The organism is Knoellia sp. AC549 (genome assembly GCF_979258975.1).
In genome coordinates this window covers 2,950,295-3,175,069 of sequence record NZ_OZ409890.1, presented here as the reverse complement: position 1 = coordinate 3,175,069, position 224,775 = coordinate 2,950,295, and the positions used below count along the sequence as shown (strand labels likewise).

The following is a 224,775-nucleotide window of genomic DNA, read 5'->3' as shown; positions in this document are numbered from 1 at the left end:
GACGACGGCGCCGACCTGGCGCTCGGACTCGGCCGAGACGATGACGAAGATGTCGGTGATCGCGAGCTGTTCGCTCACGTCGATGCCGACGATGGTGGTGGCGAGCTTCTCGGCGGCCGCGTGGGCGGCGGCGCGAGCCAGCTCGAGGGATCGGTCAGTGGCGGGCACGAGACTCCTTGGGTGCTGCGGACGGTGCGTCGGACGACGCATCCTGCGCCGCGGCATACAGATGGTGTTTGTTGATGTACTGGACGACGCCGTCCGGCACGAGGTACCAGACCGGCTCGCCGTCGGCGACCCGGTCGCGGCAGTCGGTGGAGCTGATGGCCATGGCCGGCACCTCCTGAAGGGTGACACGGTCCTGCGGAAGTCCGGACTCGGACAGCTCGTAGCCGGGACGAGTGACCCCGATGAAGTGCGCCAGCTCCCAGAGCTCGTCGATGTCCTTCCACGACAGGATCTGGGCGAGGGCGTCGGCGCCGGTGATGAAGAACAGCTCGTCGTCGGGGTGCTGTGCCCTGAGGTCACGCAGGGTGTCGATGGTGTAGGTCGGGCCCTCACGGTCGACGTCGACGCGGCTCACCTGGAAGCCCGGGTTCGACGCAGTCGCGACGACGGTCATGAGGTATCGGTGCTCGGGCTCGCTGACGGTGCGCTCGGCCTTCTGCCACGGCTGACCCGTCGGCACGAAGATGACCTCGTCGAGATCGAAGAGGGACTGCACCTCGGAGGCAGCCACGAGGTGGCCGTGGTGGATGGGATCGAAGGTCCCACCCATCACGCCCAGGCGGCGCCTCGATGATGCAGTCAGCGCTCACCCTGTTGGTCGTGCATCGTGCCGCCGTGCGCGTGCGCCTGCACCCGAGGGGTCGAGTGGTCGTTGTGCTCATCCTGCGCCGCGTGCTTCTGCGCATTGCCGCGAAAGGCCCACGTGAGCGCGAGCAGAAGCGCAAAGACGGCCAGCGCGACCACGGCGAAGGCCCACGCGGGCATCGGGAGATCGTGCGAGGCGGCTTCCTCGGCAAAGACACGGGCGGCGTGCGACGTCATGGATGCCAGCCTACCGCCACAGTTGTCCACCGATGCCGTCCACAGGGCTGTGCATGGGAGCGTGGGCAGCGGCCTCATCCTGTGGACGACACGCGCGGGCGACACCGCTGGGCGAGAAACTCGCCGATCATCTTGCGCCACAAGGGCTTTGACCGATAAACAAGGCCTCACGAACAACCGCCCTGGCCCTCGGGCACGGGTGGAAGTCGGGTCGAAGGAGAACGGATGTGCCACCGGCCTCGGGAAACCGGGGGCGGGTGGGGGGCAACCCACACCGCGAGCGACATCGCGGGGCGCACCGCGGCCGACGGCCAGAGTCGAAGTTCGCCCCGGTCCAGCCGGGACGACGCCACTGTCGTGTGGCCCCCTCGACGGGTCTGCCCGTCGGGAACGACCGGCTCACAGGAATGAGGGCTAGCCCCGTCGCTGAAGGCCCCCGACCTCATACGTCGGGGGCCTTCGGTGATTCCGGAGGGTCTGTCGGGGACCGGTGCGGCCGCGCCCCCTACGCTGATCCCCATGCCTGCGCCTGTCCCGGACCTCACGCTGAGCATCGTCATCCCGATGTTCAACGAGGAAGCGGTCCTTCCCCTCCTCGTCGACCGGCTGCGCCCGCTCGCGGACGGGATGGGCACGGCATACGAGGTCGTCGCGGTCGACGACGGGAGCACCGACGGCACCCCCGTGCTCCTCGAACGCCTGCGTCGGGAGTGGCCCCAGCTGCGCATCGTGCGCCTGCGCGCGAACGCGGGACACCAGGCCGCCATCTCGGCCGGACTGCAACGTGCCCGCGGGAGCTACGTCGTCACCCTCGACGCCGACCTGCAGGACCCGCCCGAGGTCATCCCGCAGATGCTTCGTCTCGCCCGCGCGGAGGCTGTCGACGTCGTCTATGGCGTGCGGGAGGACCGATCGACCGACACGGCCTTCAAGCGCGGCAGCGCCCGACTCTTCTACAAGGCCATGCGCCGGCTGGGCAACATCGACACCCCCGAGGACGCCGGCGACTACCGCCTCATGTCCCGGGCCACCGTCGACGCCGTCAACTCCCTCCCCGACCACAACCGGGTGCTGCGCTTCGTCGTGCCGGCGCTGGGCTTCCCGTCCGGCACGGTGGGCTACGCCCGCGAGTCCCGGGCCGCCGGAACGACGAAGTACCCACTCGCGAAGATGGTCCGCCTCTCCGTCGACTCGGTGACCGGCTTCTCGCTCACCCCTCTGCGGTTCGCGACGTGGCTGGGCCTGCTCGGTGGGCTCGCCGCGCTCGGCGTCCTCCTGTATGCCGTGTTCGCCCGCGTCCTCGGTCACGTCCTGCCCGGGTGGACCTCGACCGTGGTCATCGTGGCTGCGATGGGGGCCGTGCAGCTGCTTGCCCTCGGCATCCTGGGTGAGTACGTCGGGCGCATGTATGCCGCGATGCAGGGCCGGCCGACCTACTTCGTCGCCCACGACTCGCTCGAGTCACCGGGCCATCGAGTGGAGCAGGTCGAGCCGGGCCCGCAGCAGGGCTCGTGACTTCTCGGGGGTGAGCTGCGCCGGGACCGTGGCCCCGAGGAAGCTCAGCCCGTCGACGAAGACCTGCAGCTCGTCCACCGCCGCCAGCAGGGGCCGCGGGACGACACCGATCTCGGTCGGGGGCGCCAGCCCAGTGACGTCGGCGACCGCGAGAGCGCAGACGTGCCGCTCGCCGTGCCACGTCTGCTCGGCCAACCCGGGCCGACCGTCGTCGGTGCGGTCCCTCGCCATGAACGCGAGGTAGACCCGCACCTCGGCCAGTCGGTCGGCGTCCAGCGGCAGCATCTCCTCGATGACCGCCTGGGCCCGATCGGTCCCGGGCTCCTGGGTGGCAAGCACGTTCTGGATGCGCACGGGGACGTCGTCGAGCATCGCGTTCACGGCGAAGTCGAGCAGCTCGGTCTGGGTGGCGAAGTAGTAGCGCAACGCCCCCATGGACCAACCGGACTCCGCCGCCACGGCGCGGACCGTCGCTCCCCCGACACCGGCCCGGGCGACGACGCGACGCACGGCGGAGCCGAGCTCGGCACGACGCTGCGCATGGTCGACGATCTTCGGCACGCGCTCATTTTCGCACAAGTGTGCCAGATCGTGGTTGACTGGAACCTGTTCTGATGCAGATGTGCGAAAAGAAGGGGACGTCGATGGAGCTCACCGTGCTCGGTGGACTGGCCGTGCTGGCTCTCGTCGACAGCACGAGCTTCGGGACGCTCGGCGTGCCCGTGTGGATGCTCGTCCAGCCCACGGTCCGCCGGGCCGCGGTGCTGACCTACCTCGCGGTCATCTCCACCTTCTACTGGGTCCTCGGCCTGGTGCTGCTCCTCGGCGCAGAGGCGGTGCGCGATGTGACCGGCTCCCTCACCGACCTGACGACGTCCCGCGCCTTCCTCATCGGTCAGCTGGTCGTCGGAGTCACCCTGTTCCTGGCGAGCTTCGGCTTCACTCGCAAGCGCGGTGAGGCCCGCCGGGCACGACGCGGGGGACGCCCCACGCGGATGGAACGGCTGACCTCACGCGCGGTGGGCGATGGAGCCTCCCTGCGGACCGTCACCACGGTCGCGGTCGTCGCCGGTGTCATCGAGGCCGCGTCGATGCTGCCCTACCTCGGAGCCATCGGGCTGCTCACCACTGCAGGACTGGGGTTCGTCGGCAACGCGGGTCTGCTCGCGGCATACGTCGTCGTCATGGTCGTGCCGGCCCTGATCCTGCTCGGCCTGCGCCTGGCGGTTCACGACAGGGTCACGCCGATGCTCCAGCGCGTGAATGCCTGGCTGCAGCGGAGCAAGGACGAGATGGTCGGGTGGGTCCTCGGCATCCTCGGCTTCCTGCTCGCCACGGACGCCTACCAGCGGCTGCAGTCGCTGGGCTGAGGTTGCCGACCTCGCCCGTCAGCGGATCTGGCCGTCACCCTCGACGATCCACTTCGTCGTCGTCAGCTCGGGCAGGGCCATCGGACCGCGGGCGTGGAGCTTCTGGGTCGAGATGCCGATCTCGGCTCCGAACCCGAACTCGCCTCCGTCGGTGAACCGCGTGGACGCGTTGACCATGACCGCCGCCGCGTCGATCTCGGTGGTGAACCGCCGGGCCGCCGCCCGGTCCTCGGTGACGATCGCCTCGGTGTGCCCGCTCGAGTGGGCCTGGATGTGGTCGAGCGCACCGTCGAGGTCGGGGACGACGGCGACAGCGATCTCGAGCGCGAGGTACTCGGTGTCCCAGTCCTCCTCCGTGGCCGGGACGTGGGGTATGCCGGCCGCCTCCGCCGCGCTTCCGGCCGCCGGGTCCGTGTGGAGCACGACTCCGGCACCGGACAGCTCGGCGAAGACCTTGGGGAGGAACTCCTGCGTCAGCGAGGCGTGGACGAGCAGCGACTCCGCCGCGTTGCACACGCTCGGCCGGTGCGTCTTGGCGTTGACCGTGATCGCGAGCGCCTTGTCGAGGTCGGCCGCCGCGTCGACGTAGACGTGGCAGTTGCCGACGCCGGTCTCGATGACCGGGACGGTCGACTCGGTGACGACGGTCTGGATGAGACCCGCTCCCCCGCGCGGGATGATGAGGTCGACCTGGCCCCGGGCGGTGAGAAGGGCGCGCACCGCGTCGCGACCCCCGTCGAGGAGCCCGATGGCGTCTGCGGGCAGGTCCTGCGCCACGAGCGCCTCGCGCATCACGGCCACGAGGGTCCGGTTGGTCGACTCGGCGGCGGACCCTCCCCGGAGGATGACGGCGTTGCCTGACTTGAGCCCGAGCGCTGCGGCGTCGACGGTGACGTTGGGTCGGGCCTCATAGATCATGCCGACGACGCCCATCGGCACCCGGACCTGGCGGATCTGCAGCCCGTTGGCCAGCGTCGAGCCACGCACGACCTCGCCGACCGGGTCGGGCAGCGCGGCGATGTCGCGCACGGCGTCGGCGACACCGGCCACCCGCTCCGGCGTCAGGGTGAGCCGGTCGACGAGCCCCTCGACCATGCCACCGGTTCGACCACGCTCGATGTCCTGCGCATTGGCCGCGACGATGTCGGCGCTCGCCGCGTCGAGGGCATCGGCGATGGCGCGCAGCGCGGCGTCCTTGTCGGCCCGGCTGAGCAGGGCCAGTCGCCGCGAGGCGGTGCGAGCCTTGGCGGCAAGGTCGGCGACGGTGGGGGCGGCGGACATACGACCAGCGTATGCCGGGTGCTTCCCAGCCACGATGCCCTCTCGCTTCGTGGATCCTCGCTCGCTTCGGGGAAACTCCCCCGAAGCGGGGCGGAAACGGCGACGCTGAGGTGAGCGGGCGGCATACCGGCATCTCGAGGACGTGCTCGTGAGGTGGGAGGATGGCGGGCGTGACGACGATCCTCTCCATCCAGTCCTCGGTCGCCTACGGACACGTCGGCAACAGCGCCGCCGTCTTCCCGCTGCAGCGCCTCGGCGTCGAGGTGTGGCCGGTCAACACCGTGCACTTCAGCAACCACACCGGCTACGGCGCGTGGCGCGGCCCGCTGCTCGCCGCCGATGACGTCCGCGAGGTGATCACCGGCATCGAGGAGCGCGAGGCGATGCCCGAGATCGACGCCGTGCTGTCGGGCTACCAGGGCGGCGAGGAGATCGGCGACGTCATCCTCGACGCCGTGACCCGGGTCAAGGCGGCCAACCCCGCCGCGATCTATGCCTGCGACCCGGTCATGGGCAACGCGAAGTCTGGCTGCTTCGTCCACCCCGCGATCCCGGTGCTGCTGCGGGAGCGGGTGGTGCCCCGGGCCGACCTCATCACGCCCAACCAGTTCGAGCTCGGCTACCTCACCGAGACCGAGCCCGAGTCGCTGGACGACACGCTCGCCTCGGTCGAGAAGGCACGTGAGATGGGTCCGTCGACCGTGCTCGTGACGTCGGTGCTCCGTCCGGACCGACCCGAGGGCACGATCGAGATGCTCGCCGTCGCCGGGGACCACGCGTGGATCGTGCAGACGCCGCAGCTGCCGATGAAGGCCAACGGGTCCGGCGACGTCACCGCCGCCCTGTTCACCGCCCACCTGCTCGAGAGCGGCGACGCGGGTGCGGCCCTGGGCCGCACGGTGTCGAGCGTCTTCGACCTGCTGCAGCTCACGCTCGACTCGGGCCGGCGCGAGCTGCAGCTGGTCCAGGCTCAGGCGGCTCTCGCCGAGCCACGGATGCAGTTCGAGGTCGAGCAGCTGCACTGACCCGCCACAACCTCGCCTTGTGTGCCTGAGAACGGGCTGTAGCCCGTTCTCAGGCACACAAGGCGAGGTTTCAGAGAGTGACGTATGCAGTCGACGGGCCGCTGGGCGGGAAGGCCAGCCGAGCCACCAGGTCGGGCGGGTCGGTCCACCCCGGTCCGCCTTCGTGCACCCAGGTGAGCAGCGCGTCCACGGTCCCCTCGTCGAGCACGCCGCGCACCCAGACCGGTCGACCGCCCGCTCGACGCCCCGACGGTGACGGCGACACGACGACGACGTTGGACTGGTCGCACGCCAGCAGGCAGGTGCTCACCGACACCCGCGCGCCACCTCGGGCGCCGTCCTCGAGTCGGGCGAGGAGCCCGTCGTGGTCGACGCCCGGGTGCTGGCGCTCCGTGCCGCAACAGCAGTCACGGCAGACCCGGATCGTGCAGGTGGTGTCGATGCGCCGACTCACGCGTCGGCACGTGCGGGTGCGGCCGTGGAGGCCCGCCCGGCAGCTGGGAGCTCCTGCTCATGCGCCGAACCGGAGTCGCCCGAGGCCGAAGGCTGCTTCGCAGCGACAGCGCGCTCCATGAGCAGCCCGAAGACCGTCCCGAGCGTCACCCACATGGCCGCCAGCTGAGCGAGCGAGGCCACCCGGAACTCCCAGAGGAGAGCTGCCGGGACGTCCTCGGGCACGGCGTCGGGCGTGCCCGGCAGCAGCACGACCACCGCGACGACCGCAAGGACCACCGCAAGCACGCCGAGCGAGCACCGGGTGGCGTGCGAGAGGTCGCGGCGGGCCAGTGCCCGGTCGAGCAGCGGCACTGCCAGGGCGATCGCCACACCGAGGAGCAACGACAGGACATAGAGCCACGTGCGCTGGGTGACCGTTGCCGGGTCTCCGACCCCCGGGGGGTTGGCCGGGACGACGATCGCGGGCAGGAGCGTGATCGCGCCGAAGCCGATGGCCGCGAGACCGAGCGAGCGCCAGTAGTCGGTGGCGCCGGCCAGGTGGTGGCGGGCCTTCGCGTAGACGATCGCGAAGATCACTCCGAAGGCGATGCCGACGAGGACCGAGGTGACGGCACCTCCGACGACCTGCTGCCCGCGGGTGACGAGGTCGCCGCCGTGTGTGGGGAGGAGGGCCGGGATGGTGAACAGGGCCGACTCGCCGGCGTGTCCGCCCGCGTGTCCACCGGATGCACCGCGTCGGCCCTCGATGACGAGGGCCTTGCGGATGACGGGCTCGACGAGGAGCCAGATGACAAGTGCTGAGGCCAGACCGGCGGCAGCACCTGCGGCCACGCCTGCGCGCAGCACGGATCCAAAGCTGATCACGTGTCGTTCGTGTGGGAGATCAGGTCGGGATCAGTGGCACGGCACGCCGAGGGCGTGGCGCGCGTCGTGAGTGAGCTCGTGCAGCACCTCGGCGTTCGACGCGCTGAGCAGCGCGCCGTTCTCCTGGGAGACGAAGTAGAGCGCGAACACCGCGACGGCGAGCAGCGCCCACGCCCACAGGGGGACGCGGATGCTCGCGAGCGATGCGGAGGGTGCGGGGACAGCGACAGCTGAGGAGCTGGTCATGATGGGACCCTTTCGTTCCATGCCTCGTGGACTGATCTGCGCCGCAGCCGGTCTCCTGGCTTCCAGATCACCACGACTCCTCGGCCTTCCCGACAGCCCGGCGTGAACCTGCGGCTGTCAGTGGCGAACGACGAGGAGCCACTCCCTGGTCACAGTGGCGAGGACCACGTCGGAATCACACCGACTTCCCGTGCACTGCGGCACTCGGCATCCTGCCACAAGGCTCATGGTTCGCGCCGACCGTGTCCCCTGCGCGTGTCCGTCGAGTCGAGGAAAAGCGTTCTGGGAGAACGCAGCTCAGAGCATCACGAGGTCGTCGCGGTGGATGACCTCGCGCTCGTAGGCCGCGCCGAGGTCACGCGCCAGGTCGTGTGTGCTGCGCCCGAGCATGGGCGGCAGCTCGCCTGAGGAGTAGTTCACGAGGCCGCGCGCGATCGCCTGGCCGTCCGGCCCGCACACGTCGACGGGGTCGCCGCCGGTGAAGGTCCCCTGCACCTCGACGATGCCAGCCGGCAGCAACGAGGTGCGCCTCCTGGTCAGGGCGGACACGGCCCCGTCGTCGACGATGAGCCGTCCGCGCGGCGTGGTGGCGTGGGCGATCCACAGCTGCCGCGAGGCCCGTGAACGCGCCTGCGGCGCAAAGACGGTGCCGACGTCCTCACCCGCGAGGGCGTGTGCGGCATCGGCGAGGCGGGACAGGACGGTGGGTATGCCGGCCGCCCCCGCGATGCCGGCCGACTCCACCTTGGTGGCCATGCCCCCACTGCCGACCGAGCTGCCGGTCCCGCCGATCTCGATGCCGGCGAGGTCCTCCGCCGACAGCACCGCCGAGATCCGCTGCGAGCCCGGTCGCGACGGGGGGCCGTCATAGAGGGCGTCCACGTCGGTGAGAAGGACGAGGGCGTCCGCGCCGACGAGGTGTGAGACGAGGGCGGCGAGACGGTCGTTGTCACCGAAGCGGATCTCGTGGGTGGCGACCGTGTCGTTCTCGTTGACGATCGGCACGATGCCGAGGTCGAGCAGTCGCGTGAGGGTCCGTCGTGCGTTGGTGTAGTGCGTGCGACGGGTGACGTCGTCGGCGGTGAGCAGGACCTGGCCGACGGTGAAGTGGTGGTGGGCGAACGCGCGAGCATATGCCGCGACGAGGGCACCCTGACCGACGCTGGCCGCGGCCTGCTGGGTGGCGAGGTCGCGGGGACGCGCGGTCAGGCCCAGGGGGCCGAGCCCGGCCGCGATGGCACCGGACGAGACGAGGACGACCTCTCCCCCGCGCTCACGCACCGCAGCCAGGTGGCTGACGAGAGCGACCAGTCGCGCCTCGTCGATGGCTCCGCCGCCGGGCCCGGTGAGCGAGGACGAGCCCACCTTGACGACGACGCGGTGTGCCTGGCCGATCGCGGCGCGCAGGACCGCCTCAGAGCCCACGAGCGCTCACTCGTCGGCGTCGTCGCGGGCGGTGGCCCAGTGTCCGGCCTTGCGCTCGGCGGCGAGCGTCTCGCGCGCGGCCGTCTGGGCGTCCTTGCGGCCGTGGAACTCCTGGCGCTTCTCGCCACGGCTCTTGCGGTCGTTCTCGCCGAGGCGCAGGTCGGTGCCTCGAGGACCGGTGAGCAGCTCGGCGCCCGCAGCCATCGTGGGCTCCCAGTCGAAGACGACCGAGTTGTCCTCGGGTCCGATGACGACGGTCGAGCCGGCCACGGCGCCGGCCTTGTAGAGCTGCTCCTCGACCCCGAGACGACTGAGCCGGTCGGCGAGGTAGCCGACGGCCTCGTCGTTGGAGAAGTCGGTCTGGTGGATCCAGCGGGTCGGGCGGTCACCCTGCACGCGGAAGACCTCGCCGTCGGGCGAGTTCTCCTTGCGGACCGTGAAGCCGGTTTCGTCGACGGCCTTGGGGCGGACGATGGCGCGCGGTCGCTCGACGACCAGGGCCTCCATCTCGGCACGGGCGGCGGCGACGTGCTTGGCGAGCGAGAAGGTCAGCTCCTTGAGCCCGGTGTGCGCGACGGCGCTGACGATGTGGACCTCGAGCCCACGGGCCTCGAGGTCCGGCTTGACCATCTCGGCCAGGTCGCGAGCGTCGGGGACGTCGGCCTTGTTGAGGACGACGATGCGGGTGCGCTCGGAGAGCGGGCGTCCACCGAGGCTGTCGTCGGGGACGTAGGCCGCGAGCTCGGCCTCGATGACGTCGAGGTCGCTCATCGGGTCGCGGTTGGACTCCAGGGTGGCGCAGTCGACGACGTGGACGAGCACGGAGCAGCGCTCCACGTGGCGGAGGAACTCCAGGCCCAGGCCCTTGCCCTCGCTCGCGCCCGGGATGAGGCCGGGGACGTCGGCGATCGTGTAGCGGGCGCTGCCGGCCGTGACGACGCCGAGGTTGGGGATGAGCGTCGTGAACGGGTAGTCCGCGATCTTGGGCTTGGCTGCGCTCACGACCGACACGAGCGAGGACTTGCCCGCGCTGGGGAAGCCGATGAGGGCCACGTCGGCGAGCGACTTGAGCTCGAGGACGATCTCGAGTGCCTCACCGGGCTCACCGAGCAGGGCGAAGCCCGGGGCCACGCGTCGCGCGGACGCCAGCTGCTTGTTGCCCAGACCTCCACGACCTCCTGCTGCGACGACGAACTCGGCGTCGTGCCCCACGAGGTCGGCCAGGATGTCGCCGGCTGCGTTCTTGACGACCGTGCCCTCGGGCACGGGCAGGACGAGGTCGGCGCCGTCGCCACCGTTGCGCTCGTCGCCGCCACCGGGCTTGCCGTTGGGCGCCCGACGGTGCGGGGTGTGGTGGTAGTCGAGGAGAGTCGTCGACTGGGGGTCGACCCGCAGGACGACCGAGCCGCCCTTGCCGCCGTTGCCCCCGTCGGGCCCGCCCAGGGGCTTGAACTTCTCGCGTTTGACCGAGGCCACGCCGTGCCCGCCGTCACCGGCCGCGACGTTGAGGACGACGCGGTCCACGAAGTTGACGGCCATGAAGGATTCCTGCTTCCGAAGGGGGCGATGCGAGCTGCGGGGTGCGAGAGGGTGGTGCTACGTCTGGGGGCCAGTCTACGGACGCTCCCCCGGCCCTCACGTCTGCGGATGTGGCTGCAGTGGCAACCATCGGCGCAGACGCCAGGGAAGGTGAGCGGGCGGCATACCCGCGGTGTCTGTGGATGTGGTCGCTCTCACCGCCGTCGGCGCAGACGCAAGCGTGAGGTGCGGGGAGACGAGAAGGCGGGCCGGATCAAGATCCAGCCCGCCCTTCGCGGTGGTGAGGAGGATGCCGGAGCTGAGCTCACGGCATGCCGGACCTCACCGAGAGCCTCACTCAGCGGCGACGGTTTCCGGGGTGGGGACGATGTTGATGACCTTGCGGCGGCGCTTGGTGCCGAACTCGACGTTGCCCGCGACGAGCGCGAACAGGGTGTCGTCGCCGCCACGGCCGACGCCGTCACCGGGGTGGAAGTGCGTGCCACGCTGGCGGACGATGATCTCGCCCGCGTTGACGAGCTGGCCGCCGAAGCGCTTGACGCCGAGCCGCTGGGAGTTGGAGTCGCGACCGTTACGGGTCGAGGCTGCACCCTTCTTGTGTGCCATGTTTCTCTACCTTCGTGAGTCTGTGGACGGAACGCTCAGGCGTCGATCGAGGTGATCTTGATCTGGGTCAGGTGCTGACGGTGACCCTGACGCTTGCGGTAACCGGTCTTGTTCTTGTACTTCATGATCACGATCTTGGGACCCTTGGCCGCCTTGACGACCTCGGCCTTGACGGAGACCTTGGCCAGCTTCGTGGCGTCGGAGGTGACGGTCGAGCCGTCCACGACGAGAAGCGGGGTCAGGTCGATGCTGTCGCCGGCCTGGCCGACCTTGTCGATCAGCAGGAGGTCTCCGACGGAGACCTTTTCCTGCCGACCACCTGCGCGAACAATCGCGTACACAGTGGAGCTCACTTTCGGATCAGGATGCACTCGCTCTGGATGACCGGCTGACAGCTACCCATTGCCTCGTGTGTTCGGAAGAACATCCAAGACTCAGGACATCGGCTCGGTGGGCGCACCGACGGACAAGACTATCGGTCGCCCTCGCCCTGCTCCAAATCCGCGGCCTTCGGCGGACCGGCGGGGGCGACGACCCGACCACGCTTGCGGCGAGGCCGCACGACGGGCTCGTCGATCGGTGCCGGCTCGGCGACGACCGGGCGGGCCGGCTCGGAGTCCTGGGCGCCGTCGAGCAGCCCCACCTCGGCGATGACGGTGGGGGTGCCCGAGGTGCTTGGTGTGCTCGGGGTGCTCTCGGGACCCGCGGCGGTCGTGGGCTCGGCGGTCGTGGGCTCGGCGGACGTGGGCTCGGCGGTCGCGGACTCGGCGCTCGACGCGTCGGTCGGGGGGGCGGCGAGCTCGGCGACGTCGTCGTCGGTGGGCTCGCCGGACATCGACTTGATGGCCGCCGCGTGCGCCGCCGCCGCGATCTGGGCAGCCGTGGGTCCGTTGGGCGCCGGGGGCGCCTCGGCTGCCGGGGATCCCTTGGCCGCGCTCACCTGACCCGAGTCGCCACCCTTGCCGCGACGACCCCGGCCACGGCCGGAGGCCCCGTTGCCCTTGTCGCCGCCCTGTCCGCCCACGGAGCCGTTGGAGTGACCGTGCTCGTTCGAGGTGCCGGTGCGGTCGACGGGCTCGCTCTGGACGATGATGCCGCGCCCGGCGCAGTGCTCGCACTGCTCGGAGAAGACCTCGATGAGGCCCGAGCCGACCCGCTTGCGCGTCATCTGGACGAGCCCGAGCGAGGTGACCTCGGCGACCTGGTGCTTGGTGCGGTCGCGACCGAGGCACTCGAGGAGGCGCCGGACCACGAGGTCACGGTTGGACTCGAGGACCATGTCGATGAAGTCGATGACGATGATCCCGCCGATGTCGCGCAGCCGGAGCTGGCGGACGATCTCCTCGGCGGCCTCGATGTTGTTCTTGGTGACCGTCTCCTCGAGGTTGCCACCGGAGCCGATGAACTTGCCGGTGTTGACGTCGACGACCGTCATGGCCTCGGTGCGGTCGATGACGAGCGAGCCTCCGGAGGGCAGCCAGACCTTGCGGTCCATCGCCTTGGCGATCTGCTCATCGACGCGGTGGTGCGTGAACAAATCCTCCTCGGAGGTCCAGTGGGTGAGTCGCTTGGCGAGGTCGGGGGCGACGTCCTCGACGTAGCCACTCACCTCTGCCCACGCCTGGTCACCCGAGACGATGAGCTCGCTGAAGTCCTCGGTAAAGACGTCACGGATGACGCGGACCGTGAGGTCCGCCTCGCCGTGGAGCAGGACGGGGGCGCCGCCGCTGCCGGCCTTCTTGGAGGACGCAGCGGCGACCTTCTGCTGGATCTTGTCCCAGGCCTTGGTGAGGCGCTCGACGTCGGCGCGCAGCTCCTCCTCCGAGGCGCCCTCGGCCGCCGTGCGGACGATGACGCCTGCGTGGTCGGGGACGACCTCCTTGAGGATCGCCTTGAGGCGTGCCCGCTCGGTGTCGGGGAGCTTGCGTGAGATGCCCGTCATCGACCCTTCGGGGACATAGACGAGGTAGCGGCCCGGGAGCGAGATCTGGCTCGTGAGGCGGGCTCCCTTGTGCCCGATCGGGTCCTTGGTCACCTGGACGAGGACGGTGTCGCCGGAGCCCATGGCATTCTCGATGCGCTTGGCGCGGTTCTGCTCGAGACCGGCGGCGTCCCAGTTGACCTCACCGGCGTAGAGCACGGCGTTGCGGCCCTTGCCGATGTCGACGAAGGCGGCCTCCATCGAGGGCAGGACGTTCTGCACGCGCCCGAGGTAGACGTTGCCGGCCATCGAGGCGTTGGTCTCGCGGGAGACGTAGTGCTCGACGAGCACGCCATCCTCGAGGACCCCGATCTGGGTCTTGTCACCCTTGCCGCGCACGGTCATGACGCGCTCGACCGACTCACGGCGGGCCAGGAACTCGGCCTCGGTGATGATCGTGCGACGGCGCCCGGCCTCGCGGCCCTCGCGACGCCGCTGCTTCTTGGCCTCGAGACGCGTCGATCCCTTGACGGCCGTCGGCTCGTCGTTGCGCTCGCGCTCCTTGCGGGGCTCGCGCACCTTGGTCACCGTTCCGGGCGGGTCGTCGCCCTCGGCCGAGGAACCGGAGCGACGACGACGGCGGCGACGGCGGCTCGTGCCACCGTCCTCGTTGTCGTTCTCCGCGTCGTCCCCACGGCCGTCGGCGTCCGTGTCGCCCTCGTCGGAGCCGGCGTCGTCGGACGCGTCGGCGCCGTTGTCGTCGGAGTCGCCCTGGTCGGGACGGTCGTTGCCCCCGCGACCACGACGGCCGCGCCCGCCACGACGGCGGCGGCGGCCACCCTCCTGGGGCTCGTCGGCGGAGTCGTCCCGGCTGTCATCGTCGCTCTGCTCGTCGACCGCCTCGTCGTCCTCGGTCGAGTCGACGGGCTCGGCGGCCTGGGGCGTTCTTGCTGCCTTGCCCCGCCGGGACCTCTTGGGCTTGTCGCCCTCGCCCTCGACCTCGTCGGCGGTGGCCCTCTGGGCAGCCTTGGTGGCCCGGCCCCTCACGGGCTTGGACGGAGCGGTTTCGTCGAGGGTCGCAGCCTCCTCAGGCACGGGGTCGATCGTGCCCTCGCTCGGCGCCTGGGCGGGAGCGGTCGCACGGCGGCGGCGCGGGGCGGCGCTGACGTCGGGGGCCTGGAACACCAGGCCGAACGACGGAACCTTTGCGGGTGCGTCCGCCTTCAGGGCCTCGGCGAGTGCGTCGGCCTCCGCGTCGGTCTCGGTCTCGGCCTCGAGGTCGACCTCAGACCCGGTGAGGGCCGGCACCTCGCTAGCGGCAGGCTCGGCCACCGGAGCCTCCGGCTCAGCGGCGACGGTCTTCTTGGTGCTGGCGGACTTCTTCGCAACCTTCTTGGCGGTCTTCTTGACCGCCTTCTTCTTGGGCGCGGCCTCCGGCGCGACCTCAGGCGCCTCGGCCGCAGCGGGCGGAGCCGAGGCATCGCCCTCCGGGAGGTCGAAGCCGAGATCGGCCGCCTCCGGGGCGGCGGCCTTCTTGGTCGCTCGTCGGCGCCGCGGCGCCTTCGCGGGCGCCGCCTCGACGATGTCACCCGCGCCGCCGTCGGTCGTGGTGTCGATGTTGGTGGGTTCGTCCTGGGTAGCCATGGGCTGTGACCCTCTCGGCGCCACGTGGCCGTCAGCCACACCATCTGGACTTTCGCCCGGACCTGCCGACCCCGTGGGGCTCGTATCGCGATCGTGTCGGGTGGAATTTCCCGACACGGAAGTCATGTGCTGTCCCCGAGGGTTTCGCGCGGCTGGATCTCCGCTGCGGCAACCGATCAGGAACCGACGGCCTCCTTGTCGGCGGCCAGTGGATCAGCCACCCCAGCAGCTGCGGTGAGCAGCGGGCCCTGGGCCAACCGGGTCACGAGTGGTGGAACCGGAGGCCTGAGCTCGGTCACTGCGTGCAGTGCGGTCAGGATGTCATCGGGGCGAACGGACGGTGTGGTGTGCCGAACGACCATCTGCAGTATCGCACACGACGGGTCATCGCTCTCGGCGGCGACCATCGACACGACGGCGGAGCGGACGTCGAAGGTCTTGGCTCCGGTCTTGAACATGCGGGTCACCTCGGCGGTCTCCACTGCGAGGAAGCGCTCGACGGCATACGCCAGGGTTGCGTGGTCGACCCCACGCATCTCGAGACGCCAGACGCTGGCCTCGAGCCGCTCGGCGAGGCTTCCCGGGCCCGCCTGGACGACCTCGATGACGTCGAGGTCGGGTGGCAACGCTCCGTCGAGTGCCACCCTCAGGGCCTCGGGGTCGACGCGCTCGGTCACCGAGATCTCGAAGTACTCGGCCTCGCTCGCCGTCCCCGTCGGCGCCGCGTTGGCATAGCTGATCTTGGGGTGCGGGTGGAAGCCGGCCGAGAACGCCATCGGCACCCCGGAGCGCCGCAGGGCGCGTTCGAGCGCTCTCGCGAAGTCGCGCGTCGAGGAGAAGCGCAGCCGTCCGCGCTTAGCGTAGCGGATGCGGAAGCTTCTGGACCGCGAGGGGCGGTGGGGGGCCTTCAGGGGTGCGACGAGCCATGGTCCGCCCAGCCTATTTCACTGCTGGGCCCGGACTTCCACGCCCGTATGCCGTCCGGCCGGCGATGTCCTCCCGGCTCAGCTGCCCGGGATGACCAGGCGGGGTCGGCCGACGCCGGCTCCGGGGTCGCCCGCGGGCCCGGTCACGACCAGCCCGGCCCCCAGGTCGTCCGCTAGCGTCCGCGTGACGAGTCCGCGCCGGACGAACCGGAACTCCGGGACGACCTCGGCCTCCTGCACCATCGCCAGCCGGTCGGCGTCCGAGGGTGGGCGGGCCGTCGACGGGCTCACCGAGCCGGTGCCTTCGCGCGGCTCCGGTGGCGGGCCGCTCGGCGGGAGCGGGGGCAGGTCCACGACCCAGAGCGTCGAGCCCGGGGTGCACAGGCCGGCGAGCAGCGCCAGGACCCTGACGTCGGGCGCGTCCTGTGCCTGGAGCACCACGTCCGAACCCAGCGCCAGCCGGCGCACCGTCTGGGCCGCGCCGGCCGGCGCGTCGTCGAGGCCGAGCAGCGTCGTAGCGTCCGCGAGCGCCAGCGGCCCGCCTTCGGGACGGTGCACCGGCCACCGCGGGAAGGTCGGGTCGGGCCACACGTAGGGCAGGTCGTCGGGGACGTCCCCGAAGTACCGGCGGTAGTGCTCGGGGTCCTTGCGCACCAGCGCCGACCGGTGGCTGAGGTGCAGCGGCTCGTCGCCCACCCACGGCGGCAACCGTCCCTCGTCGTGGAGCACGTCCCAGTCGGGTTCGACCCCGGCGGAGAAGTCGAGCAGTGAGCTTCCGGGTCGAGTCGGCCCGTCCCCTGGCCCGCCATTCGTCGACGCACGCCAGACCGTAGGCGACCAGCCCGGGGACGAACCCCCGCCACATCCGGACCGCGGGGTGGTTCTTCCACCCGTACGTCGGCCAGGTGAGGGCCCGCAGCACCTGGAAGGTCTCGACCCGCTGCTTGCCGAGCCTCCGGTCATCGAGGACAGCGGCGCTGGCGCGCGGGTCGGCATACGGGAGGAACGTCTGCATCGCTCCCTTCTACCCTGTGCAGCCCCATCGGATGCCCGCAGGTGGACCGATGTTTCGCAGCGGCCGGACCGCAACGCTCACCACCGCGGGGAGCACTCCCCCGGCCCTGGGCGCACGCAGGTATGCCGTGGCACCTGCTGGCGCCACGGCATACCGAACGCTGTGTCTGACGGGAGGGTCAGCGCAGGGCGACGTCCGCCCAGACGAGACGGTGGTCGCTCGTCGGGAACGGGAACACACCCGTGAGGCGGGACAGGGGGTCGGCCAGGACCGGCCAGAAGACGCCGGCGTCCTTCACGGTGAAGTGCTTCGACAGCAGCGTGTAGTCGACCCGGAGGTTGCCCGGTGCGCCGTCGGCGAAGTCGGCCGTGTCGTATCTGGGATCGCCCTCGTGGGTGAGGTTGGCGCCGCCCTGGAGCCGAGCGGCCTCCACGGCGCCCTCGGACGTGGCCCTGGGGTCGACGATGCGCTTGTTCCCGAGCAGCTGGTGGATCGCGCCGTCGTAGGAGTCACCGTCGGCCGGGTCGGCGTTGTAGTCACCGAGGATGACGAAGCTCTCGCTGGGGTTGAGGCCACCGCGCGTGCCGGCGTCGTCGTAGATGTAGCGCCCCTGACCCGGGGTGACGTAGTCGGCCCAGAAGCGGATCTCGTCGTGGTTGCGGCGACCGTTGCGGTCCTCGGGGCCGTCGAAGGTCGGCGGTGTCGGGTGCGCCGCGAGGACGTGGACCGTGCGCTTGCCGACCGTGACCGGGACGTCCCAGTGCGACTTGCTCGAGAGCCGCAGGACGTCCTGCTCCGCCGGTGAGTACCAGTCGGTCGGGAGGACGTTGCCCGGCATGTCCTGCCACAGGAAGTTCTGGAACGTGCGCACCCCGTCGGTCTGGATCGGGTACTTGGAGAGGACGACCATGCCGTACTGGCCGGGGAAGAGGCCGAACCCGAAGGCGTCGTCGCCGCCGCCTACCGCGCCGTCGTTGTTGAGGTCGAAGCCGCTCGGGATGCCCGTGTTGGAGGGCGCGACGAAGGCGTAGGGGTACTCGACCGCGGCTGCCCCGTTGTGCGGCACCTCGAGGTAGTTGTCGCGGAAGAGGTCGACCGCCGCGCCGCCCTCCACGTAGTCGAACTCGTTGAGGAGGACGACGTCGGGGTTGGCGCGCTGGATGACCTCGGCGACCGCCTTGGCCTGGGCGTTGTCGGGCGTCGACAGGTCGCTCACCAGCTGGCCCGCGACGTTGCGGTTGAGCGAGAGGTTGTAGGTCGCGACGCGCAGCGACGTCCCACGGTCCGGCTGGGCCGAGGCGCTGGACGCGACGGTCATTGGCGCGATGGCGAGCAGGGCCGTGGCGCCGATCAGGGCGGCTCGGGTGAGGTTCATGGGTGGTTCCTCCGTCGGGTTTCAGGGGTCCGCCCAACCTAGTCATGCTCGCGGTCGAGGAGCACCTTCGAAGGTGAATGGCTCATGAACCTGTATGCCGTCCGGCTGGGCTCTCGAGACGGCGTGCCGCGGTGGACGGGCAGCTCACGACGACGGATGACCATGTCGACGACGACGAGGTTGGTGGCAAGGGCGAGCCACCGCGCGTAGGGGCCGGCTGCGGCAACGGCCGCCTCGGTGCCGGCCTGTGCGGAGACGAGGTGCAGGCCGACCATCACGGCACCCACGGCGAGGGCGGTGACCGGGACGAGCGTCACGGCATACAGGCGGGTCGTCCAACGGCGCGCGACCCCGAACGGTCCCTGAGCGATCCCTCGGACCGGCGTTCAGTCCAGGCAGAACTCGTTGCCCTCGGGGTCCTGCATGACGATGAACCCGGTCTCCATCGGCGGCTCCGGCTCGACCCGGCGGACGCGCTGCCCCCCCAGGTCCTGGAGTCGCTCGCACTCGGCCTCGAGCGCCGCCATCCGCTCGTCGCCCTCGAGGCCGGGGGCGATGCGGACGTCGAGGTGCACGCGGTTCTTGACGACCTTGGCCTCGGGAACCTGCTGGAAGAACACCCGGGGCCCCTTGCCGTCGGGATCCTCGGCTGCCGAGCGGGAGTTGTGCTGGTCCTCGGGCACACCGATCCTGGTGAGGAACTCGGTCCACGCGGCGAGCGGGTCGACGCCGTCTGGCAGTGCCGTGCCCGGCGGGCCCGGGATGACGTAGCCCAGGGCGGCAGCCCAGAAGGTGGACTGGGCGCGCGGGTCGTGGGCGTCGAAGGTGACCTGGATCGTGCGGCTCATGTCTCCACAGTGGCACCGGGGTCCGACAGGCTCAAGACAGGTCGAGGCGCATGAGGTCGTCGGCCGGGCGGAAGCCGAGCGCAGCGTAGAACGGGACCGACATCTTGCTCGGCGCCAGCACGATTCGCACCATCCCCTCGGCGCGGGCCCACTCGACGACAGCGTTCATGAGATCCGCGGCGATGCCCTGCCGGCGGTGCCCGGGCAGCACGAAGACGTTGGCGACGTAGATCCAGCGCGCGGATCCCCTTCCCGGGACCGGCATGCGTTCGAAGACGGCCGCGTTCGCCATCCCGACGGGTATGCCGTCCGCTCCCCTGGCGATCCACGCTCGCCTTCCAGCGCCGTTCGACTCCCACCAGGCACGCATCTCGTCAGCGAGCGCGAGCGCCTCGGCCTCGTCGGCTGCCGGCTTCCAAGCGAGGCGAAGCGTGATGACGTCGTCGAGGTCGGAGCTCGAGCGAGCCATCAGTTGGTGAACCGACCACCTATAGATGGTCGGTTCACCAATTGGTGGCTCGCTCGGCGGGGGAGGCAACGGTCAGGCGTGGGTGTGCTCGGCCATGCCGGCCTTGCCGGCGCCGAGGACAGTGAGCGGCAGGAGCGTCTTGCCGGTCGGGCCGATCTCGATCTCGGTCCCCAGCTGAGGGCACACGCCGCAGTCGAAGCACGGTGTCCAGCGGCAGTCGTCGACCTCGGTCTCGTCGAGCGAGTCGAGCCAGTCCTGCCAGAGCCACTCCTTGTCGAGGCCGGAGTCGACGACGTCCCAGGGCAGGAACTCGGACTCCTCACGCTCACGCGTGGTGTACCAGTCGACGTCGATCGGCCACTGGCTGGCGGCGAACGCCTTCTCGGCGGAGGCCATCCACAGCTCGTAGGAGAAGTGCTCGCTCCAGCCGTCGAAGCGACCGCCGTCGCGCCACACCTGCTCGATGACGGCGCCGACTCGTCGGTCACCACGCGAGAGCAGCCCTTCGACGATGCCGGGCTTGCCGTCGTGGTAGCGGAAGCCGATGGAGCTGCCGAAGCGACGGTCGGCGCGGATGGCGTCGCGGAGCTTGCCCAGCCTGGCGTCGGTCTCGTCGGCCGAGAGCTGCCCGACCCACTGGAAGGGAGTGTGCGGCTTGGGCACGAACCCACCGATCGACACGGTGCAGCGGATGTCCTTGCGGCCGCTGACCTGACGTCCGGTCTCGATGACCTTCTTGGCGAGCTCGGCGATCTGCAGGACGTCCTCGTCGGTCTCCGTCGGCAGGCCGCACATGAAGTAGAGCTTGACGTTGCGCCAGCCCGCGCCATAGGCCGCCGACACGGTCTTGATGAGGTCCTCCTCGGTGACCATCTTGTTGATGACCTTGCGGATCCGCTCGCTGCCACCCTCGGGCGCGAAGGTCAGGCCGGAGCGTCGACCGTTGCGGGTGAGCTCGTTGGCAAGGTCGATGTTGAAGGCGTCGACCCGGGTCGAGGGCAGCGACAGCCCGGTCTGGGTGCCTTCGTAGCGGTCGGCGAGGCCCTTGGTGAGGTCGGCGATCTCGGAGTGGTCGGCACTGGACAGCGACAGCAGCCCGACCTCCTCGAATCCTGTTGCGGCCAGGCCCTTCTCGACCATCTCGCCGATACCGGTGATGGAGCGCTCCCGCACCGGGCGGGTGATCATGCCCGCCTGGCAGAAGCGGCAACCACGGGTGCAGCCTCGGAAGATCTCGACCGACATGCGCTCGTGCACCGACTCCGCGAGCGGCACGAGCGGCTGCTTCGGGTAGGGCCACGCATCGAGGTCCATGACCGTGTGCTTGGACACGCGCCACGGCACGCCGGGCTCGGTCGGGGCGATGCGCTGGATCCGACCGTCCGGCAGGTAGGAGACGTCGTAGAACCCGGGGACGTAGACGCCGCCCGTGCTGGCAAGGCGCAGGAGCAGCTCACGGCGACCACCCGGCATACCCTCGCGCTTCCAGGCGGAGACGAGGGCGGTCACCATGAGGACCGCCTCCTCTCCGTCGCCGATGATCGCGGCGTCGATGAAGTCGGCGATCGTCTCGGGGTTGAAGGCGGCGTGGCCTCCGGCGATGACGAGAGGGTGACCGTCGGTGCGGTCACCCGCGTGCAGCGGGATGCCGCCGAGGTCGAGAGCGGTGAGAAGGTTGGTGTAGCCGAGCTCGGTGGAGAACGAGACCCCGAGCACGTCGAAGTCCCCGACCGCGCGGTGGGCGTCGACCGTGAACTGCGGCACGCCCTCCGCACGCATGAGAGCCTCCATGTCGGGCCACACGGCATACGTGCGCTCGCACAGCACGCCCTCGCGCTCGTTGAGGACCTCGTAGAGGATCATCGAGCCCTGGTTGGGGACGCCGACCTCGTAGGCGTCGGGGTACATGAGTGCCCACCTCACCGTGTGCTCACCACCGCAGTCCCAGTCCTTGACGGTGGAGTTGAGCTCGCCGCCGACGTACTGGATCGGCTTGCTCACCTGCTCGAGCAGGGGCTCGAGCAGGGGGAACAGGGAGTCGCCAGCAGTACGGGTGTGCATCCGCCAAGGGTACGTTCGCCGCGGGGCAGCCCAAAGTCGCGCGACACACTCTCGGCGTCCGGAGGCATGTAGGGGTATGACCACGAACGACATCGGACCGCCGGACCTGTTGCGGGTCCGCTTCGAGACGACCTACGACGCGACGTATGCCGCCGTGTTGCGTTTCGCGCAGCGGCGCGTCCACCCCTCCCACGCCGAGGACGTGGTCGCCGACGTCTTCGTCGTCGCCTGGCGGCGGATCGAGGACCTTCCGGTCGAGGCGGACGAGGCGCGGGCGTGGCTCTTCGGGGTCGCCCGTCGCATCCTGCTCTCGAGCCAGCGGGCGGAGCAGCGTCGGAGCGCCCTGACCGTCCGGATCGCCGACGACCAGGTCACGGGGCGGCTCACTGGCGACCTCGACGCCGACCTCGTCCTCCACCACGTCGACCTCGCCCGTGCGTGGCGGCGGCTCAGCCCGGTGCACCAGGAGTCGCTGGCGCTCGTCGTGTGGGACGACCTGACCTCCGTGCAGGCGGCCGAGGTGCTCGGCATCTCCCCGGTGGCCTTCCGCCTGCGGTTGAGCCGGGCGAGGCGGGTGCTGCGCCGCCACCTCGAGCCGAGCGCCCAGTCCCGCGTGACCGAACCTGCTGGACTCCCACGAAGGAGCACCTCATGAAGATTTTCGCACCCCTCACCGACGACCGCCTCGAGGCCGCGATCCGGGGGCTTGACCCGGTCTCGACCTTTTCGCTGGACGCCACGGAACAGCACCGGGCCGACGATCTCAAGGCCCGCATCCTCCTGTCGCGACCGGACGCCAACATCCTGGGTCGCCCCCCGGCCCCGGGTGAGGAAGTGCCGGTGCCGTCGCCGCGCCGTCGTCGGCGCCTCGCAGTGGTTGGAGGGGCGGTGGTGGCGATGACTTCTGGTCTGTTGGCTGCTCCCCTGCTTGGTGACGAGGAGCGCCGTCCGACAGCGTGGTCCGCGGTCCCCACCGCGCTGTCCGGCGACGACGCCCGCGAGCTCGGCGAGGACTGCCTGTCAACGGCCGAGAAACTCCACACGAGCAACAAGGAGAACAGGGGACCCGAAGGGCTCGAGTTCCCCCGGACGGATCCTTCGAACCGGAGCAGCGGCGTGCCATGCGGCTTGTCATCGGAGAGCGCCGCGGACCGTTCGACCTCGTCGTCCTGGGCAATGCCGCGGGCTACGAGCTCGCGTGCATGTCCTACGAGTCGGACGACCCGAACGTAGGTGGGGGCACCTACCCGCTGGCCGTCCCGCAACCGGCGTCGGTGTCCGTGACCGGGTCTGCGATGAGCTCGCCGAACACAGCAGACGGTCGCCCTGGGAGCGACTGCATGTCGGTGGTCGTGGGCCGAGTCGGTGAACAAGTCCGCGGCGTGCAGGTCTCCACGCCTGCCAGACAGGTCACGGCGAGTGTGTCGAACGGATGGTTCGTGGCGTCGTGGCCCGAGTGGGTCGGCTACCCGGACGACCCGTTCGCCCGCATCACGCTCACCCTCACCCTGGCCGATGGCACGACGACTCCCCCTGCGGACTACGACACCTTCGCGGGTCATGACGTGCCACCCGGCGAGGTCGGGTCCACCCCAGCACCGAGCTGAGCCGTGGACGGTGTCGGCGCGCGTGCCTACCGTGGGGTGATGGGACAGACACATCACGCCATCTCCTACATCGAGCTGGCCGCGAGTGACGTCGCGGCCGCCAAGGCCTTCTACGGCAGCGCCTTCGGGTGGGAGTTCACCGACTACGGCCCGGAGTACGCCGGGATCAAGGGTCCCGACGGCGAAGAGGTGGGCGGCCTCAACGGCACCGCCGACGCCCGGCCCGGCGGCCCGCTGGTGCTGCTCTACTCCGACGACCTCGCGGCCTCCGAGAAGGCCGTCGCCGACGCAGGAGGTTCGATCACCCAGGGGCCGTATGAGTACCCCGGTGGCCACCGCTTCCACTTCACCGACCCTGCCGGCAACGAGCTCGGCGTCTTCTCCACCAGCTGAACCACGCGCACACTGAGGTGGTGGACGCTGCGGACCGGGTGGCCGAGGCGATGGCCGCGTGGCCGCGCAGGGACTTCCTGCCCAGACGCGAGCGCCGGCACGCCGACCGTGACGGGCCCCTGCCGATCGGCCATGGTCAGACCAACTCGCAGCCGCGGACGGTCGCCGCGATGCTCGAGCTCCTCGACGTGCGCCGCGGCGACCGGATCCTCGACGTCGGGGCGGGTTCGGGCTGGAGCACCGCGCTCCTCGCCCACCTGACCGGTCCGTCGGGATCCGTGACCGGCGTCGAGCGGGTGCCCGAGCTGTGCGAGGTCGGCGCCGCCAACCTCGAACGCACGGGTATGCCGTGGGCCCACCTGACGCTCGCCACTCCCGGAGTGCTCGGGTCGCCGAACGAGGGCCCCTTCCACCGCATCCTCGTGTCGGCCGATGCACAGACCCTGCCCCGTGCCCTCGTCGAGCAGCTCGAACCCGGCGGCGTCATGGTGATCCCGGTGCTGGGCTGGATGCACCGGGTCACCCGGGACCTCGACGTGGTCGACGAACGGGGGCGGACGGCATACCCGGACGGACGACCCGGCGACGCCCGCGTCGAGATCCACGGCTCATACCGCTTCGTCCCCCTCGTCGAGGACTGACGAGGGGGACGACGACGGTGGTTCCTGAGGCGGCTGGTGGCTGTCAGCTGCCGGCGTAGAGGGCGTCGAGGTTGTCGCGGTAGCGCTCGGTGACGACCTTGCGCTTGAGCTTGAGGCTCGGGGTGAGCTCACCGCTGTCCACGGTGAGGTCGGACTCGAGGATCGAAAACTTCTTGATCTGCTCCCAGCGGTTGAGGCCGGCGTTGAGCTCGTCGATGTAGCCCTGGACCATGGCGCGCGCCTCGTCGGAGGTGACGATCTCGGCGTAGGTCTTGTCACCCATGCCGTTGGCGGCGGCCCAGCCTTGGATCGCGTCGGGATCGAGGGTGACCAGGGCGGTGACGAAGTTGCGATCCGCGCCGTGGACGATGAACTGGCTGAGGTAGGGGCACATGCCCTTGAACCTCGACTCGATGATCGAGGGCGCGACGTACTTGCCGTTGGACGTCTTGAAGAGGTCCTTCTTGCGGTCGGTGATCTTGAGGAACCCGCGCTCGTCGAGCTCACCGATGTCGCCGGTGTGGAACCACCCGTCGTCGCCCAGCACCTCAGCCGTGGCCTCGGGGTTGTTGTGGTAGCCGTTCATGACCCCGGGGCCCTTGAGCATGACCTCGCCGTCCTCGGCGATGCGGCACTCCAGGCCGGGGATGGCCCAGCCGACGGTGCCGTAGCGGTAGGCGTTGGGCCGGGCCACGAAGGCGGCGGCACTGGACTCGGTGAGGCCGTAGCCCTCGGCGACCTGCATGCCCATCGCGTCGAACCAGCGTGCGACGTCGACGTTGAAGCTTGCCGACCCCGAGATGAAGAAGCGGACCCGCCCGCCGAAGCGCTCCCGGATCTTGCTCATGATGATCTTGTCCGCGATGGCGTACTTGCGAGCCAGCATCCCGCTCGGGTTCTTGCCCTGCTCCCGCAGCTCGCTCACCTCGCGGCCGACGCCGGTGGCCCAGTTGAAGAGCTTGAGCTTGATGCCGCCCTCCTCCTCCATCATCATCGTGATCCGGCCGTAGGCCTTCTCGAAGATGCGGGGAGCCGCGCCCATGAAGGTGGGACGAACGACAGCGAGGTTGTCGACGATCTTGTCGATGCGACCGTCGATGGCCGTGGCGAAGCCGAGCTGCAGCGGGAAGGTCAGGAGCACCTTGCCGAAGACGTGGGCCAGCGGGAGCCAGAGGTACTGGAGGTCGCTCTCGTCGAGGATGTTCATCGCCTGGATCGCGGCGCCCTGGTAGGTCCAGGTGTCGTGCAGCAGCCGGACACCCTTGGGGCGGCCGGTCGTGCCGGAGGTGTAGATGATCGTGGCGAGCCGGTCCGGCGTGATGCTGTCGATGCGGGAGTCGATCAGCCCCGGGTCACGCGTGAGCCCGGACTGGCCCAGCCGCTCGAGGGCGTCGAGCGAGATGACCCAGTCGTCCTCACCGTCGGCGGCCTCGGCGTCGAACGTGACGACCTTGGCCAAACCCGGCACACCGTGGCGGATCCGCCGCAGCTTGGCCACCTGCTCGGCGTCCTGGGCGAAGACCACCTTGCTCTGCGAGTCGCTGAGGATGAACTGCACGTCGTCGTCGATCGTCGTCGGGTAGATCGTCGTCGTGACGCCACCACTCACCATGACCGAGAGGTCGGCGAGCGCCCACTCGTAGCAGGTGCCGGACGCCACGGCGACACGATCCTCCGGGCCCACCCCGAGGGCGACGAGCCCCGCGCCCAGCGCGTAGACGCGCTCCTTGACCTGCGCCCAGCTGACGTCCGCCCACTCGTCCGCACCGTCCGCGCCGGCCCCGACCTTGGCGTACATGAACGCCGTCTTGTCGGGAGTGGCGTTGACCCGTTCCCGGAAGAGGTGTCCGACGCTCTGGGAGCGGTTCTCGAGAAGGCTCTGGTCGATCGGCTCGTCGGCCGGCGAGTGGATCTGGGGCTGCGCTGTGAGCATCAGGGTGTCCTCGTCATTGGGGAAACTCGTTGCCGGATGTTCCCACAGTGCAGGCCCGTTGCGGGGCCGGTCACGACAAACGTGACCGACGGGTAACGGACGTCTCGGCCACCGCGACGGGACGAGCGGTGACGGTCACACGCGGTCGCGGTGCCCCGCGGCATACGCCGCATTGACGACACCGACGGCGAGCCAGGACGCGAACATCGACGACCCGCCGTAGGACACGAACGGCAGCGGCAGGCCGGTGACCGGCGTGACCCCGAGGTTCATCCCGACGTTCTGGAAGACCTGGAAGGCGAGCCAGGTGCCCACCCCGACACCGACGAACCGGCCGAACGCGTCACCGGAGCGCCCGGCGACGACGAAGATGCGGATGACGATGAACGACAGCAGGACGAGAAGCCCGGCGGCACCGACGAAGCCGAGCTCCTCCCCCGCGACCGAGAAGATGAAGTCGTTGAGCTGGTAGGGGATGAAGCCGCCCTGGGTCTGACGGCCCTCCATGAAGCCCTGCCCGGACCAGCCCCCGGACCCGATGGCGAGCCGCACCTGCCGGGTCTGGTACCCGATGCCCTGCGGGTCGGCGCTCGGGTTCGCGAAGGCCAGGATCCGGTCGCGCTGGTAGCCGCTGAGCAGCGGTGTCGTGAGCGCGGCCACCACGAGGCCGACGGCAGCGAACCCGACACCGACGACCCAGCGCCGCGGCGCACCGGCGATGGCGATGACGACGAAGGCCAGCGCCCCGAGGACGACTGCCGAGCCGAGGTCGGGCTGCAGCATGATGAGCCCCACCGGCACCGCGGCGAGCACCCACCCGAGCGCGACGTCACGGTTGCTCGGCGCGACCCGGCGCTCCCACCGGTCGGCGAAGACGAAGGCGAGCACCAGTGCCAGACCCACCTTGGCGAACTCGGAGGGCTGCACGGTGAACCCCGCCACGACCGGGATCCACGACCGGGACCCGTTGATGGTCAGCCCGAGCGGCGTGAGGACCGCGACGAGTCCCAGCAGCGAGACTCCATAGAGCCACGGCGCGACGAGCCGCAGTCCGTGGTGACCGAGCCGGGTCACGCCTACGGCCAGCCCCACGCCGATGACCGTGTTGAGGAGGTGCCGGACGAGGTATGCCGTGCCGGCCGCCTCGTGTGTCGCTGACCAGACGAGCAGGGCGCCGACGAGGGACGTCCCCGCGGCTCCCACGAGGAGGCCGACGTCCTGTCGGAGCCACCGGCCCCGAAGCGTCAGGAGTGGACGATCTGGGTGAGCACCGCGCGGCACTGCTCGACGTCCTTGGCCATGGCGACGAGGAGGTCGTCGATGCTGTCGAAGCGCAGCGTGGGTCTGATGTGCTCGACGAACTCGACGACGACGCGCTCGTCATAGAGGTCGAGGTCGTCGCGGTCGAGCACATAGGCCTCCACGGTGCGGCGGTCCAGGGTGTCGAAGGTGGGGTTGGTGCCGATCGAGATGGCAGCCGGCATGGTGCGGTCCAGCTCGCCCTCCGCCAGGTCGAGGCGGGTGAGCCACCCGGCGTAGACACCTTCCGCGGGGACGAGCCCGGCGGAGTCCGGTGAGAGGTTCGCGGTCGGGTAGCCGAGCTCGCGTCCGCGGTGGTGGCCGTGGACGACGGTGCCGACGACCCGGTGGGGTCGGCCGAGGACCCGCGCCGCGGCGGTGACGTCACCCGCGGCGAGGGCGCGGCGCACCGAGGTGGACGACCAGCGCTCGCCGTCACCGACGTCCTCCAACGCCACGACGTCGAACCCGTGGATCTCCCCGAGCGCCCGCAGGGTCGTGACGTCGCCGGAGTTCTTGTGGCCGAACCGCGTGTCGACCCCCACGACGACGACCTCTGCCCGGAGCCCGTCGACGAACGTGTCGCGGACGAAGTCCTCGGGCGACTGCTGGGCGAACTCCTTGGTGAACTCCATGACGAGGAGGCCGTCGATACCCGTCGCCTCGAGCAGGTCGTCCCGGATCGGGCTCGACGTGATGCTCTCGGGTGCACGGTCGGGGTGTAGCACCGCGAGGGGGTGCGGGTCGAACGTCACGGCGACCGCGGGCAGGCCCCGCTCGCTGCCGATCTCGACGAGACGGGACAGGACCGCCTTGTGCCCACGGTGGACCCCGTCGAAGTTGCCGAGCGTGACGACGCAGGGCCGCAGCTCGTCGGGCGTCTCGGCGGGGTCGGTGAAGCGGTGCACGGTGGACACTCTACGAAGTCGCCGGGGCGAACACGACGTGGCTCCGCGCTGTGGCCCGGGACTCGTCGAGCATCGCGACGAGAGTGCCGTCGGGAGCGAAGGCCGCCACGGGCTCGAGACGCCCGGGCTCCGCGGACGGAAGCTCTGCCCGTAGCCGATGGTGCGGGCCTCGTCGGCGGTGAGCTCGCGAGCCACGAACCCCGCGCGGGCCGCGTCGGCGAGCGGGATGACCGGCATCGGCTCACCCTGCCGTGCCTCCAGGTCGACCAGCGGGTATGCCGTATCGAGACCGAACCCTCCGACGCGCGTTCGCCTCAGGGCGGTGAGATGACCGGCCGACCCGAGGGCCGCGCCGAGGTCGCGTGCGAGTGCCCGGACGTAGGTGCCCGACGACACGGTGACCTCGACGTCCACGTCGACGATCTCGAGGTCCTGCGCGTCATCGCCGCGGAGGGTCGACCGGCGCATCGCGCCGATGTCGAAGCGGGACACCGTCACCGGCCGCGCAGGCAGGTCGACGCTCTCCCCCGCCCGGGCCCGGTGGTAGGAGCGCTGACCCTTGACCTTGATCGCACTCACCGAGCTGGGGACCTGCTCGATGTCACCGGTGAGCGTGGCGACCGCAGCGGCGACGGCATCGTCGGTGAGGTCCCCTGCACCGGGGGCGCTGGTCACGTCGCCCTCCGCGTCGTCGGTGAGCGTGGCCTGCCCGAGGCGGATCGTCGCGGTGTAGCCCTTGTCGCAGCCGACGAGGAAGGTCAGCAGCTTCGTCGCCCGGCCCACGCCGAGGACGAGCACGCCGGTGGCCATCGGGTCGAGGGTTCCGGCGTGCCCCACCTTGCGGGTGTTGCACAGCCGACGGGCGCGGGCCACGACGTCGTGACTCGTCCAGTCACGGGGCTTGTCGACGACGAGGAGCCCGTCGACCGTGTCACTCACGCGCGGTCGGTGCCGCTGGTCCCGGCGGTGCCGGTGGCCGGCTCGACCTCTGTCTCATCCTGTGCCTCGTCGGCGTCGTCGGCGTCGTCGGCATCCGGCGCGTCGTCGTGGCGGTAGGGGTCGGGGTCGCCGGCGTGCTTGGCACCGGCAGCAGCGGCGGCGACGGCGGCGTCACGCTCGCGGGCCTCCTGGAGGAGGACCTCGAGGTGGGCGGCCGTCTCGGGGATGGCGTCCGCGATGAACTCGAGGGAGGGCGTGAGGCGGATGCCGAGGTTCTTGCCGACGTGGCTGCGCAGCTTGCCCCGGTTCTCCTCGAGGAGGTAGGTCGTCTTGGCCCGCTGGGCGTCGTCGCCGAACACGGTGTAGAACACCGACGCGTGCTGGAGGTCGTTGGTCACGCGGACGTCGGTGATCGTCACGAACCCGAGGTCCGGGTCCTTGATGATCGAGCCCAGTCCTGCAGCGATGAGGGTCTTGATGCGGTCGGCGACCTTGCGGGCGCGTGCGGCGTCAGCCACGACAACTCCTTTGTGGATGAAAAGTGGTGCCCGCACACACTATGCGCGCGGCGCGGTTCCGAAGCGCACGGCCGGGCCGGACGAGATCGGGTGACACGCTCGGCAGCTCGTGCATCCCGCGCGTGTCACCCCATCTCGTGGGGCGGGCAGGACGGGGCAGGGTGGGACACGGGCGAACGGGGGCGGCCGGCATACCGAATGTCGGTATGCCGGCCGGTCACCTCACACGCGTCAGGCGCGCGGCTTCTCGCGCATCTCGTAGGTGGCGATGAGGTCGCCGAGCTGGAGGTCGTTGTAGGACCCCAGGTTGATGCCGCACTCGAAGCCCTCACGGACCTCGGTGACGTCATCCTTGAACCGGCGCAGGCCGGCGATCTCGACGTTCTCGGACACGACGACACCGTCACGCGTGATGCGTGCCTTGGTGCCGCGCTTGATCTCGCCGCTGCGGACGATCGATCCGGCGATGTTGCCGAACTTGCTCGAGCGGAAGATCTCGCGGATCTCGGCGGTGCCGAGCTCCACCTCTTCGAACTCGGGCTTGAGCATGCCCACGAGGGACTGCTCGATCTCCTCGATGGCCTGGTAGATCACCGAGTAGTAGCGGATCTCGACGCCCTCACGCTCGGCGTAGTCAGCGTTCTGGCCCTCGGCCCGGACGTTGAAGCCGATGATGATGGCGTTGGAGGCCACGGCGAGGTTGATGTTGTTCATCGTGATGGCACCGACACCGCGGTCGATGATCCGCAGGTCCACGTCCGCGCCCACGTCGATCTGGAGCAGTGCGTCCTCGAGCGCTTCGACGGAACCGGACACGTCACCCTTGAGGATGAGGTTGAGGGTGTCGACCTTGCCCTGTGCGATCGCCTCGTTGAGGTCCTCGAGCGAGATGCGCTTGCGGGCCTTGGCCAGGCTGGCCTGACGGTCGGCCGACTCACGACGCTCCGCGATCTGGCGGGCGGTGCGGTCGTCGGGCGCGACGACGAACGTGTCGCCGGCGCGTGGGACCGAGGAGAGTCCGAGCACCTGGACCGGACGGGACGGGCCCGCCTCCTGGACGTTGTTGCCGTGCTCGTCGAGCATGGCGCGAACGCGGCCGTAGGAGCTGCCGGTGACGATGGCGTCACCGACCTGGAGCGTTCCGGACTGGATGAGCACCGTCGCGGTCGCACCACGACCCTTGTCGAGGTTGGCCTCGATCGCGACACCACGGGCGTCACGGTCGGGGTTGGCCCGCAGGTCGAGGGCCGCGTCCGCGGTGAGCAGGACGGCCTCGAGCAGCGCGTCGATGTTCTCGCCCTGCTTGGCCGAGACGTCGACGAACATCGTCTCGCCGCCGTACTCCTCGGCGACGAGGTTGTACTCGGTGAGCTGCTGCCGGATCTTGGACGGGTTGGCGCCCTCGACGTCGATCTTGTTGACCGCGACGACGATCGGGACGTCCGCCGCCTGGGCGTGGTTGAGCGCCTCGATGGTCTGCGGCATGACGCCGTCGTCGGCGGCGACGACGAGGATCGCGATGTCCGTGACCTTCGCACCACGAGCACGCATGGCGGTGAACGCCTCGTGACCCGGGGTGTCGATGAAGGTGATCGGACGGTCGACGCCCTCGTGCTCCTTATGGATCTGGTAGGCACCGATGTGCTGGGTGATGCCTCCGGACTCGCCACCGGCGACGTCCTCGTTGCGGATCGCGTCGAGAAGACGCGTCTTGCCGTGGTCGACGTGACCCATGACCGTGACGACCGGCGGGCGGGCCGCGAGGTCGTCCTCGTCCTCGGCGTCGACCCCGATCTCGAGGTTGATGTCGAAGGCGTCGAACAGCTCCTTCTCCTCCTCCTCCGGCGAGACCATGCGGATGTCGAAGCCGAGCTCGGCGCCGAGCAGCTTGAAGGTGTCCTCGTCGAGGCTCTGGGTCGCGGTCGCCATCTCACCGAGGTGGAACATGACCGTGACGAGCGACCCCGGGTTGGCGTTGATCTTGTCGGCGAAGTCGGTCAGCGATGCACCCTGGCGCACCTGGATGATCGTCTTGCCGTCACCACGAGGAACGCTCACGCCACCGATCGACGGCGCCTGCATCTCCTCGAACTCCATGCGCTTGGCGCGCTTGGACTTGCGGGCGCGACCGGGACGGCCACCTCCACGTCCGAAGGCACCGGCCGTCGAGCCGCGGCCAGCTCCACCGCGGAAGCCACCACCGCCGGGGCGACCGGCGAAGCCGCCGCCACCTGCACCTGGGCCACCGCCGCCGGGACGACCCGGGCCACCGGCGCCGGGACGACCACCGCGACCACCGGCGCCACCGGGGCGCTCGCCCGGACGGGCGACCGCACTGGAGGACGGCATCATGCCGGGGCTGGGACGGGCACCGCCGGGGCGGGGACCGGCTGCACCGGCTCCTGCACCTGCGGGACCACCGGGACGGGGCGCGCTGCGCGGACGCGGCATGCCCTGGCTCGGCGCGAACGGGTTGTTGCCGGGACGTGCGGAGCCGCCGCCTTCGCGGCCACCCTCACGACCACCTTCGCGCGGGGCCTCGCGGCCGGCGTCACGACCGCCCTCACGGCCCTGGCGCATGCCCTGGCTCGGTGCGAACGGGTTGTTGCCCGGGCGGGGAGAGCCCGCTCCGGGACGAGGTGCGGGACGGGCGCCGGAGTCGCCGGACTCGCGGGGGGCCCGTGCGGCCGGAGCCGAGGGGGCGGGAGCTGCCGGGGCAGGTGCGGCCGGGGCCGGGGCTGCGGGAGCAGGGGCGGCCGGCGCGGGCGCGGCCTTGGCCGGGCTCGCTGCAGCGGCAGGAGCAGGAGCAGCCGGGGCGGGAGCCGCCGGACCTGGTGCGGGCCTGCCGGCCTGCGTCGGGGCCGGTGCTGCCGACTTGGGGCCGGGGGTCGCGGGCGCCGTGCCGGACTCGGCGGGTGCGGACTGGCTGGGCGCAGCGGGCGCCTCAGTGGGCTGAGCGGGGGCCTTCTTGGCGGCCGGCTTGGCCGCCTCGGGGGCTGCCGCGGGCTTGTCGACCGGGAACTTCTCCTGGTAGCGACGCACCACGGGGGCCTCGACCGTCGAGGACGCCGACTTGACGTACTCACCCATGTCGTTGAGGCGCTCGAGGAGGACCTTGCTGGTCACTCCGACATCTTTGGCGAGTGCACTGACTCGAACCTTTGCCACGTTTTCTCCTTCTTCTGGTCCCTGCGACCTGACGAAGCAGAAATCGCGGACCGCTAGCTTGGGGGGCTGCATTACTGAGTTCTCATCGGGTGCTCATCAGCGTCAAACCACTCTCTGTTCTCAGAGCTACGGTTGGTTCCCTGGGGATGGTTGGTTGGTCGTCTGCTCGTGGGTGGCGATCTCCTCCGCCACGGCTGCGGTGTCCAGAGGCGCGCTGACTCTCAGCGCACGCCCGAACGCCCGACGCCGGACGGCGAGGTCGAAACAGTCTCCGGTGGGATGCAGCCAGGCGCCGCGCCCCGGAAGACATCGCCGGAGGTCGGGGACGAGGTCCCCTTGGTCTCCGACAACCACTCGCAGGAGTGCCGACCGGCTATCCGTGGCTCGACATCCCACACAGGTGCGCACGGGCTCGATCAGTGACGATGTATGCCGTGTGCCCGCCTCAGCGTGCGACGCCCGAGTCCGGAGTCCAGTCCGGTCGGTCCCCTCCACTCTAGCGCCTAGCGGGCGTCGGGTGCGTCACCGGACGACTCAGCAGGGCTCTGGGCGGCCCCCTGACCGGTGGCGGCGCCGGGGTTGTCGGAACGGATGTCGATGCGCCAGCCCGTGAGCTTGGCCGCGAGCCGGGCGTTCTGCCCCTCGCGGCCGATGGCGAGCGAGAGCTGGTAGTCGGGCACGATCACCCGGGCCGCGCGCAGCTGCCAGTCGACGATCTCGACCGACTGCACCCGAGAGGGGCTGAGGGCCGACGCGATGAAGGTGGCCGGGTCCTCGCTGAAGTCGACGATGTCGATCTTCTCGCCGTGCAGCTCAGCCATGACGGCACGCACGCGGGCACCCATCGGGCCGATGCAGGCGCCCTTGGCGTTGAGCCCGGCGACCTTGGTGTGCACCGCGATCTTGCTGCGGTGTCCGGACTCACGGGCCAGCGCCGCGATCTCGACGCTGCCGTCGGCGATCTCGGGGACCTCCAGGGCGAAGAGCTTGCGGACGAGGTTGGGGTGGGTGCGCGACAGCCCGATCTGTGGCCCGCGCAGGCCGCGCTTCACGCTGACGACGTAGACGCGCAGGCGCTGGCCGTGGACGTACTTCTCGCCCGGGACCTGCTCGGCCAGGGGCAGGATGCCCTCGACCGTGCCGAAGTCGACGGTGACGTGACGCGGGTCCGGGCTCTGCTGGATGACGCCGGCGACGATGTCACCCTCCCGCCCCTTGAAGTCGCCCATGATCGCGTCGTCCTCGATGTCGCGCAGGCGCTGGACGATGACCTGGCGGGCGGTCGCCGCCGCGACGCGACCGAAGTCGGTGGGGGTGTCGTCGAACTCGGGACCGTACTCGCGACGCATGCGTGGGGCCGGGCGCTCGGCCGGAGCCGCCTCGGGCGGAGCCTCGGCGTCGTCACCTGCTCCGGTCGAGTCTGCCGCTGCGGTCGCCGGAGCCGCCACGTCCGCAGACGCCGCGTCAGCCGTGGGCTCGGCGGGCTCCTCCTCGACGGGGACCTCGAACTCCTCCCGGGCCCAGATCGTCACGTGCCCGGTCTTGCGGTCGAGCTCGGCCCGGGCGTTGCGCGAGGAGCCGTCCGAGCGCTGGTAGGCGAGAAGGAGGGCCTGCTCGATCGCGGGGATGAGCACGTCGAGCGAGATGTCGCGCTCGCGCTCGACCCCTCGCAGGACGGCGAGATCGATGTCCATGGGTCAGTTCTCCTTGTCGAGCGGGGCGTCGAGCGGGGCGTCGTCGGGGTCGTCGCCCGCGGGTGTGTCCGTGGCGTCGGTGTCGTCTGGCCGCGAGAACTCGACCTGCACGTCGGCGCGCGAGATCGCGGCATACGGATAGACGTCGTCGCGCGCAGGGGTCTTCTTGACGGACGCGACGTGGAGCGTGAGGTCGTCGGATCCGGCGCGGGTGATGCGGCCCGTCACGGGCTCGCCGTCGACGGGAGAGAGCACCACGAGCCGGCCCACGTTGCGCCGGAAGTGCTGGGCGTCGGTCAGCGGACGCGAGACCCCGGGCGAGGTGACCTCGAGCGTGTAGGGCTGGGCGCCCAGCAGGTCGGACTCGTCGAGGGCGTCGCTCACGGTGCGGGTGGCGCCGGCGATCTCGTCGAGGGTGAGCGGGCTGTGGGTCTCGGTGACGTCGCCCGTGGCCTCGAGGACCCGGTCGACGACGACCCGCACGACCCGGCGGCGTCCGGCGGGAGTCACGACGACCTCTTCGAGGACCAGTCCTGAACCGTGCAGCGCGCCGTCGATCAGCTCCTGCACTCCAGCGTCTGAAGTCATCGGTCTCCCTCTCTGTAGTTCTCGAGCTGCCACTGCGAGCACCGTCGTCGAGCCGCAGTCGGCATCGAGGCGTCGTATGCCGTGGGCAGGCTTGCGCAGCGTCGTCCACTGTAGCCGTGAGGAGGCATGCCCTTCCACGCGTGCGAGGATGCCGACATGCGTGACGTCTCCTCGACGGGCCAGGGCCCGTCCCGGCGCCTCGTGACGGCGGGGGCCGTCGGCGTCGCCGTCACCGCGCTGGCTGGGTGCGGAATCCGCCTCGAGGACGACGCGCCGCGCGTGCCGCTCGTCCCGACCCGCTCACCGATCGAGGGCGAGGACGCGCTGCTCCGGCTCCTGTCCGCCGTGCAGGCCGCAGCGGTCGCCCCGGTGGACCCGAAGCAACGCCTCTCGCCCCTGCTCGCGCCACTTCACCAGCGACAGGCGAGGGTGCTCCATGACGCCCTGCGACAGCGTGGGGTGCCCGAGGACCAGCTGTCGTCGGCAACGACCTCGCCCTCGGCGTCGACCTCGGCAGGACCATCCACGTCGCCGTCGCCGTCCCCCTCCCCGTCCTCGGCGCCGGCGACGCTCGTCGCGGTCGAGCGCTCCGTCGTCACAGCCGGCGCCGGCTGCTCACGCGCGGAGTCAGACCTGCGACCCTCGCTGCTCGCGCTCCTCGGGCAGGCCCACGCGGCGCTCGAGATCGCGACCCTCGAGTCGGATCCGGCACCGGACGCGCCAGCGGCGTGGTCGACACCAACTGCGCTCGTCCCCGTCATCGGAGCCCTGCGCCGGGCGACGTATCTCCTCGAGGTCGCGGCCGCGCGTTCACCCCAGCCGGCGCGCAGGGCCGGGCTCGAGGGCATCGGGAGACTCGAACGGCTCACCGCCGAGCTCGTCACGGCTGCCGGCGATGCCGCGCCCGCCCCGGACCTCGGGCATGCACTGCCCCGCCGCGTCTCCACGCCGGCGGAAGCCGCCTCCCTCGCGACGGAGGCGATGGCCACGCTGCTGACCGCCTTCGGCTCGGCCCTCGAACCCCTCTCCGAGAAGGATGCGGAGACTGCATTCACCACTGTCCCCCGATGGCTCGGAACCGTTGCGGCACAGGCGAGTCGGCATGGCATCCCTCTCGCGCCCTTCCCCGGGCTCACGTGAGCCCACCGCCCGGTCCCGACCCACACGCACCAGCGGAGTGGCTGACGTGGATGAGTCGGCTCCCGTCCGAGGGTGGGCCGACGGGGGCCGACTGGGCGCGGGACGTGGACCGGATCACCCGTGAGTGCCTCGATGCGTGGGACCTCCAGATCGCCGGAGAGCCGATGACGGGGTGGACCGCCGTCGTGCACCCCGTCGTGCGGCGAGGGACCGAGAGCGACCCACTCGTGCTCAAGGTGGGGTGGCCCCACGTCGAGTCCGCTCAGGAGCACCTGGCCCTGCGGGCCTGGGACGGACGAGGAGCCGTGCGCCTCGTGGCCGCCGACCCGTCGCGAGGGGCACTGCTGCTCGAACGCCTCGACGCGAGCCGTGACCTCGAGACCATGGACATCGACGAGGCGTGCGCCGCCATCGGCGGTCTCTACCGCGAGCTGCACGTGCCGGCACCACCCAGGATCCGCACGCTCACGGCATACCTCGATCCCTATCTCACCAAGCTGCGCCAGCGCACCGACGTGCCGCGACGGGTCACGTCACGGGTGACCGGCCTGGCCCGGGACCTGCTCGCGGAGCCGGCGCCCAGGGTGCTCCTGCACACCGACCTGCACTTCCAGAACGTCCTGGCCGCGGAGCGCGCCACGTGGCTCGCCATCGACCCCAAGCCGTTGGCCGGCCACCCCGGCTACGAGCTGCATCCGCTGCTGCGCAACAGGTTCGACGAGCTGGGCACCGGCGCCGCCATGCGCTGGTCGGTGCGCCACCGTCTCGAGGTGACCTGCGACGCGGCCGGCCTCGACGAGGAGGTCGGCCGGCTCTGGTGCATCGTGCGCTGCGGTGTCGAGATCCTCTGGGCGGCCGTCGACGGGGACGAGGTCGAGCTCTCGAAGAACCTCACCCTGCTCAAGGCGCTCGAGGACTGACCAGCCCGCGCACCCGGCGGATCACATGCGCGAGGCGCCGTCCCTGATCGCCTCGCGGATGCGTGAGTAGGTCCCGCAACGACAGATGTTGCGTATGCCGTCGAGGTCGGCGTCGTTGATCGAACGACCCTCTGCCGCAACCTTTTTCACCAGGGCGACCGCAGCCATGATCTGGCCCGGCTGGCAGTAGCCGCACTGTGAGACGTCTCGGTCGAGCCAGGCCTCCTGCATGGGGTGCAGCTCGTCGCCGGGCACCGTGCCGGCCAGCCCCTCGATCGTCGTCACCTCGTCGGTGTCGCCGATGTCGGACACCCGCACCGAGCACGGGTTGAAGGCCTTGCCGTTGATGTGGCTCGTGCACGCCTTGCACACGTTGATGCCACACCCGTACTTGGGACCGGTGACGCCCAGGACGTCGCGCAGGACCCAGAGGAGTCGGACGTCGTCATCGATGTCGACGGTGACGCGTTCTCCGTTGAGGATGAAGGTCTGCTCAGGCATGGTCGATCCTCAGAAGGTGTGGGAGAGGCCGTCGGTCGGCGACTCGGGGACGGAGGGGATGAAGGTCTTGATCTCGAAGGCGATCGGGTCGGCGTGGTTGATCGGGAAGGTCGTGGGCATCGTCCCCGTGGCGCGCGCATAGGCGCAGGCGACCGCCGCGAAGGACGCGGCGACACCGGCCTCCCCGACCCCACCGGGCTCCTCTGACGTGGAGTCCATGACGACGACGCGCAGGTCCTGGGGGACGTTCCACTGCCGGGTGTAGAAGTAGTTGTCCCAGCTCGCCTCGAGGAAGTGACCGTCCTTGAGGTGGCAGCTCGCCGTGAGGGCCATGGCGAGACCGTCGTTGAAGCCGCCGATCATCTGCGCCTCGACACCGGTCGGGTTGACGACGAGACCGGCGTCGATGCCGACGATCGCCTTGGTGACGCGGGGGCCACCCACACCGTCACGGATGCGGCGGTTCACCGTCTCGGGGCGGCAGTCGATCTCGACGAGCACTGCTGTGGCGCCGTGGTACTCCTTGTGGATGGCGATGCCCTGGGCGGTGCCCGCCGGCATCCTGCGACCCCACTGCCCCTCGGCTGCGACCTTGCGCAGCACGGCCTTGACCTGCTCGTCCTTGAGGTGGGCGAGCCGGAAGGCGAGAGGGTCCTTGCCCGACATCGCGGCGAGTCGGTCGATGACCAGCTCGGCGGCGGTGCGCACGTCGGGTGAGTAGATGTTGCGCATCGCGCCGGTCGAGAACCGCTGGTCGGTCTCGTTCAGCAGCTGGGTGACCACGCCGAAGTTGTAGGGGATCTCCTGGGTGAGCTGGAAGACCGTCTCGGCCACGGAGAGGTTGCCCAGACCCGTGGGAAGCTTGGTGGCGATGGAGCTGAACAGGTCACCGAAGCCATGCCCGAAGTCGGTCTTGACGCTCGTGTGGCGCTGCTCGAAGGACAGCACCTGACCGGCGAGCACGGTCGCCCTCACGCGCGAGGTGCACATGGGATGCAGCCGGCCCTGTCGTGGCTCGTCGGCGCGGTGCCACAGCAGCTTGACCGGCTTGCCCATGGCCTTGGAGATCCGCGCGGCCTCGACCGCCGCATCGGCGAAGAGCTTGTGCCCGAACGACCCTCCCCCGGTGATGACGTTGACCTTGACGGCCGAGATCGGGAGCCCCACCGCCTGGGCGATCTCGGCCTGCGCCACGATCGGGGCCTTGACGCCGGCCCACACCGTGGCCGTCGTGGCGCGCACGTCGGCGATGGCGGCGTTGGGCTCGAGGGCTGCACTGCTGCGGAACATGAAGGTGAAGCCGGCGTCGACCGTCCTGGTGAGCAGCGGCACCTTGGGCACGACCATCGGGAAGCTGGGCCTTGCGTATGCCGGCCAGCACACTTGCGTCGCTGGCTCCTGCGACGGCACCTCCGGCCCACTGCGCGTCCACCGCACGAACGGCGTCGATGCACTGTCCGAACGTCTTCGCGCGGATCGCCACGCCGGTGGAGACCATGACGACGTCGGTGACTCCCGGCATGGCCCGCAGCGCGGCGAGGTTGGCCACCGAGACCGGCACTCCCTTGTGGACAGGTGGCCGGGCGACCATCGTCGGCAGCGCATCGGGGACCTGGAGGTCAAGGGCGAAGTCCTTGGCCCCGGTGACGATGTCACGGGCGTCGGTGCGGCCGCGGGCCTTGCCGATGACGCCGAAGGAGCTCCGAGCCTTGAGCCTGACCGGGATCGTGATGGTGACGGCGCTGGCGGCCGCCCTGGCGATGGCCCCATAGGTCACCGAGCGGCCGTCGGCGGCGGTGATGACTCCGTCCTTGGTCGTCAGGGTGGACGGGCTCACCCGCCACTGGGCCGCAGCGGTGTTGACCAGGCGCGTGCGGGCGGTCGCCGCCGCGACCCTGATCGGGGTGAACGTCGTGAAGGTGGTGCTCGAGCCACCGGTGAGCTGGTTGAAGACGAGCTCCTGGCGAGCCGGGGCGAGCGTGACGTTGACGCGCTCGACGGGCAGGTCGAGCTCCTCGGCGATGATCATGGCCGTCGAGGTCGTGATGCCCTGTCCGACCTCGGTACGCGGCATGGCGAAGGCCGCTGTCCCGTCCTCCTTCACGACGATGGCGATGAGACCGGACGTGGGGGCGGCCGCGAGGTTCTGGGCGTCGAGCAGGTCGAACAGCGACGCGATCTGTGGCGGCGACGGGATCGCGGCCTCGCTCGTCTCGGCCCGGGCCAGCTCGACGGCGACCATCAGGGTCGAGCCCGCCACCACATGGCCGAAGTGCCGTCGGCTCACCCCTCGTCCCGGGGAGTCCTTGCTCGGTGCTGGGGCAGGGATCTCGACGGACTCGGCGGAATCGGCCATGAACAACTCCTGACGGATGACCCGCGGCCTCGTTGCCGCGGAGGAGACCGGACGTCGTAGAACGCACCACTAGTCTCCCGGTAACCCTAGGTGGCTTCGGCCCTCCCGGCATCCTGACAAGGGATCCGTCACATCGTCGTGCAACCGCGAGGTTGCTTCTCAAGAGCCTACGTGCAACTATGCGATTGCACATTGTCGACGACCGGAGGAACCATGGGCACCGAACAGATCCAGGACACCATCACCCGCGAGATCGAGATCGACGCGCCCCTTGCCGTCGTGTGGGAGCTCGTCTCCCGGCCCGGCTGGTGGATCAACGACGGCACGATCGTCGACAACACGATCGAGCAGCAGGACGGCGCGTGGCTCGTCACCAACGCCACCCACGGGGCCTTCCCCCTCCTCGTCGAGGGCTCCCGCGAGCCGACCTACGTCGCCTTCCGCTGGGCGCCCTGGGACGAGCGCGTGGTCCAGACGGGCAACACCCTCGTGGAGTTCTTCCTCGACGGACCTGACGACGGACCCGTCACCGTCCGGGTCGTCGAGAGCGGCTTCGCCTCGATCGAGCTGGCCCCCGACCGTGTGGCCGAGAACCACCGCGAGAACGCATCGGGCTGGGCGACCGAGCTGGGTGCCCTCAGGACACACCTCGAGGCGCGATGAGCAGAGCGCCTCAGCTGGAGGAGTCCGCGACCAAGGTGTTCACCGCCCTGGCGGACGGCACCCGCCGCGCCGTCCTCGAGTCGTTGGCCCACCGCGAGGTGGCGACCGCAACGGCTCTGGCAGAGGGGCTGACCATCACCCGGCAGGCCGTGCTCAAGCACCTGACCGTGCTCGCGGAAGCGGGTCTGGTCGACTCCACCCGCACCGGGCGGGAGGTGAGGTTCCGGGTGCGACCCGATCCCCTTCGCCAGACCGCGGCCTGGCTCGCGGCACGGGCGGACTCGTGGGACGGCCGACTGGCCGCACTCAAGGACGAGGCCGAGAAGCGCTCTGGGCGAGCGTGAGCTCCGCAACGAGACGTCGCCCGGCGTCGACGGCGACGTCTCGCAGCCGCCCGGCCAGTGGCGAGAGGGTGCCGCGCCAGATGAGGTGCACGACACGGTCGGGCACCGCGGGCTCCAAGGGGTGGAAGGACAGCGCCTCGTCGTCACGCTGACCCCACACGGCGAGCAACGGCATGACGGCGACGCCGAGGCCGGCCCGGACCATCGAGGTGACCCCCTGGTTGTCGGCCGTGCGGAAGGCCATGTCAGGGACCACGCCGGCCTGAGCGAACGCGGCCTCGACGGCGACCTGGTGACAGACGGGTGGCAGGGCGACCATGGCCCGACCATGCAGGTCGTCGAGGCGCACGGGCCCTGCCGCGAGCACGCCACGCGGAGCCACCACCACGTGCTGGTCCCGGAACACCTCGACCCGGTCGGCGTCGTGCGGGCCGGGCCGGTCGAGGAACACGAGGTCGAGGACGTCCAGCGGCGGCTCGACCCTCTCGTCCTCGAACAGGCGGATGTCCGCGTCGGGGTGCTCGGTCAGCACCCTCTCGACCACGTCGGGCAGGAGCACGTTGGTGACGGTCTGGAAGGTGCCGACGTCGACCCGGCCCCCTCCGGCATGGAACCGGTCGATGGCCTCACGCGCGGAGCGCTCGCCCAGGAGCAAGGGCTGCGCCTGGGTCAGCACCAGCTCGCCGAGTGCGGTGATGCGGGGACGCCGGGCACCACCGGGTCGGTCGAAGACCGCCCCACCCACCCGCCGCTCGAGCGTGGCGATCTGCTGGCTCAGTGATGACTGCGTGTAGCCCAGCTCGGCTGCGGCGGCGCCGAAGGTCCCCGTGCGGGCGACGGCATCGAGGGCGGCGAGGAGGCGAAGGTCCAGCATGCAGCCAGTATCGACGCAGCCGATCACGACCATCAAGAACTATCGCTTTTCCTGCATCGGAGGTCGCCCTAGCGTCCCTTCCATGAACCCCGAGACCATGCTCCCCATCCACGACGTCGAGCTGTGCGTCCAGACCACGGGCAACCCTGCCGACCCTGCGATCCTCCTCATCCACGGGGCAGCGACGTCGATGATCTGGTGGGAGGACGAGCTCTGCGAGCGACTCAGCGCTGCGGGCCGGTTCGTCATCCGCTACGACCAGCGCGACACGGGACGTTCGACGAACGACCCGGCCGGGCACCCGGCATACGACATGGCCGACCTGGCACAGGACGCGATCGGGATCCTCGACGCCCTCGGCGTCGACCGGGCACACGTGGTGGGGCGGTCCATGTCCGGAGGGACGGCCCTCATCCTCGCCGTCGACCACCCTGACCGGGTCGAGACCGTGACCTTCATGGCCACGTCGCCCGGTGACCCCGGCCTGCCGCCGCCGACGCCCGAGCTGATGAAGGCCTTCGAGGGGGACGCGCCGGATCCGGCCGACCGCAGGGCGTGGGTCGACCACATGGTCCGGGTGATCCGGGCGTTCTGGGGCGGCTCGCCGTTCTTTGACGAAGGCCGGGTGCGCGCCCTCGCCGAGCTCGACGCGAGCCGGACTCGCGACCTGGGGAGCGCCGACAACCACGTCGCGATGGAGACACCCGGTCCGGTGGGCGGAGGCTTCGGCGACGTGAGCGTGCCGGCCCTGGTCGTGCATGGCGACCTCGACCCGGTCTTCCCTCTTGCCCATGCGTTTGCGCTGTGCGACGCGCTCCCCGCCGCCGAGCTCGTCGTGCTCGGACAGACCGGTCACGAGCTGCCGCCGGAGCGATGGGCCGAGTTCGTCGATGCGCTCGTCGCGCACACGGATCGGCGGTCGGCGTGAAGGCCGCCGTCTGGTTGCCGCTCTTCGACGAGCTCGCCGAGCCACGCGTCGTGGCCGACCTCGCTGTGGATGCCGAGGCAGCGGGGTGGGACGGGCTGTTCGTCTGGGACCAGATCACCTGGCGCGCACCGGTGCTGGCGGTCGCCGACCCGTGGGTGTGCCTCGCGGCCGCAGCCACCGTGACGTCGAGGATCGCCCTCGGGCCGATGGTCAGCCCGCTCCCGCGGCGTCGCCCGACCAAGGTCGTCCGCGAGAGCGTGTCCCTCGACCGCCTGAGCGGCGGTCGGCTGGTCCTCGGCGTGGGGCTGGGCAGTGACCGGTTCGCGCAGGAGTACTCGCGCACGGGCGAGCCCGCCGAGGACCGGACCAGGGCCGAGATGCTCGACGAGAGCCTGCGGATCCTGCGCGCCGCGTGGACCGGGGAGCCCGTCCACCATCACGGCACCCACCACCTCGTGGACGACCTCACGTTCGCCCCGAGACCGGTCCACGACACCATCCCGATCTGGGTGGCCGGCTTCCCGGGGAACCTGCGGCCGCTGCGCAGGGCGGCCGCACATGACGGATTCTTCCCGGTCAACCTCACCTCTTCTGACCAGCTGGCGGAGGCCGTGGGGCGCGTCCAGGACCTGCGCGAGGACACGTCGCGACCCTTCGACGTCGCCGTCGACCTGGCACCCGGCACTGATCCCGCGCCGTGGCTGGCCGCGGGGGCCACGTGGGTGCTCACGGACCTCGATCCGCAGACGCTCCGGCTGGAGATCGTGCGGGCCATGGTGCGCGAGGGGCCGCAACGGCCCGCCTAGGCTGAAGGCATGGCCAACCGGCTCGCGCAGTCCACGTCTCCGTACCTGCTCCAGCACGCCGACAACCCGGTGGACTGGTGGGAATGGGGTCCGGAGGCCTTCGCGGAGGCCCGCCGCCGGGACGTCCCCGTCCTGTTGTCCATCGGGTATGCCGCCTGCCACTGGTGCCACGTCATGGCTCACGAGTCGTTCGAGAACGACCGAGTCGCCGAGGCCGTCAACGCGAGCTTCGTTGCGGTCAAGGTGGATCGGGAGGAGCGGCCCGACGTCGATGCGGTCTACATGAACGCCACGACCGCCCTGACCGGGCACGGGGGCTGGCCGATGACGTGCGTCCTCACGCCTGACGGCGACCCGTTCTTCGCCGGCACCTACTTCCCGCGCCAGCAGTTCCTCGCGCTTCTCGCGAACGTCACGAAGGTGTGGACCGAGCAGCGCGCCGACGTCGAGGCGTCGGGCGCCCACATCGCGGGGCAGCTGCGCGAGCTGACGGCTCCAGCGGCCCCGGCAGTCATCACGGTTGAGGCGCTCGGCAGCGCGGTGACGGCCTTGCGGCAGCACTACGACCTGGTGCGGGGCGGCTTCGGTGGTGCGCCGAAGTTCCCACCGTCGATGGTGCTCGAGTTCCTCCTTCGCCATCACGCGCGGACCGGCGACCCCGACGCGCTGTCCATGGCCCGACGCACCTGCGAGGCCATGGCCCGCGGTGGCATCTACGACCAGCTCGCAGGTGGCTTCGCAAGGTATGCCGTGGACGCGGACTGGGTGGTGCCTCACTTCGAGAAGATGCTCTACGACAACGCCCAGCTGCTGCGCGTGCACGCCCACCTGTGGCGGGCGACCGGCGATCCCCTGGCGCGGCGGATCACCGCTGAGACAGCCGACTTCGTCCTTCGTGACCTCGGCACGGCAGAGGGCGGGTTCGCCTCCGCCCTCGATGCCGACACCCTCGTCGACGGCGTCGGTGTCGAGGGCGCCACCTATGCCTGGACGCCCGCGGAGCTCGTCGCGGTGCTGGGGTCGGAGGACGGCGCGCGCGCGGCATACCTCCTGTCCGTCACGGAGAGCGGCACCTTCGAGCACGGATCGTCGACCCTCCAGCTGCTCGTCGACCCCGAGGACCCGTCGTGGTGGGCCAGGGTTCGTTCCACGCTGCTCGAGGCACGTCTGCAGCGGCCGCAGCCGGACCGTGACGACAAGGTCGTCACCTCCTGGAACGGCCTGGCGATCGCCGGTCTGGCCGACGCCGGTGTCCTCCTCGACCGCCCCGACCTCGTCGAGGCGGCGGTGACGTGCGCGGAGTTCGTCGTCGCGACCCACGTCGTCGACGGCCGGCTGCGGCGCGCGTCGCGCGACGGCGTCGTCGGGACCGCGGCCGGGGTCGCCGACGACCACGGGAACCTCGCCGAGGGGTTGCTCGCCCTGCACCAGGCGACGGGTGACCCTCGATGGCTGGCCGAGGCCGGGGCGATCCTCGATGTCGCCCTGGACCACTTCGTCGACGACGAGGGCGTCCTCCATGACACGGCGGACGACGCTGAGCAGCTGTTCACCCGCCCCCGCAGCCAGGCCGACAACGCCGAACCCTCGGGGGTCTCCTCCCTCGGCGGCGCGTGGCTCACGTACGCCGCGCTCACCGGCTCGACCCACCACCGCGAGGCGGCTGACGCCGCGCTGGCCAGCGTGGGTGCACTGGCGGCGCGCGACCCGCGCTTCGCGGGCTGGGCCCTGGCCGTTGCCGAGGCTGCTCTGGCCGGCCCGCTCCAGGTGGCCATCGTCGGCGACGGACCCGTGGCCGACCAGATGCTGCTCGCGGCACGCGCCAGTACGTCTCCCGGCCTCGTCATCGCCCGTGGGGCGCCGGACTCCCCCGGGCAACCACTGCTCGAGGCGAGGCCGCTCGTCGGAGGTGAGCCGGCGGCATACGTGTGCCGTGGTTTCGTCTGTGACGCCCCTGTGACGGGCGTCGAGACGCTCGCTGCAGCGCTGTCCCGGGTCTAGAGGTCGACCGTGCCCTCGATGCGCGTCACGGCCTCGCCGGAGACCCAGACCTCACCGTCGGCGGCCTCGATGTGGACGCGGCCGTCACGGCCGATGACCGATCCCTGCCGCGCGACGTAGCTGTCGGGCAGGGCGCCGGTGCTGGTGAGCCACTGCGCAAGGGCGGCATTGGCACTGCCGGTCACGGGGTCCTCGCCGAAGTCTCGGCCGTCGGCATAGAAGGCGCGCACCTCGACGTCGGCGCCGAGCTCCGTCGCGCGGCGGGCGTCCCAGCGGCCGAGGACGGCCACCTTGAGGTCGGCAAAGGCCGCGATGTCGGGAACCACGTCGATGACGGCCTGCGCGGAGCCCAGGTCCACGGCCACCCAGCCGGGTCCGTTGTCGGCCCAGGCCAGGTCGACGACGGCGGAGTCTTCGACGGCCAGGGCGGTGACGATCCGAGCGCGCAGGTCGGCGTCGACCTCACCCGAGCGGGTCAGCGGAGGTGCGGCGAAGCCGAGTCGCGGGGTCCGGCGGACGGTCACGAGACCAGCACCGCAGTCCTGGACGACGGCCTCTCCCTGGGGTGTCCCACCGGCCTCGAGCCAGGCATGGGCGCTGCCGATGGTCGGGTGGCCGGCGAACGGCAGCTCACCGCCGGTGGTCCAGATGCGGACCCGGTAGTCGGCTCCAGGATCGGTCGGCTCACAGAGGAACGTCGTCTCCGAGAGGTTGGTCCACCGGGCGAAGTCCGCCATCTGCGTGTCGGTGAGGCCGTCGGCGTCATGCACCACCGCGAGAGCGTTGCCGAGCCATGGCTCGGAGCTGAAGACGTCGACCTGGCGGAAGGGCAGCATGCGCACCATCCCAGCACACGGTGACGGCGACAGGTCAGGTGCGAGGGACGGTCACCGTCACGACCCCGCCGTTGGGTATCGGGACCCACTCGACCTCGCGGTGGGTGCGCCCCTCGAGCCGGGCGAGCGCCACGCGCATCGTGTCACCGTGCGTGACCCAGACGACGTGGTCGTGGGGTGCGCCGTGTGCCTGGGCGATGGGTGAGGCCAGCCGTCGATGGACGTCGGCGAGACTCTCGCCACCACCCCATCTCACCTCACTGACGTGCAGTCCGTCCGGCACCGCCTCGGCCGTGAGCTCGCTCGTGCAGCTGCCCCTCGAGCTCACCCAGCGACTGTTCGCGCAGATCGGGGTCGTTCGCGACGGTCACACCGAGGGCGGCACCGATGACGTCAGCGGTCTGACGAGCGCGCGCGAGGTCGCTCGACACCACGGCGACGGTGCCCGAGCCGGCGATGCTCTCGACGAGGAGGTCCGCGGCGGCCTGGGCCTGGGCGCGACCGAGGTCCGTGAGCTCGGGGTGGGCGGCCTGGCCCTGGAGCCGACCCTCGACGTTCCAGCTGGACTGTCCGTGGCGGACGAGGTGGAGCTGGAACGGGCGCACCGGGCAACTGTAGGGCTGCGTAGAATTCGCCAGGTGTCGGGACTGCTGGTGACGGGGACGAGCTCCGATGCGGGGAAGTCCCTCGTCGTCACGGCCCTGTGCCGCCTGTGGTCGCGCCAGGGCATCCGGGTGGCGCCGTTCAAGGCCCAGAACATGTCGAACAACTCCATGGTGTGCCGCGACGGGTCCGAGATCGGGCGGGCGCAGTACCTGCAGGCGCAGGCCGCCGGGGTCGAGCCCACGTCGGTGCACAACCCGGTGCTGCTCAAGCCGGGCAGTGACCGACGCGCGTTCGTCGTGGTGCGGGGGAAGCCTGCTGGGCAGCTCGTGGCGGGTGAGTACGCGACCGGTCGCCGGCACCTGGCGCAGGCTGCGTTCGAAGCCTTCGAGGAGCTGTCGGGCTCGGTCGACCTCGTCGTGGCCGAGGGCGCCGGCTCTCCTGCCGAGGTCAACCTGCGTTCGGGCGACTATGTGAACCTCGGTCTGGCACAGCGCTTCTCGTTGCCCGCCCTCATCGTCGCCGACATCGACCGAGGCGGGGCACTGGCGGCCCTGTTCGGCACCTGGGGGTTGGTGGACGACGCCGACCGGGAGTTGCTGCGTGCCTATGTCATCAACAAGTTCCGCGGCGACGAGTCCGTGCTGACTCCGGGCCTCGACGTCGTGACCGAACGGACGGGTATGCCGTGTGCCGGCGTTCTCCCGTGGCTCGAGGACGTGTGGCTCGACTCCGAGGACGCCCTGTCGATCGGCCGCTGGCGACCCACGTCTGACACTTCGGCCGACCGGCTGTCGGTGGCGGTCGTGCGCTTCCCGCGGACGTCCAACGCCACCGACGTGGACGCCCTGGCCGCCGAGCCGGGCGTGGACGTTCGGGTCACGACAGACCCCAATGTGTGCCGTGAGGCCGACCTGCTCGTCCTGCCCGGTTCGCGGGCCACAGTCAGTGACCTCGACTGGTTGCGGTCGACCGGGTTGGCCGACGTCGTCTCGTGGCGGGAGGCGCACGGACGCCCCGTGCTCGGGATCTGCGGTGGCTACGAGATGTTGGCGCAGTGGATCGATGACTCCGTCGAGAGTGAGCACGTCGGACGGGTTGCCGGGCTGGGCCTGCTGCCCACAACCGTGACCTTCCATCCCGAGAAGGTGTTGGCGCGTCCGACCGGCCAGTGGCGAGGACATCGGGTCGAGGGCTACGAGATCCACCACGGCGTGGTGTCGGATGACCGAGCCTTCCCCGGCGGGACTGCCTCCGACGCGGTGTGGGGCACCATCTGGCACGGCACCCTCGAGTGCGACGACTTCCGTCGTGCCTGGCTCACCGAGGTTGCAACAGCGGCTGGCTCGTCGTGGCAGCCGGACGCGGCCTCCCTGGGGTTCGCGCAGCGGCGTGAAGCCATGATCGATGCCCTCGCCGACGCCGTCGACGAGCACCTCGACCACGAACTACTCCTGGAGATGGCCCGTTGAACACCGTTGCAGCACAGCGCGACCCACGCGAGGTCCGGATCATCGGCATCGGCACCGGCTCCCCCGCCCACGTCACCGGCCAGGCCGTCGCGGCGCTGCGCGAGTGCGACGTCTTCCTCGTCGCTGACAAGGGCGAGGTCAAGGACGAGCTCGTCGCCGTCCGTCGGCTCATCTGCGAGGAGCTCCTCGACGAGGGGACCTATCGCATCGTCACGGTGACCGACCCGGAACGTGGGCCGGACGCGGAACGGGACCGGGCGGCATACCGGGCAGGTGTGGATGCGTGGCACGCAGAGCGCGCGGACCGCTACGCCGAGATCATCGAGACCCTGCCGGCGGGCGAGACCGTGGGGTTCCTCGTATGGGGCGATCCGGCGTTCTATGACAGCACCATCCGCATCGTCGACGCGGTGGGGCGACGGACGCCGTTGCGGGCCCGGGTCATCGCCGGACTGTCCGCGATCCAGGTCCTCGCCGCCGAGCACGGCATCGTCCTCAACGGCATCGGCCAGCCCGTGCACATCACCACCGGACGGCGGCTGGTCGACGAGTGGTCATCCGCGCTCGGCACGGTCGTCGTCATGCTCGACGGGTCGTTGCGGTGCCGTGAGCTGGTGGATCGCGCCCCGGATCTCAGGATCCACTGGGGCGCGTATCTCGGTCTGCCACAGCAGGTCCTGCGCGCCGGGAGGCTGGCTGACGTCATCGACGAGATCGTCGAGCTGCGCGCCCAGTTGCGTCAGGAGCACGGCTGGGTGATGGACACCTACGCGCTGAGTGCCTCGTCAGCCGGCGACGCAGAGGACGCCCCTGTTGCCGTCCTGGTCGGCGATCACGGTGAGTGAGGGCGCGTCGCTGTCATCGACGACGGTCCCGCCCGCGGCCACGACGGCGGCGATCCGCTGCTCGGCCACCTCGGCCGCCACGTAGACCTCGAGGTGGAACCGCTGTCCGGGAGTCTCGTCCTCGCCGACCTCGCCGAACCACAGGTTCGGCACGCGCCCCGTGGCGTCCCGGATCTCGTCGCCGGGTGAGCCGTGGCCCTGGGCCTCGGCGTTGCCGGTCAGCAGGGCGGCCCACACCGGAGCGATGGTGGCGGAGTGCGCTGTGTCGAGGCCCAGCTCGATGACGCTGACCGAGGTCGGGTCGGCCCTGAGCGTGTGGTCGGCGGCGATGCTGGTGATCCGTCGGGCCAGGTCGACGTCCTGCTGCGTCGGCCACTCGATGACGTACTCGGTGCCGTCGTCGTCACGGTAGATGGCGTCGTCGGTGACCAGCTTGAGGTCGACGCACCCCTTGCCCATCGAGACGCGCGGGTGGTGTCCGAGTGCGTCGCCTGCCTCACCCACAGCGGTGACGAACCGGGCGCCGGTGGCGAAGTCGTCGACCAGGTAGCGGGCGTGCAGCCCTTGGGCCAGCTTGCGCCAGTCGGTCAGCCCGGCCGCCGTGATCTCGTCGCCCTTCAGCATGTCCATGCTTCCGGACCCTATCCGTGAACCCGCCCGATCAGGGCTCCGTCCGAGCCATCTCGCGCCGGGTCCGCAGGCCCTGCAGCACGAGTGATGCCGCGAGGGCAGCGCCGACACCTTCGCCGGAGCGCAGGCGCAGGGTGAGGAGGGGCTCGAGGCCGAGCAGGCCGAGGACCTTGCCGTGGGCGCGTTCGCGGCTCCGCTGCCCGGCGATGAGGTGAGCCTGGACGCTGGGCTCGATGGCGGCTGCGAGGACGCCCGGCAGGGAGCCGGCGAGTCCGTCGAGGACCACGGGGGCGCCCGCATCGGCGGCGCCGAGCACGACGCCGGTGAGCAGGGCGATCTCGGGTCCGCCCAGTCCGGCCAGAAGGTCGGCCGGGTCGTCACGCCACGACTCCGCGCGGGCCCCGAACCGCTCGCGAGCGGCGGCCACCGCGGCCTGCTTGCGCTCGACGATGTCGGTGTCGGCCCCTGCGCCGACACCGACGGCCTCGCGCGGGGACAACCCCGTCACGACACACGTGAGGGCTGCGGCAACCGTGGTGTTGCCGATGCCCACCTCGCCCAGCACGACGATGCCGGAGCGTGCGGCGTGCTGTCCGAGCCGCCGTCCCGCGTCGAGCAGCCGGTCCACGTCGGCGCGCTGCAACGCGTCGGCGTTCGCCAGGTCGCCACGCGGCTCGGTGGGGCGCGCGTCGATGGCGCCCGGGACGGGCTGCCCGCCCGCAGTGCCCGCGTCCACGACGACGAGCTCCAGGCCGGCGGACCTCGCGCTCACCGCGCCCATCGCGACGCCGGCCACGGCAGCCTCGAGCACGTCCCGGGTGACCCGGTCCGGATAGGCGCTCACGCCCAGTGCCGCGACCGGGTGGCTGGCGCCGGCGAGGACCAAGGTGCCGCCGAGCGGCATACGCCCTCGTCCCAAGGCCTCGACGCGGCTGACGACGCGGTCGAGCACTCCCAGCGACTCAGGCGGTGCGAGGAGTCCGTCTGCCTCGTCGGACGCCGACACGAGGGTCTCTCGCGGCAACCGGTCGAGGTGAGAGACCGGCGGGGCCGCATCGTCACCGGTCCACCGGTCGCGCATGACGACCTCGTGCAGCGGCATCCGCTTCGACCAGGCGGCCCGCTCGAGCCCGGGCGACGGCGGGCGCTCGTCCGGCCAACCGAGGCATATCCAGCCCATGGGGACGACGTCCTCGGGCAGCTCGAGGAGTGCGGCCAGCTCGGCGGGATCGAAGAGGGTCACCCAGCCCATGCCCAGGCCGCGTGCCCGGGCGGCGAGCCACATGTTCTCGATCGCGCAGGCACACGACCAGAGGTCGGCGTCGGGGAAGGTCGCCCGGCCGAGGACCCCGCTCGACGGAGTGCGCCGGTCGCAGACGACGACCACTCCGACCGGCGCCTCGCGCAGGCCCTCGAGCTTGAGGTCGAGCATCCGGGCGGCCCGGTCGTCGGTCAGCAGCGCAGCCTGGTCCAGGCGTGCGCGGTCGGCGAGGTGGGCGGCCCGGTCACGGATGGCCGGGTCCCTCACGACGATGAACCGCCACGGCTGCGAATGGCCGACGGACGGCGCCCGGTGACCAGCGGTGAGCACCTCGGTGAGGAGGTGCTGAGGGACCGCGTCGGAGCGGAACCGTCGGATGTCACGGCGGCCGGCGATGACCTCGTCGAGGGCCGCGACGACGCCCGGCTCGAACGCCCAGCCGGACGGGTCGGTACTGCGCTCCTGGGCGCTCGTCGTGTCCCCGACGAGAGGTGTGGGGCGGGGCCAGGACGTCGTGGCCGGACCCGGTGGTGTCGTGCGGTCGGCGCTCACTCCTCGAGGTCGCCCTCGACGTCGAGGTAGACCTGACGCATCTGGTCCATGACCTCGGGGTCCGGCTCCTCCCACAGCCCGCGGTCGGCGGCCTCGGAGAGCTTCTCGACGATGCCGCGCAGGGCCCAGGGGTTGGCGTGGCGCATGAAGTCCTGGTTGGTCTTGTCGAGGACGTAGTCGTGCGCGATCCGGTCATACATCCAGTCGGGCACGACGCCCGCGGTCACGTCGAACCCGAAGAGGTAGTCGACGGTTGCCGCCAGCTCGAACGCCCCCTTGTAGCCGTGGCGCTGCATCGCCGCCATCCAGCGCGGGTTGACCACGCGGGCCCGGAAGATGCGGTTGGTCTCCTCCTGCAGGGTGCGGGTGCGCACGCTCGAGGGAGTGGTGGAGTCGCCGACGTAGGCCTTGGGGTCGGTGCCGGTCAGCGCACGCACGGTCGCGACCATGCCGCCGTGGTACTGGAAGTAGTCGTCCGAGTCGAGGATGTCGGACTCGGTGTTGTCGATGTTCTTGGCGGCGACCTGGATGCGGGTGTAGTTGCGCTCCATGTCGTCACGCGCCGGCGCCCCGTCGAGGTCCCGGCCGTAGGCGAACCCTCCCCACGCGGTGTAGACCTCGGCGAGGTCCTTGTCGTCACGCCAGGTGCCGGACTCGACCACCTGGAGTATGCCGGCACCGTAGGACCCGGGCTTGGATCCGAAAACCCTTGTGCGGGCGCGGCGCTCGTCTCCGTGCTGCTGGGCGTCGGCCGTGGCGTGCGCCCTGGGGTAGTTCTGGTCCAGCGGCTCGTCAAGGCCCACCACGAGTGCGACCGCGTCGTCGATGAGGTTGATGACGTGCGGGAACGCGTCGCGGAAGAAGCCCGAGATGCGCACCGTGACGTCGATGCGCGGGCGCCCCAGCTCGGCCAGCGGGATCGCCTCGAGACCGATGACGCGTCGGGACTGCTCGTCCCAGAGGGGGGTCACGCCGAGGAAGGCGAGGATCTCGCCGATGTCGTCACCGGAGGTGCGCATCGCGGACGTGCCCCAGGCCGAGAGGCCGACGGAGCGGGGAAGCTCACCCTCGTCGTCGACGTAGCGCTGCAGCAGCGACTCGGCCATCGCGACGCCGGTCTCGTAGGCGAGGCGGGACGGGATCGCCTTCGGATCGACCGAGTAGAAGTTGCGACCCGTCGGAAGCACGTTGACGAGACCGCGCAGAGGCGAGCCCGAAGGACCCGCCGGGACGTAGCCGCCGTCGAGAGCGTGGAGCACCATGGGGATCTCACCGGTCGTGCCGGCCAGACGGGGGACGACCTCCTCGCACGCGAACCGCAGGGAGGCCTCGACGCCGGGATGCTGGAGGCCCAGCTCGGTGGCGACGATCCCGGGCACAGCGCTCACGTCCCAGTCGCGGGCCGACAGCGCCTTGACGAGCCGCCCCGCCGTCTCCTCGGCGGCGTCCGTCTCGCTCGTCGAGGCACCGGTGTCGCTGAGCCCCAGCGCTGTTCGCAGACCTGGCACCCCGTCCTGCTGACCGCCGAAGACCTGACCGGCACGCAGGATCGCCAGAACGAGGTTGTCGAGCCCCTCGCCCGAGGGCGCCTCCCCCAGGACATGGAGCCCGTCGCGGATCTGGACGTCCTTGACGGCACACAGCCAGTAGTCGATCTGGCCGACGAGCTCGTCGAACCCCGTCTCGTCGGGGCGCTCGGTGAGGCCGAGGTCCTGGTCGAGCTTCGCGGCCTGGAGAAGGGTCCAGATCTCACCTTGCAGCGCCGGTGCCTTGGCCGGGTCCATCGCCGCGACGTTGCCGTACTCGTCGAGCAGCTGCTCGAGACGGGCGATGTCGCCGTAGGACTCGGCTCGTGCCATCGGCGGCACGAGGTGGTCGACGATCGTCGCATGGGCGCGGCGCTTCGCCTGCGTCCCCTCGCCCGGGTCGTTGACGAGGAACGGGTAGATGAGGGGCACCGAGCCCAGCGCCGCGTCGCTGCCGCAGCCAGCTGAGAGGGCGAGGTTCTTGCCCGGCAGCCACTCGAGGTTGCCGTGCTTGCCCATGTGCACGACGGCATGGGCGCCGAACTCCTCCTCGATCCACCGGTAGGTCGCGATGTAGTGGTGCGTCGGCGCGAGGTCGGGGTCGTGGTAGATCGCGATGGGGTTCTCGCCGAACCCGCGCGGCGGCTGCACGAGCAGCACGATGTTGCCGGACCGCAGCGCGGCAGAGACGATCTCGGCCTCGCCGCCCTCGGCCACGGCCGACGAGTCGACGAACAGCTCGCCCGGCGCCTCGCCCCACGCCTCCGTCATCTCCTCGCGAAGGTCAGCCGGAAGGGAAGCGAACCACCCGGCATACCGGCTGCTCGGAATGCGCACGTGGTGCTCGGTGAGCTGACCGTCGGTCAGCCACTCGGGGTCCTGACCGCCGGCGGCGATGAGCGCATGGACGAGGGCGTTGCCCGCCGTGGTGTCGAGGGCTTCGCCGTCGCGCGGCTCCACGTCGTCGAGGCCGGGTATGCCGCCCCGCTCGCCCAGGTCGTATCCCGCCTCTCGCATCGCGCGCAGCAGCCGGATGGTCGAGACCGGGGTGTCGAGGCCGACGGCGTTGCCGATGCGGGAGTGCTTGGTCGGGTAGGCCGACAGGAGGATGGCGACCTTGCGCTCGGCTGGCGGCGTGTGGCGCAGGCGGGCATGACCGACGGCGATGCCGGCCACGCGGGCGCACCGCTCGGGGTCGGCGACGTAGTGCGGCAGACCGTCGGAGTCGGTCTCCTTGAAGGAGAACGCCACTGTGATGATGCGCCCGTCGAACTCAGGCACGGCCACCTGCGTCGCGACGTCGAGAGGTGACATCCCCTCGTCGGACTGGCTCCACTCCTCGCGGCTCCACGTGAGGCAGAGGCCCTGGAGGATCGGGACGTCGAGAGCGGCGAGGGCCGCGACGTTCCACGAGTCGTCGTCCTCACCGGCGGAGGCCGTCGCCGGCCGGGTGCCACCGGCGGCAAGGACGGTCGTGACGATCGCGTCGTAGGTGCCGAGGTGCTCGAGCAGGTCCTCGGGCGCGTCCCGCAGAGAGGTGGCGTAGACGGGGACGCCCACTCCCCCGGCGTCGTCGATGGCGTCGGCGAGGGCGTGGGCGAAGTCGGTGTTGCCGGCAGCCTGCTGGGCGCGGTAGAAGAGCACGGCGACGCGGGGGCGGTCGGGAGTGGAGACGGGCTCGCGCTCCAGGGTCCCCCACGGAGCCAGCTCGATCGGCGGCTCGAACGTGTCCCCCGTCAGCAGCAACGTGTCGCAGAGGAACGCGTGGAGCTCGCGGAGGTTGTCGGCGCCACCCTGGGCGAGGTAGCGGTGGGCCTCGTGGACGACCCCGGCGGGCGCCGTGGACTCAGCCATGAGCGCGGCGTTGGGGGCCTGCTCGCCGCCGAGGACGACGAGCGGGACGCCGGTGTCACGGATGCGGGCGAACCCGGAGCAGAGGTCCTGCGGCGAGCCGAGGATGCGCGCCACGACGATGTCGGCGCCCTCGATGGCCTGGGCCATGTCGGTGTGGCCCGGGCGGCTGGGGTTGGCCCAGACGTAGTCGGCTCCGCTGGCGCGGGCACAGAGGAGGTCGGTGTCGGACGTCGACAGCAGGGCGATGCGGGGCATGGGCCGTGAGGCTCCTTCCGGGGTTTCCTCGCCCCGTGACGGCTGGACCCGACGGCTTTCGTCGGGCCGGCTGCGACGACGTTCCTGACTGACCCACACCCTGTCGTCGAGACAGGGGCGGGGCTCACAGTGGCGGGACCGTCCCGGACTTGCACCGGGTTCCGTCCTTCGCAGCCGTGGGCAGCCTAACGGTCGGTCGGGCTACTGTGACCGCCGTGTCCGAACGCTCGCCCCTCGACCGCTGCCCGGGCCTGCTGCGCCCGTTCGTCGCGGACGACGGCGTCCTGGTGCGACTGCGTGTGCCGGGTGGTCGGGTTGCCGCGTCCGTGCTGCGCGAGGTGGTCGAGCTCGCTGCCGCCCACGGCGCCCCGGTGGTGCAGCTGACGTCACGCGGCAACCTGCAGCTGCGCGCACTGCCGAACCCGCTGCCCCTCGCCCTCATCGAGGCGGTGGAGGCCACGGGGGTGCTGCCGTCGGCGTCGCACGAGCGGGTGCGCAACATCCTCGCGGCCCCCTTGGCGCGCCATCTCGACCCGCTCGTCACCTCGTTCGACGCAGCCCTGGTGGCAGAGCCGCGGTTGGCGCAGCTGCCCGGGCGGTTCCTCTTCGCGATCTCCGACGCCTCCGCGTCGGTGCTCTCGGAGAGGTGGGACGTGGCCTACCAGCAGACCTCGGAACGATCGGGAACCCTGTATGCCGGTCGGCTCGGTCGCGAGGTCGCTCCGGCTCACGCTGTGCGAGCGATGGTCGACGTCGCGCTGCGCTTTGTCGAGACGGCGCCGGACGGCGCGTGGAACGTGCGTGACCTGCCGTCCGACTCGCCTGTGTTCGAGGGTCTGGAACCGACCACGGCGGTGGCCGCTGCGCCTGAGCCGGTGGGCGTCGTGGGGGCCGACGTGGTGGCCGGGGTCCCACTAGGGATGCTCACGCTCGAGCACGTGGTGGCGCTGACCGAGGTGGCCGACGACGTGGTCGTCACGCCATGGCGCTCGGTCGTGGTGCGCGGCGGAGCGGCTCGCGTCGAGTCATTGCGTTCGGCTGGGCTGGTGACGGAGCCCGAAGGGCCGTGGGCCAGAATCTCTGCCTGTGTCGGCGCCCCGTCGTGCCGACGCACGACGGTCCCCACCCTCGACCTCGCGCGATCCGCGGCCGAGACGGTGGCGTCCCGACGACTGACGACCACACGGGACGTGCACGTCGTCGGGTGCGAACGGCGGTGTGGCACAGGGACATCCGACAGAGTCCTCGTCGCACCGCCAACCGTCGACGACGTGGTCTCGGCTCTGACCACCACGGTCCCCCCAGCCACCGCAGCCACTCGAGGAGAACAGTGAGCGAGCACGCAGCGCCCACCCGTCGCTACGACTACGTCACCGACGGTCTGGAGATCTATCGCCGTTCGTTCGCGATGATCCGCGACGAGAGCAACCTGACCTTCCTGCCGAGCGACCTTCACACAGTGGCGACGAGGATCATCCACGCGTCCGGCGACGTCGAGATCACTGACCAGATCGCCGCTCATGCAGGTGTCGTCCGCTCCGCCCGCACGGCGCTCACGGGCGGCGCCCCGATCATCACCGACTCGCAGATGCTCGCGTCCGGAGTGACCCGTCGCCGCCTCCCGGCCGACAACGAGGTCATCTGCACCCTGCGCGACGACCGCGTGCCTGCCCTGGCCGCCACCTGGGACACGACGCGGGCTGCCGCCGCCGTCTCCCTCTGGGGTGAGCGGCTTGAGGGAGCCGTCGTCGCCATCGGCAACGCCCCCACCGCGCTGTTCCACCTGCTCGAGGTCGTCCTCGACGGCGGCCCACGACCCGCAGCCATCGTCGGCCTGCCCGTGGGATTCGTGGGTTCGGCGGAGTCCAAGGTGGCCCTGGCGGAGCACATGCTGCCCGACGGCTCGCAGATCCCGTGGCTGGTCGTGCACGGGCGACGTGGTGGCTCGGCCATGGCCGCCGCCGCCCTCAACGCCCTTGCGACCGAGGACGAGCTCGCGTGAGTGGGACCGCCCAGGCCGGCCACCTCTACGGCGTCGGCGTCGGTCCCGGCGACCCGGGCCTCATCACCCTGCGCGCCGCGTCGCTCATCGGCTCGGCCGACGTCGTCGCCTACCACCGCGCTGCCCACCGGGAGTCGACAGCGCGCAGCATCGCCGCCGACCACATCAGGGCCGGGGTCATCGAGGAGCCACTCGCCTACCCCGTGACGACGGGCACCACCGACCACCCCGGGGGCTACTACGGCGCCCTGGCCGACTTCTACGACGAGTGCGCCCGACGCTTCCGGACCCACCTGGCCGCGGGTCGCAGCATCGTCTGCCTGGCCGAGGGCGACCCGCTCTTCTACGGGTCGTTCATGTACGTCCACGACCTCCTGCGCGACGAGTTCCCGACCGAGGTCGTCCCGGGCATCACCGCGATGGCCGCGGCCACCGCCGCCGCCGGCTCAGGTCTCTCCCGCCATGAGGACACGGTCACCGTCCTTCCCGGCACCCTGCCCGTCCCCGAGCTCGCCCGCCGGCTCGCCGACACCGACGCCGCGGTGATCATGAAGCTCGGCCGCACCTTCGAGGGGGTGCGCGAAGCGCTTCACCAGGCAGGGCTGCTCGACCGCGCTGTGTACGTCGAGCACGCGAGCCGCTCGGGTCAGCGGGTCATCCCGGTCCGCGACGTCGACCCGTCGACCGTGCCATACATGTCCATCGTCATCGTGCCCGGTGAGGACCTGCGAGCCGACGCGGCTGGTCGAGCGTCGTCGGCCGGCATACGCGAATTGGCTTTCGCCACGGGCGCACCCAGCATCGGAACCGTCCACGTCGTGGGCCTCGGACCTGGCCCGGACAAGTGGCTGAGCCCCGAGGCGAGCGAGGTCCTCAGCCGGGTCCAGCACGTCATCGGCTACGCGCCCTACGTGGCCCGCGTGCCCCAGCGTCCCGGTCTCACTCGGCACGCGACGGGCAACACCGTCGAGGTGGACCGTGGCCGCCACGCCCTCGACCTCGCCCTCAAGGGAGATGACGTCGCCGTGGTCTCCGGTGGTGACGCCGGTGTCTTCGGCATGGCTGCCGCAGTGTTCGAGGCGGCCGAGGCAGCGCTGATCGACGACCAGCGCTACGGCCAGGTGCCGATCAGCGTCGTGCCGGGCATCACGGCCGCCCACGCGGCCAGTGCCCTCGCCGGTGCGCTGCTCGGCGCCGACCACGCCCTGATCTCGCTCTCGGACCGCCTCAAGCCGTGGGACGTGCTCGTCGACCGGCTCACCTCGGCCGTGCGGTCGGACCTCGCCGTGGCGCTCTACAACCCGCGATCCCGCAGTCGCCCGCACCAGCTCGGGAAGGCGCTTGATGCCGTCCGCGAGGTGGCGCCTCCCGAGCGCGTCGTCGTAGTTGCCCGGAACGTCGGTCGTGACGGGGAGGCGCTCACGGTGACGACGCTGGGCGAGCTCGACCCGGAGTCGGTCGACATGAGCTGTCTCGTCGTCATCAGTGCCTCGAGCACCCGCACCACGCCGACGGGCAGGGTCTGGACTCCCCGCTGGGTCGAGTGAGCAGCTGGTCCGGGGATCAAGGGCTCAGAAGGGAATGACCTCGGGTTCGCCGGGCGGGGGCGGCGCGAGGTCGATCCGGTAGCGGCGCCATCCCGGGCCGTGGTCGAGGTCGATCGTGGGTGGTGGCCCGCCGTAGGTGTTGCCGTCGATGTCGAACGAGACCGGGTAGGCGCGGGGTGCTGCGTTGTCGGGTCCGCCGAGGAGCTCGGTGAGTTCTTCTTCGAAGGTGGTGGGGACCTCGGTGGGGTGGGTTGCGGCTCGGCTGTGGGCGATGGGGTCGCGGCGCGTCGCGCGGGCGGTAACGAGGTGGAGGTGGTCGACCGGCCAGGTGGTGGTGGACAGGCCGGTGGGGTCGGTCCAGGTGACGGTTCCGTCGTGATGGAGCTTGACGGTCCAGCCGTCGCGCTGCTTGACCCGGTGGTGGCGTCGACACAACGCCATGAGGTTGGTCGGGGTGGTGGGGCCGACCGGCCAGGAACGGACGTGGTCCAGGTCGCACTGGCGCGCGGGGACGGCGCAGCCGGGGAAGCGGCAGGACCCGTCACGAAGCCGGACCAGCCGGGCCATGGGATCAGGCACCCGGTAGGAGTCGCTGAAGTCGATGCTTTCGTCGACGACCTGTTCGAGGATCCGCGGATCTGATGGTCGAGACCGCCTTCGATGGGCGGAGTCCTTGGCGGCGCGGGCTCTGGCTCGTTCTCTGGCCTGGTGCGCGCGTCGGGCGCTGGCTTGGCCGCGGGCGAACGCCTTCGGGACGTCACCGGCCATCAGCGCGCCGGTGCCACGGTCGCAGGTGAGGTCGCGGTCGGGGTCTGGGTCTGACGTGCCAGCCCCGTCGAGCCAGTCACGACGCACGAACGCCGTGCCGGGTGCGCCGAGCCCACCGACCTCGACGAGATCCCCTGCCTCCCCAACCGCTGAAGAAGCCGCGCCCGCAGCTGCCCGGGGGCTCGCGTTCGCTGGGGGTGACGCCGCGGTGGCTCCGGTCTTGACCTGCCCGCCCTGCGCGTCGCCACCATCGCTGCTTGTCAGGTCGGGGGCGTCCTCCGCGGCGCGAGTGGTGTGGACGACGACCTTGACGTCACTGTGCTCGAGGATGAGCTCCATCATCGCGTCCGCCCGGGCCAGTTCCAAGGAGTCGGCCTGCTTGTCCCGCACGAGCTGACGGGCGCGCTCGGTCACCGCAGCCCACGCAGTCCGGGCCTGCTCCACCTTGAAGTCACCGCGCCAGTGGTCCGTGCCGTGCACTCCGGTGCGGCGGGTCAGTCCGCGGCGGGCCCGTTCGTCCTCAGCGTGCGCGGTCACCGCGTCCGGGTCGACCTGCGCCGCAGTCCTGGCCAACAACCGCCGCAACGGCCCAGTTGTCAGTTGCCCCCACACGTCCCTGACCCGGTCCACGACCTCCGCCGCCGACTCCGGCGACAGGAACTCCGTCTCCTCCGTCACGACCCGAGCCCGGTGCTCATCCAGATCACCAGTGGCCATCGCATCCACGACCGCAGGGGTGCGGGTCAGCTGCCGGACCGCGTCCAGGACCCGGTTCGCCGCGACATGCACCGAACACCCCAACCGCGGCGCAGCCAGCTCCGGAGCATCCAGACGCTGATGACCCAGCCCGTGATGCACCTCCACCGAGGTTCCGTCCTCCTGCACGTGCGAGTCCCGCGCGGACAGGTGCGCCAACGCCACCGCCTGCCGGGCCGACGCCGCGTCCTTCTCCCGCTGCGCCAGCTCGATCACCTCCAGCAGCTCCTCGGAACTCATGTCCGAAACGGAAGCAGACAACGCGGCATACCGGCCCTCCAGGGCGGCGGTCGCAGCGGGGCTTTCCATGCCCTGATTCTACTCGAACAGGCGTTCGATCTGCAAACTATCCACAGGCCAATTCGGCTCTGTTGCAAGCGAATACGCGGGATAGCCAGAGATCAGGACTGACCGCGCAGGCGAGTTCCGTAGAGGTGGCTCTCGACGAAGTCCTCCGCCTCCAACGCCCACCCGACGATGATCACGGCCGCCTGCCTCAACCCGGCCGACTCCACCTGGTCGGCGATGTCGGCGAGAGTGCCGCGCAGGATGAGCTCGTCGGGCTGCGTGACCTGAGAGCCGACGACCACCGGGCAGTTCGGACCGTAGTGCTCAGCCAGCTCCCGCGCGAGGCGGCGCGTGTGCCGGATGGCCAGGTGCAGGACCAGGGTCGCCCTCGTCGCGGCGTAGGTCGCGAGCTGCTCACCCGGCGGCAAGGACGTGGAGTCACGCTGGGTCCGGGTCAGGACGACGGTCTGCGCCACCTCGGGCACGGTGAGCTCACGTCCGATGGCGGCGGCCGTGGCGGCATACGCGGGCACGCCGGGAGTGACGTCCCACGGGACGCCGGCGCGGTCGAGACGGCGGGTCTGCTCAGCGATCGCCGAATAGATCGACGGGTCTCCGGAACACAGTCGCGCGACATCCTTGCCCGCCCGGTGCGCCGTCACCAGGTGGGCGGTGATGGTGTCGAGGTCGAGCCGCTGGGTGTCGATGAGCTCGGCACCGGCGGGGCAGTGGGACAGCACCTCTGCGTCGAGATAGGTGCCCGCATAGAGGCACACCGGCGCCATGCTGAGCAGCCGGACCGCGCGCAGCGTGAGCAGGTCAGCCGCCCCCGGGCCGGCACCGATGAAGTGAACGGTCATGAGACTTCCTTGGTCACGGACCACTGGACGATGGGGCGAGCAGGCTTCCAGGACAGGTGGCGCCCCAGCGGCTCGGCGCGTTCGATGGTGACGCGACGCAGGTCTCCTCCGTGGCGACCCTGGGCCGCGACGACGAGAGCTTCGGTGTCGAGGGTGACGCAGTGGACGACGAGTCGCCCGCCGGGCGCGAGAGCAGCCCAGGCAGCGTCGATGAGCCCTCCGTCCGCACCGCCGCCGATGAACACGGCCTGGGGAGAAGGCAGTTCGCCGAGAGCCTCCTTCGAGTCACCCTCAGTGACTGCGATGGGAACGCCGAACGTCGCAGCGTTCTCGCGGACGAACCCAGCCCGCCCTGCATCGCGCTCGACGGCAAAGGCACTCGTGCGCGGCGCCGCGAGACACCACTCCACCGACACCGACCCGGACCCGGCGCCGAGGTCCCAGAGGCGCTGCCCGGCCATGGGTCGCAGCGCCGCGATGGCCAGCGCTCGGACCTCGCGCTTGGTGATCTGCCCGTCGTGGGCGAAGGCATCATCGGGCAGACCCGGGCTCGAGCCCCACAGGGCAACGCCGACAGGGACCTCGAGTGCGACGATGTTGAGAGCGGGTATGCCGTCCGCCCCCGGAATTCTCCCACCGGCGAGTTCCGCTGCAGCACAGTCGAACCGGCTCTCCTGCGCGGTGCCCAGATCGCCGAGCACCGTCATCGAGGTCTCCCCGAGTCCCAGGTCGACGAGCATCCGGGCGGCCTCACGAGGAGTCGCAGCACCAGCCGACAGGGCCACGACCCGAGCTTCCCGGCGCAAGGTGACGGCGGACGGCATACACACTGCGTGAGACGAGCGAGACGACGTCGGTGGACTCACTCGACCAACCCATGCGGGCCCGAGCCAGCGCGACCGACGACACAGCGGGATGCACGTGCACCGCATCGGCGCCAAGCACACGCAGCAGCGTCGACCCCACGCCCGACACGAGCGGATCACCCGTGGCCAGCACCACCACCCCGTCCGTGCCGAGATCGCCGAAGAGGTCCTCCAAACCGGGCAGCATCGGCGAGGGCCACACCCGCCGCTCCTGCCCCTCCCGCTGAGGCACGAGGTCCAGCAGGCGAGGCGACCCGACGAGCGTGCGAGCAGCGGCGATGCGCTGCTGATGGGCGGGTGGCAGGGCCCCAAGCCCCTCGGCAGGCACCCCGACGACGTCGATCACGGCGCTCACTGTAGACACACCGGCCCCCGCCAGCGGCGTCGTGCCATGATGGCGCCGGTCCCCCGCGAGGAATACCGGTGCAAGTCCGGAGCGGTCCCGCCACTGTGATCCCGACCCGTCGGGAGAGCCAGGACGTCGTCGGGGACTCTCGTGTCGGTTCCCCGATGCGTGCCGGCACTCAGGCGAGCGTGGTCACTCGCCTCAAGGAGATTCCTCGCGTGACGCACTACCCCTTCACCGCGGTCGTCGGGGCCGACGACCTCTCCCTGGCCCTCATCCTCACGACGGTCTCCCCCGGCATCGGTGGCGTGCTCGTGCGGGGCGAGAAGGGCACCGCGAAGTCGACGATCGTCCGTGGGCTGGTCGACCTCCTCCCGCCCCATGCCGTCCTCGAGGGCTGCCGCTTCGCCTGCGACCCCGCGAGCCCGGACCCCACCTGCCCCGACGGCCCTCATGCCGCGACGACCGCCACGACCGAACGCCCCGCCCGCCTCGTCGAGCTCCCCGTGGGCGCCACCGAGGACCGCGTCATCGGCTCGCTCGACCTCGGCAAGGCCCTCGGCTCCGGTGAGGCCGCGTTCCAGCCCGGCCTGCTCGCCGACGCCCACCGCGGGATCCTCTATGTCGACGAGGTCAACCTCCTCCACGACCACCTCGTCGACCTGCTCCTCGACGCTGCCGCCATGGGTCGCAACACCGTCGAGCGTGACGGCGTCTCGATCAGTCACGCCGCGCGGTTGGTGCTCGTCGGCACGATGAACCCCGAGGAGGGCGAAGCCTCGCCCGCAGCTCCTCGACCGCTTCGGGCTGACGGTGGAGGTCGCGGCCAGCCGCGACCCGCTGTTGCGTGCCGAGGTCGTCCGTCGCCGTCTCACGTTCGATGCCGATCCAGTGTCCTTCGCCGACGGGTATGCCGCCGCGCAGCGCGACCTCGCGGACCGGGTCACCGAAGCGCGGCTCACTGTCGGACGCGTCGAGCTGAGCGACCGGTCGCTGGCGACGATCGCCCGCGTCTGCGCCGGCTTCGAGGTCGACGGGATGCGCGCCGACATCGTCACTGCCCGTGCCGCGATGGCCCATGCCGCCTGGCACGGGCGTCTGTCGGTGACCCGCGAAGACATCAGGGCTGCGGCGATCTTCGCGCTGCCGCACCGCCGTCGCCGCAACCCGTTCGACGCGCCGGGCCTCGACGAGGACCTCCTCGACCGCCTTCTCGGTGAGGAGCCGTCCGACCCCGGCCCGGAGGACCCCGGCCCGGACGGCGACCCCGAGGGGCGCCCCGACGAGGTGGATGACGACACCGACGCCGTGCCCGACCCGGGACCTGCCCCCGCAAGCCCGCAGGACCAGCCACAGGATGACGGTTCCCGCGAGCCGGAGCCGTCGCGCGCGGCCGACGACACCCCACAGACACCCGAGTCCCGTGACGACTCAGCGAACCCCGTCCCCGACAGTGATGCACCGGCCGTGGTTCCGGCTGGTGTCGCGTCGGCCGGGACGCCGTTCCGGGCTCGGGCCTTCACCCTCGCCGGCGTGGGGACCGGCGAGTCAGGTCGCCGGAGCCGCGCCCTCACCGCCACCGGCCACACGATCGGGTCGACGACCACCGGACGCGGCCGGCTGCACCTTCCCGCGACCATCACCGAAGCCGCGCGTCACCGCGGGACGCGCGGGACGGCATACGGACGGCTTGTCCTCCTGCCGGGAGACCTCCGCACGGCGGTCACCCAGGGTCAGGAGTCCAATCTCGTTCTCCTCGCGGTCGATGCGTCCGGATCCATGGGTGCACGGCGCCGGATGGAGGAGGTCAAGACGGCGGTGCTGTCGCTGCTGCTCGACGCCTACCAGCGGCGTGACCGGGTGGGCCTCGTGACGTTCCGGGGGCAGGGGGCCGACATCGCGCTGCACCCCACCTCGTCCGTCGACGCCGCGGCTCGGTCGCTCACGACGCTCGCCCACGGAGGGCGGACGCCTCTCGCCGAGGGGCTGCTCATGGCCACCAAGGTGCTGGCCCGAGAGAAGCTGCGGGACCCGAAGCGCCGCCCACTGCTCGTCGTCGTCACCGACGGCCGAGCCACGGCAGGACCCGACGCCCTCGAGCGGTCGCGCACCATCGCCGACGCGTGGGGGCGCACGGGGCACCAGTCGGTCGTCATCGACTGCGAGACGGGGCGCTTCCGGCTCGGGCTCGCCGCCGACCTCGCCGCGCGCATGGGCGCAACGCACGTCCCCCTCGGCGAGGTCGCAGCGGGAGCGATCGTCGAGTCGGTCACCACGGCGCGCGACGAGTGGCGCGCCGGTCGCCCCGGTCGCGGCGGGAGGGCTGCCTGATGGCTCAGGGGCAGGTCCCCGTGGAGGCGGCCGACGGGCTCACGACGCGACAGCGGCGCAACCGCCCGCTCCTCCTCATCCACGGCGGCAAGGGCAAGGGCAAGTCGACGGCGGCCTTCGGGCTGGCGCTTCGTGGGTGGAGCCAGGGGTGGTCGATCGGCGTCTTCCAGTTCGTGAAGTCGGCGAAGTGGCGCATCGGCGAGCAGACCGCCCTCGAGGCACTGAACCGCATCCACGAGGAGACGGGCGAGGGTGGCCCCATCGAGTGGCACAAGATGGGCTCGGGCTGGTCCTGGTCCCGCAAGGCCGGCTCCGAGGAGGACCACGCCGCCGCCGCGCAGGAGGGATGGGCCGAGATCCGTCGGCGCATCGAGGCGCAGACGCACGGGCTCTACGTCCTCGACGAGTTCACCTATGTCCTCAAGTGGGGCTGGGTGGACGTCGACGAGGTCGTGTCGGTGCTCTCGTCGAGGACGGGGTTCCAGCACGTCGTCCTCACCGGACGCGACCCCCACCCGCGCCTGGTCGAGATCGCCGACGTCGTCACCGAGATGACGAAGGTCAAGCACCCCTTCGACCAGGGCCAGAAGGGACAGAGGGGCATCGAGTGGTGACGCTCCCGCGGCTCGTCATCGCGGCCGCAGCATCGGGTCAGGGCAAGACGACGGTCGCCGTCGGTGTCATGGCTGCGCTGACGCGTGCCGGTCGGGTCGTGGCGGGTGCCAAGGTCGGGCCGGACTTCATCGACCCTGGCTACCACGCGTTGGCGACGGGGCGACCGGGCCGCAACCTCGACCCCTGGCTGCAGGGTGAGGAGCGGGTGGTGCCTCTGCTCGTCCATGGCGCGCACACCCCCGCGCCCGCCGATCTCACCGTCATCGAGGGCGTCATGGGACTGTTCGACGGCCGCCTCGGCAGTGACGGTCGGGCGTCGACGGCGCACGTCGCAACCCTGACGAGCAGCCCGGTCGTCGTCGTCATCGACATCTCGTCGGCGGCGCGCACGGTGGCGGCCATCGTGCACGGACTCCGGAGCTTCGACCCCCTGGTGCACGTCGCCGGCGTCATCCTCAACAAGGCCGGGTCGTCGCGTCATGCCGACGAGGTCCGGCGCAGCGTGGAGCAGCTCGGCACGCCGGTCCTCGGAGTGCTCCCCCGGGACGCCGGAGTGAGTGCGCCGTCGCGCCACCTGGGACTGGTCCCTGCTGCCGAGCGTCCGGACGCCGCAGCGGCGCTCGACCGACTGGCGGAGCAGACGGCGCAGTTCGTCGACCTCGACGCCCTCCTCCAGATCGCCTCTGCCGCAACCGATCTCGACACTCCGGCATGGGCTCCGGTCACCTCGGACGCGCTCTCGACGGCCAGGCCCCGGCGTGTCGCCGTGGCCGGGGGGCGGGCCTTCACGTTCCGCTACGCCGAGACCGAGGAGCAGCTCCGGGCGCTCGGCTGCGATCCGGTCACCTTCGACCCGGCGCTCGACACCGCCCTCCCGCCCGGCACCCAGGGCATCTATCTCGGTGGCGGCTTCCCCGAGGTCCACGCCGCCGCGTTGTCGACCAACCGACGCCTGCTCGCCGACGTGCGCGACGCCGTCCTGTCCGGCGTGCCGACCGTGGCCGAGTGCGCGGGCCTGCTCTACCTCTCGCAGGCGGTGGACGGGCACGAGCTCGTCGGCGCCGTCCCCGCCACCGCTGCCATGCACCCACGCCTGACCCTGCGCTACGTCACCGCCATCGCCCCGGAGGACACCCTGCTCGGCCCTGCCGGCACCCGAGTGCGCGGCCACGAGTTCCACCGGACCCGGACCTCACCGGACCGCGGCGACAAGGCGGCATGGCTGCTCGACGGCGCAGCAGAGGGGTGGTCGCTCGACCCGGCCGGGACGGGCACGCCCACCGTGCACGCCTCCTACCTCCACACCCACTGGGCCGGCCACCCCGAGCTGGCCCTGGGCTTCGCCGACGCCGTCCATAACGGCGAGATCCGCTCTCGCGCAGGGCTCCTCCGCATCACGCCCCGCACCTCTCACGGGTCCGAGCCCGAGCTGACCGACCCGCTCGAGCACCACGGCGACGCGGAGACCGACCCCTCGCTGGTCGACCTCGCCGTCAACGTGCGCCTCTCGACGCCGCCCCCTTGGCTGGCCCGACGCCTGCGCGACGGCATCGGTGACCTCGCGGCATACCCCGATGTCCGCGGTGCGCGCAGCGCGATCGCCCGCAGGCACGGGGTCGAGCCCGACATGGTGCTCCCGACGAGTGGCGCCGCCGAGGCGTTCGTCCTCCTCGCGCGGACCCGCGCCACGCGACCGGTCATCGTGCATCCGCAGTTCACCGAGCCGGAGGCCGCCCTGCGACGCGCCGGCATCACCCCCGAGCGCGTCGTCCTCGATGCCGCCAACGGCTTCACCCTCACGCCGGACGTCGTGCCGGCCGACGCCGACCTCGTGGTCATCGGCAACCCGACCAACCCGACCGGCGTCCTCCACCCACGCGCCACGCTTGACGCGTTGCGCCGCCCCGGGCGCCTCCTGGTCGTCGACGAGGCCTTCATGGACACCATTGCTGGAGAGCCCGACTCGCTCATCTCGGGTGACATGGAGGGCGTCGTCGTCCTTCGGTCGCTCACCAAGACGTGGGGCCTGGCGGGTCTGCGAGCCGGGTATGCCGTCGGCTCACCATCCGTGATCGCCGACCTGGCCGTGCACCAGCCGCACTGGTCGGTGAGCACCCTGGCCGCGATCGTCATGGAGGCGACGGCCACGACCTCGGCCCTCGCTGAGGCCGCGTTGGCTGTCGCCGACACGACCCGCTGGCGCGAGCACCTCCTGGATGGGCTCCGCGACCTCGGCCTGAGCCCGGTGCAGTCGCAGACATCGTTCGTCCTCGTCGAGGTCGGCACCGGGGTGCGCGAGGTGATGCGGACACGTGGGTACGCGCTCCGTCGGGGCGACACCTTCCCCGGACTCGGGCCGCAATGGGTGCGCATCGCCGTGCGCGACCCGCAGACGACCGACGGCATGCTTCGTGAGCTCGCCACTGTGCTGACGTCCGAGGAGCGCACCGCATGAACCTCACCATCACGACTAGCGCGGCCCCCACGGTGCTCATCACGACACCGAGCCCTCGGATCGCCGAGGCCGTCCACGCCCTCACCGACCAGGGCGCCGTCGTCACCGTGGCGGCCGCCGCCGACCTCGTCGACCGCGCCACCAGGGCTGCACTCGACGACCTCACCGGCCGTCGGCTCCTCACCGTCGTTGCCCAGGCTTCACCCCAGGACTTCGACCTCGTCCTGCGCGACCCACTGACCTCCCCCGTGGGTCTGCCACCCCATTCCCCCGACACCCACGGTTCGCCGCGATCAGCGGTCACGGGGCGGGTCACCCTCGTCGGCGGCGGTCCCGGTGCGGTGGACCTGCTCACCGTCGGCGGGCTGCGCGCCGTCCGTGAGGCCGACGTCCTCGTCTGTGACCGCCTCGCCCCCCTCTCCGTGCTCTCGGAGGCACGCTCCGACGTTGAGGTCATCCACGTGGGCAAGATCCCGCGCGGTGCCTTCACTCCCCAGGAGTCGATCAACGCCCTGCTCGTCGAGCACGCCCTTGCCGGCAAGCACGTCGTCCGCCTCAAGGGCGGCGACAGCTACGTCTTCGGGCGCGGAGGCGAGGAATGGAACGCCTGCGTCGCCAACGGCATACCCGTCGATGTCGTCCCGGGTGTGACCTCGGCTGTCGCGGTCCCGGCACTCGCCGGAATCCCGCTCACCCATCGCGGTCTGACCCAGGGTTTCGTCGTCGTGTCCGGCCACGTGGGGCCCAAGGACGAGCGCAACGAGGCCGACTGGAGCGCCCTGGCCCGAAGCGGCCTCACGATCGTCATCCTCATGGGCGTGTCCGCGCTGGCCGAGATCTCGCAGACGCTCATCGAGCACGGCATGGACCCGTCGATGCCAGCGGCCTGCATCGCCGACGGCGCCATGCCGAGCCAGCGATCCGCGCGAGGGACACTCGAGGACATCGCCTTCGTCGCTGACGCGCAGGACCTCACTCCCCCGGCCATCACCGTCATCGGGCGCGTCGTGTCCGCCCTGGAGCTCTCAGCTCCCTTGCAGGACAGCGTCGCTGGACTCAGACTCGCCCTCGGAACGCTCACCGTCATCCCCGTCGGAGCCATCGCTGAACCCACCAGAGGCCACGCACGCTGGGCGATGTCACTTGCGCCCGTGGCGGCGGTCCCCGTCGCACTGGCAGCTGGTGCCGTCGTCGCCCTCGGACGCCTGGCCGCGCTCCCGGTGATGCTGACGGCCGCCCTGGCCGTGGCCGTCATCGCGGCAGGCACCCGGGCGATGCACCTCGACGGCCTGGCCGACACGGTCGACGGGCTCGGCGCCGGCTGGACCCGTGAGCGCGCCCTCGAGGTGATGCGCAGCGGCGACGTAGGGCCCATGGGGGTGGCCGCCCTCGTCCTCGTGCTCCTCACCCAGGTGGCCGCGCTCAGCGCCATCGTCCACCGTCCCCAAGGGTGGCTGGTCGCCGGTGCGGCCGTCATCGCCTCGCGTGCCTCGACCCTGCTCACCTGCCGAGTCGGTATGCCGTCCGCTCGCCCCAGCGGACTCGGCGCCGTCGTCGCTGGTTCCGTTGCGCCGGCGGCGACGGTCGTCGGCGGGATCGTCATCGCCGTGGTCATGGCTCTGGCTGCCGCTGCGGCCGGGCTGGCTCCGTTGGCCGGCGTGGCGTCGGTCGTCGCGGCAGCGGTGGCCGTGGGGCTGCTCCTGCGGACCTGTCGCCGCGTGTTCGGCGGGGTGACGGGGGACGTCATGGGTGCCGCCATCGAGGTCGCCCTCGCCGTGGTCCTCGTCGTGCTCAGCTCGGGGAGGTGGTGAGGGTGCGCACGCTCGTCACGGGTGGTGTGCGCTCGGGCAAGTCCGTCATCGCCGAGAAGCTCGCGTCCGATGCGGCGACGTTGCACTCCCTGGGCGTGCCGGTCACGTACGTCGCCACCGGCCCGTCATCCGACGACGCCGACTGGGCGGATCGGATTGCCACACACCGGAGCCGGCGCCCGGACTCGTGGCGGACCATCGAGACGCGGGACCTCGCCGCGGTGCTCGACGCACTGACCGGCCCCGCCCTCGTCGACTGCCTCGGCACCTGGCTCACCGCCGTCCTGGACGAGCTCGACGTCTGGGAGGCGCCGCGGGAGCGGTGGCAGGGGGTGCTCCACGAGCGCACTGCCGCCGTCGTGACGGCGTGGTCGAGGTGCCCGCATGATGTCGTCGCCGTGACGAACGAGGTCGGCTGGGGCGTGGTCTCGGAGCACCGGTCCGGTCGGATCTTCGCCGACGAGCTCGGGCGGCTCAACCAGGACCTGGCGCGGGCCAGCGACCGGGTCTTCCTCGTGGCCGCCGGGCACCTCCTCCCCCTCCGCAGACCGTGAGGTCCCGGAGCGCGACGCGCACTGCTGAGCCGGCCGTGTCGAGATCGGGTGACGCGCGGGAGCGGGTCCGGGATCCCGAGCGTGTCCCCCGATCTCGACGCACCGTCTCTCGTGGAGTTCCCATCGACCCGGTCGCTCTCGGGCTCGTCCTCGGGTTCGTGGCCGACCGAGCGCTCGGTGATCCACGCCGGTTCCACCCCGTGGCCGGCTTCGGGCAGGTGGCTTCTCGGGTCGAGCAGCGCCTGCACGCGCCCAGCCGCTCGCGGGGCGCCCTCGCGGTGGGTGCCCTCGTCACGACGTCTGCCGGCACCGGCCTGCTCGAGCGACGGCTACCCACCGTCGCCCGGGTCGTCGTCGCGACGGCCGCGACCTGGGCGGTCCTGGGTGGCAGGTCCCTGGAACGCGAAGGCGAGGCCATGGCCACCCTCCTCGCCGCGGACGACCTCGCCGGCGCGAGAGTGCGGATCCGCAACCTCGTGGGCCGCGACCCGAGCACCCTCGACGGTGTCGGCATCGCGCGCGCCTGCGTCGAGAGCGTCGCCGAGAACTCCGCCGACGCCGTCGTCGCTCCGCTCCTCTGGGGAGCCGTCGCCGGGGTTCCCGGACTGCTCGGCTACCGCGCCATCAACACGCTCGACGCCATGTGGGGCCACCGCAACGAGCGATATCGCGAGTTCGGCTGGGCGGCCGCTCGGCTCGACGACGCGGCCAACTGGCTTCCTGCAAGGCTCACCGTCGCTCTCAACGCAGCGCTCGTGGGTCCTCGTCGCGCTGGTGCGACCTTCCGGATCGTGCGTCGAGACTCCCCTGCCCACCCGAGCCCCAATGCCGGCCCGGTCGAGGCCTCCTGGGCGGCAAGCTGGGCGTCGGGCTGGGTGGCACGAACCACTACGACGGGGTCGACGAGGACCGGGGCCATCTGGGCGACGGCCCCGCTGTCACGGTCGCCGACATCCCGCGAGCCACGCGCCACCTACGCCATCTCTCCACGGCATCGCTCCTGGCAGTCGTCACCGCGCGAGTGGTCCTGCGCCGGCGACTGACGCGGTCGAGATAGTCCGACACGCCGTCCATGCGGAACAGCGCCGGCGTGTCGGTCTATCTCGACGACGCTCGCAGCCAGGCGCGCACCTCATCCACGGTGGCAACCTCGGCCATGCCACTGGGCACCCGAGGCCGGCGCACCACGACGACAGGCACCCCCAGTTCCGCGGCCGCCGTGAGCTTGCCGGCCGTGTACGCACCGCCGGAGTCCTTGGTCAGCAACACGTCCACCCGGTGCTCGACCATCAGCTCCCGCTCGGCTGCCAGAGCAAAGGGGCCGCGGTCCAGCACGACGGTCCACGTGGCGGGCGGCGCAGTGTCCAAGGGCTCGACCACACGCAGCAGGACGTCCCGATCGACCCACGGCAGATAGTGATCCAGCGTCTGGCGCCCCGTCGTGATGAACGGCCGCGCAGACCCCAGCCGCTCCGCAAGCACGCGAGCCTCGTCATACCCGTCGACCCAGTGCCACGCGCCCGCATCCGGGTGCCAGCCCCACCCGGGTCGGGCCAGACGCAGGCACGGCACACCAGCAGCCGCCGACGCGGCACCAGCATTCGCCGTCATGCGCACCGCAAACGGGTGGGTCGCGTCCACCAGGTGCGTGAACCCTCCCTCGACCAGTGCAGCAGCCAGTCCGTCCACACCACCGAAACCGCCGACGCGCACCTCGCCCACCGGCATACGAGGGCGCGTCACCCGACCTGCCAACGACGACACGACCTCGACACCGGCGTCGCCCAGTGCCTCAGCGAGAGCACGCGCCTCGGCCGTCCCACCCAGGAGCAGCACGCGGGTCACGCACGCCCCTCTCGCACGACAACTCCGTCGAGCAGCACGACGTCGGCCTGCCCCGCTCCACCGTCGACCCGCAGCGCGTTCGCCTCGTCCGACCGCAGCACCCATGCGGTCGCGTCGGCCACGTCGCGCCCGGTCTCGACATGCCGGGCCACGAGCCGCTGCACCCGGGTGTCGGGCGCCAACGCGCACCACCAGACCTCGTCGAGCAACGTGGGCACTCCCGCCCAGTCGCCCTCTCCCAGCAGCAGGTAGTTCCCCTCTGTCACCACAAGATCTGCCTCGATCGGCACCACGACCGAGTCAGCCACCGGCTCCCCCACCACGTGGTCGAAGCTCGGCGCCGTGACCACCGCGCGCGGCAACGCACGCGCGGCAGCCAGCACACCGGCATACGCCACAGCATCGAACGTGTCCGGTGCACCCTTGCGGTCACGACGGCCGAGGGAGTCGAGCTCAGCGTTCGTGAGGTGGAAGCCGTCCATCGGCACGTGAGCGACCCGACCGGACAGTGCCGGGTATGCCGCGGCGCCAGCGAGCAGTCGCGTCACCAAGGTCGTCTTGCCGGCCCCCGGGGGTCCCGCGATCCCGAGGACAGCTCGCCTCGGCGCTGCACCGTCCACCACGCCGGCGAGTCGCGTGAGAAGGTCCTCGACAGAACGCTGTTCACCAGACACCGAGCACCTGCCCACCGATCCGGATCGTGAAGGCCGACACGACGACGACGAAGATGACGCGGACGAACCCACTGCCCTTCGCGACAGCCGTGCGAGCGCCGACATATCCGCCGACGAGGTTGGCCGCCGCCATGACGGCGCCGACCTTCCACATGACGTGGCCACCGGGCGCGAAGACCGTCAGCGCTCCGAGGTTCGTCGCGAAGTTCACGATCTTGGCCTTGGCGGTGGCCTCGAGGAACGCGTATCCCATGAGTCCGACGAGCGCGAAAACCATGAAAGAGCCGGTGCCAGGTCCGAGGGTCCCGTCGTAGACACCGACGGCGAAGCCCACGAGCATCGCCACCACCGTGTGCCGCGTGCCGTCCCACCGCAACGCCGTGCTCGTGCCGAGTGACGGCTTGAACAGCGTGTACGCCCCGACGCAGACGAGCATGACGAGGATGATCGGGTTGAACGCAGACTTCGGGATCTGCAACCCGATGAACGCCCCGCCGATGGCCCCGAAGTACGCAACAGCTGCCATGGGCAGAGCCGTCCGCAGGTCGGGCTTCACCCGCCGCCAGAAGGTGGTGGCACTGGCGACCGTGCCGGCGATCGACGCGATCTTGTTGGTCGCGAGCACCTGCGCGGGCGTGGCCCCCGGGAAGCCCAGGAGCAGTGCGGGGATCTGGACGAGACCACCGCCGCCCACGACCGCGTCGATCCATCCAGCGACGAACCCCGCGAGGCCCATGAGGGCCAGGGTCGTCAGCTCGGGATCGTTCACCTAGCGCCAGCCGTCGACGATGTCGAGGATGTCGAGCAGCTCGTGGGCCACCGCGTCGGGCGTGACGTCGACGCTCACCTGCTGGTCGACCGGGATGTCGGAGTGCGGCACCCAGATGGCCCGCATCCCGATCTGCTGCGGGCCCCAGACATCCTCGAACGGACGGTCGCCGACATAGACCGCGCACTCCGGCTCCGTGCCCACCGCTGCGCAGGCGGCACGGAAGGCGTCAGCGTGCGGCTTCACGACGTGGATCTCCGACGAGTACACGTCACCGTCGAGGAGGTCGAGGACGCCGTCGCGCTCGAAGACCTCACGGTGGTAGTCGCGCGACCAGATGGTGTTGGACAGCACTCCCACCCGAAGACCCCTCTCCCGCAACCCTTCCCACAGCGGACGGACGTCGTCGTCGGTGTGCGTGTGCGGCTCCCAGAACCCTCTGTATGCCGCGAGCGCCAGATGGTGCCGGTCGTGCGCCGCGTCGATCCCGGCACCCTTGAGGATGGCTTCCAGCGACGCACTGCTGTGGTCGGTGCGCCCGCGCGCCCACGCCCGCGCCTCGGCCTCGTGCAGGCGGATCGCGAGCGAGTCGGCCTCCGCGAGCTCCTCGGGGGGCATGTCGACGGCGTCCACCGGCACGCCGTGGACCTCTCGCGCATAGATCCGCCACTGCTGCGGCAGGTCGACGGTGTGCCACGGCGTGAGCGTCCCGCCCCAGTCGAAGATCACGGCCTCGAGCGGGCGGGCGCCACTTCCTCCCGCGCTCACGCGCGACCAACCTCGGCCAGCACCTCGTCGAGGGCGGAGTCGACCGCGACCTCGCGGCGCTCACCGGAGCGGCGGTCCTTGATCTCGATGACGCCGTTCTCGAGGGACTTGCCGACGATGACGATCGTGGGGATGCCGATGAGCTCGGAGTCCTTGAACTTCACGCCGGGGCTGACCTTCTCGCGGTCGTCGTAGAGCACGTCGAGCCCGGCCGACTCCAGCGCTGCCGTGATCTCGTCGGCCTTGGCGAAGACGTCACCGTCGCGGTCCCGGTTCTTGCCGGTGGCGACGACATGGACGTCGGCGGGCGTGACGGCGCGCGGCCAGCACAGGCCGATGTCGTCGAGGTTGCCCTCGGCGATGGCGGCGACCGCGCGCGAGACACCGACGCCGTAGGACCCCATCGTCACGGTGACGAGCTTGCCGTTCTCGTCGAGCACCCTGAGGTCGAGAGCCTCGGCGAACTTGCGGCCAAGCTGGAAGATGTGGCCCATCTCGATGCCACGGGCCGTGTGCAGGACGCCCTGCCCGTCGGGGCTCGGGTCGCCCTCGCGCACCTCGGCGGCCTGGATGGTGCCGTCGGCGGTGAAGTCACGGCCATGGACGAGGTCGAGGACGTGCTTGCCGTGCTCGTCGGCTCCGGTCACCCAGGCAGAGCCCTCGGCGATCGACGGGTCGAGCAGGTATCGGATCTTGGACTCACGCTCCTCGCCCAGCACGCCCGGCCCGATGTAGCCCTTGGTGAGCATCGGGTGCGCCGCGAAGTCCTTCTCCTCGAACGCCGCCACCTCGGCCGGGCCGACCTGGGCCTCGAGTCGCTTGGCGTCGACCTCGCGGTCGCCCGGCACTCCGATGGCGAGGGGCTCGCGCGTGCCGTCCGGGTGGACGAGCACGACGATGACGTTCTTGAGGGTGTCGGAGGCCGTCCACTCGCGGCCGTCCTGGCGCGGGTGGTTCGCGTTGAGCGAGGCCACGAGCGTCTCAATCGTCGGGGTGTCGGGGGTGTCCTCGACGTGCGCGGCCGGCACGCCCGAGGCGTCGACGGGCTCGGCCTGGGGTACTACGACGGCCTCGACGTTCGCGGCATACGTGCCTGCGTCGTTGCGGACGAACGTGTCCTCCCCGATCGCGCTGACGGCGAGGAACTCCTCGCTCGCCGAGCCACCCATCGCCCCGGACTGCGCCTTGACGATGACGTACTCGAAGCCGAGGCGGTCGAAGATCTTGACGTAGGCCGCGCGGTGCGCGGCGTAGGACGCCTGCAGCCCCTCGTCGCTCACGTCGAAGGAGTACGAGTCCTTCATCACGAACTCGCGCCCGCGCAGGAGCCCGGCCCGCGGACGCGCCTCGTCGCGGTACTTGTTCTGGATCTGGTAGAGGCTGAGCGGCAGGTCCTTGTAGGAGCTGAACAGGTCCTTGACGGCGAGGGTGAACATCTCCTCGTGCGTCGGCCCAAGCAGGTAGTCACCGCCCTTGCGGTCCTGGAGCCGGAAGATGTTGTCGCCGTACTCCGTCCAGCGGTTCGTCGCCTCGTAGGGCTCGCGCGGCAGCAGGGCCGGGAAGGTCAGCTCCTGGGCGCCGATGGCGTCCATCTCCTCGCGCACGATCGCCTCGACCTTGCGCAGCACCTTGAGCCCGAGCGGCAGCCACGTGTAGATGCCGGGCGCGGCCCGGCGGACGTAGCCCGCACGGACGAGGAGGCGGTGGCCCGGCAGCTCGGCGTCAGCCGGGTCCTCGCGCAGGGTTCGCAGGAACAGCGACGACATGCGCATGGCCACGGGGAGACTCCAGAGTTCAGGTGGTGGGAACTCGCCAAGGATAACGACGACCAGGTATGCCGTTCACCCGGATTCCGCGTAGCTCGCCGTGGGTGCCGCCCGCCGCAGAGCCGGCACCCACCGGCCTACGCTGGCGCCCATGGCGAGCGAGCTGACGATCGAGCGGGTGCTGACGCTGGTCGAGCTGGTGCCGCGGGGCAGGGTCGTGAGCTACGGGGACCTGGGCCGGATCGTGGGGATCGGACCCCGACAGGTGGGCTCGTTCATGCGCCACCACAGTGAGGGCCTGCCGTGGTGGCGGATCACCAATGCTGCAGGGGACCTACCGGCGCCCCTGCTCGAGCAGGCTCGACCGCACTGGAGCGACGAGGGGATCCTCGTCAAGCGCAACGGACTGGGCTGTCGGATCGCGGACCATCGCGCAGACCTGGAAGCCCTGGCAGCGGCATACCGGGTTCGCATCGCCGATACGCTCGCGACCATGGGAACGCCGTTGCCGAAGACCAGCAACCCCGCGCACGACGCCATGACGCATGCCGGCATCACCACGCTCGAGGAGCTGAGCGAGTGGCGGCGGGCCGACGTGGCCGACCTGCACGGCATGGGCCCGAAGGCACTCGGCATCCTCGACCGCGCCCTGACCGACGTCGACCTGGAGTGGAAGCCGTGACCGACGTCGACACCGACCGCAGCGCCGCCATCATCACCTCGGACGAGGAGCTGACCGCCCTGCTCGGCGAGCCCACCCCGGCCGTGCGCGACAAGGTGCGGCCGGCACTGCTCGACATCGACCGGCAGTGGCTCGCCGCCTCGCCCTTGTGCATCGTCGCAACCTCCGCGCCCGACGGCTCGTGCGACGCCTCACCCAAGGGCGACCCGGCCGGGTTCGTCCACGTCCTCGACGACCGCACGATCGCCATCCCTGAGCGCAGGGGCAACCGGCGGGCTGACGGCTACCGCAACGTGCTGCTGAACCCGCACGTCGGGCTGCTCTTCGTCATCCCGGGTCGAGGCGACACCCTGCGGATCAACGGACGCGCGCACCTCGTCTCGGACGCGCCGTGGTTCGACGACATGGTCGTCCAGGGGCATCGTCCCGTGCTCGCCCTCGTCGTCGAGATCGACGAGATCTTCGGGCACTGCGCCAAGGCGTTCATGCGCAGCAAGCTTGTGGCACCCCGAGACGTGGCAGCCCGGTGCGGTGCCGCCGCGGGCCCACATCGCCAAGCTCACCGAGCGGCCGCTCGACAGCGTCGAGGAGCTCGAGCGCTACTACGGCGAGACCTACGCGACGGGTCTCTACTGACGCTCGCGCCTCAGCGCAGCCGGCCGGAGGCGCGCAGAGCCGTGCGGATGAGGGGCCACTGCAGGGGCAGCCGAGCGACCGTGCCGGCAAAGAACGCCTTGGAGCCGGTGTCCCCCTTGCGCTGGGCCCGCTTCGCGTGGTCGGCGCTCATCTGGACGTTGGCCGGCAGCACTGCGACGAGGAGCACGGCGCTGGCGAGACCGGCGACCTTGCGGGTGCGCGGATGGAGCAGTCCGAGCCCACACACGATCTCAGCCACACCGCTGGCATAGACGAGCTCGCGCTTGCGCGGCAGGGCGTGGGGGACGATCGCCTCATAGACCTGCGGCCGCGCCAGGTGAAGGGCCGCCGACCCGAGGAACATGGTGGCGAGTCCGATGGTGGCCCTGTCGAGCGGCGGGTTCGTCTGGCGCATGCCGCCCATCGTGTCAGAGAGCCGGCGTGGCCGCCGTCGACCGCTCGTGGAACTTGACCAACTCCTGAACCGGGCTTCACCGGGCGTTGACCCGCGCCGACCTAGCGTCGAGAACGGGCCTCACAGCCGTGGGGACCAACTCGTCACGAGGAGAACTCTCATGACCATGCTCGCCACTCGCAGCGCCCGCACCGTCGCGGTCGCCGCCGTATCCGTCGCGGCGGTCCTCAGCGCCGCTCCCTCTGCCTCGGCAGTCACCAAGCTCACTCACTCCCAGGCCACGGCCAAGCTCTCTGCCGCCGGGATCAGCTGGACGTCGAGCGGCGGGTGCAGCAACCGCAACGTCTCGACCTGCACGTCGTTCGACCAGGTGAACTCCTCCACGATCGACGGGATCATCACCTTCAAGCGGGCCAGCGGGTGCGCCATCACGATCACCGGCGGCACCGAGACCGGTCACGCGTCGGGGACCTACAGCCACTGGAACGGCTACAAGGTGGACATCGGACTCACGACCTGTGCGGGCAACTACATCACGGGGACCTTCCCCTACAACGGCACGCGCGGCGACGGGGCGCCGACCTACAAGTCAGGCGCCGGCAACATCTATGCCAAGGAGAGCAACCACTGGGACATCCTCTACTACAACTGCGGCGGCTGCTGACCCCCACCCGGGGGCTCGGCGCAGAACAAGGTCCCACACTCCGCGGCATGGACGTCGCGAGGTGTGGGACCTTTTGTCGTCCACATCCGAGCCGCGGGGGCCTCGTTGTCCACAGTCGGGAAGAGCGGTATGGCCGGGAACGGCGACTGTGGCCAACCTGTATTGATGCCCCTTGCCCAGCCCGACCGAAAGACTCTCGCCATCATGGCAGCCACTGAACACGACGGTGTCGTGAGCCGTGCCGCGCTCCACGAGGTCGGCATCGACCGTCACGCCATCCGGGCTGAGGTCAGGGCTGGACGCTGGGCTCTCGTGGGAGCCAACACCGTGCGGGTCCTCTCAGTGCCCGCAGGGCCGCGGCTCGATCTCTGGCGGTCCATATGGGAGGCGGGTCGGGGAGCGTTGCTCGACGGCGCCGCAGCCCTCGTCGCCCAGGGCATGACGGGTTTCGAGCTCCGGAGCATCGATCTCTCCCTCCCCCGCAATGCCCGACGTCGTGCGATCACCGGGGTGACGACCCATGTGCGCCGGACGCTTCCTCCCGCCATGGGAGCGGGGTTGCCCCGGGTGCGCCCGGCCCGGGCCACCATCCACGCCGCCCAATGGGCGGCGTCCGACCGCCAGGCCGCTCTCTTGCTCTGTATGCCACTGCAGCAGCGACTTGTCCGACCTCACGAGGTGCTGGCCGCATGGACGTCGACGACGCGGTCGCCGAGGCGCGACTTCATCGACACCGCGGTCCTGGACGTCTGCGATGGGGCTCAGGCTCTGGGCGAGCTGGACTTCGCCTCGTGGTGCCGGCGCTATCGCATCCCAGAGCCCGAGCGTCAGCACGTCGTGGCGCTCAAGAGCGGGCGGATCTATCTCGATGCCCGCTGGCGGGGCCTGGCGGTCGAGGTGGACGGTGGTCACCACTTCGCCGGGCTGAACCCGGTCGACGACGCTCTTCGCGCCAACGAGGTCGTCATCGAGGGTGACCGCGTGCTCAGGCTCCCCGTGCTGGGTCTTCGCCTGGTCCCCCACGACTTCATGGGGCAGGTGGCTTGCGCAGTCGACCTCTATGTCCCACAGAACGCGGCCTAGACGTCGCGAGGTGTGGGACCTCCCCCTTGGTCTGGCCCACTCAGAGGAGGACGGTGGTGAAGTCACCGACGGGTGCGAGACCGAGCCGCTCATAGGTCGCCAGCGCAGGCGCGTTGAAGTCGTTGACATAGAGCGACACCGTCGGGGCCGGGCCAGTCATGACCTGCTCCATCACCGACGCCAGCATCGGCCCGGCGAGACCCTGCCCGCGCAGCCGGGGCGCCAGCCACACTCCCTGCAGCTGCGCGCACCCCAGGGCCAGTGAGCCGATGTCGGTCTTGAAGATCACCTCGCCGCCCTCGACGACGACATAGGTGTGTCCCTGGGCGACGAGGGCTGCCAGCGAGCCCCGATAGCTGCGTGAGCTGCCGGTGTAGGGCGGGTAGCCGATCTCGGCCGTGAACATGTGCACGGCTGCCGGCAGGATGAGGTCGACCTCGTCAGCTCGCGCCACCCGCACCCGCGGGTCCAGCTCGACTCCCAGCGCCGACGGTGGCGTCGACGTCGCGAGCAGCGGCTGGTGGGCACGCACGGCTCGTGACGGACCCCAGTGCGGCTCCAAGGCACCCCACAGGTCGACGACCTCGTCCCGCGGACCCAGCAACGACGCAACCCGACCGCGCCAGCGACGGATGCGCTCGGCATACAGGATGCGCGCCTCGGCGGAGGTCTCGACGGGCACGACGTTGGCGCTGGCCCAGCAGAGCGACGTGAGCCGGCCCTCCTCGCGCACGCCCATCGCCGCGGACAGCGTCCCGCTCGGCACCGACTCGAGGATGCGCGCGGCCACGAAGACGTGCGCCGCGACGTTGCGCGAGCAGAGCTCGAGGGCGTCGTCGACGTCAGATCTGGTGAGCGACCTCACCGGGGTGCGGGTGCGAAGCACGCGCTCAGCCTAAGCGGCGAGCGCGTGTCACACCGGCCGTCGTGGATCAATTCGGCAAACGAGCGGGTATGCCGCCCGCTCCCGACAGCAGGTCAGCTGACGGTCACGCTCGGCGCGCCCGCCGACTCCTCGTCCATCGGCTCGCCCATCTCCTCGGCGATCCGCATGGCCTCCTCGATGAGGGTCTCGACGATCATCGACTCGGGCACCGTCTTGATGACCTCGCCCTTGACGAAGATCTGGCCCTTGCCGTTGCCGGAGGCGACACCGAGGTCGGCCTCACGGGCCTCACCCGGACCGTTGACGACGCAGCCCATGACGGCGACGCGCAGTGGGACGGTCATGCCCTCGAGCCCGGCCGTGACCTGCTCGGCCAGGGTGTAGACGTCGACCTGCGCGCGGCCGCACGACGGGCACGAGACGATCTCGAGCTTGCGGGGCTTGAGGTTGAGCGACTGCAGGATCTGGTTGCCGACCTTGACCTCCTCGACGGGAGGGGCCGACAGGGAGACGCGGATCGTGTCGCCGATGCCCTTGGACAGCAGCGCGCCGAAGGCCGTGGCCGACTTGATCGTGCCCTGGAACGCCGGGCCTGCCTCGGTGACTCCGAGGTGCAGCGGCCAGTCGCCCCGCTCGGACAGCATCTCGTAGGCGCGCACCATGACGACCGGGTCGTTGTGCTTGACCGAGATCTTGAAGTCGTGGAAGTCGTGCTCCTCGAAGAGCCCGGCCTCCCACACGGCCGACTCGACGAGTGCCTCGGCGGTGGCCTTGCCGTACTTCTGCAGCAGGCGCGGGTCCAGTGAGCCTGCGTTGACGCCGATCCGGATGGAGACGCCCGCGTCCTTGGCGGCCGCGGCGATCTGCTTGACCTGGTCGTCGAACTTGCGGATGTTGCCCGGGTTGACCCGCACCGCCGCGCACCCGGCGTCGATCGCGGCGAAGACGTACTTGGGCTGGAAGTGGATGTCGGCGATGACCGGGATCTGCGACTTGCGGGCGATCGCGGGCAGGGCCTCGGCGTCGTCCTGGCTCGGGCAGGCGACCCGCACGATGTCGCAGCCGGTCGCGGTGAGCTCGGCGATCTGCTGCAGCGTCGCGTTGATGTCGGTCGTCGGGGTGGTCGTCATCGACTGCACCGAGATGGGTGCGTCGCCCCCGACCTCGACCTTGCCGACCTTGATCTTGCGGGTCTTGCGACGCGGCGCCAGCACGGGAGCGGGCAGGGACGGCATACCGAGACCAACAGTCATGTCACCCATTATCCGGTATGCCGGCCGCTCGCCTGTCCGCGCACCCGCGGCAGACCGGTTCGTCGCCCAGCTCGACCCGACTTTGTGCCGCTCCACCCGGAATGGCAACTCGGGTGAAGCGGCCCATTATCGGGTCACCCGATAATGCGGCAGGGAGTGGGGTGCTAGCCGCCGAGGTTGATCGGGTTGACCAGGTCGGCATAGATCAGCAGGACCGACATCACCAGCAGCCCGAGCGAGACGGCATACGCCACCGGAAGGGCCTTGGCGACGTCGACGTGCCCGGGGTCGGGGTTGCCGCGCATCCGCGCCCAGCCCTTCTTGGTGCCCTCCCACAGGGCGCCCGCGACGTGGCCACCGTCGAGCGGGAGGAGCGGGATGAGGTTGAAGACGAAGAGCATGAAGTTCAGCGAGGCGATGAGCATGACGAGGAACCAGGCCTTGTCGCCCCACGACTCCCCCACGATGCCGTCCAGCTTGCCGGCGGACACGTCGCCCGCGACCCGGCCGACACCCACGACCGACATGGGGCTCTCGACGTCGCGCTCCTGGCCCGAGAAGGCGGCGTTCCAGACGCCGACCATCTTCTGCGGGATCTTGACGATGGCTCCGGCGGTGCGCCACAGGTTCTCGCCGATGATGCCGGGCACGGCGGTGATCGGCTGGGCCTCGTAGTCGAGGATCCCTGCCGACGAGATGCCGAGATAGCCGGTCTCGACGACCTTCTGGGTGCCGTCGGCGTCCAGGATCGGCTGACCCGCGTCGTCGTAGGCCGGCAAGGTGTTGAGGATCGGGGTGACCGTGAGGGTCTGCTCGGTGCCGTCACGCACGATGCCGATCTCGGTCGGCTGGTCGACCCGGGGACGCACCAGGCGACCCACGTCCGACGACGTCCGGACCGGCTCGCCGTTGATGCTGCGGATCTCGTCCTCGGGGAGGATCCCGGCGGCGTTGGCGGGGGTGGCGGGCGCACCGGCGCAGCTCGGGTCGGTCCTGGCCTGCTCGACCGTCTTGACGCACTGCGCGACACTCGCGACCCGCGCGCCGTCCTGGAGGGCCAGGACGCCGTGCGCGGTGACGAGGACGGTGAGGAGCACCGTGCCGATGACGAAGTTCATGAACGGTCCGCCGAGCATGATGATGACCTTGCGGTGCACCGGCAGGCGGTAGAAGACGCGGCGCTCGTCGCCGGGGCGCATCTCCTCGAGCGAGGCCTTGCGGGCCTCGTCGGCGAGCTGGCTGAAGCGGCCGGTCGACGAGACGCGGATCATGTTGGGGTCCTCGCCGGCGCGCGGGGGGAACATCCCGATCATCCGGATGTAGCCACCGAGCGGGATGGCCTTGATGCCGTACTCGGTCTCCCCTCGCTTGCGCGACCACACCGTCGGCCCGAAACCCACCATGTACTGGGTGACGCGCACCCCGAAGCGCTTCGCCGGTGCGAGGTGGCCCACCTCGTGCAGGGCGATGGAGGCCGCCACGCCGAAGGCGAGGACGAGCACGCCCACGATGTATGCGAGAACGGTCATGATGTGTTGCTCAGCGCCTTCCAGTGTTGTTCAGAGGCCAAGTTCGGTGCGAGCCCTCCCCCGGGCCCACGCGTCTGCCCCGAGCACTCCCTCAACGGACGAGGCGTCGAAATCACTCCCAGTATGCGCGCTCGCGTGCGCGTCCACGACTCGCTCGACCGAGTCGACGATGTCGACGAAGCCGATGCGCCGCTCGTGGAAGGCGTCGACGGCCACCTCGTTGGCCGCGTTGTAGACCGCGGGGAAGGTGCCACCCGCCTCCCCGACGCGGCGCGCGAGCCGCACGGCGGGGAAGGCCTCGTCGTCCAGCGGCGCGAAGTCCCAGGACTGCGGCAGCGACCAGTCGCAGGGCTGGTCGACGTCGTCGAGCCGCTCGGGCCAGGAGAGCCCGAGCGCGATGGGCACGAGCATCCGCGGCGGGCCCAGCTGGGCGATCGTCGACCCGTCGCGGAACTCGACCATCGAGTGGATCTGCTGCTGCGGGTGGACGACGACGTCGATGCGGTCGAAGGGGATGTCGAAGAGCAGGTGTGCCTCGATGACCTCGAGGCCCTTGTTGACGAGGGTCGCGGAGTTCGTCGTGATGACGCGGCCCATCGAGAAGTTCGGGTGCGCGAGAGCCTGCTCGGGCGTCACGTCCGAGAGCTCAGCCCGGGTGCGGCCCCGGAAGGGCCCACCGCTCGCGGTGACGACGAGCCGCCGAACCTCCTCGGCGCGGCCTCCCCGCAGCGACTGGGCGATGGCGCTGTGCTCACTGTCGACGGGGACGATCTGCTCAGGCTTCGCGGCACGCCTCACGAGGTCGCCGCCGATGATGAGTGACTCCTTGTTGGCGAGCGCGAGCGTCGAGCCGGCCGCGAGCGCCGCCAGCGTGGGGCGCAGCCCGATCGAGCCGGTGATGCCGTTGAGGACGACGTCGGCGCCGATCCCAGCGGCCGTGACCGCCGCGTCGTCCCCGACCACGATTTCGGGCGAGTATGCCGTCCGACCCAGCCCCGCGGCATACGCATCGATCGCGGAGCGAAGGTCCTCGGGCGAGCCGGACGCTAGGGCGACGAGGGGGACGTCGAAGTCGACTGCCTGGCGGGCGACGAGCTCGAGGTTGCTGCCGGCGGAGATCGCGGTGACGGTGAAGCGGTCCCGGTTGCGGGCGATGACATCGAGGGCCTGGGTGCCGATCGACCCGGTCGAGCCGAGGAGGGAGACGGAACGAGTGCTCACGCGTCCCCCTCCGCCCGCTCGGCCTCGCGCGAGGCCTCGATGGCGGCGCGCATGGCCAGGCGGTGCTCACGGCGGATCTCGGCCTCGCGGAACCGGCGCCTCTCCTCGGCTGTCTCGAGGTCCAGGGGCGGGATGGGCTTGGGCTTGCCCTCGGCGTCGACGGCGACGAACACGAGGTAGGCGCTCGCGACGTGGACCCGGTCGGTGATGGAGTCCCAGCGGTCGACCTCGACGCGCACCCCGACCTCCATGGAGGAGCGGCCCGCCCAGTTGAGCTGTGCGCTCGAGTGCAGGATGTCCCCGACCCGCACGGGGGTGAGGAAGCTCATCTCGTCGAGCGCAGCCGTGACCGCGGGCCCACCTGCATAGCGGTTGGCGACGACGCCGGCGATGCTGTCGACCGCCTTCATGAGGTGGCCACCGTGCACGGTGCCGAGCAGGTTGGCCTCGGTGGCCCGCATGATCTCGTTCAGCTGGACGTTGGTCTCGCTCGGTGTCGTCACGCCCCACATCCTGCCAGCGGCGCTCGGCTGGTCAGCGGTCGATGAGGGTGACGTGGATGCGTGGGTGCTCCTCGCTCAGCTCGCGCAGGATGTCCTCGACGCCGGCAGCGGCTCGCGGGTCGTCGCGCCTCAGCCCGGCGACGCCGTCCCAGACGATCTCCCACTCCCCGTCGCTCTCACGGGCCAGGGTGTCGAGGCAGTCGGCGAGCGCGTCGAGGTTCATGCCGAACCACTCCGGGAAGTTCAGCTCCTGCGAGAACGCCTCGAGCGTCGCCGCCTTGGTCGCCGCCCCATGGACGACCTGCACCTGCCGCCCCTCCTCGACCGCATCGGCGATGAGCCCGTCGAGGTCCACCTTGCCACCGAGAACCCGCATCACTGCCCCTCCTGGATCTGCCGGAAGCTGTCGTAGTGGTCGGTCGTCCAGTACCTGTCACCGCTCGCACCGGCGATGATCCGTCGGGCGCCGCGGTCGTTCGAACCCGGTGTCTCCACGGTGTACTCACGGTAGTAGCCGCGCTTCTGCGCCGGCAGGATGCCTTCGCGGTTCTGGAAGGTCTGGTCGTCCTGGTCGTACTCGTAGGGCCCGCCCGCACGGATCAGCCCGAGCACGGCCCGAGCCTCCCCGGGCAGCCTCGACTCCGCGATCGTGTCGAGGCCCGAGTCGGGCGTCCTCCCGGTGGACGGGTATGCCGTCCCGCCGGGTCCCGCGGTCGAGGTCGTCCGAGCGCCGGGCGACTCCGTCGAACTGCTCGAGCTGTCGCGGCTCACGAGCCACCACAGACCCAGGAGCAGGACGACGACGAGCAGCGGCGCCAACCAGGCGAGGGAGGAACGCGCTGGTCTCGACACGTGCGCCATTGTGCCCTCACCACCCGCAGAGCTTTCGCAGCGGAATCGCAGCGCCCACTCGCACACTCCTGGACATCAGCAGCGCAGCCCACCAAACAAGGATGAGGTCCTCATGATCGACATGACGAGCGCTGGCAGCGAGCGAGCCGCACTCGGCCGACGAGTGTTCCTCGCCGGCTCAGGTGCCGCCGTGCTCGCGGCCGTGAGCGCCCGCCCCGCCAGCGCGGCCCTCCCCGCGGTCGACATGGAGAAGGTGCTGCTGGCGGCGCAGTGGGACCCGGTGAAGACCGGCACCGGCATCACCGCGGGCGCCGGACCGAGCGTGACCCTGGTCGAGCAGGCGCTCGTCGCGCGCGGCTTCCTGGCCAGCCAGTACGTGGACGGTCACTTCGGGAGCGTGACCCGCACGGCATACGCCTCCTGGCAGCGTTCGCTGGGCTACAGCGGGCTGGGTGCCACCGGGCTCCCCGGCAAGGCGTCGCTGACCTCCCTCGGCGCGCAACGGTTCTCGGTCACTCGGCCGGTCACGCCGGGTGCCCGGACGACGTTCCAGGGCTTCCCCTTCAACACGCGCACCGTCGCGATGCTCACCGAGGCACGGCTCCTGGCCGGCAAGGCGTTCGTCGTCGAGCAGGGCTCCTACTCGCCCGACGTCGACCCGACCTCCGCGGGGACTCACGACGGCGGCGGGACGGTCGACCTCGACGCCGAGGCCCTCACCTCCACCCAGCGCACCGCAGCCGTCACCGCCCTGCGCCGTGTCGGCTTCGCCGCCTGGTTGCGCAACCCGAGCCAGGACGACTGGCCATGGCACATCCACGCCGTCGCCACCAACGACACCGACCTCTCGCTGTCCGCGCAGAAGCAGATCGGCGCCTACTACGAGGGCCGCAACGGACTGTCGGGCAACGGCCCCGACGACGGGCCGCAGGTCACCAGGATCACCTGGGAGCAGTACCTGCGCAACCAGCCCTGACCCCACCCATGACCGGTCCGGCGGCCTGCCGCGACGGTCGAGCTCCACCCGCCACCCCAGCCAGGAGAATCATGACCAAGCTCAAGAAGCGCGCCGCTGTCGGCGCGTCAGCGGTGGCGCTGCTCGCCACGGGACTGTCCGCCCTCGGCTCCCCGTCGGCCCAGGCCGCGGGTCGCGACGGCGTATGCAACACCGGGGAGGTCTGCTTCTACTACAACAGCGACTTCGCCGGTTCGCTCTCGGACTTCACCACGTCGATCGCGGACTACGGCACGTCGCAGCCGGAGTGCTACGACTTCAAGGGCCCGGGGGCCGGCCAGGGGCTGTGCATCAAGAACCAGGTCGCGTCGGTGCGCAACAAGACCACGAAGTCCGTCACGGTCTACTTCAACAGCTCCTACGGTGGCTCCAAGCAGACCATCGCTGCGGGGGCCTCGGTCAACCTCAACGCGACGCTGAAGAACAACAACGCCTCGCACTACATCGGCACGCCGCCGGCCTCCAGCTGGGCCTCGCCCGTCCCCTCCACGGCCGTGATCACCGCACGCGAGTACTACCCGAGCGGTGGCTTCCACGGAGCAGTCGACTACGCCGGCTTCACCGGCAGGTTCAAGTCGGCGTGCACGGGCACGATCGACAACATCGACATCGACGCGACCTACCCCAACTCGAACGCCTACGGCGTCAGCGGCTCGACCAACTACCTCTGGGTGAACTGCGGCGGCGGCATCCGGATGGGGTACGCGCACTGGTACGCCCGCGACAAGCCGGCGTCCTTCGTCGTCGGGGCGCAGGTGAGCGCTGGCCAGCTGCTGATCAACGTCGGCAACCAGGGCAACTCCAGCGGCACCCACCTGCACTTCGAGGTGCGCAACAACGGCACCAGGATCGACGGCCACACCTTCCTCAAGAACAAGGGCGTCACGGGTCTGCCCCCCGGCTGATCCCCGATCGACCTCACGACGGTCGCGGCGCCGGGGACCCTCGTCCTCGGCGCCGCGTCCCGCCTCCAGCGCCCCACCCGTCAGCAGCCCCAGCCCGCATGAGCATCCAGGAGACCCAGATGACCACGAACCGTTCCACGCGGCGGACCTCGTTGCTCCTCGCGCCCCTCGCCACGTTCGTCATGATCCTGGCTGGTGTCGCCCTCCCGTCGACCGCACAGGCCGCCGGCCGCGACGGCGTCTGCAACGACGGAGAGTTCTGCTACTACTACAACAGCGACCAGGCCGGCTCCGTCTCGGACTTCACCGGGTCGATCGGCGACTACGGCGCAACCCAGCCGGGCTGCTACGAGTTCCGCGGTCCCGGCAACGGCCAGGGCATCTGCGTCAAGAACAACGCCGCGTCCGTCCACAACCGCAGCACCAAGCCGGTCACCGTCTACTACAACAGCGACTACCAGGGCACCTCACAGACCATCCCGGCGGGCGCGAGGGCCAACCTGGTCACGGCCCTGAAGAACAACAACGCCTCGCACGGCTTCTCGCTCAACAACCAGCAGGCCGCGTTCAACTACTTCGTCGGCGCCGGCTACACCAAGGTGCAGTCCGCCGGCATCGTCGGCAACCTCATGCAGGAGTCCGGCAGCAGCATCGACCCTCGGGCCTCGCAGCCCGGCGGCGCCGGGCGAGGCATCGCCCAGTGGAGTGTCGGTGGCCGTTGGGACCGCTACGCCAACGACAACGCTGTCTGGTACGCCAACCAGCAGGGCCAGTCGGTGTGGTCGCTCAACCTCCAGCTGAAGTTCATCACCTACGAGCTCAACACCTTCTCGGCCTACGGCAAGTCGACCCTGAGGGCGGCGACCACCATCGACGCCGCCGTGCGGGCGTTCGAGTCCAAGTTCGAGATCTGTGGCGACTGCCAGCACGCCACGCGCGTCCGCTACGCCCAGCAGGTCTACAACGCCTACGCGTAGGACCCCCGCGTCTCGCGCGGGACCACGACGAACCGGCATACATCCGCGGGGGTATGCCGGTCCGTCGAGCGAGGGACGACGCGCATCCTGCGCGCGACCTAACCTTGCGGGATGACCGACGTGTGGGGCGACCAGCGGCCGACCCGACGCCAGCTGGTCATCGACGTCTGCGGCGCTGCCGTCTTCGGCCTCGCCATGTTCGCGATCCACGTCAGCCTCGGCGCCGGGGCGGCCGTCGCGACCCTGCTGCTCGCAGTGGGGTTGGGGCTGCGGCACGTCTCGTGGCAGGCCATGTCGGGCTTCGCAGTGGCGGGTGGGGTCACCCAGATGCTCGGCTCGGACATCGCCTACCTGGCCAACGCGGCATACGCCGTCTTCTTCTTCACCCTGGGGTCCCATCGGGACACGCGGGTGCGCCGGTTCGGGATGGCCGCGGCAGGAGTCGCGGTGATCGGTGCGGCGGCCTACGGCGCGACGCGCGGCGGCGTCGAGATGAGCGGCTTCGGACGTGGTGCCACGGCTGTCGGACTGGGATCCACCGCTGCCCTTTTCGTGTTCGGCGGATGGGTTGCGGGATACCTGCGCTGGCAGAGCCGTCAGACCGTGCAGGCCCGCATCGACGCCCAGCTCGAGGCCGTCGAGCGCCGGCGGGTGACCGAGCTCTACGACATCGAGCAGGAGCGCCGCCGCATCGCCGCCGACATGCACGACGTCGTCGCCCACTCGTGGGCCGTCGTCGCCGCGCAGAGCGATGGTGCGCGATATGCGTTCCGGGACAACCCTGCTGGTGCGGAGCGGGCCCTCGAGGTCATCGGCGAGACCGCCCGCACCGCCATCACCGACCTGCGCACCATCGTCGCCCAGCTGCGCGATCCCGCCCTCCAGCCGAGCACGCCCGGCTATGCCCAGCAGGCCGAGCTCGAGGAGCGCATGCGCTCGTCCGGGATGGCGCTGGACATCGCCGAGACGGGCCAGCGTGACGAGTCACCGCTCATTGCCCTCACGGCCCATCGCCTCCTCGGCGAGTCGCTCACCAACGCCCTCAAGCACGGCGACCTCTCGGCGCCCGTTCGCGTCGTCGTCGACTGGACCGACGGCTACCGTCTGAGCGTGACCAACCACATCAGCAGCCGCGAGACGGGCGAACGCTCCGGCCACGGCCTCATCGGCATGGCCGAGCGGACGACGGTGGCGGGCGGCACCTTCTCGGCCGGACGCGAAGGCGACCTCTGGGTCGTCAGGGTGCACATTCCGGTCAGCTCGTCATGACGATCCGCGTCGCCCTCGTCGACGACCAGGCCCTCTTCCGTGCCGGCATCGCCATGGTCGTGGGCAGCCAGGACGACCTCACCGTCGTCGGCGAGGCGGGTGACGGCGACGAGGCTGTCGGCCTCGTCGAGACCTCCCGTCCCGACGTCGTCCTCATGGACGTGCGTATGCCGCGTGTCGACGGTGTCGAGGCGACCCGGCGGATCGTCGGGCGCTTCGGGGACGACGCACCACGCGTGCTCGTCCTCACGACCTTCGACCTCGACGAGCTGGCCGCCGACGCCATCGAGGCGGGGGCCTCGGGGTTCGTGCTCAAGGAGTCACGGCCGGAGTTCCTCCTCGCGGCCAACCGGGCCGTCGCCGACGGGACGCAGGTCGTTGCCGCCGGGGCGACTCGCGCCGTCTTCGAGCGCTTCCGCGAACGCGCCACTGCGACACCGGGTCCGGACTACGAGCGGCTCACCCCGCGGGAGCGCGAGATCCTGCTGCGCGCCGCCCAGGGCCTGTCCAACGCCGAGATCGCCGCCGCCGAGTTCCTCTCCGAGGCGACGGTGAAGACCCATGTCTCCCGCATCCTCGGCAAGCTCGCGCTGCGCGACCGGGTGCAGCTCGTGGTCTATGCCTACGAGCACGGCCTGCTCTAGTCGCGCGGCACCCGACGCGGTCGGTGGATGAACTCGTGGATGGGTCGCAGCTGCGGCAGGGGCGCGACGAACCCCAGCACGCCCTGGTCGACGACGAGTCGCTCCACCCCCTGGGTGGTGAGCTGCTCACAGAGGTCGAGGACGGAGCCGGTCGGGACGCCGAGGACCTGGCTGGCCTCCTCCTCGCTGAAGCCGTTCCCGAGCGCGAACTCGCGCGCCCGCGCGCCGGTGGTGAACGCGAGGAGCGACGGGACGCCGTCGACGACTCCCACGAGGGGTGCCACGTCGGGCAGGGTGCCGCGAGCGACGAAGTACCACTGGTCCAGCTCGAACATCGCCTGCCAGAGGGCGGTCTGGGCATCTAGGTCACTACCGGCCGCCCGCGCGGCGTCGGACAGGGCATCGACGGTGCTGGTGTCCGGTGTCTGGCTCATGCCATGAGCCTACGTGCCGCGCGGCGGCATACACCGGACGATGTATGCCGGTTGGTCCCGTCGCCGGATGTGCTGCGGTCCCAGCGTCCCTAGCGTTGCAACCATGACATCAGAACCGTTGCAGCACAGCCCAGCTCATCCCGTCGTGTCACTGCGAAGGGTGTCGAAGATCTATGGCGAGGGCACTGGCAGGGTGGCCGCCCTCGACGAGGTCACCGTCGACATCCACCGCGGTGGGTTCACCGCCATCATGGGACCGTCCGGCTCCGGGAAGTCGACGTTCATGAACGTGGCAGCCGGTCTCGACGATGCGACCAGTGGTGAGGTCATGCTCGCCGGGGCCGCGCTCACCCATCTCGGTGACGACGCTCGGACGACGTTGCGCCGCAGTGAGGTCGGCTTCATCTTCCAGGCCTTCAACCTCGTGCCAACCCTGTCGGCACACGAGAACGTCCTGCTTCCGTTCGAGCTCGCAGGCCGACGCATCGACACCGAGCAGCAGTCCTGGATCGACCACCTCATCGGCACCCTCGGCCTCGCCGACCGCATCACCCACCGACCGAGCGAGCTCTCCGGTGGGCAGCAGCAGCGGGTCGCCATCGCGCGAGCGCTGGCCTCGCGCCCCGCGGTGATCTTTGCCGACGAGCCGACAGGCAACCTCGACTCACGCAGCTCCCGCGAGGTGCTGACGCTGCTGCGCACCGCGGCTCGCGAGTACGGCCAGACCATCGCCATGGTGAGCCACGACCCCGTCGCTGCGTCCTATGCCGACCGCATCCTCGTCATTGCCGACGGACGCCTCGTCGGTGACCACGGCGCCCTGTCGCCACAACAGATCTCGGACCTCCTCATCGGCTTCGAGGTCGGTGCTGCATGAGGCGCAACCTCACTCTCGGCAGCCTGCGTGAGCTCGGGACGGTCGGTCTGGTGGCCGGGTTGTGCGGGTCGTATGCCGCCACGCTCATCATGACGTCGTCGATCCTCATGACGATGAGCGAGGAGTCCGGCGGCTCGGTGGGGCTGCTGCTCGGCATCGTCGCCGGGGTCTTCATCCTCATCGCGCTCTATGTCGGCGCGGTCGTCATCGTGGGCGCGGTCGACACCGTCGTCTCGGGCCGCCTGCGGCACATCGCGCTTCTGCGCCTGCTCGGGGCGCGCGGTCGCCAGCTCCGCACCTCTGTGATGCGTGGCACCGCCACCGTCGGCGCGATCGGCGCCCTGGCCGGCATCGTCGTCGGGACGCTCCTGACCCACGTGGTGCGAGCAGTGCTCGTGGCCCGCGACACGCTCCCCTCTGCCGACTACGCCTGGGTGGATCCGCAGCTGGCCGCGGCGTTCGCGGCCATCACGGTCGCCGCGACCATCGCCGGCTGGATGGGGTCGCGAGGCGTGCTCCGCGTGACGCCTGCCGCCGCGCTCGCCGGGACAGCGGCCCACACGCCGGCGCCTCGCACCTCGTCGCTCTGGCGGGCTGTCCTGGCCGGGACCGGGGTCGTCGGCGGGCTGCTCGTCCTTGTTCTGGGCGCCCTCCTCGGTGAGTCCAACCCCGGCGTCGCGTTCGTCCTCGCCTTCCTCGGTGCGGCAGGGTCGGGCACCGGCCTGCTCATCGGTGCCCGGTTCGTCATCCCTCGCGTGGTCGCCGCCTTCAGCCGGGTCCTCGGCAAGGACCCGGCCAGTGTCGTGGCGCGGCGCAACGCCCTGCTCGACCCGCTGCGCACCACCCGCTCGACGATGGGGCTCGTCATCGGCGTCACCCTCGTCACGACCTTCGCCTCCGGGATGTCGGCGCTACGCGCCTCCGTGAACTCGTGGGAGATGGACCCGGCCCAGGCGGCCCAGGCAGACCAGGCCCTGGCTGTGACGTCGGCGATCCTCATCTGCATCATCGTCATCTCGGCGATCGTCGCGGCCGTCGGCTTCGTCAGCACGATGTCGCTCACCGTCATCCAGCGTCACCGCGAGATCGGGCTCCTGCGCTCGCTCGGCTTCACCCGCCAGCAGGTCCGCATGATGATCACCAAGGAGTCCATCGCACTGTCGGCCTCCGCCGTGCTCCTCGGGATCGGGCTCGGCATCCTCTACGGCACGGCCGGCGCGCAGTCGCTCGTCGGCGTCGAGACCGAGGGCATCGTCTCCGGCGTGCCCGTCGGGACCCTGCTCGTCATCGCCGCTGCTGGAGCGCTGCTCGTCCTCGTCGCGTCACAGCGTCCGGCCCGGCGCGCCATCGCCATCGCCCCCGTCGAGGCGCTCCGCATCGAGAAGCTGACGTGGGCACGGCTTGACCATTCCGTTGACGGTGATGGCCGGACCCCTGCCCCGGGTCAGGTCGGGCTCTTTGCCTCGCCAGAAGTGCTGTCCGGACCAGGAGCCCCGTCCGAACCGTCACCGGTGGGGTGGTTCCTTCGCCAGCGCTCCTCGGCGGCGGCGATGCCCGCGTCGGCTCCCTTGTCGATGACCTTGTCCTTGAGCGTGCCACTGGCGTCCTCGAAGACCGCCGTCACCGTGGTTCCCGTCCCGGCGATGACGGCTCCGAGGCCGCCCGAGGCAGCCGTCGCGAGCTCGTCCGACGTGATGTTGCCCTTCTCACCCATGGTCACCCTCCAGTGTCCGTCCGGATCTCATGATTAGGCCCGCCCGGGGGGCATGGCGCAATGGCCTTCCGGGGTGGCGCAGGGGGGACTGTTCGGGCCATGGTCCGGCACCTGCCACGGCCCTAGCGTCGACCGCACGCGGTGGCACCTCCGCCGTGCGCGTGAGGAGGCGGTGATGTCCTTCAGGTTCGGTGTGGAGCACGAGTACCGGCTGTGGGCGGGCACACGACCGGTCGACTTCCGCCAGCTCCTGCCACACGTGGCCGTCGGCCTGGCGACTCTCGATCCAGGTGACCCACGAGCCCGGCGGCTGCCCTCGGCGGTCGCCCTGACGGCTGACGGGTGGGAGGCCGAGCTGGCCACCCCACCGCTGCCGATGGCCCCCGACCTGCCGCAGCGGATTGACTCCCTCCTCCGTCGGGAGCGCACCGAGCTGGCTCGCGCCTGCGGGAACCACGGCGTGACGTCCGTAACCGGTTTCTCGACGCACCTCAACATCTCGACACCGGACCACCTCGTCGTGCGCACCGGTCGCCGTCTCGTCGACACCTGTGTCGGGGCCCTGGCGGACGCCGTCGAGCCGACAGGCTCCTCGGGCATCTTCGTCCGCCCCCGCCGCGGTCGGCTCGAGGTGGGGACCGAGTACCTCGAGGGCAGATGGCTCGAGGTTGGCACGGTCCTGCTCACCGCCTGCGTCTCGGGCCTGCTCGCAGGGCCCGCACCCGTGGTCCACCGGCCCACCGTCGTGCGTTCGCGGGAGAAGTTCGGCTGGTACGTCGCCGAGCCACCGCGGCTCCAGCTCGGGCAGGTCTGGTCGTGGGCTCGGCCCTTCGCCCTCGCCCATGGACTTCCTGTGCGAGACCTCGACGCCCTGGCGGTCGGAGACCTGCCACTTCGACGCGCAGGTGACGACGACCCCTCGTCGGTCAGCCTCGGCTCCGAGCCCGGTGACGTGGGGCAGACCGACATCGCAGCGAGGCGGCGACCCGGCGGGGTCCAGGCCCAGACGGAGTGGTTGACGTGGGACTGGGTCGTGTGGAGGTTCCAGACCCCCTCGGGACTGACCTGTCGAGCCTGCGTACCTGCTGCAGAGGAGGTCGCCTTCCTCCGACGACTCGACGCCGGCGTGCATGACGGCACCGTGGACCGCTTGTTCCGCTCACGCCGACGACGACGTCTGGTGGTCCACGCCCAGCTGGACCCGACCGGGCTCGAGTCGTGGTGGCACGAGCTGCGCCCGGGAGCACTGGTCCCGGCCGAGCGGCGGGTCACTGATGGAGCGGTGCCCCGTGTCTCCCGGCGGCAAGGTCGCCGGGACCTGAGGATGAGCCGAGCGAGCGCAGCATGACCTGGCAGGAGAGCCGCGTTCCGACCACAGCCCTGGCCAGTGCGCGCAGGATCGCCCACAGCGACGACGCGAAGTCGCGCTCCGACGACGTGTCCAGCCTTCGTCACAGGCCCCGACCTCGCCCCCGCCCCCGATGGCTCGTTCCCGCCGGGATAGCCACCGCCGCAGTCCTCCTGGGCGGTGGCGCGGCAGCGGCGGTGATGATGCAGGACGGCTCGACCCAGGCCGATCAGCCCAGGCCTGCGGTCCCGACAGGCGCCACCAGCGGTGCGACCCCGGCCATCGCTCCGGCGACCACTGCGGCCGCCTCCCCCGGGACCGTCACTCCGTCCGCTTCACCGTCAGCGCCCGCCACGACCTCGTTGCTCTTCACCTCGACCGGCGTGGCGGTGTCCACCGTGGGGAACCGCGCTCCCACCCGCCAACAACGCTCGTACCAGATCGACTGCCGCACCGGGTCCTGCTCGGTCTACAGCCCCATCGGGAAGTCCACCGTCGTGCTCACGCCCGCCGGCCCCGGCCGGTGGAGCATCCCGGCGGTGCCCCCTCCCACCGACCCGTGCGACAAGACCCTGTTCGGTGTGCGCCGGGCTGCCGTGACCATGACGCTGACCGACACCACGGTGCAGATCGTGTCCAACTTCGCCGGCTACAGGCTGCAGGGGAACGGCTGCTTCGTGAACAACCCGAAGTCCACGTACACCTACACCGGCGACCGGAAGCCCGCCTGACGATCACGGGCTGAGGGAGACGTCAACCTCTCGAGGTACTGTGCCGCGGCGTCGGAGACGATGCCCTGACGCTTCGACGTCGTCGGCAGAGGTCTTCACCGGAGCCACCGGCCCGAAGATCTCCTCCCCTCGCCACCAGTCAGGACCGGCCCTGGGCCGTGTCGGCACCGGGCCTCGCCGGCCGTCACGAGGAACACGTCCAGGCCGCTGATGGTCGCTACCATCGGGGACGACCGAGCCGAACCCTAGGAGACACGTGTCGATCTGGAGTGACCTGACCGCCCGTTCACTGGCCGAGCTGCGCTCAGCGCCTGAGACGTACCGGCCCACAAACTTCTGGGGGCCCGGTCTCGACCAGCTTCTCGGCGACATGTCGGGAAGTGGGCTCGAGACCTTCAAGACGTGGCCGACGTCGCGGGTCTGGTTCTATCCCGTCTATGGCAACGGCTACAGCAACGCCACCATCGCAGACGTCTTCGACACCGCTCGTAGCGTCAACCCCCATGCGACGCAACCGTTCCTCGCCGGCGGGCTCAACGGCTCGCTCGACGCGCGCCGTGACCACGACGTCGCCAGCGCTGCCTGGGACCAGGCGCGGTGGCCGTTCGACCTCGGCAACCATGGCGAGAGCAAGGTCGGCAAGCCACCCCAGGCCTATCGCCTCAACCCGGTCAACCAGGACGTCGCCTTCGGGCGGGCGTACCTGAACTACCTCCTGTGTCTCAGTGCCCTGTCGCGGCACGTGGATGCGCCACCGCGCAGCTTCCTCGAGATCGGTGGAGGGTTCGGCGTCCTCGGAGAGATCCTGCTCTCGAGGGATCCCGCCACCCGCTACGTCGACATCGACATCCCCCCGCTGCTGACCGTCGCGTCCTACTACCTCACCGAGCTCTTCGGAGCGGACCGCATCGCCACCTACGACGAGTCCATCCCCACCCACGGGTCGATCACGTCGACCGGGTCGGCCGTTCTGCCCAACTATCGGCTCGGCGACCTCCAGGACACCTTCGAGGTCTTCGTCAACTCGTACTCGTTCCAGGAGATGGAGCCCGACGTCGTCGACAGCTACATCGGGCAGGTGTGCGACCGGGGCATCACCTGGGCGGTCTCGCTCAACTCGCGTGACGGCAAGCCGCGCGCCGCGCAGTCCGGGGAGTGGGGCGCGCTCGAACCCGTGCGCTCGGCCGACATCGCCGAGATGTTCGGGCGACGGGGTCTGCGCGTCGTCGGCACCTATGACGCTCCCCTGGTCCGCTCGGCCGGCCAGCTGCTCATCATGCGCCGGGACTGAGGCGCGGGCCTGCGGCCACCGCCAACGCCGGATCCGTCAGGGGTTGAGAGAGACGTAGGTCGTCTCGAGGTACTCGTGGATGCCCTCGAAACCTCCCTCGCGCCCGAAGCCCGAGTGCTTGACCCCACCGAAGGGGGCAGCCGCGTTGGAGACGATCCCGGTGTTGATGCCGACCATCCCGAACTCCAGGGCCTCGCTGATGCGCAGGACCCGGCCGAGGTCGCGGGTGTAGGCATAGGCCACGAGGCCGTACTCCGTGGAGTTCGCGAGCCGGACGGCCTCGGCGTCATCGGCGAAGGTCGTGACCGGCGCGACCGGACCGAAGATCTCCTCGCCCAGGACGCGGGCGTCGGCGGGCACGTCGACCAGCACGGTGGGCGCATAGAAGTGACCCCGGCCAGCAAGCTTCTCCCCACCGGTGAGCACGCGGGCTCCTCGGTCGACGGCGTCGCGCACGAGCTCGTCGACGCCCTCACGCGCCTTGTCGGTGATGAGCGGACCGACCTCGACACCTGTCTTGGTGCCCTTGCCGACGGTGAGTGCGGCCATCCGGCGGGCCAGGGCAGCCGAGAAGTCGTCAGCCACGGACTCGTGCACCAGGAACCGGTTGGCCGACGTGCAGGCCTCGCCGATGTTGCGCATCTTCGCCAGCATCGCCCCCTCGACTGCGGCGTCGAGATCGGCGTCCTCGAAGACGACGAACGGTGCGTTGCCGCCCAGCTCCATCGACACCCGCAGGAGCTGCTCCGCCGACTGCTCGACGAGCATCCGGCCGACAGCGGTCGAGCCGGTGAAGGTCAGCTTGCGCAGGCGCGGATCACGGATGATCGGCTCCGACACCACCGCCGTGTCGGCCGTCGTCACGACGTTGAGCACGCCGGCCGGCAGACCTGCCTCCTCGAGCACCGCCGCGAGCGCGAGCATGGACAGCGGCGTCTCGTGGGCCGGCTTGACCACCATCGTGCAGCCGGCCGCGATGGCGGGCCCGATCTTGCGCGTCCCCATGGCGAGCGGGAAGTTCCACGGGGTGATCATGAACGTGGGCCCGACCGGCTTCTGGAGCGTGAGGAGACGGGACCCGCCAGCCGGGTTGACGGCATACCGGCCGTGGATCCGCACGGCCTCCTCGCTGAACCACCGGAAGAACTCCGCGCCGTAGGCCACCTCACCACGTGACTCGGCGAGCGGCTTGCCCATCTCGAGGGTCATCAACATCGCGAACTCGTCAGCGCGGGCCGTGAGCAGCTCGAACGCGCGCCGCAGGATCTCGCCGCGGACCCTGGGCGCTGTCGCCGCCCAGTCCGCCTGCGCCGCAACCGCTGCGTCGAGTGCTGCGGTCCCGTCGGCCATCGTGCCGTTGGCCACCTCGGTGAGCACCGACCCGGTCGCCGGGTCCGTCACGGGGAAGGTCGTGCCGCTGAGCGAGTCGCGCCACTGCCCGCCGATGAACAGCTGGGTGGGCACGGAGGAGAGGACGGACTTCTGGGTCACGGCGGCCATGTCTCGACCTTAGTCATGCCTTCTGTCCGGAGAACACCTTCCGCATCAGCGCCTGCCAGGACGCAGCGCGATAGTAGGGCCGCGTCCAGCCGTCGTCCTCGGCCAGGTGTCCGGGCTCCTGCCTCGCACCGGTCACCATCTCGCGCCGCTCGACCCAGGACCGGAAGACGAAGTGCATGAAGAGGCGGTGGTACTCGGTGAGGTAGATGTCGGCGACTCGGCGGATGGCTGCCCGGGACGACGCCGGCCCCCTGCCACCGCCACGCAGGACGAGGGTGTTCTCCTCGTTGGACACGGTGGAGGCCCTGCTGTAGTTCGCCGAGCCCGTGACGACGACGGGGTCGGTCCCGAACGGGTCGATGAGGATGATCTTGGTGTGCACGTACTTCACGTGCGTGTTGAAGCCGGTCAGCGCCTCCCCGGCCCACTGCGCGAGGCCACCACCGGTGAGGTGGGCACCGGTCGAGATGCGCACGTTGGGGTCGGTGCGAGGCACGGCCTGCTCCCTGGGCGGCCACTTGTCAAGCAGCACCGTGCGCACCGTGCCGGGCTTCGCCGTGCGCAGCGTGTCGCGGAAGAGCTCGTTCAGCCCGAAGGCACCCGTGATGTGCGCACTCACCTCGCCGTGGTCGAAGACGTTCGCGAACCACTGCAGGACGGACGAGCTCGTATGCCGTGGCGCGAGCACGACGCTCGCTCCCCGTTTCGGTGGAGTCACCTCCACGGCCGGGTTGTCCCGCTCGTGGGCGTCGCGCAGCTCGGCCGTCGTCTCGCCCGCCTCGAGCCGCTCCCACTCGTCGAGGAACTGCTGCGCCACCACGGGGTCGTGGATGACGTGACCGACGTTGGAGTGACCGAAGATCGCGCCCTGCGTGAGGTTCGTCGACCCGGTCCACACGGCAACCGGTCGGCCACCGTCGAGCAGGACGAGGAACTTGTGGTGGTGCAGGGCAGACACGTTGTCGGCGTCGCGCCACCGGATGGTGCCGCCGTTGCTCACACCATGGCGTCGAGCTGCTGCACGGGCCTGGGTCGAGGTCGTGTCGGCGCCGCCGTCACCGTCCCGGTCGCGCCCGTGCACGACGAGGGCGACGTCGGCGCCCCGGTCGCGGGCGGCGGCCAACGCTGTGAGACCCGTCCCCCAGGTGAACTCGTAGAACGCGCCACGCAGGCCGAAACCCGCCCCGGTCGCCCGCTCGCAGAAGGCCACGAACGCCTCCCCGAGCCCTCGGGACAGCCAGACCATCGCTGGCGACTGCTCGGCCTCGTCCCTGCTCGGGACGTAGCCGGCGAATCGCTTGGCGAAGGCCTGCGACCCCGCCACCCCGCGGTTGAAGAACACCCCGTGCACGCCGTCGTCCTCGACCTCGGTCCGCACCCTCACCGACGCGGTCGCGAGCTGCGTCGGTGCGGAGGTCGGTGCGCCCAGCGCCATCACGGCATACCGGTAGGACCGTCCCGGCTTGGCCGTGTAGTCACCCCACTGGAAGCCCTGGATGGGATGCTCCCGCGTCGACCAGTCACTGCCGGGAGGTGGGTCGGGCACGACGGAGGCGAAGGTCTTCATCCCCCGCAGCCACACCGTCTCGCCACCGCTCTCCCGGCGCTGGATGGCGAACCCGAGGCAACCGGTCGGATCAGCGAGGTCCCATCCGAGAAGCACGGTGTGCGTGCCGGCCACGGCGTGCAGGGTCAGGGTCGAGGTCTCCACGTGGGAGCGCATGAGACCACGCTAGGGGCACGGGGACCCGTCCGCCAGAGCCATGACGTCCGGCATGGCGAGATCTGCCGACAGGATCAGGCCCCAGCCGCCGGCCGCCGGCTCCGCGCACGCTTCGCAGCCTTGGGCAGCGTCCCGGCCCTGGGTGGCGCCGTGGAGTCGCGCACGACGAGCTCGGTGGTCAGCGTCACGGCTCGGGGCTCGGTGGTGCGGCCGGCCCGACGGTCCGCCATCGCCTCGACGAGCATCGACGCCGCGAGGCGCCCCTTCTCGGTGACGTCCTGACGGACGGTCGTGAGCTGGGGGCGCAGCCGGGTCGCGAGGGGGTTGTCGTCGAAGCCGACGACGGACAGCTGGTCCGGGACCGAGATGCCGGCGTCGTGCGCGTCGAGCAGCACCCCGGCGGCCATGGCGTCCGAGAACGCAAGGACGGCGGTCGTGTCGGGCTGGGCCTCGAGGATGGCCTTCAGGGCGCCCCGACCACCGGCGGTGGAGTCGATGGGCTCCTGCAGGATGACCGGTTCGATCCCGGCCTCGGTCAGCACCTCGGTCCACCCGGCCAGCCTCTCGGTCGAGGCGTAGCCCTGGCCCTTGGCCGACGACGACTCCACGATGCCGAAGGGCGGCACACCGGTCTTGCCGATGAGCGCGACCCTGGTGTGCCCCAGGTCGACGACGTGCTGCGCGGCCGCCCGCGCCCCCGAGCGGTCCTCGACGTTGACGCTCGAGAAGCCCCGGGTGTTGGGCTGGTCGACGAGCACGAGCGGCAGCTTGCGACGCTCGACCTGCTCGCGGGCCCCGGACTCGGGGTCGCAGTTGTAGACGATGACACCGTCCATCGCCACGTCCCGAGCGGGCATGACGTCGCCCGACGGCTCGCTCGAGAGGAGCGTCAGAGCGATGCCCCGGGGCGAGAGCGTGGCGGCGATCGAGCTGAAGAAGGCCGCAGCGACCTCGTCGGTGAACGCCTCGGCCGGACTGTTGGACAGCAGCACCCCCACCGACCCGGTCGAGCCTCGCGCCAGGGCGCGCGCCGAGGGGTCGGGGCCGGTGTAGCCGAGCTCCTCGGCCGCCTTGAGGACCTTGTCGCGCAGCGCAGCGGACAGCTGGTCGGGGCGCGAGAACGCGTTGGAGACCGTCATCCGACTCACGCCGACCCGGTCGGCGACGGTCTGGAGGGTCACCCTGCCCACGCCCACCTCGCTCTCGTCGAGCCGGTCGGCCCGCACGGGTGACGCTAGCGCGTCCCTCCGGAGGTCGGACAGGCGCAGGGTCAGCGTGTCGCTGCCTGCCGGTAGCCGCAGGGCTCCACGGCGCGAGCACCGCGGTAGAGCAGCCCGGCCACGCGTGCGCGCAGCGCAGCGGAGCCACGGAAGGTGGGGCTCGTGGTCGCCCGCTTCCCGCGGAGCGGCGCTGCCGGGGTGGAGTCGACGACGCGGCCGCCCTCGAAGTGGCGACGGGTGGCCCTGTCGGCCGTGATCGAGGCGAGTGGCAGGTGGTCCATGGTGCGCTCCTTCGTCGTTTCTGTACCGCTACAGTAACGCCGCGTTCTGTACCGGTCAAGGAGCCATGCGAGGATTCCCCCATGAACGAGATCGAGACCCTGCGCGACCTCGATGCCGCGCTCGAGGGCGGCGCACCCCTGACCGGTCGGCGCCTGCAGGACCTCGACCTCCGCGACCACGAGACCCGCCTGCTCTCCCGCACCGACCTCGACGGGGTCGTCGTCCTCGGCGGGCGGCTCTCCCCCGAGCTCGACCATCACCTGCGCCTGCACGGCGCGCTCGTCTTCCCGACGGATCCCGGCGCCCCGGTCAACCCCTACCGCGCCAGCCTCTACCAACCGCACGAGCTCTACGCCGGCCTGGCCGAGCACGGCTACGAGCAGACTCCGGACGCCCGCGCCTACCACTGGTCGCGTGACGCCGACCTCCACCACGACGTCTTCGTCACGCTCCTGCGAGCCATCCACGACGACTCCGTCAGCGACGCCCTCACCGAGTTCGTCGGCGACGTCCCTGTCGTCGGGGTCATGGGCGGACACGCGCTGACGCGCGACAGCGAGGCGTATGCCGGTGCGGCCCGTCTCGGACACAGCCTCGCGTCCTCGGGTCTCGTCGTCGCCACCGGAGGCGGCCCCGGCGCGATGGAGGCCGCCAACCTCGGCGCCCTCTGCCCGTCGAACGAGGTCGTGAGCGAGGCACTCGAGCGGCTGGCCGGCATACCCTCGTTCCGTCCGTCGATCGAGGCCTGGGCGGAGCTGGCCCTCGAGGTGTATGACGACGTCCTGGCCGTTCCCTTGCGGGACAGCGCGGTTCGCTCCATCGGCATCCCTACGTGGTTCTACGGCCACGAGCCGCCCAACGTGTTCTGCAACGGCATCGCGAAGTACTTCAGCAACGCCGTCCGCGAGGACGGACTGCTCGCGCGCTCCACTGCCGGCCTCATCGTCCTCCACGGCGCGGCGGGGACGGTGCAGGAGATCTTCCAGTCGATCACTCCCCTCTACTACGCCGAGGCCGAGCGGACGCTCGCGCCGCTCGTGCTCGTCGGCGTGGACCACTGGTCGCGCGAGGTGCCGGTGTGGGACGTCATCCGGGCGCTGAGCCGCGAGCGGGGCATGGGTCAGGTGGTGCACCTCGTCGACAGCACCGACGAGGCCGCGGAGCTCGTGCTCAGCTCGCGCGCGTGAAGAGGACGATCCCGAGACACATCTCGTCGGTGGTGCCCTCACCCCACGCGACGTAGCGCTCCTTGGTCCCCTCGTAGGCCGGGAGGACGTCACGCATCGCCTGGTCGTGCGTGCACGTCACCGTGACCGTGTCACCCTGCTTCACCGGCTGTGGCTTCGGGAGCGGGATCGCGCCCTGGTCGTCGAAGTTCCACACCGGGATGTCGAGCACTCGCCTCGCCTGCGGGGTGCCCTTGTTGACGTCGACGGTGATGGACTTGCCGAGCAGGTGCATGTGGCCGGAGACGGCCCGGATCTGACCCGGTTGCGTGATGGGGCGGGTGCACGACTGCGTGGGGCCGGGCTTCAGCTCACCGCAGAGGAGGTGCAGCAGGTCGGCAGTCGCGACCTGCTCGCCGAAGCGCGAGCGGATGTCGGCGACGGCAGGGGTGCGCGAGCAGAGCTCGCCGGGTGTCCCCTTGCGGCACGGCAGCTCGACGGGTGCGGGCAGGAGCATCGTCTCGAGCGGCGTCTTGTGACCGGCACTGGCCGGCGTCAGCCGTAGCCGGGCCCTGCTCTGGTCGGCGCCACCACCGGCGAGGAGGTTGTAGTGCATCTGGATGACGACGCGCGAGCCCTTGGCGAGAGGGATGCCGATGTCGTCGGCCATGACCCGCTCGCCGCCACCGGGCGCCCACGCGCCGACCCACTCGGCGTTGTCGAGCTGGGCGGCGGGCCCGCCGCCGATGCCGGAGCCGCCGAAGCAGGTCCAGCCCTGCTCCGCGTCCTCGGCGTCCTTGGCCTCCGCGGCGGCGACGTTGTCCGGGTCGACCTTGAAGAGGATGACGTGGTGCACCGCCGCCGGGTTGTCCGGCATGACCTTGACGCCGCTGACGATCATGTCCTGGGCGAACTTCGGGTCGGCGAGGAAGCAGCGGTAGTCGTCGGTGCCCGTGCCGAACGGCGCCTTGGGGGTGTACTTCGCCGCCATCGAAAGCTCCTGGAAGCTCTCACCGGTGCGCAGGGCGACGTCCGGCGGCTCCGGCTTGGCCTTGGCCGCCGCCGCCGCCGACGGCGAGGCCGCGTGGCTTGAGCTGGCGTGCGAGTCCTCACCGCGGAGGTTCTCGGGCAGGACACCGCCGCAGGCAGAGAGTGTGAGGGCGGCGACGATGCCGACCGCGACGGTACGCAGGCGCATTACCCCAGAGTAGTCGCGCAGCGCCCGTCCGCCCAGCGAACCGCGAACGAGATGGTGGGCGGACGGCATACCCTTGCCTGTTCGTCCAGCGAGCTGCGTCAGGGAGTCGCGGCAGCGAGCTGGCCGCAGGCGCCGTCGATGTCGGAGCCACGGGTGTCACGGACCGTCGTCGGGATGCCGTGCGCGCGCAGCCGCTCGACGAACTGCTGCTCGACGCCACGACGCGACGCCGTCCACTTGGAGCCCGGCGTCGGGTTGAGCGGGATGGGGTTGACGTGGACCCAGCCCTTGCCACGCGCGGTGAGCTTCTTGCCGAGGAGGTCGGCGCGCCAGGCCTGGTCGTTCATGTCCTTGATGAGGGCGTACTCGATGCTCACCCGGCGGCCGGTCGCCTCGAAGTAGCGGTAGGCCGCGTCGATCGCCTCGTCGACCTTCCACCGGGTGTTGATGGGCACGAGCTCGTCGCGCAGCTCGTCGTCGGGGGCGTGCAGCGACAAGGCGAGCGTGACGGGGATGCCCTCCGCGGCGAGCTTGTCGATGGCCGGCACGAGCCCGACCGTCGACATCGTGATGCCGCGAGCCGACATGCCCAGGCCGTCAGGGGTCGGGTCGGTGAGGCGGCGGATCGCGCCGATGGCGGCCTTGTAGTTGGCCAGCGCCTCGCCCATGCCCATGAACACGACGTTGCTGACCCGCTCGGGTCCGCCGGGCGCTGTCGACGCGTCGGCGTCCTCGTCGGTCTCGTCGCCCAGGCCCGCCTCGGCCGGGTGGGTCGCGCCCAGGGCCGGGAGCGCGCCGTGGCGCAGCTTGCGGTTGGCGTCGACGACCTGCTCGACGATCTCGGCGGCCGACATGTTGCGGGTGAGCCCGGCCTGGCCGGTGGCGCAGAAGGGGCAGTTCATGCCACAGCCCGCCTGGCTCGAGATGCAGATCGTCACCCGCCTGGGGTAGCGCATGAGCACCGACTCGACGAGGGCGCCGTCGTGCAGGCGCCACACCGACTTGAGGGTCGCGCCGCGGTCGGCCTCGAGGGTGCGCACCGGCGTGAGCAGGGTCGGCAGGAGGTCCGCGACGAGCTGGTCGCGCACGGCCTTGGGCAGGTCGGTCATGTCCTCGGGGGACTCCACGAGCCGCTCGAAGTAGTGCGTCGACAGCTGCTTGGCCCGGAACCCCTTGTGCCCCAGCTCCTCGACGGCCGCCTTGCGCTCGGTCGGCGAGAGGTCGGCCAGGTGACGCGGCGGCTTGCCGCGACGGGGCGCGGTGAAGGTCAGCTGACCGGGCACCGGAGGGCCGACGGTGGGTTCAGGAAGAGAAGTCATCGGCTCCATTGTCCCACTCCCCCGCGGACCTCGACGCAGCCGCGATCAGGGGTTGGCCCAGAGGAGCAGCGCCCAGACGACGGGGATGCAGAGGACGAGCGAGTCCAGCCGGTCCATGATGCCGCCGTGACCCGGCAGCAGGGCACCCATGTCCTTGATGCCGAGGTCGCGCTTGATGCTCGACTCGATGAGGTCGCCGACCGTGGCGGCAGCAGCGACGACGACGCCGATCACCGCGCCCTTCCACCACGGGCCGTCGAGCAGGAGCGCCAGGCTGACGGCCCCGACGGTCGCGCACGAGAAGACCGATCCGGCGAAGCCCTCCCAGGACTTCTTGGGCGAGAGCGAGGGCGCCATGGGGTGCTTGCCGAGGAAGACGCCGAACGCGTAGCCGCCGATGTCGGAGAACGCCACGACGAGGATGAAGTAGACGATGCGCAGGTGGCCGTCGTCGGCCGCGAGGAGCAGTGCCGCGAACCCGCCGAGGAAGCACGGGTAGAGCGCGATGAAGAGCGAGCCGGCGATGTCGCGGATGGCACCCTCGAGCCCGTCGGCGACGCGCCAGACGAGCACCCCGACACAGGTGAGGCCGAAGGTCAAGATGAGGGCCTCCGCCCCCCGGAAGTAGGCAGCGAGCACCATCGAGACGGCACCGATGACGACGGGGACGAGCGGCGCGTCGATGCCGACCTGGCGCACCGCGCGTCGCATCTCCCAGGCGCCGATCACCATGGCCGCGACGAGGATGACGAGGAACGCCTCGCGCCGGATGGCCAGCGAGGCGATGATCAGGACCGCCAGCCCGACGCCCACGCCGATGGCCGCGGGCAGGTTGCGCCCCGCCTTGGTCCGTGAGCGGGTGCCGGCCGGGGCGCTCGGAGGGCTCGGAGGGCTCGGAGGGCTCGGAGGGCTCGCGGGGAAGTCGCTCATCAGGAGCCCGTGCGTTCGAGGTCAGACCTCGAGCAGCTCGGCCTCCTTGCCCTTGAGCACCTCGTCGATGCTGTCGACGTACTTCTTCGTCGTGGACTCGAGTTCCTTCTCGGCGCGGGAGCCCTCGTCCTCGCCGACGTCGCCGTCCTTGACGAGCTTCTCGATGCTCTCCTTGGCGGTGCGCCGGATGTTGCGAATCGCCACCTTGGCGTCCTCGCCCAGGCCGCGGGCCATCTTGATGTACTCGCGACGACGCTCCTCGGTGAGCTGCGGCAGGATGCACCGGATGATGTTGCCGTCGTTGGACGGGTTCACCCCGAGGTCGGCGTCACGCAGGGCCTTCTCGATGTTGGCCATGGAGCCCTTGTCGAACGGGGAGATGAGGATCGTGCGCGCCTCGGGCGTCTGGAAGGACGCGAGCTGCTGGAGCGGGGTCGGCGCACCGTAGTAGTCGACGATCACCTTGTTGAACATGCTGGGGTGGGCCCGACCGGTGCGGATGCCGGCGAAGTTGTCCTTGGCCACCTCGACGGCCTTCTCCATCTTTTCCTCGGCCTCGAGCAGGGTGTCGTCGATCATGCGGTCGGGTCTCCTTCGGTATGCCGCGCCGCTGCGGTCGTGCGGCAGGGTCCAGTCTGTCAAACAATCGCCGTGAGGCCAGTCAGCTCCGGCTCAAGGCGTGACGAGCGTGCCGATGCGCTCGCCCTGGATGGCCCGGGTGATGTTGCCCTCGCCCTCCATGCCGAAGACCACCATCGGCAGGCCGTTCTCCATGCAGAGGCTGAACGCGGCCGCGTCGACGACCCTGAGGCCGTTGCGCAGCGCCTCGCCGTAGGTCACGGTGTCGAGCTTGCGGGCGGCCGGGTTGGTGCGCGGGTCCGAGTCGTAGACGCCGTCGACGCCGCTCTTGGACATGAGGACCATGTCGCAGTGGCACTCCAGGGCACGCTGGGCGCTGACCGTGTCGGTGGAGAAGTACGGCATACCGGCTCCCGCACCGAAGATCACCGCACGCCCCTTCTCGAGGTGGCGGATCGCGCGACGCGGGATGTAGGGCTCGGCGACCTGACCCATCGTGATGGCGGTCTGCACCCGCGTGTCGATGCCCTCCTTCTCGAGGAAGTCCTGCAGCGCGAGGCAGTTCATGACCGTGCCCAGCATGCCGATGTAGTCGGCGCGGGAGCGGTCCATGCCCTTCTGCTGGAGCTCTGCCCCGCGGAAGAAGTTGCCACCACCGACGACGATGGCGACCTGCGTCCCCTCGTTGATGGCGACGGCGATCTGCTTGGCGATGCCGCGCACCACCTCGGGGTCGACCCCGATGCTGCCGCCCCCGAACACCTCTCCGCTGAGCTTGAGCAGGACCCGTCGAGCGCGGCCCCCGGTGCTGGTGGGAGCGGGCTGGGTCTGGACGTCAGTGGTCACCGTGCCTCCTCGGCAGTGTCTTCTGGCGGTGCCCCGAATCCTCGCACACGGCGGCGCGGGTGCGGCAACTCGACGGCGGAGGCAGCGTAGCGTCAGTCCCATGGGGCAGCTTCGAGCCACTGGTGGGGGTGGGCCGTCGGTGGCCACGCTCGCCTCGACGTTCGTCGCTCGTGGCCTTCCGTGGGTGCTCTGCGCCGCGGTCCTGGGGTCCTACCTCGAGGGGAACGGCACCGCGCTCGGCGACCTGGGCCGGTATGCCGTCTACCTCGCGGCAGCGGTGGCGCTGCCCGGCGTGCTCATCCTGCGCCTGCTCGTCCCGTCGCGGGGTCCCTGGGTGGAGGACCTCGCCCTGGGCGCGGCCGTGGGCATGGTGGCCCAGCTCGCCCTGCTTGCGCTCGTGGTCGGCCTCGGGCTCGGTGGAGGGCGGCTCACCTGGCTGCGCTGGTGGCCGGCCCTGGTGGTGCTGCCCGTGCTCCTCGTTCCTCGACTGAGGCGCCAGTGCCTGTCCACCGGGTCGGCGGCGGCTCGTGCCGACCAGGCACCGGGATGGTGGCACTGGGGCGTCGCCGGGGCCTGTCTGGTGGCGGGTGCCGGCGCGATCCGTGCCTTCCTCGAGTTCCCGTTGCCTCCCGGTGAGGGTGTGTACTACGTGGACCTCCCCTGGCACCTGGCCCTGGTCCACGCCGCGACGCGGAGCGTGCCGCTCGAGGTGCCACAGGTCGCGGGAACGACCGTCGAGTACCACTGGTTCGCCGACGCTGACATGGCGGCGGCGAGTGTCGTCTCCGGTGTCCCGGAAGCCGTGGTCCTGCTCCGCCTCTGGCCGGCGGCCGTCGTCGTCACGGGTCTGCTGCTCGTGGCCGTCCTGGCGCGGGCGCTGTCAGGAACGTGGGCGGCCGGAGTCGTCGCGGCGTGGATCTTCGCGGTCCTTCGCGGGGTCCAGGTCCTGCCTGCCCACTTCGCCCAGAGCCCCATCGTCCTGGCCAGCCCGAGCCACGGCTACGTCGCGGTGATGACCGTGGGCGCCATGGTCATGATCGTGTGGGCCCTGCGGGGGCGGCGCATCGGCTGGGGCGGCTGGCTGCTCCTGGTGGCGCTGCTCGCCGCGGCCGGCGGGAGCAAGCCCGCCGCCCTTCCCACACTGCTGTGTGGCGCGGCCCTGACCACTGCCGTGAGCCTCCTCGTGCACCGCCGCTGGGACCGGGTGAAGGCACCAGCCTTGGTCCTCCTGGCCTGCGCTGCCCTCCTTTCCCTCACCGCGGTCTTCCTGTCCGGCAGCGACAGCGAGACCTCGGTGCGGCTGTTCGACTTCATCAGGTGGCACCCGACCCTGAGCGACGTCCTGTCCGCTGGGAACGGGAGCAGCCTGCTGCCCGCGGGCGTGGCCGATCTCGGGGTGCGCTCGCTCCAAGTCCTCGGGCTGGGGCTCCTCGCACTGGCGTTCCCCCACGTGGGCCTGCTCTTCGGCGCGGCCGGGTTCGCCCTGCGGTCCGTGAGGGCCGACCCGGTGGCATGGTTCCTCGCCGGCACCATCGCCTCGTCCTTCGCCGCCTTCCTCGTGGTGTCGCACCCGGCCTTCAGCCAGGTGTACTTCGTCCGCCTCGCCGTGGTCCACGGCGCTGCCGTCCTCGCCTGGGTCCTCGTCGGCGCAGCGCGCCGGGCCGCCGCACCGCAGGCGGGTCGGGTCGCCCTCGTCGCCGCCGGCGCCCTCGTCGGGGCGACTCTCGCCTGGCTCACGGCGCGGCTCGTGCCGGTGCTGGACCAGGCCCAGCGGTCGAGCGTCGTGGCCTGGCGCTCGGCCTTCCTCTGGTCGTTGGTGGTCTTCGTCGGCGGCCTCGGCCTCCTCGTGGCGGCGCTGCTGCTCGCCGGCCGGCGACAGCGGCTGCTCCAGCGGTCGGCGGCCGCGGTGGTGGCCGGAGCGCTCGTCCTCGGAGCGCCGGCCTACGCGGTCCGGGACGGAGCCCTGGACGCGGCCGGAGCCGCCCTGCGAGGGACGCGCGTGGCCACCGTGGAGAAGCCGCGGGTCAGCAACGAGATCCCGCTGCCCGCCGGCGGGGGCGCCGCCATGCACTGGCTGGACCTCAACACTCCGCGCGACGCTGTCGTCGCGACCAACCGGCACTGCTCACGAGGCACCCCGGCGAAGGGGTGCGTCTCGAACCTCTACCTGGTCAGTGGGCTCGGGGGGCGGCAGGCCGTCCTCGAGTCCTGGGCGTACGTCAGCGTGTCGGGAGGACCCGCGGGACCCAATCCCTACCCCGAGCGGCTGGCTGCGAACGACGCGCTGTTCACCGACCCCACCACGGAGGGCTTCGAGCGGATGAAGCAGGAGCACGGGCTGGGCTGGCTCGTCGCCGACGCCACCGCCACCCCGGTCTCCCCCCGGATCACACAGTTCGCGACGCCACGGTTCAGCGCCGGCACCATCACCGTCTACGAGGTCAGGTAGCGGGCGTGCCACCAGACGCACGTATGCCGCCCGCTCAGGGAAGCGGACGGCATACGAATGCGTGTGGTTCAGACCCTCGGGTCAGCCACCGACGCGGAAACGCGCGAAGGACGTCGCCGTGGCGCCGGCCTCCTCGAGGACCTTGGCGACGGTCTTCTTGGGCTCCTTGGCGAACGGCTGCTCGAGCAGGACGTTCTCCTTGAAGTAGCCGTTGACGCGACCCTCGACGATCTTGGGGAGCGCAGCCTCGGGCTTGCCCTCCTCCTTCGCGGTGGCCTCGGCGACGCGACGCTCGTTCTCGACCGTCTCGGCGTCGACCTCGTCGCGCGTGAGCACGGTCGGGCTGAACGCCGCGACGTGCATCGCGACGTCGCGAGCGACCTGCTCGTCGCCACCATCGGTCGCCACGAGGACGCCGATCTGCGCCGGGAGGTCGGGGCTCGTCTTGTGCAGGTAGGCAGCGACGACCGGAGCCTCGATGCGGGCGACCCGCTTGACCTCGATCTTCTCGCCGATGGTCGCGTTGGCGCCGTCGAGCAGGTCCTTGACCGACTGGCCGTCGGGGAGCGTGCTCGCGAGGAGCTCGTCGGCCGAGGCAGCCTTGGTGTCGACGGCCTGCGCGAAGACCTGGTCGGCGAGGGCGATGAAGTTCTCACCCTTGGCGACGAAGTCGGTCTCGCAGAGGACCTCGACGAGCGTGCCGACGCCACCCTCGGCCCTGGCGATGACCAGACCGTTGGAGGTGGAACGACCCTCGCGCTTGGTCACGCCCTTCTGGCCCTTGACCCGCAGGATCTCGGTGGCCTTGGCCTGGTCGCCGTCGGCCTCGTCGAGAGCCTTCTTGACGTCGAGCATGCCGGCACCCGTGGATCCACGGAGCGCCTTGATGTCAGCGGCGGTGTAGTTCGCCATGTGTGTGTGCGCTTCTTTCTGTAGCAAGTTCGGACAGAGAGGAGGTGTGACGCCTCAGTCAGGCCTTGGCGGCCGAGGCGTCCTCGGTCTCGGCAACCGGAGCGTCCTCGACGGCCGGAGCTGCCTCGGTCTCGGCGGGGGCCTCGGCCTCGGGCGCCGGAGCAGCCTCGGTCTCGGTCGCGGGGGCGGCCTCGATGGCGTCCGCAGCCGCGGTGGCACCAGCCTCGGGGGCGACGGCCTCCGCGGTCTCGGCAGCAGCGTCGGCGTCGCCACCCAGGAGCTCGCGCTCCCACTCGGGCAGCGGCTCGTCCGCAGCGCCCTCGGCGTCCGCAGCGGCGTTGCCACCGGAACGGGAGATGAGGCCCTCGGCCACGGCGTCGGCGATGACTCGCGTCAGCAGGGTGACGGAGCGGATCGCGTCGTCGTTGCCGGGGATCTTGTAGTCGACCTCGTCGGGGTCGCAGTTGGTGTCGAGGATCGCGATGACGGGGAGCCCGAGCTTGCGCGCCTCGTCAACGGCGAGGTGCTCCTTCTTGGTGTCGACGATCCACACGGCGGAGGGGACCTTGGCCATGCCCCGGATGCCGCCGAGGGTCTTGTCGAGCTTGTCGCGCTCACGCTTGAGGAGCAGGAGCTCCTTCTTGGTGCGGCCGGAGCCGGCGACGTCCTCGAAGTCGATCTCGTCGAGCTCGATGAGGCGGGTCAGACGCTTGGAGATCGTCTGGAAGTTGGTGAGCATGCCACCGAGCCAACGGTGGTTCACGTAGGGCATGCCGACGCGCGTCGCCTGCTCGGCGATGGGCTCCTGGGCCTGCTTCTTGGTGCCGACGAAGAGGATGCTCCCGCCGTGGGCAACGGTCTCGCGGACGAACTCGTACGCGTTGTTGATGTAGGTCACCGACTGCTGCAGGTCGATGATGTAGATCCCGTTGCGCTCGGTCATGATGAAGCGCTTCATCTTCGGGTTCCAACGACGGGTCTGGTGCCCGAAGTGGACGCCGCTCTCGAGGAGCTGGCGCATGGTGACAACGGCCATGCCGGTGTTCTCCTTGTGCTGGTTTCAGTTGCGTCGGCCGGGCACGGGTCGTGCACCGCCTGCCTGGCGTCTCGACGCAGTCCCCGCCGTGTGCCGTGTGCTCCGGTGGAGCAGGCACATGGACTGTCGGGGTGCGCCCCGCTTCGTGGGAATCCAGTCAGCGGCGATGAGACGCGCGAATTAGGTCACCGGGCGCACGCAGGCGTGCGGGCACACGAAGACCGTCGGTCATCCTACGCGCGAACGGGCCCGCCGAGAAATCCGGGCAGCCGTCAGAACTCGGTATGCCGCGTGCTCCCCTTCCGCGTAGCGTCACCGTCCGTGTCGCGCCTCGGGGAACTCATCGCACCCTCGCGTCTCGGGACACCCTTCCGCTGGCTCATGGCGGCGTCGTGGACGAGCAACATCGGCGATGGGATCGCCCTCGCGGCCGGCCCTCTGCTCGTGGCCTCGCAGACCCGCAGCCCCACCCTCGTCGCGCTGGCGGCGCTGCTCCAGCGGCTGCCCTGGCTGATCCTCGGGCTGTGGGCCGGCGCAGTCGCGGACCGGCTGGACCGCAAGCGCATCATCATCACGGCCAACGTGCTGCGCGTGCTCGTCGTCATCGGCCTGTGCTCGTTCATCGCCACCGACCACATCTCGATCGGCGCCGTGCTGGCGACGATGTTCCTCTACGGGTTGTGTGAGGTCTTCGCCGACTCGGCCACGGGCACGCTGCTGCCGATGGTCGTCCAGCGCCCGGACCTGCGCACCGGCCAGGTCCGGTTGCAGGCCGGGTTCCTCACCGCCAACGAGCTCGTCGGACCACCGGTCGGGGCGTTCCTCTTCGCGGCAGGGATGGTCTGGCCGTTCGTCACCCAGATCCTGCTCGTCCTGCTCGCCATCGGCCTCGTCGTTCGCATGGAGCTCCCGCGCGGTGGCGTCCGCGGCACGATCGACACGCACGTGCGCGCCGACATCCTGGAGGGGATCCGGTGGGTGCGTCACCACCCGCCGATGCGCACGCTCGTCCTGGTCATCCTCACGTTCAACATCACGTGGGGGGCCGCGTGGTCGATCCTCGTCCTCTACTCGCTCGACCACCTGCGGATGGGGGCGATCGGGTTCGGCCTGCTCACGACCGCGAGCGCCGTCGGTGGCGTGCTGGCCACGACGAGCTTCGACCGGCTCTCACGCCGCTTCTCGCTCGCCACGCTGATGAAGGTCTGCCTGGTGACCGAGGTGTTCACCCATCTCGCGCTGGCGCTCACCACCGTGGGCTGGGTCGCCATCGTCATCATGACCGTGTTCGGTGCCTACGCCTTCACCTGGGGGACGGTCAGCAACACGATCCGCCAACGGTCCGTGCCCACGGCATACCAGGGTCGGGTCGGCAGCGTCTACATGACCGCTCTCTTCCTCGGCATCGTCATCGGGCAGGCCGTCGGTGGGCCCATCGCGCAGCGGTGGGGGCTGACGGCGCCCTTCTGGTTCGCCTTCGTCGGGACGGCGCTCATCCTGGCGCTGGTGTGGCGACAGCTCGACTCCATCGCCCACGCCGGCGACGACGACCCGGACCTGTCGGTCCCTGCCTGACGGCCTGCGTCAGCTGAGCCGCAGGGTTCCCTGCTCGACGGTGACGTGGGCCCCCATCGGCAGGGAGCGGTTGGCGGTGATGTGGCCGAACGAGCCGCCCGCCCAGGTCGGCTTGCCGAGCGAGAGGATGCGGTCCCGCAGGATCTTCTCGGTGTCGGACGGCGACGACGCCATCGTGAAGTCACCCAGGACGAAGCCCTCCGCGTCGTCGAGCCAGCCGGAGCGGCGCAGCTTGGTGAAGTTGCGGTCCAGGACGTAGCCGGCGTCGCCGACGTCCTCGAGCACGACGACGGCGCCCTTGGTGGACAGGAGGTCACCCGTGGCGACGGAGGTCGCGAGCATCGTGACGTTGCCGCCGACGAGCCGGCCCTCGACGCTGCCGTCGCGCCACGGGGTGAGGCCGCTGAGCAGGGCCTCCCCCGCCTCGACCTCGCCGAAGAGCAGCCGGCGCATCGACTCCAGGGTGGCCGGGTCCGCGGTGGCGATGCCCGTCACTCCGGGTCCGTGCAGTGACTGCAGGCCGGTCTCGACGTTGATGCGGCTGAGCAGGATGGTCGTGTCGGAGTATCCGGCGAGCCACTTGCCCGCGCCGTCACGGAAGTCCTTGGGGTCCATGACCTCGAGGGTGCGCTGCGCGCCGTAGCCTCCGCGGGCGGTGATGACGGCGTCGACGGCCGGGTCGCGCCACGCTGCCAGGAGGTCCGAGGCACGGGCCTCGTCCGTGCCCGCGAGGCCGACGGTGGGATCGGAGTCCCACAGGTGGGCGCCCTCGACCACGTTGAGCCCCCAGGCCTTCATCCGCTCGATTCCGGTCAGCACCCGCGCGCGCTGGCTGGCCGGGGTCACGTGACCGGAGGGGGCGACGACAGCGACCGTGTCGCCGGGGCGCAGGGGAGCGGGGACCCTGAGCGAGCGCGGTCCGGCGGCGCCTTCGGCGACCGGTGCGGCCGTGGCGGCGGAGGTGGCTGAGCCGATGGCCAGGGGCGCGGCCACGGCACTCGCCAGGGCGGTCCGACGGGTCATTCGCTGGTGGGTCATGAGACTTCTCCTCGAGGATGACGGGCGAGCCACGCCGCGCACGACGCCGTGAACAACACACCTGACCCTGCCACATCCCGCCACTTTGTGACGGGACGTCGACGCTCGGTCACAGGTGCTTGAGCGCCTCGCGCCGACTGAGGCCGGACAAGCGACTCCCCCGGGCGTCGACGAAGGCGCGCACCCAGGCCGGGTCCGTGCGGGCGTGCTGCCTCAGGGCCCAGCCGATGGCCTTGCGGATGAAGAACTCGCGGTCGTCGAGGTTGGGCTCGACGACGTCCTCGAGGAGCGTGGTGTCCGTGCGCTCCCTGTGGCGCAGCTGGCTGATGATCGCCGAGCGCCGCAGCCACAGGTCGTCGTGCTCGGCCCACCCCCGCATCCGCAGCCCCTCCCCCTCGGGGTCGACGAGCAGCACCTCACCGACGACGTTGCCGACCTCGTCGACGACGTCCCACCAGGCGCCCGTCACGACGAGGTGCTCGACGAGGGGCATGAGGTCGGGGTCGCGCCACGAGCGGTAGGTGCGGTGACGGAGGAGGGCGAGTGCGGCATACCGGTCCTCGCGGTACTCGGCCCCGTCCCAGAGCTCGCGGACGCTGCGCTCCCAGGCGGCCCGGCTCTCGATCCGCAACGCGGGATCGGCGAGCAGCGGTCGCAACAGCCCGTGGCGCTGCGGTGAGGTGAGTCCGAGGAAGGGCATCTCGCTCTTCATGTAGCGCTGCTGCCCCACCGCGCGCTCCGGGTCGGCCTCCGAGCGCAGGCCAGCACGGATCGCGTCGAGGAGCTCGGAACCGTCGGACATGACGCCGAGCCTAGGGCGCGGCACCGACGCGTAGCCTGCGCACATGGATTCGCCTCTCGTGCACCGGATGCAGGGCTACGGTTCGACGATCTTCGCTGAGATGACTGCCCTGGCCGTCAAGCACGACGCCCGCAACCTCGGCCAGGGCTTCCCCGACACCGACGGACCGCAGGAGATCCTCGATGCGGCGAAGGCGGCCATCGACGGCGGACGCAACCAGTACCCGCCCGGCGCCGGTGTGCCCGAGCTTCTCGACGCCATCGCCGCGCACCAGAAGCGCTTCTACGGCCTGCAGGTCGACCCTCGCAGCCAGGTCCTCGTCACCGCCGGCGCCACCGAGGCCATCGCCGCGACGATCCTGGCGCTGTGCGAGACCGGTGACGAGGTCGTCACCTTCGAGCCCTACTACGACTCGTATGCCGCGTCCATCGCCCTGGCGGGTGCCGTGCGCCGGACGTCGGTGCTGCGCTTCCCCGACTTCGCCGTCGACGAGGAGTCCCTGCGGGCGGCCTTCTCTCCGCGGACGCGGCTGGTCCTCCTCAACAGTCCACACAACCCGACGGGCAAGGTCTTCACCCGGGCTGAGCTCGAGCTGGTCTGCGAGCTGGCCCGGGAGTTCGACGCGTGGGTGGTCACCGACGAGGTCTATGAGCACCTCGTCTTCGACGGGCTGGAGCACGTCCCGGTCGCGACCCTGCCGGGCATGGCGGAGCGCACCCTGACCATCTCGTCGGCCGGCAAGACGTTCTCGACCACGGGGTGGAAGGTCGGCTGGGTGAGCGGCCCGGCGCAGGCCGTGGCGGCGGTGCGGACGGTCAAGCAGTTCCTCACCTATGTCGCCTCGGGGCCCTTCCAGCCCGCGGTGGCGCTCGGCCTGGGTCTCGGGGACGACGTGTATGCCGGCCTCTCCCGTTCCATGGAGGGCAAGCGTGACCTGCTGGTCTCGGCCCTGCGTGGCATCGGGCTCGACGTGTCGGTGCCGGGAGGGACCTACTTCGTCGTCGCCGACGCGGCGCCGCTGGGCGCAACGGACGCCCTCGAGTTCTGCCGTGAGCTGCCGGCGCGGGCCGGGGTTGCCGGCGTCCCGGTGTCGGTCTTCCACGACGACGTGGACGCCGCACGAACGCTGGTGAGGTTCGCGTTCTGCAAGCGGGACGACGTGCTGCGTGACGCCGCCGCACGGCTGGCGGCCCTGCGGACCTGAGGGTCGGGCCGTCCACAGGCCGGGCGGGACGCAGCCGTCGTCCACAGATGCGCCGACCGAGCTGGCGGCCGGCGCCGACCCCGTCGCAGGGTCGGTGGCATGTCACCGACACCAGCCATCCGCCATCTCCTCGTCGCGCTCACCGCGGTGGGCAGCCTCGTCCCCGGTGTCGCCCTGGCCCCCGACGGTGCGGTGTCCGCACCGACGGTCGTGGCCGTGGCCGGGCCGGTGCGGGTGTCCGGCCCGGACCCGGACTCGCTGCGTCGGACGTGGGCCTGGCCGGTGAGTCCGCGACCGGCCGTGCTGGCCCCCTTCGTGGCCCCGCGCTCGACCTACGGAGCCGGTCATCGCGGCATCGACCTGGCCGCGAAGCAGGGGCAGCAGGTGCAGGCCGTCGACGATGGAGTCGTGTCCCACGTGGGCGTGATCGCCGGTCGTGGCACGGTGAGCGTCACCCACGCGTCAGGGCTGCGCAGCACCTACGAGCCCGTGCGAGGCGCCGTGAGCACAGGTGCCCGGGTGTCGGCCGGGCAGGTCATCGGCACGGTGGGGGGCCGCTCCCACTGCGGCGGTGCGTGTCTCCATCTGGGTGCGCTCGTCGGCTCGGCCTATCTCGACCCTCGTCCCCTGCTCGGGGGCGGCCCGGTCATCCTGCTGCCCCTCACCGTCGGTCCGTGAGGCCGGTCAGCGCACGGTCGGCCACGCGTTGGGCCGACATCCGTCCAGGCCCTTGCTCTGCTGCAGCATGATGGGCGCGAGAGTGCCCTTGCCGGGACACTCGACGTGACCGTGATAGAGCCCGTGCCCCACCTCGTGGTTGACCATGTACTGCCGGTAGGCCGCGAGGTCCTTGCCGTATCCGGGCACCCCGGCGGTCCAGCGACGGGTGTTGAGCACGACCTTGCGCAGGTTGAAGCAGGACACCTCCCCACGCGTCCGCAGCGGTGCGCACAGGTCGTCGGTGAGGTCGGGACTGGCCAGGACGATGGTGATGTCGACGTCGCCCGCTGCCACAGCGGCGGCTGAGACGGCCCGGAACCGGACCTTGTCGACCGTCTGCCAGCCGCGCTCGTCGCCCAGCGTCGCCGAGATGATCGTCGCGGCCTGTGCGGTGTCGACTCCCGACCCGCTCTCGACCTGGAACCCCACCCGGACCGTGCGATGGGGGTTGACCGTGGGGGCGGCGATGGCGGGCAACGCCACCGACGTCAGGGCGCCGCTGCCCGACCTCGGCACCGGTGCGACACCCGGTGGGGGGACCTTGGCAGTCGCCGTGGGCGGGTCCTCGGCGACCGCCGTCGGATCGCTCCGCGGCGCCACCGCCGCCCTGAGGTCCGCTGTGCCTCGCTCGGGCGGACTCGAGCCCTCGCTGGGCCAGAAGGACCAGAGCAGGAGGGCGAGGCTGGTCGTGAGGGCCAGCGCTGCTGCGGCCCTCCGGCGGGCGTAGCTGACGCGCGACGGACGCTGGCCGTGGGCGGCGGGGCGCCGACGTGACCTGGTCACGGGCTCGGGTGCGACGTCCGCAGGAACATCGCCGGAGGCATCCGTCAGGAGTGTCGGCGGAACCATCTCGACGGACCGCCTCGCTCGACGGGCTCCGGGCAGCGGACGCGGGTCCCGCTCGAGGGCCTGACGCCGCTCTCCCCTCGCCCTGCGTGTGTCGCCGTGGTGACGACGACGCTCGCGTTGCAGGTCCTCCCGGTCGCGCACGGCGCGGCGCAGGTCGGCCCGGCGCTCGGCCCCACGGTCCTGGACGGACGAAGGTGAGGAGGGCGGCTCACTGACCCACTCCGGGACGTCGAGCTCGTCAGGCACGAGGGTGCGCCTGGGCGTAGGAGGCGGTGAGGCGCTCGATGGACACGTGGGTGTAGATCTGGGTCGTCGCCAGCGATGCGTGCCCGAGCAGCTCCTGCACCATGCGGAGGTCGGCGCCCCCCTCGAGGAGGTGCGTGGCTGCGCTGTGCCGGAGTCCGTGTGGGCCGAGGTCCGGGGCATCGGGCACGTGGGTCAACATGTCGTGGACGAGGGTACGCACCTGGCGCGGGTCGATGCGGCGCCCTCGCCGGCCCAGGAAGAGAGCCGAACCGCTCTTGTCCACGAGCAGGCGGGGCCGGCCACGGTCCAGCCACCCCGTGAGCGCGGAACGGGCGGGCCGGCCGAAGGGCACGCGACGCTCCTTGTCGCCCTTGCCGATCACCCTGATGACGTCGACCTCGAAGTCGACGTCGTCGACATCCAGTCCGGTGAGCTCACCGACGCGGATCCCGGTGGCATAGAGGAGCTCGAGCACTGCCCGGTCTCGCAGGTGCACGGGGTCGTCGTCGTCGGCAGCCACGGCAGCGACGTCCAGCATGCCCACGGCGTCGTCCTTCGCCAGCACCGGCGGCAGGGTTCGATGGCGCTTCGGGGCCACGAGGCGCAGCGAGGGGTCGGCGTCGACGTGGCCGTGGCGGGTGGCCCAGCCGAAGAACGTCCGGAGGGCGGCGGAGCGGCGGGCGATGCTCGATCGTGCCGCGCCGGCGGAGGCGAGGACGCCGAGCCAGGCCCGCAGGTCGGCGAGTCGAACCTCCGTCAGCGGAGTGGGGGTGGCGAGGATCTCGCCCTCCGCCCCGGTCGCCGGCCGCTGGTGCTCGGCGTCGACGTGCGCGAGGAAGTCCCGCAGGTCGGCGAGGTAGGCCCGGACCGTGTGCGCCGACCGGCCGCGCTCCAGCCGGAGGTGACGCTCGAAGGCGTCGACCACGACCTGCCGGCTGGCACTCACACCCTGCACGCTCTCATCAGGTCGCTGCACGATCAACCACCTCGGCGGCGGTTCCACCTCCGACCGGCTCGCTCACCGTCGTGGGGCCGGCACCTTGCGCCACCGCTCACCCACCCGGACGACGAGGCCGAGCATGGTGAGCCGTCCGAGAACTCCCAGCAGGGTCGTCGTGTCCAGAGCCGTGAGGCGCTGGAGCTTGGCCAGGTCGGCAGGCGTCCGGACGGGCACTGCCGACCACACGGTGCGGGCGAGGGAGTCGAGGTCGGACTCCGGTGTCACGGGCGCCCTGGCCGGGCCGACGGCATCGAGGCTCAACCGCCCCATCAGGTCGAGCACCTCCGCGGCGTCGGTCACGAGCAGGGCGTCGGTCTCGCGCAGGAGCTTGTGGCAGCCCGCCGACTGGACGGACGTCACCGGACCGGGCACGGCGGCCACGTGTCGCACGAGGATGCGGGCCGTCCTGGCCGTGTTGAGCGAGCCCGACCGGAGGCCTGCCTCGACGACGACGGTGCCCACGCTCATCGCCGCGATGAGTCGGTTGCGCGCGATGAACCGCTGCCGGTAGGGAGCCCAGCCCGGAGGCAGCTCGCTCACCACCGCTCCGTTGTCGGCGATCTCGCGCAGCAGACCTTCATGCGCCTGGGGGTAGGCACGGTCCAGCCCCCTCGCGAGCACGGCGATCGTCGGGCCACCTCCGGCGAGGGCCCCGCGGTGCGCGGCGGCGTCGATGCCGAACGCCGCGCCGGACACGACAGTGACACCGCGCTGCACCAGTCCCTCGCCGAGGTCGGCGGCGACCCTGAGGCCGTAGGCGGTCGCCGCACGGGACCCCACCACCGCCACGCTCCCGTCGGCCACGGTGAGGTCGCAAGCGCCCCGGGCATAGAGGCACAGGGGTGGCGACTCGAGCTGGTCGAGCCCCAGGGGCCACTCGTCGTCGCCGGGGATGACGACTCGCACCTGCAGCCGGTCCAGTGCACGCCGGGCCTGGTCGAGGTCGAGCGCGGCGATGCGCTGGTCATAGCGACCGTCCGGCGCCAAGGCACCGGAGAGCAGCCGGTCCATCGACTCGACGGCGCCGTGTGCCTCGATCCAGTCACGCACCGAGACCGTCTCGGGCTCGGCGACCCGGCTCCACGCCACGCGGGCCCACCGCTCGCTCACCAACGCGGCCGCGCCCGGGACCCCGCCCCGGATGCTGCCCGGAGTCCGCCCGCTCACGCCGCAGCCCTCCCCTGGCTTCGCAGGGTGAAGGCCAGACCGACGTCCTCCGCGGTCGGCGACACCCGCCCGAACAGGTCAGCGGCCGACCAGGCGAGCCGCAGGGTGCGGTCGTAGCCGCGCAGCGTGAGCTGTCCCAGGTCGAGACCTCGGTCGATCGTGGCTGTGACCTGGCCTGGCAGCCGCCACGGCGCCCGCCGCAGTGCGTGCCCGGGCACCCGGGCGTTGGTCGCCCAACCGTGCCGCGACCAGCGCTCCTGCTGGACACCCCGCGCCTGCATGACCCGCTCGAGGACGGTGGCGCTCGACTCGCCGTCGTCGTCCCCGAAAGCGGCTCGCGACACCGGTGGCACGACGACCTGGATGTCGACCCGGTCGATGAGCGGCCCGGACAGCTTGGCCTGGTAGCTCCGGAGCTCGACGGCGCTACAGACGCAGTCGATGCCCTTGCCCCATCCCCGCCCGCACGGGCACGGGTTCGTCGCCAGGACGAGCTGGAACCGTGCGGGGTAGCGGACCAGCTGCTTGGCCCGGGCGATCGTGACCTCTCCGGACTCCAGAGGCTGGCGGAGCTGTTGGAGCACCGAGGTCTTGAACTCGCCGGCCTCGTCGAGGAACAGCACGCCGCAGTGGGCCCGCGAGATCGCCCCGGGCAGCACCACGCCCGAGCCGCCCCCGGTGATCGAGGCCATGGACGCACTGTGGTGTGGTGCGACGAAGGGCGGCGTCAGGTCGAGCTCGCTCGCCCTGATCTCGTCGCCGGTGAGTGAGCGGATGGCGTGCGTCTGGAGCGCCTGCTCCCGGGAGAGGGGCGGCAGGATCGTCACGAGCCGCTCGGCCAGCATCGTCTTGCCCACACCTGGAGGCCCGTTCATGAGCAGGTGGTGCTCGCCGACGGCAGCGATCTCGACGGCCAGCCGAGCCTCGGGTTGGCCCAGGACGTCGGCGAGGTCGCCGTGCCGGTGCACCTCCTCGCCGTCGGCCTCGACCGGCTCGGGAACGGGGAGCGGGTCGACCCCGCCGCGCACGGCATACCAGTGCACCAGGGTCGCCAGGGTGGGCGCGCAGTGCACGGTGACGCCGTCGACGAGCTGCGCCTCGGCGACGTTCTCGGGTGGGACCACGACGTGGGCCACCCCGGCGCGAGCCGCCGCCAGGACGGAGGGGAGGATCCCGCGGACGCCGCGCACCCGCCCATCGAGCCCGAGCTCACCGAGGTGGACCACGCGCGCGATGCGCCGGGCATCGACCACGCCGGCTGCGGCGAGCACCGCCAGGGCGATGGCGATGTCGAAACCGGTGCCCTGCTTGGGGATCGACGCGGGTGAGAGGTTCACCGTGATGCGCTGCGGCGGCAGCGGGTAGCCGCTCGTCGCGGCGGCGGACCGCACCCGGTCCGGGGCCTGCCCGCAGGCCTTGTCGGGCAGGCCGGTGACGCTGAAGTTCGGGAGCTGTGACGAGATGTGGGCCTCGACGTCGACGATCCGCCCGTCGAGTCCGCTGAGAGCCACGCACAGCGTCCGACCGAGCTTGGCGCTCATGAGCCCACCGCCACGACGTGCCGCACGACCGGTGGCCGTCCGTGCTCGGCGAGGATGCCGATCACGTCGATGCGCACCTGCGGCACGGCACCGGGACGCGAACGCAGGTATGCCGCGGCGAGACGCCGCAGCCGCCGCGCCTTCTCCCAGGTCACCGCTTCGAGCGGGTCGCCCGCGCCGGTGCCGCGGCGGGTCTTGACCTCGCACACGACGACGCAGTCGCCGTCGAGCGCCACGAGGTCGATCTCGCCCTCGGCACACCGCCAGTTGCGTTCGAGGATCTGCAGGCCCCGCTCGCGCAGATAGCGCGCCGCGAGGTCCTCGCCGTAGGTGCCCAGTGCCACGTGTCCGTCCATACCGAGCAGCGTCGGCGCCGGGGGTGGACCAGCGCCACCACCCCGGACAATCTGTGGACAACTGCAACCCCGCGCAGTCGCTTGTGGACAACCCGCATCCGCGAAGTCGAGCAGATTGGCACAACCCGGGCGCAGGGTCCTGCCCTACCGCTAGGGTCGACACACCAACCGGGGCGGCGGGCCCCGGTCAACACTCCTGGGGGGACCATGTCGACCTCGATTCGCCGACGACTCACTGCCGGCCTCGCTGCACTCGTGACCGGAGCCGGGCTGGTGACGGGCGTCGTGGCCGCGGCTCCTGCCCACGCCAGCGACGACTTCCCCGAGGTCACCAGCTGCGAGGACGAGGACCTCGCGTCCTTCCGGGGCACGTGGCAGAGGAAGCGGTGGGACGTGTTCGCCGGGGGCGTCATCAGCCGCGACTACGTCCCCCAGGGACTGGCCTACGACGCGATCCACGACGTGTTCTTCGTGTCCTACTACGACGGCCGGCCCGCGATCGACGACGACTACGCGGCGCGCAACGCGATCATCGCCGCCTTCGACAGCCGCGGCGGCTACCGCACCCACGTGCAGGTCGACCCGGCCAACGCCAACCCGGCCGGAGGGGCCCACGTCGGGGGGCTCGCCGTCGTCGACGGCTGGCTCGTGGTGGCCGAGACGGCAGACCTCCTCGGGGACGGGGACACCGACGCCGACCCGCACGTCTTCAGCTACAAGGTCGACCAGGTGCTGCGACGAGCGCCCGGCAAGGTCATGCCGGTCCGCAACAACACCCTGACCAGGGCCGGGTCCTACGCCACGTCGCATCGCGGCAAGCTCTACGTCGGCAGCTTCGAGGGCAACCGGCTCTACGAGTACGACGCGCTCAACGGCGATGGCATCCCCTACGGTCAGTGGCGCACGTTCGTCACCCCGTCCAAGACCCAGGGCGCTGCGGTGGCAGGTCGCTTCTTCGCCTTCAGCCGCTCCGAGGGCAGGACGCTGGCGAGCCTGCTCACGGTGACCGAGAAGCAGCAGTCGACGGACACGAGCGCTCTCACGGTGCACTACGAGCAGAAGATCCGCACCATGTCCGAGGGCATCACGTGGGCGCCCCGCAACGACGGCACCCCGTCGCTGTTCGCGCTGTTCGAGTCCGCGGCCACGGTCTACGCCGGCGACGGCGGGACCTGCTCGTCACCCAACCTCTGGAGCATCCGCCGCGAGCTGATCCGCCCGCCGAGGGGATGAGGGAAGGCTCAGAAGTCGCCCTTGGGCAGCTGCAGCTCTGACTTGGCGAGCTCTTCGACGTTGACGTCCTTGAAGGTCACGACGCGCACCTGCTTGGCGAAACGTGCGGGTCGGTAGATGTCCCAGACCCACGCGTCCTGCATCGTCACGTCGAAGAAGACCTCGCCGCCGTCGCTGCGGACCTTGACGTCGACCGAGTTGCACAGGTAGAAGCGGCGCTCGGTCTCGACGACGTGGGAGAAGAGCCCGACGACGTCGCGGTACTCGCGATAGAGGGCGAGCTCCATCTCGCTCTCGTACTTCTCGAGGTCCTCAGCGCTCATGCGTGCCAACTCCGTCGTCGTGTGGTCCGGCTGTCGCCGCCACCATGTCAGGTGAGACCGCCGCGTCGTCGACCGGCACGGCGAAGGGCTCATCATCGTCCATCGTGCCGGGCAGTCGCCACGAGCGTCGGTGCAGGTCGCAAGGACCGTGCTCGCGCAGCGCATCCATGTGCTCCGGTGCGGCATAGCCCTTGTTGAGGTCCCATCGGTATGCCGCGTGGTCCGGTGCGAGGCCGACCATGATCCGGTCGCGCTCGACCTTGGCCAAGACGCTGGCCGAGGCGACGGAGGAGCACTTCAGGTCTGCCTTGATCATCGTCGTCACCGGCGGCGTGTGGACCTCGTCGGACGTGAACGCCAGGAGCCCGACCTCGTCGGGGGAGGTCAGCCAGTCGTGGTTGCCGTCGAGGATGACGAGGTCCGGGGCGACGTCGAGCGCGGCGAGGGCGCGGCGTCCGGCCAGCCGCAGCGCGGCGATGATCCCGATCTCGTCGATCTCGGCCGGGGAGGCGTGCCCGACGGCGTGGGCCAGGGCCCAGCGTCGGATGCGCGGCACCATGGCCTCGCGGGCGTGTGGCTGCAGCAGCTTGGAGTCGCGCACTCCTTGGGGAGCCGACCGGCAGGTCTCGTCGATGACGACCACACCGACGGAGACCGGTCCCGCGAGCGCCCCGCGGCCGACCTCGTCCATGCCGGCGAGGAGCCGGTAGCCGTCGCGCTGGAGGGCGCGCTCGACACGCAGGCTCGGCTTGCGGGATCGAGGTGCTGGGGGCATGGCGGGTGGTGCGGTCCTTCGGGCGGGGACGGATCGGTCGCGGTTCAGGGGGTCGTGGAGGGCGTCGGCGTGGAGCGCGCAGGCGTGGGCGACGAGGCGCCGGGGTTCGGCACCTTCTCGAAGGTGGTCTCCGGAGAAGCTCAGCCAGCCGCCTCGGGCGAACGGCCAGACGATGGCGACGGCGCGCCCGGTGATGTGGTCGATCGGCACCGACCCTTGTGCGCCGGTGCCGTCCGGGTCGTGGAAGCGGGAGTCCTCGGAGTCGCTGCGGTGGTCCCCCATGACCCACACCTTGCCCTCGGGCACGGTGATGTCGAAGGTGATCGAGCTCGGCACGTCACCGGGCTTGATGTAGGGCTCGGAGATCGGGACGCCGTTGACGGTGAGCCGACCCTGGGCGTCACAGCAGGCGATCTTGTCGCCCGGCAGACCGATGACGCGCTTGATGAGGTGGTTGTCCGAGGTGTTGGGCAGCAGGCCGACGAAGGACAGCACCCGCTCGACACCGTCGCGCACCGGCCCGTGACTCACCTCGGGGACGGACGAGAGCCACTCGCCCGGGTCCTCGAAGACGACGACGTCACCGCGCTGCAGGTCGACGACGCCGGGGACGAGCTTGTTGACGACCACGCGGTCGTTGAGGATGAGGGTGTCCTCCATCGAGCCGGAGGGGATGTAGAAGGCCTGGATGAGCCATGTCTTGACCACGAACGACAGGGCCAGCGCCATCGCGACGACCACGACGAACTCGCGGATCGCGGCACCGGCAGCACCGGCTGCCGAGCGGGCGCGAGTCGGCCCGTCGCGGTCCGGGTCGCGGGGACTGCTCGGGTCGTCGACGGCGCTCTGGCCGGACCCGTCGAGCGGTGCCTCCCGGGTCGCGTCAGGGTCGAACTGGCCCGGTTCGAACCGGGCCTCGTGGCTCGTCATCGCTGGTATCCGCGCTCTCAGGGCTGGGTGGTGGTCGGGGCGGCTGGGGCACCCACCTGGCGAAGGGGCCAGATGCGCGTGACGACGGTGCCGATGACGGCGTCCGCGGCAATCGTCCCATCCGTGGTCGCGGAGCCGGCACCGACGTGGGTGCGGGAGTCCATGGCTCCGGCCGCCGAGTCACTGAGCAGGAAGTATCGGTCCTCCGGGACGGCGACCCGGAAGGGAGCGGCATCCTCGGCGAGCCGCGGGCCCACGGCGGCACCGTCGACGGTGACCCGTCCGGCGGTGCAGCAGACGACGTCCTGCCCCCCACCGGCGACGACCCGACCGAGCACGGACCGTTCACCGAGGTCGACACCGACGGCAGCGGAGGCCGAGCCGAGGACTCGGCCGAGAAGCCCGTCGTCGGTGTGGGTCGAACGGTCCGGCCCGGGCCACGCCTGCGTGACGTCGGCGACGACGACGTCACCGATCGAGGGCGAACCCACCTTGGCGACGAGGACCCGCTGTCCCTGCTCGAGGGTGGGCGACATCGCGTCGCTCGCCACGGCATACGGCTGCATGAGGAAGGCACGCACGAGCATCACGGCGAGGACACCGGCGGCCAGGAGGACGGGCACCAGGTGGGCACGACTCGACCCGGCCCCTGCCGTGGTGGCGGGGACCGGGTCGGTGTCGGGGGTGGCCGGGGACGTCATCGAGAGGATGCTATCCGCCGCGCCTGAAAAGCGCCGTGCCGCGGTTCAGCTGACCGGGGTCTCGCGCTTCTCCTTGATCTTGGCAGCCTTGCCGCGCAGGTCGCGGAGGTAGTAGAGCTTCGCGCGACGGACGTCACCGCGCGTGACGAGCTCGATGTGGTCGATCACCGGCGTGTGGAGCGGGAAGGTGCGCTCGACACCGACGCCGAAGGAGACCTTGCGGACCGTGAAGGTCTCGCCGAGCCCGCCACCGTGGCGGCGGATGACGATGCCCTTGAAGACCTGGACGCGCGAGCGGGTGCCCTCGATGACCTTGACGTGGACGTTGACGGTGTCGCCGGCGCGGAAGGCCGGGATGTCATCGCGGAGGGAGGCCTTGTCGACCTCGTGGAAACGCTGCATGACTGCTTCGCTTTCTCGTGCGGTGCCACAGGTCACCCACATGTGCTGGTGCTGCAATGAATGGAGTTGCGGTGTCGTGCCTCATGCGCGGCGGATCTGGGCCAGTGGCTCAGTCGCTCTGCACTCCCCCTGTGGCAGGGGCGTTGATCGACGGACGCAAGGGTCAAGTTTGCCAGAGCACACGGCATACCGAGAAATCGGCTGGTCAGGTCGCCGCGGCCCCGGAGGGTTCGTCACGGGTCAGCCGACGGGCGTTCGCGATGAGCACGATGTCCGGGTCCACCTTGTCCTCGCCGCCGCGCAGGCGGATGAGCGCCTTGGCGGACTGGACCTGGTCACGCGTGACCTTGACGATGCGCTTGCTCATGACCGGCTCCTCACCTGTGCTTCGTCTCCATCATCCTCCACAACGTCGACGTCGTCCACGACCATTCCGGGGCGCCCGAGCGCGACCTCGTCCCCCTCGAGGTCGAGCCGCGCGTCGGCCACGAGCACGGAGTCGGCGAGGTCACGCTCCTCCGTGGTGGCCAGGTCGCTCGTGGCCAGCTCGACGAGGACCACCCGCCCCAGCTCGCGTCGTCGGAACGAGTCCTGTGCGTTGATGTCGGCCAGGGCAGCGGTGAAGCGCCGACCCCACTCCTCCCGCGCGCTGGCCCGCTCCCGCTGGGTCAGGTCCTTGGCCGAGGCGTCGGACTGCGCCACGGTGTCGCGTCTGGCGGCGTAGAAGGTCGCGCCGGACCCGATCGCCGCGCCGATGAACGCGAGGATCCCTCCCCACCACTCCCCTGTCATGTCCCAAGGATGCCAAGGCGCGCCGACAACCGCGCGTGAAAGCCTCGGCCTACCTTTGCGACATGAGCATCGATCCCGGGTGGCCGGTCGCCCTGGCCTGCGTCGCCCTTCTCGTGCTGACGTTGGTCATGTATGCCGTGGGGCGGCTCCCGCAGCCGGCCGCCACTGTCGTGGCGGCCGGACGGGCGGTGGTCCAGCTGGGGTTGGCCGCGCTGGTCATCACGGCCGTGGCGCGCGACCTGCTGCTGTCGGTGTTCCTGCTCTGCGCGATGTTCGCGGTGGCGGTGTTCACGACGACGCGTCGGGTCGGGGCGGTGGGTGCCTGGCCGTGGTCGACGCTGGCGATGCTCGCCGGGCTGCTGCCCGTCGTCGCCATCATCCTGCTGACGCGAACGGTGCCGCTCGAGGGGATCGCCCTCATCCCGGTCGTGGGGATCATCCTGGGCAACACGATGAACGGACACACGCTGGTGGGGCGGCGCTCGTTCGCGGCTCTGCGCGAGGAGGCCGCACAGTACGACGCCGGACTCTCGATCGGGCTGACCCGGGCGCAGTCGATCGACGAGATCGTCCACCGCCGGCTGCCCGAGGCGCTCATCCCCGGGCTCGACCAGGTGCGCACGGCCGGCGTGGTGACGCTGCCGGGCGCGTTCATCGGCGTGCTGCTCGGGGGCGGGTCCCCGGCGCAGGCGGCCGCGGCGCAGGTGCTGGTCCTGCTCGGGATCATGGCGGCGCAGACGACGACCACGGTGGTGGCCGGGCGGCTCATCAGCTCGGCCCGCCTCCTGCCCGAGGACCTGCACGCCCGCCTGCGCCCGTAGGTCCCCGCACCTGAAACGGCTCGCGAGCCGCTTTGCCGCTCGCGAGCCGGATCGATCAGGCTCGGGAAGCCACATCCGGCTCGCGAACCGTCTCCGCGCCGGGGACGGCGCCCAGGACGGCGTTGGCGTACTTGCGGTTGCGGCCGTAGTCGATCCACTGCAGCGGGTATGCCGGGCGCGACCACACCGTGACGAGCCCGCGACCATCGGCGGTCGACACGATGCGGACGGTCAGGGTCTCGCCCCAGCTGGCCATGGAGAGCGTGCGCGTCGACACGATGGTCTGCGGGTCGATGGGACGCCCGGGGACGAACCCGAGCCCACGCAGCGCAGCGTTCACCGACTCCCACACGTGGGGGCCCGGGGCACTCGTCACGACCTGGCCGAAGCTCGACGGTCCCCTGCCTGCCGGGCCGGTCTGCTTCTTCTCCTTGGCCGCCGAGATCGTCATGCTCAGGGCCACGAGGAGCACGAACCCCGCGAAGGTGAGGACCCCGACGACCGGACCAGCAAGCCCGTCGAGACCGGCCCAGGCCAGCAGCCCCAGGAAGAGCCCGACGACGACACTGCCGCCGAGGACCACGAGCCTGGCGGTGCGGAGCTGCCTCTCGAGGCGCTCGTGCTGCTGCTGGAGGTCGACGAGGCCCAGCGGCATCGGCGGCGGCAGGGACGGTGTGCTCATGCCGGCAGGCTAGTGGTGGAGCGGCGCTTGGTGAGGTCGACGGTCCCGGGGAACTCGCCCTCGCCGGGGCGCACCTTGTAGCCGGCCTTCTTGTAGAGGCGCAGGTTCTCGGTGCTCCTGGCGCCGGTGTTGAGCCAGAAGGTGCGGACGTCGTCGGGAGCCAGCGACTCGGCATACACGAGCAGCTCCCGGCCGAGACCGCGACCCTGCAGGTAGGGCGCGACCATGAGGCGACCGATCTGCCACGTCTCGTCGTGGATCGGGTGCGGACGCACGCGCACGGAGGCGAGCAGCTGCCCGTCCTTGCGCCAGACCCTGGTGTCCCACTCCTGTATGCCGTCGCGCACGGTGTCGAGGTCCTCCTCGCCTGCGCTGAACATGCCGTAGCGGGCGAACTCCGGCGCCCAGCAGGCCCGGGTGAGCACCTGGAGGTCGGGGGCGTCGGCGGGCGTGGCGACGCGCTCCTCGAGCCCGCTCAGCGCGGACGTCGCGGCGGTCGGCGGCAGGAGGTCGGGACGGCGCTGCGCCGTGCGCTGGATGCGCTGCTCGCGCCGCCAGGCGGCGATGGCTCGGTGGTTGCCGCCGAGCAGGACGTCGGGCACGGCTCGGCCGTCCCACTCGGCGGGCTTGGTGTAGACGGGGTACTCGAGGAGGCCGTCCTCGTGCGACTCCTCGACGAGCGACTCGACGTTGCCGATGACGCCCGGCAGGAGGCGGGCGACGGCCTCGACCATGGCGAGGACCGCGACCTCACCACCGTTGAGGACGTAGTCGCCGAGGGAGAGGACGCGCACCGGCATCCGCTCGCTCGCCCACTCGTAGACGCGCTCGTCGATGCCTTCGTAGCGGCCGCAGGCGAACGCGAGCCACGGCTCCTCAGCGAGCTCGCGCGCGATCTGCTGCGTGAACGGCTCTCCGCCGGGACCCGGGATGATGAGGGTCGGGACGCGCGGCCGGTGGTCCTCGGCCGGCGGAGTGCCCTGTGCCAGCACGTGTTCGAGCGCCTCGCTCCATGGCCCGGGCTTCATGACCATGCCGGCGCCGCCGCCGTAGGGCGAGTCGTCGACCGTGCGGTGGCGGTCGTGGGCGAAGTCCCGCAGGTCGTGCACGTGCAGGTCGATGAGCCCGTCGCGCCGCGCCTTGCCGATGAGGGAGAGGTCGAGCGGCGCGAGGTACTCGGGGAAGATCGAGACGACGTCCAGTCTCAAGGAGCGCATGTCGGCTACGCCTCGTCGAGGTCGAAGAGCCCCGCTGGCGCGTCGACGACGACGTGGCCGGCCTCGGTGTCGACCTCGGGGACGATCGCCTCGACGAACGGCACGAGCACCTCGCGGCGGTCGGCGAGGCGCACCTCGAGCAGGTCCTGCACGGCGCCGATGACGAGTCCGGTCACCTCACCGAGGACGACACCCTCGGGGTCGTGGACGGCCAGGCCCACGAGATCGTGCTCGTACCAGCCGTCGTCCTCGTCACTCCCCGCCTCGTCGACCGTGTCGACGTCGAGGAAGAGCTGGGTCCCCCGCAGCGACTCGGCGCCGGTGCGGTCCGGGATCTCGTCGAAGCCGAGCAGCCAGATCTCGCGGTGCTTGCGCGCCGTCGCAACCGTCAGGGTGCGGGGCACGCCGGTCCCGGGCGCCGCCTCGGTGTCGAACACCGCGCCCGGCACGTAGCGGGTCTCGGGGTCGTCGGTGTGCGTCTGGACCGTCACCTCGCCCCGGAGCCCGTGGGGCTTGCCGATGCGGGCGATGAGAAGGGGGTCGGTGCTGCTGGCCATGGGTCAGATCCTCTCAGGCTGGCGAACGCGAGAATGCGCCGCGCCCCCACGGGGCGCGGCGCATTCTGACGTGGGTGGTGCTGTGCTGCTCAGCGCGCCCGGTCGGTGTCGACGATGTCGATCCGGACGGGCCGACCACCGGCGAGCGCGGTCAGCACGGTGCGCAGCGCGCTGGCCGTGCGGCCGGAGCGACCGATGACGCGACCAAGGTCATCCGGGTGGACCCGGACCTCGATGATCTCGCCGCGACGGAGCTCCTTGCGCTTCACCTCGACGTCGTCCTTGTGGTCGACGATCCCGGTGACGAGGTGCTCCAGCGCCTCCTCGAGCATCCTCAGGCCCCTGCCTTGTCCTCGGTGGCCTCGGTGTCGGGACCCTCGGCGGGCGCCTCGGCACTCTCGGCGGCAGCAGCGCCCGAGTCGGTGTCGGCCGCCGGGGCGACCTCGTCCGCTGCGGGCTGCTCGGCCTTGTCCGCCTTGGGAGCCTCGTCAGCCTTGGCCTCGTCGGCCTTGGGGGCGTCGGCCTTCTTGGCGGCAGCCTTCTTCTTGGCGGTGGTGGCGCCGGAGGCGTCGTCGCCTTCGGACTTGCCGGCGGCGGCAAGAGCGGCCTCGTAGAGGTCCTTCTTGTTGGCCTTGGGCTCGGCCACCCGCAGGGTGCCCTCGTCCATGATCTTCAGGAGTGCGGCCACGGCCTCGGTCGGCTGGGCACCCTTGGAGCGCCAGTGGTTCGCGCGCTCCATGTCGATGTCGATGAGCGAGGGCTCCTGGTTGGGGTCGTACTTGCCGATCTCCTCGATCGCGCGGCCATCGCGCTTGGTGCGCGAGTCCATGACGACGACGCGGTAGATGGCGGTGCGGATCTTGCCCATGCGCTTGAGACGAATCTTGACGGCCACGTGAGTGACTCCGTTTCCTGTTGTGGGCACGGCGAGACCGCGGTGGATTTTCACGCGGGGTACCGATGCCCGGGGTAGGCATCCGGCCGACATCGGTGCGGCCAGAAGGTGTACAGCCGCCCATTCTGCCAGAACTCGAGAGGTGCTCCGAACCGCGAGCCGGGCACGCGGCACACCCCCGCCGACCCGGTATGCCGTCCGCCCCTGTTCGTGGGCGGCCTGCGGTCCTACCGTGGTGACGTGACCGTCACCGTGCGTTCGGCTCCGGCGCCGTGGGCTCTCTTCGCGCTGTGGGCCCTCACCGGCCTCGTCGGCGTGCTCACGCTGCTGGGGATGTTCTCGATCGGGATCTTCGTCCTCCCGGTCGCCGTGGCCCTGCTCGTCGTCTCGATCGTGCGCACGACCCGCACCCCGGACGGCTGGCCCGCGATCGCCGGCCTGGGACTGGCCCTCGCCGTGGGGATCGCCTGGCTGGGATGGGTGCTCGCCACGTCGGGCCCCTCCGAGATGTCGTGCTCGGGTGGGTCGAACCTGCCCACGACCTGCACCTCGGGGGGTCGCGTGGTCGATCCCGATGCCGTGCAGTGGGCCACGGCTGCTCCGTGGTTCGTCGTGGCGTCCGTCGTGGCCCTGCTGACGTTCGTGGGCCACCGGGCGGCGCGCAGGATCGTCACGGCAGCCGGGCAGCGTCCAGCACCCGGTCCAGTGCGCTGAGGCTCGGCAGGTAGGCCCCGAGCGCCTCCGTGATCTCGTCATGAGCCTGCTCGCGACGCTCTCCCGGTGCATCGTCGTCGAGAGCGAGCCTGATCTGGTGAGCGAGGAAGTTCGTCTCGCTGCACAGCACCATCGCGAAGTCGGTCGTGCTGGTGAGCATCCCGGCACCACCCGCCTTCCGGTATGCCGCAACAGTTCTCGCGATCGCCGTGTCGTCGACGTCGTCTCCGAGCACGTGCCACTGCACGAGGGTCTTGGCCAGCTCGCGGGTCGGGTCCAGCGGCCCGCAGTCCTCCCAGTCGAGCGCGCGCAGGCTGCCGTCCGGCGCTGCGAGCGCGTTGTCCGGGTGGAGGTCGCAGTGGCCCAGGACGAACGGTCCCGCTCCCGGGCCGGCCCGGTCCACGACCTCGGCGTATGCCGTGAGGTCGCCTTCACGCGCGGCCAGTGCGGCGTGCCACGCCTGTCCGACCGAGCGCTCGACCAGCTCGGTCCAGGTCTCGGTCGGCACCAACGTGGTGTGCCAGGTCCGCGGTGGGTCCTGCGTGACGGGTGCCGCGCGATGCAGCTGTCCCAGAAGGGTTCCGAGCGGCTCGGCGACCTCTGACGTGCGATCCGTGACGGACGTCCCCGTCAGCCAGTGGCTCACCCGGGCGTTACCACCGCCGAGCGCGTCCGGGACCTTGACGACCAGTCGCCCGTCGGGCGTCATGACGTGGGTCGGCACCTCCACCCCGTGGGTGGCGAGGTGCTCGAGGAGCTCGGCCTCCCGGTGGACGACGCCTGCGTCGAAGGCCCGGAAGGGACGCTTGACGGCATACTCCCGCTCGCCGACCCGCAGGTGCCAGACGTCGCCGTCGGCACCGCGCCCGCCGACCACGCGGGCGAGCCGGCCCTCCCCCAGGCCGAAGGCATCCCGGACCCACTCAGCGAAGTCGTCCACGCGGCATACCCCGCTCTCTCACCAGGGGCTGGGTTCGTAGTCCTTGACGAAGCAGCCGTAGACGTCCTCGCCGGCCTCGCCCCGCACGATGGGGTCATAGACGCGGGCGGCTCCGTCGACGAGGTCGAGGGGTGCGTGCCAGCCCTCGGCGGCGATCCGCAGCTTCTCGTGGTGGGGACGCTCGTCGGTGATCCAGCCGGTGTCGACGGCGGTCATGAGGATCCGGTCGGTCTCGAACATCTCGCCCGAGCTGGTGCGGGTCAGCATGTTGAGGGCCGCCTTGGCCATGTTGGTGTGCGGGTGCCCCGGGCCCTTGTAGCGGCGCGAGAACTGGCCCTCCATCGCCGAGACGTTGACGACGTAGGCGCGACGAGCCCCTGCTGCCACCGCTGCTCGCATCGACGGGCGGAGACGGGAGATGAGGATGAACGGCGCCGTCGAGTTGCAGAGCTGGACCTCCAGGAGCTCGAGCGGGTCGACCTCGTCGACGACCTGGGTCCAGCTGTTGTTGCGCTGGGTGTCGGGAAGGAGGCCCCCGGCGTCGACAGCGGTCCCGGCGAGGTGCGCCTCGAGGCTGGCATGGCCTGCGGTCAGGGCCATCTCGGTCATCGAGGCGGCCGTGCGCTGGGCCAGTGCCCTGGCCGCCTCCTCCTCGGACTCGCCCTCGTGGTGGGCGACCTTGTTGGCGGTGAGGGTGCCGAGCAGGTTGGCCGGGTGGGCGTCGCTGATCCGGTCGAAGGTGACGAGCTCGGGGTAGCGGACATTGCTCTCCAGAGGCACCTGCTCACCGTCGACGAGGTGCGAGTAGGAGCCCGGTGAGCGGCGCACGGTCTGGGCGGCGTTGTTGATGAGGATGTCGAGCGGACCGGCCGCGGCGACCTCTTCGGCGAGCGCGACGACCTGCGTGGGGTCGCGCAGGTCGATGCCGACGACCTTGAGTCTGTCGATCCACTCGCGCGAGTCCTCCTGTGCCGCAAACCTCCTCGCGGCGTCGTGGGGGAAGCGCGTCGTGATCGTGAGGTGGGCGCCGTCGCGCAGGAGCATGAGCGCGATGTACATGCCGATCTTGGCCCGGCCGCCCGTGAGGAGGGCGCGCTTGCCGGTGAGGTCGGCCCGCTGCACTCGCTTGAGATGGCTCTTGGCGGCGCACGCCGGGCAGAGCCAGTGGTAGAACGCGTCGACGCGCGTGTAGTCGTCCTTGCAGATGTAGCAGCCGCGGGGCTCGATGCAGCTCGCCCACGGTCGTCCCGGCCATCGGCACCTCGAGCAGGACGCCCTTGGTCTCGTCGTCGATCCGCATCGGCGACCCTGTCGCCGTCCGGGCCAGGATGGCGTCGTCGTGGTCGATCTGCGGCTGCTTGGCCTCGCGGCGGCGAGCCTTGCGGACCTGCTTGTACATGCGTCCGGTCGCGCGCTTGACGACCTGGATGTCGGGGTGGTCGCCGTCGAGGTTCGGCAGCTCCTCCAGGACCCGCAGGAGGGTGGCGAGGTCGTCGGGGTCGACGCCGGGCCCGAGGTCGTGGACCCGCAGGCTCGGGTCGGTCGGGTCGTTCTTGGCGGGTCGGTCGGTCATGTGCGGTTGGTCCAGGCGTCGGGGTCCGCGGTGAGCTCGCGAACGGTGTCGGGCAGCTCGCCGCTGAGTAGTTGGGCGAGGGAGGTCGTGTCGAGGACGGCGCGCAGGCTGGCCCGCACCGCGACCCAGACGGTGGGCAGGTGCGCGGCAACCCCGTCGTAGGCCGTCTCGTGCGGTCGGAGCCCCCGCACCTCGGCGAGCGGGCCGTCGACCGCGCGGAAGACGTCACCGAGGACGACGTCGGTGGCCGGCCGGGCCAGGGCGTAGCCTCCGCGGGCCCCGCGGGTGCTCGTCACGAGCCCGGCGGTGCGCAGGTCGGCGACGATGGCCTCGAGGAACTTGCGAGGCAGGCTCTGGCGCTGGGCGAGGGACTCGACGCTCACCGGACCCGAGGCGGCCTCCTGGGCCTCTGCGAGGATGAGCATGGCGCGCACTGCGTAGTCCGTGCGCGCCGAGATGTCCACGCCCGCATTGTGCCCCGACCCGCGCCCGGACCCCGAATCGCCGAGCTCAGATGGCGAGTGCGGGCTCCGCCTCGGCCGGGTTGACAACCTGGACGGTGTGCGCGAAGACGGTGTCGCCCGCCGCGAGCGCCAGCGCGTCGGCCTCGGCTCGGGTGAGCTGGGCGGCGAACCGCTCCCCGGTGTCGGCGCGCAGGTCCACCCGGACCTCGAAGCCGAGACGCACGACGCGTTCGACCACCGCCTCGATGACGCCGGGTGAGCCACCGATGCGCGCATCGAGCTGCACCGCGCGCTCGCGGCTCCGGTGCAGCGCGATGTCATGGGGTCGCACGAGGTGGCCCCCGATCCGCGCCACGGAACCGAGGAAGGACATGACGAAGTCGTTGGCCGGCCGGTCATAGAGGGTGACCGGGTCACCGACCTGCTCGATCTGCCCCTTGTTGAGCACGGCGATGCGGTCAGCGACGTCGAGCGCCTCCTCCTGGTCGTGCGTCACGAGCACCGTCGTCACATGCACCTCGTCGTGCAGGCGCCGCAGCCACTGGCGCAGGTCGGCCCGCACCTTGGCGTCGAGCGCACCGAACGGCTCGTCGAGGAGCAGCACCTCGGGGTCGACGGCGAGCGCCCGGGCCAGTGCCATGCGTTGGCGCTGCCCACCCGAGAGCTGGGCCGGATAACGGTGCTGGAACCCGTCGAGCCCGACGATCTCGAGCAGGTCGTCCACCTTGCGCTTGATCTCCGCCTTGGGACGCTTGCGGATCGTCAGTCCGAACGCGACGTTGTCGCGCACCGTCATGTGCTTGAACGCGGCGTAGTGCTGGAAGACGAAGCCGATCCCTCGCTTCTGAGGGGGTATGCCGGTGACGTCCGTCCCGCCGATGACGATCCGTCCGCTGTCGAGGCCTTCCAGGCCGGCGATGGCGCGCAGCAGGGTCGACTTGCCCGAGCCACTGGGGCCGAGCAGGGCGGTGAGGCTGCCGGCCGGGATGTCGAGCGACACGTCGTCGAGGGCGGTGAAGGTGCCGTAGTTCTTGCGGGCTCCGGTGACGCTGATCATCGTTGGCTCCTCTTGCGGTCGAGCAGGGTCATGCCGAGCAACGTCGCCACGGCAAGGCCCATGAGCAGGGTGGCTGCGGCATACGCGCCGTAGGTGTTGTGGTCGTCGATATAGCGGGAGTGCACGAGCAGGGTGAGGGTCTGCGAGACGCCGGGGAAGCCGGAGCTGACCATGATCACGGCGCCGAACTCACCGAGCGCGCGGGCGATCGTCAGGACCACGCCGTAGGTCAGTCCCCACCGGATCGCCGGGAGGGTGATCCGCCAGAACGTCTGCCACGAGCTGGCACCGAGCGTGGACGCCGCCTGCTCCTGCTCGGTGCCGATCTCGTGGAGCACCGGCTCGACCTCGCGCACGACGAAGGGCAGGGTGACGAAGAGGGTGGCGATGACCATGCCGGGCAGGCCGAAGATCACCTGGAAGCCCAGGCCCTCGACGCCACCGAACCAGCCGCCGGAGCCCCACAGCAGGATGAGCGCGACGCCCACGACGATGGGCGAGACGGCGAACGGCAGGTCGACGACGGCCTGGAGCAGCCCCTTGCCGGGGAAGCGGCCACGGACCAGCGCCAGCGCGGTGCCGACACCGAAGACCACGTTGAGCGGCACGACGATCGCGACGATGAGCAGCGAGAGGTTGAGGGCCGAGATGGCTGCCGGCGTGCGGATGGAGTCGATGAAGGCACCAACTCCCGGCTCGAGGGTGCGCCAGAGGATGAGGACGATGGGGACCGCGACGAGGACGGTGAGGTAGCCCAGAGCGACTGAGCGCAGGGCCAGCTTGGCCGGCCCGGCCTTGGGAGGCGTGGACGTCGAGGCGCTCATGACGACTCCTCCTCGCGGTGCAGGGCCCGTCCCGCGAACCAGCGGAGGACGGCCAGGGTGACGAAGGCGATGGCGAGCAGGGCGACCGAGACGGCCGCCGCGTTGATCGGGCGGTCGATCTCGATCTGCTGCTGGATGTACTGCGACGCGACCTGTGTCTCGCGCGGGATGTTGCCGCCGATGAGGACGACCGAGCCGTACTCACCGATGGCCCGCGCGAACGCCAGCCCCGTCCCGCTGATGATGGCCGGCAGGAGGGTCGGCAGGACGACGCGGCGGAACGTCACCCAGCTCGAGGCACCGAGGGAGGCCGACGCCTCCTCGACCTCCCGGTCGAGCTCGAGAAGCACCGGCTGCACCGAGCGCACGACGAACGGGAGGGTGACGAAGGCCAGGGCCACGACGATGCCGGGCTGGGTCGCGTTGAGGTGGATCCCGACGGGGCTGTTGGGGCCGTAGAGCGAGAGCAGGACGATGCTTGCGACGATCGTCGGCAGCGCGAACGGCAGGTCGATGAGGGCGTTGACGATGCGCTTGCCCCGGAAGTCGTCACGCACGAGGACCCAGGCGATGAGGGTGCCCATGACGGCGTTGATGACCGCCACCACCAGGGCGGCGACGACCGTCACGCGCAACGACGCCAGCGCGACCGGCGCCGTCACGGCCTCCCAGAAGCCGGTCCACCCCTCCTCGAAGGACGTCACCGTCAGGGCGGCCAACGGCAGCAGCACCATGACGCTGAGCCAGAGCCCTACGACGCCGATGCCCAGAGGCCGCCCGGCTCCCCGCAGTCGCGAGCGCCCGGCCGGGCGGGGTGCCTGCCCGTCGTCAGCAGTCCCCGGGTCGACCCTCGGGGGCTGCGCGTTCGGCGGCAGGGCCGACACCTCGGTGTCGTCCCTGCCGCCGGTCACGGTCGCCGTCATGTCAGGACGTCGCCTTGTCGTAGATGACGGCGATGGAGCCGGTCTCCTTCTTGAAGAGCGTGCCGTCCACGGTCTTCCAGCCGCCGAGGTCGTCGATCGTCCAGAAGCTTGGTCGGCTCCGGGAAGTCCTTGCCGAACTCCGCTGCCACCGTAGGGTCGACAGGTCGGAATCCAGCCTCCGCCCAGAGCTTCTGCGCCTCCGGGGTGAAGAGGTAGTCCCGGAACTTCGTCGCCTTCTCCACGTTCTTGCCCTTGGTGAGGACCGCGACCGGGTTCTCGATCTTGAACGTCGTCGGCGGCGTGACGTGCTCGACGGCGTCACCCTTGCGCTCGGCGAAGATCGCCTCGTTCTCATAGCTGAGCAGCACGTCCCCGGTCCCCTGCAGGAAGGTCTCGGTCGCCTCCCGGCCGGACTTCGGCTGGACCTTGACGTGCCCGGTCACGAGCTTCTCGATGTAGGCCAGACCGGCGGCGGCGTTCGCCCCGCCGTCGCTCTTGGCGGCATACGGCGCCAGGAGGTTCCACTTCGCCGAACCCGAGCTGAACGGGTTGGGCGTCACCACCTCGACGCCCGGCTTGAGCAGGTCGTCCCAGTCCTTGATGGCCTTGGGGTTGCCCTTGCGGGTCACGATCGTCACGACCGAGCCGAACGGGATCCCCTTGTGCTCGCCGGCGTTCCAGTCCGCGGCCACGAGCCCGGCGTCGACGAGCCGGGTGATGTCGGGCTCGACCGAGAAGTTGACGAAGTCGGCCTGGGCTCCGGCTGCGACCTTGCGTGACTGGTCCCCGGACGCGCCGTAGGACTGCTGGAAGGTCACACCCTTGCCGTCCTCCGTCGCGTTGAACGCCGGGATGACCTTGTCGAACCCGACCTTGGGCACGGCATACGCAAAGAGGTTGAGCGTGCTCGTCGACGCCGGGGCTGCGCCCTCTGCCTGAGCGCCCACCGTGTCGTTCGCGCCTCCCCCGGCACAGGCCGACATCACCAGCGCACCGACGGTCGCGGCGGCGGCCAGGGCGAGGCGGGGATGACGACTCATGTGGGGACTCCTTCGTTCGGAGTCCGACAGAGCGACCCGGGGTGGCCGCAATTCCTATCGGACACCTAGGAGTTTCGATAGTCCAGCGTTATCCGTCAAATAACGTCAGATTATGTCTCGCATGGTGGATGCCGTCAGTACGTCATGCCCCGCAGGACGACCGCCGCCGGCTCGCCCAGCACGGTGAGGTCCGCACGCGGGTCGCGGTCGAGGACCAAGAGGTCGGCGTCGGCGCCCTCCTCCAGTCCGGGGCGACCGAGCCACTTCCGCGCGCCCCACGTGGCGGCACCGAGCACCTCCACGTTACTGAAGCCGATGCGCGAGAGCTCGATGACCTCCTGCGCGGCGAGTCCGTGGGCGATGGAACCTCCCGCGTCGGTCCCGAGATAGATGGGTATGCCGGCCTCTCGCGCCGCGCCGAACGTCTCGTGGCGTCGTGCGTGGAGGTCGAGCATGCGCCGGTGGTAGTCGGGGAACTTCTCGCGTGCCGGCTCCGCGATCTCGGGGAAGGTCGCGATGTTGACCAGGGTTGGGACGATCGCGATGCCCTCTGCCGCAAAGGAGTCGATGGTGTCGGCCTCGAGGCCGGTGGCGTGCTCGATGCAGTCCGTGCCGGCAGCGGCGAAGTCGCGCAGCGAGTCCGGGCCGAAGCAGTGTGCGGTCGTGCGAGCGCCCTCCTCGTGGGCAGCGGCGACGGCCTCGATGAGCACCTCACGTGGCCAGCACGGTTCGAGGTCGCCGGTGTCACGGTCGATCCAGTCGCCGACGAGCTTGACCCAGCCGTCCCCGGCGCGGGCCTCGATGCGCACCCGCTCGACGAGCTGCTCGGGCTCGACCTCGTGCGCGTAGTTGCGGATGTAGCGCTTGGGGCGGGCGATGTGACGGCCGGCGCGGATGATCTTGGGCAGGTCGTCGCGCTCGTCGATCCAACGCGTGTCGGCGGGTGAGCCGGCGTCGCGGATGAGGAGGGTGCCGTTGTCGCGATCGGCGAGCGCCTGCTCTTCGGACGTCGCGTCGTCGACGGCGCCGTGCCGGTCGAGGCCGACATGGCAGTGCGCGTCGACCATGCCCGGGAGGAACCAGCCGCGCAGCGTCTCGACGTCGTGGCCGGCGCCGGTCGGTCGTTCGAAGGTGAGACGGCCCCCGACGACCCACGCCTCGGGAAGGACCTCCTCGGGACCGACGAGGACCTCGCCCAACAGGTGCAGCACCGGTGCCGTCATGGCTCCGACCCTAGAGGCTCACGTGCCGGTGGCCTCAGGTGGCGTCGGATCCCGGCGCGCGCCCGACGGTGTAGCGGATGTCCTGCCAGACCTCGACGTCGCCGTCCGCCGTGCGAGCACCCTCGAAGTGGGTCGCGGCGCGCGCCCGCACACCGGCGATCTCGTCGACGGGGACGCTCGCCCACATGGCCCGCTGACCGGTGCCCCGAGAGAAGGCCTCCCACCGTTCGAGGGTGCCGAACCGCACCGGAAGCCGGAGCGTCGTGGTCGCCACCTCGGTCGCGCCGGCATCCTCGAACAGCTGCTCCATCCCCTCGTCCGAGCCGAACGGGCTCTCAGGTCCCAGGACCCGGGGGTCACGCATCGCCGGCGGGAGCCAGGGACCGAACTCGCGGTCGACGGAGGTCCACACGGGGTCCTGCCGGCCGAAGGTCGCCAGGCCGATCCGGCCACCCGGAGCGAGCAGCTGCACCCAGCGCGCCAGCGCCGCGGCAGGATCCGGCAGGAAGAACAGGACGAGGGAGGAGGCCACGACGTCGAACTCACCCTCAGGGAGTGCAGGCTCGGCGGCGTCCCCCACTCGCAGGTCGACAACGAGACCTTCACCGTCCAAAGCCGTCCGGGCATGGGCGAGCATGCCGTGACTGAGGTCGAGACCCACGACGGACCCGGTCGCTCCGACGCGCCGCGCCAGCAGGATCGTCGCTGCTCCGCGACCGCACCCGAGGTCGACAGCTCGCTCCCCGGACACAGGGGCGAGCTCGTCGACGAGTCCCTGCGCAATGGGTGCGAAGAAGTCCACACCGCTCTGGTCGTAGTCGTCGGCGACCGCGTCGAACAGTGCCCCCACTCCGGGCCCTGACCGCGGATCGGTGTCCGTCATCTCGCGAGTGTCCGCCCACCCGGGCACGAACGAGGCTGTTTCAGAGAAAGGTCGGCGGGCGGGGGATCAGGCGGAGGCGGCGATGACCCTGCGCAGTGCCTCGATGACGATGCCGGGCGCGTCGGTGTGCACCCAGTGCGAGGCACCCTTGACGGTCAGCTGCCGCACCTTCGGGAAGAAGGCTCGCATCGGCTCACCGTCCTCGGCCGTGATGTAGCTCGACTCCGAACCCGCGATCCAGAGGACCGGACCGGCATACGGCTTCACGACGCCGGCGGCGAAGGGCCAGTCGGCGATGACCGAGCCACTCCCCCTGGCGGCGTCCGCCGCGAACAGCTCGACATTGGCCTGCCACCGCCACGCCGTGCCCTCGCGGCGCAGGTTTTGGAGCAGGAACGCCTTGATCCCGGGGTCGGGCTCCGCGAAACGGGCCTCGGCGTCGGCCCGGCCGGCCAGCTCCGACAACGGCAGCGAGCGCATCTCGGCGATGTAGCCGGCGAAGCGCTCGAGGTCGCCGTAGCCCTTGGGCGCGATGTCGACGACGACGAGCCGTGACACCAGTGTCGGCTCGGTCAGCGCCAGCGCCATCGCCGTCTTGCCGCCGAGGGAGTGGCCGACGACGATCCACGGTCCGGGGTCGATGGCGCGCAACGTGTCGGCGACGGACACGGCATACCCCTCGTAGGAGAACTCGGCCGACCACGGACTGCGACCGTGGTCCGGAAGGTCGACCAACGTGCACCGCGCCGCTGTGCCCTCCGGACCCGCGAGCGCCTTGGCGACCGTCGACCAGTTGCGGCCCTGGCCGAAGAGCCCGTGCAGGAAGGCGACGCGCGGACCCGCGGTGCCGACCGACAGCGTGTGCAGCGGCTCTGCAGCGCTCACGTGCCCGGGACATTCTCGAGTCCATTCATGGGAGGCACTGTACGGACCCGCCACGTGGACCCGTGGTGTCACGGCCGACGTCGTCGGGTGACCGGCCCGCTCTCCAGGAGGCGTCGCAGCCCGTCGGACACCGACCGAGGTCGCAGGACGTCGGAGGTCCCGGCCATCGGTCGACGCATCGCGTCGATGGTCTCGCGCAGGACCGTCACCGCGTCCTTCTGCGGCGCCCAGTCCAGCTCGCTCCTCGCCCGTGAGGAGTCGAGCAACGGCACGCTGAAGCCCAGGTCGACCCAGCCCGGGTCGACCGGCTGGATCCGGGCGTGCCACGCGGCCGAGGACATGGTGCGGACCACTGCCGAGGGCACGTGGACCGCTCGCGCGCCGAGTGCCGAGGCGATGTCGGCGGTGGTGATGGGCGCATCGGGGGCCAGGTTGAACGCACCGGGTGCTCGCCGCTCGAGGGCCCGGGCGATCGCGTCGGCCACGTCGTCCGCGTGGACCATGGGGACCTTCAGCCGCCGGTCGAGCGGCAGGACGGGCAGGAGCCCGACGGCGCGCGCCGGCACGATGGCGGGCAGGCCGTACCTCAGCAGCGCGCTGGCCGCCGCCGCCTGCCCGACGATGCCCGGGCGCAGGCGGGTGATGGTGAGTCCCTCGTGGGCGTCCTCGTGGGCATCGAGCAGCCGCTCTGCCGCGGCCTTGTGCTGGCTGTAGGGCGAGGTGGGCACGCCGCCCGTGGGCCACGTCTCGTCGACGGGCTCGTCGTCCCGCTTCGGCGAGTACGCGCCGACCGAGGACATGTGCACCAGGTGCGTGGGGCCGCCGGATGCCAGCGCGGCGAGCACCCGGCGGGTCCCCCCGACGCCGAGCTCCTCGAGGTAGTCAAGGTCGTGGGACGGCTGGAACCCCCAGGCCAGGTGGACGACTGCGTCGGCGTCCGAGAACGCCGCCCGCAGAGGATCGAGGCAGCGGTCGGTGGACAGGTCGGTGGTGACCCAGCTGGCTCCGTCGTACGGAGCGGTGCTGTCCGGCTCGCGACGCACGACACCGACGACCTCGTGGCCGGCCGGCAACAACCGACGCAGCAGGGCGGTGCCGATGTTGCCGGTGGCACCGGTGACGACGACTCGCATGCTCGACTACCCGGCCGGCCTCAGCCGACCAGCCGCCCCCTGAGGCCCTTGCGGACCTCGGACGCCCGTTGCTGCTCGCCGGCGTAGGAGCTCATCACCACCAGGGCCCCGGTCAGGGCCGGCACCACCCACTGGAGTGCCGCCAGCTGCTTCTGGGCCTTGGCCACCGCCGAAGGCGTACCCGACGCCGGCTCCGTGCCGGAGTCGGCCGGCACGCGGGTCTCCTGCGAGACCTTCTGGCCGAGCATCCGGGAGTAGGCCGTGACGCCCAGGGCGGCGGCCGTGAGCACGGTCTTGGCGACAGCCATGGAGGCGACACCCTCCTGAGCCGAGATGCGCCCCTTGTTGCCGACGACCTGGCCGACGCTGCCAACGAGGTGGGCGCCGATCGCGGCCGCGTTCACCGGGGTCCAGCGGTCCCAGCCGACGTTGGCCACGGCCCCCTTGGAGTTGGCCGAGTCGGCCTGGGCCGCAGCCGGGTTGAGTGCCACGGCATTGGCAAGCGTGCCGCCGAACCAGGCGGCCAGCCCGATGTCGTGCATCGAACGGGACAGAGTGTCGCGTGCCATGGGGTTCTCCCTCACAGGGCTCATAGAGGTCGGGTGATGAGGCTTATCTACCCGCCACCCCTGCTCACAAACCGGGACCGGTGACCAGTGACCGGAAGCGGGGCAGGCTGCCCGTCACCGTCGGCGGGCTCGCGCAGGCCCCGGAGTCACCTGCCCAGGAACTTCTCGAAGCCCTTGGGCAGCTGCGAGGGGTCGAGGTCGGCGGGGTCGACGCCGGCACCAGCACCAGCTCCACCGCCGAACGCACCGCCGGCCGGCTTGGCCGCGGCGCGCTGGGCGTCGGCCTGCGCGTCGGCGGCCCGCTTGGCGGGGTTGCCGGACTTGGACTTCTTGCCGCGGGTCTGTTGCTGCTGCTGCCGGGCCTTCTTGCCGCCGCCACCACCCATGCCCGGCATGCCGGGGATGCCCCCACCCCGGGCGAGCTGCTTCATCATCTTCTGCGCCTCACCGAAGCGCTCGAGCAGCTGGTTGACCTCCGAGACGGTGACACCCGAGCCGCCGGCGATGCGGGCGCGGCGGGAGCCGTTGATCTGCTTGGGGTGGTTGCGCTCGAACGGCGTCATCGAGCGGACCATGGCCTCGACGCGGTCGAACTCGCGCTCGTCGAGGTTGTCGAGCTGGGCCGACATCTGCCCCATGCCCGGCATCATCTTGAGCATCGACTTGAGCGAGCCCATCTTCTTGATCGCCGACATCTGCTGGAGGAAGTCGTCGAAGGTGAAGTCCTCCGCCGCGAGGAACTTGCGCTCCATCTCGGCGGCCTGACCGCGGTCGAACGCCTTCTCGGCCTGCTCGATGAGGGTGAGCACGTCACCCATGTCGAGGATGCGCGAGGCCATGCGGTCGGGGTGGAAGACCTCGAAGTCCTTGACCTGCTCACCCGTCGAGGCAAACATGATCGGCCGGCCGGTGACCTTGGCGACCGACAGGGCGGCACCACCGCGTGCGTCACCATCGAGCTTGGACAGGACGACGCCGGTGAAGTCGACGCCCTCGAGGAAGGCCTCGGCGGTCTCGACGGCCGCCTGCCCGATCATCGCGTCGATGACGAAGAGGACCTCGTGCGGGTTGATTGCGGCCCGGATGTCGCCGGCCTGCTTCATGAGGTCGGCGTCGACCGCGAGGCGTCCGGCGGTGTCGACGATGACGACGTCGTGGTGCTTGTTGACTGCTTCGCGTATGCCGTCGCGAGACACCGTGACCGGGTCACCGAAGCTGCGGGTGCCCTCGCCCGTGCCGCCGACGGCGTCGTGCCCGCCGACGTTGCCCCGCTCGGGGGCGAAGACCGGGACACCGGCACGCTCACCGACGACCTGGAGCTGGGTCACGGCATTGGGTCGCTGGAGGTCGGCGGCGACGAGGACCGGGGTGTGACCCTGGTCCTTGAGCCAGCGAGCGAGCTTGCCCGCGAGCGTGGTCTTGCCGGCGCCCTGCAGGCCCGCGAGCATGATCACGGTCGGCCCGGTCTTGGCGAAGCGGATCGTGCGGGTCTGCCCACCGAGGATCTCGACGAGCTCCTCGTTGACGATCTTGACGATCTGCTGCGCCGGGTTGAGCGCGCCGGAGACCTCGGCTCCGAGCGCCCGCTCACGGACGGCCGACGTGAACTCCTTGACGACGGGCAGGGCCACGTCGGCATCGAGCAGCGCCATCCGGATGTCGCGGACGGTCTTGTTGACGTCGGACTCGGACAGGCGCCCCTTGGTGCGGAGGTTCTTGAAGGTCGCTGTCAGGCGGTCGGAGAGGCTCGTGAACACCGCACAAGGTTAACCGGAGTCACGAGCGCCACTGACGTCGTCGTCAGTCGCTGCCGTCGCAGGTGTCGATGACGGCGGCCACCACCTGGGCCACCTTGCCCGGGTCGAGGGGGCGCCCCGAGAAGTCGGAGACATAGAACGTGTCCAGGGTCTGGCCGGCATACGTCGCGATGTGTGCCGACCGGACGGACACCCCGGCCTTGGCGAAGGTCATGCCCAGCTCGTGGAGCAGCCCGGGCCGGTCGTGGGCGCGCACCTCGATGACGGTCGCCTCGGTGCTGGCGCCGGGCACGACGAGGGCCCGCGGCTGCCCCGGGGTCCCGATGGTCGAGCTTCCCGCTGGGGCGGGCCGCGAACTGTCGACGTCGGTCGAGCAGGCTCAGCGGGCCGCGATCCCCAGTAGCGAGGCGCATCAGCCCGCGCACGAGACGCTCGCGTTCGGGCTCGGCGTCGCTGGGGCTCTCGACGTGCCACTCGTTGACCGCCACACCGTCGACGGTCCGCAGGACGGCTGTCCGGACCACGAGCCCCTCGGCCGCGAGCAGGCCCGCCGTGTCGGCGAAGAGCCCGAGCCGGTCGCGGTCGGCGATGTCGATCCGGTAGGACCCGCCGTTGGGCACGACCTCGACGTGGGGCTCCCCGCCGGCGAGGGTGACGACGAGGTCGTCCGGCACGAGCGAGGGCGGGACCTCTCCGGCTGAAGGGGCCGGAGGGCTGAGCCGGGCCCGCACCGCGGTGGAGAACTGCCCGAGCAGCGCGGCCCGCCAGTCCGTCCAGGCCTTGGGTCCGGCAGCCACGGCGTCCGCCTCGGTCAGGGCCAGGAGGAGCTCGAACCGGTCACGGTCGTCGTCGATCGCGGCCATGGCGGCGTCGATGGTCCTCGGGTCGGCGTGGTCCCGGCGGGTGGCCAGCTCGATGAGGGTGAGGTGCTCGCGCACGAGTGAGGAGACCACCGTGACGTCGTCCTCGGAGTGGCCCAGGCGCCGCATCACCGTCGCGGCGATCGGCGCCCCCGTGGCCGAGTGGTCGCGAGCGCCGGGGATCTTGCCGATGTCGTGGAGCAGCGCCGCGAGGAGGAGCAGGTCGGCGCGCCCGACGCCTCGCAGCAGGCCGGTGGCGTGCACGACCGTCTCGATGAGGTGCCGGTCCACCGTGTGCCGGTGGACGGCGTTGCGCTGGGGCCGGGAGCGGACCGCGGCCCACTCGGGCAGCCAGCGCTCGATGATGCCCTGCTGGTCCAGGCCCTCCCAGACGGTGACGAGTCCCGGCCCGGCGGCGAGCAGGTCGCTGAACAGCCCCCGCGCCAGCGGGGGCCACGGTGTCGGCAGGTCGGCGCACTTCGTCGCCAGGTTCTCGAGGGTGGTCGGGGCGATCGGCAGGTTGGCCCGGGCCGCGACCACCGCAGCCCGCAGGGGCAGGTGGGGGTCGCTGTCGAGGAGCCGGCCCGAACCGAGGACGACCTCACCGTCGCTCTCGAACAGCCCGTAGCCCAGCGGCGTCATCTGTGGACGGCGCGGGCCGACCCGCAGCACGCGGGCGCGCTGCGACTGGCTCGCCCGACGCACGGTGCCGTCGAGCGCGTAGGCGATGGCCCGGCCCGCGTCGGACACGTCGGCGAGCAGGTCGTCGGGGTCGTCGTATCCGAGGAGCGCGGCGACGGCGTCGTGGTCCTCACGACCGAGGCGGTCGCGACCCCGCCCGGTGACGACGTGCACACCGTCACGCACGTCGAGCAGGAGCCGGTATGCCGCGTCCACCTCACCTCGCGGACGGTCGGCGAGCCAGGCCTCGGCGAGAGCGGCCAGCACGGTCATGTCCCGCAGGCCGCCGTGGGCCTCCTTGAGGTCGGGCTCGATGGACTGGGCGAGGTCACCGTGCCGGTGGTGGCGCACGCTCATGGCCTCGGTGAGCTGAGGAAGTCGCTTGCGGGCGTTGGCCCGCCAGTCGTGGCTCACCGTGGCACGGGCCGCTGCCACCACCTCGGCGTCCCCCGCGACCGCCGAGATGTCGAGCAGACCCACGGCAGCGGTGAGGTCGTCGGCGGCGACGCTGCGGCACTGGCTCACGGTGCGGACGCTGTGGTCGAGGCGCACGCCCGCGTCCCAGATCGGGTACCAGATGCGGTCCGCGAGGCGGGTGATCTCGTCCGTGGAGAGCGTCCGGCCGTAGTGCAGGAGCACGAGGTCGTAGTCCGACAGCGGTCCGGCGTCGCCGCGCCCCACGCTGCCGACCGCTGCCAGGGCGACACCCTCGACCCGCTGTCCCTTCGTCGCCTCGCGCCACAGGCCGTCCAGCCACTCGCGGTTGAAGGCTGCCAGCCGCAGCCGGCGCTCCACCCCCGAGCCGGCCGCCTCGAAGGCCCGCGTTCCCGCGAGGTCGAGCCTGCGGGCCGCCACGTCGACGACGTCAGTCATGCCATCACCCCTCCTGTTGGTGCCTTCCCACTCATTGCGAGTTCCGGTCACGCTCGCTGACCTCGCATGACCGGAACTCGCAATGAGTGGGTTGTTCAGATGGCTTCGGTGCCGCGTTCGCCCGTGCGTACCCGGATGACGTCCTCGACAGCCTGCGTCCAGATCTTCCCGTCGCCGATCCGACCGGTCTGTGCCGACTTGAGGATGACGTCCGCGACGCTGACCGCGTCCATGTCGTCCACGAGGACCTCGAGACGGATCTTGGGCACGAAGTCGACGTTGTACTCGGCGCCGCGGTAGACCTCGCTGTGGCCACGCTGCCGGCCGTAGCCGGAGGCCTCGCTGACCGTCATGCCCGAGATGCCGTAGGCCTCGAGCGCCTCCTTCACCGCGTCGAGCTGGTGGGGCTTGATGATGGCGGTGATGAGCTTCATGCCTTGACTCCTTCGGAGGTGAGCTCGTCGTGGTGACGGGCATCGTGTGAGAGCGCGGGGCTCGAGCTCGTGCCCAGGCGTCCACCACGGGACACGAGGTCGTAGCCGGACTCGGCGTGCTCGGCCTGGTCGATGCCGGCCACCTCGTCGTCGTCGGAGACGCGCCAGCCGATCGTGGCCTTGAGCGCCAGGCCGATGAGGGTCGTGACGATGCCGGAGATGATGACGGTGGCGAGCGCGATGACGACCTGCACGACGAGCTGTCGTGCTCCGTCACCGTAGAACAGGCCGCCCTCGGTCGCGAGGAGCCCGGCACCGACGGTGCCCCAGAGGCCGGCGACGAGGTGCACGCCCACGACGTCGAGCGAGTCGTCGTAGCCGAAGCGGAACTTCAGGCCGACGGCGAGGGCCGCGAGGACACCGGCGAACGCGCCCAGGACGATCGAGCCGACGGGCGACAGCGCGCCACAGGCCGGGGTGATCGCGACGAGGCCGGCCACGACGCCGGAGGCCGCACCGACCGAGGTCGCGTGACCGTCACGGACCTTCTCCACGACGAGCCAGCCGAGGATCGCCGCGCAGGTCGCCACCGTGGTGTTGACCCAGACGAGGCTGGAGAGGCCGTCGGCGGCGAGCTCGGAGCCGGCATTGAAGCCGAACCAGCCGAACCACAGCAGGCCGGCGCCGAGCATGACGAGCGGCACGTTGTGGGGCCGCATCGCGCTCTTGCCGAAGCCGAGGCGCTTGCCGACGATGAGGGCGAGCACGAGGCCCGCGACACCGGCGTTGATGTGGACGACCGTGCCACCGGCGAAGTCGATCGGCAGCACGTTGGCAACGCCGTCGGCCGCACCGAACATCATCGCCGCGATGCCGTCCTCGGAGCCGCTGAGCAGGCCGCCACCCCAGACCATGTGGGCGATCGGGAAGTAGGCCAACGTGACCCACAGTCCTGTGAAGAGCAGCCAGGTCGAGAACTTCGCCCGGTCGGCGATGGCACCGCTGATGAGCGCGACCGTGATGATCGCGAAGGTGAGCTGGAACCCGACGAAGAGGACCTCGGGGATCCAGACGTCGGCACCGAAGACGTCGATGATCGCCGTGCCGTCGGCGTCGAGCGTGGCGCCGGTGGCGTCGCCGACGACTCCCCGGAGGCCGAAGTTCTCGAAGGGGTTGCCGATGATCCCGCCGATGTTGCTGCCACCGAAGGACATCGAGTAGCCCCACAGCACGTAGATGACGCCGACGACGCCCATGGCGCCGAACGACATCATCATCATGTTGAGGACGGACTTGGCGCGGGTCATGCCGCCGTAGAAGAGGGCCAGGCCCGGCGTCATCAGCAGCACCAGGGAGGAGCAGATGAGGACGAAGGCCGTCGCCGATGCGTCGATCGCGGGCTCGGCCGCGAGAGGGAGGAGAGTTGGGCTCATGGGAGACGAGTCTGGGATCGCCCCGTTTCCCCTCCCGCCGCCTTGTGTTACGGCCGTGTTGCACGTTCCCGACGTGCGTAAGAAGTGTGTTTCACGACGACGGGGGTATGCCGCCCCACGCAGAGCGTGGGACCCCCGCTCGCCGTTCGTGGGCCGGCGGGCTGGTGCGAGACTGGGGTCATGGCGAACTCGGTGATCATCTATGACGGTGACTGCGGCGTGTGCACGAAGCTGTCCCGGTACGTCGCCAACCGAGTGCGGCGAGCACCGACCGACTTCGCGGTGAGCGCCTACCAGGACCTCGACCTCGACGCCCTCGGACTCACGGCGCAGGAGTGCGACGAGGCCCTGCAGTGGGTGTCGTCGCCGGGTCGCCGCAGCTCGGCCCAGGACGCGGTGGCACGCGTGCTGCTCGCGGGCCGACTGCCGTTCAGGCCCGTCGGCGCGGTCATCCTGCTGCCCGGGGTCAACGCACTTGCCGGTGTGGTCTATCGCTGGGTGGCCCGCAACCGGCACCGCCTGCCCGGGGGCACGCCCGCATGCTCCCTGCCGGCCGCCCAGCGCCCGCACTGAGGAACAGCGCCTCAGGAGTCCGCCAAGGCTTCCCTGCCCGCGTGGCGTGGCATGAGCAGACCCGACAGCACGAGGACCACGGCGACCGCTGCGGAGCACACGAACACGGCATGGATCGCGGGCGCCAACGCGCCTGCTGACAGCTGCTCGAGGTCGAGCTGGGTGCCGACCGGTGCACCGCCGGCCACTCGAGCGTTGACGATCGCACCGAACACGGCGACGCCCACGGCGCTGCCCATCGACCTGGCAAACATGTTGGTGCCCGTGGCCACCCCGCGGTGCTCCCAGCCGACACTGGCCTGGGCGACGATGACGCCGGGGCTGGCGACATAACCGAAGCCGATGCCCATCACGAAGCACGGCAGGGCCAGCTGCCACAGGGCGCTGTCCGCGCCCACCGGCAGCAGGAGCGCCGCACCGGCGATGACGAACAGTGCTCCCATGAGCACGGTCCGGCGGAAGCCGATGCTCAGGTAGAAGCGACCACTCGTCGTCGCGGCGATCGGCCACCCGATCGTCATGGCGGCCAGCGCCAGACCGGCCACGAGGGCCCCGTGCCCGAGCACGGCCTGGGCGTACAGGGGGACGTACGTCGTCAGTCCCAGCATGAGCACGCCGACGACGAAGGCACCCGAGTTCGCCGCGTTCAGCACACGACGGCGGAAGATCCACAGCGGAAGCACCGGCTCGGACACGCGTGCCTGTACCGCCACGAAGGCCGCGAGCAGGACCACGGCTCCTCCCAGGATGCCGACGCTCACGGTTGACCCCCACTCCCACCGCACACCTCCTTCGAGCAGACCGAGCAGCAGCAGCGACCCACCGGCAGCCAGCAGGACCGCGCCGACGAGGTCGACGGCATGCTTGCGTGGCTCGACGTTCTCGTCGAACCGGCGCCACATCACCCAGGCGGCGGCGATGCCCAGCGGAAGGTTGACGAAGAAGATCCAGCGCCAGGACAGGTAGTCGGCGAAGATGCCGCCCAGCGTGGGACCGACGACGGAGGCAGTGGCCCAGACGCCGGCGATGTAGCCCTGCACCTTGGCTCGCTCGGCGATCGAGTAGATGTCGCCGACGATCGTCATCCCCATCGGCTGCACGGCGCCGGCCCCCAGGCCCTGGACGAGCCGGAAGACGATGAGTGCCGGCATGCTCCAGGCGATGCCGCACAGCAGCGACCCCAGGACGAACAGCCCGATGCCGAGCAGCATGACCGGTTTGCGTCCGTAGAGGTCGGCGACCTTGCCGTAGATCGGGACGGAGACGGCCTGGGCGAGCAGATAGATCGAGAACAGCCAGGGGAAGGACGTGAACCCGCCGAGGTCGTCGACCACCGCCGGGACAGCGGTGGCCAGGATGGTGGCGTCGATCGCGACGAGACCGATGCTGAGCATGACGGCCAGCAGGAGTGGTCCGCGCTCGCTGCGGAGGCCGACGCTGGCTCGGGTGATCTCGGGAGCGCTCACGAGACCGGCAACCGACGTGGGCCGCGCGATGTTCCCCGCTCGGACCACCACCGGCCGGGCCGACTCGCTGCCCACCGGGTGCGCAACCGGTCGGCGTACTCCTCCAGCGGGAGGAACGCGAGCATCATCACGAGGTGGGGCCAGAACGCGATCGTGATGGCGGCATACGTCACGGCATGGAAGCCGAACCATGCGGCCACTGCGCGCCGACGCCAGCGTTCGGAGAGCAGGAAGATCACGGGCGCCGTGAGCTCGGCGATCATCAGCCCCCACTGGGCCCAGTGCAGGGTCCACGGGATCTCCAGGAGCCACTCGGCCCACGGAGTGCCCCGGCGAACGACCGCTCGCACCATGGTGGCCGAGTTGACCCACTCGACCCCACCGAAGCGGAAGCTCGGCCCAGGCCGAGAGGAAGTAGGTGGCGATGGCGGCCAGCTGCACGGCGCGCAGCGCGAACCCGGCCGCCTCGGAGCGGCGGCGGTCGGAGAGGTGCGCGATGCCGACCGTCGGCAGCAGTGCCAGGGCGACGACGAAGTCCGCCCGGTCGTGGTCGACCTTGCCGTAGCTGAAGGCGACGTACTGGTACCAGATCCAGCACACCGCGACGGTCCAGCCCAGCAGGCGTGGGGCCCGGCCGCTCATGGCCGCCAGCGCAGCGACGACGCATCCCCACTTGAGCGTCTCGACCAGCAGCACCGAGGCTGCGGGGAGGTGAAGGACCTTGCCCATGACGAGCGGTTCGTACCAGATCGGGTCGGCGAAGCCGTGGTACCAGCCCGAGGTGTGCAGCAGGAGCACGTCGACGATGACGAAGGCGAAGACGAGCCACCGCAGGACGGCTACCCGAGCCACGGGCTCGGGGGCGAAGAGCCATGCCGACAGGCGCCTCATGACGCGGACCACTCGGCGAGGACATCGGTCTCGACCTCACCGGTGGGCTTGCGGTCGACGACGATGATCTTGCGGGCCACGACACGCAGCCCCAGCCACTCCGCCGACGTCGGCCTCAGCCGCGAGTGGCTCTCGGCGAGGGTCCCCAACCGGGCCGGGTCGGCTTCGATCTGCCTCAGCCGGCCCTCGATCTCGGCGCGGTTGACGCCGACGTTCGACGGGGTCAGCGGCGCGGGAACCCACTCGGTCGGCTCGTCGGCCGTGCGCACCTCGATGCCGGTCGACCACACGGAGCCGGTGGCCTTCTGCGACGTCGAGAACATCCGCCACGGGCTGAACGGCCACCAGTGGTCGTCGCCGACCAGCGAACCCGCGCAGAAGAGCGCCACGAGGACGACGGTCAGCCCGGCCCGCCACGCACGTGCCAGGGCACCGAGCCGGACGACGTCTCGGCGCACTTCCCCCGCAGTCATGCGCCGAGGGTATGCCGTCCGCCCACCCCGCCGCAGTTCCGGCGCCGTGGCGCGGAACGTTCCGCGTCACGGCGCCGGATCCGCGTCATGGGCGACAGGCGGGAGGGACCCACCGGCTCAGAAGGCGGAGACGTCGCCGGTCGAGCGCTGGGGGCGGCTCAGAGCGCGCACCAGCGCGACTTGGCCGTGCCGCTGCAGCGACACGTGGGTCAGCAGTGCCAGAACCGGCGACACCACCCCCGGCTCGTGCTCAGGGGTCGGCAGTCCGACGCTGACAGCGAGGTCGTCACCGTGGACGACCATCTCCATGAGCCGGGTCGTGACGAAGTCCGCCGTCGCCAGGGACCAGCCCTGCCACGGGATGTGGACGACGTCCGGCTCGCGGGGCCTGGCCAGGAGGCCCGGCAGCTCGGCGAGCGCCTGCCGGGCCTGTGCCAGGACGGCCTCGTGGCCGGCTTCGGCGCCGGCGTTGTCCTTCTCGTCCTGGCTCGGGTCGGTCTCACCGCTGCGGGACGCCGCCACCCACGGCGCCTCCCGGTAGTGGTCGAGCAGACCGATGACCGGTACGTCGGGCGGGGCAGGAGCACGCAGGCCGGCCGTCACGTGGCCGACCTGGGCGAGCAGGTGGTGCGCCAGCCCGCCCACGGTCATCCCGGTGCACGCACTCTCACGCTCCCAGGACTCCCGCACCTCGGCGCGGTCCGCCAGGTCGATGACGACGGCGGCGCACGACCCGAGCGCAGCGCCGAGGTTGCCCCGCCGTTGCACCTCTGGCGAGGACATCAGTCGAGGATCGCGTCGACGAAGCCCTCGGGGTCGAACGGCGCGAGGTCGTCGGGACCCTCCCCCAGACCGATGAGCTTGACGGGGACGCCGAGCTTGCGCTGCACCGCGACGACGATGCCGCCCTTGGCGGTGCCGTCGAGCTTGGTGAGCACGATGCCCGTGATGCCGACGACCTCGCTGAAGACCTCGGCCTGACGCAGGCCGTTCTGACCGGTCGTCGCGTCCAGGACGAGCAGGACCTCGTCGATCGGGCTCTGCTTCTCGATGACGCGCTTGACCTTGCCGAGCTCGTCCATGAGCCCGACCTTGTTGTGGAGCCGCCCTGCGGTGTCGATGATGACGACGTCGGCCTCGAGCTCTGCGGCGCCCCTCACGGCGTCGAACGCCACGGCGGCCGGGTCGGCTCCGTCACGGTCGGAGCGGATGGTGGGCACGCCCACGCGCTCGCCCCAGGTCTGGAGCTGGTCCGCCGCCGCGGCGCGGAACGTGTCGGCAGCGCCGAGGACGACGTCCTTGTCCTCGGCGACGAGGACCCGGGCGAGCTTGCCGACGGTCGTGGTCTTGCCGGTGCCGTTGACGCCGACGACGACGATGACGGCCGGGCGGCCGTCGACACGCGAGGACGCGAGGGAGCGGTCCATCGAGGGGTCGACGAGCGAGACGAGCTCGTCGCGCAGCCAGCCGCGCACGGTCGCCTCGTCGGCGGCGCCGTGGACCTTGACCCTGGTGCGCAGCGCGTCGACCAGCTCGGTCGTGGCCTCGACCCCGAGGTCGGCCGTGAGGAGGGTGTCCTCCACGTCCTCCCACGCCTGCTCGTCGAGGTCACCTCGGGAGAGCAGGGCGAGCAGCCCCTTGCCCAGGGCCGTGTTGGAGCGGGCGAGCCGGGCGCGCAGGCGCTGGAGTCGGGTGCGCGGCGACTCGGGACGCTCGACCTCCGGCACGGTCGTGGGCGGGAGGGTCTCCTCGACCACCGTGTCGTCGGCCGGGAGGGTGTCGACCGCAGACCCGCCGGCCGTGCTGTCGTCGACGTCCCCGGGGTCCGCGCCCGGTGTGGGGCGGGTCGAGGGTGCGTCGGAGGTCCGCTCCGGTGGCAGCTCCTTGGTCGCCCCACCTCGCCCTCGCAGGAGGGTGGCGGCCAGTCCGCCGAGGACGACGAGCAGGCCGAAGCCGATGGCAAGGAATTCCCAGAGGGTGTCGATGGCGCTCACCCGCTCATCCTCGCATCACGCCCGGGCCCGACCAGCAGACGATCCGGACGCGGGCTGTCAGAAGATCCGGACCCGGTCCTGCTCGGGCACCCACATGGCATCGCCCTCGGCGACACCGAACGCCTCGTGGAACTCCGAGAGGTTGCGCACGGCGTTGGCCCGCAGGTCCATGGGGGCGTGCGGGTCGATCGCGAGCAGGCGCACAGCCTCGGCCTCTCGCGCCAGCCCGCACCACACCCGCGCCCAGCCGACGAAAAACCGCTGGTCGCCGGTGAGGTCGTCGATCACAGGAGCGTCGGAGCCCTCGGTGGAGATCCGGTATGCCGCGTGCCCGATCGTGAGCCCGCCGAGGTCGCCGATGTTCTCGCCGACCGTGAGGGCGCCGTTGACCTTGTGGCCCGGGGCGTCGCGCGACTCCAGCTCGTTGAACTGCGCGATGAGTCGCTGCGCGCGGCCGTCGAAGTTCTCGCGGTCACCCTCGGTCCACCAGTTGCGCAGGTTGCCCTGGCCGTCGAACTGGGAGCCCTGGTCGTCGAAGCCGTGCCCGATCTCGTGACCGATGACGGCACCGATGCCGCCGTAGTTGACGGCGTCCTCGGCGTCGACGTCGAAGAACGGCGGCTGCAGGATCGCGGCGGGGAAGACGATCTCGTTGAGCCCGGGGTTGTAGTAGGCGTTGACCGTCTGCGGCGTCATGAACCACTCGTCGCGGTCCACCGGCCCACCGAGCTTGGCGAGGTTGCGGTCGACCTCGAAGGCCGCGGCCCGACCCACGTTGCCGACGAGGTCCTTGGCGTCGACCTCGAGCGCTGAGTAGTCGCGCCACTGCTCGGGGTAGCCGATCTTGGGCGTGAAGGCCTCGAGCTTGGCCAGGGCCTCCCGGCGCGTGTCCGGACCCATCCACTCGAGGGTGTCGAAGTTGCGCCGGAAGGCCTCGACGAGGTTGGCGACCAGCTCGACCATCCGCTCCTTGGCCCGGGGCGGGAAGTGCTGCTCGACGTAGAGCTGGCCGACGGCCTCACCGAGGGCGTCCTCGACGAGCCCGACGCCGCGCTTCCACCGCTCCCGGATCTCCGGGACCCCGGAGAGGGTGCGACCGAAGAAGTCGAAGTTCTCGGCGACGATCGCGTCCCCGAGGTAGGGCGCGAGGGCGTGCACGACCCGCCAGCGGAGCCAGTCCTGCCAGTCGGCGAGCTCGACCTCGGTCAGCGCCTCGCTCATCGCGCGGAGGAAGTCCGGCTGGCGGGCGATGACCTGGTCGAACGCGCCGGCGGGCGCCTGGGCACCGGCGAGGTAGCCGTCCCAGTCGACGCCCGGCGTGAGCTCCTCGAGCCCGGCCCTGTCGAGCAGGGTGTAGGTCTTGACGGCGTCACGGTTGGCGACGGTGTCCCAGTGGGACGCCGCGAGACGGGTCTCGATCGCCATGACACGGTCGGCGGCAGCGGTCGCCGCGTCACCGGCATACACCTCCGCAAGGGTGAGCATCCGCGCGACGTGAGGCGGGTATGCCGCGCGGATCGCCTCGTGCTGCGGCTCGCGGTAGTAGGCCTCGTCCGGCAGGCCGATGCCGGCCTGCTCGAGGTAGACGACGTAGCGGGTCGAGTCGCGGTCGTCGGTGTTGACGATGGGGTGGAAGAGACCGTCGACGCCCGACCGCAGGAAGCGACCCAGGAGCGACAGGACGTCGCTGGGGGTCGCCGCCTCGTCGATGGCGGCGAGGAAGGGGGCGAGCGGCTCGACACCGACCGCCTCGATGCGCGCCTCGTCCATGAAGGAGCTGAAGAGGTCACCGACCTTGCGCGCGACCGTGCCGCTCTCGGGGTTGCCCTGCGCCACCGCGGTGATGATGTCGCGAACCTGCTGCTCGGCGTTCTCGCGGAGCATGTCGAAGGACCCGTAGCGGCCACGGTCGGCCGGAATCTCGGTGCGTGCCACCCAGCCACCGTTGACGTGCCCGAAGAGGTCGTCCTGGGGACGGACGTCGGGGTCGCTGGCGGTGTGGTCGATCCCGGAGCGCATCAGGAGCGGGCGGGGTCGGCCGGGGCCGCGGACACCGTGGCGGTCTCGGTCACGACGTCGTCCTCGTCCCGGTCGCCACGCTCGCGGCGCTGGCGCGTCGACTGCTGACGCTCCTTGAGAGCGCTCACGACCTCCTCCCCCTTGGGGGTGAGCAGGTCACGACCATCGCGCCGCGCCGGCACCGCGACGAGCGCGACGACCGCCAGGGCGAGTCCGACGCAGATGAGCATGCCGATGATGAGCGCAACCATGGGCCTAGGGTCTCTCACCGGCGCGCCCACCTGCAAACGACACCCCGTGGTGAGCTGAGGCACCTGCGCGGCGTGCCCGCCGCGTAGTGTCTGGCGGGTGACGGCGACGACCTCGGATGCGGCCCCTCGACGGACCCGCCGAAGGCTCCCGGTGGGGTTCGAGATCCTGCTGGCCATCCTGGCGGTCGCCCTCGTGCAGTCGTTCGTCGTCAAGCCGTTCGGCGTGCCGTCCCAGTCGATGGAGCAGACCCTGCGCATCGGCGACCGCATCATCGTCAACCGCACGAACCCCTCGGTGGAGCGCGGCGACATCGTCGTGTTCTCGCACGGCGCCACCTGGCAGGAGGCACGCCTGCCGGAGGCCGACAACCCGGTCGTCAAGGCGGCGCGCGCGTTCGGCGACCTCACCGGGATCGGGCCGTCGAACACGGCATACACCGTCAAGCGGGTCATCGGAGTGCCCGGGGACCGGGTGTCCTGCTGCGACGCCGAGGGTCGCGTGCTCGTCAACGGCCAGCCGCTCGACGAGCCTTACGTCCACGAGGACCACACCTTCAACGCCCCCGAGATCACCTGCGAGTCGACCCCCAGGTCGTCGCGGTGCTTCCCAGAGATCACGGTGCCGGCCGACCGCCTCCTCGTCCTCGGCGACCACCGCTCGCAGTCCGCCGACTCCGTCGTCAACTGCCGCGGTGGCACCGACCCGCAGGGGTGCGCCCGGCTCGTGCCGAGAGACCGCGTCGTGGGGCCGGTCGTCTTCCGGATCTGGCCGCTCGGCACCTTCGGGCGCGTCAACGCTTCCTGATCCCGACTTTGTCGGGTTTCAGGCGCTGGCGGCGATGTCGCGGATGCGCTGCGACACCACCGTGGTGATGCCGTCGCCGCGCATGCTCACGCCATAGAGCGCGTCGGCGATCTCCATCGTCTTCTTCTGGTGGGTGATGACGATGAGCTGGCTGCTGTCACGCAGCTCCTCGAAGAGCGTGATGAGCCGACCGAGGTTGGTGTCGTCGAGTGCCGCCTCCACCTCGTCCATGATGTAGAAGGGGCTGGGTCGCGCCTTGAAGATCGCGACGAGGATGGCCACGGCGACGAGGGAGCGCTCGCCCCCGGAGAGCAGCGAGAGGCGCTTGACCTTCTTGCCCGGCGGGCGGGCCTCGACCTCGATGCCGGTCGTCAGCATGTCGCTCGGGTCGGTGAGGACGAGCTGGCCGGCGCCTCCGGGGAAGAGCCTCTGGAAGACCTGCTCGAACTGGGCCGCCGTGTCGTGGAAGGCCTCGGTGAAGACCTGCTCGACGCGCTCGTCGACCGACCTGACGATGTCGAGAAGGTCGCGCTTGGAGTTCTTGAGGTCCTCGAGCTGCTCGGTGAGGAACCTGTGTCGCTCCTCAAGGGCCGAGAACTCCTCGAGGGCGAGCGGGTTGACCCGACCCAGCGCTGACAGGCCGCGCTCGGCCTTGCGCAGGCGCTTCTCCTGCTCCTCACGCACGAACGCCGACGGCATGGGCAGGTCGCCCTCGTGGTCCGGGCCGGCGATGAACGGGATGAGCTGGTGCGGGCCGAAGTCCTCCATGAGGACCTCGGGGTCGACGCCGAGCTCCTCGACGGCCTTGGCCTGCAGCTGCTCGATGCGAGCGAGCTGGCGGGCGCGGGCGACCTCGTCACGGTGAGCGGAGTCGGTGAGCTCGCGCAGCTCGTCCTGGTGGGTTGCCATCTCGGTGCGCAGGGCCTGGACGGCGGTGTCGCGTTCGGTGCGCTGACGCTCGGCGTCCTCCCGCAGACGAGCGGCGCGTCCCAGCGCGCTCGCCATCCGATCGGTGGCGTATGCCGCCGCGCGGCTCACCGCGTCGGCGATCGTCACCTCCCGACGACGACGCTCCTGACGCTGCCGCAGCTTCTCGCGGGCCTGGATCTCGTTGCGCGCCGCGCCCTCCAGCGAGTCGGCCCGACCCTTGAGGGAGCGGGCGCGCTCCTCACGGGTGCGCAGGGTGAGGCGGAGCTCGGTCTCGGCGGTGCGGGCCCGGCTCGCGGCGAGCTCGAGGTCGTCGCGCTCGTCGGTCGAGGGCTCCTCCGACTCGGTGGGCTCGGCGCTCGCCTCGTCCAGCCTCGCCGCCAGGGCCGTGAGCTCGAGACGGTCGGTCTCGAGGGCGGCCTCGGCGTCGGCGATGGTCCGCTCGGTCCGCTCGACCTCCGCGCGGCTCGTGCGGATCGTCGACTGCAGCCCGCCCAGCTGTTCGGCGACCGCCGCCATGCGGGCGTCGCTGTCGTGGAGCGCCTCGAGGGCTGCCTCGACCCGCTCGGTGACCGATGCGGCCTTCTCGCGCGCGCTGGCCAGAGCGAAGCGGGTCTGCTCGCTCCTGGTCGTGGCTGCGGCCACGGCGGCCTGGGCCTCCTCGAGGGCCGACTGGATCTCGAGGAGCGACTCGCCGCTGCTCGATCCGCCACGGACCCATCCCGGTGCGAAGACGTCGCCGTCCTCGGTGACGGCGGTGATGCCTTCGCCGCGGGCGACGAGCGCCAGGGCGTGCTCAGGACCGCTCACGAGGGCGACGCGGTCAAGGAGCTGTTCGACCGCCGGGAGCACGTCGGCAGGAGCCGAGACCACATCGCGTGCCCACACGCCGGACCCGTCGAGGTCGGGCCATGTGTTCCGGTCCGACGCACGGGCGGTGTCGCCGACGAGCAGGGTCGCCTGGCCATGGTCGTCCTGGCGCAGGTGGTCCACCGCGCGCGCTGCCTGCTGCGCGGAGCCGACGGCAAGGGCTTCTGACGCCCAGCCGAGCGCGGCCGCGACTGCGGCCTCGTGACCACCCGTGACCTGGAGCAAGGACGCGACGGTCCCCACGATGCCGTGGTCCGCGTCCGACGCAGCAAGCAGGGCCGCAGCCCCGTCCTTGCGGCGAAGGCTCAGACCGAGGGCCTCGACGCGGGCCGCTGCCGCCGAACGGTCCCGCTCGGCCTCACGCTCGGCGTTCTCGAGCGCGGCGATGCGGCCCTCGATCTCGGCCAGCTCCTCGGCAGCGGTCTCGTAGGCAGTGTCGAGACCCTCTTCGCCTTCCTCGTCGCTGGCGACGGTGCCCTCGAGCCGTGCGAACGCCTGCTCGGCCTCGGTGGCCCGAGCTGTCGATGACGCGATCACGCCCTGCAGGCGCCCGATCTCCGCCTCCCCGGCCTCGATGCGGCTGCGGCGTGCGCCCACCTGTCCGGCGAGCTTGGCCAGGCCCTCGCGCCGGTCGGCCGCGGCGCGGGCGAGACGCGACAGACGGTTCTGCTCCGCGGCATACGCCTTCTCCGCGTCCTCACGGGCCGTCACGGCGTCGGCGAGCTGCTCGGCGGCGGTCGCGACCTCGGCGAGGAGCTTCTGCTCCGCCTCGCGGGCCTGCGCCGCCTGGGCGCGCAGCTCGTCGGGGTCGCGGCCGGTCGTGGCCTCGTCGACGTCGTCCTGGCTCAGCAACCGCACGCGTTCGCGGGCGACGGAGGCCGTCGACTCGAGGCGGTCGCGCAGCGACTGGAGCCTGACGAAGCGGTCCTGCGAGCGGCCGAGCTCGGGCGCGGCGTCGGCGGCCTGGCGCTCGATCTCGGTGATCCGCGAGCGCAGCGACTCGAGGGCGTTCTCGACGGTGGTGCGACGCTCGATGAGGGCGGTCTCGTCGGCGACCTCCTGCTCGAGGGTCGACGTGAGCTGGACGAGGTCGTCGGCAAGGAGGCGCTGGCGTGCGTCACGGGCCTCGGCCTGGATGACCGCGGCCTTGCGGGCGGCTTCGGCCTGGCGACCCAGGGGCCCGAGCTGGCGGCGGATCTCGCCGGTGAGGTCGTGGACGCGGGTGAGGTTGGCCTCCATCGCGTCGAGCTTGCGGAGAGCGCGCTCCTTGCGCTTGCGGTGCTTGAGGACACCAGCGGCCTCCTCGATGAAGCCGCGGCGCTCCTCGGGGGTCGCGCGCAGCACGGCGTCGAGCTGGCCCTGGCCGACGATGACGTGCATCTCGCGGCCGATCCCGCTGTCGGACAACAGCTCCTGGATGTCCAACAGACGGCTGGGCGTGCCGTTGATGGCGTACTCGGAGCCGCCGTTGCGGAACATCGTCCGGGTGATCGTCACCTCGGCGTAGTCGATCGGCAGCGCGCCGTCGGTGTTGTCGATCGTGAGGCTGACCTCGGCGCGACCCAGCGGTGGGCGGCCGGCGGTGCCGGCGAAGATGACGTCCTCCATCTTGCCGCCGCGCAGGGTCTTGGCGCCCTGCTCACCCATGACCCAGGCGAGGGCGTCGACGACGTTGGACTTGCCGGAGCCGTTGGGGCCGACGATGCAGGTGATGCCGGGTTCGAGGCGCATGGTCGTGGCCGAGGCGAAGGACTTGAACCCCTTGAGGGTCAGGCTCTTGACGTACACGCGATGACTCTCGGTTCCTGTCGTGGGCACAGTGGCTGGGCCGATAGGGGCTCACTGTACCGGCGGGCCGAAGCCCCACCGGGGAAGCAGGAACCCCCTGCGTTGCCCGTGACGCGAGTGGCGGAAGTGACTGGTGGGCTCAGCCCTTGGCGATCGACTCGTGGTGGTGGATGACCTCGGCGATGACGAAGTTGATGAACTTCTCGGCGAACTCCGGGTCGAGGCCGCTCTCGTTGGCCAGGCCGCGCAACCGCGTGATCTGCCGCTCCTCGCGCGCCGGGTCGGCCGGCGGCATACCCGCCGTCGCCTTGAGCTCGCCGACCTGCTGGGTGCACTTGAAGCGCTCCGCGAGGAGGTGCACGAGGGCCGCATCGATGTTGTCGATGCTGGAACGCAGGCGGGCCAGCTCCGGGGGGACGTCGCTCATTCCCCCATCGTAGGAATGCCCACCGCTCGCGGTCCGTGCGTCCCACGACCCGGTATGCCGGCCCACCCAGACCGTGGGACCGCGCTCACCTCTCGACGAAGCCCGTGACGTCGAGCCGCGGCGCGGTCTCCAGCGGCGTCGACACGGAGGCGACCCGGCCGGGACGGCGGGTCGTCGACGGCTCTTCGCCGAGGAGGTCGAGGAAGCGGGCGACGGCGCCGCGAGGGCCCTGGGCCACGACCTCCACCCGTCCGTCTGAGGTGTTGCGCGCGTGCCCGACGAGGCCGAGCTCGAGGGCCCGCGCTCGCGTCCACCACCGGAACCCCACGCCCTGGACGTCCCCACGCACGTTGACGGTCACGCGGACGAGCTGGAGTCCGCCCTCTCGAGGGTCCAGGCTCGTCTCCATGGCTGCATGCTAGGACGGAGACTTCCCAGCGCGCCTCCCTGACCCTGTCGGTGCCCGTCCATAGCCTGTGGTCATGAGCGTGGGGAACCCTTCCGCTCGGCCCGGGGCCGCCCCTACGAGCGCCCCGTCCCGCAGCACACCGTCGCCGGCAGGTCGCCTGCCCGGGCTCGATGGTCTGCGCGCCGTCGCGATCCTGGCCGTGCTCGCGTTCCACCTGGACCCACGGTGGCTGCCGGGCGGCTTCCTCGGCGTCGACGTCTTCTTCGTCATCTCCGGCTTCCTCATCACGACCCTCCTCGTGCGCGAGCACCAGCGTGAGGGACGCATCGACCTGCGCGGTTTCTGGACGAGACGGGCCCGCCGCCTCCTGCCGGCCCTGCTCGTCCTCGTGCCGAGCGTCATCCTCATCGCCCGGCTCGTCGAGGCCGACCTCCTCGTCGGCATCGGCCGCCAGTCCGTCGGTGCCCTGAGCTTCACCAGCAACTGGCTGGAGATCCGGGCCGGCTCCGACTACTTCCACAGCACCGCGCCGCAGCTGCTCATGAACCTCTGGTCGCTCGCGGTCGAGGAGCAGTTCTACCTCCTGTGGCCCCTCGTCGCCCTGGCGCTGCTGCGGTTCGCGCCGTCGTCCCGGGCCCGTGCCGGTGTGGCTGTGGCCCTCGCGCTCGGCTCCGCCGTCCTGATGGCGAGCCACTACGACCCGGCCCTGGGTGCGACCCGCGTCTACTACGGCACCGACACCCACCTCATGGGCCTCATGCTGGGCGCGGCCCTCGCGTTCGCCTGGTCGGCGCCACACCGCGCCTGGACCTCGTCGGACACCTGGCAACGGCTGCGGGTGCCGGCGGTCGCTGGTGCCGGCGTCCTGCTCGTGGCGCTGCTCGTCCTCCTCGACGAGTCGACGGCGCTGACCTTCCGGGGCGGCATCCTCGCCGCCTCCGTGGCCACCACCGTCCTCGTCCTCGGCGTCGTCGAGCGGCCGGGACCGCTGCGTTCGGTCCTCGACCTCCCGGTGCTGCGCTGGATCGGTGAGCGCTCCTACGGCCTCTACCTCTGGCACTGGCCGGTGATCCTCATCGTCGAGGCCGACCTGCCGTGGGCCTCGCGCGGCGCGGACGACTACCTCTGGTCGCGGCTGTGGTGCGTGCTCGTCACCGTCGCCCTGGCCGACCTGTCCCACCGGCTCATCGAGATGCCTGTCCGCCGACGCGGCTTCCGTGGGTCGGCGCGCCACCTCGTCCGGTCGATCCGCTACTCCGGCACGCGCACGGCTCGGGCGGTGTGGGCCTCCGCAGCCGTCCTCGCGATCGCGCTCACCGCCGTCCTCGTCACCGCACCCACCCGGACGCGGGTCGAGCAGCTGCTCGATGCCAACGCCTCTGCCGCGACGGTGGCCGCGCCGAGTCTCACGCTGACGGCTGCCCCGTCGAGCTTCTCCCTCGAGCACATCCAAGGGGGCCACGCCGCCCGTGGCACCGGGAGCCGGGCCCGGGCAGACCTGGGCCATGCCGACCGGCGCCGAGATCGATGGCTACGGGGACTCCATGATGGTCGGCAGCGTCCATGCGCTCCGCTACTACTTCCCCGACATCCGTCTGGACGCCCGGTCCAACCGCCAGTGGGCCGAGGGCCTCAAGGTCGTCCGTGCCCGCGGCAGCGACACCCGGCGAGCCGTCGTCCTCGCACTCGGCACCAACGCCGGCACCGACCTCGAGCAGGCCCGTCTGACCCTCGACGCACTGGGCCCCGACCGCATGGTCGTCCTCGTCACGCTCCACGGACGGATCAACCGCATCGCCTCCGACAACACTGCCCTCAAGGAGCTCGTCGCCGGACGTGACAACGTCGTGCTCGCCGACTGGGACGCCGCGCTCAAGGGCACGACCGGGCAGCTCCAGTCCGACGGCATGCATCCCTCCCTCAAGGGTGCGCACCTCTATGCCCGGACGATCCAGCACGCGTTCGCGGAGCTCAGCGAACGGCATACGGGCAAGGCCGTTGTGCTCAAGGAGCTCCCGCTGCCGTGACGCCGTCGGGCTCGCGCCCACGCCGTCGAGATCGGGTGACGCGCGCGGGATCACGGGTCTGTGCAGCACGTCGCCCCATCCCGACGAGCCTGGATCGAGACCCACCGGTGCGACAGCCGGGCGTCAGGCGCTGCGGCGGAGCCGGGGGCGCGGCTGGCACGACGGGCACGAGAACGAGGACCGGTTCATGAAGTGCTCGCGCCGGATCGGTGTGCCACAGCGCGCACACGGCTTCCCCTCCTGGCCGTAGGCGTGCAGTGACCGGTCGAAGTAGCCGGAGGCGCCGTTGACGTTGACATACAGCGCGTCGAAGCTCGTCCCTCCCTGGGTGAGGGCGGCCGCCATGACCTCGCGGGCGGAGTCGAGGACTCGGGAGATCGCCGGCTTCGTGAGACTGCTCGACGGACGCTCACCGTGGATCCCGGCTCGCCAGAGCGCCTCGTCGGCATAGATGTTGCCGATGCCCGACACGACGCCCTGGTGCAGGATCATCCGCTTGATCGCGCTGTCGCTCGCCTTGATCCGCCGCACGACCGCCGCCCGGTCGTAGGCGTCCTCGAAGGGGTCCGGAGCGATGTGCCGGATCTGGTGCGGCACCCCGTCGTCCTCGAGGTCGTCGAGGGCGAAGCCACCGAACGTGCGCTGGTCGACGAACCGCAGCTCGGGATCCCCGTCAGCGAAGGTGAAGCGCGCGTGCAGGTGCTTCTCGTCCGGCGCCTCAGCCGCCTCGACGAGGAGCTGTCCACTCATCCCGAGGTGAGCGAGAAGTCCGTGGACCGGGTGCCCGTCCTGGGAGAGGACCAGCCAGAGGTACTTGCCGCGACGCCGGGCCTGGGTGACGTCGAGCCCGGTCACCCGCTCCGCCAGGTCGACCGGACCCGGGACGTGGCGCCGCGCCACGCGCGCGCCGGTGAAGGAGGCCGACGTGATGCGGCGGCCGACGACGTGGTCGGCGAGCCCGCGGCGGACGACCTCGACCTCAGGCAGCTCGGGCACGGGTCAGGTCGGTCGCGTGAGGTCGGGCAGGGGCGCCGTCGACAGGCCGTCACCGTGACTGTCCCGCATGGCCTGCCACGCCTGGGCTGCGGCCTGCTGCTCGGCGTCCTTCTTGGTGCGGCCCACGCCGTTGCCGTGCTCCACCCCGTCGAGCAGGACGCGGGCGCTGAAGGACTTGGCGTGCTCGGGGCCGTCCTCCTCGAGGACGTACTCCACCGGTCCGGCTCCGTGCAGGGCGCAGATCTCCTGCAGGCTCGTCTTCCAGTCCAGCCCGGCCCCCAACGTGGCCGAGCTCGCCATCAGCGGGTCGAGGAGGTGGTGCACCAGCGCACCCGCCGCCTCGAGTCCGGCGCTGCAGAAGGTCGCGCCGATGACCGCCTCCACGGTGTCGGCCAGGATCGAGTCCTTGTCGCGCCCCCCGGTCGACTCCTCGCCGCGACCGAGGTGGAGGAAGTCACCCAGCCCCAGGGTGCGACCGACCGCCGCGAGGGCGCGCATGTTGACCACCGCGGCCCGGAGCTTGGCCAGCTGCCCCTCCGTGAGGTCGGGGTGGGTCGTGTAGAGCGTGTCGGTGACGACGAGGCCCAGCACCGAGTCGCCGAGGAACTCGAGTCGCTCGTTGTGCGGGATCCCACCGGCCTCGTAGGCGTAGGAACGATGCGTCAGGGAACGCCCGAGGAGCGCCTCGTCGATGTCTCCACCGGTCACCTCGGTGAGGTACTGGTGGAGCTCAGCGACGGGGCGCTGTGGCGTGCGAGCCGCCGGGCCGTTCGAGCCCCTCCCCATGAGGAGTTGGCTCAGCCCTGGTGCTCGGTGCGCTCGGCCACGCCGTAGTGGCGCCCGTTGTAGGTACCGCACGACGGGCACGCGATGTGCGGCTGCGTCGGGGCCTTGCACTGGGGGCATGCGGTCAGGGTGACCGGCGTGGCCTTCCAGTTGGCACGGCGGTGGCGCGTGTTGGAGCGCGAAGTCTTCCGCTTCGGAACAGCCACGTCAGGTCCTATCTGAAGTCTGTGTCGTGGTCGGCTCGGACGCGAGGTCCGTGAGAGCCGCCCACCTGGGGTCGATCACGTCATGTGCGTGGTCCGGATCCTCCGCGAGGTGCATCCCACATTCGGAACACAACCCCGGGCAGTCCGGACGACACACGGGCTGGAACGGCAGTGCGGGCACCACCGAGTCCCGGAGGACCGCTTCGAGGTCGATCAGACCGTCCTCGACGAGGTACTCCTCGGCTGCTTCCTCGTCGCCCACCTCCTGGTGGTGGGCGTTGCGATCGGCGTAGGCGAACAGCTCCTGGAACCTGCCAGACACATCGTGGCTGATCGGATCCAGGCACCGCACGCAGGCGCCGGTCGCCGTGCCTCGAACCGAACCGGTGACCAGGACGCCCTCGACGACGGACTCGAGCCGCACGTCGACTGCCAAGGGTTCCCCCTCGGCGACGCGCAGCACCTCCGTGCCGAACTCCGCTGGTGCCTCGACCTCGCGGACAAGCTCCGTCATCGAGCCGGGTCGCCGGCCGACCTCCTTGGTGTCGAGCACCAGAGGAGACCGAGGATCGAGACGAGTCATTGCCCTTTGCCTTGGTCGAGTGGTTCGGTCCGTCGTCACGGCTGACGCAGACCGAAGATCAAAGGTACCGGAGGGTGGACCACCAGCCCAAATGCGGTCCCTGTATGCCGCGTGCGAACCTTCCGACCTCAGCCCTGCGACCCGCGTCGCGTCAGGGCGGCGAGGACCTCGTCCGGGACGAGCCCGGAGACGTCGCCGCCGAGCCTCGCGACCTCCTTGACCAGCGAGCTCGACACGTGCTCGAACGCGGGAGCACCAGGCAGGAAGACCGTCTCGACACCCGTGAGATGGCGGTTCATGAGCGCCATCGGCAGCTCGTAGGCGTAGTCGGTGCCCCCACGCAGCCCCTTGACGACGACGTCGGCGCCGACGTCCCGGCAGACGTCGACGAGCAGGCGACCCGCGAAGGCCTCTACCCTCACGCGCGCGGCAACCGCCTCCGGGAGGGCGCGCTCGATGAAGCCGATGCGCTCGTCGATGCCGAAGGTCCCACTCTTCGACGGGTTGTGCAGCACCGCGACGACGACCTCGTCATAGAGCGCGGCAGCACGCACGAGCACGTCGACGTGTCCCAGCGTGACGGGGTCATAGGAGCCCGGGCACACGGCACGCCTGATCTGCTGGTCGTTCACCTGCGCCACCCTACGGTTCCAAGCCGCGACGACCTCAGTCCTTGGCCTTCTCCTTGGAGGCCTCCTCGACCTCCTTGGCCTCCTCCTTGGCCTCGTCCTTGATCTTGTCGGCCTCGTCCCGGGCCTCGGGAGCGGCGATCACGCCCTCCTTCTCGGCGCGGCGCAGCAGAGCCTGCACCTGCTCGAGGCTGGCGCAGCCCTGGTCCAGCAGCTCGTTGCGGCGGGTCGCCCAGGCGAGACCGAGGTCCTCGCGGACGCTCTCCGCCACCTCCTCGCGCGCCGGGTTGAGGATCGTCTGCTCCTCCTCGTTGGCGTGGTGGTTCACCACGGTGGCCAGCTCCTCGAGGGCGGTGTCGTACTTGTCCGTGTCGGTGCCCTTGGCCTCCAGGAACGCGATGAGGGCCTCGTGGATCTCGGCGTGCTCCTCCTCGCCGTGCTCCTGCTCGTCCGCGGTGATCGCGCGCTTCTTGCGCAGGCTCGGATAGACCTTCTCCTCCTCGGCCTCACCGTGCGCGACGAGGATCTCGGCGAGCGCCTCGCGAGCCGAGCCCCGGTCGGCGTCGTTGCGACGGCACTCCCGGATCAGGTCCTCGAAGACGCGGTGGTCGGCGAGGATGAGGTCGAGGACGTCACCACTGGTCGGACGGGGGATCTCGTAGTCGCTCATGCCAGCATCCTCGCTGACGGGAAGCCCGCTCGTGTCGCTAACGACTCGGCGGATGGCGAACCAGATGACCGTCTCGCCGTACTTCTTGAGCCGCTCCGGCACCAGGCCCTCGGGCCAGGTCGGCTCGCTGGACCGCTTGGACCGTTCCACGACCACGAGCGCTCCGTCGGACAGCCAGCCGCGTGTCACCAGGGTCGCGAGGTCGGCGGCGAGCGCCTCCTCGGGGAGGTCGTACGGTGGGTCGAGGAAGACGAGGTCGAGCTCGCGCGAAGCTGCCGCGAGCGCCGAGGACACGGTCGTCGGGAGGACCGTCGCCCGCAGCCCCAGCGCTGCGGCGTTGGCTCGGATGACGGATGCCGCGGTCCGGTCGGACTCGACCAGGGTCACCTCGGCAGCCCCACGGCTGGCGGACTCCAGACCCAGGGCCCCGGACCCGGCATACAGGTCCATGACGCGCGATCCGGAGAGTGCGTCGCGTGCCTCGAGGGAGGAGAAGAGCGCCTCGCGGACCCGGTCGCTCGTGGGACGGGTGCCGCGACCGGCAGGAGTTTTGAGCGAACGGCCGCCGGCGGTGCCGGCGATCAGTCTCGTCACGTGGGTCTCACCCTCGTTCCAGGTATGCCGCTTGCTCGGCATCGACACGGGCGTGGACGAGCTCAGCCAGCCGGGGGTGGGTCGACAGGTCCGGATCGTCGGCGACGACCCCGAAGGCATCCTCGCGCGCGGCCACGATGAGCTCCTCGTCCTCGAGGACGTGGAGGAACTGCAGCTGGGTGCGCCTGCCGTGCTGGGAGGAGCCCAGGATGTCGCCCTCGCGCCGTTGCCGCAGGTCGATGCGGGCCAGCTCGAAGCCGTCGGTGGTGCCGGCGACCGCCTCGAGCCGCTCGTGGGGGACGTCGGTGTCGCCGGAGTGCACGAGCAGGCAGAGGCCGGGCAGTCCGCCACGACCCACACGACCGCGCAGCTGGTGCAGCTGCGAGACCCCGAAACGGTCCGCGTCCATGACGACCATGACGCTGGCGTTGGGGACGTCGACACCGACCTCGATGACCGTCGTCGAGACGAGGACGTCGATGTCACCCGAGGCGAAGTCGCGCATGATCGCGTCCTTGTCCTCGGCGGGCAGCCGTCCGTGCAGGATCTCGATGCGCAGCCCCTCGAGCGCCGGGTTGGCCACGAGGTCGGCGTGCACGTGGTGCACCGAGGCGAGGGGTCGAGGAGGCGGGACGTCCTCCCCGCTGCCGTCCTCTCCGTCCCCCTCCCCGTCCGGGTCGGTGGAGGTGGCCTCGGGCGCGAAGATCTCGGCGTCCTCGTCCGGCTCGTCGTCGTCACCGATGCGGGGACAGACGACATAGGCCTGTCGCCCCAGGGCGACCTCTTCGGCGATGCGCTGCCAGGTCCGCTGGAGCCAGCCCGGCCTGGCCTCGGGCACGACATGGGTGGTGATGGGGGCTCGCCCGGCGGGCAGCTCGCTGAGGGTCGAGGTCTCCATGTCGCCGAAGACCGTCATCGCGACGGTGCGCGGGATGGGCGTGGCCGTCATGACGAGGACGTGGGGTGGCTGAGCGGCCTTGCCCCGCAATGCATCTCGCTGCTCGACGCCGAAGCGGTGCTGCTCGTCGACGACCACGAGCGCGAGGTCCTGGAAGCTGACGTGCTCCTGGATGAGGGCGTGCGTGCCGATGACGATCCCGGCGTCGCCGCTCGCGATGTCGAGCATCGCCTTGCGGCGCGACTGGGTCGACATGCTCCCGGTGAGGAGCGTGACCCGGGTCCCGATCTCACTGCCACCGAGCATCCCGCCCTCGGCGAGGTCGCCGAGCATGGCGGTGATCGATCGATGGTGCTGTGAGGCGAGGACCTCCGTGGGGGCGAGGAGCGCGGCCTGGCCGCCGGAGTCGACAGCGGCCAGCATGGCCCGGACGGCGATGACCGTCTTGCCCGAGCCGACCTCTCCCTGCAGGAGTCGGTGCATGGGGACGTCCCGGGCCATCTCGGCGGCGAGGGTCTGGCCCACCTCGACCTGTCCGGCCGTGAGGGTGAAGGGCAGCCGGTCGTCGAAGGAGTCGAGGAGGCCACCGGGGCGAGGAACGCGGGCGAGCGTCGACTCCTTCGCCTGCCGCGCCCGGCGCTGCGCCAGGGCGACCTGGAGGACCAGGGCCTCCTCGTAGGACATGCGCCTGCGTGCCGCGTCGACCTCGGCCTGTGAGTCCGGTGTGTGGATCCCCCGCAGGGCTGACGTCCTGTCCACGAGGTCACGACGGTCGAGGATCTCCTCGGGGATGGCCTCCGGGCTCTCGTCGAGGAGGTCGAGGACCATGCGCACGCACTCGGTCACGGTCCACGTGTGGAGGTTGCCGACGGACATGTAGATCGGGATGAGGTTTCGTCGCTCGCCCCGGTCGAAGTCGCTGAGCAGCGAGTAGCCGGGGTGGGCAAGCTGGAGGCGGTTGTTGAACGAGGACACCTTGCCCGCGAACAGCGCCCGCGTGCCGGGGACGAGCTTGCCCTCGTGCCCGTGGGCCGAGAAGAAGGTGATCTCGAGGTCCTTGGAGCCGTCGGTGATGACGGCCTGGAGCATGCGTCCGCGACGGGCCTTCATCGAGCGCGTGGTCGCCGACTTCACCTCTGCCACGGCGACGATGTAGGAGCCGGGGCGGGCGGCCGCGAGATTGCTCTCGGGCGACTGGTAGCGCCTGGGCCAGTAGGCGAGGAGGTCGCGCACGGTCTCGATCTCGCGCGAGTCCTTGAACTTCTTCGCCTCGCGCTTGTCCAGCACCTTGGTGAGCGGAGTCGACTCGTCGTACACCGGGCTACTCCACCCCCACGAGCAGCGGGTAGACCTGCTGACCGCCGTCGATGCGGACCACCTCGACCTCGGCGTGCTCCTTGGCCAGGCGCGCCTCGACGGCGTCGATGAAGGCCGGGTCGGCGTCGGCGCCCGACACCAGGGTGACGAGCTCGCCACCGCCGGAGAGCAGTCGGTCGAGCACCTCGCCGGCCGTGTCCGCCAGGTTGTCTCCGATGAGCGCGACATCGCCGCTGACGATGCCGAGGATGTCGCCGACCGAGACGGAGCCGGCCCAGGTGAGCACCTCGCGGGAGGCGATCGACACGGCCCCGTGCCGGGTGGCGACGGCCGCGCTGGTCATGGAGATGGCGTTCTCGCGCAACCCCTTGTCGAAGTCCACGACGGCGAGAGCGGCCAGGCCCTGCACGGCCGTGCGCGCGGGCACGATCGCCGTGACCACGCCGTCGTCCGTGGCAGCCCGGCAGGCGACCTCGGCCGCCATGAGGGTGTCCCGGTCGTTGGGCAGCACGACGACGGAGGCGGCGCCCGAGCGCCGGATGGCCTCGAGCAGCTGCCCGGCCGAGGCGCGCGCGCCGGGCGAGCTGGGCACGACCACGGCGCCGGCCTCGGCCAGGATCGTGGCCATGCCGGGCCCGGCGGCGCAGGCGATGACCGCGAACTGCTGGGGCTCACGAGCCGCGATCTGGGTGGCGAAGTGGGTGACCTTGATCCGGTGCGGCCGGCCGGCCAGGATCCCGGCCTCGAGGGCGGCACCGACGTCGTCGACGTGCACGTGGACGTTCCAGAGGTCGGGTCCGCCGACGACGAGCAGCGAGTCACCCAGGCCGTCGAGCGCGGTGCGCATCATCGCCACCCGACCGGCATCACTGTCGTCGAGCAGGAACATGACCTCGAAGGCCGGACCACCGGCTGCGTTGGTGGGCGCGTCGAATGCGAGGGATGCTGGGTCGCCCCCGGCTGCACCAGCGTGCGGCCCCGCAGACGGGTCGTCGCCCGCAACGGGATCGGCCGTCCAGGACGCGCGTGGCACGAGGTCGTCGCTGGGGCGGTGGAGCCGTCCGGCATCGCTCCAGTCGCCGGTGAGCACGCGGTGCAGGGCCTCGATCATGAGCAGGCAGCCTGCTCCGCCCGCGTCGACGACGCCGGCCCGGGCGAGCACGGGCAGCTGCTCGGGGGTTCGGTTGAGAGCGATCTCGGCAGCCGCAACAGCCGCCCCCGCGACGTCCACCGCTCCGAGCCCGGCTCCGGCTGCCTCGCGTGCAGCCTGGGCGGCCGCGTCGGCGACGCTGAGGATCGTGCCCTCCTGAGGGTGGGCGACGCTCGCCCGGGCCAGCTCGGCGCCGCGGGTCACGGCCCGTGCCAGTGCGCCACCGTCGACCTCGGTGAGCTCCTCCTCGATGACCACGGCGCACATGCCCGCGACCAGCTGGCTCACGATGACGCCGGAGTTGCCCCTCGCCGACATCAGGAGCGCGCGGGACAGGTCCCGTGCCTCCACCACGAGCGAGGCCGTCCCCAGCACCCCTTGGCTCGAGTGCAGCCGCTTGAGCTCGTCGATGGCGGTGTCCATCGTGAGATAGAGGTTGGTGCCGGTGTCCCCGTCAGGGACGGGATAGACGTTGAGCGCGTCGATCTCGGTGCGTCGGGCGGCGAAGGCCGCACGGGTCAGCGCTCCCCAGAGACGGGCTCCATCGGCATCGAGAACGGGGGGCACGATGGCAGGCTATCGGGCGCCCCCGACGCGTTTTGGAGCCACACCCGAACTCGGCTACGCTTTGACGGTTCCGCGTGAGCCCCCTCCGGGGCGGGCACCGGAATCCACTGACCTGAGACGACTGATCTGTCGTCTTGTTCGACACCTGACTCAAGGAGACCACCCGTGGCTGCCAACTGCGATGTCTGCGGCAAGGGACCCGGCTTCGGCCACAGCATTTCGCACTCGCACCGCCGCACCAAGCGTCGCTGGAACCCCAACATCCAGCGCGTGAAGGCTCTTGTCGGTGACAAGGGTGTGACCCCGAAGCGTCTCAACGTCTGCACCTCCTGCCTCAAGGCCGGCAAGGTCAAGCGCTGACCCCCTAGCCGTATCCCGAGAGGGCGCCGTCCATCCGGACGGCGCCCTCTCGCATGCCCAGACTCCAGGCTCCGGTATGCCGCTCAGCCGGCGAAGTGGTCCCAGCCGGTCACGCTCGGGACGGCTCCACCGACCGTGAGCCGCGGCCCCTCGGATCCCGCCTGTGCGACCTGGCCGATGACGGTCCAGGGGGCCCGCTCGTCGTCCGGCACCGAGCCGGGGGCGAAGGTCGCGAGCAGCGAGTGCTCCTCTCCCCCTGACAGCACCTGGCGCCAGCCGGCCTCCCCGCCCAGGACCAGCTCGACCGGCCCCGCGAGGAAGTGCTCGCGCATCGCGCTCTCGTCGAGGACCAGCTCCACGCCGCTCGCGGCGGCGATCCGTCCACCGTCGCGCACGAGCCCGTCGGAGAGGTCGATCATCGACGTCGCGCCGGCGTCGGCGGCGACGGGGCCGGCCTCCCAGGGCGGGCGGGGCGAGCGGTGGAACCACATGAGCAGGGAGGTCGCCAGCTCCGGGGCACCGAGGTGCGCTCCATCGGCCTCGTGCCCGATCGGGTCCGGGGCCCCCGACTCGTAGAGCGCGAGGCCGGCACCGGACCAGCCGAGTGACCCCGACACCGCGACGACGTCGCCGGGTCGGGCGCCGGAGCGCAGCACCGGCGCCCGGCCCTCGAGGTCGCCGAACGCCGTCACCGCCACGAGGACCGTCCCGGCGGGCGCCGAGGAGAGGTCTCCGCCGACCACGGGCGCCCTCGCGTCCTCGGCGGCGTCCGCGATGCCCCGAGTGAGGTCGATGACCCAGTCGAGGTCGGTCTCGGGGTCGGCGGCCACGGACACGAGCAGCCCGGTCGGGACCGCGCCCATGGCGGCGACGTCGGCGACGTTCTGCGCGACCACCTTGACGCCGACGTCGTGCCCGCTGGACCAGTCGTCGCGCCAGTCCTTCCCCCGCACCATCGAGTCGGTGGTGACGACCACGGAGCCCCGAGCGGTGAGCACGGCGGCGTCGTCGCCCGGTGGCACGAGCACCCCCACGCCGGCGTAGGGGCTCTGCCCGAACATCGGGATGATCCGGGCGAGCAGCTCGGACTCGGTCACCGAACCGATCGTCGTGTGCACGCGCACCGACCCACCTCCTGACCACCCGAGACTTGCGGACCGTCCGCACGGTACCGTGCAGGCACCATCGCCTCGGCGACGGTCGACCAAGACCCAGCAGGACTCAGACGGAGCCGGCGCACCGAGCCTCTCCCCGACAGTGAGGTGACACCCAGTGGTCCAGGCCTACATCCTGATTCAGACCGAAGTCGGTCGCGCAGCAGCCGTGGCGACCGCGATCGCGGCGATCCCGGGAGTGGCCCTCGCCGAGGACGTCACCGGCCCGTACGACTGCATCGCCCGCGTCGAGGCCGAGACGGTCGACGAGCTCGGCAAGCTCGTCATCGCCAAGATCCAGGAGGTCGAGGGCATCACCCGGACCCTCACCTGCACGGTGGTTCACGTCTGACCGTGCCATCACGGAGGCACATGAGGACGGCGGTGGCGCTCGGCGCCACCGCCGTCCTCATGCTGTCCGGGTGTTCGTCGACCGTCGAGATCGAGCCCACACCCCTGGCAGACGGTGAGGTATGCCGTGCGGTCACCTCCGCGTGGCCGACGGACGTGGGTGACCAGGCACGACGTGAGGTGTCGGACACGAGCGCGGGTGCGGCATACGGGGATCCAGCGATCATCGCAAGGTGCGGTGTCCCGCCGCTGGGACCGACCACGGACGACTGCATCGAGGTCGACGGCCTGGGGTGGGTCGCCCAGGAGCTCAGTGACGGGACCCGGTTCACCACCTTCGGGCGGGACCCGGCCATCGAGGTGCTCATCCCGAGCGACTACGCCCCGGAGCCGCTGCTCCTGCCGGCCTTCACGGCCGCCGCGGAGAGGCTCCCGAAGAACTCCCTCGCCTGCAGCTGATCAGCGCAGGCCGACGCGGCGCTCCATCGCGAGAGCGATGAGCTCGTCGATGAGCTCCGGATAGGGAAGCCCGGCAGCGGCCCACATGCGCGGATACATCGAGCTGGGCGTGAAGCCGGGCATCGTGTTGATCTCGTTGATGACGACGTCGCCGGTCTCGGTGAGGAAGAAGTCGCAGCGAGCCAGGCCTTCGCACCCCGCTGCCGTGAACGCCGTGACAGCCATCTGGGCGATCTGCTCGGCGACCTCAGGCGAGACGTCAGCCGGTGCCTCCAGCCGGATGTCGTCGGTCGCGAGGTACTTGGCCTCGAAGTCGTAGAAGGCGTGGTTCTGGACGACGATGCACTCCCCCATCGGGCTGGTGCGCGGCTCGTCGGTGCCGTGACCGTCGAGGACACCGCACTCGATCTCGCGGCCCGCGATGCCCTGCTCGACGACGACCTTGGGGTCGTGCTCCCGGGCGGCCTCGACGGCGGTGCGCAGCCCTTCCGGCGAGTCGACCTTGCTGATGCCCATGCTCGACCCGGCGCGGGCCGGCTTGACGAAGACGGGGAAGGTGAGCGCCCCGACGGCGTCGAGCGCCGCCTCCGGGTCGCGCAGCCACTCGCGGTCGGTGATCACGGTGTAGGGGCCGACGGGCAGACCGGCCGCCGCGAAGACGACCTTCATCATGTGCTTGTCCATCATCACGGCGGACGCGGTGACACCGGACCCGACGTAGCGGACGTCGGCGAGGTCCAGCATCCCCTGGATGGTGCCGTCCTCGCCGAAGGGGCCGTGGAGCAGCGGGAAGACGACATCGACCTCACTGAGCTCGCGCGGGGCCGCGCCGGGCTCGTGGACGATGAGGTGCCGGGCGGTCGCGCTCGTGGGCACGAGCACGCTGGGACCGCTCGCGTCGACCTCGGGGATGTGCGTCGCCGTGAGACGCAACGGCTCGGGGTCGTTGGGCGCCAGCACCCAGCTGCCGTCCTTGGCGATCCCGATGGGGATGACGTCGTAGCGCTCGGGGTCGAGCGCCGACATGACGCTCGCGGCCGTCGCGCACGACACGGCGTGCTCGGAGGAACGACCTCCGAAGACCAGCGCGACGCGCAGTCGGCGAGGCGCATCAGGCGCACCAGCAGGGCTCGGGCTCTCGGACGGCGCCCCGGTCGGCGTGATCTCGGTGTTCATCGCCAGCGACCCTATCCCGGTGGGGTGCGCACACGGCATACGCTCGCCTGCGTGGATTCCGATGAGCTGAGCCCTGCCACCCGCGTCGTCTCGCTGGGACGCGTCCCGCGCGAGCCCGGCGCCCAGGTCGGCGCCCCCCTGACCCTGACCTCGACCTATCACGCCGACGGTGGCACGAGCTATGCGCGAGTGGGCAACCCGACGTGGACCGCCTTCGAGGAGGCGCTCGGGTCGCTCGAGGGAGGTGAGTCGCTCGTCTTCGCCTCGGGGATGGCCGCCGTGGCCGCGGCGCTCTCGCTGGTGCCCCACGGGGGACGCGTCGTCGTCCCGACGGCGGCCTACAACGGCACCCTCGTCACGCTCGCCGACCGCGCGGACGCAGGCGAGGTGGACGTGACCCACGTCGACATCACCGACACCGGGTCGGTCGTCGCGGCGCTCGACGACGCGGCGATGCTCTGGGTCGAGTCACCCACCAACCCCCTCCTCGAGGTCGCCGAGGTCGCGGCCCTGTCCCGGGCGGCACGCGACCGAGGTGTGCTCGTCGTCGTCGACAACACGTTCGCGACGCCCCTGCTCCAGCAGCCGCTCGCGGTGGGAGCAGACGTCGTCGTGCACTCCGCCACGAAGTACCTCTCCGGTCACAGCGACCTCCTGCTCGGCGCGACCGTGACTGCTGCCACCGAGCAGGGGCGCGCCCTCCACGAACGCATCCGGCGCCACCGGCAGCTGCACGGCGCCATCGCCGGCCCGATGGAGACGTGGCTCGCGCTGCGCGGGCTGCGAACCCTCTCGGTGAGGCTCGAGCGGGCGTGCGACAACGCTGCGGTCCTCGCCGAGCGACTCGCACAGCACTCCGGTGTCGAGCTGGTGCGCTATCCCGGTTTCGGGGCGATGGTCTCGATCGACGTCGCGGGTGACGCGGAGGCTGCCGAGCGGGTTGCTGCGGCGACGCAGCTCTGGGTCCATGCCACGAGTCTCGGCGGGGTCGAGAGCCAGATCGAGCGTCGGCGACGCCAGCCCGGCGAGCCCGAGGTCGTGCCCGAGAGCCTGCTGCGCCTCTCGGTCGGCATCGAGGACGTCGAGGACCTGTGGCGGGACCTCGACGCGGCGCTGCGCGCGATCTAGGCGGTCTCGGCCTTGCGCGGTCGCGACAGCAGGGCCCCGACGACGTCCTGGGCCGACTTGCCCTCGGTGATCATCGCGTTGACCTGCTCGATGATCGGCACGTCGACCCCGTGGTGGCGGGCGAGGTCGAGGATCGAGGTGCACGACTTCACGCCCTCGGCCGTCTGGTTCGTCACGGCGACCACCTCGTCGACGGTCATCCCCTGACCGAGGCGGACGCCGAAGCTGTGGTTGCGCGACAGCGGCGACATGCACGTCGCGATGAGGTCGCCCACGCCCGCCAGCCCCGCGAAGGTCACTGCCTCACCGCCCAGCGCCAGGCCGAGGCGGGTGGTCTCGGCGAGGCCGCGGGTGATGATCGAGGACTTGGAGTTGTCGCCCATCCCCAGACCCTCGGCCATCCCGACGGCGAGGGCGATGACGTTCTTGGTCGCCCCGGCGATCTCGGTGCCGACGACGTCGGTGCCGGTGTAGGGGCGGAAGTATGCCGCGGCGCACGCGTCCGCGACCTGCTGCGCCACCCGCTCGTCGGCCGCCGCGACGACGCTGGCGGCCGGCTGCTTCACGGCGATCTCGCGGGCGAGGTTGGGCCCCGAGACCACGACGATCCGACCGGGGTCCACACCGCCCGCGTCGGCGATCACCTCGCTCATGCGCTTCGTGGTCCCGAGCTCCACCCCCTTCATCAGCGAGACGATCGCAGCGTCACCGGGCAGGGTCGAGCCCCAGGCCTCGAGGTTGACCCGCAGCGTCTGCGAGGGCACGGCGAGGACGACGATGTCCGCGCCCGCGGCAGCCTCCTGGGGGTCGTTCGTGGCCGAGACCCGTTGCGGCAGGCGAAGTTCGGGCAGGTACTCGTCGTTGCAGCCGGCGTTGATCGCGTCGACCACCTCGGCCCGGCGGCCCCACATCCTCACGTCGGTGCCGGCATCCGCCAGGACGGCCGCGAAGGCCGTACCCCAGCTACCGGTTCCGAACACAGCTGCGGTGCTCACGCGTCGTCCTCCACTTGGTCGGGGTCGTCCGGGTCGTCCGGGTCGTCGTCGGCCCATTGTGGGGGCTGTTCGCGCTCCCGCGGGCCGGAACGCTCGGTCAGGGTGGCCGCGCGAGGGCGCCCGGTGACCGTCAGCCCCTGCTCGCGAGGGTCGAAGCGTCCGCCCGGAGCCGCCTCGCCGCGAAGGATCTCGAGCTCGCGGGTGAGCGCGGCCATGACGCGCTCGGTGGCGTCGGCGAGGACCTCGGCCGTCACGGGCAGGTCCTGGAGGTCTGCGAGGTCGACAGGTGCCCCGGCCCGCACCTGCATCGTCCGTCGCGGGAGGAGGCGCGGACGACGGCCGTAGGGAGCGAGGATCTCCTGGGCCCCCCATTGCGCGACCGGGATGACCGGGCATCCGGTTGCGAGGGCGATCCTCGCGGCACCGGTCTTGCCCCGCATCGGCCAGAGGTCCGGCTGCCTCGTGATCGTCCCTTCGGGGTAGATGGCGATGCACTTCCCCTCGCGGACGGCCTCGACCGCTGCTCGGTAGGCGTCCGACGCCTCCCCCGTCTCACGGTAGACGGGGATCTGCTCGGCCCCACGAACGATGGCTCCGACGACCGGGATCCGGAAGACCTCGACCTTGCCGAGGAAGTGCGGCACGACTCCGGCGTCGTTGAGGAAGTGGGCGAAGACGAAGGGGTCGAGGTGCGAGATGTGGTTCGACACAGCGACGAACCCTTGGTCGCGCGGGAGGTTCTCGGTCCCCGACCAACTCCGTCGGGTGAGCGACATGAGGAGTGGTCGGAGGACGGCGACCGCGAACCGGTATGCCGGTGGGGAGTGGCGTGGTCCGAACCTCATGCAGTCCTTTCGTCTCGTCCACCGCGACGGCCTCCGGCACGGATCTGGGCACATCCTTGTCGGCGCCGGGGGCGATGTCGAGCAGGTTGGGGTCGCGTTGGAGGATCGGGGCATGGAGTCGCCGCGTGAGACCGACTGGCACGTCGTCGTCCCCGTCAAGGGTGGGCTGACCGCGAAGTCCCGGCTGCGCCGACAGGTCGACGACGAGGCCCTGGTCACCGCCATCATCCACGACACCCTCGACGTGGTCGCGCGCGTCGTGACCCCGGCCCGGGTGGTGGTGGTGACGGCTGACCCGCAGGAGGCGGCCCACGCAAGGTCGGCAGGTCTGGCGGTCGTCAGCGACCCCGGTGGCGGCCTCGACGCCGCCTGCCTGGCCGGCTTCCGCAGCCTGCGTCGCCGTGGCGTCTGGCCCGTCGCGATCCTCCTCGGCGACCACCCCGCCCTGGCGGACCACGAGCTGTTGACCGCTCTCGCCGCCGGGGCCGACCTCGCAACCTTCTTCGTTCCCGACGCCGACGGTCTCGGCACGGCCCTCGTCGGCTCCACGGTGTCCGCCGAACCCGATCTGGCCTTCGGACCGGGCAGCGCCGACCGGCACGCCCTCCTCGGTCACGTGCGCCTCGACCTCGACCTCCCCGGGCTGCGCCACGACGTGGACGACGAGGCCTCGCTGCGCCACGCAGCGGACCACCTCACGCTGGGTCCCCGCACACGGCGCGCGCTCGAGCGATAGCGTCAGGGCGTGCAGGCAAGCATCCACACCTTCGCCGAGGACGGCTCGGGCTCAGCGCTGCTCGACGACGGGCAGGTCGTGTCATGGCCCGCCGAGGTCTTCGGCCACAGCGCCCTGCGCCACGTGCGCGTGGGGCAACGCGTCAGCGTCGAGGTCGAGGGCGACGACGTGACCCGCCTGTGGATCGTGGGGATCGGCGAGGGCGAAGTCATCCGCTGAGCAGCACCTCCCGAGGCCGCGACACCCGGCACGAGAGACAGGGCCGACGCCCGAGGCACCGACCCTGTCAGACTGCGTGACGCGCGAACGCGTCAGCGGTCACTTCTTCTTGGCTGATGCCTTCTTGGCCGGAGCCTTCTTGGCGGGTGCCTTCTTCGCGACGGTCTTGGTCGCAGTCTTCTTGGCAGCGCTCTTGGTGGCCGTGGCCTTCTTGGCCGGGGCAGCCTTGGTCGTCGTCTTCTTCGCGGCCGCCTTGGCCGGAGCGGCCTTGGTCGTGGCCTTCTTGGCCGGAGTGGCCTTGGTCGTCGCCTTCTTCGCAGCCGCCTTGGCCGGAGCGGCCTTGGTGGCGGCCGTGGTCTTCTTGGCCGGAGCGGCCTTGGTCGTCGTCTTCTTCGCGGCCGCCTTGGCCGGAGCGGCCTTGGTCGCGGCCTTCTTGGCGGGTGCCGCCTTGGCCACGACCGATGCCGTGCCGGCGCTGGCCCGCTGGGCGGCCGGGGACGCCTTGGGCAGGGCGGACGGCTTCTTCACGTACGTCTTGAAGGCAGCGCCTGCCCGGAAGCGGGGGGCCTTGGACTTCGGGATGCGGACGCTGGCACCGGAGTGCGGGTTGCGGCCGGTGCGTGCGGCACGCTCCACCCGGTCGAAGGTGCCGAAGCCGGTGATGCCGACCTTGCCACCCTTGGTGACCTCACGAACGATCGTGTCGAGGACCGCATCGAGGGCCTCCGTCGCTGCCTTGCGGCTGCCGAGACGCTTCTCGAGCTTCCCGGACGAGTTCTCCCTTGTTCACTGTCTCTCCATCGAGTGTGCCGCCGGGACATCCCGACGAGGTGTGTGGCCAAGCGATCACCTGGCTGGTCACGACGTTAGGCCGCCCACCGCGCAGAGTCCATCACCTCCCGCACGCTTTCCGTTGTCGCACAATGCCTTTCGGGCGCAGGACGCGGGGCGACAGGCCCGGCTCGCTGCCGATGCGGACGGTCGCCTCACTCGCCCGGTGGGCGTGAGTTCCCTTGCGGGACAACCACTTCTGGCTCAGTCCACCGCGACCGGCTCTGGCCCTCACGCGCCAGCTCGCCATGGTGGAAAGTCACACCAGTCACTTCCGTCACACGCTCGACCCGTCGGTCCGGGGTACGAACTGCCCACTCGCACACGGCGTGTCGCGCGGGAATGCCTCAGGTCGTGACTGGCTTCCACGCCGGTCGGGTGCGCTCGTATGCCGTGATGTCGCCTTCGTGCCGAAGCGTCAGCGAGATGTCGTCCAGACCCTCGAGCAGGCGCCAGCGGGTGTACTCGTCGACCTCGAAGGCCGCGACGAGCTCGCCCGCAGTGATCGTGCGCGAGACGAGGTCGACCACGACCGCTGTCCCGGGCTCGTTCTCGAGGAGCTTCCAGAGCAGCTCGACGTCGTCCTGGCTGCACTGGGCGGTGAGGAGCCCGGCCTTGCCGCTGTTGCCGCGGAAGATGTCAGCGAACCGGGAGGAGATGACCACGCGGAAGCCGTAGTTCATGAGGGCCCAGACGGCATGCTCGCGCGAGCTGCCCGTCCCGAAGTCGGGACCGGCCACGAGGACCGAGCCAGCGGCATACGTCGGGTCGTTGAGGACGAAGGTCTCGTCCTTGCGCCAGGCCGAGAACAGCCCGTCCTCGAAGCCGGACTTCGTCACCCGCTTGAGGTACTCGGCGGGGATGATCTGGTCGGTGTCGACGTTGCTGCGGCGCAGCGGCACGCCGGTGCCGGTGTGGGTGGTGAAGGCTTCCATGTCAGGCCCCCTGGGCGGCAGGCTCGGTCGTCGACGTCGCGAGCGGCTCGAGGTCGGACGGGCTGGAGAGGGTGCCCCGCACCGCGGTGGCCGCAGCGACGAGGGGGCTGACGAGGTGGGTGCGCCCACCCTTGCCCTGGCGGCCCTCGAAGTTGCGGTTGGACGTCGACGCGCTGCGCTCCCCGGGCGCGAGCTTGTCGGGGTTCATGGCCAGACACATCGAGCAGCCGGGCAGGCGCCATTCGGCACCCGCCTCGGTGAAGATCGCGTCGAGCCCCTCGCTCTCGGCCTGGAGACGCACGCGGGCCGATCCGGGCACGACGAGCATGCGCACACCGTCGGCGACCTTGCGGCCCTGCACGACCGATGCGACAGCGCGCAGGTCCTCGATGCGGCCGTTGGTGCACGAGCCGACGAACACCGTGTCGACGGCGATCCGGCGCAGCGGGGTGCCCGCCACGAGCCCCATGTACTCGAGTGCACGCTCGGCGGACTGGCGCTCCGTGTCGTCCATCATCGAAGGATCCGGGACGCTGTCACCGAGCGGTGCGCCCTGCCCGGGGTTGGTGCCCCAGGTGACAAAGGGCGTGAGAGAGGCAGCGTCGAGGATGACCTCGTTGTCGAACTCGGCGTCGTCGTCGGTGCGCAGCTCGCGCCAGCTCGCGACCGCCGCATCCCAGTCGGTGCCCGTCGGCGCGTGGTCGCGGCCCTCAAGATAGGCGAAGGTGGTCTCGTCCGGCGCGATCATGCCCGCTCGGGCACCGGCCTCGATCGACATGTTGCAGACCGTCATCCGCGCCTCCATGGAGAGCGCACGGATGGCGCTGCCGCGGAACTCGAGGACGTGACCCTGGCCCCCGCCGGTGCCGATCTTGGCGATGACGGCCAGGACGATGTCCTTGGCCGTCACGCCGGGCTGGAGCTCGCCCTCGACGGTGATCGCCATGGTCCTGAACGGCTTGAGCGGCAGGGTCTGCGTGGCGAGGACGTGCTCGACCTCGGAGGTGCCGATCCCGAAGGCGAGCGCGCCGAACGCACCGTGCGTCGACGTGTGGCTGTCTCCGCACACGACGGTCATGCCGGGCTGGGTCAGGCCGAGCTGGGGCCCGACGACGTGGACGATGCCCTGCTCGGCGTCCCCCATGGGGTAGAGCCGGATGCCGAACTCCTCGCAGTTGCTGCGGAGCGTCTGCACCTGGGTCAGGCTGATCGGGTCGGTGATGGGCCCGGGCGTCGTGGGGACGTTGTGGTCCTCGGTGGCGAGGGTGAGGTCGGGGCGACGCACGGGCCGCTCGGACAGGCGCAGCCCGTCGAAGGCCTGCGGGCTGGTGACCTCGTGCAGCAGGTGGAGGTCGATGTAGAGGAGGTCCGGTTCGCCCTCACCACGACGCACGACGTGCGCCTCCCACACCTTCTCTGCCAGGGTCTTCCCCACGGCCAACACCTCCACGCAACGGGTCTGTGGCGCCGCCTCGCACCGGGCCGGCGACATCGCTCCCACCGAGATTGGCACGCCGTCCGCACCGTGGGACTTGCGTCTCACCGCTTGGGACGGCAGTATCAAGACATGGACAACACCAGTGGGGTGGGCGTTCTCGACAAGGCAGCCATCGTCTTGAGCGCACTCGAAGCAGGCCCCTCGACCCTCGCCCAGCTCGTCACGGCCACCGGGCTCGCGCGCCCGACGGCGCACCGGCTCGCGGTCGCCCTCGAGCACCACCGCCTCGTCGGTCGTGACATGCAGGGTCGCTTCGTGCTCGGGCCGCGGCTCGGCGAGCTCGCAGCCGCTGCCGGCGAGGACCGCCTCCTGGCAGCCGCCGGACCGGTGCTCGGCGCCCTGCGCGACCACACCAACGAGAGCGCGCAGCTGTTCCGTCGGCAGGGTGAGCACCGCATCTGCGTGTCGGCCGCCGAACGCCCCGTCGGACTGCGCGACTCGATCCCCATCGGCGCCAGCCTGACCATGCTTGCCGGGTCGGCGGCCCAGATCCTGCTGGCCTGGGAGGAGCCCGACCGGCTGCACCGCGGCCTGCAGGGCGCAGCCTTCAACGCGACCACCCTCTCCGGCGTGCGTCGCCGCGGTTGGGCGCAGAGCGTCGGCGAACGCGAGGCAGGGGTCGCCTCGGTCTCGGCCCCGGTCCGCTCCCCCTCCGGCCGAGTCATCGCCGCCGTCTCGATCTCGGGTCCGATCGAGCGCCTGTCCCGCCAGCCGGGTCGCCTCCACGCGGCCACCGTGATCGCCGGCGCGAACAAGCTGACCGAGGTGCTCTCGCGTCACGCGAAGACGGCGGAGGAGCAGCACTCCGCCTGACCCCAGGCTTCACCCGACTTCGTGGCGCCCCACCCCGGTGGGCAACCGGGGTCGAGCGGCCGATCATCGGGTCACCCGATGATGCTGCTGGGGCTGAGGACGCGCTGAACGACGAAGTCCCCGTCACCTGGAGGTGACGGGGACTTCGTGCTCGTAGCCCCGACGGGATTCGAACCCGCGCTAACGCCGTGAGAGGGCGCCGTGCTAGGCCGCTACACAACGGGGCCCTAGCTGTGCTGCCGGGGCAAGCCCCGAACAGCGGGTGAAAGACTACCGCAAAGCGGTCGTTCCTTCGAATTGGCCTTTGCCACAGGGGCATTGGGCTTGCTGGGGTACCAGGACTCGAACCTAGAATGACGGTACCAGAAACCGTAGTGTTGCCGATTACACCATACCCCAAGGGGGTATCACCGCCGCATTGGCCCGAGGACCTCACTCACCGGTGAACCGAGGAGTGATACTACCGGCCGCCTCCTCCACTCCCAAATCGGCTGGATCCCACGAGGTCGTCGCCGACGAGGAGCTTCCTCGCGAGCCGGTCAGAGCGAGTCGCGCAACGCCTGCAGACGGGTCAGGGTCGAGGACTTGCCGAGGATCTCCATCGACTCGAAGAGCGGCGGGCTGATCCGCGCACCAGAGACAGCCGTGCGCAACGGACCGAACGCGAACTTCGGCTTGATCCCGAGGCCCTCGACGATCGACTGCCGCAGTGCGGCCTCGATCGCGGCGGCGTTCCAGCCGCTCTCCGTGCCGAGCACCCCCTCGCCGTGGTCGTCGATGTCACCCAGAGCGGCCAGGGCCGCGTCGAGCACCTGGGCTGCGTCGTCCTTGAGCTGCCCACGGGCGTCCTCGGCGATCTCGAGGGCGTCGTCGGGGACGAAGAAGGGGCGGACGAGAGCAGACGCCTCGGTGAGGTGGGCGATGCGCGTCTGGATGAGCTCGGCGACCGCCTTGAGCCGGCCGAGCTCGCCGAGCGACGGGTTCCCCGAGAGCACCCCGTCACGCTCCAGGAACGGTAGGAGCCGGGACGTGAAGTCGCCGAGCTCCAGCTCACGGATGTAGACGCCGTTGAGCCAGTCGAGCTTCTTGAGGTCGAAGATCGGTCCGACCGGGTTGACCTTCCTCCAGTCGAAACCCTCGCTGAACTCGTCGAACGTGAAGACCTCGCGCTCCGTGCCGTCCGCCTCGAGGATTGGCGGGTAGGCCAGCAGGGCAAGGAAGTTCACCAGAGCCTCGGGCAGGTAGCCCTCCTCCCGGAACCACGTGAGACGGGCTGCGGGGTTCTTGCGCTTGGAGATCTTGGACTTGTCGGTGTTGCGCAGCAGCGGCATGTGCGCGAACTTCGGCGGCTCGAGTCCGAGCCACTGGTAGAGCAGCACGTGCTTGGGCGTGGAGCTGATCCACTCCTCACCGCGAACGACGTGGGTGATGCCCATCTCGTGGTCGTCGACGACGACGGCGAGGTGGTAGGTCGGGAAGCCGTCAGCCTTGAGGATGACCTGGTCGTCGGGGCGCGGCGCGGACACGGCGCCGCGGATGAGGTCGTCGAAGGTCAGCGGCGCGTCCTCCGGGATGAGCATCCGCACGACCGGGTCCTTCTCGCTGAAGCCGGGCAGCTCGGCCCGCTCCTCGCGGGTCTTGCCGAGGCACAGCCGGTCGTAGCCGGTGGGCTGCTTGGTCTTCTGCTGCACCTCACGCATCTGCGTGAGCCGCTCGCCCGAGCAGTAGCAGTGGTAGGCCTTGCCGTCGGCGAGCAGCCGCTCGACGTAGGGCTTGTAGGTGTCGAGCCGCTCGCTCTGGCGGTAGGGCGCGAACGGACCGCCGACGTCGGGGCCCTCGTCCCAGGTCAGCCCCAGCCAGTGCAGGGTGTCGTAGACCTGCTGCTCACTGTCGGCCCGGAAGCGTGCCCGGTCGGTGTCCTCGATGCGGAGAAGGAAACGCCCACCCTGCTGTCGCGCGAAGGCGAGGTTGAACAGGGACATGTAGGCCGTGCCGACGTGGGGATCGCCTGTCGGTGACGGGGCGACACGAAGTCGGGGGCTGCTGGCTGCGGGGGTGGGCTGTTCGCTCATGATGCCCCGATTCTAGGGACTCCCCTGCTCCGCGCCCCCGAGGCGGTCGCGCCGCGAAGCCAGCCACGCACGTTCGGCCGGATTCTCCGTGGTCGCGATGGCGGCGGCATACGCGCGGGCTGCGTCGTCCGTCCGTCCCAGGCGGCGCAGCAGGTCCGCACGCGTTGCGTGCCACGGTGCGTATGCCGTGAGCTCCAGTCCGTCGACGACGGCCAGGGCGACCTGTGGTCCGTCGAGCTGCGCGACGGCAACGGCTCGGTTGAGCGCGACGATCGGCGAGGGGCGCACCTGCATGAGCTGGTCGTAGAGCGCGGCCACCTGGCCCCAGTCGGTGAGGGAGGCGTCGAGCGCGTCGGTGTGAACAGCCTGGATGGCGGCCTGGATCTGGTAGGCGCCAGGAGCGCTGCGTTGCAGGCAGTCGCGCACGAGCGCGTGCCCCTCGTCGATGAGGTCCGCGTCCCAGAGGGTGCGGTCCTGGTCGTCAAGAGTGACCAGCCGTCCGTCGGCGGTGATGCGGGCCGGGCGCCGTGCCTGGCTGAGCAGCATGAGGGCGAGCAGTCCGTCGACCTCGGGCGGCGACCCGATGCCCACCGCGATCGAGCGCACCGCCCGGGTGAGCCGGATGGCCTCGTCGGCGAGGTCCTGGCGGTCGGCGTTGTCGGCGCTCGAGCTGAGGTAGCCCTCGTTGTAGACGAGGTAGAGGACCGCGAGCACGCCGTCGAGGCGCTCGGCGAGGTCGTGCTGCTCGGGGACGCGATAGGGGATGCGAGCCTTGGCGATCTTGGCCTTGGCCCGGGTGATGCGCTGGGCCATCGTCGTCTCCGGGACGAGGAAGGCGTTGGCGATCTCCGCGACGGTGAGGCCGCCGAGCAGTCGCAGGGTGAGCGCGACTCGGGCCGGCTCGGCCAGCGCCGGGTGGCAGCAGGTGAAGATGAGGCGGAGCCGGTCGTCGGTGACCGGACCGGTCGGCTCGGGGAGCGTGTCGTCGGTGATCATGGCGGCCTCTGCGTACTTCTCGTCGCGGACCTTCTCGCGGCGCAGGTGGTCCAGCGCCTTGCGGTTGGCCGTCGTCGTGAGCCACCCGGCGGGGTTGGGCGGCACTCCGTCGCGCGGCCACCGCTCGAGCGCGATGACGATGGCTTCACCGAGGGCGTCCTCGGCGAGGCCGATGTCGCCGAAGCGAGCGATGAGTCCGGCGACGACTCGGCCGTACTCGGCGCGGACGACGTCGGCGACGGCGTCCGCACCGAGCGCGGCAGCAGGGTCGGGGGCGCTCACTCGCGGACGATCAGGCCTCGCCGGCGAAGGGGCGCACCTCGACGGCTCCCCCACAGGCGGCCGAACCCTCCTTGGCCCACTGCAGCGCCTCGTCGAGGTCGGCTGCCTCGATGACCCAGAAGCCGCCGAGGAACTCCTTGGCCTCCGAGTAGGGCCCGTCGGTGACGGTCGGGCGCTCGCCGGTGGCGTCGACGACGGTGGCCGTCGTGATCGGCTCGAGGCCCCCGGCGAAGACCCACTTGCCGGCGTCGCGCACCTTCTGGTTGAACGTCTCGACGTCCGCGAACATCTTCTGGATGACCTCGTCCGAGGGCATCTCGTCGTCGACGGAGCCGGGGACGGAAAGCATGTACTGCGTCATGGTGGTTCTCCTTCGGGAAGCGACCGGCCGCCCTCACTGGCGCCCTGCGGTGTCGTTCATCCTCTCCACGAACGGGTCGTCACGGATACGACACCTCGGCCGAGATTTTCTTCAGAAGTCGTCGCGGGGCGTGCGCGCCGACCGTTCGGCAGCTTCCGCCTGCTCCCTGAGGTCGTCCACGATCTGCGAGCAGAAGGCGCCGAGAGCGACCACGGCCCCGAGCGTGGCCATGGCCCACGCGAGCGGGTTGGTGGACTTGTTGCCGAGGACGAGGGCCGCCAGCACCAGGCCCAGTCCCCACGACATCTGGACACCGAACGGGAAGATCTTCATGCGCGGAGTCTGTCAGCGCGCGCGACGGAGCGCTCGTCATTCAGCGTCGACGAAGGGGTTGCCCAAGGTGCCGATCTGGTCGATCTCGATCTCGACGCGTTGCCCCGCCACGACCGGGCCGACGCCCGCGGGGGTGCCGGTGAGGATGACGTCGCCCGGCAGGAGCGTGAACGCCTGGGAGGCGTGCGCGATGAGCTCGGCCACGCCGTGGACCATGTCGGAGGTGGGACCGTCCTGGACGACGTCGCCGTCAAGAGTCGTGCGGATGCGGCAGGCCGACGGGTCGAGGCTGGTCTCGATCCACGGGCCGAGGGGGCAGAACGTGTCGAGGCCCTTGGCGCGCGCCCACTGCCCGTCGCCGCGCTGGAGGTCGCGCGCGGTGACGTCGTTGGCGACGGTGTAGCCGAAGACGGTCGAGAGGGCCTGCTCGGCCGGCACGTCCTTGGCGACGCGGCCGATGACCACGGCCAGCTCCCCCTCGTAGCTCACCTCCTGGGTGAACCCGGGGATGACGACGGGGTCACCGGGGCCGACGACGGCGGTGTTGGGGATGAGGAACATCAGCGGCGTGGACGGCGCCTCGCCACCCATCTCCTTGGCGTGGTCGGCGTAGTTCCTGCCGATGCCGATGACCTTGCTGCGCGGGATGACGGGCGCGAGGAGGCGCACGTCGGCGACGAGGTGGGTGGCGCCGGTCAGCTCGATCTTGGTGTAGAGCGGGTCGCCCGTGATCTCGGCGATCTTCTCGCCGGCCCCGTCGACCAGGCCGTAGACCGGGTCCTCACCTGTCGTAAACCTCGCGATGCGCACGGGCTCACTCTAGGACCCGTGTCCTTCGGAGCCGGACGAGTCCCAGGTCCACACCTCGAGGGGCAGGCCTTCCGGAACCGTGTCCGAGCCCTGATCGTGCTCACCCATTCGGCGTATGGCGTCCGCGAAGTACTCGTGCAGCGTCGCCGCGAGGCGCGGATCGTCCGTGAACCCGCAGTCCGCCAACGCCTCGTCCCACGCGACGAGCGCCAAGCGGTCCATCTCCTCCTCGCGACCCTGTCCCGAGTGCAGGCGCACCACGTCGGACTCGGTGCTCATCGAGTCGGTGAAGGTCGGTGGCCCGCCCAGTGCCTCGCCCAGGTAGGCGGCGAGACGCTCCGTGTGGTCCTCCTTGAAACCGTGTGAGAAGGCGTGCGAGACGACGGGATCCGCGAGAACTCTTCGATGCCACGCATCGGCGAGGCGGAACATCCCGTCCGCTCCGCCCGCAGCCGCATAGATCGACGCCGTCATGACACTCCGGGCTCAGGAGAGGCGAGCGACGACGGTTCCGGCGAGGACGGCATACCCGGCGTCGTTGGCATGGATGTCGTTCCTCGTGCACATCCAGGTCCAGGCACAGATCGTCGCGACGTTCGTCGGGATCATCCCGTATGCCGTGGCGACCGGAGTCGTGTCCGCGGACCTGAACGCGGTGGCCACGTCCGCGACCTCGGCTCCGACGGTCGCGGAGGATCGAGCGACGGCGCCGTTGAGCAGCGTCTGCAGGAAGCCTGAGACTGCGGCGACCTGCTGGCCGGCCGGGCCGGTGAGCCACGCGGCGAGGAAGGGGTTGTAGTAGTTGAGGACGATGATCTCGGTGTCGGGTCCGGTGGCGGCGCGCAGCTGGCGGAGGGTCTCGGTGAGGTTGCGCTCCACGGTGGCGACAGCGGCCAGGGCACAGGCGACATCGATGCTCGGGCGGGCACACGGGGTGACGTCGTTGGCGCCGATGTCGATCGTCACGAGGTCGACCTTGTCCTTGTGCGCCCTGAGGAACTCGACGCCCTCGGCGAGCTGGCTGCCCGCCTCATAGGCGCAGCGGTCCGTGCCCATGAGGGACGTGGTCGTCGCGCCGGAGCACGAGATGTTGCGGAGCTTGGCCTTGGGGGCGGTGTCCTGCAACGCATCCAGCACACCGCCGACATAGCCGCCTGTCCGGTCATCGCCCACGCCCGGCTGGTAGCCGGCAGCGAGCGAGTCGCCCAGGGCGAGGTACCAGCTCGTCGCCTTGTCGCCTCCCTGTCCGGGTCCCGCGAAGGCCGCCGACGGCGCCACGAGGGCGAAGACGGATGCAAGGACAAGGGTGAGGACTCGACGCACGACATCAGCTCCAGGGAAGTGACGGACCGCGGCTCTGCGGACCTCGTCGGATCGTCGCACAGCGATCTGTCACTCGGGAGGAGGTCGGGCGAAATCGCTCGCCTAGGCTGGTCCGGTCATGACTGATGCCACCCCACCGTCAGAGGTCCCCACGTCCGTGGACCTCCGGACGTGGTCGGCACTCGAGACCGCGCACCAGGAGCGGGTCGATGCCGCCACGGCGGGTCATCGGTCGCGACGGAGTCTCGGCGTGCCCCACCCGATCGAGGACTTCCTCTTCAGCTACTACTCGACGAAGCCGGCGCAGCTGCGGCGCTGGCACCCCGGGGTCGGTGCGCGGCTCGAGGGAGCTGCGTTGCTGGATCGAGCATCGTGGAAGCACTATCGCGTCGTCGGGGACGCGGTCGAGGTGGACGTGGAGTCGTTCGTGGCCGCCCGCGGTCGCGCGGTCGACTTCATCGGTCGGCTCCTCACCGCGACGGCGGGCCGTCCGGCGCGCCTGGGGTGCTTCGGCCTGCACGAGTGGGCCATGGTCTACCGCGCTCGGGAGGGGGACGTGCGGCACGAGCAGGTGCCGTTGCGGCTCACCCAGGGAGAGACCGACGCGGTCGTCGAACGCCACCAGATCGCCTGCAGCCACTTCGACGCGTTCCGCTTCTTCACTCCAGATGCGCTGTCCCGCAATGCGATCCAACCCAGTCGCGAGTCACAGGTGGAGCTCGAGCAACCTGGCTGTCTGCACGCCGGCATGGACGTCTACAAGTGGGCGACCAAGCTGACGCCCCTGGTGCCGAGCGAGCTCACGATGGACTGCTTCGACCTTGCCATGGAGATCCGACTGCTCGACATGCAGGCCTCGCCCTACGACCTCGCGGCCTACGGCGTCGAGCCGGTGAGGATCGAGACGGCGGCCGGCAAGGCGGCATACGTCGAGGGTCAGCGCGCGTTCGCCGAGCGGTCGAACGCGTTGCGGCACAGGCTGCTCGCCGTGCTGACACCGGTGTGCGCCGAGTCGGCCACATCGGCCTTCCCGTCAACCATTGACGCCCAGCGGGCCGACGGCGTTGGATAGTCCCATCGCCCGGGACTCCCTCGGGATCTTGCTGGAAGGGTCGGGACGATGGCGCGTAGGTCTTCACGGTTCCGGGCGGGGGCGCTGGCAGCGGCGCTGGCCGCGACCGGACTGACACTCGGCAACACCCCAGCAGCGTCGGCCACGGACTGGAGCGCCTGTCTCGCGGGTCCGGACGACACGCAGTCGGTGTTCACGCGTGCCTCGCGGGTCAGTGGGGTCCCCGAGGACGTGCTGCTCGCCGTCGGATATCTCGGCGGCCGGTGGAGCCACCACGCTGGGCAGGCGAGTGTGTCCGGCGGGTACGGCGTGATGCATCTGACCGACAACTCGGTGGCACCGGTGTCCGCACCGGCGAAGGGCGACACCAACCGGGGGCTGCCCAGTCGTGCAGGCACGCTGCTCGTCGCACGTCAACACACCGGACTGTCGGCCGAACAGCTGCGCACAGACCCGGTCGCCAACATCTGCGGGGCAGCGGCCGTGCTGGCGTCGTACCAGCCGGGCACGACGGCGCAGGACCCGTCCGGGTGGAGCAAGGCGGTGGCACGCTATGCAGGAACCGCCGACCGGCAGGAGGCCATGCACTACGCCGGTCTCGTCTTCGACGTGCTCCGGTCCGGTGCCACCGAGACCACCGATCTCGGCGACACCGTGACGCTGACGGCGGACCCGAGCGCGGCCCTCGACACCTCAGCGGTGGTCGACGACCGCCTGCTCCAGCCCGGGGTCCAGGAGCTCGAGTGCCCCTCGACGATCGACTGCGACACGGTGGAGGCGCAGTACCGCAGCACCGGACCTGCCGTCACGCAGTACGTCAACTACGACCTGGCCGACCGGGAGAAGGACCTGTCCATCGACTACCTCGTCGTGCACAACACCGAGTGCACCTACGACGTCTGCACCAGGCTCATCACCGGTGAGGCCGAACCCAACCGCTTCGTGTCCTGGCACTACACCGTCCGATCCTCCGACGGGCACGTCGACCAGCACGTCGCCACCCGCAACGTCGCCGCGCATGCCGGCAACTGGTACCTCAACATGCACTCCGTCGGTGTCGAGCACGAGGGCAAGGCGGGCGAGCCGGGCACGTGGTACACCGAGGCGCTGTACCGCTCGTCGGCCGAGCTGGTGAGATACCTCGCCGCGGAGAAGGGCATCCAGCTCGACCGTGCCCACGTGGTGGGCCACGAGGAGTTCATGTCGAGCAACTACAAGTGGGACCCGGGGCCGTACTGGGACTGGGAGCACTACATGGCACTGCTGGGCGCCCCGATCCGACCCGACCGACGCGGCCCCAGCCAGGTGTTCACCGTCAAGCCCGGCTTCACGGACAACGCCCGCACCCTCGACGGGTGCTTCGCCACGGAGACGCAGCCCGGCCGGCCCTGCCCGTCCTTCGGCACCAACTACGTCGACGTCCGGACCGCCCCGAGCGACTCGGCGCCGCTCGCGTGGGGATCCTCCGACCTGGTCTCCGACAGGGATGCTCGCGCAGTCGCTGGTCACAAGTTCCACGTCGCCGGTCGACAGGGCGACTGGCTGAAGGTCTGGTGGGACGGCTCCGTCGCCTGGATCAAGAGTCCGAAGGGCGACAGGGCCAACGTGGTCCCGTCCCAGGGCGAGGTCGTCGAACCAGTGCGCCAGTCGGTCCCGGTCTATGCGCGCGCCTATCCCGAGGCCGCGGCGTACGCCGGCACTCCGGTGCCCTACCAGGGGCAGCCCACCGTGACCGCACCCGACGGCTCGGTGCTCACCCTCCAGCCGGGTCAGCGCTACGTCATCGCCGACCGGACAGTTTCGGCCGACTACTACTACGCGAAGTCCTTCGACAGCTCGCTCCCCGGGGACAAGACCGTGGTGACCGGGGAGCAGGAGTACTTCCAGGTCTGGGTCGGGCACCGCTTCGGCTACGTGAAGGCCGAGGACGTGCGGGTGCTCTCCGGGCGGTGACAGGGCTCGGCTCAGGAGCGGTCATCGAGCGAGGAGCTGGCCGACGCGCTGCGCCACTGGCTCCTTGCGGTGCTGGGTCCTGTCGACGTCAGTCCGGGTTCACCCGACCGCGGCCGGACTTCACGTTGCCACGACGCTTCTTGGCGTCGAGGCGGCGGCGTTGCGAGCCGCGCGTCGGCCTGGTGGGGCGGCGTGCCGGTGGTGGCGGTGCCAACGCGTCGCGGATCAGGTTCCCCAGGCGCTCTCGGGCGGCGGCGCGGTTGCGCAGCTGAGACCGGTACTCGGACGCGGCGACGACGAGCCGGCCCTGCACGAGACTCGCCTGCAGGACCTCGAGCACGCGCTCGATCTGCGTAGGTGTGAGGGAGCTGGACGCGGCTGGGTCGAAGGTGAGCTCGACGCGGCTGTCCGTCGTGTTGACGCCCTGGCCGCCGGGTCCGGACGACCGGCTGAACCTCTCGACGAGCTCGGCGCCGTCGATGACGAGCCCACTCGGCATCCCCGGCCCCGGTCGCACGACGAGGTCCCCCACTCCGGTGCTCACAGCAGCGGCGCTGCCCGGGCGGCCGTGAGCTCGGCCATGACCTCGTCGTCCACGGGCACGTCGCTCTCGCGGAAGCCGAGATCTGCGTACATCGTCTTGGCGGCGAGATTGTCGGTCCGGTAGGACAGGCGCACGGCGCTGGTGTCGGGCCGCTGCAGGAGCCAGCGGACGAGCGTGACCATGGCCGCTCGGCCCACGCCCCTCCCCTGCTCCTCGGCGTCGATGACAAGTCCACCGATCCAGGGCAGCTGGTCGTCGTCGTCCCAGGCCCACATGACGTGACCGACGATCGCCCCGTCCGCGCTGACGCCCAGCGACTGCCAGACCTCCTCACGCTGCGAGAGGAGGAGGTAGCGCGCCGCAGTCGCGGCCACATGGTCACGCTGGTCGTCACGCGGTGCCACGTCGGCGATGGCACGCCAGTTGGCATCGGTGACACCGACGAGCGTGACCCGTCGACCAGCACCGTCATCGACGCCCTCGTCGACGACGAGCCCTGCCTCCCATGCATCGACCTCGCTCGCCACGTCGTCATCATCGACGCGAGGCCGGGCCGCTGTCGAGCGCGTTTGCTGGATCAGGAGCTGTAGTAGCCGTGGTCCAGGGCATAGAGGCCCCGCAAGGTGGGGTACTCCGCGGTCGTCCACAGCTCACCGCGCCCGCTCCAGTAGCTGAAGTCCTCGGTGCCGATCGGCAGGTGGTTGCCCCACCTCACGAGCGACCCGGACGACGGCGTGTAGCGGTAGACGTCGCCCCGGTCGTTGTCGGTCCCTCCGGTCGCGCCACCGTCGCTCTGGCTGAGGTAGAGGCGACCGCTGACGAACACGCCGCCCTGGACGCTGTCGACCCCGATGTTCCAGGCACCGTCGGCGCCGGCCACCCGCGAGGTGTTCTCCGCGATGAGCTTGGTGCTCTCGTTGAGGTTGTAGCGCACCGTGCGCGGTGAGGCCTGCGCGGTGTCACCCGGTGCGCGGTACTCGCTGGCGACGAGGGTGTCCGGCGCGGTCGTCCGGTCGATGGCCACCGACGAGTAGCGGAAGGTGCCCTGCCGCGCATAGCGGTGGACCTGCGGCGCGACGTACTTGTAGCCGTAGGCGCCGTAGCCCGCGGAGGTCCGGCCGATCGAGCCGGTGATGTCGGTGTTGACCCGCCACATGCGCCCCATGTCGAAGACGCGGATCCCGGTGGTGTCGGCGACGTAGAGGTAGCGGCCGTACCAGGCCAGACCGCCCGCGTGGGTGTTGGCGATGGTGAAGGACGGCGAGGACGAGGTGCCGGTGGGGACGGCGAGCAGCACGTGGCGGTACTTCGCGTTCGCGCGGTCGAGGATCGAGACGCGGGCACCCTTGTTGGTGCCGCCGTCGTGGTCGTACCAGGACGTCGCGAGAAGTGAGCGTCCGCCGGCCGTCGTGCCCGCGCCACCGTTGGCGTCGTAGGTGCTCGAAACCCCCTGCGCGTACCACTGCTCGGTGTTGTTGTCGTCGCTCGCCCAGCAGTACTTCTTCTTGACGTGGGGCAGGACGGAGGTGCACGACGAGCCCGTCGGCCCGACGCGGTTGGCGTCAGCGGCGACGGTGTCGATGCTGACGTTCGGCAGGGCGGCGTCCAGTGCACTGAGCACCGCGCTCGAGCTGCTGCTGCTGCGGGTGAGGTTGAAGCCCGAAGTCGAGATCGGCGACGCGGCCACGGCCGCGTTCACCCCGATCGAGGCGACGACCACGGCCGCGGCAGCCGAGGCCACCACCCCACGGATGAGCCCTGCGGCTCCGAAAACACCCTGTCTCTGCATGTGCGTGCCCTCCCGGTCTCGGACGGGGTCCACCTGACCCCGGTCCGAGGGTATGGCCGCTGGGCCCGCGGCGCACCCGTCCCGGAGGGACGGCGCTCCCCGAACGAACCTCCGCGCCACCTCAGCGGGCCGGGACACCCGCCCGGAGCAGTCCGTAGGTCACGCTCTCCACGAGGGCCATCCAGCTCGCCTGGAGGATGTTGGGCGCGACGCCGATCGTCTCCCAGGTCGTCTCGCCGTCGCTCGTCTCGATGAGCACCCGGGTGACGGCGTCGGTGCCATGGGCCGCGTCGAGGATGCGCACCCGGTAGTCGATGAGCTCGAGGTGCTCGATCTCCGGGTATGCCGTGGCGAGCGCGAGCCGGAGTGCGTGGTCGAGCGCGTTGACGGGACCGTTGCCCTCACCGGTGCGCAGCACCCTCTTGCCCCCGGCGGTGAGCTTGACGGTGGCCTCGGAGAGGGCGTCCGCGTCCGACTGCGAGTCGGTGATGACCCGCCAGGACTCGATGTCGAAGAACGTCGGCAGCGCGCCCTCGACCTCACGCCGCAGCAGCAGCTCGAAGCTCGCGTCGGCTGCGTCAAAGGTGTAGCCACGCATCTCGAGATCCTTGACCTTGGCGAGGACCCTCTTGACGAGGGCGCTGTCTGCCTCGTCGTCGGGGTCGAGCTCGAGCCCGAGCTCACGCGACTTGAGCTCGATAGAGGCGCGACCGGCCATGTCGGAGATGAGCATCCGCATGTCGTTGCCGACGTGCTTGGGGTCGAGGTGCTGGTAAAGATCGGGGTCGACCTTGATCGCGCTGGCGTGGAGTCCGGCCTTGTGCGCGAACGCGCTGGCGCCGGTGTAGGGCTGGCGCGAGTAGGCGGGCACGTTGGTGATCTCGCTGATCGCGTGGCTGATCCGGGTCGACTCCTGCAGCAGGTGCGGGTCCATGACCTCACGCCCCTCCTTGAGCTGGAGGTTGGCGACGACGGTGACGAGGTTGGCGTTGCCGGTGCGCTCCCCGTAGCCGTTGATCGTGCCCTGGACGTGGGTCGCTCCGGCGTCGACGGCCGCCATGGAGTTGGCGACGGCGCAGCCGGTGTCGTTGTGGCAGTGGATCCCGAGCCGGGCAGCGCCATCGGCGCCAGCCGTCACCAGGTCACCGAGGCCCAGGGCGGCATTGACGTCCTTGACGACGTCCCAGACCTGGCCGGGCAGCATGCCGCCGTTGGTGTCACACAGGGCCACCACCTCCGCGCCCGACTCGAGGGCCGCCTGCAGGGCCTCGATCGCGTAGGCACGGTCCACGGCATACCCGTCGAAGAAATGCTCCGCGTCCAGGAAGACGCGCCGCCCCTCCCCATGCAGGAACGACACGGTGTCGCGGATCATCTCGAGGTTCTCGCCCGGCGTCGTGCGCAGCGCCCGTTCGACATGGCCGACGTGCGACTTCGCGACGAGGGTGACGACCGGCGCCTGGCTGTCGAGCAGGGCGCGCACCAGCGGGTCCGACGCCGCCTTGCCGCCGACTCGACGCGTCGCACCGAAGGCGGCGAGCGTGGCGTTCTTGAGGGTGAGCTCGGTGGCGGCCCGGGCGAAGAACTCCGTGTCCTTGGGGTTCGCACCGGGCCAGCCACCTTCGATGAAGCCGACACCGAGGTCGTCGAGGTGCGACGCGATCGCGAGCTTGTCGGCCACGGACAGGTTGAGGCCCTCCTGCTGGGCACCATCCCGCAGGGTGGTGTCGTAGACGTGCAGGTCGCTCATGCGTGTCTCGCCTCGATCGTCTCTCGTGCGTCGGCTTCGTCAAACGTGTGTCCCAAGTGTCGCTGTCGACCTGCGCTGCTGCTCGAACGGCCGGGGGTGTGGCGGCTGAGCCCTTGTCCGGCCGACCCGGCGCACCGTCGTCGACCCAACAAAAAGACCCCCCGGGTAGGGAGGTCTGCGCGACGAACTTCTGCGTTCGTCGCGCTAGTCGATAATGACGGTGGCGGTGGCCACGGACTGGAGGGTCACGGGGAGAGAGTGACACGGGCGACCAGCATCCGGGAAGGCCTGTCCACATCGCGGTCGCGAAGGACCACGTGCCGGGTATGCCGTCCGCTCGTCCTTCGCTGATCCCCGCACGTCTCGCTGCAACTGCAGCGAAACGTGCAGACTTCAGCGAGCCGAAGCGCGAACCTGGGCCTCCCGGATGAGCCGCCCCACCCGCGCGGGGTCCGCGAGGTCGGCCCAGGTGAGCCGGACGATCTCGTAGCCGAGCCGCCGGAGCTCGTCCTCTCGCCGCTTCTCGAGCACGAGAGCATCACGCCCCGTCGCCCCGGCGTACTTGACCGCTCCGTCGAACTCGACCACGACCCTGCCGATGAGGAAGTCGACTCTCGCAAAGAACCCACGCGCCCTGATCTGCGCCTGTGCCACGTAGGTCATGCCAAGTGACCTCAGGATCAGGCGGGTGCGCGACTCCCCGGGAGACTCTGACAACGGGTCGGCCTGCTGGATGGCGAGCGCGACGAACCTCGCGCCGTAGTGGACGTCCATCGCCTCAACCCGGGCCTGCACAGAGTCCAGCGTCACCAGCTCCTGGTGCAGCGCCGCGTCCAACGCCACCACGCCCGCAACGACGCCCGAGGTCGCCGCCGTCTGGATGACGCACGTCGCCACCGAGGCCGCCGCCACGCCCTTGATCCTGGCGGCCACGTCTCCCGGAGCGATGGGGTGCACTCGCACGCTTCCTTGACGGCTGCTGTGTGCAACCTTGGCGGAGAGGTCGATCAGTCCCAGGTCGCAGTCGTGGAGCGGCAACCCATGAACGGCCAATCCGGCATGGTGACTCGCGCGAATCAGGGCCTTCGGTTCTCGCCCCTTCCGCGGCGCCGCACGTCCGAGCAGCACTGCCGCCACACGCAGTCGATAGGCCTCGGTCGGGTCCGCTTGGGTCATGAGGTCGGCCAGGACGAAACACCCGTATCGCACCCGCGCGAGGTACCCGTCCCGCACCAGCCTCGTGATGACCCTGTCATCGTGACCCATCTCATGCATCACGTGTGCCGAGATCACTCCACCGTGGGCCAACGCTCGGGCCCGAACTTCCGCATCCATGGGTCGACCCTTGACCGAGGCAGGTGGTCAGCACCATGGGTGCGAGGCGATCTGTGGACAGCCCCTCGCCCACCGCTCCCCTGTGGACGAGTTGCGTCGCGAGATCAGGCAGGCTTCGCTGCACCTTCAGCGAAGCGTGCCGACGTCAGCGCGAAGCGCCGGGTATGGCTCTGCGTCGCTAGGCTCATCTCCCATGGGAGAGACGCTGCACCTCACCGCTGTCCTCGAGTCGCACGGAGGCCCGGCGGGCGCGTTCGAGCTCACCGACGAGCAGGTCGCAGCGCTCGGCGACGGCGCCAAGACCTTCCCGGTGATCGTGACGATCAACGACACCGCGGTCCCGCTCCGGCTCGCACGCATGGGCGGCAAGAACCTCGTCGGCTTCAGCAAGGCGAGCCGGTCTGCGGCCGGGATCGAGATCGACGACGAGGTGACCTTCGACATCGTCGCGGATCTCGCGCCGCGCAGCGTCGAGGTGCCCGAGGACCTTGCTGCGGCCCTCGCCGCCGACCCCGCCGTGGCGGAGGCCTTTGCCGCGATGGCCTACTCGCACCGCAAGGAGTACGTCCGCTGGGTCACCGAGGCCAAACGAGAACAGACACGAGCCGACCGGATCGCCAAGGCCGTCGAGATGGTGCGCGAGGGCAGGACCCGCTGACCGTCAGCCGGTGCGCCGACGACCCACGCTCTCGCGTGACGCCGTGCCGTCGAGTCGGGCGCGGTCGGCGGCGGCGCGACCGACGTGCCACCCCTCCGCGTCGCGAACGGACTGGGCCCTCCGGCGCGTGAGGGTGGGGAACCACTCGCCCACGGTGTGCTCGACCCTCTCGCTCCGCGCCGCCATGAGCGGGACGAGCTCCTGCCCTCTCTTGCTGGCTTCCGTCGCCGCCGACTCCATCTCGGCGGCCGCGACCAGGGTGAGGCGCTCCCCGATCCGATGGGCATAGGCGGTGAGGAAGGACGACCGGAAGGCCCTGGTCCTGCTGCGTCCGCGGTGGTCCGCGCGCGAGCCCTCGGCCATCATCGCGGTGTTGGCCTGGACGAGCAGGGAGGTGAAGAGCAGCTCGACGCCCTCGAGGTCGGACTCGAAGCCGACCACCGTGCCGAAGCCCAGCTCTCGCGTCCACACCATGCGGCACCGGTTGGCCGACGCCACAGCCGTGAGCAGGGTGGCCTTCGGACCGTCATAGGGAGTGTCGATCCCGATCCGCCGGCCCTGCGGCCCGCCGTCCACCGCGCCTCCCTCCTCGCTCTCGGCAACGAGGGCTGCGTCGATGCTGTGCCGAGCCATCAGCGCCTGCGCACCCGCGGTGAAGGTCTCGGCCTCCGCTGCGAAGCTCGTCGACTCGGCCTTGGCGAGGAGGAGGCGAACCCGCTCGAGGATCCGCGAGTCCACGTCGGTCGGCGAACCCGAGGCAGAAGCGTTGGCTGCGTCAGCCGCGGACGGACGGTGGGCACCCGGCACCGACGTGAGGCGCTCGATGACGGGGACCCACTGGAGCAGATGCATGGCCGTGAGTGCCCGTGCGATGAGGCTCAGCCAGTCGGCCCCACGTTGACGGTGGGCGTCCAGCCACGTCTGCGGTCGCGACCACCAGACACCGCCTCCGAGCGCGTGGAGCTGGGCCATGAAGACCGGGTCGACCGTCGCCGGGGCATAGCGGTCGAGCTCGTCGGACATCACATCGAGGACGAGGGCCTGTTCGTCGGTCGTGAGTCGCCGCACCGCCATCCGGTGGAGGTCGGAGGGCTGCCACCCGCGCTGCCAGGCACCGGCCGTGGCATCGCGCAGACCCATGACGAGTGCGGTGACGACCGTGCGCGAGCCCTGCGCCGTGGCGCACCGCTGCGCCAGCTCGACGGTGACGTCGTCAAAGGTGCGAGTGCGTTGGAGGTTCAGCGACCGGATGGCCAGGTCGACGAGCTCCTCCTCGGTCGTGGTGCTGCTCATGGACTCCCCCGCTGATGTCGTGTGAGCGCCCAGCATGACACCGGTGACCGACCACCCAGGTTCGCCGGAGTGCGGCTGTGGACAACGGCATACCGGAGCGGGCAACTGTGGACGAGATGTCAAGCCATCATTGACATCCCGAAGGCGTCAATCTACGGTTGACGCATGGCAAAGACACCCGGCCTACGGACCACCAAGGCCACCGACCTGACGGCCGGCACGCTCTGCGTGCTCCTGGGCGCGCTCGCCCTGATGCTCTCGCGGGGACGGGACGGCTTCGACAAGGGCCTGTTCACCGGCGCCACCGTCGCGCTCATGCTCCTCGGCGCCTACCTCCTGGGCTCGGCCATCCGTGCCCGGGGCGACGCCCCGCCCGAGGTCGATGGGGAGAGCCACGGCGACGACGACCTCTGGTTGCCCAGCCGTGACAAGCGCTGAGACCGACGGCGACCAGGGACGGAGCACCGGCCTCGTCGACGCCATCGGCGCGGCCATCCTCGCGTCAGCACCCGGCGACGACCCGCTCGCGCTCGTCCGCCAGGCGGCATCTGCCGAGGAGACGGTCCGCGAGCTCCTCCAGCAGGCCGTCGGCGCCGCCCGTGCAGCCGGCCACAGCTGGGCCGCCATCGGGACCGAGCTGGGCATGAGCCGACAGGCGGCCCAGCAGCGCTTCGGGGACAGCCCGACCGCAGATCCGATCTCCGCCGAGGAGCGCTGGCTCGGCCCGGTCACCGCGTTCGACGAGATGGCCGAGCTCGAGATCGCCGGCCGGCGTGGATGGCGCACGGTCCGCGCCGGCATGCTGCGCCACCTCGTCGTCCACACCCCGACGCAGTGGGAGCACAAGCGCGTCGTGTGGACGGGGTCGCTCAAGAGGTGGGAGAAGGACGGATGGGTCGTGGGGTGTCGCGCCCTCCCGTGGATCTACCTCGTGCGCGACACCGGCCTCCCCGCCGAGGGCGCAACGGGTCAGGAGAGCACGGGAACGCCGAGCGTGAGATAGGCGAAGCCGAAGGCGTTGCGGTAGCCGTGCAGCCATCGCCTCCGGTGCTCATCGGCCCGAGATCGCACAGCGGCGTCGTCGTGATGGACGAGCCACTCCTCGAGGTCGGCGAGATAGCCGGACTCGAAGGCGAACAGCTCGTCCTCGTTGGCCGTCTCGATCCACAGAGGTCGCAGGCCCGCATCGACCGCCACGTCGACGAGCCCGGCGACCGAGGGCAGTGCCACGACGTCGTCCCACACGAGCTCGGGCTCGACCGGACCCCGCACCTCCCACGTGCCTTCTCCGAGGACGAGCCGACCGCCCGGGCGCACCAGCTTGCTCAGTCCGACCAGGGCCTCCGCCGCAGTGTCACCGAAGGCGTGGGACGAGCCGATGCAGATGACGACGTCAGCCGGCTCGGTCAGCTGGTCACCCGGCAGGTTCTCGAACCTCACCCTGTCGGCGACCCCGAGCTCACGCGCCCGGCCCCTAGCCCGCTCGAGGTGGCGCTCCTCCGTGTCCACCCCGAGAGCAGTCACCTCCGGACAGGCGGCACCCACCCGGACCAGGAGCTCACCCCATCCGCACCCGACGTCGACGACCGTGGACGGCGCCACGTCGGCCAGTCGTCCGACAAGGGCATCGGCCCGCGCGTCGGACAGCGGTGCGTTGAAGGTCAGGTGCTCGTAGAAGCCGAGGGAGTCAGTCACCCGGGGAGTCAACCAGCGCCGCCCGCACCGCGCGACCGGGTTCCAGCAGGAGCGGACCCAAGCCCCACGCTCCTGCACGAGCTCAGGTGACCGAACGCCACCAGTAGCTCGGCTCGGCAGGGACGGCGGAGACGTCGAAGCGCTCGCCCGGCCTGGGAACGAGGACCTTCGCCCCACGCCGTTCGGCTTCGGCGAGAACCCGCTCGATCGGGTCGCCCCACGGGTGGAACGCGAGGTTGAACGTGCCCCAGTGCACCGGCACCATCACCCCGGCCTGCACGTCGAGGTGGGCCTCGACGCCGTGCTCGGGCGTCATGTGGATCGTCGGCCAGCCGTCGTCATAGGCGCCGACCTGCACGAGCGAGACGTCGAAGGGCCCATAGCGCTCACCGATCTGGGCGAAGCCCACGAAGTAGCCGGTGTCACCCGAGTAGAAGACCTTGCCGGTCCCGCCCTCGATGACCCATGACGCCCAGAGCGTGCCGTCGCGGGACAGGCCACGACCGGAGAAGTGCTGCGCCGGGGTCGCGACGAGGCGCACACCCTCGACCTTGGTCTCCTCGTGCCAGTCGAGCTCGTCGATGCGCTCGACGGGCACGCCCCACTTCTCGAGGTGCGCGCCCACCCCGAGTGGCACGACGAACCGGGTCTGCGACCGCATCGCCGCGAGCTCCTTGATCGACTCCATGTCGAGGTGGTCGTAGTGGTCGTGCGAGATGACGACGGCGTCGACCGGCGGCAGGTCACCCAGCGCCACCGGCACCGGGTGCAGGCGCCGCGGCCCGACCTGCTGCGAGGGCGAGCAGCGGTCGCTCCAGACCGGGTCGAGAAGCACGACGGCACCCTCCACTTGGACGAGCGCGGTCGAGTGTCCCAGCCAGGTCACGTGCGTCCCCTCGGCGAGTGGCCCGAGCGGCTCGCGCACCAGCGGCACGTCACCCACGGGGTGGCGCTCCTGGCGGCCGGCGACGAGCTCCTTGACGCTGCCGGCGAGCGAGCGTGACGACGGCTCGAAGCGCAGCTGCTGGTTGTGGAACTTCCCGTTCGACCACTCGGGGGAGGACTGCATGCGGGCAGCGCGCGCACCCGTGGCCCGTCCGCCCATGGCCTCCGGGATGGGGCGACCCGCCCTGACGAGCCAGGCAGCGAGCCCGACACCTCCGGCGGCAACGGCAAGTCCAGGAACTCTCACGCCACCCAGTCTCACCCAGGCGGGACCTGATTGCGGCACGAGTTCACGAATGCGTCGAAGATCCGCCCGTCCGAGCCCGCCTCGGGGTGCCACTGGACGGCCAGACGGAACGGGTATGCCGTGTCCTCCATCGCTTCCAGCGTCCCGTCCTCGTGCCAGGCCGCAGCCGCGTAGCCGGGATGGGTGCGCACCGACTGGTGGTGGTAGGTCGGGACGTCGATGGTGTCGGTGCCGAGGATCGACGCCAGGCGCGTGCCCTCGACTGCAGCCACGTGGTGCGAGGCGTAGACCCCAGGAGCGGGGTTGTGGGCCTCGTGACCCACCCGGTCCGGGACGTGCTGCTCGAGCTCACCCCCGGCCGCCACGGCCATGACCTGCATGCCGCGACAGATGCCCAGCAACGGCTGCCGCGTCCCTGCGGTCACCCGGGCCACCGCGAGCTCGAAGGAGTCCCGGTCGGGCCGAGGTGACTGCACCCGGGAGTCGGGCACGGCGGCATACCGGCGTGGTTCCACATCGGCGCCCCCGGCGATGATCACACCGTCAAGGCGCGCGAGCAGCCCTGCGACGAGGGCGTCATCGGCATCCTCGCGTGGTGGCAGGACCACTGCGACGGCGCCGGCCCGTTGGAGGTGCTCGACATAGGCGTGCGGCAGGACGGTGCTGTGCTGCCCCGCCCAGTCACCTCTGGTCACCGCCTCGACATAGCTCGTGATGCCGATGACCGGCCGGTCGCTCACGACGGCTCAGAGGGGGGTGACGTAGGCGCCGGAGATGCCGCCGTCGACGAGGAAGGTGCTGGCGGTGATGAAGCTCGACTCGTCCGAGGCGAGGAAGAGGACGGCGTTGGCCATCTCCTCCGGCTCACCGAAGCGACCCATCGGCACGTGGACGAGCCGGCGCGCGGCGCGCTCCTCGTCCGCCGCGAAGAGCTCGCGCAGGAGCGGAGTGTTGACCGGCCCCGGACACAGCGCGTTGACGCGCACACCCTGGCGGGCGAACTGCACACCGAGCTCGCGCGACATCGACAGGACGCCACCCTTGGAGGCGCTGTAGGAGATCTGCGACGTCGCTGCGCCCATGACCGCGACGAACGACGCGGTGTTGATGATCGAGCCCTTGCCCTGCTCGAGCATGTAGGGGATCGCCGCCTTGCAGCACAGGTAGACCGAGGTGAGGTTGACCTCCTGCACCCTGCGCCAGGCGTCGAGGTCGGTGTCGAGGATCGAGTCGTCCTCCGGCGGGCTGATGCCGGCGTTGTTGAAGGCGATGTCGACGCTGCCGAACCTCTCCTTGGCCGTGGCGAACAGCGCGTCGACCTGGTCCTTGTCGGTGACGTCGCAGTGGACATAGGCACCGCCGATCTCCTGCGCGATGCGTTCACCGTTCGCGTCGTCGAGGTCGCCGATGACGACCTTGGCGCCCTCCTCCGCAAATCGGCGCACCGTCGCGAGCCCGATGCCGGAGCATCCCCCGGTGACGACGGCGACCAAGCCTTCGAGCCGATCTCCCATGTGTTGCTGGCCTTTCCTAGTTGTCCGTGCTGATGAAGACGTTCTTGACCTCGGTGAACGCGTCGAGGGCGTCCGGACCGAGCTCGCGCCCGATGCCACTGGCCTTGTAGCCGCCGAAGGGTGTCGAGTAGCGCACGCTGCTGTGGCTGTTGACCGAGAGGTTGCCCGCCTCGACGGCGCGCGAGACCCGGAGGGCGCGCCCGACGTCGCGGGTCCAGATCGAACCCGACAGCCCGTATGCCGTGTCGTTGGCGAGGCGGACCGCGTCGGGCTCGTCGTCGAAGGGCAGGACAGCCACGACGGGACCGAAGATCTCGTCCTGCCAGACCGGGTCCGACGTGGAGCCGGGGAGGACGACGGTTGGCGGGTACCAGTAGCCGGCGCCGTCCGGTGCCGTGCCACGGAAGGCGATGTCGACGTCCGTCTCGGCGTCCTCGACGAAGGCGCGCACCCGGTCGCGCTGACCGGCGCTGATGAGCGGACCCATCTGGGTGCTGTCGTCGCCCGGCGCGCCGACCCGCACGTCCTTGATGCCTGACTCGAAGCGCTCCATGAACGCGTCGAGGACGTTGCGCTGCACGAGGATTCGCGTTCTGGCACAGCAGTCCTGGCCGGCGTTGTCGAGGAAGCTCATGGGAGCGGCTTCGGCTGCCGTGTCGAGGTCGGCGTCGTCGAAGATGATGTTGGCCGACTTGCCGCCGAGCTCGAGGGTGACGCGCTTGAGCTGGTCGGCGGCCTTGCGCATGATGCCCTGACCGACGGCCGTCGACCCGGTGAAGCAGACCTTGCGGACGTCCGGGTGGGTGACGAACCGCTCCCCCACGACCGAGCCCTTGCCCGGCAGCACGGTGAAGACACCCTCGGGCACGCCGGCCTCGAGAGCGAGCTCGCCGAGCCGGATGGCCGTGAGCGGCGTAAGCTCGGCCGGTTTGAGGACGACCGTGTTGCCGGCGGCGAGCGCGGGCGCGAAGCCCCAGCCGGCGATGGGCATCGGGAAGTTCCACGGGACGATGATCGACACCACCCCGAGGGGCTCCTTGAAGGTCAGGTCGATCCCCCCGGCCACCGGGATCTGCTGACCGAAGAGGCGCTCTGGCGCGGCCGAGTAGTAGGCCAGGACGTCGCGGACGTTGCCCGCCTCCCACCGCGCGTTGCCGATGGTGTGGCCGGCGTTCTCGACCTCGAGCCGGGCGAGCTCCTCGAGGTGCTCATCGACGACCTCGCTGAACCGGCGCAGCAGCCGGCCCCGGTCGGCCGGTGCCATGGATCGCCAGGTCGGACCGACCTCGACCGCGCGCGCGACCGCCTCGTCGGTCTCCTCGACACCGACGAGGTCGATGGTACGCACCGACTCCTCGGTGGCCGGGTTGATCACGTCATGTGTGGTGGTCATTGGGACTGACTTTCCTTTCGGGGTCCCCGCGAAGTATCGGAGCGAGGAACGAGCGGAGAACTTCGTGGGGTGCCTAAAGCCTCTCGAAGCCTCGGATGCGTTCCCAGTCGGTCACCGCGGCGTCAAAGGCCTTGAGCTCGACGTCCGCTGCGTTGACGTAGTGGTCGACGATGTCGTCGCCGAAGACCTCACGGGCGATGGCCGACTCTGCCAGCACGTTGCGCGCCTCGCGCAGGGTCCTCGGGACGGTGGGGACGTCGGACAGGTAGGCGTTGCCCTCGAACGCCGGCTCCAGCTCGAGCTCGTGCTCGATGCCGTAGAGCCCACCGGCGAGCATCGCGGCCACGGCGAGATAGGGGTTGACGTCGCCTCCGGGCACCCGGTTCTCCATCCGGAGCCCGCCCCCGTGGCCGACGACACGCAGCGCGCAGGAGCGGTTGTCACGGCCCCAGGCGATGGCCGTGGGCGCGAACGAACCTGCCGCAAAACGCTTGTAGGAGTTGATGTTTGGCGCATAGAAGTAGGTGAAGTCGCGCATCGTCGCCAGCACGCCGGCGAGGAACTGGTCGTGGAGGACACCCTGACCACCCTCCCGTTCGTCGTCGGCGAAGACGACCTCACCGTCGAGTCCACGCAGCGACAGGTGGATGTGGCACGAGTTGCCCTCACGCTCGTCGTACTTCGCCATGAAGGTCAACGACATCCCGTGCTTGGCCGCGAGCTCCTTGGCCCCCGTCTTGTAGATGACGTGGTTGTCGCACGTGCGCACCACCTCGTCGAAGAGGAAGCCGATCTCGTGCTGCCCGAAGTTGCACTCGCCCTTGGCACCCTCGACCGTGATGCCCGCGGCATACATCTCGTTGCGGATCTCGCGCAGGAGCGGCTCGACCGTCGTCCCGCCGGTGATCGAGTAGTCGACGTTGTAGCGGTTGGCCCCGGTGAGCCCGACGTAGCGCCGGTCCCACGCCGACGCGTAGGTGTCCTCGAAGACGATGAACTCGAGCTCGGTGCCGGCGATGGCCATCCAGCCCTTCTCCGCGGCGCGCTCGACCTGCGCCTTGAGGATGCCGCGTGGGGACTGCCGCACGGGTCCCGAGCCGTCGAGCCAGGCGAGGTCGCACTGGATCGTCACGGAGTGCGGCTGGCCGGGGGTGCGTCGCAGCGTGTCGAGGTCGAGGACGAACTCGAAGTCGCCGTAGCCCTTCTCCCAGGACGACATCTCGTAGCCGTCGACGGTGTTCATGTCGACGTCCACGGCGAGGAGGTAGTTGCACCCCTCCGCTCCCCCGTCGAGGACGTGGTCGAGGAAGTATGCCGCGTGCAGCCGTTTGCCGGTCAGCCGACCCTGCATGTCGGTGAAGGCGACGATGACCGTGTCGATCGCACCGCTCGCGGAACCCTCCCGCAGGTCGTCGAGCGTGAACTGCCTGGGACCACTGGCGTGGATCGATCCACTCATGCGTTCTCTCCTTCGTTCGGGCTCATCCGAGTAGTCCCCGCAGCAGGGCGGAGGTGGCGTCGCAGTGCTCCTCCATGGCAGCACGAGCAGCATCGGCGTCGCCGCCGAGGATGGCCTCGACGACCGCGTCGTGCTGCTCGCACGAATGGGTGATGTTGCGTGGCAGGACGGGGATGGCGCCCAGCATCTCACCCAGGGCCGCCTGTGCCCGGGTGACCGACTCGATGAGCATCGGCGAGCCCGACAGCGTGGCGACCGCGAGGTGGAAGCGGCTGTCCGCGATCCGGTGGGCGCCCGCGTCGGGCGCCGCCCAGACGGCAGCGGCCGACTCGACGAGCCACGAGCGCTGGTCACCCGCAAGGGCTTGACCGGCCGCCAGCCAGGCGGCACCCGGCTCGACGATGCGACGGAAGTCGAGCGCATCGGCCAGCGCGGCCCCACGCCGCGCCGGCGTGGACGGTGGCGAGCTCCCGGGCTCCGGCGTGACATAGGTGACCACCGTTCCACCGCCACGTCCGCGTCGGGTGGCGACCAGACCGCTCTCTCGCAGGGCGGCGATGGCGTCGCGCAGGGTGTTGCGGGCGACGCCGAGCCGCTCGGCGAGCTCGCGCTCCGGAGGCAGCTGCTCGCCGTCGACGAACACCCCCAGGCGGATCGCCGTCGCGAGCTGCTCGACCGTGGTCTCGAAGACGTTGGCGCTCGCCGGACGCAGGACCGCCGCCGAGAGGCGCCCGACGTCAGGGAGGTGAGCGGTCACGGCACACCCACGCCTCGTGTGCCTGTGGCAGACGTATCCGTCTGCCACAGGCACACAGAGCCTGGCCTCATCGTCATCGGAAGATCTCGGCCGGCTCGACCGTGTCGTGGCCCTCCGGCACGTCGACCATGAAGTGGTTGCGGCCACGGACGAACCACGACACCGTCGAGAAGACCAGGACGAAGAGCACGGCGAGCGGCGCGTAGTTGAACGTGTCGATGGTGACCGGCGAGGCCGGCGGAAGCATGAAGAGCACGACGATGAAGAGCACCCAGGCCACGGCAATCCAACCGATCGGTGCGCTCCAGCGCCCGAGGTTCCACCGGCCGGGACGGAAGTCGGGGTTCATCCGGCGCAGGAAGACGGGTGTGACGTAGGCGATGTACAGCCCGATGACGGCGATGGAGGTCACGGCGAGGTAGGCCGTGGTCGAGAAGAGCGCAGGGCTGGCAAGGACGATCGAGGACACCGTGACGAGCCAGATCGAGTTCGTCGGCGTGCCGGTGCGGGGGTTGACCTTGGCCCAGAGCCGCGACCCCGGCAGGGCGTTGTCGCGTGAGAACGCGAACGACATGCGGGAGGACGAGGTCACACACGCCATGCCGCAGAAGAACTGTGCGACCGCTGCGATGAAGAGCATGAAGAGGCCGAGCGTCTCGCCGGTCGCATCGATGAAGATCTGTGCCGGTGGCAGGCCGATCTCAGAGTCCCTGGCCTTGGTCCAGCCGTCCTCGCCCTGCACGGCGAAGGTCACGGCGAGCAGCAGGATCCACCCGGCGACGAGAGAGACGACGACCGAGTTGACGATGCCGCGTGGCGCGGCCACCGAGGCGTTCTTGGTCTCCTCGGCGACGTGGGCAGAGGCGTCGAACCCGGTGAAGGTGTACTGGGCCATGAGGAGTCCGATGAGGAAGACGTAGATGCCGCTCTGCCAGCCGGTCTCGTTCTTGAACTCGGTGAAGACCCACTCCGCGCTCTGGTGGTCGTCCGGCACGAACGTCAGCAGCCCGACGATGATGGCCACGCCGGCGAGGTGCCACCAAGCAGAGACGCTCGACAACAGGCGCACGAGGTTGACACCGAAGGCGTTCAGCAGGCCGTGGAGCAGCAGGATGATGACGAAGGCGATGAAGGTCGTCGTTGCGCTCACCTCGAAGCCGAACACCAACGAGAGGAAGGCCATCCAGGTCACTGCGGCGCCATAGTCGACCGCCGTGGTCACGGCGACCTCGCCGAGGAAGTTGAACCACCCGACGTACCAGGCCCAGACCCGCTTGTTGGTCCGCGCGAGCCGCCCGGCCCAGAAGTAGAGACCGCCCGCGGTCGGATAGACCGAGCAGATCTCGCCCATGGCCAGCGCCACACAGACGACGAACACCCCGACGAGGGGCCAGCCGATCGAGATCGCCATCGGTCCCCCGGCGTTCATGGCGATCAGGTAGCTCGTGATGCACCCGGCGAGGACAGAGATGATCGAGAACGACACGGCGAAGTTGCTGAAGCCGCTCATCGAGCGGGTGAGCTCCTGCTTGTAGCCGAGCTCGGCCAGCATGGCCTCGTCGTCGTGGTGCTCGGACGGGGGTGCGCTGCTACCTGCCTCTGTCGCCATGGGGGGTCTCCATCAAAGGTCTGTTCCAGAACCCTTTGGTCCCGAAACCTCAGTGGAGGACAGCGAACACCCACACGGCATACGGCGTCAATGGTTTGGCACTGAACCTTTAGGCGAGCTGCGTGAGCCAGCCTCGGGTGTCCTCGGCGCGGCCGTACTGGATGTCGAGGAGGCGGGAGCGGATCGCCCGCGTCACCTCGCCACCCTCCGGTCCGCCGACGGCCGGCGCCGTGCCACCCTCCCAGCGAAGCTCACCGACGGGAGTGATCACGGCAGCGGTGCCGCAGGCGAAGATCTCGACGATGTCGCCGGAGGCCACGCCGTCCTTCCACTCCTGGATCGGCACGGTGCGCTCGACGGGTGTGAGGTCGAGGTCCTTGGCGAGCTCGAGGATCGAGCTGCGGGTGATGCCCTCGAGGATGGAGCCGGTCAGCTCCGGTGTGATGAGCTCGCCGTCCTTGGTGAGGATGAAGAGGTTCATCCCACCGAGCTCCTCGATGTTCTGCTGGGTGCCGGAGTCGAGGAAGACCGCCTGGTCGCAACCGTTCTCGATGCCCTCGAGCTGGCCGGCGAGCGAGGAGGCGTAGTTGCCACCGCACTTGGCGTTGCCCGTGCCGCCAGCGCCGGCGCGGGCGTAGTCCTGCGAGATCCAGAGGGTGACCGGCTTGAGTCCGCCCGGGAAGTAGGGGCCGGCCGGGGAGGCGATGACCGAGTAGGTCACCTCGTTGGCCGGGCGCACTCCGAGGAAGGCCTCGGAGGCATACATGAACGGGCGCAGGTAGAGGCTGGCCTCGCTGCCGTCGGCCGGCGGCACCCACGCGGAGTCGACGTCGAGCAGAGCCTTGAGGGAGCCGATGAAGTCTGCCTCGGAGAGCTCGGGGAGGGCGAGGCGGCGAGCGCTGCGCGCCATGCGGGCGGCGTTGGCCTCGGGGCGGAACGTCCAGACCGACCCGTCCTCGTGGCGGTAGGCCTTCATGCCCTCGAAGATCTCCTGCGCGTAGTGCAGCACCGCCGCGCTCGGCATGATCTGGATCGGGCCGTAGGGCACGACCCGACCGTCGTGCCAGCCGCCGTCCTTGGTCCACGTCGCGGAGACCATGTGGTCGGTGAAGTGGACACCGAAGCCCGGATTGCCGTGGATCTCGGCGCGACGCTCGTCGCTCACCGGGTCCTGACGTCGCTCGAGGGTGAACGAGAGGTCGGTCATCGTGAGGTCCTTCCAGACAATGAGGACGGTGGTGCAGGGCCGAGGTTCAGCCTATGGCAGGCGCGCGGCGACGGCGTCACCGATGGCGCTCGTCGTGCGGACCTCGCGGCCTCGCGCAGCGAGATCGGCTGCGACCGCGGCCTCGACCCGCCGGGCCTCGTCGGTGCGACCCAGGTGCTCGAGCAGCATCGCGACGGAGAGGATCGTCGCCGTCGGGTCGGCCTTGCCCTGGCCGGCGATGTCGGGCGCGGAGCCGTGGACCGGCTCGAACATGCTGGGCGCCGACCCCGTCGGGTTGATGTTGCCGCTCGCCGCGAGACCGATGCCCCCGGCGATGGCGGCAGCGATGTCGGTGATGATGTCGCCGAAGAGGTTGTCGGTGACGATGACGTCGAAGCGGCCCGGGTCGTTGACCAGGAAGATCGTGGCCGCGTCGACGTGCTGGTAGGCGATCTCGACGTCGGGGAACTCGGCCCCCACCTCGTCGACCGTGCGTCGCCACAGGTGCCCGGCGTGGGTGAGGACGTTGTGCTTGTGGACGAGCGTGAGGTGCTGGCGCGGGCGGGCCTGGGCGCGGGCGAAGGCGGCGCGGACCACACGCTCGACACCGAAGCGGGTGTTGACGCTCACCTCCGTCGCGATCTCGTGCGGGGTGCCGGTGCGCAGCGAGCCACCGTTGCCGACGTAGGGACCCTCGGTGCCCTCTCGCACGACGACGAAGTCGATGCCGTCCGGGGCGACGCGGTCCACCGCGAGAGGGCTCTCGACCCCCGGGAAGAGCTTGGCCGGACGCAGGTTGACGAAGTGGTCGAGGGCGAACCGCAGCGGGAGCAGGATGCCCCGTTCGAGGACGCCGCTCGGCACACTCGGGTCGCCGATGGCGCCGAGCAGGATGGCGTCGTGCCCGCGGAGCTCGCCGAGGACACTGTCCGGCAGGGTCTCCCCGGTCGCGTTCCAGCGCTTCGCGCCGAGGTCGTATGCCGTGCTGGTGACCTTGGCGCCGGTGCCGGCGGTGACCGCCTCGAGGATCTTGAGTCCCTCGGCGACCACCTCGGGCCCGATGCCGTCGCCGGCGATGACCGCGAGATCGATGTCCTGCGTGGCGGGGGCCCCTGCGCTGCTGTCCGTCATGCCCACACCCTAGGAAGGGGTCTCGCGATCCGGGATGGCTGGCTCACCATCCGGACCAGTCCTGACAAGAGAATCCCGCCTGGAGTGGGTTTCTCTCACTTCGCTTGGTCGAGGCGATCAAGCGAAGTGAGAGAAACCCACTTCAGGCGGGAAGGTTGGGGCGGCTCAGGCGTCGGTGTGGTCCTGGTCGCGCAGGTCCATCGACTCCTGCAGCGCCCGCTGGGCCTGCTTGGCTTCTTCGCTCATGAGTGTTCGTCCTTGGGTGCAGTGATCGTGGTGTGGGCCAGGTCGGTCGGCTCCAGCCCCTGGTGGGGGCGAACCGGTCAGCGGCGTCGCGGGGTCTCCGCGGCGAGGGAGCTGACTACCGGACCTCGCCGCGGCTGGCAATGAGAAGTCGTACCTGCCGCTGCATGTCTTCGAGGTTATGAGGACGTCCAACTATCCGGAAGGACCTGCCCACTTCCTGAGACGGTGTCTCAGGGTGCGCCGGCCCAACCCTGCACAACGCGCGTATGCCGTGTGCTCACCTCAGGTGAGCACACGGCATACGTGATGGTGCGGTGGTCAGCTCTTGGCGAGCTTGCGCTTGAGCTCGGCGGCCGGCTTGAACGCGGCAGCGGTGCTGGCAGCGATCTCGAGGGCCTCACCCGTCTGCGGGTTGCGACCGGTGCGCGCAGCGCGCTCACGCGTCTCGAAGATGCCGAAGCCGGGCAGCGACACCTTGTCACCGGCGACGAGCGCGTCGGTGATGGCGCCGAGGACTGCGTCGATGGCGCGGTCGGCGTCAGCAGCGCTGACGTCGGTGCTCTCGGCAACCTTGTTCTTGAGATCCGTACGGTTCACAAACCCTCCTGGGTAAACGTGGTCATTGACGGGCAACGATAAGCACACACGGGGCCGTTCGCTGACACCGGCCAGATGCGCGTATGCCGTGTCGTCACCTCCAGAGGTGACCGCACGGCATACGCAGGTTGGGTCGATGGCGTTGAGCCACAACCGAACTCAGTCGAAAGTCACTCCACCAGGTCGACGACGCGGACGTCGGCCTCGACCTCGGAAGCGATGGCGCTCACGACACCGGCGGGGATCTTGTTGTCGACCGTGAGGGCCACCAGGGCGGTGCCGGCGGCGTCGTCACGGGCCACCTGCATGCCTCCGATGTTGACGTCGGCCTCGCCGAGGAGCCGGCCGATGACACCGACGACACCCGGGCGGTCCTTGTAGGAGAAGAACGCCATGTGGTCGCTGATCGCGACCTCGAGGTCGAAGCCGTTGATGCCGGTGACCTTCTGGACCATCTTGGGGCCGGTGAGCGTTCCGGCCACCGAGATCTCCGTGCCGTCGGCGAGGGTGCCGCGCAGGATCGTGACGTTGCGGAACTCCTCCGACACGGCGTCGGTGAGCAGGCGCACCTCGCAGCCACGCTCCTTGGCGAGCAGCGGCGCGTTGACATAGGTCACGGCGTCCTCGGTGACGTCCGTGAAGACGCCCTTGAGGGCGGCCAGCTCCCAGACCGACACGTCGTGCGCGGTGATCTCACCACGCACGTCGACGTCGAGCTGGACCGGGACGGAGCCGGCCACACCGGTGAAGATGCGACCGAGCTTCTCGACGAGGTCGATCCCGGGACGGACCTCCTCGGCGACGACTCCGCCGGCCACGTTGACGGCGTCGGGGACGAGGTCACCGCTGAGCGCGAGGCGCACGGACCTGGCGACGGCGACGCCGGCCTTCTCCTGGGCCTCCTCCGTGGAGGCGCCGAGGTGGGGCGTGACGACGACCGACTCGAACTCGAAGAGCGGGCTCTCCGTCGTCGGCTCGGTCGCGAAGACGTCGATGCCGGCGCCGGCGACCAGTCCGTCACGCAGCGCGTCGGCGAGTGCCTGCTCGTCGACGATGCCGCCGCGGGCGGCGTTGATGATGCGCACCGACGGCTTGACCTTGGCGAAGGCCTCCTTGCCGAGCAGGCCGAGGGTCTCGGGCGACTTGGGCAGGTGGACGGTGATGAAGTCGGACTCGGCGAGGAGCTCGTCGAGGGTGACGAGGCGAGCGCCCAGCTGGCCGGCCTTCTGCGCCGAGACGTAGGGGTCGTAGGCGAGGACCTCCATGCCGAACCCCTTGAGGCGCTCGGCGACGAGCTGACCGATGCGGCCGAACCCGACGACGCCGACCTTCTTGTCGAGGAGCTCGACGCCGCCGTACTTGCTGCGCTTCCACGCGCCGGCCTTGAGCGCCTGGTTGGCCGGCGCGATGTTGCGGGCGGTCGAGAGGAGGAGGCCGACGGCGAGCTCGGCGGCACTGGTGATGTTGGACGTGGGGGCGTTGACGACCATGACGCCGGCCTGCGTCGCGGCGGGGACGTCGACGTTGTCGAGGCCCACTCCGGCGCGCGCGATGACCTTGAGGTTCTTCGCGGCCGCGATGGCCTCGGAGTCCATCTTGGTGGCCGACCGGATGAGCACGGCGTCGACGTCCGCGAGGGCCGGAAGGAGCTGGGACCGGTCGGATCCGTCGATCTGGCGGATCTCGAAGTCAGGTCCGAGCGCGTCGATGGTGGCGGGGCTGAGTTCCTCGGCGATCAGGACGATCGGCTTGCTCACGGCAGTCCTTAGGGTTCACGGGATGGGGTCCGCACGACGCTGTGCGCAGGCCCGAGTCTAGGGCGGCGTTCAGCATGTGGATGGTCACGCCCGGTATGTGACACGACACAGGGGCCCGCGAGGGGTCAGGATGGGGCCATGCGCATCGTCGTGACGGGTGGATCCGGTGACCTCGGTGGTCGCGTCGTCCGTGAGCTCCGGTCCCGGGGGCACGAGGCCGTGGCGGCCAGTCGCCGCAGCGGCGTCGACCTCGCGACAGGTGACGGCATCGGCACGGTCCTCGAGCGGGCCGACGCGGTCGTTCACACGGCGACGTCCATGACCCGACCGCAGCAGGTCGACGTCGGTGGCGCTCGTCGCATCGGCGAGGTCCTGCGCCGGCTGGGTTCCCCGGCCCACGTCGTCTCGGTGTCCATCGTCGGCTCCGACCTGGTGACGTACCCCTACTACCGCGCCAAGGTCGACTCCGAGACCGCACTGGAGGAGTCGGGTGTGCCCGCGACGGTCGTGAGGGCGACGCAGTTCCACTCCCTCGCCGCGCTCCTCGGCGCAGCCTTCCGGGTCGGCCGCCTGAGCCTCTCCCTCGGTGACATGCGGGTCCAGCCCGTCGACATCGACTGGGTCGCCTCACGACTGGTCGACCATGCGACCGGCCCTGCCCCGAGCGGCTTCTCGCGCGCAACGGACCTTGCGGGCCCCACGGCATACGACGCTCGTGAGATCGCCACGTTCGTGGCGGCGCACGACGGACGCCGGGCTCCGCGAGTGGTGCGCATCCCGCCGGTGGGAGGCGTCCTGCGCGGCTTCTCGCAGGGCCGCATCCTCCCCGGGCCCGGAGCCGAGACCGGCGGCCGCGAGTTCGAGGACTGGCTCGCCGCACAGCCGCACCCCCTCCCCCGGGCCATGCACGCGGTCGGCTGACGCTCTCAGGTGCTGGTCATGCTGCTGAGCCATCGCGTGGTCGCGGCGACGAGCACCAGCACGGCCACGACCACGAGGGCCCACCACCAGGCCCCGCCCGTGAGGGCCTCCCAGAGGGCCACGCCGACCGACGTGTAGAGCGTGGCCCAGAGCAGCGAGCCGGCGACGGTCGCCGGGAGATAGCGGCGCAGCGGCATGCGCAGCGCGCCCGCAGCGGCGTTGACGAGCGTCTGCACCCCGACGGTGAGGAAGCTCAGGGCGACGACCGGCGCACCCCAGCGGTCGACGATCGCCTCGGTGCGGGTCACTGCCGGGCGGTCGAGGTGGCGTGCCATGCCCGTGCGGGCTCCCCCGGCGCGCAGCCCGCGGCCCGCCCAGTAGGTCGCGTGGGAGCGCAGCATGGCGATGACGAAGAAGGAACCGAACACCACCCACGCGGGCCAGCCGTCGACGAGGTCACTCACACGAACACCCTAGGTACCAGGTTGAGGTAGCACGACACGCCGCACACCCCTTGGGGCACACGACGTGTCGTGCTACCTCGACTTCGTGGGGTGGGTCAGCGGGCGGCGGAGCCCTCGACGTAGTCGCTGTCGGTGTCGGACTTCACCCAGGACATGAGCTTGCGCAGCTCCTTGCCCGTCGACTCGATCGGGTGCTGGGCACCCTTCTCGCGCAGCGCCTTGAACTCGGGACCGCCCTTGTCCTGGTCCTCGATGAAGCGCTGGGCGAACGCGCCGCTCTTGATGTCTGAGAGGACGGCCTGCATGTTCTCCTTGACCGACGGGTCGATGACGCGCGGGCCGGAGACGTAGTCGCCGTACTCCGCGGTGTCGGACACCGACCAGCGCTGCTTGGCGATGCCGCCCTCGACCATGAGGTCGACGATGAGCTTGAGCTCGTGCAGCACCTCGAAGTAGGCGATCTCGGGCTGGTAGCCGGCCTCGGTCAGCGTCTCGAAGCCGTACATGACGAGCTGCGACGCGCCACCACACAGGACGGCCTGCTCACCGAAGAGGTCGGTCTCGCACTCCTCCGTGAACGTCGTCCCGATGCCGCCGGCGCGCAGTCCACCGATGGCCTTGGCGTAGGACTTCGCGAGGTCCCAGGCCGTGCCCGACGCGTCCTGCTCGACGGCGAGGAGCACGGGCACACCGCGTCCGTCGACGTACTCGCGGCGCACGAGGTGACCGGGGCCCTTGGGCGCGACCATGATGACGTCGGAGCCGGGCTCGGGCTGGATGTAGTCGAAGCGGATGTTGAAGCCGTGGCCGAAGAGGAGCGCTGCGCCCTCCTTGAGGTTGGGCTTGATGTGGTCGGCATAGACCGTGCGCTGCACCTGGTCGGGCGTGAGGATGACGACGAGGTCGGCATCCTTGACCGCGTCGGCGACGCTCGCGACCGGCAGACCCTCGGCCTCGGCCTTGGCGCGGCTCCTGCTGCCCTCGGCGAGGCCGACGCGCACGTCGACCCCGCTGTCGCGCAGGCTCAGCGCGTGGGCGTGGCCCTGGCTGCCGTAGCCGATGACAGCGACCTTGCGCCCCTGGATGATCGACAGGTCGGCGTCGTCGTCGTAGAACATTTCAGCCATGATTTCGCAGTTCTCCTTGTGGGTATGCCGGGTGCAACAGTTCGGTGTTCAGGCTCCGCGCAGCGCGCGGTCGGTGATCGAGCGGGGGCCTCGTCCGATGGCGACGATGCCGGACTGGACGAGCTCACGCACACCGTAGGGCTCGAGGACCCCGAGCAGCGCGGTGAGCTTCTCGCCGTGGCCGGTCGCCTCGATCGTCACGGACTCGGTGGCGACGTCGACGACCTTGGCCCGGAACAGCTGCACCAGCTCGAGGACCTGGCTGCGCGTCGCCGCGTCGGCTCGGACCTTGATGAGCATCACCTGGCGCTGCACGGCGGAGCCCGCATCGAGCTCGACGACCTTGAGCACCTCGATGAGCTTGTCCAGCTGCTTGGTCACCTGCTCGAGCGGGAGCTCGTCGACGTCGACGACGACGGTGATGCGGGAGATGTCGTTGTGCTCGGTCTCGCCCACGGCCAGGGAGTGGATGTTGAAGCCGCGTCGGGCGAAGAGCCCGGCGATGCGCGCGAGGACACCGGGCTTGTTCTCGACGAGCACCGAGAGGGTGTGCTGGGACATCACTTCTCCTCACCTTCGGTCGGAACGCCATCGCTCTGGGCAGACGCGGCGTCGTCGCCACTGTGGTCGGCGTCGAGGGACTGCGGAAGCGCCTCGGACTCCTCGCGGTCCCACTGGGGCGCGGTGTCCTTCGCGACCTGGATCGCATCGTTGCTCACACCGGCCGGGACCATCGGCCACACCATCGCGTCGCGGTGGACGACGAAGTCGACGACGACGGGACGGTCGTTGATCGCCATGGCCTCACGGATCGTGGCGTCGACGTCCTCGGGCCGCTCGCACCGCAGACCCACGCAGCCGTAGGCGTCGGCGAGCTTGACGAAGTCCGGGATGCGTTGGCCGCCGGCCGAGGTGTGCAGGTCGGTGTTGGAGTAGCGCTTGTCGTAGAAGAGCGACTGCCACTGGCGCACCATGCCGAGGCTGCTGTTGTTGATGACGGCGACCTTGATCGGGATGTCGTTGATGACGCAGGTCGCGAGCTCCTGGTTGGTCATCTGGAAGCAGCCGTCACCGTCGATGGCCCACACGGTGCGGTCGGGTTCACCGACCTGGGCACCCATGGCGGCGGGCACGGCATACCCCATCGTCCCGAGCCCACCGGAGTTGAGCCACGCCCGCGGACGTTCGTACTGCACGAACTGTGCGGCCCACATCTGGTGCTGGCCAACTCCGGCGACGTAGACGGCCTCGGGACCGGCGATGGCGCTGAGCCGCTCGATGACGTACTGCGGGGCGAGGGTGCCGCCCTCGGGCTCGGTGTAGCCCAGCGGGAAGTCGCGCTTCCACCCCTGGGTGCGTTCGCGCCAGGCGGCGTAGCTCCCACCGCGACCTGCATCGATGTCGGCGTCGACCGACGTGATGAGGTCGACGAGGACGTCCTTGCACGAGCCGACGATCGGGACGTCGGCCTGCCGGTTCTTGGAGATCTCGGCCGGGTCGATGTCGGCGTGGATGACCTTGGCCTCGGGGGCGAACGACGAGAAGCTGACCGGTGACCCGGTCGTCGAAGCGGGCGCCGAGGGTGATGAGCAGGTCGGACTTCTGCAGGGCCGTCACCGCGGCCACCGAGCCGTGCATCCCCGGCATGCCGAGGTGCAGCTCGTGGCTGTCGGGCAGGGCGCCGCGAGCCATGAGCGTCGTGACCACGGGGATCTGGGTGAGCTCGACGAACTGCCCGAGCTCGGCGCACGCGTCGGCGCGAACGACACCACCACCGACATAGAGCACCGGACGCTCGGCTGCGGCGATGAGCTTGGCCGCCTCCCGGATCTGCTTCGCGTGCGGACGCGTCACCGGGTGGTAGCCCGGCAGGTCGATCCGCGGTGGCCAGGTGAAGGTCGTCCTTGCCTGGAGAGCGTCCTTGCTGATGTCGACGAGCACCGGGCCCGGACGGCCGGTCAGGGCGATGTGGAACGCCTCGGCGAGCACCCGAGGGATCTGGGAGGCGTCTGTGACGAGGTAGTTGTGCTTCGTGATCGGCATGGTGATGCCGCGAATATCGGCCTCCTGGAACGCATCCGTGCCGATGGCCGCGCTCGCGACCTGGCCGGTGATGGCCACGATCGGGACGGAGTCCATGTGGGCGTCGGCAAGAGCCGTGACGAGGTTGGTCGCGCCCGGCCCGGACGTCGCCATGCAGACGCCGACCCTGCCGGTGGCGGAGGCATAGCCCTCGGCCGCGTGGCCCGCGCCCTGCTCGTGGCGGACGAGGATGTGGCGCACCTTGACCGAGTCCAGCAACGGGTCGTAGGCCGGGAGGATCGCTCCCCCGGGGATGCCGAAGACGGTGTCGACGTCGAGGGCCTCGAGAGCGAGTACGAGGCTCTGCGCTCCGGTCACCTCGAGGGGCGCCTTGGCTCGGGCCTGTTCGGCGAGCCGCGCCGGGGTGGGCGCTGCCTTGGTCTCGCTCACGTCGTCACCATCTTTGAGTCGGAGTTGGTCGTGCTGCTGGTCGTGCTGCTGGTCGTGCTGCGTGTGGCCACAAAAAAACCCTCCCGTCCCGCGTGCTGTGGGGACGATGGAGGGAGGCGCCTGGCCGGACCTGTCAGGAGGGGCCGGGCGCCGAGGGAAGTACGAGGAGGTGGGTCACGGGACGACTCTCTCGCTCCTTGTATGCCGTGTCAACGTGTGAGACACCGGATCCCACCATCCGGTCACTCACCCCCGCCGAGAGGCGCCGGAGCCTGACCTCGGGGACTGCTCCCCATCGACGGAGCGGGACGTCGTCGGGATGCTGGGGCCTGACCAACCAGCCATCCGCAGTCGATCCACAGCAGAACCGCAGTGGTGGGGGGGCACGCTCCACGAGCACGTCATGGTCACGACAAGAGGGGAAACGTCATGAAACTTCGCACCGCAGTCCTCAGTGCGCTCACGGCCTTCGGGCTCACGGCGACGATGGTCGCCCCGGCGAACGCGGCCACGGTCGCGAGCTCGCTCGGCATCGCGGACCCGGGCTACTCGCGCATCGGGTCGACCTGGTACCTCACCGGCACGGGCAGCTCCGACTCCGGCATCATGCCGGTCCTGAGCCGGACGTCGCCGACGGGGACCTACACCAAGATCGGCAACATCGACGCGAACCGGGCCGGCTTCAGCAAGTACTGGGCGCCGCACATCGTCAAGCGCGGCACGTCGTACTTCGCGTTCTTCAGCGCGAGCAAGGACGGCGCCAAGCCGTGCGTCTACTACGCCTCGTCGAGCCGGGTCGCCGGCGGCTACACCGCACCGCGACTGCTCGCCTGCGGCGGCGGCGGTGGACGCGAGGCCATCGACGCCTCGACCTTCGTCACGACGGAGGGCAACACCTACCTCGTCTGGCGCAGCGGCGTGCACAACCTCGGCTTCCCGCGCGGCGACTACGACATCATCGCGCGGCGGCTGACGTTCAGCGGTGGGAGCGCGGCGTTCGCAGCCGGCTCCACCAACAACAACCTCCTGCACCGGACCGCGGACTACGTCTACGAGGCACCGAGCCTGGTGCGGCACGGCGGCAAGGTGTGGCTGTTCGTCTCCCGCAACCGCTACGACACGAACGCGTACTACACGGCCGTCTACTCGGCGGACACGATCCACGGCACCTTCACCTTCCGCAAGAACCTCATGAAGACAGGTGAGGGCTTCGGCCACGGCCCCGGTGGCGCCGAGGTCGAGACGGCCGCCGACGGCTCGACCTACATCGCCTTCCACGTCTGGAAGGACAGCAAGCCCTACCCGACCACGCCCGGCAAGCGCATCCTCAAGACGGCCAAGCTCGACTGGGTGAACGGCCTCCCGGTCGTGCGCTGACCCGTGGCCCTGTGGGTTTGTCACCCAATTCCCCCGTTCCTCACGGACGCAAGACTTGTGAGTTTCGGGGGAATTGGGTGACAAACCCACCGCAACGTGAGCACGCGGCATACCAAGTGCTCTTCGGTATGCCGCGTGCTCACGTTCTCGGACTCGATCCGAGCGCTGACGTCAGTCGCAGACGGCGCCCCTGCTCGCCGAGCCGACGAGCCTGCGGTACTTCGCAAGGACGCCGCGGGTGTACTTCGGCTCCGGATGGGTGACTCCCTCGGTGCGCCGACGCTCGAGCTCGGCCTCGTCGACCAGGAGGTCCAGGGTGCCGCCGGCGACGTCGAGACGGATGCCGTCACCGTCACGCACATAGGCGATCGGGCCCTCGTCGACGGCCTCGGGTGCGACGTGTCCGACGCAGAGCCCGGTGGTGCCGCCGGAGAAGCGTCCGTCGGTGAGCAGCAGGACGTCCTTGCCCAGACCGGCGCCCTTGATGGCACCCGTGACGGCGAGCATCTCGCGCATGCCCGGGCCACCCTTGGGCCCCTCGTAGCGGATGACGACGACGTCCTTGGCCCTGAGTGAGCCCTGCTCGACGGCGTCCATGGCGGCGCGCTCTCCGTCGAAGACGCGGGCAGTGCCCTCGAAGACGGACTCGTCGAAGCCTGCCGACTTCACGACCGCGCCTTCGGGAGCCAGTGATCCGGTGAGGATCGTCAGACCACCCGTCTTGTGGATCGGCTTGCTGAACTCCCGGATGACCCGGCCGTCGATGTGCGGCGGCTTGATCTCGTCGAGGTTCTCGGCGACGGATCTGCCGGTCACGGTGAGGCAGTCGCCGTCGAGCAGGTCGGCCTCGAGCAGCGTCTTCATGACGACGGGGATGCCGCCGATGTGGTCGATGTCCTTCATGACGAAGGCGCCGAACGGCTTGACGTCGGCGAGGTGTGGGACCTGCTTGCCGATCCGCTGGAAGTCGCCGATCGTGAGGTCGACCTCGGCCTCGTGGGCCATGGCGAGCAGGTGCAGCACGGCGTTGGTCGAGCCACCGAAGGCCATGACGACCGCGATGGCGTTCTCGAAGGCGGGCTTGGTCATGATCTGGCGGGCGGTGATGCCACGGCGGAGGAGCTCGACGACAGCCTCGCCGGATCGGCGGGCGTGGACGTCGCGGCGGCGGTCCGTGGCCGGCGGAGCCGCCGACCCGGGGATCGACATGCCGATCGACTCGGCGACCGCGGCCATGGTGTTGGCGGTGTAGAAACCGCCGCAGGCGCCTTCTCCGGGACAGATCGCGCGCTCGATCGCGTCGACGTCCTCGAGCGACATGAGTCCGGCGTTGCACGCACCGACGGCCTCGAAGGCGTCGATGATCGTGACCTCCTTCTCGGTGCCGTCCGAGAGCTTCGCGATCCCGGGAAGGATCGACCCGGCATACAGGAAGACCGAGGCGAGGTCGAGGCGCGCGGCAGCCATGAGCATGCCGGGCAGGGACTTGTCGCAGCCGGCGAGCAGGACGGAGCCGTCGAGGCGCTCGGCGCTCATGACGGTCTCGACCGAGTCGGCGATGATCTCGCGTGACACGA

Annotated in this window: 215 protein-coding genes, 2 tRNA genes, 11 pseudogenes and 3 riboswitches (2 of these 231 only partly in view); of the genes and pseudogenes, 66 read left to right on the top strand and 162 right to left on the bottom strand. The window is 70.6% G+C overall.

Annotation, left to right across the window (positions count from 1 at the left end; all coding sequences use genetic code 11):
- The 3 genes in view from rsfS to ACZZ98_RS15470 are tightly spaced (each overlapping or abutting the next) and all read right to left on the bottom strand, a layout consistent with a single transcriptional unit that may run on beyond the window.
- A protein-coding gene (gene rsfS, locus ACZZ98_RS15480) for a ribosome silencing factor (protein WP_463517078.1) crosses the window boundary here: on the bottom strand, positions 1–168 show its 5' end (the start). The gene continues 210 nt to the left of window position 1, outside the view; only the first 168 of its 378 coding nucleotides appear in the window; its start codon is at positions 166–168; the stop codon falls past the left edge of the window.
- Positions 155–811 carry a nicotinate-nucleotide adenylyltransferase gene (gene nadD, locus ACZZ98_RS15475; protein WP_463517796.1) on the bottom strand — a complete coding sequence of 219 codons (657 nt, stop codon included), beginning with the start codon at positions 809–811 and terminating at the stop codon, positions 155–157. Before nadD ends, rsfS begins: the two co-directional genes overlap by 14 nt.
- The gene (locus tag ACZZ98_RS15470) at positions 808–1,050 is read right to left on the bottom strand and encodes a hypothetical protein (RefSeq protein ID WP_463517077.1); all 243 of its coding nucleotides are present in this window, start codon (positions 1,048–1,050) and stop codon (positions 808–810) included. The genes nadD and ACZZ98_RS15470 overlap by 4 nt, the downstream gene beginning before the upstream one ends.
- Before the next feature lie 519 nt (positions 1,051–1,569).
- Here ACZZ98_RS15470 and ACZZ98_RS15465 point away from each other — a divergent pair.
- The gene (locus ACZZ98_RS15465) at positions 1,570–2,565 is read left to right on the top strand and encodes a glycosyltransferase family 2 protein (RefSeq protein ID WP_463517076.1); all 996 of its coding nucleotides are present in this window, start codon (positions 1,570–1,572) and stop codon (positions 2,563–2,565) included.
- Here ACZZ98_RS15465 and ACZZ98_RS15460 read toward each other — a convergent pair.
- On the bottom strand, positions 2,512–3,126 hold the full coding sequence (locus ACZZ98_RS15460; RefSeq protein WP_463517075.1) for a TetR/AcrR family transcriptional regulator: 615 nt from the start codon (positions 3,124–3,126) through the stop codon (positions 2,512–2,514). The genes ACZZ98_RS15465 and ACZZ98_RS15460 overlap by 54 nt on opposite strands.
- 83 nt (positions 3,127–3,209) lie before the next feature.
- On the opposite strand from ACZZ98_RS15460, the gene ACZZ98_RS15455 reads away from it, so the two are divergent.
- The gene (locus tag ACZZ98_RS15455) at positions 3,210–3,935 is read left to right on the top strand and encodes a GAP family protein (RefSeq protein WP_463517074.1); all 726 of its coding nucleotides are present in this window, start codon (positions 3,210–3,212) and stop codon (positions 3,933–3,935) included.
- 18 nt (positions 3,936–3,953) lie between these two features.
- On the opposite strand, the gene ACZZ98_RS15450 is transcribed toward ACZZ98_RS15455, so the two are convergent.
- Positions 3,954–5,216, bottom strand: coding sequence for a glutamate-5-semialdehyde dehydrogenase (locus ACZZ98_RS15450; protein WP_463517073.1), 1,263 nt, complete (start codon positions 5,214–5,216; stop codon positions 3,954–3,956).
- Between the two features lie 170 nt (positions 5,217–5,386).
- On the opposite strand from ACZZ98_RS15450, the gene pdxY reads away from it, so the two are divergent.
- Positions 5,387–6,241 carry a pyridoxal kinase PdxY gene (gene pdxY / locus ACZZ98_RS15445; protein WP_463517072.1) on the top strand — a complete coding sequence of 285 codons (855 nt, stop codon included), beginning with the start codon at positions 5,387–5,389 and terminating at the stop codon, positions 6,239–6,241.
- Between the two features lie 70 nt (positions 6,242–6,311).
- Here pdxY and ACZZ98_RS15440 read toward each other — a convergent pair whose 3' ends face one another.
- The 16 genes and pseudogenes from ACZZ98_RS15440 to ACZZ98_RS15365 all read right to left on the bottom strand — a co-directional run bounded on the left by ACZZ98_RS15440 (position 6,312) and on the right by ACZZ98_RS15365 (position 21,636).
- Positions 6,312–6,695 (bottom strand): hypothetical protein, encoded by a 384-nt coding sequence (locus tag ACZZ98_RS15440; RefSeq protein ID WP_463517071.1) that lies wholly within the window; start codon positions 6,693–6,695, stop codon positions 6,312–6,314.
- Complete coding sequence (locus ACZZ98_RS15435) at positions 6,692–7,561, bottom strand: CbtA family protein (RefSeq protein WP_463517070.1); 870 nt, start codon at positions 7,559–7,561, stop codon at positions 6,692–6,694. Before ACZZ98_RS15435 ends, ACZZ98_RS15440 begins: the two co-directional genes overlap by 4 nt.
- A gap of 30 nt (positions 7,562–7,591) precedes the next feature.
- Positions 7,592–7,807: a CbtB domain-containing protein gene (locus ACZZ98_RS15430; RefSeq protein ID WP_463517069.1), complete on the bottom strand. Its 216-nt coding sequence runs from the start codon at positions 7,805–7,807 to the stop codon at positions 7,592–7,594.
- Positions 7,808–7,835: 28 nt separating this feature from the next.
- Positions 7,836–8,022: riboswitch (cobalamin riboswitch) on the bottom strand.
- 82 nt (positions 8,023–8,104) lie between these two features.
- Positions 8,105–9,232, bottom strand: a complete 1,128-nt coding sequence (gene proB, locus ACZZ98_RS15425) for a glutamate 5-kinase (RefSeq protein ID WP_463517068.1) — start codon at positions 9,230–9,232, stop codon at positions 8,105–8,107.
- 6 nt (positions 9,233–9,238) lie between these two features.
- The gene (obgE, locus tag ACZZ98_RS15420; RefSeq protein ID WP_463517067.1) at positions 9,239–10,771 is read right to left on the bottom strand and encodes a GTPase ObgE; all 1,533 of its coding nucleotides are present in this window, start codon (positions 10,769–10,771) and stop codon (positions 9,239–9,241) included.
- 333 nt (positions 10,772–11,104) lie between these two features.
- On the bottom strand, positions 11,105–11,377 hold the full coding sequence (rpmA, locus tag ACZZ98_RS15415) for a 50S ribosomal protein L27 (protein ID WP_463517066.1): 273 nt from the start codon (positions 11,375–11,377) through the stop codon (positions 11,105–11,107).
- Positions 11,378–11,412: 35 nt separating this feature from the next.
- Positions 11,413–11,718, bottom strand: coding sequence for a 50S ribosomal protein L21 (gene rplU, locus ACZZ98_RS15410; protein WP_380088680.1), 306 nt, complete (start codon positions 11,716–11,718; stop codon positions 11,413–11,415).
- A gap of 131 nt (positions 11,719–11,849) precedes the next feature.
- Positions 11,850–14,942, bottom strand: coding sequence for an Rne/Rng family ribonuclease (locus ACZZ98_RS15405; protein WP_463517065.1), 3,093 nt, complete (start codon positions 14,940–14,942; stop codon positions 11,850–11,852).
- A 176-nt stretch (positions 14,943–15,118) separates the two neighbouring features.
- Positions 15,119–15,787, bottom strand: coding sequence for a TIGR03936 family radical SAM-associated protein (locus ACZZ98_RS15400; protein WP_463517795.1), 669 nt, complete (start codon positions 15,785–15,787; stop codon positions 15,119–15,121).
- A 159-nt stretch (positions 15,788–15,946) separates the two neighbouring features.
- Positions 15,947–16,597 (bottom strand): hypothetical protein, encoded by a 651-nt coding sequence (locus tag ACZZ98_RS15395; RefSeq protein ID WP_463517830.1) that lies wholly within the window; start codon positions 16,595–16,597, stop codon positions 15,947–15,949.
- A 73-nt stretch (positions 16,598–16,670) separates the two neighbouring features.
- Positions 16,671–16,883 (bottom strand): annotated as a pseudogene (locus tag ACZZ98_RS15390) (MSMEG_6728 family protein); the annotation flags it as partial.
- Positions 16,884–17,061: 178 nt separating this feature from the next.
- Positions 17,062–18,258, bottom strand: a complete 1,197-nt coding sequence (locus ACZZ98_RS15385; RefSeq protein WP_463517064.1) for an endonuclease/exonuclease/phosphatase family protein — start codon at positions 18,256–18,258, stop codon at positions 17,062–17,064.
- Positions 18,259–18,296: 38 nt separating this feature from the next.
- Entirely contained in the window at positions 18,297–18,575 is a 279-nt protein-coding gene (locus tag ACZZ98_RS15380; RefSeq protein ID WP_463517063.1) for a hypothetical protein, read from the bottom strand.
- A 69-nt stretch (positions 18,576–18,644) separates the two neighbouring features.
- Positions 18,645–19,106 carry a VOC family protein gene (locus ACZZ98_RS15375; RefSeq protein WP_463517062.1) on the bottom strand — a complete coding sequence of 154 codons (462 nt, stop codon included), beginning with the start codon at positions 19,104–19,106 and terminating at the stop codon, positions 18,645–18,647.
- Positions 19,107–19,137: 31 nt separating this feature from the next.
- Positions 19,138–19,575 carry a GNAT family N-acetyltransferase gene (locus tag ACZZ98_RS15370; RefSeq protein ID WP_463517061.1) on the bottom strand — a complete coding sequence of 146 codons (438 nt, stop codon included), beginning with the start codon at positions 19,573–19,575 and terminating at the stop codon, positions 19,138–19,140.
- Positions 19,576–19,647: 72 nt separating this feature from the next.
- Complete coding sequence (locus ACZZ98_RS15365) at positions 19,648–21,636, bottom strand: TIGR03960 family B12-binding radical SAM protein (protein WP_463517060.1); 1,989 nt, start codon at positions 21,634–21,636, stop codon at positions 19,648–19,650.
- A gap of 76 nt (positions 21,637–21,712) precedes the next feature.
- On the opposite strand from ACZZ98_RS15365, the gene ACZZ98_RS15360 reads away from it, so the two are divergent.
- The 4 genes from ACZZ98_RS15360 to ACZZ98_RS15345 all read left to right on the top strand — a co-directional run bounded on the left by ACZZ98_RS15360 (position 21,713) and on the right by ACZZ98_RS15345 (position 24,277).
- Positions 21,713–22,291, top strand: a complete 579-nt coding sequence (locus tag ACZZ98_RS15360) for an RNA polymerase sigma factor (protein ID WP_463517059.1) — start codon at positions 21,713–21,715, stop codon at positions 22,289–22,291.
- 466 nt (positions 22,292–22,757) lie between these two features.
- Positions 22,758–23,243: a hypothetical protein gene (locus ACZZ98_RS15355; RefSeq protein ID WP_463517058.1), complete on the top strand. Its 486-nt coding sequence runs from the start codon at positions 22,758–22,760 to the stop codon at positions 23,241–23,243.
- A 39-nt stretch (positions 23,244–23,282) separates the two neighbouring features.
- Positions 23,283–23,636: a VOC family protein gene (locus ACZZ98_RS15350; protein WP_463517057.1), complete on the top strand. Its 354-nt coding sequence runs from the start codon at positions 23,283–23,285 to the stop codon at positions 23,634–23,636.
- 20 nt (positions 23,637–23,656) lie between these two features.
- Positions 23,657–24,277, top strand: a complete 621-nt coding sequence (locus ACZZ98_RS15345) for a protein-L-isoaspartate O-methyltransferase family protein (protein WP_463517056.1) — start codon at positions 23,657–23,659, stop codon at positions 24,275–24,277.
- A gap of 43 nt (positions 24,278–24,320) precedes the next feature.
- On the opposite strand, the gene ACZZ98_RS15340 is transcribed toward ACZZ98_RS15345, so the two are convergent.
- The 9 genes and pseudogenes from ACZZ98_RS15340 to rimP all read right to left on the bottom strand — a co-directional run bounded on the left by ACZZ98_RS15340 (position 24,321) and on the right by rimP (position 35,324).
- The gene (locus ACZZ98_RS15340) at positions 24,321–26,210 is read right to left on the bottom strand and encodes an AMP-dependent synthetase/ligase (RefSeq protein ID WP_463517055.1); all 1,890 of its coding nucleotides are present in this window, start codon (positions 26,208–26,210) and stop codon (positions 24,321–24,323) included.
- Between the two features lie 135 nt (positions 26,211–26,345).
- A complete protein-coding gene (locus ACZZ98_RS15335; protein ID WP_463517054.1) occupies positions 26,346–27,491 on the bottom strand; it encodes an FtsW/RodA/SpoVE family cell cycle protein in 1,146 nt (381 codons plus the stop codon).
- Positions 27,455–28,417, bottom strand: a complete 963-nt coding sequence (locus tag ACZZ98_RS15330; RefSeq protein ID WP_463517053.1) for a bifunctional riboflavin kinase/FAD synthetase — start codon at positions 28,415–28,417, stop codon at positions 27,455–27,457. Before ACZZ98_RS15330 ends, ACZZ98_RS15335 begins: the two co-directional genes overlap by 37 nt.
- A 10-nt stretch (positions 28,418–28,427) precedes the next feature.
- Positions 28,428–29,356: pseudogene (truB, locus tag ACZZ98_RS15325) on the bottom strand (tRNA pseudouridine(55) synthase TruB).
- Positions 29,353–29,874, bottom strand: coding sequence for a 30S ribosome-binding factor RbfA (gene rbfA / locus ACZZ98_RS15320; RefSeq protein WP_463517052.1), 522 nt, complete (start codon positions 29,872–29,874; stop codon positions 29,353–29,355). Before rbfA ends, truB begins: the two are co-directional and overlap by 4 nt.
- 231 nt (positions 29,875–30,105) lie before the next feature.
- The gene (infB, locus tag ACZZ98_RS15315) at positions 30,106–33,042 is read right to left on the bottom strand and encodes a translation initiation factor IF-2 (RefSeq protein WP_463517051.1); all 2,937 of its coding nucleotides are present in this window, start codon (positions 33,040–33,042) and stop codon (positions 30,106–30,108) included.
- Between the two features lie 126 nt (positions 33,043–33,168).
- Positions 33,169–33,438, bottom strand: a complete 270-nt coding sequence (locus ACZZ98_RS15310; RefSeq protein ID WP_463517794.1) for a YlxR family protein — start codon at positions 33,436–33,438, stop codon at positions 33,169–33,171.
- 107 nt (positions 33,439–33,545) lie between these two features.
- A complete protein-coding gene (gene nusA, locus ACZZ98_RS15305; protein ID WP_463517050.1) occupies positions 33,546–34,736 on the bottom strand; it encodes a transcription termination factor NusA in 1,191 nt (396 codons plus the stop codon).
- 3 nt (positions 34,737–34,739) lie between these two features.
- Positions 34,740–35,324 carry a ribosome maturation factor RimP gene (gene rimP / locus ACZZ98_RS15300; protein WP_463517049.1) on the bottom strand — a complete coding sequence of 195 codons (585 nt, stop codon included), beginning with the start codon at positions 35,322–35,324 and terminating at the stop codon, positions 34,740–34,742.
- Between the two features lie 156 nt (positions 35,325–35,480).
- On the opposite strand from rimP, the gene ACZZ98_RS15295 reads away from it, so the two are divergent.
- Positions 35,481–36,464 (top strand): hypothetical protein, encoded by a 984-nt coding sequence (locus ACZZ98_RS15295; protein ID WP_463517048.1) that lies wholly within the window; start codon positions 35,481–35,483, stop codon positions 36,462–36,464.
- A gap of 50 nt (positions 36,465–36,514) precedes the next feature.
- Positions 36,515–37,384 carry an aminoglycoside phosphotransferase family protein gene (locus ACZZ98_RS15290; RefSeq protein WP_463517047.1) on the top strand — a complete coding sequence of 290 codons (870 nt, stop codon included), beginning with the start codon at positions 36,515–36,517 and terminating at the stop codon, positions 37,382–37,384.
- Positions 37,385–37,405: 21 nt separating this feature from the next.
- On the opposite strand, the gene ACZZ98_RS15285 is transcribed toward ACZZ98_RS15290, so the two are convergent.
- The 4 genes and pseudogenes from ACZZ98_RS15285 to ACZZ98_RS15270 all read right to left on the bottom strand — a co-directional run.
- On the bottom strand, positions 37,406–37,885 hold the full coding sequence (locus ACZZ98_RS15285) for a (2Fe-2S)-binding protein (RefSeq protein ID WP_463517046.1): 480 nt from the start codon (positions 37,883–37,885) through the stop codon (positions 37,406–37,408).
- 9 nt (positions 37,886–37,894) lie between these two features.
- Positions 37,895–38,860: a molybdopterin cofactor-binding domain-containing protein gene (locus tag ACZZ98_RS15280; protein ID WP_463517793.1), complete on the bottom strand. Its 966-nt coding sequence runs from the start codon at positions 38,858–38,860 to the stop codon at positions 37,895–37,897.
- Between the two features lie 99 nt (positions 38,861–38,959).
- Positions 38,960–39,175 (bottom strand): annotated as a pseudogene (locus ACZZ98_RS15275) (molybdopterin cofactor-binding domain-containing protein); the annotation flags it as partial.
- Between the two features lie 463 nt (positions 39,176–39,638).
- Positions 39,639–39,959 (bottom strand): annotated as a pseudogene (locus ACZZ98_RS15270) (molybdopterin cofactor-binding domain-containing protein); the annotation flags it as partial.
- Positions 39,960–40,454: 495 nt separating this feature from the next.
- On the opposite strand from ACZZ98_RS15270, the gene ACZZ98_RS15265 reads away from it, so the two are divergent.
- Together ACZZ98_RS15265 and ACZZ98_RS15260 are read left to right on the top strand one after the other, a co-directional pair.
- Entirely contained in the window at positions 40,455–40,904 is a 450-nt protein-coding gene (locus ACZZ98_RS15265) for an SRPBCC family protein (RefSeq protein ID WP_463517045.1), read from the top strand.
- A complete protein-coding gene (locus tag ACZZ98_RS15260; protein WP_463517044.1) occupies positions 40,901–41,248 on the top strand; it encodes an ArsR/SmtB family transcription factor in 348 nt (115 codons plus the stop codon). The genes ACZZ98_RS15265 and ACZZ98_RS15260 overlap by 4 nt, the downstream gene beginning before the upstream one ends.
- Here ACZZ98_RS15260 and ACZZ98_RS15255 read toward each other — a convergent pair.
- On the bottom strand, positions 41,211–42,122 hold the full coding sequence (locus ACZZ98_RS15255; protein ID WP_463517043.1) for a LysR family transcriptional regulator: 912 nt from the start codon (positions 42,120–42,122) through the stop codon (positions 41,211–41,213). The two genes, ACZZ98_RS15260 and ACZZ98_RS15255, sit on opposite strands and share 38 nt — an antisense overlap.
- Before the next feature lie 82 nt (positions 42,123–42,204).
- Here ACZZ98_RS15255 and ACZZ98_RS15250 point away from each other — a divergent pair, with 82 nt between their 5' ends.
- The 3 genes from ACZZ98_RS15250 to ACZZ98_RS15240 are packed head-to-tail and all read left to right on the top strand — an operon-like array spanning position 42,205 to position 45,857.
- Positions 42,205–43,050 (top strand): alpha/beta fold hydrolase, encoded by an 846-nt coding sequence (locus ACZZ98_RS15250; RefSeq protein ID WP_463517042.1) that lies wholly within the window; start codon positions 42,205–42,207, stop codon positions 43,048–43,050.
- Positions 43,047–43,856 carry an LLM class flavin-dependent oxidoreductase gene (locus ACZZ98_RS15245; protein WP_463517041.1) on the top strand — a complete coding sequence of 270 codons (810 nt, stop codon included), beginning with the start codon at positions 43,047–43,049 and terminating at the stop codon, positions 43,854–43,856. Before ACZZ98_RS15250 ends, ACZZ98_RS15245 begins: the two co-directional genes overlap by 4 nt.
- Positions 43,857–43,865: 9 nt before the next feature.
- Positions 43,866–45,857, top strand: coding sequence for a thioredoxin domain-containing protein (locus tag ACZZ98_RS15240; protein ID WP_463517040.1), 1,992 nt, complete (start codon positions 43,866–43,868; stop codon positions 45,855–45,857).
- Here the strand turns inward: ACZZ98_RS15240 and ACZZ98_RS15235 are convergent.
- The 3 genes from ACZZ98_RS15235 to ACZZ98_RS15225 are packed head-to-tail and all read right to left on the bottom strand — an operon-like array spanning position 45,854 to position 47,298.
- Entirely contained in the window at positions 45,854–46,693 is an 840-nt protein-coding gene (locus ACZZ98_RS15235; RefSeq protein WP_463517039.1) for a PhzF family phenazine biosynthesis protein, read from the bottom strand. The genes ACZZ98_RS15240 and ACZZ98_RS15235 overlap by 4 nt on opposite strands.
- A gap of 34 nt (positions 46,694–46,727) precedes the next feature.
- Complete coding sequence (locus ACZZ98_RS15230) at positions 46,728–47,021, bottom strand: histidine phosphatase family protein (RefSeq protein WP_463517038.1); 294 nt, start codon at positions 47,019–47,021, stop codon at positions 46,728–46,730.
- Positions 46,951–47,298, bottom strand: a complete 348-nt coding sequence (locus ACZZ98_RS15225) for a histidine phosphatase family protein (RefSeq protein ID WP_463517037.1) — start codon at positions 47,296–47,298, stop codon at positions 46,951–46,953. The genes ACZZ98_RS15230 and ACZZ98_RS15225 overlap by 71 nt, the downstream gene beginning before the upstream one ends.
- 33 nt (positions 47,299–47,331) lie before the next feature.
- On the opposite strand from ACZZ98_RS15225, the gene ACZZ98_RS15220 reads away from it, so the two are divergent.
- The gene (locus tag ACZZ98_RS15220; RefSeq protein WP_463517036.1) at positions 47,332–48,768 is read left to right on the top strand and encodes a cobyric acid synthase; all 1,437 of its coding nucleotides are present in this window, start codon (positions 47,332–47,334) and stop codon (positions 48,766–48,768) included.
- Positions 48,765–49,613 (top strand): precorrin-6A synthase (deacetylating), encoded by an 849-nt coding sequence (gene cobF, locus ACZZ98_RS15215; protein ID WP_463517035.1) that lies wholly within the window; start codon positions 48,765–48,767, stop codon positions 49,611–49,613. The genes ACZZ98_RS15220 and cobF overlap by 4 nt, the downstream gene beginning before the upstream one ends.
- Here cobF and ACZZ98_RS15210 read toward each other — a convergent pair.
- The 3 genes from ACZZ98_RS15210 to cobN are packed head-to-tail and all read right to left on the bottom strand — an operon-like array spanning position 49,554 to position 55,691.
- Positions 49,554–50,243 (bottom strand): VOC family protein, encoded by a 690-nt coding sequence (locus ACZZ98_RS15210; protein WP_463517034.1) that lies wholly within the window; start codon positions 50,241–50,243, stop codon positions 49,554–49,556. The two genes, cobF and ACZZ98_RS15210, sit on opposite strands and share 60 nt — an antisense overlap.
- A gap of 31 nt (positions 50,244–50,274) precedes the next feature.
- A complete protein-coding gene (gene bluB, locus ACZZ98_RS15205) occupies positions 50,275–52,056 on the bottom strand; it encodes a 5,6-dimethylbenzimidazole synthase (protein WP_463517033.1) in 1,782 nt (593 codons plus the stop codon).
- Positions 52,053–55,691 (bottom strand): cobaltochelatase subunit CobN, encoded by a 3,639-nt coding sequence (gene cobN, locus ACZZ98_RS15200; RefSeq protein WP_463517032.1) that lies wholly within the window; start codon positions 55,689–55,691, stop codon positions 52,053–52,055. The genes bluB and cobN overlap by 4 nt, the downstream gene beginning before the upstream one ends.
- A 54-nt stretch (positions 55,692–55,745) precedes the next feature.
- A riboswitch (cobalamin riboswitch) is annotated at positions 55,746–55,900 on the bottom strand.
- A gap of 6 nt (positions 55,901–55,906) precedes the next feature.
- Between cobN and ACZZ98_RS15195 the strand changes: the two genes are divergently transcribed.
- The 3 genes from ACZZ98_RS15195 to ACZZ98_RS15185 are packed head-to-tail and all read left to right on the top strand — an operon-like array spanning position 55,907 to position 59,240.
- The gene (locus tag ACZZ98_RS15195) at positions 55,907–57,025 is read left to right on the top strand and encodes a cobalamin biosynthesis protein CobG (RefSeq protein ID WP_463517031.1); all 1,119 of its coding nucleotides are present in this window, start codon (positions 55,907–55,909) and stop codon (positions 57,023–57,025) included.
- Positions 57,022–57,693: a precorrin-8X methylmutase gene (locus ACZZ98_RS15190; RefSeq protein WP_463517030.1), complete on the top strand. Its 672-nt coding sequence runs from the start codon at positions 57,022–57,024 to the stop codon at positions 57,691–57,693. Before ACZZ98_RS15195 ends, ACZZ98_RS15190 begins: the two co-directional genes overlap by 4 nt.
- On the top strand, positions 57,690–59,240 hold the full coding sequence (locus ACZZ98_RS15185) for a precorrin-2 C(20)-methyltransferase (protein WP_463517029.1): 1,551 nt from the start codon (positions 57,690–57,692) through the stop codon (positions 59,238–59,240). Before ACZZ98_RS15190 ends, ACZZ98_RS15185 begins: the two co-directional genes overlap by 4 nt.
- A gap of 24 nt (positions 59,241–59,264) precedes the next feature.
- Here the strand turns inward: ACZZ98_RS15185 and ACZZ98_RS15180 are convergent, their stop codons facing one another.
- From ACZZ98_RS15180 to ACZZ98_RS15165, 4 genes are all read right to left on the bottom strand, one after another.
- Positions 59,265–61,073: an HNH endonuclease signature motif containing protein gene (locus tag ACZZ98_RS15180; protein WP_463517028.1), complete on the bottom strand. Its 1,809-nt coding sequence runs from the start codon at positions 61,071–61,073 to the stop codon at positions 59,265–59,267.
- Positions 61,074–61,165: 92 nt separating this feature from the next.
- Positions 61,166–61,912 (bottom strand): precorrin-4 C(11)-methyltransferase, encoded by a 747-nt coding sequence (gene cobM, locus ACZZ98_RS15175; RefSeq protein WP_463517027.1) that lies wholly within the window; start codon positions 61,910–61,912, stop codon positions 61,166–61,168.
- The gene (gene cbiT, locus ACZZ98_RS15170) at positions 61,909–62,697 is read right to left on the bottom strand and encodes a precorrin-6Y C5,15-methyltransferase (decarboxylating) subunit CbiT (RefSeq protein ID WP_463517026.1); all 789 of its coding nucleotides are present in this window, start codon (positions 62,695–62,697) and stop codon (positions 61,909–61,911) included. The genes cobM and cbiT overlap by 4 nt, the downstream gene beginning before the upstream one ends.
- Positions 62,663–63,124: an SAM-dependent methyltransferase gene (locus ACZZ98_RS15165; RefSeq protein WP_463517025.1), complete on the bottom strand. Its 462-nt coding sequence runs from the start codon at positions 63,122–63,124 to the stop codon at positions 62,663–62,665. Before ACZZ98_RS15165 ends, cbiT begins: the two co-directional genes overlap by 35 nt.
- A 68-nt stretch (positions 63,125–63,192) precedes the next feature.
- Positions 63,193–63,258: riboswitch (cobalamin riboswitch) on the top strand.
- 30 nt (positions 63,259–63,288) lie between these two features.
- Here ACZZ98_RS15165 and ACZZ98_RS15160 point away from each other — a divergent pair.
- The 7 genes and pseudogenes from ACZZ98_RS15160 to cbiB form a co-directional block, all read left to right on the top strand.
- A pseudogene (locus tag ACZZ98_RS15160) lies at positions 63,289–63,831 on the top strand (magnesium chelatase); the annotation flags it as partial.
- A gap of 331 nt (positions 63,832–64,162) precedes the next feature.
- The gene (locus ACZZ98_RS15155; RefSeq protein WP_463517024.1) at positions 64,163–65,455 is read left to right on the top strand and encodes a VWA domain-containing protein; all 1,293 of its coding nucleotides are present in this window, start codon (positions 64,163–64,165) and stop codon (positions 65,453–65,455) included.
- A complete protein-coding gene (gene cobO / locus ACZZ98_RS15150) occupies positions 65,455–66,069 on the top strand; it encodes a cob(I)yrinic acid a,c-diamide adenosyltransferase (RefSeq protein ID WP_463517023.1) in 615 nt (204 codons plus the stop codon). Before ACZZ98_RS15155 ends, cobO begins: the two co-directional genes overlap by 1 nt.
- On the top strand, positions 66,063–68,525 hold the full coding sequence (locus tag ACZZ98_RS15145) for a cobyrinate a,c-diamide synthase (RefSeq protein WP_463517022.1): 2,463 nt from the start codon (positions 66,063–66,065) through the stop codon (positions 68,523–68,525). The genes cobO and ACZZ98_RS15145 overlap by 7 nt, the downstream gene beginning before the upstream one ends.
- Positions 68,522–70,336 carry a uroporphyrinogen-III C-methyltransferase gene (gene cobA, locus ACZZ98_RS15140; protein ID WP_463517021.1) on the top strand — a complete coding sequence of 605 codons (1,815 nt, stop codon included), beginning with the start codon at positions 68,522–68,524 and terminating at the stop codon, positions 70,334–70,336. Before ACZZ98_RS15145 ends, cobA begins: the two co-directional genes overlap by 4 nt.
- 2 nt (positions 70,337–70,338) lie before the next feature.
- Positions 70,339–70,890, top strand: coding sequence for a bifunctional adenosylcobinamide kinase/adenosylcobinamide-phosphate guanylyltransferase (cobU, locus tag ACZZ98_RS15135; protein WP_463517020.1), 552 nt, complete (start codon positions 70,339–70,341; stop codon positions 70,888–70,890).
- Positions 70,891–70,925: 35 nt separating this feature from the next.
- Complete coding sequence (gene cbiB / locus ACZZ98_RS15130; protein ID WP_463517019.1) at positions 70,926–71,933, top strand: adenosylcobinamide-phosphate synthase CbiB; 1,008 nt, start codon at positions 70,926–70,928, stop codon at positions 71,931–71,933.
- Between the two features lie 55 nt (positions 71,934–71,988).
- Here cbiB and ACZZ98_RS15125 read toward each other — a convergent pair whose 3' ends face one another.
- From ACZZ98_RS15125 to ACZZ98_RS15105, 5 genes are read right to left on the bottom strand one after another with little or no spacing between them, the layout of a single operon-like run.
- Positions 71,989–72,735 carry a cobalt-precorrin-6A reductase gene (locus tag ACZZ98_RS15125; protein WP_463517018.1) on the bottom strand — a complete coding sequence of 249 codons (747 nt, stop codon included), beginning with the start codon at positions 72,733–72,735 and terminating at the stop codon, positions 71,989–71,991.
- Positions 72,732–73,409: a nucleoside/nucleotide kinase family protein gene (locus tag ACZZ98_RS15120; RefSeq protein ID WP_463517017.1), complete on the bottom strand. Its 678-nt coding sequence runs from the start codon at positions 73,407–73,409 to the stop codon at positions 72,732–72,734. Before ACZZ98_RS15120 ends, ACZZ98_RS15125 begins: the two co-directional genes overlap by 4 nt.
- Positions 73,399–74,178 (bottom strand): TSUP family transporter, encoded by a 780-nt coding sequence (locus ACZZ98_RS15115; protein ID WP_463517016.1) that lies wholly within the window; start codon positions 74,176–74,178, stop codon positions 73,399–73,401. Before ACZZ98_RS15115 ends, ACZZ98_RS15120 begins: the two co-directional genes overlap by 11 nt.
- The gene (locus tag ACZZ98_RS15110) at positions 74,179–74,946 is read right to left on the bottom strand and encodes an HAD family hydrolase (protein ID WP_463517015.1); all 768 of its coding nucleotides are present in this window, start codon (positions 74,944–74,946) and stop codon (positions 74,179–74,181) included.
- The gene (locus ACZZ98_RS15105) at positions 74,943–76,724 is read right to left on the bottom strand and encodes a proline--tRNA ligase (RefSeq protein ID WP_463517014.1); all 1,782 of its coding nucleotides are present in this window, start codon (positions 76,722–76,724) and stop codon (positions 74,943–74,945) included. Before ACZZ98_RS15105 ends, ACZZ98_RS15110 begins: the two co-directional genes overlap by 4 nt.
- Positions 76,725–76,863: 139 nt before the next feature.
- Here ACZZ98_RS15105 and ACZZ98_RS15100 point away from each other — a divergent pair, with 139 nt between their 5' ends.
- Positions 76,864–77,394 carry an MGMT family protein gene (locus ACZZ98_RS15100; RefSeq protein WP_463517013.1) on the top strand — a complete coding sequence of 177 codons (531 nt, stop codon included), beginning with the start codon at positions 76,864–76,866 and terminating at the stop codon, positions 77,392–77,394.
- Positions 77,292–77,855 (top strand): annotated as a pseudogene (locus ACZZ98_RS15095) (MSMEG_1061 family FMN-dependent PPOX-type flavoprotein); the annotation flags it as partial. The gene ACZZ98_RS15100 and the pseudogene ACZZ98_RS15095, both read left to right, overlap by 103 nt.
- A 185-nt stretch (positions 77,856–78,040) precedes the next feature.
- On the opposite strand, the gene ACZZ98_RS15090 reads toward ACZZ98_RS15095, so the two are convergent.
- On the bottom strand, positions 78,041–78,445 hold the full coding sequence (locus tag ACZZ98_RS15090; protein WP_463517012.1) for a DoxX family protein: 405 nt from the start codon (positions 78,443–78,445) through the stop codon (positions 78,041–78,043).
- Positions 78,446–78,605: 160 nt separating this feature from the next.
- Between ACZZ98_RS15090 and ACZZ98_RS15085 the strand changes: the two genes are divergently transcribed.
- Together ACZZ98_RS15085 and ACZZ98_RS15080 are read left to right on the top strand one after the other, a co-directional pair.
- Positions 78,606–79,109: a hypothetical protein gene (locus ACZZ98_RS15085; RefSeq protein ID WP_463517011.1), complete on the top strand. Its 504-nt coding sequence runs from the start codon at positions 78,606–78,608 to the stop codon at positions 79,107–79,109.
- 204 nt (positions 79,110–79,313) lie between these two features.
- Complete coding sequence (locus ACZZ98_RS15080) at positions 79,314–80,192, top strand: PDDEXK family nuclease (protein WP_463517010.1); 879 nt, start codon at positions 79,314–79,316, stop codon at positions 80,190–80,192.
- 40 nt (positions 80,193–80,232) lie between these two features.
- Here ACZZ98_RS15080 and ACZZ98_RS15075 read toward each other — a convergent pair whose 3' ends face one another.
- The 7 genes from ACZZ98_RS15075 to ACZZ98_RS15045 form a co-directional block, all read right to left on the bottom strand.
- Positions 80,233–81,078 carry a GNAT family N-acetyltransferase gene (locus tag ACZZ98_RS15075; RefSeq protein WP_463517009.1) on the bottom strand — a complete coding sequence of 282 codons (846 nt, stop codon included), beginning with the start codon at positions 81,076–81,078 and terminating at the stop codon, positions 80,233–80,235.
- Positions 81,079–81,170: 92 nt separating this feature from the next.
- Entirely contained in the window at positions 81,171–82,331 is a 1,161-nt protein-coding gene (ispG, locus tag ACZZ98_RS15070; RefSeq protein ID WP_463517008.1) for a flavodoxin-dependent (E)-4-hydroxy-3-methylbut-2-enyl-diphosphate synthase, read from the bottom strand.
- A 164-nt stretch (positions 82,332–82,495) separates the two neighbouring features.
- The gene (locus tag ACZZ98_RS15065; RefSeq protein ID WP_463517007.1) at positions 82,496–83,860 is read right to left on the bottom strand and encodes a M50 family metallopeptidase; all 1,365 of its coding nucleotides are present in this window, start codon (positions 83,858–83,860) and stop codon (positions 82,496–82,498) included.
- 30 nt (positions 83,861–83,890) lie between these two features.
- Entirely contained in the window at positions 83,891–85,081 is a 1,191-nt protein-coding gene (dxr, locus tag ACZZ98_RS15060) for a 1-deoxy-D-xylulose-5-phosphate reductoisomerase (RefSeq protein WP_463517006.1), read from the bottom strand.
- A complete protein-coding gene (locus ACZZ98_RS15055) occupies positions 85,078–85,584 on the bottom strand; it encodes an acyl-CoA thioesterase (RefSeq protein WP_463517005.1) in 507 nt (168 codons plus the stop codon). The genes dxr and ACZZ98_RS15055 overlap by 4 nt, the downstream gene beginning before the upstream one ends.
- Before the next feature lie 31 nt (positions 85,585–85,615).
- Positions 85,616–85,960, bottom strand: coding sequence for a barstar family protein (locus tag ACZZ98_RS15050; protein ID WP_463517004.1), 345 nt, complete (start codon positions 85,958–85,960; stop codon positions 85,616–85,618).
- Positions 85,960–86,445, bottom strand: a complete 486-nt coding sequence (locus ACZZ98_RS15045; RefSeq protein WP_463517003.1) for a guanyl-specific ribonuclease — start codon at positions 86,443–86,445, stop codon at positions 85,960–85,962. The genes ACZZ98_RS15050 and ACZZ98_RS15045 overlap by 1 nt, the downstream gene beginning before the upstream one ends.
- A 103-nt stretch (positions 86,446–86,548) precedes the next feature.
- Between ACZZ98_RS15045 and ACZZ98_RS15040 the strand changes: the two genes are divergently transcribed.
- The 5 genes from ACZZ98_RS15040 to ACZZ98_RS15020 all read left to right on the top strand — a co-directional run bounded on the left by ACZZ98_RS15040 (position 86,549) and on the right by ACZZ98_RS15020 (position 91,246).
- Entirely contained in the window at positions 86,549–87,412 is an 864-nt protein-coding gene (locus tag ACZZ98_RS15040) for a peptidoglycan-binding protein (protein WP_463517002.1), read from the top strand.
- 71 nt (positions 87,413–87,483) lie between these two features.
- The gene (locus tag ACZZ98_RS15035; protein ID WP_463517001.1) at positions 87,484–88,356 is read left to right on the top strand and encodes a peptidase inhibitor family I36 protein; all 873 of its coding nucleotides are present in this window, start codon (positions 87,484–87,486) and stop codon (positions 88,354–88,356) included.
- Between the two features lie 119 nt (positions 88,357–88,475).
- Positions 88,476–89,333 carry a phage tail tip lysozyme gene (locus ACZZ98_RS15030; RefSeq protein WP_463517000.1) on the top strand — a complete coding sequence of 286 codons (858 nt, stop codon included), beginning with the start codon at positions 88,476–88,478 and terminating at the stop codon, positions 89,331–89,333.
- Between the two features lie 111 nt (positions 89,334–89,444).
- Positions 89,445–90,602, top strand: coding sequence for a sensor histidine kinase (locus ACZZ98_RS15025; RefSeq protein WP_463516999.1), 1,158 nt, complete (start codon positions 89,445–89,447; stop codon positions 90,600–90,602).
- A complete protein-coding gene (locus tag ACZZ98_RS15020) occupies positions 90,599–91,246 on the top strand; it encodes a response regulator (protein WP_463516998.1) in 648 nt (215 codons plus the stop codon). The genes ACZZ98_RS15025 and ACZZ98_RS15020 overlap by 4 nt, the downstream gene beginning before the upstream one ends.
- Here ACZZ98_RS15020 and ACZZ98_RS15015 read toward each other — a convergent pair.
- Positions 91,243–91,680 carry a hypothetical protein gene (locus tag ACZZ98_RS15015; RefSeq protein ID WP_463516997.1) on the bottom strand — a complete coding sequence of 146 codons (438 nt, stop codon included), beginning with the start codon at positions 91,678–91,680 and terminating at the stop codon, positions 91,243–91,245. The genes ACZZ98_RS15020 and ACZZ98_RS15015 overlap by 4 nt on opposite strands.
- 103 nt (positions 91,681–91,783) lie before the next feature.
- Here ACZZ98_RS15015 and ACZZ98_RS15010 point away from each other — a divergent pair, with 103 nt between their 5' ends.
- The 5 genes from ACZZ98_RS15010 to ACZZ98_RS14990 all read left to right on the top strand — a co-directional run bounded on the left by ACZZ98_RS15010 (position 91,784) and on the right by ACZZ98_RS14990 (position 97,641).
- The gene (locus ACZZ98_RS15010) at positions 91,784–92,557 is read left to right on the top strand and encodes an ABC transporter ATP-binding protein (protein WP_463516996.1); all 774 of its coding nucleotides are present in this window, start codon (positions 91,784–91,786) and stop codon (positions 92,555–92,557) included.
- Positions 92,554–94,308, top strand: coding sequence for an ABC transporter permease (locus ACZZ98_RS15005; RefSeq protein WP_463516995.1), 1,755 nt, complete (start codon positions 92,554–92,556; stop codon positions 94,306–94,308). The genes ACZZ98_RS15010 and ACZZ98_RS15005 overlap by 4 nt, the downstream gene beginning before the upstream one ends.
- 138 nt (positions 94,309–94,446) lie before the next feature.
- On the top strand, positions 94,447–95,619 hold the full coding sequence (locus tag ACZZ98_RS15000) for a hypothetical protein (protein ID WP_463516994.1): 1,173 nt from the start codon (positions 94,447–94,449) through the stop codon (positions 95,617–95,619).
- Entirely contained in the window at positions 95,616–96,350 is a 735-nt protein-coding gene (locus ACZZ98_RS14995) for a hypothetical protein (protein ID WP_463516993.1), read from the top strand. Before ACZZ98_RS15000 ends, ACZZ98_RS14995 begins: the two co-directional genes overlap by 4 nt.
- Before the next feature lie 256 nt (positions 96,351–96,606).
- Entirely contained in the window at positions 96,607–97,641 is a 1,035-nt protein-coding gene (locus tag ACZZ98_RS14990; RefSeq protein WP_463516992.1) for a putative sugar O-methyltransferase, read from the top strand.
- A gap of 36 nt (positions 97,642–97,677) precedes the next feature.
- Here ACZZ98_RS14990 and ACZZ98_RS14985 read toward each other — a convergent pair whose 3' ends face one another.
- The 4 genes from ACZZ98_RS14985 to ACZZ98_RS14970 form a co-directional block, all read right to left on the bottom strand.
- Positions 97,678–99,141, bottom strand: coding sequence for an NAD-dependent succinate-semialdehyde dehydrogenase (locus tag ACZZ98_RS14985; protein ID WP_463516991.1), 1,464 nt, complete (start codon positions 99,139–99,141; stop codon positions 97,678–97,680).
- Between the two features lie 13 nt (positions 99,142–99,154).
- Positions 99,155–100,864 carry a phospholipase D-like domain-containing protein gene (locus ACZZ98_RS14980; RefSeq protein ID WP_463516990.1) on the bottom strand — a complete coding sequence of 570 codons (1,710 nt, stop codon included), beginning with the start codon at positions 100,862–100,864 and terminating at the stop codon, positions 99,155–99,157.
- A 74-nt stretch (positions 100,865–100,938) separates the two neighbouring features.
- The gene (locus tag ACZZ98_RS14975) at positions 100,939–102,090 is read right to left on the bottom strand and encodes a LacI family DNA-binding transcriptional regulator (protein ID WP_463516989.1); all 1,152 of its coding nucleotides are present in this window, start codon (positions 102,088–102,090) and stop codon (positions 100,939–100,941) included.
- Positions 102,091–102,134: 44 nt separating this feature from the next.
- Positions 102,135–102,365: a hypothetical protein gene (locus tag ACZZ98_RS14970; RefSeq protein ID WP_463516988.1), complete on the bottom strand. Its 231-nt coding sequence runs from the start codon at positions 102,363–102,365 to the stop codon at positions 102,135–102,137.
- An 81-nt stretch (positions 102,366–102,446) separates the two neighbouring features.
- Here ACZZ98_RS14970 and ACZZ98_RS14965 point away from each other — a divergent pair, with 81 nt between their 5' ends.
- Complete coding sequence (locus ACZZ98_RS14965; protein WP_463516987.1) at positions 102,447–103,553, top strand: LOG family protein; 1,107 nt, start codon at positions 102,447–102,449, stop codon at positions 103,551–103,553.
- On the opposite strand, the gene ACZZ98_RS14960 is transcribed toward ACZZ98_RS14965, so the two are convergent.
- The 5 genes from ACZZ98_RS14960 to pyrH form a co-directional block, all read right to left on the bottom strand.
- Complete coding sequence (locus tag ACZZ98_RS14960; RefSeq protein WP_463516986.1) at positions 103,537–104,730, bottom strand: monooxygenase; 1,194 nt, start codon at positions 104,728–104,730, stop codon at positions 103,537–103,539. The genes ACZZ98_RS14965 and ACZZ98_RS14960 overlap by 17 nt on opposite strands.
- A 98-nt stretch (positions 104,731–104,828) precedes the next feature.
- Positions 104,829–106,049: a 23S rRNA (adenine(2503)-C(2))-methyltransferase RlmN gene (gene rlmN, locus ACZZ98_RS14955; protein WP_463516985.1), complete on the bottom strand. Its 1,221-nt coding sequence runs from the start codon at positions 106,047–106,049 to the stop codon at positions 104,829–104,831.
- A 45-nt stretch (positions 106,050–106,094) separates the two neighbouring features.
- A complete protein-coding gene (locus tag ACZZ98_RS14950) occupies positions 106,095–106,979 on the bottom strand; it encodes a phosphatidate cytidylyltransferase (RefSeq protein ID WP_463516984.1) in 885 nt (294 codons plus the stop codon).
- A gap of 21 nt (positions 106,980–107,000) precedes the next feature.
- Positions 107,001–107,558 carry a ribosome recycling factor gene (gene frr, locus ACZZ98_RS14945; protein ID WP_463516983.1) on the bottom strand — a complete coding sequence of 186 codons (558 nt, stop codon included), beginning with the start codon at positions 107,556–107,558 and terminating at the stop codon, positions 107,001–107,003.
- Between the two features lie 93 nt (positions 107,559–107,651).
- Positions 107,652–108,404 (bottom strand): UMP kinase, encoded by a 753-nt coding sequence (pyrH, locus tag ACZZ98_RS14940; protein ID WP_463516982.1) that lies wholly within the window; start codon positions 108,402–108,404, stop codon positions 107,652–107,654.
- A 100-nt stretch (positions 108,405–108,504) separates the two neighbouring features.
- Between pyrH and ACZZ98_RS14935 the strand changes: the two genes are divergently transcribed.
- A complete protein-coding gene (locus ACZZ98_RS14935; RefSeq protein WP_463516981.1) occupies positions 108,505–110,853 on the top strand; it encodes a hypothetical protein in 2,349 nt (782 codons plus the stop codon).
- Between the two features lie 81 nt (positions 110,854–110,934).
- Here the strand turns inward: ACZZ98_RS14935 and tsf are convergent, their stop codons facing one another.
- Together tsf and rpsB are read right to left on the bottom strand one after the other, a co-directional pair.
- A complete protein-coding gene (gene tsf, locus ACZZ98_RS14930) occupies positions 110,935–111,765 on the bottom strand; it encodes a translation elongation factor Ts (RefSeq protein WP_463516980.1) in 831 nt (276 codons plus the stop codon).
- Positions 111,766–111,823: 58 nt separating this feature from the next.
- Positions 111,824–112,801, bottom strand: coding sequence for a 30S ribosomal protein S2 (rpsB, locus tag ACZZ98_RS14925; RefSeq protein WP_463516979.1), 978 nt, complete (start codon positions 112,799–112,801; stop codon positions 111,824–111,826).
- Between the two features lie 321 nt (positions 112,802–113,122).
- Between rpsB and ACZZ98_RS14920 the strand changes: the two genes are divergently transcribed.
- Positions 113,123–114,376: an MFS transporter gene (locus ACZZ98_RS14920; protein ID WP_463516978.1), complete on the top strand. Its 1,254-nt coding sequence runs from the start codon at positions 113,123–113,125 to the stop codon at positions 114,374–114,376.
- Between the two features lie 9 nt (positions 114,377–114,385).
- On the opposite strand, the gene ACZZ98_RS14915 is transcribed toward ACZZ98_RS14920, so the two are convergent.
- Together ACZZ98_RS14915 and ACZZ98_RS14910 are read right to left on the bottom strand one after the other, a co-directional pair.
- Positions 114,386–115,414 carry a S66 peptidase family protein gene (locus ACZZ98_RS14915; RefSeq protein ID WP_463516977.1) on the bottom strand — a complete coding sequence of 343 codons (1,029 nt, stop codon included), beginning with the start codon at positions 115,412–115,414 and terminating at the stop codon, positions 114,386–114,388.
- Between the two features lie 109 nt (positions 115,415–115,523).
- The gene (locus ACZZ98_RS14910) at positions 115,524–116,216 is read right to left on the bottom strand and encodes a DNA alkylation repair protein (protein ID WP_463516976.1); all 693 of its coding nucleotides are present in this window, start codon (positions 116,214–116,216) and stop codon (positions 115,524–115,526) included.
- A gap of 43 nt (positions 116,217–116,259) precedes the next feature.
- Between ACZZ98_RS14910 and ACZZ98_RS14905 the strand changes: the two genes are divergently transcribed.
- Together ACZZ98_RS14905 and ACZZ98_RS14900 are read left to right on the top strand one after the other, a co-directional pair.
- On the top strand, positions 116,260–117,420 hold the full coding sequence (locus ACZZ98_RS14905) for a pyridoxal phosphate-dependent aminotransferase (RefSeq protein WP_463516975.1): 1,161 nt from the start codon (positions 116,260–116,262) through the stop codon (positions 117,418–117,420).
- A gap of 99 nt (positions 117,421–117,519) precedes the next feature.
- Positions 117,520–118,098 (top strand): murein hydrolase activator EnvC family protein, encoded by a 579-nt coding sequence (locus ACZZ98_RS14900; RefSeq protein ID WP_463516974.1) that lies wholly within the window; start codon positions 117,520–117,522, stop codon positions 118,096–118,098.
- 6 nt (positions 118,099–118,104) lie between these two features.
- Here ACZZ98_RS14900 and ACZZ98_RS14895 read toward each other — a convergent pair whose 3' ends face one another.
- The 5 genes from ACZZ98_RS14895 to ACZZ98_RS14875 are packed head-to-tail and all read right to left on the bottom strand — an operon-like array spanning position 118,105 to position 123,299.
- Positions 118,105–119,235: a DUF3152 domain-containing protein gene (locus ACZZ98_RS14895; RefSeq protein ID WP_463516973.1), complete on the bottom strand. Its 1,131-nt coding sequence runs from the start codon at positions 119,233–119,235 to the stop codon at positions 118,105–118,107.
- On the bottom strand, positions 119,228–120,217 hold the full coding sequence (locus tag ACZZ98_RS14890; RefSeq protein ID WP_463517792.1) for a tyrosine recombinase XerC: 990 nt from the start codon (positions 120,215–120,217) through the stop codon (positions 119,228–119,230). Before ACZZ98_RS14890 ends, ACZZ98_RS14895 begins: the two co-directional genes overlap by 8 nt.
- A gap of 36 nt (positions 120,218–120,253) precedes the next feature.
- A complete protein-coding gene (dprA, locus tag ACZZ98_RS14885; RefSeq protein ID WP_463516972.1) occupies positions 120,254–121,402 on the bottom strand; it encodes a DNA-processing protein DprA in 1,149 nt (382 codons plus the stop codon).
- The gene (locus ACZZ98_RS14880) at positions 121,399–122,943 is read right to left on the bottom strand and encodes a YifB family Mg chelatase-like AAA ATPase (RefSeq protein ID WP_463516971.1); all 1,545 of its coding nucleotides are present in this window, start codon (positions 122,941–122,943) and stop codon (positions 121,399–121,401) included. The genes dprA and ACZZ98_RS14880 overlap by 4 nt, the downstream gene beginning before the upstream one ends.
- Positions 122,940–123,299 carry a YraN family protein gene (locus ACZZ98_RS14875; protein ID WP_463516970.1) on the bottom strand — a complete coding sequence of 120 codons (360 nt, stop codon included), beginning with the start codon at positions 123,297–123,299 and terminating at the stop codon, positions 122,940–122,942. The genes ACZZ98_RS14880 and ACZZ98_RS14875 overlap by 4 nt, the downstream gene beginning before the upstream one ends.
- Before the next feature lie 207 nt (positions 123,300–123,506).
- Between ACZZ98_RS14875 and ACZZ98_RS14870 the strand changes: the two genes are divergently transcribed.
- Positions 123,507–124,532: a hypothetical protein gene (locus ACZZ98_RS14870; RefSeq protein WP_463516969.1), complete on the top strand. Its 1,026-nt coding sequence runs from the start codon at positions 123,507–123,509 to the stop codon at positions 124,530–124,532.
- A gap of 8 nt (positions 124,533–124,540) precedes the next feature.
- Here the strand turns inward: ACZZ98_RS14870 and ACZZ98_RS14865 are convergent, their stop codons facing one another.
- From ACZZ98_RS14865 to ACZZ98_RS14835, 7 genes and pseudogenes are all read right to left on the bottom strand, one after another.
- Entirely contained in the window at positions 124,541–124,855 is a 315-nt protein-coding gene (locus ACZZ98_RS14865) for a DUF2469 domain-containing protein (protein WP_035906130.1), read from the bottom strand.
- The gene (locus tag ACZZ98_RS14860) at positions 124,845–125,630 is read right to left on the bottom strand and encodes a ribonuclease HII (protein ID WP_463517791.1); all 786 of its coding nucleotides are present in this window, start codon (positions 125,628–125,630) and stop codon (positions 124,845–124,847) included. Before ACZZ98_RS14860 ends, ACZZ98_RS14865 begins: the two co-directional genes overlap by 11 nt.
- A gap of 219 nt (positions 125,631–125,849) precedes the next feature.
- Positions 125,850–126,359: pseudogene (lepB, locus tag ACZZ98_RS14855) on the bottom strand (signal peptidase I); the annotation flags it as partial.
- A 218-nt stretch (positions 126,360–126,577) separates the two neighbouring features.
- Positions 126,578–127,261, bottom strand: coding sequence for a signal peptidase I (lepB, locus tag ACZZ98_RS14850; protein ID WP_463516968.1), 684 nt, complete (start codon positions 127,259–127,261; stop codon positions 126,578–126,580).
- Between the two features lie 45 nt (positions 127,262–127,306).
- A complete protein-coding gene (rplS, locus tag ACZZ98_RS14845) occupies positions 127,307–127,663 on the bottom strand; it encodes a 50S ribosomal protein L19 (RefSeq protein WP_463516967.1) in 357 nt (118 codons plus the stop codon).
- 205 nt (positions 127,664–127,868) lie between these two features.
- Entirely contained in the window at positions 127,869–128,030 is a 162-nt protein-coding gene (locus ACZZ98_RS14840; RefSeq protein WP_463516966.1) for a hypothetical protein, read from the bottom strand.
- Complete coding sequence (locus ACZZ98_RS14835) at positions 128,027–128,455, bottom strand: hypothetical protein (RefSeq protein ID WP_463516965.1); 429 nt, start codon at positions 128,453–128,455, stop codon at positions 128,027–128,029. The genes ACZZ98_RS14840 and ACZZ98_RS14835 overlap by 4 nt, the downstream gene beginning before the upstream one ends.
- Before the next feature lie 62 nt (positions 128,456–128,517).
- Between ACZZ98_RS14835 and ACZZ98_RS14830 the strand changes: the two genes are divergently transcribed.
- A complete protein-coding gene (locus ACZZ98_RS14830; protein WP_463516964.1) occupies positions 128,518–129,276 on the top strand; it encodes an ABC transporter permease in 759 nt (252 codons plus the stop codon).
- A gap of 55 nt (positions 129,277–129,331) precedes the next feature.
- Here ACZZ98_RS14830 and ACZZ98_RS14825 read toward each other — a convergent pair whose 3' ends face one another.
- The 5 genes from ACZZ98_RS14825 to rpsP form a co-directional block, all read right to left on the bottom strand.
- A complete protein-coding gene (locus ACZZ98_RS14825) occupies positions 129,332–129,958 on the bottom strand; it encodes a hypothetical protein (protein ID WP_463516963.1) in 627 nt (208 codons plus the stop codon).
- Entirely contained in the window at positions 129,955–131,175 is a 1,221-nt protein-coding gene (gene trmD, locus ACZZ98_RS14820) for a tRNA (guanosine(37)-N1)-methyltransferase TrmD (protein WP_463516962.1), read from the bottom strand. Before trmD ends, ACZZ98_RS14825 begins: the two co-directional genes overlap by 4 nt.
- A gap of 5 nt (positions 131,176–131,180) precedes the next feature.
- The gene (gene rimM, locus ACZZ98_RS14815) at positions 131,181–131,732 is read right to left on the bottom strand and encodes a ribosome maturation factor RimM (RefSeq protein ID WP_463516961.1); all 552 of its coding nucleotides are present in this window, start codon (positions 131,730–131,732) and stop codon (positions 131,181–131,183) included.
- A gap of 89 nt (positions 131,733–131,821) precedes the next feature.
- Positions 131,822–132,064, bottom strand: a complete 243-nt coding sequence (locus ACZZ98_RS14810) for an RNA-binding protein (protein WP_380088325.1) — start codon at positions 132,062–132,064, stop codon at positions 131,822–131,824.
- A 2-nt stretch (positions 132,065–132,066) separates the two neighbouring features.
- Positions 132,067–132,627: a 30S ribosomal protein S16 gene (rpsP, locus tag ACZZ98_RS14805; RefSeq protein WP_463516960.1), complete on the bottom strand. Its 561-nt coding sequence runs from the start codon at positions 132,625–132,627 to the stop codon at positions 132,067–132,069.
- A 240-nt stretch (positions 132,628–132,867) separates the two neighbouring features.
- On the opposite strand from rpsP, the gene ACZZ98_RS14800 reads away from it, so the two are divergent.
- Positions 132,868–133,341 (top strand): hypothetical protein, encoded by a 474-nt coding sequence (locus ACZZ98_RS14800; protein ID WP_463516959.1) that lies wholly within the window; start codon positions 132,868–132,870, stop codon positions 133,339–133,341.
- On the opposite strand, the gene ACZZ98_RS14795 is transcribed toward ACZZ98_RS14800, so the two are convergent.
- The 17 genes and pseudogenes from ACZZ98_RS14795 to ACZZ98_RS14715 form a co-directional block, all read right to left on the bottom strand.
- Positions 133,298–134,281 (bottom strand): phosphotransferase, encoded by a 984-nt coding sequence (locus ACZZ98_RS14795; RefSeq protein WP_463516958.1) that lies wholly within the window; start codon positions 134,279–134,281, stop codon positions 133,298–133,300. The genes ACZZ98_RS14800 and ACZZ98_RS14795 overlap by 44 nt on opposite strands.
- A gap of 18 nt (positions 134,282–134,299) precedes the next feature.
- Positions 134,300–135,854 (bottom strand): annotated as a pseudogene (locus tag ACZZ98_RS14790) (SDR family NAD(P)-dependent oxidoreductase).
- Positions 135,851–136,318, bottom strand: coding sequence for an RrF2 family transcriptional regulator (locus ACZZ98_RS14785; protein ID WP_463516957.1), 468 nt, complete (start codon positions 136,316–136,318; stop codon positions 135,851–135,853). Before ACZZ98_RS14785 ends, ACZZ98_RS14790 begins: the two are co-directional and overlap by 4 nt.
- Before the next feature lie 46 nt (positions 136,319–136,364).
- Positions 136,365–136,691 carry a TOBE-like domain-containing protein gene (locus ACZZ98_RS14780; RefSeq protein ID WP_463517790.1) on the bottom strand — a complete coding sequence of 109 codons (327 nt, stop codon included), beginning with the start codon at positions 136,689–136,691 and terminating at the stop codon, positions 136,365–136,367.
- A gap of 33 nt (positions 136,692–136,724) precedes the next feature.
- A pseudogene (locus ACZZ98_RS14775) lies at positions 136,725–137,375 on the bottom strand (sulfate/molybdate ABC transporter ATP-binding protein); the annotation flags it as partial.
- Entirely contained in the window at positions 137,372–138,199 is an 828-nt protein-coding gene (gene cysW, locus ACZZ98_RS14770; RefSeq protein ID WP_463516956.1) for a sulfate ABC transporter permease subunit CysW, read from the bottom strand. The gene cysW and the pseudogene ACZZ98_RS14775, both read right to left, overlap by 4 nt.
- On the bottom strand, positions 138,196–139,122 hold the full coding sequence (gene cysT, locus ACZZ98_RS14765; RefSeq protein ID WP_463516955.1) for a sulfate ABC transporter permease subunit CysT: 927 nt from the start codon (positions 139,120–139,122) through the stop codon (positions 138,196–138,198). Before cysT ends, cysW begins: the two co-directional genes overlap by 4 nt.
- Positions 139,119–140,162 carry a sulfate ABC transporter substrate-binding protein gene (locus ACZZ98_RS14760; protein ID WP_463516954.1) on the bottom strand — a complete coding sequence of 348 codons (1,044 nt, stop codon included), beginning with the start codon at positions 140,160–140,162 and terminating at the stop codon, positions 139,119–139,121. Before ACZZ98_RS14760 ends, cysT begins: the two co-directional genes overlap by 4 nt.
- Positions 140,163–140,296: 134 nt before the next feature.
- A complete protein-coding gene (locus ACZZ98_RS14755; RefSeq protein WP_463516953.1) occupies positions 140,297–141,385 on the bottom strand; it encodes an amidohydrolase family protein in 1,089 nt (362 codons plus the stop codon).
- Positions 141,386–141,419: 34 nt separating this feature from the next.
- Positions 141,420–142,268, bottom strand: a complete 849-nt coding sequence (locus ACZZ98_RS14750) for a class I SAM-dependent methyltransferase (protein WP_463516952.1) — start codon at positions 142,266–142,268, stop codon at positions 141,420–141,422.
- 66 nt (positions 142,269–142,334) lie between these two features.
- Positions 142,335–143,153, bottom strand: a complete 819-nt coding sequence (locus tag ACZZ98_RS14745; protein ID WP_463516951.1) for an alpha/beta fold hydrolase — start codon at positions 143,151–143,153, stop codon at positions 142,335–142,337.
- 68 nt (positions 143,154–143,221) lie between these two features.
- On the bottom strand, positions 143,222–144,286 hold the full coding sequence (locus ACZZ98_RS14740) for an NAD-dependent epimerase/dehydratase family protein (RefSeq protein WP_463516950.1): 1,065 nt from the start codon (positions 144,284–144,286) through the stop codon (positions 143,222–143,224).
- 20 nt (positions 144,287–144,306) lie between these two features.
- Positions 144,307–144,855 (bottom strand): hypothetical protein, encoded by a 549-nt coding sequence (locus tag ACZZ98_RS14735; protein WP_463516949.1) that lies wholly within the window; start codon positions 144,853–144,855, stop codon positions 144,307–144,309.
- A gap of 146 nt (positions 144,856–145,001) precedes the next feature.
- The gene (gene ffh / locus ACZZ98_RS14730; protein WP_463516948.1) at positions 145,002–146,612 is read right to left on the bottom strand and encodes a signal recognition particle protein; all 1,611 of its coding nucleotides are present in this window, start codon (positions 146,610–146,612) and stop codon (positions 145,002–145,004) included.
- Entirely contained in the window at positions 146,585–149,026 is a 2,442-nt protein-coding gene (locus ACZZ98_RS14725; RefSeq protein WP_463516947.1) for a [protein-PII] uridylyltransferase, read from the bottom strand. Before ACZZ98_RS14725 ends, ffh begins: the two co-directional genes overlap by 28 nt.
- Positions 149,027–149,121: 95 nt before the next feature.
- Positions 149,122–149,460, bottom strand: a complete 339-nt coding sequence (locus ACZZ98_RS14720; RefSeq protein ID WP_463516946.1) for a P-II family nitrogen regulator — start codon at positions 149,458–149,460, stop codon at positions 149,122–149,124.
- Positions 149,457–150,893, bottom strand: a complete 1,437-nt coding sequence (locus ACZZ98_RS14715) for an ammonium transporter (protein ID WP_463516945.1) — start codon at positions 150,891–150,893, stop codon at positions 149,457–149,459. The genes ACZZ98_RS14720 and ACZZ98_RS14715 overlap by 4 nt, the downstream gene beginning before the upstream one ends.
- 180 nt (positions 150,894–151,073) lie before the next feature.
- Between ACZZ98_RS14715 and ACZZ98_RS14710 the strand changes: the two genes are divergently transcribed.
- On the top strand, positions 151,074–151,466 hold the full coding sequence (locus tag ACZZ98_RS14710; RefSeq protein ID WP_463516944.1) for a thiol-disulfide oxidoreductase DCC family protein: 393 nt from the start codon (positions 151,074–151,076) through the stop codon (positions 151,464–151,466).
- An 11-nt stretch (positions 151,467–151,477) separates the two neighbouring features.
- Here the strand turns inward: ACZZ98_RS14710 and ACZZ98_RS14705 are convergent, their stop codons facing one another.
- From ACZZ98_RS14705 to ACZZ98_RS14680, 6 genes are all read right to left on the bottom strand, one after another.
- Entirely contained in the window at positions 151,478–153,823 is a 2,346-nt protein-coding gene (locus tag ACZZ98_RS14705) for an MDR family MFS transporter (protein WP_463516943.1), read from the bottom strand.
- Positions 153,820–154,296 carry a hypothetical protein gene (locus ACZZ98_RS14700; protein WP_463516942.1) on the bottom strand — a complete coding sequence of 159 codons (477 nt, stop codon included), beginning with the start codon at positions 154,294–154,296 and terminating at the stop codon, positions 153,820–153,822. Before ACZZ98_RS14700 ends, ACZZ98_RS14705 begins: the two co-directional genes overlap by 4 nt.
- Positions 154,297–154,413: 117 nt before the next feature.
- A complete protein-coding gene (locus tag ACZZ98_RS14695; RefSeq protein ID WP_463516941.1) occupies positions 154,414–155,079 on the bottom strand; it encodes a maleylpyruvate isomerase N-terminal domain-containing protein in 666 nt (221 codons plus the stop codon).
- On the bottom strand, positions 155,079–156,290 hold the full coding sequence (ftsY, locus tag ACZZ98_RS14690; protein ID WP_463516940.1) for a signal recognition particle-docking protein FtsY: 1,212 nt from the start codon (positions 156,288–156,290) through the stop codon (positions 155,079–155,081). Before ftsY ends, ACZZ98_RS14695 begins: the two co-directional genes overlap by 1 nt.
- A gap of 57 nt (positions 156,291–156,347) precedes the next feature.
- The gene (locus ACZZ98_RS14685) at positions 156,348–158,309 is read right to left on the bottom strand and encodes a M13 family metallopeptidase (protein WP_463516939.1); all 1,962 of its coding nucleotides are present in this window, start codon (positions 158,307–158,309) and stop codon (positions 156,348–156,350) included.
- The gene (locus tag ACZZ98_RS14680; RefSeq protein ID WP_463516938.1) at positions 158,309–158,560 is read right to left on the bottom strand and encodes a hypothetical protein; all 252 of its coding nucleotides are present in this window, start codon (positions 158,558–158,560) and stop codon (positions 158,309–158,311) included. Before ACZZ98_RS14680 ends, ACZZ98_RS14685 begins: the two co-directional genes overlap by 1 nt.
- Before the next feature lie 97 nt (positions 158,561–158,657).
- Between ACZZ98_RS14680 and lepB (ACZZ98_RS14675) the strand changes: the two genes are divergently transcribed.
- On the top strand, positions 158,658–159,365 hold the full coding sequence (gene lepB, locus ACZZ98_RS14675; RefSeq protein WP_463516937.1) for a signal peptidase I: 708 nt from the start codon (positions 158,658–158,660) through the stop codon (positions 159,363–159,365).
- A gap of 18 nt (positions 159,366–159,383) precedes the next feature.
- Here the strand turns inward: lepB (ACZZ98_RS14675) and smc are convergent, their stop codons facing one another.
- The 3 genes from smc to ACZZ98_RS14660 all read right to left on the bottom strand — a co-directional run bounded on the left by smc (position 159,384) and on the right by ACZZ98_RS14660 (position 163,786).
- Complete coding sequence (gene smc / locus ACZZ98_RS14670) at positions 159,384–162,950, bottom strand: chromosome segregation protein SMC (protein ID WP_463516936.1); 3,567 nt, start codon at positions 162,948–162,950, stop codon at positions 159,384–159,386.
- Between the two features lie 139 nt (positions 162,951–163,089).
- Positions 163,090–163,377 carry a chorismate mutase gene (locus tag ACZZ98_RS14665; RefSeq protein WP_463516935.1) on the bottom strand — a complete coding sequence of 96 codons (288 nt, stop codon included), beginning with the start codon at positions 163,375–163,377 and terminating at the stop codon, positions 163,090–163,092.
- 85 nt (positions 163,378–163,462) lie between these two features.
- Positions 163,463–163,786 carry an acylphosphatase gene (locus ACZZ98_RS14660; RefSeq protein ID WP_463516934.1) on the bottom strand — a complete coding sequence of 108 codons (324 nt, stop codon included), beginning with the start codon at positions 163,784–163,786 and terminating at the stop codon, positions 163,463–163,465.
- Positions 163,787–163,859: 73 nt separating this feature from the next.
- Here ACZZ98_RS14660 and ACZZ98_RS14655 point away from each other — a divergent pair, with 73 nt between their 5' ends.
- Positions 163,860–165,626 (top strand): acyltransferase family protein, encoded by a 1,767-nt coding sequence (locus ACZZ98_RS14655; protein ID WP_463516933.1) that lies wholly within the window; start codon positions 163,860–163,862, stop codon positions 165,624–165,626.
- On the top strand, positions 165,541–165,813 hold the full coding sequence (locus ACZZ98_RS14650) for an SGNH/GDSL hydrolase family protein (RefSeq protein WP_463516932.1): 273 nt from the start codon (positions 165,541–165,543) through the stop codon (positions 165,811–165,813). The genes ACZZ98_RS14655 and ACZZ98_RS14650 overlap by 86 nt, the downstream gene beginning before the upstream one ends.
- Positions 165,814–165,936: 123 nt before the next feature.
- Here ACZZ98_RS14650 and mutM read toward each other — a convergent pair whose 3' ends face one another.
- From mutM to ACZZ98_RS14610, 8 genes are all read right to left on the bottom strand, one after another.
- Positions 165,937–166,809, bottom strand: coding sequence for a bifunctional DNA-formamidopyrimidine glycosylase/DNA-(apurinic or apyrimidinic site) lyase (mutM, locus tag ACZZ98_RS14645; RefSeq protein WP_463516931.1), 873 nt, complete (start codon positions 166,807–166,809; stop codon positions 165,937–165,939).
- Between the two features lie 3 nt (positions 166,810–166,812).
- A complete protein-coding gene (gene rnc, locus ACZZ98_RS14640) occupies positions 166,813–167,595 on the bottom strand; it encodes a ribonuclease III (RefSeq protein ID WP_463516930.1) in 783 nt (260 codons plus the stop codon).
- Between the two features lie 11 nt (positions 167,596–167,606).
- Entirely contained in the window at positions 167,607–167,801 is a 195-nt protein-coding gene (gene rpmF, locus ACZZ98_RS14635; protein ID WP_056139918.1) for a 50S ribosomal protein L32, read from the bottom strand.
- Between the two features lies 1 nt (position 167,802).
- Complete coding sequence (locus tag ACZZ98_RS14630; RefSeq protein WP_463516929.1) at positions 167,803–168,384, bottom strand: YceD family protein; 582 nt, start codon at positions 168,382–168,384, stop codon at positions 167,803–167,805.
- 128 nt (positions 168,385–168,512) lie between these two features.
- Positions 168,513–169,016 (bottom strand): pantetheine-phosphate adenylyltransferase, encoded by a 504-nt coding sequence (coaD, locus tag ACZZ98_RS14625; RefSeq protein WP_463516928.1) that lies wholly within the window; start codon positions 169,014–169,016, stop codon positions 168,513–168,515.
- A 34-nt stretch (positions 169,017–169,050) separates the two neighbouring features.
- Positions 169,051–170,277 (bottom strand): 16S rRNA (guanine(966)-N(2))-methyltransferase RsmD, encoded by a 1,227-nt coding sequence (rsmD, locus tag ACZZ98_RS14620; RefSeq protein ID WP_463516927.1) that lies wholly within the window; start codon positions 170,275–170,277, stop codon positions 169,051–169,053.
- 7 nt (positions 170,278–170,284) lie between these two features.
- Positions 170,285–172,492, bottom strand: a complete 2,208-nt coding sequence (locus tag ACZZ98_RS14615) for an ATP-dependent DNA helicase RecG (protein ID WP_463516926.1) — start codon at positions 172,490–172,492, stop codon at positions 170,285–170,287.
- 4 nt (positions 172,493–172,496) lie between these two features.
- Positions 172,497–174,209, bottom strand: coding sequence for a DAK2 domain-containing protein (locus tag ACZZ98_RS14610; RefSeq protein WP_463516925.1), 1,713 nt, complete (start codon positions 174,207–174,209; stop codon positions 172,497–172,499).
- Positions 174,210–174,374: 165 nt separating this feature from the next.
- Here ACZZ98_RS14610 and rpmB point away from each other — a divergent pair, with 165 nt between their 5' ends.
- A complete protein-coding gene (gene rpmB, locus ACZZ98_RS14605; RefSeq protein WP_009778186.1) occupies positions 174,375–174,569 on the top strand; it encodes a 50S ribosomal protein L28 in 195 nt (64 codons plus the stop codon).
- An 83-nt stretch (positions 174,570–174,652) separates the two neighbouring features.
- On the opposite strand, the gene thiL is transcribed toward rpmB, so the two are convergent.
- The gene (gene thiL / locus ACZZ98_RS14600; protein WP_463516924.1) at positions 174,653–175,693 is read right to left on the bottom strand and encodes a thiamine-phosphate kinase; all 1,041 of its coding nucleotides are present in this window, start codon (positions 175,691–175,693) and stop codon (positions 174,653–174,655) included.
- Positions 175,694–175,841: 148 nt separating this feature from the next.
- On the opposite strand from thiL, the gene ACZZ98_RS14595 reads away from it, so the two are divergent.
- Together ACZZ98_RS14595 and ACZZ98_RS14590 are read left to right on the top strand one after the other, a co-directional pair.
- Positions 175,842–176,075 (top strand): Lrp/AsnC ligand binding domain-containing protein, encoded by a 234-nt coding sequence (locus ACZZ98_RS14595; RefSeq protein ID WP_009778184.1) that lies wholly within the window; start codon positions 175,842–175,844, stop codon positions 176,073–176,075.
- Between the two features lie 20 nt (positions 176,076–176,095).
- Positions 176,096–176,533: a DUF3515 family protein gene (locus ACZZ98_RS14590; protein WP_463516923.1), complete on the top strand. Its 438-nt coding sequence runs from the start codon at positions 176,096–176,098 to the stop codon at positions 176,531–176,533.
- Here ACZZ98_RS14590 and ACZZ98_RS14585 read toward each other — a convergent pair whose 3' ends face one another.
- Positions 176,534–177,709: a D-alanine--D-alanine ligase family protein gene (locus tag ACZZ98_RS14585; RefSeq protein ID WP_463516922.1), complete on the bottom strand. Its 1,176-nt coding sequence runs from the start codon at positions 177,707–177,709 to the stop codon at positions 176,534–176,536.
- Between the two features lie 51 nt (positions 177,710–177,760).
- On the opposite strand from ACZZ98_RS14585, the gene ACZZ98_RS14580 reads away from it, so the two are divergent.
- The gene (locus ACZZ98_RS14580; RefSeq protein ID WP_463516921.1) at positions 177,761–178,837 is read left to right on the top strand and encodes a trans-sulfuration enzyme family protein; all 1,077 of its coding nucleotides are present in this window, start codon (positions 177,761–177,763) and stop codon (positions 178,835–178,837) included.
- On the opposite strand, the gene ACZZ98_RS14575 is transcribed toward ACZZ98_RS14580, so the two are convergent.
- Both ACZZ98_RS14575 and ACZZ98_RS14570 read right to left on the bottom strand, forming a co-directional pair.
- The gene (locus ACZZ98_RS14575; RefSeq protein WP_463516920.1) at positions 178,834–179,832 is read right to left on the bottom strand and encodes an NAD(P)H-dependent glycerol-3-phosphate dehydrogenase; all 999 of its coding nucleotides are present in this window, start codon (positions 179,830–179,832) and stop codon (positions 178,834–178,836) included. The genes ACZZ98_RS14580 and ACZZ98_RS14575 overlap by 4 nt on opposite strands.
- Positions 179,829–180,677, bottom strand: a complete 849-nt coding sequence (locus tag ACZZ98_RS14570) for a lysophospholipid acyltransferase family protein (protein ID WP_463516919.1) — start codon at positions 180,675–180,677, stop codon at positions 179,829–179,831. Before ACZZ98_RS14570 ends, ACZZ98_RS14575 begins: the two co-directional genes overlap by 4 nt.
- A 112-nt stretch (positions 180,678–180,789) precedes the next feature.
- On the opposite strand from ACZZ98_RS14570, the gene cofC reads away from it, so the two are divergent.
- Positions 180,790–181,413 carry a 2-phospho-L-lactate guanylyltransferase gene (gene cofC, locus ACZZ98_RS14565; RefSeq protein WP_463516918.1) on the top strand — a complete coding sequence of 208 codons (624 nt, stop codon included), beginning with the start codon at positions 180,790–180,792 and terminating at the stop codon, positions 181,411–181,413.
- 9 nt (positions 181,414–181,422) lie between these two features.
- On the top strand, positions 181,423–181,632 hold the full coding sequence (locus ACZZ98_RS14560; RefSeq protein ID WP_463516917.1) for a hypothetical protein: 210 nt from the start codon (positions 181,423–181,425) through the stop codon (positions 181,630–181,632).
- Positions 181,633–181,731: 99 nt separating this feature from the next.
- On the opposite strand, the gene ACZZ98_RS14555 is transcribed toward ACZZ98_RS14560, so the two are convergent.
- The 3 genes from ACZZ98_RS14555 to leuC form a co-directional block, all read right to left on the bottom strand.
- Entirely contained in the window at positions 181,732–182,331 is a 600-nt protein-coding gene (locus ACZZ98_RS14555) for an HU family DNA-binding protein (protein WP_463517789.1), read from the bottom strand.
- A 479-nt stretch (positions 182,332–182,810) separates the two neighbouring features.
- On the bottom strand, positions 182,811–183,398 hold the full coding sequence (leuD, locus tag ACZZ98_RS14550) for a 3-isopropylmalate dehydratase small subunit (protein WP_463516916.1): 588 nt from the start codon (positions 183,396–183,398) through the stop codon (positions 182,811–182,813).
- Position 183,399: 1 nt separating this feature from the next.
- Positions 183,400–184,833 (bottom strand): 3-isopropylmalate dehydratase large subunit, encoded by a 1,434-nt coding sequence (leuC, locus tag ACZZ98_RS14545; RefSeq protein ID WP_463516915.1) that lies wholly within the window; start codon positions 184,831–184,833, stop codon positions 183,400–183,402.
- 132 nt (positions 184,834–184,965) lie between these two features.
- Here leuC and ACZZ98_RS14540 point away from each other — a divergent pair, with 132 nt between their 5' ends.
- Entirely contained in the window at positions 184,966–185,709 is a 744-nt protein-coding gene (locus ACZZ98_RS14540; protein ID WP_463516914.1) for an IclR family transcriptional regulator, read from the top strand.
- A gap of 154 nt (positions 185,710–185,863) precedes the next feature.
- On the opposite strand, the gene ACZZ98_RS14535 is transcribed toward ACZZ98_RS14540, so the two are convergent.
- The 9 genes from ACZZ98_RS14535 to ACZZ98_RS14495 form a co-directional block, all read right to left on the bottom strand.
- Positions 185,864–185,936, bottom strand: a tRNA-Glu gene (locus ACZZ98_RS14535).
- 100 nt (positions 185,937–186,036) lie between these two features.
- Positions 186,037–186,108, bottom strand: a tRNA-Gln gene (locus ACZZ98_RS14530).
- 140 nt (positions 186,109–186,248) lie between these two features.
- Positions 186,249–187,781 carry a glutamate--tRNA ligase gene (gene gltX, locus ACZZ98_RS14525; protein WP_463516913.1) on the bottom strand — a complete coding sequence of 511 codons (1,533 nt, stop codon included), beginning with the start codon at positions 187,779–187,781 and terminating at the stop codon, positions 186,249–186,251.
- 12 nt (positions 187,782–187,793) lie between these two features.
- Positions 187,794–189,059, bottom strand: coding sequence for an RNA polymerase sigma factor (locus ACZZ98_RS14520; protein WP_463516912.1), 1,266 nt, complete (start codon positions 189,057–189,059; stop codon positions 187,794–187,796).
- Between the two features lie 10 nt (positions 189,060–189,069).
- Positions 189,070–189,420 carry a YciI family protein gene (locus ACZZ98_RS14515; protein ID WP_463516911.1) on the bottom strand — a complete coding sequence of 117 codons (351 nt, stop codon included), beginning with the start codon at positions 189,418–189,420 and terminating at the stop codon, positions 189,070–189,072.
- 111 nt (positions 189,421–189,531) lie between these two features.
- Positions 189,532–189,753 (bottom strand): hypothetical protein, encoded by a 222-nt coding sequence (locus ACZZ98_RS14510; protein ID WP_463516910.1) that lies wholly within the window; start codon positions 189,751–189,753, stop codon positions 189,532–189,534.
- A 36-nt stretch (positions 189,754–189,789) separates the two neighbouring features.
- Positions 189,790–190,563, bottom strand: a complete 774-nt coding sequence (locus tag ACZZ98_RS14505; RefSeq protein ID WP_463516909.1) for a fumarylacetoacetate hydrolase family protein — start codon at positions 190,561–190,563, stop codon at positions 189,790–189,792.
- Between the two features lie 9 nt (positions 190,564–190,572).
- On the bottom strand, positions 190,573–191,037 hold the full coding sequence (locus ACZZ98_RS14500) for a group II truncated hemoglobin (protein ID WP_463516908.1): 465 nt from the start codon (positions 191,035–191,037) through the stop codon (positions 190,573–190,575).
- Between the two features lie 12 nt (positions 191,038–191,049).
- On the bottom strand, positions 191,050–191,886 hold the full coding sequence (locus tag ACZZ98_RS14495) for an SGNH/GDSL hydrolase family protein (protein WP_463516907.1): 837 nt from the start codon (positions 191,884–191,886) through the stop codon (positions 191,050–191,052).
- Between the two features lie 118 nt (positions 191,887–192,004).
- Here ACZZ98_RS14495 and ACZZ98_RS14490 point away from each other — a divergent pair, with 118 nt between their 5' ends.
- Positions 192,005–192,958, top strand: coding sequence for a 3-methyladenine DNA glycosylase (locus ACZZ98_RS14490; RefSeq protein ID WP_463516906.1), 954 nt, complete (start codon positions 192,005–192,007; stop codon positions 192,956–192,958).
- Positions 192,959–193,006: 48 nt separating this feature from the next.
- The gene (locus ACZZ98_RS14485; RefSeq protein ID WP_463516905.1) at positions 193,007–194,911 is read left to right on the top strand and encodes an N-acetylmuramoyl-L-alanine amidase; all 1,905 of its coding nucleotides are present in this window, start codon (positions 193,007–193,009) and stop codon (positions 194,909–194,911) included.
- Between the two features lie 88 nt (positions 194,912–194,999).
- Here ACZZ98_RS14485 and arfB read toward each other — a convergent pair whose 3' ends face one another.
- The 5 genes from arfB to ACZZ98_RS14460 form a co-directional block, all read right to left on the bottom strand.
- Positions 195,000–195,410, bottom strand: coding sequence for an alternative ribosome rescue aminoacyl-tRNA hydrolase ArfB (arfB, locus tag ACZZ98_RS14480; RefSeq protein WP_463517788.1), 411 nt, complete (start codon positions 195,408–195,410; stop codon positions 195,000–195,002).
- A 41-nt stretch (positions 195,411–195,451) separates the two neighbouring features.
- Entirely contained in the window at positions 195,452–195,982 is a 531-nt protein-coding gene (locus ACZZ98_RS14475; protein ID WP_463516904.1) for a GNAT family N-acetyltransferase, read from the bottom strand.
- A 50-nt stretch (positions 195,983–196,032) separates the two neighbouring features.
- Entirely contained in the window at positions 196,033–197,244 is a 1,212-nt protein-coding gene (locus tag ACZZ98_RS14470; protein ID WP_463516903.1) for a hypothetical protein, read from the bottom strand.
- Positions 197,245–197,365: 121 nt separating this feature from the next.
- A complete protein-coding gene (gene cimA, locus ACZZ98_RS14465) occupies positions 197,366–198,994 on the bottom strand; it encodes a citramalate synthase (protein WP_463516902.1) in 1,629 nt (542 codons plus the stop codon).
- A 393-nt stretch (positions 198,995–199,387) separates the two neighbouring features.
- Complete coding sequence (locus ACZZ98_RS14460; RefSeq protein ID WP_463516901.1) at positions 199,388–199,957, bottom strand: hypothetical protein; 570 nt, start codon at positions 199,955–199,957, stop codon at positions 199,388–199,390.
- A 565-nt stretch (positions 199,958–200,522) separates the two neighbouring features.
- On the opposite strand from ACZZ98_RS14460, the gene ACZZ98_RS14455 reads away from it, so the two are divergent.
- On the top strand, positions 200,523–200,987 hold the full coding sequence (locus ACZZ98_RS14455; protein WP_463516900.1) for a DUF1905 domain-containing protein: 465 nt from the start codon (positions 200,523–200,525) through the stop codon (positions 200,985–200,987).
- A 3-nt stretch (positions 200,988–200,990) separates the two neighbouring features.
- Here the strand turns inward: ACZZ98_RS14455 and ACZZ98_RS14450 are convergent, their stop codons facing one another.
- Positions 200,991–202,280 (bottom strand): DUF2786 domain-containing protein, encoded by a 1,290-nt coding sequence (locus ACZZ98_RS14450; RefSeq protein WP_463516899.1) that lies wholly within the window; start codon positions 202,278–202,280, stop codon positions 200,991–200,993.
- Positions 202,281–202,445: 165 nt separating this feature from the next.
- On the opposite strand from ACZZ98_RS14450, the gene ACZZ98_RS14445 reads away from it, so the two are divergent.
- Both ACZZ98_RS14445 and ACZZ98_RS14440 read left to right on the top strand, forming a co-directional pair.
- On the top strand, positions 202,446–202,718 hold the full coding sequence (locus ACZZ98_RS14445) for a hypothetical protein (protein WP_463516898.1): 273 nt from the start codon (positions 202,446–202,448) through the stop codon (positions 202,716–202,718).
- On the top strand, positions 202,705–203,283 hold the full coding sequence (locus tag ACZZ98_RS14440) for a hypothetical protein (RefSeq protein ID WP_463516897.1): 579 nt from the start codon (positions 202,705–202,707) through the stop codon (positions 203,281–203,283). Before ACZZ98_RS14445 ends, ACZZ98_RS14440 begins: the two co-directional genes overlap by 14 nt.
- Here the strand turns inward: ACZZ98_RS14440 and ACZZ98_RS14435 are convergent.
- The 12 genes from ACZZ98_RS14435 to serA all read right to left on the bottom strand — a co-directional run bounded on the left by ACZZ98_RS14435 (position 203,250) and on the right by serA (position 216,837).
- On the bottom strand, positions 203,250–203,975 hold the full coding sequence (locus ACZZ98_RS14435) for an SAM-dependent methyltransferase (RefSeq protein WP_463516896.1): 726 nt from the start codon (positions 203,973–203,975) through the stop codon (positions 203,250–203,252). The two genes, ACZZ98_RS14440 and ACZZ98_RS14435, sit on opposite strands and share 34 nt — an antisense overlap.
- Before the next feature lie 82 nt (positions 203,976–204,057).
- Positions 204,058–205,167, bottom strand: a complete 1,110-nt coding sequence (locus ACZZ98_RS14430) for an MBL fold metallo-hydrolase (protein WP_463516895.1) — start codon at positions 205,165–205,167, stop codon at positions 204,058–204,060.
- A gap of 11 nt (positions 205,168–205,178) precedes the next feature.
- The gene (locus tag ACZZ98_RS14425) at positions 205,179–205,907 is read right to left on the bottom strand and encodes a gamma-glutamyl-gamma-aminobutyrate hydrolase family protein (protein WP_463516894.1); all 729 of its coding nucleotides are present in this window, start codon (positions 205,905–205,907) and stop codon (positions 205,179–205,181) included.
- 6 nt (positions 205,908–205,913) lie between these two features.
- The gene (locus ACZZ98_RS14420; RefSeq protein ID WP_463516893.1) at positions 205,914–206,681 is read right to left on the bottom strand and encodes a 3-oxoacyl-ACP reductase; all 768 of its coding nucleotides are present in this window, start codon (positions 206,679–206,681) and stop codon (positions 205,914–205,916) included.
- A 16-nt stretch (positions 206,682–206,697) separates the two neighbouring features.
- Positions 206,698–208,074, bottom strand: coding sequence for an aldehyde dehydrogenase family protein (locus ACZZ98_RS14415; protein ID WP_463516892.1), 1,377 nt, complete (start codon positions 208,072–208,074; stop codon positions 206,698–206,700).
- Between the two features lie 73 nt (positions 208,075–208,147).
- Positions 208,148–209,533: a glutamine synthetase family protein gene (locus tag ACZZ98_RS14410; protein ID WP_463516891.1), complete on the bottom strand. Its 1,386-nt coding sequence runs from the start codon at positions 209,531–209,533 to the stop codon at positions 208,148–208,150.
- Positions 209,534–209,555: 22 nt separating this feature from the next.
- The gene (locus tag ACZZ98_RS14405) at positions 209,556–210,290 is read right to left on the bottom strand and encodes a FadR/GntR family transcriptional regulator (protein ID WP_463516890.1); all 735 of its coding nucleotides are present in this window, start codon (positions 210,288–210,290) and stop codon (positions 209,556–209,558) included.
- A 73-nt stretch (positions 210,291–210,363) separates the two neighbouring features.
- The gene (locus ACZZ98_RS14400; protein WP_463516889.1) at positions 210,364–211,899 is read right to left on the bottom strand and encodes an amino acid permease; all 1,536 of its coding nucleotides are present in this window, start codon (positions 211,897–211,899) and stop codon (positions 210,364–210,366) included.
- 109 nt (positions 211,900–212,008) lie between these two features.
- On the bottom strand, positions 212,009–213,106 hold the full coding sequence (locus ACZZ98_RS14395) for a branched-chain amino acid aminotransferase (protein ID WP_463516888.1): 1,098 nt from the start codon (positions 213,104–213,106) through the stop codon (positions 212,009–212,011).
- A 51-nt stretch (positions 213,107–213,157) separates the two neighbouring features.
- The gene (locus tag ACZZ98_RS14390) at positions 213,158–214,237 is read right to left on the bottom strand and encodes a 3-isopropylmalate dehydrogenase (RefSeq protein ID WP_463516887.1); all 1,080 of its coding nucleotides are present in this window, start codon (positions 214,235–214,237) and stop codon (positions 213,158–213,160) included.
- A 564-nt stretch (positions 214,238–214,801) separates the two neighbouring features.
- A complete protein-coding gene (locus tag ACZZ98_RS14385; RefSeq protein ID WP_449274535.1) occupies positions 214,802–215,128 on the bottom strand; it encodes an HU family DNA-binding protein in 327 nt (108 codons plus the stop codon).
- A 122-nt stretch (positions 215,129–215,250) separates the two neighbouring features.
- Positions 215,251–216,837, bottom strand: a complete 1,587-nt coding sequence (gene serA / locus ACZZ98_RS14380) for a phosphoglycerate dehydrogenase (RefSeq protein ID WP_463516886.1) — start codon at positions 216,835–216,837, stop codon at positions 215,251–215,253.
- A 138-nt stretch (positions 216,838–216,975) separates the two neighbouring features.
- Here serA and ACZZ98_RS14375 point away from each other — a divergent pair, with 138 nt between their 5' ends.
- A complete protein-coding gene (locus ACZZ98_RS14375; protein WP_463516885.1) occupies positions 216,976–217,758 on the top strand; it encodes an SDR family oxidoreductase in 783 nt (260 codons plus the stop codon).
- A 5-nt stretch (positions 217,759–217,763) separates the two neighbouring features.
- On the opposite strand, the gene ACZZ98_RS14370 is transcribed toward ACZZ98_RS14375, so the two are convergent.
- From ACZZ98_RS14370 to ACZZ98_RS14355, 4 genes and pseudogenes are all read right to left on the bottom strand, one after another.
- Positions 217,764–218,222 carry a DedA family protein gene (locus ACZZ98_RS14370; protein WP_463516884.1) on the bottom strand — a complete coding sequence of 153 codons (459 nt, stop codon included), beginning with the start codon at positions 218,220–218,222 and terminating at the stop codon, positions 217,764–217,766.
- A 95-nt stretch (positions 218,223–218,317) separates the two neighbouring features.
- A pseudogene (gene ilvC / locus ACZZ98_RS14365) lies at positions 218,318–219,370 on the bottom strand (ketol-acid reductoisomerase); the annotation flags it as partial.
- Between the two features lie 27 nt (positions 219,371–219,397).
- The gene (ilvN, locus tag ACZZ98_RS14360) at positions 219,398–219,910 is read right to left on the bottom strand and encodes an acetolactate synthase small subunit (protein ID WP_463517787.1); all 513 of its coding nucleotides are present in this window, start codon (positions 219,908–219,910) and stop codon (positions 219,398–219,400) included.
- A gap of 2 nt (positions 219,911–219,912) precedes the next feature.
- A pseudogene (locus ACZZ98_RS14355) lies at positions 219,913–221,686 on the bottom strand (thiamine pyrophosphate-binding protein); the annotation flags it as partial.
- Positions 221,687–222,250: 564 nt separating this feature from the next.
- On the opposite strand from ACZZ98_RS14355, the gene ACZZ98_RS14350 reads away from it, so the two are divergent.
- Positions 222,251–223,198, top strand: a complete 948-nt coding sequence (locus tag ACZZ98_RS14350; RefSeq protein WP_463516883.1) for a family 43 glycosylhydrolase — start codon at positions 222,251–222,253, stop codon at positions 223,196–223,198.
- A 171-nt stretch (positions 223,199–223,369) separates the two neighbouring features.
- Here the strand turns inward: ACZZ98_RS14350 and ilvD are convergent, their stop codons facing one another.
- A protein-coding gene (gene ilvD / locus ACZZ98_RS14345) for a dihydroxy-acid dehydratase (RefSeq protein ID WP_463516882.1) crosses the window boundary here: on the bottom strand, positions 223,370–224,775 show its 3' portion. It continues 298 nt past the right edge of the window; the window shows 1,406 of its 1,704 coding nt (coding positions 299–1,704); its start codon lies off the right edge, out of view; its stop codon occupies positions 223,370–223,372.

Excerpts from the sequence above, each read along its gene's own strand:
- ispG (WP_463517008.1), bottom strand. The coding sequence starts at position 82,331 with ATGACTGTTGGTCTCGGTATGCCGTCCCTGCCCGCTCCCGTGCTGGCG.
- cysW (WP_463516956.1), bottom strand. The coding sequence starts at position 138,199 with ATGAGCGCCTCGACGTCCACGCCTCCCAAGGCCGGGCCGGCCAAGCTG.
- ACZZ98_RS15155 (WP_463517024.1), top strand. The coding sequence starts at position 64,163 with ATGCGCGCCGACATCGTCACTGCCCGTGCCGCGATGGCCCATGCCGCC.
- ACZZ98_RS15470 (WP_463517077.1), bottom strand. The coding sequence starts at position 1,050 with ATGACGTCGCACGCCGCCCGTGTCTTTGCCGAGGAAGCCGCCTCGCAC.
- ACZZ98_RS14420 (WP_463516893.1), bottom strand. The coding sequence starts at position 206,681 with ATGGGAGATCGGCTCGAAGGCTTGGTCGCCGTCGTCACCGGGGGATGC.
- ACZZ98_RS14725 (WP_463516947.1), bottom strand. The coding sequence starts at position 149,026 with ATGACTGACGTCGTCGACGTGGCGGCCCGCAGGCTCGACCTCGCGGGA.
- ACZZ98_RS14415 (WP_463516892.1), bottom strand. The coding sequence starts at position 208,074 with ATGACCACCACACATGACGTGATCAACCCGGCCACCGAGGAGTCGGTG.
- cimA (WP_463516902.1), bottom strand. The coding sequence starts at position 198,994 with ATGAGCGACCTGCACGTCTACGACACCACCCTGCGGGATGGTGCCCAG.
- ACZZ98_RS15090 (WP_463517012.1), bottom strand. The coding sequence starts at position 78,445 with ATGCGCCAGACGAACCCGCCGCTCGACAGGGCCACCATCGGACTCGCC.
- rlmN (WP_463516985.1), bottom strand. The coding sequence starts at position 106,049 with ATGACTTCTCTTCCTGAACCCACCGTCGGCCCTCCGGTGCCCGGTCAG.
- ACZZ98_RS15260 (WP_463517044.1), top strand. The coding sequence starts at position 40,901 with ATGAGCAGAGCGCCTCAGCTGGAGGAGTCCGCGACCAAGGTGTTCACC.
- ACZZ98_RS15050 (WP_463517004.1), bottom strand. The coding sequence starts at position 85,960 with ATGCGGGTTCTCGGTGGCAAGGTGGACCTCGACGGGCTCATCGCCGAT.
- ACZZ98_RS14835 (WP_463516965.1), bottom strand. The coding sequence starts at position 128,455 with ATGACAGGGGAGTGGTGGGGAGGGATCCTCGCGTTCATCGGCGCGGCG.
- ACZZ98_RS15450 (WP_463517073.1), bottom strand. The coding sequence starts at position 5,216 with ATGTCCGCCGCCCCCACCGTCGCCGACCTTGCCGCCAAGGCTCGCACC.
- ACZZ98_RS14900 (WP_463516974.1), top strand. The coding sequence starts at position 117,520 with ATGTCACCGACACCAGCCATCCGCCATCTCCTCGTCGCGCTCACCGCG.
- ACZZ98_RS15430 (WP_463517069.1), bottom strand. The coding sequence starts at position 7,807 with ATGACCAGCTCCTCAGCTGTCGCTGTCCCCGCACCCTCCGCATCGCTC.
- ACZZ98_RS14755 (WP_463516953.1), bottom strand. The coding sequence starts at position 141,385 with ATGACGGCACCGGTGCTGCACCTGTTGGGCGAGGTCCTCGTCGGTCCC.
- ACZZ98_RS15375 (WP_463517062.1), bottom strand. The coding sequence starts at position 19,106 with ATGAGCCGCACGATCCAGGTCACCTTCGACGCCCACGACCCGCGCGCC.
- ACZZ98_RS15285 (WP_463517046.1), bottom strand. The coding sequence starts at position 37,885 with ATGCCTGAGCAGACCTTCATCCTCAACGGAGAACGCGTCACCGTCGAC.
- cysT (WP_463516955.1), bottom strand. The coding sequence starts at position 139,122 with ATGACGGCGACCGTGACCGGCGGCAGGGACGACACCGAGGTGTCGGCC.
- nusA (WP_463517050.1), bottom strand. The coding sequence starts at position 34,736 with ATGGACATCGATCTCGCCGTCCTGCGAGGGGTCGAGCGCGAGCGCGAC.
- ACZZ98_RS14515 (WP_463516911.1), bottom strand. The coding sequence starts at position 189,420 with ATGACGCAGTACATGCTTTCCGTCCCCGGCTCCGTCGACGACGAGATG.
- ACZZ98_RS15025 (WP_463516999.1), top strand. The coding sequence starts at position 89,445 with ATGACCGACGTGTGGGGCGACCAGCGGCCGACCCGACGCCAGCTGGTC.
- ACZZ98_RS14390 (WP_463516887.1), bottom strand. The coding sequence starts at position 214,237 with ATGACGGACAGCAGCGCAGGGGCCCCCGCCACGCAGGACATCGATCTC.
- ACZZ98_RS15265 (WP_463517045.1), top strand. The coding sequence starts at position 40,455 with ATGGGCACCGAACAGATCCAGGACACCATCACCCGCGAGATCGAGATC.
- ACZZ98_RS14810 (WP_380088325.1), bottom strand. The coding sequence starts at position 132,064 with ATGCTCGAGGAGGCGCTGGAGCACCTCGTCACCGGGATCGTCGACCAC.
- ACZZ98_RS14490 (WP_463516906.1), top strand. The coding sequence starts at position 192,005 with ATGACTGATGCCACCCCACCGTCAGAGGTCCCCACGTCCGTGGACCTC.
- ACZZ98_RS14500 (WP_463516908.1), bottom strand. The coding sequence starts at position 191,037 with ATGACGGCGTCGATCTATGCGGCTGCGGGCGGAGCGGACGGGATGTTC.
- ACZZ98_RS14350 (WP_463516883.1), top strand. The coding sequence starts at position 222,251 with ATGAAACTTCGCACCGCAGTCCTCAGTGCGCTCACGGCCTTCGGGCTC.
- ACZZ98_RS15035 (WP_463517001.1), top strand. The coding sequence starts at position 87,484 with ATGACCAAGCTCAAGAAGCGCGCCGCTGTCGGCGCGTCAGCGGTGGCG.
- ACZZ98_RS14865 (WP_035906130.1), bottom strand. The coding sequence starts at position 124,855 with ATGAGCGCTGAGGACCTCGAGAAGTACGAGAGCGAGATGGAGCTCGCC.
- ACZZ98_RS15045 (WP_463517003.1), bottom strand. The coding sequence starts at position 86,445 with ATGGCGCACGTGTCGAGACCAGCGCGTTCCTCCCTCGCCTGGTTGGCG.
- ACZZ98_RS14445 (WP_463516898.1), top strand. The coding sequence starts at position 202,446 with ATGGCAAAGACACCCGGCCTACGGACCACCAAGGCCACCGACCTGACG.
- ACZZ98_RS14875 (WP_463516970.1), bottom strand. The coding sequence starts at position 123,299 with ATGGACGGACACGTGGCACTGGGCACCTACGGCGAGGACCTCGCGGCG.
- ACZZ98_RS14935 (WP_463516981.1), top strand. The coding sequence starts at position 108,505 with ATGGGGCAGCTTCGAGCCACTGGTGGGGGTGGGCCGTCGGTGGCCACG.
- ACZZ98_RS14395 (WP_463516888.1), bottom strand. The coding sequence starts at position 213,106 with ATGACCGACCTCTCGTTCACCCTCGAGCGACGTCAGGACCCGGTGAGC.
- gltX (WP_463516913.1), bottom strand. The coding sequence starts at position 187,781 with ATGAGCGAACAGCCCACCCCCGCAGCCAGCAGCCCCCGACTTCGTGTC.
- ACZZ98_RS14630 (WP_463516929.1), bottom strand. The coding sequence starts at position 168,384 with ATGACTCGTCTCGATCCTCGGTCTCCTCTGGTGCTCGACACCAAGGAG.
- rpsB (WP_463516979.1), bottom strand. The coding sequence starts at position 112,801 with ATGGCCGTTGTCACCATGCGCCAGCTCCTCGAGAGCGGCGTCCACTTC.
- ACZZ98_RS14860 (WP_463517791.1), bottom strand. The coding sequence starts at position 125,630 with ATGCCCCCAGCACCTCGATCCCGCAAGCCGAGCCTGCGTGTCGAGCGC.
- ACZZ98_RS15365 (WP_463517060.1), bottom strand. The coding sequence starts at position 21,636 with ATGCACACCCGTACTGCTGGCGACTCCCTGTTCCCCCTGCTCGAGCCC.
- ACZZ98_RS15290 (WP_463517047.1), top strand. The coding sequence starts at position 36,515 with ATGAGTCGGCTCCCGTCCGAGGGTGGGCCGACGGGGGCCGACTGGGCG.
- ACZZ98_RS14710 (WP_463516944.1), top strand. The coding sequence starts at position 151,074 with ATGGCGAACTCGGTGATCATCTATGACGGTGACTGCGGCGTGTGCACG.
- ACZZ98_RS15180 (WP_463517028.1), bottom strand. The coding sequence starts at position 61,073 with ATGGAAAGCCCCGCTGCGACCGCCGCCCTGGAGGGCCGGTATGCCGCG.
- ACZZ98_RS15020 (WP_463516998.1), top strand. The coding sequence starts at position 90,599 with ATGACGATCCGCGTCGCCCTCGTCGACGACCAGGCCCTCTTCCGTGCC.
- ACZZ98_RS14510 (WP_463516910.1), bottom strand. The coding sequence starts at position 189,753 with ATGAAGATCTTCCCGTTCGGTGTCCAGATGTCGTGGGGACTGGGCCTG.
- ACZZ98_RS15295 (WP_463517048.1), top strand. The coding sequence starts at position 35,481 with ATGCGTGACGTCTCCTCGACGGGCCAGGGCCCGTCCCGGCGCCTCGTG.
- ACZZ98_RS14985 (WP_463516991.1), bottom strand. The coding sequence starts at position 99,141 with ATGGCCGCCGTGACCCAGAAGTCCGTCCTCTCCTCCGTGCCCACCCAG.
- rimP (WP_463517049.1), bottom strand. The coding sequence starts at position 35,324 with ATGACTTCAGACGCTGGAGTGCAGGAGCTGATCGACGGCGCGCTGCAC.
- ACZZ98_RS14485 (WP_463516905.1), top strand. The coding sequence starts at position 193,007 with ATGGCGCGTAGGTCTTCACGGTTCCGGGCGGGGGCGCTGGCAGCGGCG.
- ACZZ98_RS14740 (WP_463516950.1), bottom strand. The coding sequence starts at position 144,286 with ATGCGAGTCGTCGTCACCGGTGCCACCGGCAACATCGGCACCGCCCTG.
- ACZZ98_RS14995 (WP_463516993.1), top strand. The coding sequence starts at position 95,616 with ATGACCTGGCAGGAGAGCCGCGTTCCGACCACAGCCCTGGCCAGTGCG.
- ACZZ98_RS14960 (WP_463516986.1), bottom strand. The coding sequence starts at position 104,730 with ATGCGCCTGCGTACCGTCGCGGTCGGCATCGTCGCCGCCCTCACACTC.
- ACZZ98_RS14650 (WP_463516932.1), top strand. The coding sequence starts at position 165,541 with ATGGTCGTCCTCGTCACGCTCCACGGACGGATCAACCGCATCGCCTCC.
- cobO (WP_463517023.1), top strand. The coding sequence starts at position 65,455 with ATGGCTCAGGGGCAGGTCCCCGTGGAGGCGGCCGACGGGCTCACGACG.
- ACZZ98_RS14660 (WP_463516934.1), bottom strand. The coding sequence starts at position 163,786 with ATGGAGACGAGCCTGGACCCTCGAGAGGGCGGACTCCAGCTCGTCCGC.
- cobM (WP_463517027.1), bottom strand. The coding sequence starts at position 61,912 with ATGACCGTTCACTTCATCGGTGCCGGCCCGGGGGCGGCTGACCTGCTC.
- ACZZ98_RS14760 (WP_463516954.1), bottom strand. The coding sequence starts at position 140,162 with ATGAGTCGTCATCCCCGCCTCGCCCTGGCCGCCGCCGCGACCGTCGGT.
- cofC (WP_463516918.1), top strand. The coding sequence starts at position 180,790 with ATGGAGTCGCCGCGTGAGACCGACTGGCACGTCGTCGTCCCCGTCAAG.
- trmD (WP_463516962.1), bottom strand. The coding sequence starts at position 131,175 with ATGCGCTCCTTGAGACTGGACGTCGTCTCGATCTTCCCCGAGTACCTC.
- ACZZ98_RS15080 (WP_463517010.1), top strand. The coding sequence starts at position 79,314 with ATGGCAGCCACTGAACACGACGGTGTCGTGAGCCGTGCCGCGCTCCAC.
- ACZZ98_RS15355 (WP_463517058.1), top strand. The coding sequence starts at position 22,758 with ATGCGGCTTGTCATCGGAGAGCGCCGCGGACCGTTCGACCTCGTCGTC.
- ACZZ98_RS14905 (WP_463516975.1), top strand. The coding sequence starts at position 116,260 with ATGGATTCGCCTCTCGTGCACCGGATGCAGGGCTACGGTTCGACGATC.
- ACZZ98_RS15385 (WP_463517064.1), bottom strand. The coding sequence starts at position 18,258 with ATGAACCTCACCCGAGCCGCCCTGATCGGCGCCACGGCCCTGCTCGCC.
- ACZZ98_RS15340 (WP_463517055.1), bottom strand. The coding sequence starts at position 26,210 with ATGCTCACAGCGCAGCCCCAGATCCACTCGCCGGCCGACGAGCCGATC.
- ACZZ98_RS15005 (WP_463516995.1), top strand. The coding sequence starts at position 92,554 with ATGAGGCGCAACCTCACTCTCGGCAGCCTGCGTGAGCTCGGGACGGTC.
- arfB (WP_463517788.1), bottom strand. The coding sequence starts at position 195,410 with ATGCCGAGTGGGCTCGTCATCGACGGCGCCGAGCTCGTCGAGAGGTTC.
- ACZZ98_RS15370 (WP_463517061.1), bottom strand. The coding sequence starts at position 19,575 with ATGGCTCGCTCGAGCTCCGACCTCGACGACGTCATCACGCTTCGCCTC.
- ACZZ98_RS14880 (WP_463516971.1), bottom strand. The coding sequence starts at position 122,943 with ATGAGCGCCAAGCTCGGTCGGACGCTGTGCGTGGCTCTCAGCGGACTC.
- cobA (WP_463517021.1), top strand. The coding sequence starts at position 68,522 with ATGAACCTCACCATCACGACTAGCGCGGCCCCCACGGTGCTCATCACG.
- ACZZ98_RS14980 (WP_463516990.1), bottom strand. The coding sequence starts at position 100,864 with ATGCGCTCCCACGTGGAGACCTCGACCCTGACCCTGCACGCCGTGGCC.
- rplS (WP_463516967.1), bottom strand. The coding sequence starts at position 127,663 with ATGCAGCGTTTCCACGAGGTCGACAAGGCCTCCCTCCGCGATGACATC.
- ACZZ98_RS15465 (WP_463517076.1), top strand. The coding sequence starts at position 1,570 with ATGCCTGCGCCTGTCCCGGACCTCACGCTGAGCATCGTCATCCCGATG.
- ACZZ98_RS14970 (WP_463516988.1), bottom strand. The coding sequence starts at position 102,365 with ATGGACCACCTGCCACTCGCCTCGATCACGGCCGACAGGGCCACCCGT.
- ACZZ98_RS14830 (WP_463516964.1), top strand. The coding sequence starts at position 128,518 with ATGAGCATCGATCCCGGGTGGCCGGTCGCCCTGGCCTGCGTCGCCCTT.
- leuD (WP_463516916.1), bottom strand. The coding sequence starts at position 183,398 with ATGGAAGCCTTCACCACCCACACCGGCACCGGCGTGCCGCTGCGCCGC.
- ACZZ98_RS14685 (WP_463516939.1), bottom strand. The coding sequence starts at position 158,309 with ATGCGCTCCGGGATCGACCACACCGCCAGCGACCCCGACGTCCGTCCC.
- cobN (WP_463517032.1), bottom strand. The coding sequence starts at position 55,691 with ATGCCCCGCATCGCCCTGCTGTCGACGTCCGACACCGACCTCCTCTGT.
- ACZZ98_RS15015 (WP_463516997.1), bottom strand. The coding sequence starts at position 91,680 with ATGAGCCAGACACCGGACACCAGCACCGTCGATGCCCTGTCCGACGCC.
- ACZZ98_RS14455 (WP_463516900.1), top strand. The coding sequence starts at position 200,523 with ATGGGAGAGACGCTGCACCTCACCGCTGTCCTCGAGTCGCACGGAGGC.
- obgE (WP_463517067.1), bottom strand. The coding sequence starts at position 10,771 with ATGGCCGTCAACTTCGTGGACCGCGTCGTCCTCAACGTCGCGGCCGGT.
- ACZZ98_RS15000 (WP_463516994.1), top strand. The coding sequence starts at position 94,447 with ATGTCCTTCAGGTTCGGTGTGGAGCACGAGTACCGGCTGTGGGCGGGC.
- rpmA (WP_463517066.1), bottom strand. The coding sequence starts at position 11,377 with ATGGCACACAAGAAGGGTGCAGCCTCGACCCGTAACGGTCGCGACTCC.
- ACZZ98_RS14840 (WP_463516966.1), bottom strand. The coding sequence starts at position 128,030 with ATGAGCAAGCGCATCGTCAAGGTCACGCGTGACCAGGTCCAGTCCGCC.
- ACZZ98_RS14950 (WP_463516984.1), bottom strand. The coding sequence starts at position 106,979 with ATGAGCGACTTCCCCGCGAGCCCTCCGAGCCCTCCGAGCCCTCCGAGC.
- ACZZ98_RS15010 (WP_463516996.1), top strand. The coding sequence starts at position 91,784 with ATGACATCAGAACCGTTGCAGCACAGCCCAGCTCATCCCGTCGTGTCA.
- ACZZ98_RS15100 (WP_463517013.1), top strand. The coding sequence starts at position 76,864 with ATGGCGAGCGAGCTGACGATCGAGCGGGTGCTGACGCTGGTCGAGCTG.
- ACZZ98_RS14680 (WP_463516938.1), bottom strand. The coding sequence starts at position 158,560 with ATGGTTGCGCTCATCATCGGCATGCTCATCTGCGTCGGACTCGCCCTG.
- ACZZ98_RS14375 (WP_463516885.1), top strand. The coding sequence starts at position 216,976 with ATGCGCATCGTCGTGACGGGTGGATCCGGTGACCTCGGTGGTCGCGTC.
- rnc (WP_463516930.1), bottom strand. The coding sequence starts at position 167,595 with ATGGGGAGGGGCTCGAACGGCCCGGCGGCTCGCACGCCACAGCGCCCC.
- ACZZ98_RS14965 (WP_463516987.1), top strand. The coding sequence starts at position 102,447 with ATGAACGAGATCGAGACCCTGCGCGACCTCGATGCCGCGCTCGAGGGC.
- ACZZ98_RS15240 (WP_463517040.1), top strand. The coding sequence starts at position 43,866 with ATGGCCAACCGGCTCGCGCAGTCCACGTCTCCGTACCTGCTCCAGCAC.
- ilvN (WP_463517787.1), bottom strand. The coding sequence starts at position 219,910 with ATGTCCCAGCACACCCTCTCGGTGCTCGTCGAGAACAAGCCCGGTGTC.
- ACZZ98_RS14400 (WP_463516889.1), bottom strand. The coding sequence starts at position 211,899 with ATGGCGACAGAGGCAGGTAGCAGCGCACCCCCGTCCGAGCACCACGAC.
- ACZZ98_RS14720 (WP_463516946.1), bottom strand. The coding sequence starts at position 149,460 with ATGAAGCTCATCACCGCCATCATCAAGCCCCACCAGCTCGACGCGGTG.
- ACZZ98_RS14825 (WP_463516963.1), bottom strand. The coding sequence starts at position 129,958 with ATGAGCACACCGTCCCTGCCGCCGCCGATGCCGCTGGGCCTCGTCGAC.
- ACZZ98_RS14780 (WP_463517790.1), bottom strand. The coding sequence starts at position 136,691 with ATGTCCTTCCTCGGTTCCGTGGCGCGGATCGGGGGCCACCTCGTGCGA.
- ACZZ98_RS14870 (WP_463516969.1), top strand. The coding sequence starts at position 123,507 with ATGTCGACCTCGATTCGCCGACGACTCACTGCCGGCCTCGCTGCACTC.
- ACZZ98_RS14695 (WP_463516941.1), bottom strand. The coding sequence starts at position 155,079 with ATGTCCTCGCCAGAGGTGCAACGGCGGGGCAACCTCGGCGCTGCGCTC.
- ACZZ98_RS14735 (WP_463516949.1), bottom strand. The coding sequence starts at position 144,855 with ATGGCACGCGACACTCTGTCCCGTTCGATGCACGACATCGGGCTGGCC.
- ACZZ98_RS14705 (WP_463516943.1), bottom strand. The coding sequence starts at position 153,823 with ATGAGGCGCCTGTCGGCATGGCTCTTCGCCCCCGAGCCCGTGGCTCGG.
- ACZZ98_RS15350 (WP_463517057.1), top strand. The coding sequence starts at position 23,283 with ATGGGACAGACACATCACGCCATCTCCTACATCGAGCTGGCCGCGAGT.
- ACZZ98_RS14910 (WP_463516976.1), bottom strand. The coding sequence starts at position 116,216 with ATGTCCGACGGTTCCGAGCTCCTCGACGCGATCCGTGCTGGCCTGCGC.
- rimM (WP_463516961.1), bottom strand. The coding sequence starts at position 131,732 with ATGGCCAGCAGCACCGACCCCCTTCTCATCGCCCGCATCGGCAAGCCC.
- ACZZ98_RS15040 (WP_463517002.1), top strand. The coding sequence starts at position 86,549 with ATGATCGACATGACGAGCGCTGGCAGCGAGCGAGCCGCACTCGGCCGA.
- ACZZ98_RS15360 (WP_463517059.1), top strand. The coding sequence starts at position 21,713 with ATGACCACGAACGACATCGGACCGCCGGACCTGTTGCGGGTCCGCTTC.
- frr (WP_463516983.1), bottom strand. The coding sequence starts at position 107,558 with ATGATCGACGACACCCTGCTCGAGGCCGAGGAAAAGATGGAGAAGGCC.
- ACZZ98_RS14655 (WP_463516933.1), top strand. The coding sequence starts at position 163,860 with ATGAGCGTGGGGAACCCTTCCGCTCGGCCCGGGGCCGCCCCTACGAGC.
- ACZZ98_RS15405 (WP_463517065.1), bottom strand. The coding sequence starts at position 14,942 with ATGGCTACCCAGGACGAACCCACCAACATCGACACCACGACCGACGGC.
- lepB (WP_463516968.1), bottom strand. The coding sequence starts at position 127,261 with ATGACGTCCCCGGCCACCCCCGACACCGACCCGGTCCCCGCCACCACG.
- ACZZ98_RS15210 (WP_463517034.1), bottom strand. The coding sequence starts at position 50,243 with ATGGACATGCTGAAGGGCGACGAGATCACGGCGGCCGGGCTGACCGAC.
- ACZZ98_RS14540 (WP_463516914.1), top strand. The coding sequence starts at position 184,966 with ATGGACAACACCAGTGGGGTGGGCGTTCTCGACAAGGCAGCCATCGTC.
- ACZZ98_RS14715 (WP_463516945.1), bottom strand. The coding sequence starts at position 150,893 with ATGAGCCCAACTCTCCTCCCTCTCGCGGCCGAGCCCGCGATCGACGCA.
- ACZZ98_RS14915 (WP_463516977.1), bottom strand. The coding sequence starts at position 115,414 with ATGACCCACCAGCGAATGACCCGTCGGACCGCCCTGGCGAGTGCCGTG.
- ACZZ98_RS14700 (WP_463516942.1), bottom strand. The coding sequence starts at position 154,296 with ATGACTGCGGGGGAAGTGCGCCGAGACGTCGTCCGGCTCGGTGCCCTG.
- ACZZ98_RS15085 (WP_463517011.1), top strand. The coding sequence starts at position 78,606 with ATGACCATGCTCGCCACTCGCAGCGCCCGCACCGTCGCGGTCGCCGCC.
- ACZZ98_RS15030 (WP_463517000.1), top strand. The coding sequence starts at position 88,476 with ATGACCACGAACCGTTCCACGCGGCGGACCTCGTTGCTCCTCGCGCCC.
- ACZZ98_RS15235 (WP_463517039.1), bottom strand. The coding sequence starts at position 46,693 with ATGCTGCCCTTCCGCCAGGTCGACGTCTTCAGCTCCGAGCCATGGCTC.
- tsf (WP_463516980.1), bottom strand. The coding sequence starts at position 111,765 with ATGGCGAACTACACCGCCGCTGACATCAAGGCGCTCCGTGGATCCACG.
- ACZZ98_RS14590 (WP_463516923.1), top strand. The coding sequence starts at position 176,096 with ATGAGGACGGCGGTGGCGCTCGGCGCCACCGCCGTCCTCATGCTGTCC.
- ACZZ98_RS14665 (WP_463516935.1), bottom strand. The coding sequence starts at position 163,377 with ATGAGCGACGTCCCCCCGGAGCTGGCCCGCCTGCGTTCCAGCATCGAC.
- ACZZ98_RS14450 (WP_463516899.1), bottom strand. The coding sequence starts at position 202,280 with ATGAGCAGCACCACGACCGAGGAGGAGCTCGTCGACCTGGCCATCCGG.
- ACZZ98_RS14470 (WP_463516903.1), bottom strand. The coding sequence starts at position 197,244 with ATGCAGAGACAGGGTGTTTTCGGAGCCGCAGGGCTCATCCGTGGGGTG.
- ACZZ98_RS14585 (WP_463516922.1), bottom strand. The coding sequence starts at position 177,709 with ATGAACACCGAGATCACGCCGACCGGGGCGCCGTCCGAGAGCCCGAGC.
- ACZZ98_RS15255 (WP_463517043.1), bottom strand. The coding sequence starts at position 42,122 with ATGCTGGACCTTCGCCTCCTCGCCGCCCTCGATGCCGTCGCCCGCACG.
- ACZZ98_RS14410 (WP_463516891.1), bottom strand. The coding sequence starts at position 209,533 with ATGAGTGGATCGATCCACGCCAGTGGTCCCAGGCAGTTCACGCTCGAC.
- ACZZ98_RS14750 (WP_463516952.1), bottom strand. The coding sequence starts at position 142,268 with ATGACGGACACCGATCCGCGGTCAGGGCCCGGAGTGGGGGCACTGTTC.
- ACZZ98_RS15250 (WP_463517042.1), top strand. The coding sequence starts at position 42,205 with ATGAACCCCGAGACCATGCTCCCCATCCACGACGTCGAGCTGTGCGTC.
- ACZZ98_RS15455 (WP_463517074.1), top strand. The coding sequence starts at position 3,210 with ATGGAGCTCACCGTGCTCGGTGGACTGGCCGTGCTGGCTCTCGTCGAC.
- ACZZ98_RS14570 (WP_463516919.1), bottom strand. The coding sequence starts at position 180,677 with ATGAGGTTCGGACCACGCCACTCCCCACCGGCATACCGGTTCGCGGTC.
- ACZZ98_RS15065 (WP_463517007.1), bottom strand. The coding sequence starts at position 83,860 with ATGACCGTTCTCGCATACATCGTGGGCGTGCTCGTCCTCGCCTTCGGC.